The 230,686-nt window shown below is 70.7% G+C and carries 174 protein-coding genes, 4 tRNA genes and 5 pseudogenes; 91 read left to right on the top strand and 92 right to left on the bottom strand.

Annotation, left to right across the window (positions count from 1 at the left end; genetic code table 11):
- Positions 1 to 153: 153 nt before the first annotated feature.
- Positions 154 to 453, bottom strand: a complete 300-nt coding sequence (locus ACIP4X_RS20625; protein WP_358728605.1) for a hypothetical protein — start codon at positions 451 to 453, stop codon at positions 154 to 156.
- 319 nt (positions 454 to 772) lie between these two features.
- The gene (locus tag ACIP4X_RS20620; RefSeq protein ID WP_358728689.1) at positions 773 to 1,330 is read right to left on the bottom strand and encodes an ATP-binding protein; all 558 of its coding nucleotides are present in this window, start codon (positions 1,328 to 1,330) and stop codon (positions 773 to 775) included.
- Between the two features lie 210 nt (positions 1,331 to 1,540).
- On the opposite strand from ACIP4X_RS20620, the gene ACIP4X_RS20615 reads away from it, so the two are divergent.
- Positions 1,541 to 2,935 carry a sporulation protein gene (locus ACIP4X_RS20615; protein WP_401349849.1) on the top strand — a complete coding sequence of 465 codons (1,395 nt, stop codon included), beginning with the start codon at positions 1,541 to 1,543 and terminating at the stop codon, positions 2,933 to 2,935.
- 3 nt (positions 2,936 to 2,938) lie between these two features.
- Here ACIP4X_RS20615 and ACIP4X_RS20610 read toward each other — a convergent pair whose 3' ends face one another.
- The 14 genes from ACIP4X_RS20610 to ACIP4X_RS20545 form a co-directional block, all read right to left on the bottom strand.
- On the bottom strand, positions 2,939 to 3,853 hold the full coding sequence (locus ACIP4X_RS20610; protein ID WP_358728602.1) for an aminoglycoside phosphotransferase family protein: 915 nt from the start codon (positions 3,851 to 3,853) through the stop codon (positions 2,939 to 2,941).
- Positions 3,854 to 4,131: 278 nt separating this feature from the next.
- Complete coding sequence (locus tag ACIP4X_RS20605; protein ID WP_358728600.1) at positions 4,132 to 6,498, bottom strand: hypothetical protein; 2,367 nt, start codon at positions 6,496 to 6,498, stop codon at positions 4,132 to 4,134.
- Positions 6,495 to 7,916 carry an alpha/beta fold hydrolase gene (locus tag ACIP4X_RS20600; protein ID WP_358728598.1) on the bottom strand — a complete coding sequence of 474 codons (1,422 nt, stop codon included), beginning with the start codon at positions 7,914 to 7,916 and terminating at the stop codon, positions 6,495 to 6,497. Before ACIP4X_RS20600 ends, ACIP4X_RS20605 begins: the two co-directional genes overlap by 4 nt.
- Positions 7,917 to 8,285: 369 nt before the next feature.
- Positions 8,286 to 10,265: a TIGR03960 family B12-binding radical SAM protein gene (locus tag ACIP4X_RS20595; RefSeq protein ID WP_358728596.1), complete on the bottom strand. Its 1,980-nt coding sequence runs from the start codon at positions 10,263 to 10,265 to the stop codon at positions 8,286 to 8,288.
- 105 nt (positions 10,266 to 10,370) lie between these two features.
- Positions 10,371 to 11,966 (bottom strand): CHAD domain-containing protein, encoded by a 1,596-nt coding sequence (locus ACIP4X_RS20590; RefSeq protein ID WP_391453016.1) that lies wholly within the window; start codon positions 11,964 to 11,966, stop codon positions 10,371 to 10,373.
- A gap of 58 nt (positions 11,967 to 12,024) precedes the next feature.
- On the bottom strand, positions 12,025 to 13,224 hold the full coding sequence (gene rodA, locus ACIP4X_RS20585; protein WP_358728594.1) for a rod shape-determining protein RodA: 1,200 nt from the start codon (positions 13,222 to 13,224) through the stop codon (positions 12,025 to 12,027).
- Positions 13,221 to 15,566: a penicillin-binding protein 2 gene (gene mrdA / locus ACIP4X_RS20580; protein ID WP_358728592.1), complete on the bottom strand. Its 2,346-nt coding sequence runs from the start codon at positions 15,564 to 15,566 to the stop codon at positions 13,221 to 13,223. The genes rodA and mrdA overlap by 4 nt, the downstream gene beginning before the upstream one ends.
- Positions 15,567 to 15,635: 69 nt before the next feature.
- Positions 15,636 to 16,313: a rod shape-determining protein MreD gene (mreD, locus tag ACIP4X_RS20575; protein WP_391453013.1), complete on the bottom strand. Its 678-nt coding sequence runs from the start codon at positions 16,311 to 16,313 to the stop codon at positions 15,636 to 15,638.
- 14 nt (positions 16,314 to 16,327) lie between these two features.
- Complete coding sequence (mreC, locus tag ACIP4X_RS20570; protein WP_358728588.1) at positions 16,328 to 17,269, bottom strand: rod shape-determining protein MreC; 942 nt, start codon at positions 17,267 to 17,269, stop codon at positions 16,328 to 16,330.
- A gap of 161 nt (positions 17,270 to 17,430) precedes the next feature.
- Positions 17,431 to 18,450 carry a rod shape-determining protein gene (locus ACIP4X_RS20565; protein ID WP_100566843.1) on the bottom strand — a complete coding sequence of 340 codons (1,020 nt, stop codon included), beginning with the start codon at positions 18,448 to 18,450 and terminating at the stop codon, positions 17,431 to 17,433.
- Between the two features lie 314 nt (positions 18,451 to 18,764).
- Positions 18,765 to 19,178 (bottom strand): nucleoside-diphosphate kinase, encoded by a 414-nt coding sequence (ndk, locus tag ACIP4X_RS20560; RefSeq protein WP_141360920.1) that lies wholly within the window; start codon positions 19,176 to 19,178, stop codon positions 18,765 to 18,767.
- Positions 19,179 to 19,242: 64 nt separating this feature from the next.
- Positions 19,243 to 19,605: a DUF4233 domain-containing protein gene (locus tag ACIP4X_RS20555; RefSeq protein WP_358728584.1), complete on the bottom strand. Its 363-nt coding sequence runs from the start codon at positions 19,603 to 19,605 to the stop codon at positions 19,243 to 19,245.
- Between the two features lie 6 nt (positions 19,606 to 19,611).
- Positions 19,612 to 21,162: a glutamate ligase domain-containing protein gene (locus ACIP4X_RS20550; protein WP_391453009.1), complete on the bottom strand. Its 1,551-nt coding sequence runs from the start codon at positions 21,160 to 21,162 to the stop codon at positions 19,612 to 19,614.
- Positions 21,163 to 21,242: 80 nt separating this feature from the next.
- Positions 21,243 to 23,873 (bottom strand): valine--tRNA ligase, encoded by a 2,631-nt coding sequence (locus ACIP4X_RS20545; RefSeq protein WP_391453007.1) that lies wholly within the window; start codon positions 23,871 to 23,873, stop codon positions 21,243 to 21,245.
- 137 nt (positions 23,874 to 24,010) lie between these two features.
- On the opposite strand from ACIP4X_RS20545, the gene ACIP4X_RS20540 reads away from it, so the two are divergent.
- Positions 24,011 to 25,027, top strand: a complete 1,017-nt coding sequence (locus ACIP4X_RS20540) for a hypothetical protein (protein WP_358728578.1) — start codon at positions 24,011 to 24,013, stop codon at positions 25,025 to 25,027.
- 62 nt (positions 25,028 to 25,089) lie between these two features.
- Here the strand turns inward: ACIP4X_RS20540 and clpX are convergent, their stop codons facing one another.
- The 5 genes from clpX to ACIP4X_RS20515 form a co-directional block, all read right to left on the bottom strand.
- Positions 25,090 to 26,376, bottom strand: a complete 1,287-nt coding sequence (gene clpX, locus ACIP4X_RS20535; protein ID WP_100566838.1) for an ATP-dependent Clp protease ATP-binding subunit ClpX — start codon at positions 26,374 to 26,376, stop codon at positions 25,090 to 25,092.
- A 159-nt stretch (positions 26,377 to 26,535) separates the two neighbouring features.
- Positions 26,536 to 27,216, bottom strand: a complete 681-nt coding sequence (locus tag ACIP4X_RS20530; RefSeq protein ID WP_358728576.1) for an ATP-dependent Clp protease proteolytic subunit — start codon at positions 27,214 to 27,216, stop codon at positions 26,536 to 26,538.
- Positions 27,217 to 27,348: 132 nt separating this feature from the next.
- A complete protein-coding gene (locus tag ACIP4X_RS20525; RefSeq protein ID WP_199836507.1) occupies positions 27,349 to 27,954 on the bottom strand; it encodes an ATP-dependent Clp protease proteolytic subunit in 606 nt (201 codons plus the stop codon).
- Positions 27,955 to 28,205: 251 nt separating this feature from the next.
- On the bottom strand, positions 28,206 to 29,591 hold the full coding sequence (gene tig, locus ACIP4X_RS20520) for a trigger factor (protein ID WP_358728574.1): 1,386 nt from the start codon (positions 29,589 to 29,591) through the stop codon (positions 28,206 to 28,208).
- Positions 29,592 to 29,785: 194 nt separating this feature from the next.
- A tRNA-Pro gene (locus ACIP4X_RS20515) sits at positions 29,786 to 29,862 on the bottom strand.
- Positions 29,863 to 30,092: 230 nt separating this feature from the next.
- Between ACIP4X_RS20515 and ACIP4X_RS20510 the strand changes: the two genes are divergently transcribed.
- Positions 30,093 to 30,163 (top strand) — tRNA-Gly (locus ACIP4X_RS20510).
- A 97-nt stretch (positions 30,164 to 30,260) separates the two neighbouring features.
- Here ACIP4X_RS20510 and ACIP4X_RS20505 read toward each other — a convergent pair.
- Positions 30,261 to 30,455, bottom strand: a complete 195-nt coding sequence (locus tag ACIP4X_RS20505; RefSeq protein ID WP_326802454.1) for a hypothetical protein — start codon at positions 30,453 to 30,455, stop codon at positions 30,261 to 30,263.
- Between the two features lie 485 nt (positions 30,456 to 30,940).
- On the opposite strand from ACIP4X_RS20505, the gene ACIP4X_RS20500 reads away from it, so the two are divergent.
- Entirely contained in the window at positions 30,941 to 32,125 is a 1,185-nt protein-coding gene (locus ACIP4X_RS20500) for an acyltransferase family protein (protein ID WP_401349836.1), read from the top strand.
- Here ACIP4X_RS20500 and ACIP4X_RS20495 read toward each other — a convergent pair.
- On the bottom strand, positions 32,115 to 32,588 hold the full coding sequence (locus ACIP4X_RS20495) for an HD domain-containing protein (protein ID WP_358728685.1): 474 nt from the start codon (positions 32,586 to 32,588) through the stop codon (positions 32,115 to 32,117). The genes ACIP4X_RS20500 and ACIP4X_RS20495 overlap by 11 nt on opposite strands.
- A 5-nt stretch (positions 32,589 to 32,593) precedes the next feature.
- Complete coding sequence (locus ACIP4X_RS20490; RefSeq protein WP_358728570.1) at positions 32,594 to 33,787, bottom strand: PP2C family protein-serine/threonine phosphatase; 1,194 nt, start codon at positions 33,785 to 33,787, stop codon at positions 32,594 to 32,596.
- A 162-nt stretch (positions 33,788 to 33,949) separates the two neighbouring features.
- Between ACIP4X_RS20490 and ACIP4X_RS20485 the strand changes: the two genes are divergently transcribed.
- Entirely contained in the window at positions 33,950 to 35,191 is a 1,242-nt protein-coding gene (locus ACIP4X_RS20485; protein WP_358728568.1) for a GNAT family N-acetyltransferase, read from the top strand.
- Positions 35,192 to 35,201: 10 nt separating this feature from the next.
- Here the strand turns inward: ACIP4X_RS20485 and ACIP4X_RS20480 are convergent, their stop codons facing one another.
- Both ACIP4X_RS20480 and ACIP4X_RS20475 read right to left on the bottom strand, forming a co-directional pair.
- On the bottom strand, positions 35,202 to 36,020 hold the full coding sequence (locus ACIP4X_RS20480; protein WP_391452997.1) for a DNA-formamidopyrimidine glycosylase family protein: 819 nt from the start codon (positions 36,018 to 36,020) through the stop codon (positions 35,202 to 35,204).
- A 184-nt stretch (positions 36,021 to 36,204) separates the two neighbouring features.
- Positions 36,205 to 36,690 (bottom strand): ribose-5-phosphate isomerase, encoded by a 486-nt coding sequence (locus tag ACIP4X_RS20475; protein ID WP_358728564.1) that lies wholly within the window; start codon positions 36,688 to 36,690, stop codon positions 36,205 to 36,207.
- 219 nt (positions 36,691 to 36,909) lie between these two features.
- Here ACIP4X_RS20475 and ACIP4X_RS20470 point away from each other — a divergent pair, with 219 nt between their 5' ends.
- Positions 36,910 to 38,343 (top strand): amino acid permease, encoded by a 1,434-nt coding sequence (locus tag ACIP4X_RS20470; RefSeq protein WP_401349830.1) that lies wholly within the window; start codon positions 36,910 to 36,912, stop codon positions 38,341 to 38,343.
- Between the two features lie 121 nt (positions 38,344 to 38,464).
- Here ACIP4X_RS20470 and ACIP4X_RS20465 read toward each other — a convergent pair whose 3' ends face one another.
- Complete coding sequence (locus ACIP4X_RS20465; RefSeq protein WP_358728560.1) at positions 38,465 to 39,076, bottom strand: biotin transporter BioY; 612 nt, start codon at positions 39,074 to 39,076, stop codon at positions 38,465 to 38,467.
- Positions 39,077 to 39,439: 363 nt separating this feature from the next.
- Here ACIP4X_RS20465 and ACIP4X_RS20460 point away from each other — a divergent pair, with 363 nt between their 5' ends.
- Entirely contained in the window at positions 39,440 to 40,822 is a 1,383-nt protein-coding gene (locus ACIP4X_RS20460) for an amino acid permease (RefSeq protein WP_401349827.1), read from the top strand.
- An 82-nt stretch (positions 40,823 to 40,904) separates the two neighbouring features.
- On the opposite strand, the gene ACIP4X_RS20455 is transcribed toward ACIP4X_RS20460, so the two are convergent.
- A complete protein-coding gene (locus ACIP4X_RS20455; RefSeq protein ID WP_358728556.1) occupies positions 40,905 to 41,579 on the bottom strand; it encodes a DsbA family protein in 675 nt (224 codons plus the stop codon).
- Positions 41,580 to 41,714: 135 nt separating this feature from the next.
- On the opposite strand from ACIP4X_RS20455, the gene pepN (ACIP4X_RS20450) reads away from it, so the two are divergent.
- On the top strand, positions 41,715 to 44,303 hold the full coding sequence (gene pepN / locus ACIP4X_RS20450; RefSeq protein ID WP_358728554.1) for an aminopeptidase N: 2,589 nt from the start codon (positions 41,715 to 41,717) through the stop codon (positions 44,301 to 44,303).
- Positions 44,304 to 44,506: 203 nt separating this feature from the next.
- A complete protein-coding gene (locus ACIP4X_RS20445; protein WP_358728552.1) occupies positions 44,507 to 45,571 on the top strand; it encodes a hypothetical protein in 1,065 nt (354 codons plus the stop codon).
- Positions 45,572 to 45,649: 78 nt separating this feature from the next.
- Here ACIP4X_RS20445 and ACIP4X_RS20440 read toward each other — a convergent pair whose 3' ends face one another.
- Positions 45,650 to 46,096 carry an NUDIX hydrolase gene (locus ACIP4X_RS20440; protein ID WP_358728550.1) on the bottom strand — a complete coding sequence of 149 codons (447 nt, stop codon included), beginning with the start codon at positions 46,094 to 46,096 and terminating at the stop codon, positions 45,650 to 45,652.
- A gap of 319 nt (positions 46,097 to 46,415) precedes the next feature.
- Between ACIP4X_RS20440 and ACIP4X_RS20435 the strand changes: the two genes are divergently transcribed.
- Positions 46,416 to 49,748 (top strand): S8 family serine peptidase, encoded by a 3,333-nt coding sequence (locus ACIP4X_RS20435; RefSeq protein WP_401349822.1) that lies wholly within the window; start codon positions 46,416 to 46,418, stop codon positions 49,746 to 49,748.
- 198 nt (positions 49,749 to 49,946) lie between these two features.
- On the top strand, positions 49,947 to 50,981 hold the full coding sequence (locus ACIP4X_RS20430; RefSeq protein ID WP_401349819.1) for an aspartate-semialdehyde dehydrogenase: 1,035 nt from the start codon (positions 49,947 to 49,949) through the stop codon (positions 50,979 to 50,981).
- On the opposite strand, the gene ACIP4X_RS20425 is transcribed toward ACIP4X_RS20430, so the two are convergent.
- Complete coding sequence (locus ACIP4X_RS20425; RefSeq protein ID WP_401349816.1) at positions 50,978 to 51,478, bottom strand: DUF1203 domain-containing protein; 501 nt, start codon at positions 51,476 to 51,478, stop codon at positions 50,978 to 50,980. The genes ACIP4X_RS20430 and ACIP4X_RS20425 overlap by 4 nt on opposite strands.
- A 112-nt stretch (positions 51,479 to 51,590) precedes the next feature.
- Between ACIP4X_RS20425 and pepN (ACIP4X_RS20420) the strand changes: the two genes are divergently transcribed.
- Positions 51,591 to 54,200, top strand: coding sequence for an aminopeptidase N (gene pepN / locus ACIP4X_RS20420; RefSeq protein ID WP_358728542.1), 2,610 nt, complete (start codon positions 51,591 to 51,593; stop codon positions 54,198 to 54,200).
- Positions 54,201 to 54,279: 79 nt separating this feature from the next.
- Here the strand turns inward: pepN (ACIP4X_RS20420) and ACIP4X_RS20415 are convergent, their stop codons facing one another.
- The 3 genes from ACIP4X_RS20415 to ACIP4X_RS20405 form a co-directional block, all read right to left on the bottom strand.
- Positions 54,280 to 55,191 carry a LysR substrate-binding domain-containing protein gene (locus ACIP4X_RS20415; protein WP_358728540.1) on the bottom strand — a complete coding sequence of 304 codons (912 nt, stop codon included), beginning with the start codon at positions 55,189 to 55,191 and terminating at the stop codon, positions 54,280 to 54,282.
- Positions 55,192 to 55,266: 75 nt separating this feature from the next.
- The gene (locus tag ACIP4X_RS20410; protein WP_401349893.1) at positions 55,267 to 56,217 is read right to left on the bottom strand and encodes a DMT family transporter; all 951 of its coding nucleotides are present in this window, start codon (positions 56,215 to 56,217) and stop codon (positions 55,267 to 55,269) included.
- 44 nt (positions 56,218 to 56,261) lie between these two features.
- Complete coding sequence (locus tag ACIP4X_RS20405) at positions 56,262 to 57,215, bottom strand: EamA family transporter (protein WP_401349812.1); 954 nt, start codon at positions 57,213 to 57,215, stop codon at positions 56,262 to 56,264.
- 79 nt (positions 57,216 to 57,294) lie between these two features.
- Between ACIP4X_RS20405 and ACIP4X_RS20400 the strand changes: the two genes are divergently transcribed.
- Complete coding sequence (locus ACIP4X_RS20400; RefSeq protein ID WP_391452981.1) at positions 57,295 to 57,822, top strand: MarR family transcriptional regulator; 528 nt, start codon at positions 57,295 to 57,297, stop codon at positions 57,820 to 57,822.
- Positions 57,823 to 57,984: 162 nt separating this feature from the next.
- Here ACIP4X_RS20400 and ACIP4X_RS20395 read toward each other — a convergent pair whose 3' ends face one another.
- From ACIP4X_RS20395 to ACIP4X_RS20385, 3 genes are all read right to left on the bottom strand, one after another.
- Positions 57,985 to 58,254 (bottom strand): hypothetical protein, encoded by a 270-nt coding sequence (locus tag ACIP4X_RS20395; RefSeq protein ID WP_358728534.1) that lies wholly within the window; start codon positions 58,252 to 58,254, stop codon positions 57,985 to 57,987.
- Positions 58,255 to 58,373: 119 nt separating this feature from the next.
- The gene (gene malQ, locus ACIP4X_RS20390) at positions 58,374 to 60,665 is read right to left on the bottom strand and encodes a 4-alpha-glucanotransferase (protein WP_358728532.1); all 2,292 of its coding nucleotides are present in this window, start codon (positions 60,663 to 60,665) and stop codon (positions 58,374 to 58,376) included.
- A complete protein-coding gene (locus ACIP4X_RS20385) occupies positions 60,666 to 60,980 on the bottom strand; it encodes a hypothetical protein (protein ID WP_358728530.1) in 315 nt (104 codons plus the stop codon).
- A gap of 239 nt (positions 60,981 to 61,219) precedes the next feature.
- Between ACIP4X_RS20385 and ACIP4X_RS20380 the strand changes: the two genes are divergently transcribed.
- The 4 genes from ACIP4X_RS20380 to ACIP4X_RS20365 all read left to right on the top strand — a co-directional run bounded on the left by ACIP4X_RS20380 (position 61,220) and on the right by ACIP4X_RS20365 (position 66,965).
- The gene (locus ACIP4X_RS20380; RefSeq protein WP_401349807.1) at positions 61,220 to 64,255 is read left to right on the top strand and encodes a beta-N-acetylglucosaminidase domain-containing protein; all 3,036 of its coding nucleotides are present in this window, start codon (positions 61,220 to 61,222) and stop codon (positions 64,253 to 64,255) included.
- A 129-nt stretch (positions 64,256 to 64,384) separates the two neighbouring features.
- Complete coding sequence (locus tag ACIP4X_RS20375; RefSeq protein WP_358728528.1) at positions 64,385 to 64,927, top strand: PadR family transcriptional regulator; 543 nt, start codon at positions 64,385 to 64,387, stop codon at positions 64,925 to 64,927.
- Entirely contained in the window at positions 64,924 to 65,613 is a 690-nt protein-coding gene (locus tag ACIP4X_RS20370) for an ABC transporter ATP-binding protein (protein WP_358728526.1), read from the top strand. The genes ACIP4X_RS20375 and ACIP4X_RS20370 overlap by 4 nt, the downstream gene beginning before the upstream one ends.
- Positions 65,610 to 66,965 (top strand): ABC transporter permease, encoded by a 1,356-nt coding sequence (locus ACIP4X_RS20365; protein ID WP_391452977.1) that lies wholly within the window; start codon positions 65,610 to 65,612, stop codon positions 66,963 to 66,965. The genes ACIP4X_RS20370 and ACIP4X_RS20365 overlap by 4 nt, the downstream gene beginning before the upstream one ends.
- 353 nt (positions 66,966 to 67,318) lie before the next feature.
- Here the strand turns inward: ACIP4X_RS20365 and ACIP4X_RS20360 are convergent.
- The 6 genes and pseudogenes from ACIP4X_RS20360 to ACIP4X_RS20335 all read right to left on the bottom strand — a co-directional run.
- Positions 67,319 to 67,450 (bottom strand): annotated as a pseudogene (locus tag ACIP4X_RS20360) (DDE endonuclease); the annotation flags it as partial.
- 171 nt (positions 67,451 to 67,621) lie between these two features.
- A complete protein-coding gene (locus tag ACIP4X_RS20355) occupies positions 67,622 to 68,161 on the bottom strand; it encodes a transposase (RefSeq protein WP_391452975.1) in 540 nt (179 codons plus the stop codon).
- A 291-nt stretch (positions 68,162 to 68,452) separates the two neighbouring features.
- The gene (locus ACIP4X_RS20350; RefSeq protein WP_391453800.1) at positions 68,453 to 68,716 is read right to left on the bottom strand and encodes a MafI family immunity protein; all 264 of its coding nucleotides are present in this window, start codon (positions 68,714 to 68,716) and stop codon (positions 68,453 to 68,455) included.
- Positions 68,717 to 68,728: 12 nt separating this feature from the next.
- On the bottom strand, positions 68,729 to 75,217 hold the full coding sequence (locus ACIP4X_RS20345; RefSeq protein ID WP_401349802.1) for an RHS repeat-associated core domain-containing protein: 6,489 nt from the start codon (positions 75,215 to 75,217) through the stop codon (positions 68,729 to 68,731).
- Positions 75,218 to 75,430: 213 nt separating this feature from the next.
- Positions 75,431 to 79,495 carry a LamG-like jellyroll fold domain-containing protein gene (locus tag ACIP4X_RS20340; protein WP_391452973.1) on the bottom strand — a complete coding sequence of 1,355 codons (4,065 nt, stop codon included), beginning with the start codon at positions 79,493 to 79,495 and terminating at the stop codon, positions 75,431 to 75,433.
- 867 nt (positions 79,496 to 80,362) lie between these two features.
- Positions 80,363 to 80,899 carry an HNH endonuclease gene (locus ACIP4X_RS20335; RefSeq protein WP_358728523.1) on the bottom strand — a complete coding sequence of 179 codons (537 nt, stop codon included), beginning with the start codon at positions 80,897 to 80,899 and terminating at the stop codon, positions 80,363 to 80,365.
- Between the two features lie 333 nt (positions 80,900 to 81,232).
- On the opposite strand from ACIP4X_RS20335, the gene ACIP4X_RS20330 reads away from it, so the two are divergent.
- From ACIP4X_RS20330 to ACIP4X_RS20245, 18 genes are all read left to right on the top strand, one after another.
- Positions 81,233 to 82,318, top strand: coding sequence for a mechanosensitive ion channel family protein (locus ACIP4X_RS20330; protein WP_358728521.1), 1,086 nt, complete (start codon positions 81,233 to 81,235; stop codon positions 82,316 to 82,318).
- Between the two features lie 113 nt (positions 82,319 to 82,431).
- The gene (locus ACIP4X_RS20325; protein WP_358728519.1) at positions 82,432 to 83,643 is read left to right on the top strand and encodes an ROK family transcriptional regulator; all 1,212 of its coding nucleotides are present in this window, start codon (positions 82,432 to 82,434) and stop codon (positions 83,641 to 83,643) included.
- 59 nt (positions 83,644 to 83,702) lie between these two features.
- Positions 83,703 to 85,040: an extracellular solute-binding protein gene (locus ACIP4X_RS20320; protein ID WP_391452969.1), complete on the top strand. Its 1,338-nt coding sequence runs from the start codon at positions 83,703 to 83,705 to the stop codon at positions 85,038 to 85,040.
- A gap of 6 nt (positions 85,041 to 85,046) precedes the next feature.
- A complete protein-coding gene (locus ACIP4X_RS20315; RefSeq protein WP_391452967.1) occupies positions 85,047 to 85,988 on the top strand; it encodes an ABC transporter permease subunit in 942 nt (313 codons plus the stop codon).
- A gap of 2 nt (positions 85,989 to 85,990) precedes the next feature.
- Complete coding sequence (locus ACIP4X_RS20310; protein ID WP_391452965.1) at positions 85,991 to 86,884, top strand: ABC transporter permease subunit; 894 nt, start codon at positions 85,991 to 85,993, stop codon at positions 86,882 to 86,884.
- 5 nt (positions 86,885 to 86,889) lie between these two features.
- Positions 86,890 to 88,155: a 6-phospho-beta-glucosidase gene (locus ACIP4X_RS20305; protein ID WP_391452963.1), complete on the top strand. Its 1,266-nt coding sequence runs from the start codon at positions 86,890 to 86,892 to the stop codon at positions 88,153 to 88,155.
- Positions 88,146 to 89,117: a BadF/BadG/BcrA/BcrD ATPase family protein gene (locus ACIP4X_RS20300; RefSeq protein ID WP_358728511.1), complete on the top strand. Its 972-nt coding sequence runs from the start codon at positions 88,146 to 88,148 to the stop codon at positions 89,115 to 89,117. The genes ACIP4X_RS20305 and ACIP4X_RS20300 overlap by 10 nt, the downstream gene beginning before the upstream one ends.
- A gap of 234 nt (positions 89,118 to 89,351) precedes the next feature.
- A complete protein-coding gene (locus ACIP4X_RS20295) occupies positions 89,352 to 90,800 on the top strand; it encodes a hypothetical protein (RefSeq protein ID WP_391452960.1) in 1,449 nt (482 codons plus the stop codon).
- A gap of 35 nt (positions 90,801 to 90,835) precedes the next feature.
- Complete coding sequence (locus tag ACIP4X_RS20290) at positions 90,836 to 91,852, top strand: glutamate ABC transporter substrate-binding protein (protein WP_358728507.1); 1,017 nt, start codon at positions 90,836 to 90,838, stop codon at positions 91,850 to 91,852.
- 81 nt (positions 91,853 to 91,933) lie between these two features.
- Positions 91,934 to 93,232: a hypothetical protein gene (locus tag ACIP4X_RS20285; protein ID WP_358728505.1), complete on the top strand. Its 1,299-nt coding sequence runs from the start codon at positions 91,934 to 91,936 to the stop codon at positions 93,230 to 93,232.
- Positions 93,233 to 93,240: 8 nt separating this feature from the next.
- The gene (locus ACIP4X_RS20280) at positions 93,241 to 95,781 is read left to right on the top strand and encodes a tetratricopeptide repeat protein (protein WP_358728503.1); all 2,541 of its coding nucleotides are present in this window, start codon (positions 93,241 to 93,243) and stop codon (positions 95,779 to 95,781) included.
- Positions 95,782 to 95,784: 3 nt separating this feature from the next.
- Positions 95,785 to 97,407 (top strand): protein phosphatase 2C domain-containing protein, encoded by a 1,623-nt coding sequence (locus tag ACIP4X_RS20275; protein ID WP_358728501.1) that lies wholly within the window; start codon positions 95,785 to 95,787, stop codon positions 97,405 to 97,407.
- Positions 97,408 to 97,542: 135 nt separating this feature from the next.
- On the top strand, positions 97,543 to 98,889 hold the full coding sequence (locus ACIP4X_RS20270) for a VWA domain-containing protein (protein WP_358728499.1): 1,347 nt from the start codon (positions 97,543 to 97,545) through the stop codon (positions 98,887 to 98,889).
- 93 nt (positions 98,890 to 98,982) lie between these two features.
- On the top strand, positions 98,983 to 100,215 hold the full coding sequence (locus tag ACIP4X_RS20265) for an FHA domain-containing protein (protein WP_358728497.1): 1,233 nt from the start codon (positions 98,983 to 98,985) through the stop codon (positions 100,213 to 100,215).
- 108 nt (positions 100,216 to 100,323) lie between these two features.
- Positions 100,324 to 100,728, top strand: coding sequence for a globin (locus tag ACIP4X_RS20260; RefSeq protein WP_358728496.1), 405 nt, complete (start codon positions 100,324 to 100,326; stop codon positions 100,726 to 100,728).
- Between the two features lie 153 nt (positions 100,729 to 100,881).
- A complete protein-coding gene (locus ACIP4X_RS20255; RefSeq protein WP_401349789.1) occupies positions 100,882 to 104,193 on the top strand; it encodes an FtsX-like permease family protein in 3,312 nt (1,103 codons plus the stop codon).
- A 1-nt stretch (position 104,194) separates the two neighbouring features.
- Entirely contained in the window at positions 104,195 to 106,948 is a 2,754-nt protein-coding gene (locus ACIP4X_RS20250; RefSeq protein ID WP_401349890.1) for an ABC transporter permease, read from the top strand.
- 61 nt (positions 106,949 to 107,009) lie between these two features.
- Entirely contained in the window at positions 107,010 to 107,969 is a 960-nt protein-coding gene (locus tag ACIP4X_RS20245; RefSeq protein ID WP_358728491.1) for an ABC transporter ATP-binding protein, read from the top strand.
- Between the two features lie 13 nt (positions 107,970 to 107,982).
- Here ACIP4X_RS20245 and ACIP4X_RS20240 read toward each other — a convergent pair whose 3' ends face one another.
- From ACIP4X_RS20240 to ettA, 3 genes are read right to left on the bottom strand one after another with little or no spacing between them, the layout of a single operon-like run.
- Entirely contained in the window at positions 107,983 to 108,708 is a 726-nt protein-coding gene (locus tag ACIP4X_RS20240) for a hypothetical protein (protein WP_358728489.1), read from the bottom strand.
- A complete protein-coding gene (locus tag ACIP4X_RS20235; RefSeq protein ID WP_358728487.1) occupies positions 108,705 to 109,121 on the bottom strand; it encodes a thioesterase family protein in 417 nt (138 codons plus the stop codon). The genes ACIP4X_RS20240 and ACIP4X_RS20235 overlap by 4 nt, the downstream gene beginning before the upstream one ends.
- Positions 109,122 to 109,130: 9 nt before the next feature.
- Positions 109,131 to 110,795 carry an energy-dependent translational throttle protein EttA gene (gene ettA, locus ACIP4X_RS20230; protein ID WP_358728485.1) on the bottom strand — a complete coding sequence of 555 codons (1,665 nt, stop codon included), beginning with the start codon at positions 110,793 to 110,795 and terminating at the stop codon, positions 109,131 to 109,133.
- A gap of 286 nt (positions 110,796 to 111,081) precedes the next feature.
- Between ettA and ACIP4X_RS20225 the strand changes: the two genes are divergently transcribed.
- Both ACIP4X_RS20225 and ACIP4X_RS20220 read left to right on the top strand, forming a co-directional pair.
- On the top strand, positions 111,082 to 111,840 hold the full coding sequence (locus ACIP4X_RS20225) for a DUF6928 family protein (protein WP_401349785.1): 759 nt from the start codon (positions 111,082 to 111,084) through the stop codon (positions 111,838 to 111,840).
- 842 nt (positions 111,841 to 112,682) lie between these two features.
- Positions 112,683 to 112,895, top strand: a complete 213-nt coding sequence (locus tag ACIP4X_RS20220) for a hypothetical protein (RefSeq protein ID WP_401349782.1) — start codon at positions 112,683 to 112,685, stop codon at positions 112,893 to 112,895.
- Positions 112,896 to 114,473: 1,578 nt separating this feature from the next.
- Here the strand turns inward: ACIP4X_RS20220 and ACIP4X_RS20215 are convergent.
- Positions 114,474 to 115,229 (bottom strand): GntR family transcriptional regulator, encoded by a 756-nt coding sequence (locus tag ACIP4X_RS20215; protein WP_401349779.1) that lies wholly within the window; start codon positions 115,227 to 115,229, stop codon positions 114,474 to 114,476.
- A gap of 391 nt (positions 115,230 to 115,620) precedes the next feature.
- Here ACIP4X_RS20215 and ACIP4X_RS20210 point away from each other — a divergent pair, with 391 nt between their 5' ends.
- From ACIP4X_RS20210 to ACIP4X_RS20190, 5 genes and pseudogenes are all read left to right on the top strand, one after another.
- On the top strand, positions 115,621 to 115,929 hold the full coding sequence (locus tag ACIP4X_RS20210) for a hypothetical protein (protein WP_401349776.1): 309 nt from the start codon (positions 115,621 to 115,623) through the stop codon (positions 115,927 to 115,929).
- Between the two features lie 199 nt (positions 115,930 to 116,128).
- On the top strand, positions 116,129 to 116,353 hold the full coding sequence (locus ACIP4X_RS20205; RefSeq protein ID WP_398226204.1) for a hypothetical protein: 225 nt from the start codon (positions 116,129 to 116,131) through the stop codon (positions 116,351 to 116,353).
- Positions 116,350 to 117,093: pseudogene (locus tag ACIP4X_RS20200) on the top strand (GntR family transcriptional regulator). The gene ACIP4X_RS20205 and the pseudogene ACIP4X_RS20200 overlap by 4 nt, the downstream one beginning before the upstream one ends.
- Positions 117,090 to 117,371, top strand: coding sequence for a hypothetical protein (locus tag ACIP4X_RS20195; RefSeq protein ID WP_401349772.1), 282 nt, complete (start codon positions 117,090 to 117,092; stop codon positions 117,369 to 117,371). The pseudogene ACIP4X_RS20200 and the gene ACIP4X_RS20195 overlap by 4 nt, the downstream one beginning before the upstream one ends.
- A gap of 98 nt (positions 117,372 to 117,469) precedes the next feature.
- Positions 117,470 to 118,147, top strand: a complete 678-nt coding sequence (locus tag ACIP4X_RS20190) for a DUF4236 domain-containing protein (RefSeq protein ID WP_401349769.1) — start codon at positions 117,470 to 117,472, stop codon at positions 118,145 to 118,147.
- A 479-nt stretch (positions 118,148 to 118,626) separates the two neighbouring features.
- On the opposite strand, the gene ACIP4X_RS20185 is transcribed toward ACIP4X_RS20190, so the two are convergent.
- Positions 118,627 to 122,418: an NACHT domain-containing protein gene (locus tag ACIP4X_RS20185; protein ID WP_401349766.1), complete on the bottom strand. Its 3,792-nt coding sequence runs from the start codon at positions 122,416 to 122,418 to the stop codon at positions 118,627 to 118,629.
- 787 nt (positions 122,419 to 123,205) lie between these two features.
- Here ACIP4X_RS20185 and ACIP4X_RS20180 point away from each other — a divergent pair.
- The 13 genes and pseudogenes from ACIP4X_RS20180 to ACIP4X_RS20120 all read left to right on the top strand — a co-directional run.
- A pseudogene (locus ACIP4X_RS20180) lies at positions 123,206 to 124,159 on the top strand (FtsK/SpoIIIE domain-containing protein); the annotation flags it as partial.
- A 27-nt stretch (positions 124,160 to 124,186) separates the two neighbouring features.
- Entirely contained in the window at positions 124,187 to 124,393 is a 207-nt protein-coding gene (locus ACIP4X_RS20175) for a hypothetical protein (RefSeq protein ID WP_376654696.1), read from the top strand.
- Positions 124,393 to 125,079 (top strand): DUF2637 domain-containing protein, encoded by a 687-nt coding sequence (locus ACIP4X_RS20170; RefSeq protein WP_401349763.1) that lies wholly within the window; start codon positions 124,393 to 124,395, stop codon positions 125,077 to 125,079. Before ACIP4X_RS20175 ends, ACIP4X_RS20170 begins: the two co-directional genes overlap by 1 nt.
- Positions 125,080 to 125,098: 19 nt before the next feature.
- A complete protein-coding gene (locus ACIP4X_RS20165; protein ID WP_141360780.1) occupies positions 125,099 to 125,290 on the top strand; it encodes a mobile element transfer protein in 192 nt (63 codons plus the stop codon).
- 14 nt (positions 125,291 to 125,304) lie between these two features.
- Entirely contained in the window at positions 125,305 to 125,460 is a 156-nt protein-coding gene (locus ACIP4X_RS20160) for a hypothetical protein (RefSeq protein WP_401349760.1), read from the top strand.
- A gap of 21 nt (positions 125,461 to 125,481) precedes the next feature.
- Positions 125,482 to 125,820: a SpdD-like protein gene (locus tag ACIP4X_RS20155; RefSeq protein WP_401349757.1), complete on the top strand. Its 339-nt coding sequence runs from the start codon at positions 125,482 to 125,484 to the stop codon at positions 125,818 to 125,820.
- 155 nt (positions 125,821 to 125,975) lie between these two features.
- Positions 125,976 to 126,218 carry a hypothetical protein gene (locus ACIP4X_RS20150; RefSeq protein WP_401349754.1) on the top strand — a complete coding sequence of 81 codons (243 nt, stop codon included), beginning with the start codon at positions 125,976 to 125,978 and terminating at the stop codon, positions 126,216 to 126,218.
- The gene (repSA, locus tag ACIP4X_RS20145; RefSeq protein ID WP_401349751.1) at positions 126,215 to 127,603 is read left to right on the top strand and encodes a replication initiator protein RepSA; all 1,389 of its coding nucleotides are present in this window, start codon (positions 126,215 to 126,217) and stop codon (positions 127,601 to 127,603) included. The genes ACIP4X_RS20150 and repSA overlap by 4 nt, the downstream gene beginning before the upstream one ends.
- Positions 127,604 to 127,605: 2 nt before the next feature.
- A complete protein-coding gene (locus ACIP4X_RS20140; RefSeq protein WP_401349748.1) occupies positions 127,606 to 127,803 on the top strand; it encodes a helix-turn-helix transcriptional regulator in 198 nt (65 codons plus the stop codon).
- Complete coding sequence (locus ACIP4X_RS20135) at positions 127,803 to 129,065, top strand: tyrosine-type recombinase/integrase (protein WP_401349745.1); 1,263 nt, start codon at positions 127,803 to 127,805, stop codon at positions 129,063 to 129,065. The genes ACIP4X_RS20140 and ACIP4X_RS20135 overlap by 1 nt, the downstream gene beginning before the upstream one ends.
- A 471-nt stretch (positions 129,066 to 129,536) precedes the next feature.
- Positions 129,537 to 129,773, top strand: coding sequence for a type II toxin-antitoxin system HicA family toxin (locus tag ACIP4X_RS20130; protein WP_401349742.1), 237 nt, complete (start codon positions 129,537 to 129,539; stop codon positions 129,771 to 129,773).
- A gap of 2 nt (positions 129,774 to 129,775) precedes the next feature.
- Positions 129,776 to 130,042: a type II toxin-antitoxin system HicB family antitoxin gene (locus ACIP4X_RS20125; protein WP_401349740.1), complete on the top strand. Its 267-nt coding sequence runs from the start codon at positions 129,776 to 129,778 to the stop codon at positions 130,040 to 130,042.
- Between the two features lie 619 nt (positions 130,043 to 130,661).
- Positions 130,662 to 131,135, top strand: coding sequence for a hypothetical protein (locus tag ACIP4X_RS20120; RefSeq protein ID WP_391452947.1), 474 nt, complete (start codon positions 130,662 to 130,664; stop codon positions 131,133 to 131,135).
- Between the two features lie 58 nt (positions 131,136 to 131,193).
- On the opposite strand, the gene ACIP4X_RS20115 is transcribed toward ACIP4X_RS20120, so the two are convergent.
- From ACIP4X_RS20115 to ACIP4X_RS20095, 5 genes are all read right to left on the bottom strand, one after another.
- A complete protein-coding gene (locus tag ACIP4X_RS20115; RefSeq protein ID WP_358728482.1) occupies positions 131,194 to 131,511 on the bottom strand; it encodes a hypothetical protein in 318 nt (105 codons plus the stop codon).
- 61 nt (positions 131,512 to 131,572) lie between these two features.
- Positions 131,573 to 132,976, bottom strand: coding sequence for a Cys-Gln thioester bond-forming surface protein (locus tag ACIP4X_RS20110; protein WP_391452944.1), 1,404 nt, complete (start codon positions 132,974 to 132,976; stop codon positions 131,573 to 131,575).
- Between the two features lie 181 nt (positions 132,977 to 133,157).
- Positions 133,158 to 133,625 (bottom strand): single-stranded DNA-binding protein, encoded by a 468-nt coding sequence (locus ACIP4X_RS20105; RefSeq protein ID WP_358728478.1) that lies wholly within the window; start codon positions 133,623 to 133,625, stop codon positions 133,158 to 133,160.
- A 267-nt stretch (positions 133,626 to 133,892) separates the two neighbouring features.
- A complete protein-coding gene (locus tag ACIP4X_RS20100; protein WP_401349735.1) occupies positions 133,893 to 135,965 on the bottom strand; it encodes a GTPase in 2,073 nt (690 codons plus the stop codon).
- A gap of 3 nt (positions 135,966 to 135,968) precedes the next feature.
- Complete coding sequence (locus ACIP4X_RS20095) at positions 135,969 to 137,582, bottom strand: dynamin family protein (RefSeq protein ID WP_358728474.1); 1,614 nt, start codon at positions 137,580 to 137,582, stop codon at positions 135,969 to 135,971.
- A 321-nt stretch (positions 137,583 to 137,903) separates the two neighbouring features.
- Here ACIP4X_RS20095 and ACIP4X_RS20090 point away from each other — a divergent pair.
- Positions 137,904 to 137,979 (top strand) — tRNA-Arg (locus tag ACIP4X_RS20090).
- A 262-nt stretch (positions 137,980 to 138,241) separates the two neighbouring features.
- Here the strand turns inward: ACIP4X_RS20090 and ACIP4X_RS20085 are convergent.
- The 13 genes and pseudogenes from ACIP4X_RS20085 to ACIP4X_RS20025 form a co-directional block, all read right to left on the bottom strand.
- On the bottom strand, positions 138,242 to 141,001 hold the full coding sequence (locus ACIP4X_RS20085; protein WP_391458137.1) for a SpoIIE family protein phosphatase: 2,760 nt from the start codon (positions 140,999 to 141,001) through the stop codon (positions 138,242 to 138,244).
- Between the two features lie 54 nt (positions 141,002 to 141,055).
- Positions 141,056 to 141,571: a hypothetical protein gene (locus ACIP4X_RS20080; protein WP_358728472.1), complete on the bottom strand. Its 516-nt coding sequence runs from the start codon at positions 141,569 to 141,571 to the stop codon at positions 141,056 to 141,058.
- Between the two features lie 150 nt (positions 141,572 to 141,721).
- Positions 141,722 to 142,003 carry a hypothetical protein gene (locus ACIP4X_RS20075; protein ID WP_358728471.1) on the bottom strand — a complete coding sequence of 94 codons (282 nt, stop codon included), beginning with the start codon at positions 142,001 to 142,003 and terminating at the stop codon, positions 141,722 to 141,724.
- Between the two features lie 206 nt (positions 142,004 to 142,209).
- Positions 142,210 to 142,449: a chaplin gene (locus tag ACIP4X_RS20070; RefSeq protein ID WP_358728469.1), complete on the bottom strand. Its 240-nt coding sequence runs from the start codon at positions 142,447 to 142,449 to the stop codon at positions 142,210 to 142,212.
- A 1,306-nt stretch (positions 142,450 to 143,755) separates the two neighbouring features.
- Positions 143,756 to 144,346: a chaplin gene (locus ACIP4X_RS20065; RefSeq protein ID WP_358728467.1), complete on the bottom strand. Its 591-nt coding sequence runs from the start codon at positions 144,344 to 144,346 to the stop codon at positions 143,756 to 143,758.
- A 130-nt stretch (positions 144,347 to 144,476) separates the two neighbouring features.
- Complete coding sequence (locus tag ACIP4X_RS20060; protein ID WP_358728465.1) at positions 144,477 to 144,704, bottom strand: chaplin; 228 nt, start codon at positions 144,702 to 144,704, stop codon at positions 144,477 to 144,479.
- 250 nt (positions 144,705 to 144,954) lie between these two features.
- Entirely contained in the window at positions 144,955 to 145,140 is a 186-nt protein-coding gene (locus tag ACIP4X_RS20055) for a hypothetical protein (RefSeq protein ID WP_358728463.1), read from the bottom strand.
- Between the two features lie 264 nt (positions 145,141 to 145,404).
- The gene (locus tag ACIP4X_RS20050; protein WP_358728461.1) at positions 145,405 to 146,268 is read right to left on the bottom strand and encodes an ABC transporter permease; all 864 of its coding nucleotides are present in this window, start codon (positions 146,266 to 146,268) and stop codon (positions 145,405 to 145,407) included.
- Entirely contained in the window at positions 146,265 to 148,916 is a 2,652-nt protein-coding gene (locus ACIP4X_RS20045) for a CocE/NonD family hydrolase (protein ID WP_391458132.1), read from the bottom strand. Before ACIP4X_RS20045 ends, ACIP4X_RS20050 begins: the two co-directional genes overlap by 4 nt.
- 128 nt (positions 148,917 to 149,044) lie before the next feature.
- Positions 149,045 to 150,463: an APC family permease gene (locus ACIP4X_RS20040; protein WP_358728457.1), complete on the bottom strand. Its 1,419-nt coding sequence runs from the start codon at positions 150,461 to 150,463 to the stop codon at positions 149,045 to 149,047.
- 351 nt (positions 150,464 to 150,814) lie between these two features.
- Positions 150,815 to 152,317 (bottom strand): CoA-acylating methylmalonate-semialdehyde dehydrogenase, encoded by a 1,503-nt coding sequence (gene mmsA, locus ACIP4X_RS20035; protein ID WP_358728455.1) that lies wholly within the window; start codon positions 152,315 to 152,317, stop codon positions 150,815 to 150,817.
- A 14-nt stretch (positions 152,318 to 152,331) separates the two neighbouring features.
- Positions 152,332 to 152,523: pseudogene (locus ACIP4X_RS20030) on the bottom strand (3D-(3,5/4)-trihydroxycyclohexane-1,2-dione acylhydrolase (decyclizing)); the annotation flags it as partial.
- Between the two features lie 47 nt (positions 152,524 to 152,570).
- Positions 152,571 to 152,708: pseudogene (locus tag ACIP4X_RS20025) on the bottom strand (5-deoxy-glucuronate isomerase); the annotation flags it as partial.
- Positions 152,709 to 153,154: 446 nt separating this feature from the next.
- Between ACIP4X_RS20025 and ACIP4X_RS20020 the strand changes: the two are divergent.
- The gene (locus ACIP4X_RS20020; protein ID WP_141360721.1) at positions 153,155 to 153,355 is read left to right on the top strand and encodes an AlpA family transcriptional regulator; all 201 of its coding nucleotides are present in this window, start codon (positions 153,155 to 153,157) and stop codon (positions 153,353 to 153,355) included.
- Positions 153,356 to 153,409: 54 nt separating this feature from the next.
- On the opposite strand, the gene ACIP4X_RS20015 is transcribed toward ACIP4X_RS20020, so the two are convergent.
- Positions 153,410 to 154,453 carry an alcohol dehydrogenase catalytic domain-containing protein gene (locus tag ACIP4X_RS20015; RefSeq protein WP_391458128.1) on the bottom strand — a complete coding sequence of 348 codons (1,044 nt, stop codon included), beginning with the start codon at positions 154,451 to 154,453 and terminating at the stop codon, positions 153,410 to 153,412.
- A gap of 286 nt (positions 154,454 to 154,739) precedes the next feature.
- Here ACIP4X_RS20015 and ACIP4X_RS20010 point away from each other — a divergent pair, with 286 nt between their 5' ends.
- Together ACIP4X_RS20010 and ACIP4X_RS20005 are read left to right on the top strand one after the other, a co-directional pair.
- On the top strand, positions 154,740 to 154,979 hold the full coding sequence (locus tag ACIP4X_RS20010) for a heavy-metal-associated domain-containing protein (RefSeq protein WP_358728451.1): 240 nt from the start codon (positions 154,740 to 154,742) through the stop codon (positions 154,977 to 154,979).
- Positions 154,980 to 155,024: 45 nt separating this feature from the next.
- Entirely contained in the window at positions 155,025 to 157,313 is a 2,289-nt protein-coding gene (locus tag ACIP4X_RS20005) for a heavy metal translocating P-type ATPase (protein ID WP_391458126.1), read from the top strand.
- Between the two features lie 684 nt (positions 157,314 to 157,997).
- Here ACIP4X_RS20005 and ACIP4X_RS20000 read toward each other — a convergent pair.
- The 3 genes from ACIP4X_RS20000 to ACIP4X_RS19990 form a co-directional block, all read right to left on the bottom strand.
- A complete protein-coding gene (locus ACIP4X_RS20000) occupies positions 157,998 to 159,287 on the bottom strand; it encodes a citrate synthase (RefSeq protein ID WP_326802515.1) in 1,290 nt (429 codons plus the stop codon).
- Positions 159,288 to 159,540: 253 nt separating this feature from the next.
- Positions 159,541 to 161,805: an ATP-dependent RecD-like DNA helicase gene (locus tag ACIP4X_RS19995; protein WP_358728448.1), complete on the bottom strand. Its 2,265-nt coding sequence runs from the start codon at positions 161,803 to 161,805 to the stop codon at positions 159,541 to 159,543.
- A 139-nt stretch (positions 161,806 to 161,944) separates the two neighbouring features.
- Complete coding sequence (locus tag ACIP4X_RS19990) at positions 161,945 to 162,157, bottom strand: DUF4287 domain-containing protein (RefSeq protein WP_391458123.1); 213 nt, start codon at positions 162,155 to 162,157, stop codon at positions 161,945 to 161,947.
- A 197-nt stretch (positions 162,158 to 162,354) separates the two neighbouring features.
- Here ACIP4X_RS19990 and ACIP4X_RS19985 point away from each other — a divergent pair, with 197 nt between their 5' ends.
- On the top strand, positions 162,355 to 163,386 hold the full coding sequence (locus ACIP4X_RS19985; RefSeq protein WP_391458121.1) for a substrate-binding domain-containing protein: 1,032 nt from the start codon (positions 162,355 to 162,357) through the stop codon (positions 163,384 to 163,386).
- 86 nt (positions 163,387 to 163,472) lie between these two features.
- Positions 163,473 to 164,375, top strand: coding sequence for a PfkB family carbohydrate kinase (locus tag ACIP4X_RS19980; protein WP_391458118.1), 903 nt, complete (start codon positions 163,473 to 163,475; stop codon positions 164,373 to 164,375).
- A gap of 69 nt (positions 164,376 to 164,444) precedes the next feature.
- Here ACIP4X_RS19980 and ACIP4X_RS19975 read toward each other — a convergent pair whose 3' ends face one another.
- The 4 genes from ACIP4X_RS19975 to ACIP4X_RS19960 are packed head-to-tail and all read right to left on the bottom strand — an operon-like array spanning position 164,445 to position 167,902.
- Entirely contained in the window at positions 164,445 to 164,765 is a 321-nt protein-coding gene (locus ACIP4X_RS19975; protein WP_391458116.1) for a hypothetical protein, read from the bottom strand.
- 4 nt (positions 164,766 to 164,769) lie between these two features.
- Positions 164,770 to 165,606, bottom strand: coding sequence for a TIM barrel protein (locus ACIP4X_RS19970; RefSeq protein WP_391458114.1), 837 nt, complete (start codon positions 165,604 to 165,606; stop codon positions 164,770 to 164,772).
- A complete protein-coding gene (locus ACIP4X_RS19965) occupies positions 165,603 to 166,754 on the bottom strand; it encodes a dihydrodipicolinate synthase family protein (protein WP_358728438.1) in 1,152 nt (383 codons plus the stop codon). Before ACIP4X_RS19965 ends, ACIP4X_RS19970 begins: the two co-directional genes overlap by 4 nt.
- Positions 166,751 to 167,902 carry a Gfo/Idh/MocA family oxidoreductase gene (locus tag ACIP4X_RS19960; RefSeq protein WP_358728436.1) on the bottom strand — a complete coding sequence of 384 codons (1,152 nt, stop codon included), beginning with the start codon at positions 167,900 to 167,902 and terminating at the stop codon, positions 166,751 to 166,753. Before ACIP4X_RS19960 ends, ACIP4X_RS19965 begins: the two co-directional genes overlap by 4 nt.
- 283 nt (positions 167,903 to 168,185) lie before the next feature.
- Here ACIP4X_RS19960 and ACIP4X_RS19955 point away from each other — a divergent pair, with 283 nt between their 5' ends.
- Positions 168,186 to 169,256 (top strand): LacI family DNA-binding transcriptional regulator, encoded by a 1,071-nt coding sequence (locus tag ACIP4X_RS19955; RefSeq protein ID WP_401349716.1) that lies wholly within the window; start codon positions 168,186 to 168,188, stop codon positions 169,254 to 169,256.
- Positions 169,257 to 169,922: 666 nt separating this feature from the next.
- A complete protein-coding gene (locus ACIP4X_RS19950; protein WP_401349713.1) occupies positions 169,923 to 170,855 on the top strand; it encodes a GNAT family N-acetyltransferase in 933 nt (310 codons plus the stop codon).
- Between the two features lie 61 nt (positions 170,856 to 170,916).
- Here the strand turns inward: ACIP4X_RS19950 and ACIP4X_RS19945 are convergent, their stop codons facing one another.
- The gene (locus ACIP4X_RS19945) at positions 170,917 to 171,867 is read right to left on the bottom strand and encodes an EamA family transporter (protein ID WP_401349710.1); all 951 of its coding nucleotides are present in this window, start codon (positions 171,865 to 171,867) and stop codon (positions 170,917 to 170,919) included.
- 96 nt (positions 171,868 to 171,963) lie between these two features.
- Here ACIP4X_RS19945 and ACIP4X_RS19940 point away from each other — a divergent pair, with 96 nt between their 5' ends.
- From ACIP4X_RS19940 to ACIP4X_RS19930, 3 genes are all read left to right on the top strand, one after another.
- Positions 171,964 to 172,881 (top strand): LysR family transcriptional regulator, encoded by a 918-nt coding sequence (locus tag ACIP4X_RS19940; protein ID WP_401349707.1) that lies wholly within the window; start codon positions 171,964 to 171,966, stop codon positions 172,879 to 172,881.
- A gap of 206 nt (positions 172,882 to 173,087) precedes the next feature.
- A complete protein-coding gene (locus ACIP4X_RS19935) occupies positions 173,088 to 174,917 on the top strand; it encodes a glycoside hydrolase family 3 protein (RefSeq protein WP_401349705.1) in 1,830 nt (609 codons plus the stop codon).
- 143 nt (positions 174,918 to 175,060) lie between these two features.
- Entirely contained in the window at positions 175,061 to 175,690 is a 630-nt protein-coding gene (locus tag ACIP4X_RS19930; RefSeq protein ID WP_358728424.1) for a hypothetical protein, read from the top strand.
- A gap of 58 nt (positions 175,691 to 175,748) precedes the next feature.
- Here ACIP4X_RS19930 and ACIP4X_RS19925 read toward each other — a convergent pair whose 3' ends face one another.
- The 7 genes from ACIP4X_RS19925 to ACIP4X_RS19895 form a co-directional block, all read right to left on the bottom strand.
- Positions 175,749 to 177,200 (bottom strand): S28 family serine protease, encoded by a 1,452-nt coding sequence (locus ACIP4X_RS19925; protein WP_358728423.1) that lies wholly within the window; start codon positions 177,198 to 177,200, stop codon positions 175,749 to 175,751.
- 98 nt (positions 177,201 to 177,298) lie between these two features.
- A complete protein-coding gene (locus ACIP4X_RS19920; protein ID WP_358728421.1) occupies positions 177,299 to 177,688 on the bottom strand; it encodes a hypothetical protein in 390 nt (129 codons plus the stop codon).
- Positions 177,689 to 177,766: 78 nt separating this feature from the next.
- Complete coding sequence (locus ACIP4X_RS19915; RefSeq protein WP_391458099.1) at positions 177,767 to 181,546, bottom strand: ABC transporter transmembrane domain-containing protein; 3,780 nt, start codon at positions 181,544 to 181,546, stop codon at positions 177,767 to 177,769.
- 97 nt (positions 181,547 to 181,643) lie between these two features.
- Complete coding sequence (locus tag ACIP4X_RS19910; protein WP_358728417.1) at positions 181,644 to 182,567, bottom strand: serine hydrolase; 924 nt, start codon at positions 182,565 to 182,567, stop codon at positions 181,644 to 181,646.
- Positions 182,568 to 182,692: 125 nt separating this feature from the next.
- Positions 182,693 to 184,378 carry a thiamine pyrophosphate-binding protein gene (locus tag ACIP4X_RS19905; protein WP_358728415.1) on the bottom strand — a complete coding sequence of 562 codons (1,686 nt, stop codon included), beginning with the start codon at positions 184,376 to 184,378 and terminating at the stop codon, positions 182,693 to 182,695.
- A 5-nt stretch (positions 184,379 to 184,383) separates the two neighbouring features.
- Complete coding sequence (speB, locus tag ACIP4X_RS19900) at positions 184,384 to 185,355, bottom strand: agmatinase (protein WP_358728413.1); 972 nt, start codon at positions 185,353 to 185,355, stop codon at positions 184,384 to 184,386.
- Positions 185,356 to 185,411: 56 nt separating this feature from the next.
- The gene (locus tag ACIP4X_RS19895; protein ID WP_358728411.1) at positions 185,412 to 186,875 is read right to left on the bottom strand and encodes a sodium:solute symporter; all 1,464 of its coding nucleotides are present in this window, start codon (positions 186,873 to 186,875) and stop codon (positions 185,412 to 185,414) included.
- Between the two features lie 208 nt (positions 186,876 to 187,083).
- Here ACIP4X_RS19895 and ACIP4X_RS19890 point away from each other — a divergent pair, with 208 nt between their 5' ends.
- On the top strand, positions 187,084 to 189,081 hold the full coding sequence (locus tag ACIP4X_RS19890; protein WP_391458095.1) for a PucR family transcriptional regulator ligand-binding domain-containing protein: 1,998 nt from the start codon (positions 187,084 to 187,086) through the stop codon (positions 189,079 to 189,081).
- 62 nt (positions 189,082 to 189,143) lie between these two features.
- Entirely contained in the window at positions 189,144 to 189,932 is a 789-nt protein-coding gene (locus tag ACIP4X_RS19885) for a phosphatase (protein WP_358728408.1), read from the top strand.
- Here ACIP4X_RS19885 and ACIP4X_RS19880 read toward each other — a convergent pair.
- From ACIP4X_RS19880 to ACIP4X_RS19870, 3 genes are all read right to left on the bottom strand, one after another.
- Positions 189,929 to 190,843, bottom strand: coding sequence for an acyl-CoA thioesterase domain-containing protein (locus ACIP4X_RS19880; RefSeq protein WP_391458092.1), 915 nt, complete (start codon positions 190,841 to 190,843; stop codon positions 189,929 to 189,931). The two genes, ACIP4X_RS19885 and ACIP4X_RS19880, sit on opposite strands and share 4 nt — an antisense overlap.
- Before the next feature lie 13 nt (positions 190,844 to 190,856).
- Positions 190,857 to 192,014, bottom strand: a complete 1,158-nt coding sequence (locus ACIP4X_RS19875; RefSeq protein WP_358728404.1) for an acyl-CoA dehydrogenase family protein — start codon at positions 192,012 to 192,014, stop codon at positions 190,857 to 190,859.
- 124 nt (positions 192,015 to 192,138) lie between these two features.
- A complete protein-coding gene (locus ACIP4X_RS19870; protein WP_358728402.1) occupies positions 192,139 to 192,747 on the bottom strand; it encodes a TetR/AcrR family transcriptional regulator in 609 nt (202 codons plus the stop codon).
- Positions 192,748 to 192,855: 108 nt separating this feature from the next.
- On the opposite strand from ACIP4X_RS19870, the gene ACIP4X_RS19865 reads away from it, so the two are divergent.
- The 10 genes from ACIP4X_RS19865 to ACIP4X_RS19820 all read left to right on the top strand — a co-directional run bounded on the left by ACIP4X_RS19865 (position 192,856) and on the right by ACIP4X_RS19820 (position 205,948).
- Positions 192,856 to 194,472, top strand: coding sequence for a carboxyl transferase domain-containing protein (locus ACIP4X_RS19865; protein ID WP_391458090.1), 1,617 nt, complete (start codon positions 192,856 to 192,858; stop codon positions 194,470 to 194,472).
- A gap of 17 nt (positions 194,473 to 194,489) precedes the next feature.
- A complete protein-coding gene (locus ACIP4X_RS19860; RefSeq protein WP_391458155.1) occupies positions 194,490 to 196,538 on the top strand; it encodes a biotin carboxylase N-terminal domain-containing protein in 2,049 nt (682 codons plus the stop codon).
- Entirely contained in the window at positions 196,535 to 197,503 is a 969-nt protein-coding gene (locus ACIP4X_RS19855) for a hydroxymethylglutaryl-CoA lyase (protein WP_358728398.1), read from the top strand. The genes ACIP4X_RS19860 and ACIP4X_RS19855 overlap by 4 nt, the downstream gene beginning before the upstream one ends.
- 6 nt (positions 197,504 to 197,509) lie before the next feature.
- Complete coding sequence (locus ACIP4X_RS19850; protein ID WP_326802540.1) at positions 197,510 to 198,670, top strand: acyl-CoA dehydrogenase family protein; 1,161 nt, start codon at positions 197,510 to 197,512, stop codon at positions 198,668 to 198,670.
- Positions 198,671 to 198,819: 149 nt separating this feature from the next.
- A complete protein-coding gene (locus tag ACIP4X_RS19845; protein ID WP_358728396.1) occupies positions 198,820 to 199,869 on the top strand; it encodes an ABC transporter substrate-binding protein in 1,050 nt (349 codons plus the stop codon).
- Between the two features lie 64 nt (positions 199,870 to 199,933).
- Positions 199,934 to 200,788 (top strand): siderophore-interacting protein, encoded by an 855-nt coding sequence (locus ACIP4X_RS19840; protein WP_358728394.1) that lies wholly within the window; start codon positions 199,934 to 199,936, stop codon positions 200,786 to 200,788.
- A gap of 121 nt (positions 200,789 to 200,909) precedes the next feature.
- Positions 200,910 to 202,352 carry an aminotransferase class V-fold PLP-dependent enzyme gene (locus ACIP4X_RS19835; RefSeq protein ID WP_391458086.1) on the top strand — a complete coding sequence of 481 codons (1,443 nt, stop codon included), beginning with the start codon at positions 200,910 to 200,912 and terminating at the stop codon, positions 202,350 to 202,352.
- A gap of 61 nt (positions 202,353 to 202,413) precedes the next feature.
- The gene (locus ACIP4X_RS19830; protein ID WP_358728675.1) at positions 202,414 to 203,655 is read left to right on the top strand and encodes a SidA/IucD/PvdA family monooxygenase; all 1,242 of its coding nucleotides are present in this window, start codon (positions 202,414 to 202,416) and stop codon (positions 203,653 to 203,655) included.
- Positions 203,652 to 204,182, top strand: coding sequence for a GNAT family N-acetyltransferase (locus ACIP4X_RS19825; RefSeq protein ID WP_358728391.1), 531 nt, complete (start codon positions 203,652 to 203,654; stop codon positions 204,180 to 204,182). Before ACIP4X_RS19830 ends, ACIP4X_RS19825 begins: the two co-directional genes overlap by 4 nt.
- Positions 204,179 to 205,948 (top strand): IucA/IucC family protein, encoded by a 1,770-nt coding sequence (locus ACIP4X_RS19820; protein ID WP_391458083.1) that lies wholly within the window; start codon positions 204,179 to 204,181, stop codon positions 205,946 to 205,948. The genes ACIP4X_RS19825 and ACIP4X_RS19820 overlap by 4 nt, the downstream gene beginning before the upstream one ends.
- A gap of 88 nt (positions 205,949 to 206,036) precedes the next feature.
- Here ACIP4X_RS19820 and ACIP4X_RS19815 read toward each other — a convergent pair whose 3' ends face one another.
- On the bottom strand, positions 206,037 to 207,626 hold the full coding sequence (locus ACIP4X_RS19815; RefSeq protein WP_358728387.1) for a beta-N-acetylhexosaminidase: 1,590 nt from the start codon (positions 207,624 to 207,626) through the stop codon (positions 206,037 to 206,039).
- 306 nt (positions 207,627 to 207,932) lie between these two features.
- On the opposite strand from ACIP4X_RS19815, the gene ACIP4X_RS19810 reads away from it, so the two are divergent.
- Both ACIP4X_RS19810 and glmS read left to right on the top strand, forming a co-directional pair.
- A complete protein-coding gene (locus tag ACIP4X_RS19810; protein WP_358728385.1) occupies positions 207,933 to 208,190 on the top strand; it encodes a hypothetical protein in 258 nt (85 codons plus the stop codon).
- Positions 208,191 to 208,203: 13 nt separating this feature from the next.
- Positions 208,204 to 210,021: a glutamine--fructose-6-phosphate transaminase (isomerizing) gene (gene glmS, locus ACIP4X_RS19805; protein WP_391458079.1), complete on the top strand. Its 1,818-nt coding sequence runs from the start codon at positions 208,204 to 208,206 to the stop codon at positions 210,019 to 210,021.
- A gap of 219 nt (positions 210,022 to 210,240) precedes the next feature.
- On the opposite strand, the gene ACIP4X_RS19800 is transcribed toward glmS, so the two are convergent.
- The gene (locus ACIP4X_RS19800; RefSeq protein ID WP_358728381.1) at positions 210,241 to 210,807 is read right to left on the bottom strand and encodes a GPR1/FUN34/YaaH family transporter; all 567 of its coding nucleotides are present in this window, start codon (positions 210,805 to 210,807) and stop codon (positions 210,241 to 210,243) included.
- Positions 210,808 to 210,946: 139 nt separating this feature from the next.
- The gene (locus tag ACIP4X_RS19795) at positions 210,947 to 211,474 is read right to left on the bottom strand and encodes a universal stress protein (protein ID WP_358728379.1); all 528 of its coding nucleotides are present in this window, start codon (positions 211,472 to 211,474) and stop codon (positions 210,947 to 210,949) included.
- A 354-nt stretch (positions 211,475 to 211,828) separates the two neighbouring features.
- Here ACIP4X_RS19795 and ACIP4X_RS19790 point away from each other — a divergent pair, with 354 nt between their 5' ends.
- The 5 genes from ACIP4X_RS19790 (at position 211,829) to ACIP4X_RS19770 (ending at position 218,109) form a co-directional block, all read left to right on the top strand.
- Positions 211,829 to 212,230 (top strand): hypothetical protein, encoded by a 402-nt coding sequence (locus tag ACIP4X_RS19790; RefSeq protein WP_358728378.1) that lies wholly within the window; start codon positions 211,829 to 211,831, stop codon positions 212,228 to 212,230.
- 378 nt (positions 212,231 to 212,608) lie between these two features.
- Entirely contained in the window at positions 212,609 to 213,829 is a 1,221-nt protein-coding gene (locus tag ACIP4X_RS19785; protein WP_358728376.1) for a helix-turn-helix domain-containing protein, read from the top strand.
- A gap of 126 nt (positions 213,830 to 213,955) precedes the next feature.
- On the top strand, positions 213,956 to 214,564 hold the full coding sequence (orn, locus tag ACIP4X_RS19780; protein ID WP_358728374.1) for an oligoribonuclease: 609 nt from the start codon (positions 213,956 to 213,958) through the stop codon (positions 214,562 to 214,564).
- Positions 214,565 to 214,675: 111 nt separating this feature from the next.
- Positions 214,676 to 214,748: transfer RNA gene (locus ACIP4X_RS19775), tRNA-His, on the top strand.
- Between the two features lie 214 nt (positions 214,749 to 214,962).
- The gene (locus tag ACIP4X_RS19770; RefSeq protein ID WP_401349685.1) at positions 214,963 to 218,109 is read left to right on the top strand and encodes an FG-GAP repeat domain-containing protein; all 3,147 of its coding nucleotides are present in this window, start codon (positions 214,963 to 214,965) and stop codon (positions 218,107 to 218,109) included.
- Positions 218,110 to 218,283: 174 nt separating this feature from the next.
- Here the strand turns inward: ACIP4X_RS19770 and ACIP4X_RS19765 are convergent, their stop codons facing one another.
- Positions 218,284 to 219,951 carry an integrase gene (locus tag ACIP4X_RS19765; protein WP_401349682.1) on the bottom strand — a complete coding sequence of 556 codons (1,668 nt, stop codon included), beginning with the start codon at positions 219,949 to 219,951 and terminating at the stop codon, positions 218,284 to 218,286.
- A 248-nt stretch (positions 219,952 to 220,199) separates the two neighbouring features.
- On the bottom strand, positions 220,200 to 220,703 hold the full coding sequence (locus tag ACIP4X_RS19760) for an NUDIX domain-containing protein (RefSeq protein ID WP_358728368.1): 504 nt from the start codon (positions 220,701 to 220,703) through the stop codon (positions 220,200 to 220,202).
- Between the two features lie 235 nt (positions 220,704 to 220,938).
- On the opposite strand from ACIP4X_RS19760, the gene ACIP4X_RS19755 reads away from it, so the two are divergent.
- Entirely contained in the window at positions 220,939 to 221,409 is a 471-nt protein-coding gene (locus ACIP4X_RS19755; protein WP_358728366.1) for an ankyrin repeat domain-containing protein, read from the top strand.
- On the opposite strand, the gene ACIP4X_RS19750 is transcribed toward ACIP4X_RS19755, so the two are convergent.
- Positions 221,378 to 222,433 (bottom strand): LacI family DNA-binding transcriptional regulator, encoded by a 1,056-nt coding sequence (locus ACIP4X_RS19750; RefSeq protein ID WP_358728365.1) that lies wholly within the window; start codon positions 222,431 to 222,433, stop codon positions 221,378 to 221,380. The genes ACIP4X_RS19755 and ACIP4X_RS19750 overlap by 32 nt on opposite strands.
- Positions 222,434 to 222,797: 364 nt before the next feature.
- Between ACIP4X_RS19750 and ACIP4X_RS19745 the strand changes: the two genes are divergently transcribed.
- From ACIP4X_RS19745 to ACIP4X_RS19730, 4 genes are all read left to right on the top strand, one after another.
- Positions 222,798 to 224,162, top strand: a complete 1,365-nt coding sequence (locus ACIP4X_RS19745) for an extracellular solute-binding protein (protein WP_358728363.1) — start codon at positions 222,798 to 222,800, stop codon at positions 224,160 to 224,162.
- A 5-nt stretch (positions 224,163 to 224,167) separates the two neighbouring features.
- Positions 224,168 to 225,178, top strand: coding sequence for a sugar ABC transporter permease (locus ACIP4X_RS19740; RefSeq protein ID WP_358728361.1), 1,011 nt, complete (start codon positions 224,168 to 224,170; stop codon positions 225,176 to 225,178).
- 12 nt (positions 225,179 to 225,190) lie between these two features.
- On the top strand, positions 225,191 to 226,096 hold the full coding sequence (locus ACIP4X_RS19735; RefSeq protein WP_358728359.1) for a carbohydrate ABC transporter permease: 906 nt from the start codon (positions 225,191 to 225,193) through the stop codon (positions 226,094 to 226,096).
- A 189-nt stretch (positions 226,097 to 226,285) separates the two neighbouring features.
- Positions 226,286 to 227,722 (top strand): GH1 family beta-glucosidase, encoded by a 1,437-nt coding sequence (locus ACIP4X_RS19730; protein WP_358728357.1) that lies wholly within the window; start codon positions 226,286 to 226,288, stop codon positions 227,720 to 227,722.
- A gap of 95 nt (positions 227,723 to 227,817) precedes the next feature.
- On the opposite strand, the gene ACIP4X_RS19725 is transcribed toward ACIP4X_RS19730, so the two are convergent.
- Positions 227,818 to 229,221, bottom strand: a complete 1,404-nt coding sequence (locus tag ACIP4X_RS19725; protein ID WP_358728355.1) for a HAMP domain-containing sensor histidine kinase — start codon at positions 229,219 to 229,221, stop codon at positions 227,818 to 227,820.
- A complete protein-coding gene (locus ACIP4X_RS19720) occupies positions 229,218 to 229,922 on the bottom strand; it encodes a response regulator transcription factor (RefSeq protein WP_100569217.1) in 705 nt (234 codons plus the stop codon). The genes ACIP4X_RS19725 and ACIP4X_RS19720 overlap by 4 nt, the downstream gene beginning before the upstream one ends.
- Before the next feature lie 139 nt (positions 229,923 to 230,061).
- Between ACIP4X_RS19720 and ACIP4X_RS19715 the strand changes: the two genes are divergently transcribed.
- Positions 230,062 to 230,595 (top strand): hypothetical protein, encoded by a 534-nt coding sequence (locus ACIP4X_RS19715; RefSeq protein WP_401349673.1) that lies wholly within the window; start codon positions 230,062 to 230,064, stop codon positions 230,593 to 230,595.
- The last annotated feature ends 91 nt before the right edge of the window (positions 230,596 to 230,686 follow it).

The following is a 230,686-nucleotide window of genomic DNA, read 5'->3' as shown; positions in this document are numbered from 1 at the left end:
CCCATCGGGCACAACCGCGGGCAGGTCCAGTACCTGCCCGATTCGCCGGGCCAGCGTAGGGCCCCCTGTTCACTCGCCCCATGGCAGCTACTGCCCAAAGTCTCTCCAGCCGGCGACGCGCCCACGTCCGGCGCTCACCAGCGAAAGGGCCACTCATGCCGCACCGCCGCCACTGCCAGCGAGCTGCTCCAGGAGCCCGGCGAGCCGGCCCACGGTGTCCGGCCTGCCCGCCAGCCGCACGAGCCCGCGCCCGTCCTCACCCGTCGAGGCGACCGCCCGCACGGCGGACAGCTCGAAGCCCGCGCCGAGGAGCGCCCGGTTCAGCCGGTCGGCACCCTCCCGAGCCTCCCGCCAGCCCGCCATGTAGTCGACCCCTGGCACCCACAGGCCGTGGTCGACGCCCATCACGTCATCGAGGCCATCGTTCAGCCAGCTCTCACCCGAGCCAGTCACCTTGCCCACCTCTGCCCTGATCTAGGTAACGGATCATCAACTCTGTTTGTCCCAGGGCGGATACGCAGCACGGCGGCCCCGGTACCATCAGGCACCGGGAACCGCCGTGTTCCCAGCCGGGCCACCCTTCGCTTTCCAGGGCAGGGGGTGGCCCGGTCTCGGTATGTGGTTGTCAGGCGCGGCCCCTCAGCCGGGAGGGGAGCTCCCACGACCGGAAGGGCCGCGCCCATGACCGGAGCGGGTCGAGCTCCGATCGATGTCCGGTCCGCCGCCCGCTCCCGATCGCGAGGGAGAACCGCAGACGGCAGACCGGAGATCATCAGCGCGGTCTGTGCTCAGCCCCGCCGTCCAGGTCGAAGCGGCACCAGACCGTCTTGCCGCCCTGACTGCCAGGCGTCCACCAGACGGCCGTGGCCAGTCGCTGAGCGATGAGCAGGCCACGCCCGCTGTCCGGCAACACCGCCTCGGACAGTTCCCCCACCAGCCCCGGCGAGAAGATCTCGCCCACCGGCAGCAGGGGAGGCGTCGAGTCCTCATCGGCAACGCCGATGAACAGCCACTTCGGCCACACCTTGAAGATCACGTCGATGCGCCGACAGCCACCCGGACGGGCCAGGTCCCGATCCGGCACCGCATGGTTCACCACGTTCCCGACCAGCTCCGAAACGACCAGCCGGGCATCGTCCACCACAGCACCGGCACCCGCGCCCCGAAGGAACTCGGCCGTCTGATCGCGCGCGACACGTGCCGTGTTGCCGCACTCGGCGAAGAGCGTCAGCGTCAGGAAGTACCCAGCAGAGGACGCATCCGGCGCCACGAACCAGTGGGCGTACGCGTCCAATTCGCTCGCCAGGCGCTTGGCTTTCCCCGCATCCATCATGTCCCCTTCCGAGCCTGAGACGGCCCTCACCTCACCGCTTGCTGCACGCAAGCCAGTACACGGCGGAAGGCCGCTGACCGGGAGCGTTCACCAGGGGGTTCACGTGAACATCGGCAAATGCGAAGGGGGTTCACCGATGAACCCCCTGGCGAGAGACTGCTGTGACACGATGAACATTCGCCGTCATTCTCGGGTTGGCAGGGGAGCATGAACCGAGAGCCGAACGCGCAGTTGATCGCCGTCATGGACGAGGCCAAGGTCTCGAACAAGGGCCTGGCGAAGCGGATGCAGGATGCCGCCGCGCAACGCGGCGTGAGCCTTGGAACGACACACGTCTCCGTGAAGCGATGGCGCGAGGGTTCGGGCATCCAGCCGCAGACAGCAGCGATCATGGCGGACGTCCTGAGCGCCAAACTGGGCCGTCGCATCACGCCGGGCAATCTCGGCTTCTTCGATCTCGCACGGCCGGCCGCCCCTGAGCCAGTCGGATACCCCAGCACGGTGCCGGAGGCGCTGTCCCTGTTGGGCAGCCTTGCCGACGAGCGCGCCGAAGCCCCGACCGCCGATCAGCTGACCATCGCGGACGGAGAACTCAGCTCAGCGGTCCTGTCATGGATGATCGCGCGCCCCGACGGCATCCAGGCCGACCGCCCCGCGCACCAACGAGTCGGCATGCGCGACGTCCGCGCCATCAGGGACGCGGCCAGCATGTTCATGCAACTCGACTTCAAGTACGGCGGAGGCCACGGCCACAAAGCTCTACGCCACTACTTCCGTCACGAGGTCCTGCCCCTGCTGAACGCCAGCTACAGCGAGAAGACGGGCACCGCGTTATTCAGCGCAGCCGCAGAGGTCTCGCAGTTGCTCGCCTGGACCGCGTACGACACCGGAAACCACCGGCTCGCCCACCGCTACCTGACTTCCACGCTGCGCCTGACCCAGGTCATCGACGACCGCATGTTCGGCGCCCGCATCCTCGGCAACCTCAGTCACCAGGCCAACTATCTCGGCCACCACACGCAAGCCATTCAACTGGCCCGCGCCGCAGTCGAGGGGGCCAAGGGCCGAGCCACCCCGCGCGCCATGGCGAACTACGCAGCGATGGAGGCCCGCGCCCTGTCCAACGCAGGCGACCGCATCGCGGCAGGCCGTGCGATGAACGAGGCAGAACGCCACTTCCAGCACGCCGGCACAGCCGAAGACCCCGCGTGGCTCGCCTACTTCGACTCCGCGGAACTCATGGGCGAACTCTGCCACTGCTTCCGCGACCTCAAGATGCGCCGTGAAGCAGTCGAACAGGCACAGCGCGCCGTGGACAGCACCGACCCGAAGTACGCCCGCACCCTCGGGTTCTGCCGCATGGTGCTGGCGCAGAGCCAGCTACTGAACGGCGAGCTGGAGGCCGCCGTCACCACCGCGAGCCTCGCCGTCGACGGCGGCGACTCCCTCCAGTCCGCCCGCTTCCAGCGCTACGTCACCGACTTCCAGCGCTACGTCACCGACTTCCAGGCCGAGGTGAGCGCCCACGCGGCGAACCCGATCGTGGCCGCCTTCAACGACCAGGTACGGGATGCACTCGCCCGCCTGGACGACGAGGAATGACGGCTACCAGGGCCGCCAGTCGCGCGGCGCATCGTCATTGCGCAGGGCAGCGATGCGCCGGCGGTACTCGGCCGCCGTCCTCTCGTCCTCCTGCACGTTCTGCATGAGCCACGTCGTCATGCCGAACTCTTGCAGCCCCCGCAAAGTCTCGTACCCGGGCCAGTCATACAGGTCACGCCCGTACGCGGCCACGAAGTCGGCGTACTGCTCATCGGTCTGCCACCCAAGGCTGTGGTGCTCAACAGCCGTGACCATGAGATCCCACTCGGGATGATCGAAGCAGAAGGCTTCGAAGTCGATCAGGATGACCTGCCCCTGATCATCCACCATGAGGTTCTGCACGTGCGCGTCACCGTGCACCGGCCCCTTGTGCGTCGCAAAGCGCAGCTCTGCGTACCTGTCCCGCAGCTCGCGCCACCGCTTCCGAAGGAACACCTTGTCGTCCTCCGGGATCACGGCCAGATCGAGCCGCCGCTGCTGCTTGTCGAAGGGATCGAACGAGGGCAGCTCAAGCCCGTCCGGCACCTCCAAGGCGTGCAGCTCCCGCAGGATGGCCCCCAACTCCCCATACGTGGCCTTCCGGTCCCCCTCAACAATCAGATGCCAGAAAGTCACGGGGTGGCCAGCGATCATGAGCGGCAGCTCCAGATCCTCGACGATACGAGCAGCCGGGAACCCTTCACCAGCCAACCACCGTGAAACAGCAACCTCTTTGCGAGCCGTCGTCAGCCACTCCCGCCCACGAGCCACACGCACCACCACCGGCACCGAGGCCAGCCGGAACAACGCGTTCTCCCCGAGCCGGAGCAACTCCGCGCCCCTGTCATCGAGCCCCGCAGCCCGGCACGCGGCACTCATCACCCGCGCAGCCCCCGCCGACGTGAACCCCTCTTCCGACCGAACAGCGTCAACCGCCATGCCCGTACCAGCTCCCCTAGTCGCGCGCGATCAACCAGCGCACGTCCGAGGGTGACCAGCCCGCCGTGCGCCGGATACGGCTTCGACCGTATCCGGGTACGAGCTACGAAACGAGAGGCAGGTCCACGCACCACGCACCCGGAGGCCGGTCAAGTACGGTGTGCAGTGAGCGTGATGAAGTACCCGCGAAGCGTTTGCCAAGTCTGCCTGTTGTCAGGCCAACCGCCGACAGTTCGGTCGTTCTCTTAGCACCCCATAGGCACAGGCCTAATGAGCCATCATGCCTGCCTACGCCAGTCGGATGCCGCTCGGCGAATTCTCCCTGACGGATGGTCTTGAGCGAGGCGATCAATCGCCCCTGCAATAGATTCTGGCAATTCCCGCAAATCGGCCAGTTCTCGTACGACATAGAGAGGAACGAGTAGGCCATCTTCGTTACTGAGAAGGTCCACTAGGCGCTGAGTCGCCACCTCATTCAGCTCCCCATCAACAGCCGCTATACGCACCAGGGAACGCGCCGCGTTGGCTTTAATTGCGACATCAGATGCGTGACTCATCTGCAAGGCGAACGGCAGCACCCAGCTTTCAGACCTGTGCGAAGCCAAGGCCGCGAGCGTTCGAGCTGCCTCTCTCCTCGCTTCCAGATCTCCACTACCACCCAATTCCGCAAGAGCAGAAATGATGCGCGCATCCTGGAGTAGGCCATATGAAATAAAGAACCTGAGGGCCGACGGGTAGGGAACCGTCGCTTCTCCCCACGGCGCAGAATTACCTGCACTCTTCAGTACGTCACCGACCTTGGCCTCAAAAATTCGGCGAACCCGAGAGGGCATCGGTGGCGTTTCCCGGGCCAAGCGCTCAAATGCTGGGCTACGATCGAAACGAGAAATCTGATTCGAAGTAAGGAAGCGTGCCAGAGAGTCCCAAAGTTCGTGAGCTGGCTCGTATTCACTAATCAACATAGCGCCGACATCTGATGCCGAGCGAGATCCGAAAGAAAAGGAACCTCGGGACGCAGATTCGCGGATTGCATCAAGAGCTTCCCTTACCGACCTCACAGCTTCAGCCACCTCATCATTTTGGAGCCTGGCCGCACTCTCAACGATAGCTACATTCAGCCTCCTCGCGATTTCGTCTAGCCCGGAGAATGCCTCGCTCTTGAATACCAGGCGCCCCAATCCGATCGACACTGCCTCGGCAGTGTCAGGGAGAGCCTCACTGAGCTCACCGTTCAGCCAATTGGCCCACCTAGCTCTTACGGGTTCCGAAACTTCACTCCAAGGAATCACCCTAAGCGCCTTCGCGAATCCCTGATCATACAACTCGTTATATGAGCGCTTGGCGCAAACTTCCGTTAGTAGAAGCTTGGCTACCTCATCACTCCTCTGGCACACGCTCGATAGAACAGCAGCAGTTTGCCAAGATGTGCTGATCCTCAGCGCAGGGTGCTGCCATGAACCAGTTACATCAGGCGGCCCTCCTGCCGAGATAGAGGCCAGAACAATCCGCAGAGCGTGCGCGGCTTCCGGCAACGCCATCATTTCCGCCGCAGCGCGTAGTACCAGGAGCTCCGGAACTCGCAACCTGCTGGGCGAAGAGCGTCGAAGAATAATCTGCCGCGCATCCCAGCTAAGTAGCGAAAGAGGACCCGCAGAGCGAACGTACTCCAAAGCAAGTTCTAGCTCTTTTGTGGCTCCGGCATGCCTCAAAAGACGCAAAGCGTCCTGGATATTACCAGACGTGACACCTTCAATATGCTGCACCAGTCGCAGAAGAGCGAGATCCCTTCGCGCCCTATAAACTTCAGCATGTCCCAGTAGTTCGAGCCCCAAGGTCTCATGAAAGAGATCGACCTGGGATTGGCCGACTGTAATAGTTTGCGAGCGTCCGTAATTCCTAATAAAGCTCCTGCGCACGTGCTCCGAATAGCTGGAAGCCCGATCTGCAGCGATCCTTAGCAACCGATCAGACGGCGGCCTCTTAATTCGCTCCATATGTGACGGGAACGACGAGAACGGCAAATCATCGTCTAGGTCGTACGGAGTCAGACTCCACGCGGAGCGCTTGAGTGCATAAATAATCCTTCGCGTCGTATCCACAGAAGTTCCATTAACACCAGGGCCAAGACGGAACTTCGGAAAATCTTCGGGTTCGAGATCTTCCAAAATGCGCGCCGCGGTAAAGATGTCGTCCACATATTTCTTTCCCGCATCACGACGTCGGAGAGCACGCTGCTGCAGGAGTGCAGCTCGAGCGAGCCGGCCCGGTGCGCTCTTACCTGTCCGTGCAAGCATTTCCGTCAAAATGGAATCGCACTTGTCATACTCCTCCATTTCCGCCAACGCGCAGCAAGCAAGAAGCACCAAAGCCGTGGATCGCCCTACGTCCTTTTGATTCCGCGAAAAGGCTTGTTGAATTAGACCTTCGGCTCCTTCAGCAATTGTCTCAGACCTGAAGCTCTGCTCCGCATAGATCACAGCGGCGTCGTTCCGATTGCCGTCCTGAAGCTGGTGACCCCAGTCTCCCCCGATAATTAGCGCGGCAAACTGGCCCACCGGGTCTTGCGAAGAGGTCTCGTCGCGGAAATTTGGATGAATTGCCACATCATGTGGCTGGAGCACGGCAGCAACCCACGACAGGTTCATACGAAATCATTTCCTTCCGCTCCATAAAACTGCCCTGCAGCGCTTCGAGGCCACCGTATTGGGTCTCGCTCGATCATCACTTCAGTCCAAGCAGCCACTACGCCAGTCAAGCCACCTGGGTTCTCGACTCCTTCAAAGCTAAGGGATCGGTAGGGCGGATCTGGCAACCAAGATTGCACGACGTCGACGGCCCGCTCATGGTTTGGACCTACCACTACAATTAGCAGCGTGAGCTCCTCTTGGGTCTGATGCCGTTCGAATGCCTTATCAATCACGACCCTGCAACGCTGATTTCCATCGAGCACGCTCTGAGCGTCATGAACGGTAATTAGGATGTCTGTGGGCTGTACTGAGGTGACCAGAGAGTTGCGTCGGTCGGACACCTGCACATCACCCGAAGACGATTGCAAGCACCCCCTGTTATATGCCCTCTCCCAATCGACATCAATGTCGTCACCGCTTAGTTCTGTGACAAGTAGCGGCACCTGTGGTCTGGGGCTCGAATCGAACCGTGCATCGTGACGAGCCTGGATGCGCCACGCCTGCCTGATGTCATTTGACTGTTTAACGATCTTAAGCAATCGTTGATGTTGTCCCTGGTTTTTCGCATCGGGTTTCACGATTGTGCGATGATTCCCGTTCAGGCGTAGACGTTGCTGCTCCGGAACGCCGAACAAGCCACTCATCTTGGATACGACGCGATCGCCACCCGCCATGGCCGAATAGCGCGGAATTAGATATTCATAGTAGCCTGCAGACGCGGCACTTCCGAGACTCTCAACATTGCTACGGAAGTATGACTCGGCCTTCATTAGCTGCGGAGACTTGCGGCGCAGCCATTCAAACTCCGGGAACACGTTCCTAAGGGCACTGAGAGCTAGGCCGGCGCCCGTCCTGGGGGCGGCCAACAAAAATAGAGCGGCAACGGGAGTAAGATCCCGCGCCTTTTTACCCAGCTGCATCAGGTACTCGTATACGGCCGATTCAACTACGAGGCCACCAAGGCTATGGGCGACGAGGTAAATGTCAGAATATCCATAGTCTTCGCTTAGGACTCTGATCCAATCAGCAAGTTGCCCCACATGGAAAGGAAGATCTGCACCCAGTTTCCAGTTTCGCCAAGCCTTGTGAAAGCTTGAGTACTGAAAAACGGCGACGTCGAGTGGCTGCACAGTCTCTTGCTCAAAGACGAGCTCTGGCCACATGCCCCATGTGCCATACCCCGATCCCCCCAGCCCGTGCACAAAAAGGACTGCCGCGTCAGTCTCTCGCCCCTCATGAACATGCACATTCAGGCCAGTATGATTAAAATCTTCTGCCTGAAATTTGACTTGCTTGAAAAATTGCGGCAATTTTCCCCCGGCCCTGCGCTTGCAGATCCCGAACGTTATTAACACCCCGCTCTCTGCATTCCTCATGCAGGGATCGGGGTGTTAATTTGGTGAACCATGGTGCTGGTGGGTGTGGGCAAGTATATACAGCGTCGTGCCAGTTGCCGCTAGGATCTGACAACCACTGAGACCACCCAAACGCCATTGAGTCCACAGGGCGAGGAGTGGGACTCGAGGGGGCGCCAAGTCGCGTGCAACCATCACGTGGCTCCTCAGACCCACTCCACCTCGGAGACGATCTGTGAGGCCCCTCTCGGGGCCGGCAGCGGCGTTCGGGAAGACGCCAACAGCGGCGGGCAAGGGCGCGGGGCAGCAAGCTCGGACAACGCCGCAGCCACTTCTTCCTCGCTCGCCCCCGCCAGCGCCTCCATTACCCGATCGAGCGCCTCGCTCACCTCAGTGCTCGTGACCACTCGAAGTGGGTGCCTGGCCTGCGTTCTTGACCGTCAGCGGCAGCAACTTCTTGCCGGTCGGGCCTACTTGTACCCAAGTATCCATCTGCGGGCACACCCCGCAGTCGAAGCACGGGGTCCAGCGGCAGTCGTCGACCTCTGTTTCGTCGAGGGCGTCCTGCCAGTCCTCCCAGAGCCAGTCCTTGTCGAGGCCGGAGTCGAGGTGGTCCCAGGGGAGGACCTCCTCGTAGGTGCGCTCGCGGGTGGTGTACCAGTCGACGTCCACGCCGAAGGGGACGAGGGCCTTGTCCGCGCAAGCCATCCAGCGGTCGTAGGAGAAGTGCTCGCGCCAGCCGTCGAAGCGGCCGCCGTCCTCGTAGACCGCGCGGATGACGGCGCCGATACGGCGGTCGCCGCGCGAGAGCAGGCCCTCGACGATGCCGGGCTTGCCGTCGTGGTAGCGGAAGCCGATCGAGCGGCCGTACTTCTTGTCGCCGCGGATCTTGTCGCGGAGCCGCTGCAGCCGGGCGTCCGTCCCCTCGGCGGAGAGCTGGGGCGCCCACTGGAAGGGGGTGTGCGGCTTGGGGACGAAGCCGCCGATCGAGACCGTGCAGCGGATGTCGTTGGAGCCGGAGACCTCGCGGCCCTTCTGGATCACGCGGGTCGCCATGTCGGCGATCTGGAGGACGTCCTCGTCCGTCTCCGTGGGCAGACCGCACATGAAGTACAGCTTCACCTGGCGCCAGCCGTTGCCGTAGGCCGTGGCGACGGTGCGGATCAGGTCGTCCTCCGAGACCATCTTGTTGATGACCTTGCGGATGCGCTCGGAGCCGCCCTCCGGGGCGAAGGTGAGGCCCGAGCGGCGGCCGTTGCGGGTCAGCTCGTTCGCCAGGTCGATGTTGAAGGCGTCCACGCGGGTGGAGGGCAGCGAGAGGCCGATCTTGTCGGCCTCGTAGCGGTCGGCGAGGCCCTTGGCGACGTCGGCGATCTCCGTGTGGTCGGCCGAGGACAGGGAGAGCAGGCCCACCTCCTCGAAGCCCGTCGCCTTCAGACCGGCCTCCACCATGTCCCCGATGCCCGTGATGGAGCGCTCGCGGACCGGGCGGGTGATCATGCCGGCCTGGCAGAAGCGGCATCCCCGCGTGCAGCCGCGGAAGATCTCGACCGACATGCGCTCGTGGACCGTCTCCGCCAGCGGCACCAGCGGCTGCTTCGGGTACGGCCACTCGTCCAGGTCCATCACCGTGTGCTTCGACACGCGCCACGGCACGCCCGACTTGTTGGGCACCACGCGGCCGATGCGGCCGTCGGGCAGGTACTCGACGTCGTAGAAGCCGGGCACGTACACCCCGCCCGTCCGCGCCAGGCGGAAGAGGAGTTCCTCGCGCCCGCCCGGGCGGCCCTCCGCCTTCCAGGCGCGGATGATCTCCGTGACCTCCAGCACCGCCTGCTCGCCGTCGCCGATGACCGCGCAGTCGATGAAGTCGGCGATCGGCTCGGGGTTGAAGGCCGCGTGGCCGCCCGCCATCACGATCGGGTCGTCGATCGTGCGGTCCCTGGCCTCCAGGGGGATACCGGCCAGGTCCAGGGCCGTCAGCATGTTGGTGTAGCCCAGCTCCGTGGAGAAGGACAGGCCGAAGACGTCGAAGGCCTTCACCGGGCGGTGGCCGTCCACCGTGAACTGCGGGACGCCGTGCTCCCGCATCAGCGCCTCCAGGTCGGGCCACACGCTGTAGGTGCGCTCGGCCAGGACCCCCTCGCGCTCGTTGAGGACCTCGTAGAGGATCATGACGCCCTGGTTGGGCAGCCCGACCTCGTAGGCGTCCGGGTACATGAGTGCCCAGCGGACGTCGCAGGACTCCCAGGGCTTGACCGTGGAGTTGAGTTCTCCGCCGACGTACTGGATCGGCTTCTGCACATGCGGGAGCAGAGCTTCGAGTTGCGGGAACACGGACTCGACGGTCTCGGCGGCTTCGGCAGGCATCTCGACGGACCTTCGTGAGCTGACAGGGATGACCATCAAGCGTAACCCGGTCCCGGACCTCGCCCGAACGCCCGGAAGGCGCTCGCGGGGAGCCCCGGGGAGCCCTCAGAGGGCCGTCCCCTTCTTGACCTGCTTGGCCTTCCTGCCCTTCTTGGCCTGCTTGACCTGCTTGTTGTCCTTCTTGATCGCCCGCCAGGTCTCCGGCAGTCGCGCCTCCAGCTCGGCGGCCCGCTGCTCCTCGCGCCCGTACAGCACCCCGTACGTGAAGGCGCTCTCCCCCGCCGTGTGCGCCTGTCCGGCCAGTTCGCGCAGGGTACGACGGGCCATGACGCTGTCCTGATGGTCGCCGAGCAGGCTCTGCAGCGACTTCGCCGCCTTCACCAGGGCGGAGGCCGGATCGCCCAGGGCGGGTACGGCCGCCTCGGCCGCGTACCGGGTGGCCTTGGCCCTCTTGCGGGCCTCGTGCAGGGCGAGGTCGCGGTCGTGGCCCGGCGGCAGGTCGAGGGCCTGCCGGAGCAGGGCGGAGAGCGCCGCGAGTTCCTTGCGGACGGCCTTGGCGATCACCTTGGCCGGTTTGCCGGCGGCCGCCGGGCGCAGCGGCGGGTCGGCCAGCAGGGCGTCCAGTGCGTCGAGGAGGGCCAGGTGGCGGTCGCTGTCGAGGTCGGCGACGATCCGTCGGCGCGCGTCGCCGTGGGCGGTTCCCGACCAGGTCCGCAGCCGGGTGCGGACGGGGCCGGTGACCAGGGTGTAGGGCAGGTCGTCGAGGGCGGCGGTGAGGTGTTCGGTGAGGACTTCCTGATCACGGTCGCGGCCGAGTTCGGTGGCGAGCTGTTTCAGTTCGGCGCGGAGCGGGTCGGTGGCGGTCCGGTCCAGGACCGTGCGGTAGGTGCGCAGGGCGCTGCGCAGGCGGCGGGTGGCGACGCGCATGCGGTGGACGGAGTCGTATTCGTCGCGGCGGACGGCGGGGTCGAGGGCGACGAGGGCGTCGCGCTGGGCGCGCAGGTAGGCGAGGACGTGGTCGCCGGCCGTCTTCGGGGCCTTGTGGCGGGCCGGGGCGGGCTGGTCCGGCGGGGCGGTCTCGGTGAGGGCGCGGGCCAGTTTGGAGGGGGCCGGGGAGGGCCGTACGCCCGCCTCGCGCAGGCGGGTGTCGACGGCGTCGAGGAGGGCCGGGTCGCCGTCGTCGGCGAGTTCCACCTCGATCTCGGTCCACTGGGCGGTGCCGCCGTGGCCGGTCAGCCGTTCGGCGCGTACGGCGTCGACGACGACCTCGGCGAGGGGGGTGCCGTCGGCGTCGACGAGGTGGCGGGTGCCGCGCCGGGTGCGGAGGCGGACCAGCGGGAGCAGTTCGCCGTCGCGGACGCGGGAGCGGGCGAGCGCGGCGAGGGCGGGCGGCACGGTGTCGGAGAGGGGGGCGTGGATCTCGTCGCGTACGCCGGTGGTGACGGGGAGCTTGAGGTGCCAGCCCGCGTCGTGGCCGCCGGTGCGGCGGCGCAGGGTGAGTCCGCCGGCGGTGAGGCGTTCGTCGGGGGTGTCGTAGTAGACGGCGTCGAGTTCGGCGGCGCCCTGGTCGACGACGGCCGCCACCGGGCCGACGCCGGTCAGGACGCCGGTGAGGTCGGGCGGCCCGCCGTCGCCGGTCTCGTACTTCCGCTCGATCTCCCTTTTCGCCTTCATGTCCGCCACGACCTTCATGTCCGCCATGTCCCGAATCTAGTGCGGGTGGGGGTCCGGCGGCAGGGGTCGGGGGCGCGGGTCGCCGCTACGCCGACATGGGCCGCTGCACTCTGATCGACTGGAGCAGTCCGACCGCCACCCAGACCGCGAACATCGACGAGCCGCCGTAGGAGACGAAGGGCAGGGGCAGGCCGGTGACCGGCATGATGCCCAGGGTCATGCCGACGTTCTCGAAGGACTGGAAGGCGAACCAGGCGACGATTCCGGCGGCGACGATGGTGCCGTACAGCTCGGTCGTCTCGCGGGCGATGCGGCAGGCGCGCCAGAGGACGACGCCGAGCAGCAGGATGATCAGTCCGGCGCCGACGAAGCCGAGTTCCTCGCCCGCGACCGTGAAGACGAAGTCGGTCTGCTGTTCGGGGACGAACTGGCCGGTGGTCTGGGAGCCGTGGAAGAGGCCCGAGCCGGTCAGGCCGCCGGACCCGATGGCGATGCGGGCCTGGTTGGTGTTGTAGCCGACGCCGGCCGGGTCGAGGCTGGGGTTGGCGAAGGCGGCGAACCGGTTGATCTGGTACTCGTCCAGGATGTGCAGCTGCCAGACGGCGACGCAGCCGACGACGCCCGCGGTGAGCAGGCCGAAGATCCAGCGGTTGGAGGCGCCGGAGGCGAGCAGCACGCCCAGGATGATGGTGAGCAGGACCAGGACCGTGCCGAGGTCGGGCATGAGCAGGACGACCATGATCGGTACGGAGGCCAGTCCGAGCGACTGGATGACCGTGCGGTGGTCGGGGTACGTCTTGTCGCCCGCGTCGACCCGGGCGGCGAGCAGCATCGCCATGCCGAGGATGATCGTGACCTTCACGAACTCGGAGGGCTGGAGGGAGAAGCCGCCGCCGAGGACGATCCAGTTGCGATTGCCGTTGATGGTGGCGCCGAGCGGGGTGAGCACCAGCAGTACGCCGGCGACCGAGAGCCCGTACAGGATCGGCACGACGTTGCGCAGGGTGCGGTGGCCGAGCCAGACGGTGCCGATCATCAGGGCGAACCCGATGCCGGTGTTCATCAGGTGCCGCATCAGGAAGTAGTACGGGTCGCCCTGGTTGATGTTGGTGCGGTTGCGGGTGGCGGAGTAGATCAGGGCGGCGCCGATCGCGGACAGCGCGAGCGCGCAGAACAGTATCGGCCAGTCGAGCCTGCGGGCGGCCGAGTCGCGGGCGAAGACCCGCGTCCAGCCGCCGCGTTGGGGGCCGTATCCGGAGATGGAGAAGCTGTTCGCGCCGGTCATGCGGTGGTCCTCCGGCTTCCCCTTCGGCGCTGGCGCCTACGGGTCTGGCGGTTGCCTGTGGGGGGCGAGGCGGTGGTCGCCGGCGGCAGCTGGTCGTTGGGCGAGGTGCCGCCCTGCTGGTCGCCGGCCGTGGTGCCGCCCTGCTGGTCGCCGGCCGTGGTGCCGCCCTGCTGGTCGTTCGGTGCGGCGCCGCCCTGCTCGGCGGCCTGCTTGGCGTTCTCCTCCTGGTCCTTGGCCGGGTCGGCGGGGACCTTCGGGGAGGCGATCGAGCCGTCGGGCCGGATCTGCGGCAGGCTCTTCTGCGGGGTGGGCAGCAGGGCCTTCTTGTTGTCGATGGAGCCGTCGCCCTGCACGCCGTACATGGCGCTGTAGATGTTGCGGACGGCCTCACCGGAGGCGCCGGAGCCGGTACCGGCCTGGGCGATGGTCATGATGACCGAGTAGTCCTTGGTGTAGGTGGCCAGCCAGGAGGTGGTCTGCTTGCCGTAGACCTCGGCGGTACCGGTCTTGGCGTGCAGCGGGATCTTGTCCTGCGGCCAGCCGGCGAACTTCCAGGCGGCGGTACCGCGGATGGCCACGCCGGCCAGGGCCTGGTCCATCATGTTGCGGGTGGCCTGGGTGATGGGCAGTTTGCCGTGCGACTTGGGCTTGATCTCGGTGACGTTCCTGCCGTCGGGGCTGATGATCGCCTTGCCGATGGTCGGCGTGTACATGGTGCCGCCGTTGGAGATCGCGCCGTAGATCACGGCCTCCTGGATCGGGGTGACGAGGGTGTCGCCCTGGCCGATGGAGTAGTTGATCGAGTCGCCCTCGCGCAGCCTGTTGCCCTCCAGGCAGTTCTCGTACGCGATCTTCTCGACGTAGCTGCCGTCCTTCTTGCCGGTCTTGCACCAGCCGTCCTTGTTGGCCTCCCAGTACCGCTGCTTCCACTCGCGGTCGGGGACGCGGCCGGTGACCTCGTTGGGCAGGTCGACGCCGGTCTCCTTGCCGAGGCCGAACTGGTGGGCGGCCTTGTAGAAGTAGTCCTTGGGCTTGCCCTTCTTGGGGTTGATGCCGCCGTCCTTCTTCCACTCGTTGTCCGAGAGGTAGTAGAAGACGGTGTCGCAGGAGACCTCCAGGGCCCGGCCGAGCGAGATCGGGCCGAAGTTCTCCCCCTCGAAGTTCTTGAAGACCTGGTTGCCGACCGAGTAGGAGCTGACGCAAGGGTAGTTGCCGTTGAAGTCGTAGCCGGCCTCGACCGCGGCGGCCGTGGAGACCACCTTGAAGGTGGAGCCGGGCGCGGACTGCCCCTGGATGGCCCGGTTGAGCAGCGGGTAGTTGGAGTCCTTGCCGGTGAGCGCCTTGTAGTCCTTGGAGGAGATGCCGCCGACCCAGGCGTTCGGGTCGTACGTGGGCGCGGACGCCATGGCGACGATGCGGCCGGTCTTGGCCTCCATCACGACGACGGCCCCGGAGTCGGCCTTGTAGTTCCTGTTGGTGTTCTTGTCCCACTGGGTCCGGGCGGCCTTCATCGCCTTGTCCAGCTCGTACTCGGCGATCCGCTGGACGCGGGAGTCGATGCTGGTGACCAGGCTGGAGCCGGTCTCGGCGGGGTCCGACTTGGACTTGCCGATGACGCGGCCGAGGTTGTCGACCTCGTAGCGGGTGACGCCGGCCTTGCCGCGCAGCTCCCGGTCGTACTGCCGTTCAAGGCCGGAGCGGCCGACCATGTCGGAGCGCAGGTAGGGCGAGTCGGTGTCCTTGGCCTGCTGGATCTCCTCGTCGGTGACCGGTGAGAGGTAGCCGAGGACCTGCGCGGAGTTGGACTTGCCGGGCCCGGGGTAACGGCGCACGGCCTCGGGTTCGGCGGTGATGCCGGGGAAGTCCTCGGCGCGTTCGCGGATCTGCAGGGCCTGGCGCGGGGTGGCCTCGTCGGTGATGGGGATGGGCTGGTACGGCGAGCCGTTCCAGCAGGGCTGCGGGGTCTTGGCGTCGCACAGCCGGACCTTCAGCATGACCTCGTCGACGTCCATGCCGAGGACGCCGGCGAGCTTGGTCAGGACCGCCTTGCCGTCGTCCTTCTGCTTGAGCAGGTCGGTGCGGGAGGCGGAGACCACCAGCCGGGTCTCGTTGTCGGCGAGCGGCACACCGCGGGCGTCCAGGACGGAGCCGCGCACGGCGGGCTGGACGACCTGCTGGACGTGGTTGCCGGAGGCTTCCTTCTGGTAGTGCGCGCCCTCGCGGATCTGCAGGTACCACAGCCGGCCGCCGAGCGTGCCGAGCAGGGAGAGGACGAGGATCTGGATGACGACGAGCCGGGTCTGGACGCGGGGGGTCCTGCCGGTCTCGGGGATGTTGGTCACGGGTGCTGCCTCCCCCTCAGTGCGTGTAACGGACCTGTGCGGCCGGTGAAGCGGCCGACTGCCGTGCTCTCACAGGCGCTTGACCCCCTTGATGCGGCCGACCCGGGTGGTGCGGGTGCGGGCCTTGGCCTTCAGGCTGCCGAGTGCGCCGCGCCGGCCGCCGATGCTCAGCCCGGTGCCGGAGGAGAGCCAGCCGGAGGAGATGTCGGTCTTCTTGCCGATCGCGCCGGTCTCGGCGAGCGGATCGTTCTCCGCGCGCCTGGCCAGCCACATGATGCCGGGGACGACGAAGGGCGCGAGCAGCAGGTCGTACACGGCGGCCGTCAGCAGCAGTCCGCCCAGGCCGACATGGCGGGCGGCGGTGTCGCCGACGAGGGCGCCGACGCCCGCGTACAGGAGGGTGGAGCCGAGGGCGGCGCCCACCACCACGGCCATGGGGCCGGTGGCCGATTTGACCTGGCCGTTCTCGGGCTTGATGAGTCCGGCGAGGTAGCCGATGACGCACAGCACGAGCGCGTAGCGGCCGGCGGCGTGGTCGGCGGGCGGGGCGATGTCGGCGAGCAGTCCGGCGCCGAAGCCCACGAGGGCGCCGCCGACATGGCCGTAGACCATGGCCAGGCCGAGCACGGTGAGCAGCAGCAGGTCGGGGACGGCGCCGGGCAGGTGCAGCCGGGACAGGACGCTCACCTGGATCACCAGGGCGACGACGACCAGTGCGGTGGAGAGCAGGATCCGGTTGAGGCGCATGGGACGTGAGGCTCCTACTGCTGCGGCCGGTCGGGGGCGTAGGCGTCGGCGGAGGGGGTGACCGTCACGGTCACCGTGGGCGTCGGGGTGGGCTTGGGCTTCGGCGGCAGGACCTCGTCGCGCGGGTCCTTCTTCGGGGCCTGGACGACGACGCCGACGACGTCGAGTTTGGTGAAGCCGACGAACGGCGTGACGTAGACCGTTCGGGTCAGGTCGCCGCCGGAGGGGTCGACGCGGGAGACGACACCGACCGGGACGCCCGGCACGAAGGGCTTGTCGGCCTGGGAGCCGAAGGTGACCATGCGGTCGCCCTTCTTCACGTCCGACTTGCCGTTGAGGAGTTGCACGCGCAGCGGCCGGTCGCCCTGGCCGGAGGCGAAGCCGAGTTCGTCGCTGCCCTCCATCCGGGTGCCGACGGTGAAGTCGGGGTCGTTGGCGAGCAGCACGGTGGAGGTGCTGGGGCCCACGGTGGTGACGCGGCCGACCAGTCCGTCGGCGTTGAGGACGGTCATGTCGCGCTGGATGCCGTCGGAGGCGCCCGCGTCGATGGTGATGGTCCAGGAGAAGCCCTGGGTCGCCCCTATGGCGATGACCTGGGCACCCTTGATCCCGTACTGGCCCTCGCCGGCCAGCTTCAGCATCCTGTTCAGCTGGGTGAGGCGGCTGCGCTTGCGGTCGTCGCTGCCGAGTTCGGCCTTGAGGGCGGCGTTCTCCTTCTCCAGCGCGGCGAGCCGGTCGTGGCGTTCGCCGGAGTCGCGGACCGCGGAGACCGCGTTGCCGACCGGGTTCACCGCGGCCGACACGCCGTTCTCGATCGGGCCGAAGACGGTGGCGGCGGCCTGCCGGGCACCGTCCACCGGGGAGTTCTCCCCGCCGCGGATGTCCACCGTGATCAGCGCGAACGCGATGGCGATCAGCAGCACCAGGAGCAGCCGGCTCTCTTTCGTGTCCCTCACGTGCGGCGGCCGTGCCTTCCTCATAGGAACTGGGTGGCCCCGGCGAAGCGCGGTCTGCGCGCGCCATCCCAAGGGGCCCGCTTGCGGGAGCTTAAGCCTCTATATCAACGATCCGCCGTACGAGAAAAGATCATCTCGTACGGCGGAGTCGAAGAGTTGTGTCATCTGCGGGGCTGGGCGTCAAGTACCTGCTGGAGTGCCTCGAACTCCTCGACGCACTTGCCCGAGCCGAGCGCCACGCTGTCCAGCGGGTCCTCGGCGATGTGGATGGGCATGCCGGTCTCACTGCGCAGCCGCTCGTCCAGTCCGCGCAGCAGTGCGCCGCCGCCGGTCAGAACGATTCCGCGGTCCATGATGTCGCCGGACAGCTCCGGCGGGCACTTGTCGAGCGTCGTCTTGACCGCGTCGACGATCGCGTTGACCGGTTCCTCGATCGCCCTGCGCACTTCGGCGGCCGAGATGACGACGGTCTTCGGCAGGCCGGAGACGAGGTCCCGGCCGCGGATTTCGGTGTGCTCGTCGGAGTCGAGGTCGTACGCGGAACCGATCGTGAGCTTGATCTGTTCGGCCGTCCGCTCACCCAGCAGAAGGGAGTACTCCTTCTTGACGTGCTGGATGATGGCGTTGTCCAGCTCGTCGCCCGCGACGCGGATGGACTGGGCGGTGACGATGCCGCCGAGCGAGATGACCGCGACCTCCGTGGTGCCGCCGCCGATGTCCACCACCATGTTGCCCGTGGCCTCGTGGACCGGCAGGCCGGAGCCGATGGCCGCGGCCATCGGCTCCTCGATGATGTGCACCTGGCGCGCGCCGGCCTGGGACGAGGCCTCGATGACGGCGCGGCGCTCGACACCGGTGATTCCGGAGGGCACGCAGACGACGACGCGCGGACGAGCCAGATACCGCCGCTTGTGGATCTTCAGGATGAAGTAGCGGAGCATCCGCTCGGTGATCTCGAAGTCCGCGATCACGCCGTCCTTGAGCGGACGCACGGCGACGATGTTGCCCGGCGTGCGCCCGATCATCTTCTTCGCCTCGGCGCCGACCGCGAGGATCCCACCGGTGTTGGTGTTGATCGCGACGACGGACGGCTCGTTGAGTACGATCCCGCGACCCCTGACGTACACCAGCGTGTTGGCGGTCCCGAGGTCGACAGCCATGTCACGGCCGATGAACGACATTGAGTTCCCCATCAGGATTCGTCTGGCCTTCCCTGGGAGCTTTTGACGGCGGTTCAGGTACGGCGAGGTGGGTGCTGTGACGTGAAGGCTTCCATCGTAGACGCGCCTGCACGAACACTGCGCGAGGGTCTTCGCCATTGTCAGCAGATGGCGTACCGCCCCGCTTGTGGAGACGGTCCATCGGGGGCACGCGTTCCCCCGATCGGCACCGCGTATGCCACCGGGCGGCCGGGTTCGTGCGGCCGCCCAGGTCAGGCGGACAGCCGAGCTGATGGTTCGTCAGCCCGGCGGGGCCGGGGAGGGCTTCCTGGGGGTCAGCCGCGGCCCGGGAAGAAGATCTTCACCTCGCGCTCGGCGGACTCCTCGGAGTCGGAGGCGTGGATCAGGTTCTCCCGGACGATCACGCCGTAGTCGCCGCGGATCGAGCCGGGGGCGGCGGCGATCGGGTCGGTCGGGCCGGCCAGCGCGCGGACGCCCTCGATGACCCGCTCACCCTCGACGATCATGACGACGACCGGGCCGGAGGCCATGAACACCATCAGCGGCTCGTAGAAGGGCTTGCCCTTGTGCTCGCCGTAGTGCTGCTCCAGGGTCTCCGTGTCCAGGGTGCGCAGGTCCAGCGCGGTGATCTGCCAGCCGGCCTTGCGCTCGATACGGCTGATGATCTCGCCGGTCAGGCCACGACGGACGGCGTCGGGCTTGAGGATGACGAGGGTGCGCTGGGTCACGGGTGGCTCCTTCACCTGGCAGATGTGCGGTGGGACGAGGTTACAGGGCGTGTCGCCCTTCCTGTCACGCAGCGTCAGCCGGAGGGCCGGCCTCGGCGGCCTGCGCCGCGAATCTGGCCTTGGCCTCCTCGATCTTCCGCCCGAAGTGCACCGAGGCCCACCACAGGGCCGCGAAGACCACGCCGAGGAAGTACATCGTCGGCACGACCAGACCGGACGCGATCAGCGCGGCCTGGAGCACCCAGCCGAGGATCACACCGCTGGGCCGGGTCACCACGCCGCACAGCAGCAGGCACAGCAGCATCGCGATGCCGCTGACCGTCCACACCGTCGTCATGGACAGGCCGGGGTCCTTCATCGCGACCAGCGCGGCGAAGCCGATGACGAAGAACTCGCCGATCAGGGTCGAGGAACACAGCGTACGCACGAGAAGTCAGCCTCTCCCCAGGAGCAGTCGGGCCTCACCGACGGTGATGACGGAACCGGTGACGAGCACACCGCCGCCGGAGAACTCGCCCTCCTCCTCGGCGAGCGTGATCGCGGCCTCCAGCGCGTCCGGCAGCCGCGGCTCGACCTGGACGCGGTCCTCGCCGAACACCTCGACGGCGAGCGCGGCCAGTTCGTCGGCGTCCATCGCGCGGTGGCTGGAGTTCTGCGTCACCACGATCTCCGCGAAGATCGGTTCGAAGGCCTCCAGCAGACCGCGCACGTTCTTGTCGGCGCTGGCCCCGACCACGCCGATCAGGCGGCTGAAGTCGAACGCCTCCTGGACCGCCTCGGCGGTGACCCGCGCGCCCGCCGGGTTGTGCGCGGCGTCCAGCACCACGGTCGGCGAGCGCCGTACGACCTCCATCCGGCCCGGCGAGGCGACGGACGCGAACGCCTTGCGCACGGTCTCCGGGTCCAGCGACTCGGCGCGCTGCGCGCCGACGCCGAAGAACGCCTCGACGGCGGCGAGCGCCACGGCGGCGTTGTGCGCCTGGTGGGCGCCATGCAGCGGCAGGTAGACCTCGGGGTACTCGCCGCCCAGGCCGCGCAGGGTCAGCAGCTGCCCGCCCACGGCCACCCGGCGGGCCACGACGCCGAACTCCAGCCCCTCGCGGGCGACCGTCGCGTCGACCTCCACGGCCTTCTTCAGCAGCACCTGGGCGGCGTCCACCGGCTGCTGGGCCATGATCACGGTGGCGCCCTGCTTGATGATGCCGGCCTTCTCGCCCGCGATCTCGCCTGGCGTGGAGCCCAGGCGGTCGGTGTGGTCCAGGTCGATGGGGGTCACCACGGCGACGTCACCGTCGATGACGTTCGTGGCGTCCCAGCTGCCGCCCATCCCGACCTCCACGACGGCCACGTCGACCGGCGCGTCGGCGAAGGCGGCGTACGCCATGCCGGTCAGCACCTCGAAGAAGGACAGCCGGTACTCCTGCGAGCCGTCGACCATCTCCACGTACGGCTTGATGTCCTGGTACGTCTCGACGAACCGCTCGGCGGAGACCGGGGCGCCGTCCAGGCTGATCCGCTCGGTGATCGACTGCACGTGCGGGGAGGTGTACCGGCCGGTGCGCAGTTCGAAGGCGCCGAGCAGGGCCTCGATCATGCGGGCGGTGGAGGTCTTGCCGTTGGTGCCGGTGATGTGGATCGACGGGTACGACCGCTGCGGCTCGCCCAGCACGTCCATCAGCGCGGCGATCCGGCTGACCGAGGGCTCCAGCTTGGTCTCGCCCCAGCGGGTGGCCAGCTCCGCCTCGGCCTCGCGCAGCGCACGGTCGACCTCGGGGTCCTCCGGGCGCCCGGGTACGTCCGCCTGCGGCGCCCCGCCCTGCGTGCGCAGGGTGCGGCTGCCGGCTTCGATCACCGCGAGATCGGGGTCGCGGGTGGTCTCGGCCTCGATGATCTCGTCGAAGGAGTCGAGGGGGTCGGGCCGACCGCTGCTGTCCGGGGGGAACTCACTCACGAGGCCAGTGTACGGAGGGCCGCTGACATACATGGGCGAAGGCCCCCGGAGCCACGTGGCTCCGGGGGCCTTCGCCGCCCTGCTCCCCGTGCTCGCGGGGTACTGCCCGTGCGCTACGCCTGCGGCAGCCGCTCCAGCTGCGCGGCGATCCGGGCGATGTCCTCCTCGGCCTTGGCCAGGCGGACCCGGATCTTCTCCACGACGTTGTCGGGGGCCTTGGCCAGGAAGGCCTCGTTGCCGAGCTTCGCCGTCGCCTGGGCCTTCTCCTTCTCGGCGTTGGCCAAGTCCTTGGCCAGCCGCTTGCGCTCCGCCGCCACGTCGATGGTCCCGGACAGGTCGAGGGCCACCTCGGCGCCGGAGACCGGGAGCGTCGCCGTCGCGGTGAAGGCGTCGCCCTCCGGCTGGAGGCGCAGCAGCTGGCGGATGGCGGCCTCGTGCGGCGCCAGTGCCGTGCCGTCGAGGGTCAGCCGGGCCGGGACCCGCTGACCGGGCTGGAGGCCCTGGTCGGCGCGGAAGCGGCGGACCTCGGTGATGACCGACTGGAGGGACTCGATCTCCTTCTCGGCGCCCGCGTCCCGGAAGCCGCTGTCGGTCGGCCACTCGGCGATGACGACCGACTCGCCGCCGGTCAGCGTGGTCCACAGCGTCTCCGTGACGAACGGGACCACCGGGTGCAGCAGCTTCAGCGTGACGTCCAGGACCTCGCCCAGGACGCGCTTGGAGACCTCGGCCGGCTCGCCGCCCGCCTGGAACGTCGTCTTGGACAGCTCGACGTACCAGTCGAAGACCTCGTCCCAGGCGAAGTGGAACAGCCTGTCCGACAGCTTGGCGAACTGGAAGTCCTCGTAGTACGCGTCGACTTCGGCGACGACCGAGTTCAGCCGGGACAGGATCCAGCGGTCGGTCGCCGACATCCTCGCGGCGTCCGGCAGCGGTCCGTCCACCGTCGCGCCGTTCATCAGCGCGAAGCGGGTGGCGTTCCAGATCTTGTTGGCGAAGTTGCGCGAGCCCTGGACCCAGTCCTCGCCGATCGGCACGTCGACGCCGGGGTTGGCGCCGCGGGCGAGGGTGAACCGGAGGGCGTCGGAGCCGTACTTGTCCATCCAGTCCAGCGGGTTGACCGCGTTGCCGAAGGACTTCGACATCTTCTTGCCGAACTGGTCGCGGACCATGCCGTGCAGGGCGATGGTGTGGAACGGCGGAGTGCCGTCCATCGCGTAGAGGCCGAACATCATCATCCGGGCGACCCAGAAGAAGAGGATGTCGTAGCCGGTGACCAGGACGGAGTTCGGGTAGAACTTCGCGAGGCTCTCGGTCTGCTCGGGCCAGCCGAGGGTGGAGAACGGCCACAGGCCGGAGGAGAACCAGGTGTCGAGGACGTCGGTGTCCTGCTTCCAGCCCTCGGCCTCGGTGCCCGGCGGCTGCTCGTCGGGTCCGACGCAGACGACCTCGCCGCCCGGCCCGTACCAGACGGGGATCCGGTGGCCCCACCACAACTGCCGCGAGATGCACCAGTCGTGGAGGTTGTCGACCCAGTCGAAGTACCGCTTCTCCATCTCCTGCGGGTGGATCTTGACGCGGCCGTCCCGGACGGCGTCGCCGGCGGCCTTGGCCAGCGGGCCGACCTTGACCCACCACTGCATGGACAGGCGCGGCTCGACGGTGGTCTTGCAGCGCGAGCAGTGGCCGACGGAGTGGACGTACGGGCGCTTCTCGGCGACGATCCGGCCCTCGGCGCGCAGCGCGCCGACGATGGCGGAGCGGGCCTCGAAGCGGTCCAGGCCCTGGAAGGGGCCGTGGACGGTGATGACGGCGTGCTCGTCCATCACGGTGATGGCGGGCAGGTCGTGGCGGCGGCCGATCTCGAAGTCGTTGGGGTCGTGGGCCGGGGTGACCTTGACGGCGCCGGTGCCGAACTCGGGGTCGACGTGCTCGTCCGCGACGACCGGGATGGAACGGTCGGTCAGCGGCAGCTTGATGAGCTTGCCGACGAGGTGGCGGTAGCGCTCGTCGTCGGGGTGCACGGCGACGGCGGTGTCACCGAGCATGGTCTCGGCACGGGTGGTGGCGACGACGATGGTGTCGTCCCCCTCGCCGTACGTCATCGAGACGAGCTCGCCGTCGTCGTCCTGGTACTCGACCTCGATGTCGGAGATGGCGGTCAGACACCGGGGGCACCAGTTGATGATGCGCTCGGCGCGGTAGATGAGTTCGTCGTCGTAGAGCCGCTTGAAGATGGTCTGGACGGCCTGCGAGAGACCCTCGTCCATGGTGAAGCGCTCACGGGACCAGGCGACGCCGTCGCCGAGGCGGCGCATCTGGCCGGAGATCTGCCCGCCGGACTCGTTCTTCCACTGCCAGACGCGCTCGACGAAGGCCTCGCGGCCGAGGTCGTGCCGGGACTTGCCCTCCTTGCCGAGTTCGCGCTCGACGACGTTCTGGGTGGCGATGCCGGCGTGGTCCATGCCGGGCTGCCACAGCGTCTCGTGACCCTGCATGCGCTTGCGGCGGGTCAGGGCGTCGATGAGCGTGTGCTCGAAGGCGTGCCCCAGGTGGAGCGAGCCCGTGACGTTCGGCGGCGGGATGACGACGGTGAACGGAGGCTTGTCGCTCTTCGCGTCCGCCTCGAAGTAACCCCGCTCCACCCAGCGCTCGTACAGCGGCCCCTCTACGTCGGCCGGCGCGTACTGGGTCGGCAGTTCGGTGTCGGGCGCTGGTGGCTGCTGCTGAGCGTTCTCGGTCACGGGGTCAGTTTAGATGCGTCACCGCGCTGTCCCGAACCGCATTTGTTTCGTAACGGTGGCGAACCCGATGACATGGTGTGGGCGTACCTGGGCCAGGATGTCAGGGACACATAAGTATCTGGAGGGGAACCCAGGAAATGAGCGAGAACCAGCCGGGCCCGTACGGCGGGCAGCCCCAGCAGCCCGGGCCGTACGGCCAGCCTGGTCCCTATGGCCAGCAGCCGCCGCAGGGACCGCCGCAGCCCGGCTACGGCTACCCCCAGCAGGCCCCTCCCGCCCAGCCGCAGCCCGGCTACGGCTACCCCCAGCAGGCCCCTCCCGCCCAGCCGCAGCCCGGCTACGGCTACCCGCAGCAGCCCGGCGCCCCGGGCGTCCCGCCCCAGCCGAACCCCTACGGCCAGCAGCCCCCGTACGGCGGGCAGCCTCCCTACGGCCAGCCCCCCTACGGTGGCGCCCCGCAGCCCCCGGCCGCCGGTGGCGGCGGCAAGAAGACGGGCCTGATCATCGGCGCGGTGGCGGTCGTCGCGGCGATCGCGGTGGGCGCGTACTTCGTGATCGGCGGGGGCGGCGGCTCCGGCATCAAGAACGACGGCCCGCACAAGCTGACGACGCCGGCGACGGTGCTGACTGAGTACAAGAAGTCCGACGGCGACAGCGGCACCATGTCGAAGAACGACATGAAGGACGCCGAGAAGTGGGGTGTGCACAGCCCCAAGGACGTCAGCGCCGCCTACCAGGCCGGGGACAAGGACAACCCCCTGAGCCAGAAGATGATCCAGTTCGGCGGCGTCTACGGCACGATCGACGATCCCGAGAAGACCGTCGACGCCATGTTCGCGCACATGAAGGACGAGGCCAAGACGAGCAACGGCGACGAGAAGTTCACGTTGACCGGCGAGCCGAAGGCCTACAGCCCCGCCTCGCTGGGCGACGCCGTTCTCAAGTGCCAGCAGGCCAAGGTCGACAACTCCACCGGCGGCGCGGGTGAGCCGAAGGAGATGAACATGACGATCTGCATCTGGGGCGACCACAGCACGCTCGGCGTCGTCATGCCGATGGACATCGCCAACCTCGCGGCGGGCAAGAGCGGCGACCCGGCGGCCGACGCCGAACTCACCGCCAAGTTCCGCAACGAGGTCCGCGTCAAGGCCTGACACACGCCGAAAGGGGCCCCGGTCGGTCGACCGGGGCCCCTTTCTGGTTCGTGCGGCGGCGGTTACGCCGTCTTCTGCTCGCCCGGACCGCGGCCGCGCGCGTCGCGCGGGATCAGGGTCGGGTTGACGTTGGAGAGGACGACGTCGGCCGTGATGACCACGCGGGCCACGTCCTTGCGGGACGGGACCTCGTACATCACGCCCTGGAGCACCTCCTCCATGATGGCGCGCAGACCGCGGGCGCCGGTCTGGCGGAGGATGGCCTGGTCGGCGATGGCCTCCAGGGCCTCGCGCTCGAAGTCCAGCTCCACGCCGTCGAGTTCGAACAGGCGCTGGTACTGCTTGACCAGGGCGTTGCGCGGCTCGACGAGGATCTTCAGGAGCGCCTCGCGGTCCAGGTTGTGGACCGAGGTGATCACCGGCAGACGGCCGATGAACTCCGGGATCATGCCGAACTTGACCAGGTCCTCGGGCATGACGTCCTCGAACTGGTCCTTGGTCTCCAGCTCCCGCTTGGAGCGGATCGTCGCGCCGAAGCCGATGCCCTTGGCGCCCGCCCGGCCCTCGATGATCTTCTCCAGGCCCGCGAAGGCACCGCCCACGATGAACAGGACGTTCGTCGTGTCGATCTGGATGAACTCCTGGTGGGGGTGCTTGCGGCCGCCCTGCGGCGGGACCGAGGCCGTGGTCCCCTCCAGGATCTTCAGCAGGGCCTGCTGGACGCCCTCGCCCGACACATCGCGGGTGATGGAGGGGTTTTCACTCTTCCGCGCGACCTTGTCGATCTCGTCGATGTAGATGATCCCGGTCTCGGCCTTCTTGACGTCGTAGTCGGCCGCCTGGATCAGCTTCAGCAGGATGTTCTCGACGTCCTCGCCGACGTACCCGGCCTCCGTCAGCGCCGTGGCGTCGGCGATGGCGAACGGGACGTTCAGCATGCGGGCCAGTGTCTGGGCCAGCAGGGTCTTGCCCGAGCCCGTGGGGCCCAGCAGAAGGATGTTGGACTTGGCGAGTTCGATGCCGTCGTCCCGGCCCTGCGCGCCGCCGTTCTCGCCGGCCTGGACGCGCTTGTAGTGGTTGTACACCGCGACGGACAGGGCTTTCTTCGCGGCCTCCTGGCCGACGACGTACCCGTCCAGGAACTCGTAGATCTCGCGGGGCTTGGGCAGTTCCTCCCAACGCACCTCGCTGGTCTCCGCGAGTTCCTCCTCGATGATCTCGTTGCAGAGATCGATGCACTCGTCGCAGATGTACACACCGGGCCCTGCGATGAGCTTCTTGACCTGCTTCTGGCTCTTGCCGCAGAACGAGCACTTGAGCAGATCGCCGCCGTCACCGATGCGTGCCACGGTGTGCTTCCCCTTCGCCTGGGAGACGCCTACGTCCAGCGGCTCCTGGTGCTGCCTTATGTCGACGGTACCTTGCCGGGCCCTTCGTTCGGGCCCCCCTTGGCACGGTTCGCTTTGACGTGCACCGTGCCAAGGAGTGGCAGACGATACTGCCTCCCGTCAGCGGACGGACGCGTTGTTCATCTTGCGGGTCGAGATGATCTGGTCGACCAGCCCGTACGACAGGGCCTCCTCGGCCGTGAGGATCTTGTCGCGCTCGATGTCCTCGCGGATCTTCTCGATGGGCGTGGTGGAGTGCTTGGCCAGCATCTCCTCCAGCTGCGCACGCATCCGGAGGATCTCGTTGGCGGCGATCTCCAGGTCGGAGACCTGGCCGCGGCCGGTCTCGCTGTAGGGCTGGTGGATCAGCACCCGGGCGTTGGGCAGCGCCATGCGCTTGCCCGGCGTGCCCGCGGCCAGCAGGATGGCGGCCGCGGAGGCGGCCTGGCCCATGCACACGGTCTGGATGTCGGGCTTCACGAACTGCATCGTGTCGTAGATCGCGGTGAGCGCCGTGAAGGAACCGCCGGGGCTGTTGATGTAGACCGAGATGTCCCGGTCGGGGTCCATCGACTCCAGGCACAGGAGCTGCGCCATGACGTCGTTGGCGGAGGCGTCGTCGATCTGGACGCCGAGGAAGATCACCCGCTCCTCGAAGAGCTTCGCGTACGGGTCGTACTCGCGGATGCCCTGGGAGGTGCGCTCCACGAAGCGCGGGATGACGTAGCGGGACTCGGCCGTGGGGCCGGTGTACTCGGCACGCGTACGGTCGTAGAGGCCGCTGCCGGGGAAGTCGTTCACGGTGTCTCCTGGAAAAGGGCTGGGCGGTCGGCTGGGGCTGGCTGGGCTGCGCGGAGGTCTCGGACCGCCCGCACGGGGGCCGGGACTCCGCTGGAGCGGCTCAGGGGGCCTCGTGGGCCCCGTGGGAGCGGCTCAGGCCCCGGTGCCGCCGCCGCCCGGCATGCCGGCGGCCGTCGGGATGACGTCGTCGATGAGGCCGTACTCCTTGGCCTCGTGGGCGTCGAACCAGCGGTCGCGGTCGGAGTCGCGGGTGATCTGCTCGACCGACTGGCCGGTGTGGAAGGAGGTGAGCTCGGCCATGCGCTTCTTGGTGTGCAGCAGCCGCTCGGCGTGGATCTTGATGTCCGAGGCCGAGCCGGCCAGGCCCGCGGAGGGCTGGTGGATCAGGATCTCGGCGTTCGGCAGCGCGAAGCGCTTGCCGGGAGTGCCCGCGCTGAGCAGGAACTGGCCCATCGAGGCCGCGAGGCCCATGGCGATGGTCACCACGTCGTTCTTGATGAACTGCATGGTGTCGTAGATCGCCATACCGGCCGTGATCGAGCCGCCGGGGCTGTTGATGTACAGGTAGATGTCCTTGTCCGGGTCCGCGGCAAGGAGCAGCAGCTGTGCGGTGATCTTGTTGGCGATGTCGTCGTCGACCGGCTGGCCGAGGAAGATGATCCGCTCGCCCAGCAGCCGGTTGTAGACCTGGTCGCCGAGGCCACCACCGATGGAAGGCTCGCCGGCGGCGGAGGGCATCAGATTCGTCACGTATCCACCTGCTCGTCTTACGACGGCGCCGGGCCGTCTCACGTGTTCCTGCCAGGGGCTTCAGGGGACTCCCCTGCCCCCGTACTCATGGACCCTAACGCGCGGCTCCCTTCGGCGAATCCCGCTGAGGGGAGTGTTCGCCGGGGGCGTAGCGCGCGGGTCCGTGGAAAGGCGAACGGGCCCCAGGTCACCAACGTACCCGGGGCCCGCCCTCCGTGCGCATCCGTATGCCGTACGGATCAGGCCTCGGCCTTCTCCTCGCCCTCGCCCTCGGCGGCGGCGTCGGCGGTCTCGGCCTCGGTGGCCTCGTCCTCCTCGTCGTCCAGGTCGACGATCTCGCCGTTGGTGTCCTTCACGGTCGCGGCCTCGACCACGACGGCCAGGGCCTTGCCGCGGGCGACCTCGCCGACCAGCAGCGGAACCTGGTTCTGCTCGACGACCGCCTGGGCGAACTGGTCGGGGGACATGCCGGAGGAGGCGGCGCGGCGCATGAGGTGCTCGGTGAGCTCCTCCTGGTTGACGTTGAGCTTCTCCGTCTTGACCAGCTCGTCGAGGACGAACTGGGTCTTGATGCCCTTGACCGCGGCATCGCGGGTCTCGGTCTCGAACTCCTCGGCGGTCTTGCCCTGGATCTCCAGGTACTTGTCGAGGGTGAGGCCCATCTGGCCGAGCTGGTGGTGCTCGAGGTTGTGCTTGCGGGTGTTGATCTCGTCCTCGAGCAGCTTCTCGGGGACCGGGACCTCGACCAGCTCGAGCAGCTTGTCCAGGACACGCTCCTGGGCCTGCGTGGCCTGGTCGAACTGCTTCATGTTCTCCAGGCGCTTGCGGCTGTCCGCGCGCAGCTCCTCGAGGGTGTCGAACTCGGAGGCGAGCTGAGCGAAGTCGTCGTCCAGCTCGGGCAGTTCACGCGCGGCGACCTGGGTGACCTTGACGGTGACCTCGGCCTCCTTGCCGGCCGCGGAGCCGCCCTTGAGCTCGGAGGTGAAGGTGGCCTCGCCACCGGCCTCCTGGCCCTTCACGGCGTCGTCGATGCCGTCGAGCAGCTCGCCGGAGCCGATGGTGTAGGAGACGCCGTTGGCCACGCCGTCCTCGAGGACCTCGCCGTCGACCTTGGCCTCCAGGTCGATGGTGACCACGTCGCCGTCCTCGGCGGCGCGCTCGACCGGGCTCGTCGAGGCGAAGCGCTCACGGAGCTGCTCGACGGCCTTGTCGACGTCCTCGTCGGTGACCTCGACGGCGTCGACCTCGACCTCGATGCCGGAGTAGTCCGGGATCTCGACGGTCGGACGGACGTCCACCTCGGCGGTGAAGTTCAGCGTCTCGCCGTCCTTCAGCTCGGTGATGTCGACCTCGGGCTGGCCCAGCGGGTTCAGCTCCGCCTCGTTGACCGCCTCGGTGTAGAACTTCGGCAGCGCGTCGTTGACGGCCTCCTCCAGAACCGCACCCCGGCCGAACCGCTGGTCGATGACGCGGGCCGGGATCTTGCCCTTGCGGAAGCCCTTCACCGTGACCTGCTGGTTGATCTTCTTGTACGCCGCGTCGAGGCTGTCCTTGAGCTCCTCGAAGGGCACCTCGACAGTGAGCCGAACCCGGGTCGGGTTCAGGGTCTCCACGGCGCTCTTCACGGTTCGGTCTCCTTGTGGCTGACTGCTTGGATTCTGCCGGGGCCAGACGGGCCCGGCGGATTTCGCCCCGCCCGGAGGAGTTCGCAGGCCCAAGCAGGACCGGACACACGGGCGCGCAGTTTGCATAATAACCGCAGCCACTCCGCGCCCCCAAAGGCGATCACGCGTGGTGACGCCGACCGGTGGCCGGCGGATGGTCGGGGTGGCGGGATTTGAACCCACGGCCTTCCGCTCCCAAAGCGGACGCGCTACCAAGCTGCGCCACACCCCGTCTGGTGCGACACGTAGGGTACATGCCCGCAGGCAGTGGGGACGCCGCATTCCGCGACCACCGGGATCGCGCCGCCCAGCACGGGGGCGCGCCGGGCGCGAACGGCGCACGGAGGCGGCTCGCGGGGATCTCGCGGGAGCCCGGTCGCGGGAACGGAGTGTGCGTGGACACCGCACGACCCGCTACGATGCCTTGTGTGCCGCGGTCGGCAGACCGGCGGCGCCTTGTGTGCGGGCGTAGCTCAATGGTAGAGCCCCAGTCTTCCAAACTGGCTACGCGGGTTCGATTCCCGTCGCCCGCTCTGTACGACTCAGGGCCAGGTCGGAGGATGTTTCCCCGACCTGGCCCTGATCGTTTCCGGGCCCGGCCCTGATCGTTCCGGGCCGGGCATGCTCTCGTCAGAAACTGATCGAGTTGATCGTGTGCGCTATCGAGTTCAGGAAGCGCTGGATCGACGGCGCCATTCCGGTGGAGGCGAGGAAGAAGCCGAAGAGGATGGCGACGATGGCCGGGCCGGCCTTGATCGTTCCGCCCCTGAGCAGCACCACCAGGATGATCGCCAACAGCAGCACCACTGACAGTGAAATGGCCACAACTGATCACACCCTCGGTCGGTCGCTCTCCCGGCCCGCGGACGCCATCCCCGCGTACCCCACTGGAACCATCGTGCCACCAACCGGGCTCCCCCATGCGGCGGCTGACGCATCCTCGGCCAAGTCCTTCTGCTCCGGTGAGCCCGATCTCCGGGACGCGGTGCTTCTACGGCCGTGATCCGCACGGTAATTCGAGAGTGTCACCGCGCCGCTTCCGCCGGGAATTCAGGGAACTCATCCACATGCCTGCACAAGATGTTCGCAAGGAATTCGAATCGTCACCCCACACGTGAACCCGTGCGCCAACTCATCGTGACGAGTCGGGACATAGGGGGCGACTGCCTCCGCGAAGGGGCTTGCGCGCTGTGTCGACCGTCACCCTCAAAGGCAAGCTTGTTCGTCAAATCCCGGGTAGCCGCGGCGAATAATCAGGAATGACGTCCGGTCTTTTACGGAACCCCGCGGTCGACACTAGGGTGCCTCAGATGCTCCACGCTGCCTCGTCCCCCCGCCAGAACAGAACACCGCTCCTCCCGGCACAGTCCCCGGCCCCGGCAGTGCCGAGTCCGCGCGGATCGGGCGAGCCGGAGGGAAGACCCGCCAAACAGCGCGACGCGTTCTTCGACAACGCGAAGTACCTGGCGATCGTTCTGGTGGCGATGGGGCACTTCTGGGAGCCGCTGAAGGGCGACAGCCGCGCGCTCCAGGGCCTCTACATGATCGTTTACGCCTTCCACATGCCGGCCTTCATCGTCATCTCCGGCTACTTCTCGCGCAGTTTCGACGCCCGCCCCGAACGGCTCAAACGGCTGATCACCGGTGTCGTGGTCCCGTACGTCGTCTTCGAGACCGCCCTCTCCCTCTTCAACCGCTACGCCGGCCACAACCCCGACCAGGACATCAGCCTTCTCGACCCCTGGTACCTGACCTGGTTCCTGTGCGCCCTGTTCGTCTGGCGGCTGATCACCCCGCTGTGGAAGCTGATCCGCCGGCCGCTGCCGGTCGCGCTCGTCATCGCCATGCTGGCGTCGGTCAGCCCGGCCATCGGCAACGACCTGGACCTGCAACGGGTCCTGCAGTTCCTCCCTTTCTTCGTGCTGGGGCTGTCGATGAGGGCCGAGCACTTCCAGCTGGTGCGCCGCCGTTCGGTGCGGATCGCGTCGGTGCCGGTGTTCGCGGTGGCACTGCTCACCGCCTGGTGGGCGGTGCCGCGGATGAACGCCGCCTGGTTCTACCACCGTGACGCCGCACAGGAGCTGGGCGCGCCCTGGTGGGTCGGGCCGGTGATGACGCTGGCGCTGTTCGGCTGCTCGCTGGTGCTGACCGCCTGCTTCTTCGCCTGGGTGCCGGGGCGCCGGATGTGGTTCACGGCGCTCGGCGCGGGCACGCTGTACGGCTATCTGCTGCACGGTTTCGTGGTGAAGGGCGCCGACTACCAGGGCTGGTTCGACCACGCCTGGCTGCACGGCCCGCTCGGCGAGATCCTCGTCACCGTCCTGGCGGCGGCGGTCGTCACCCTGCTGTGCACGGCGCCCGTGCGGCGGGTCTTCCGCTGCGTGGTGGAGCCGGAGATGAAGTGGGCCTTCCGGCAGGAGGCGGGCGAGCAGGCCCGTGAGCGCCGGGAGGCACAGCGGCCGCAGCCGGCGGAGTCCGGCTCGGTCAGCGCCTGACGGGGGCGTCCGGGAGACCGAGGAGTGCGCGCATCCGCGCGTACTTCCCGGTCAGCCGGGTGCGGGTGGCCTCGTCGAGGACCGCGAGACGGGCCGGGTCGGCGTTGTGCGCCAGGTCCGCCTCCTTCACCAGCAACGCCCCGGGCGTGGCGAGGATCCGCCGCGCGTACGCCTCCGGCTCCTCCCCCGCCCGCTTGGTGACCGCGCGCACGATGTCCTTCGTACGGCGGCTCAGCGCGGCCTCGCGCAGCCACCGTTCGGACAGGACGCCGTCCTCCACGGAGTCGTGCAGCCAGGCCGCCGCGATCTGTTCGCCGTCACCACCCCGGGAGCGCACGCCTTCGGCGACGGCCCGGAGGTGCTCGGCGTAGGGCCGGCCCGCCTTGTCGGTCCGGCCCTCGTGAGCGGCCCTGGCCACGGCCTCGACCTCGGCCAGGGACAGGGTGCGCGGGACGCGGGGCATGCCGGTCACGTGCCTGGGGTGTCGGCGTGCCACGACGCCGTGGGGCCCTCGCGGCAGATCAGGAGCAGGGCGCGGTCGTCGTTGACGTCCTTCGCCACCGCCTCGATCAGGTGCCAGGCGGCTCCGTGGAAACCGCCGGCGACATAGCGGTCGGCCTCGCCCGTGAGGCGGTCGATGCCCTCGACGATGTCCCGGTCCGAGGTCTCCACCAGGCCGTCGGTGAACAGCATCAGGACGTCCCCGGCGCGCAGGGAGCCCTTGACCGGGTCGAACTGGGCGCCGTCGTACACGCCGAGGAGCGGACCCTCGGCGGCCTTCTCCTCCCAGCGGCCGCTGCCCGCGCTGAGCTGGAGGCCCGGCGGGTGCCCCGCGGAGTACAGCTCGTAGTCGCCGGAGTCCAGGTCCAGCACCAGGTGGATGGAGGTCGCGAAGCCCTCGTCCCAGTCCTGGCGCAGCAGATAGCCGTTGGCGGCGGGCAGGAACGCGTGCGGGGGCAGGCTGCCGAGCAGACCGCCGAACGCGCCCGACAGCAGCAGCGCCCGCGAGCCCGCGTCCATGCCCTTGCCGGACACGTCCGTGAGCACCACCTCCAGGGTGCGGCCGCCGTTCGTACGGGCGGCGACCACGAAGTCGCCGGAGAAGGACTGGCCTCCTGCCGGGCGCAGCGCCATCTCGTGGTGCCAGCCGCCGGGCAGCTGCGGCAGCTTGCTCTGGACGCGGATGCGCTCACGCAGGTCGAACAGCATGGTGCCGCCGCGCCGCCAGGGCACGCCGACCCGGCTGCGGAACTGGGCGATGATCAGCCCGAAGAAGCCGCAGGCGGCGACCACGAGCACCACGCCCGGGGTCACCCGGGACGGGCCCTCGGTGTACGGTCCGAGCCGCACCGACTCCACGATCAGCGCCGTGGCCGCGGCGGCGTACAGGCCGAGCAGGCTCGCCGGGCGCAGCAGCAGCCCGCCGGCGACGATGGGCAGCACCAGCGCGACCGGCGAGAACCACACCGAGTTGGCGAGCGTCAGCACCAGGATCAGCGGGATGGTCAGCAGCAGGCCGCCGAGCGCGATCCAGTCCGAGCCGTCCCCGCGGAAGTAGTCGACGGCGGCTCTGCGCACGCCGACGCGGGCCCGGTGCCACTGCATCTTCAACCGGGCCGTGAACGTCTCGGCTTCCGCGCGCCGCTGTCGTCCTGCTGCCATTAGTTGGGGACCCTATCCATCCGACCTGACGCTTGGCACGGGAGGTCCCACTTGTCCCCCGTCCGAGGCTCGGATTCACAGTGAACTTCACCGGCGGCCGTCGCGCTGCCACCTGGACGAAATTCGTTCGACCGTTCCGTTGCGCGCTGGTAGGCATGACGCATGGCGACTGAGCATGCGACCGGGCCGAGGGTGCTGCGACGCGACGAGTGGAACCCCTGGTACGACACCCTGATCCGCGCCTTCGGAGGGGTCCCGGAGCCGGACGAGGAGCGGGAGATCTGGAACTCCCTGACCGAGCCGGACCGTTCGCTGGGCGTCTGGGACGGGGACACGTGCGTGGGCACGGCGGGGGCGTTCGGCTTCCGGATCACCGTGCCGGGCGGCGACCTGCTGCCGGCGGCCGGCGTCACGATGGTGAGCGTGGCCGCCACGCACCGGCGGCGCGGTGTGCTGACGTCCATGATGCGGCGGCAGTTGGACGACGTGCGCTCCTGGGGCGAGCCGCTGGCGGTGCTGACCGCCTCCGAGCCCGCGATCTACGGCCGCTTCGGGTACGGCGCGGCGACCTTCCAGCTCGCCGCCGAGATCGACACCGACCGGGCCGGTCTGACGGTCCCGGCCGGTACGGACGACGTACGTCTGCGTTTCGCCGCGCCCGGTGACGTGCTGGACGACTGCGAGGCGCTCTACGCGCGACTGGTGCCCGGGCGGCCCGGAATGCTGGCCCGGCAGCCCGGCTGGGAGCGGGTCGCGCTGCTCGACCCTGAGAGCGCGCGGGACGGTGCCTCGCCGCTGCAGTGCGTGGTCGCCGAGCGGGCCGGCGAGGTCACGGGGTACGCCCGCTACCGCGTCAAGCCCGGCTGGGGCGTCGGCGGGCCGGAGGGCACGGTGCAGGTGACGGATCGGGCCGCGCTGGACCCGGCGAGCGACGCGGCGCTGTGGCGCTTCCTGTTCGGCATCGACCTGACCTCGACGCTGATCGTGCGGGGGCAGCCCGTCGACGACGCCTGGCAGTACCTGGTGTCCGACATCCGGCGGTGCCGGCCGCGGCTGCGGGACTCGCTGTATGTACGGCTCGTGGACGTGGGGGCGGCGCTGGCCGCGCGGACCTACCAGACGCCGGTGGACGTGGTGCTGGAGGTGGCGGACGACTTCTGCCCCTGGAACGCCGGGCGGTGGCGGCTGACCGGGGACCCGAAGGGCGCCTCCTGCGAACGCACCTCGGACGCGGCGGAAATCTCCCTGTCCGTACGGGAGTTGGGGGCGGCCTATCTCGGCGGCGTGCCGCTGGCCGGGCTGGCGGCGGCCGGGCGGGTGCGGGAGCTGCGGCCCGGGGCGCTGGCCCCGGTGTCGGTGGCGTTCGGCTCGGCGGTGGCGCCGTGGCTGCCGCACGGGTTCTGAGACGGGCGTCTCATCCGGCCCTCGCGGGCTGCTGGCAGGTGGGGCACCAGAAGAGGTTGCGGGCGGCGAGGTCCGCGGTGCGGATGTCCGCGCCGCAGATGTGGCAGGGCAGGGCGCTGCGCCGGTAGACGTAGACCTCGCCGCCGTGGTCGTCGACGCGGGGCGGGCGGCCCATGGCCTCGGGGGTGTGCTCCGGGCGGACGGTGTCGATGCGGTTGTTGCGGACGCCCTCGCGCATGAGGGCGACGAGGTCGGCCCAGATGGCGTCCCACTCGGCCGGCGTCACGCCGCTGCCGGGGCGGTAGGGGTCGACGCGGTGCCGGAAGAGGACCTCGGCGCGGTAGACGTTGCCGACGCCCGCGACGATCTTCTGGTCCATCAGCAGGGCGGCGATGGTCGTACGGCTGCGGCGTATGCGGGCGTAGGCCCGGTCAGGGTCGGCGTCGGGGCGCAGCGGGTCGGGGCCGAGGCGGTCGTGCACGGCCTGCTTCTCGGCGTCCGTGATCAGGGCGCAGGTGGTGGGGCCGCGCAGGTCGACGTACGAGGCCGTGTTGGCGAGGCGGAGGCGGACGGTGTCCGTGGGCGGGGGCGCGGGGGCGCCGCCGAAGGTGACCTTGCCGAAGAGGCCGAGGTGGATGTGGACCCAGTCGCTCTCGCGGAAGCGCAGGAAGAGGTGTTTGCCGTGGGCTTCCGTGCGGGTGAGTTCCGCGCCGGTGAGGAGGGGGGCGGCGGTGAACTGGCCCTGGGGGCTGGTGACGGTGGCCTGCCGGCCCTGGAAGTGGGTGGCGTAGTCCTGGGCCAGGCGGTGGATGGTGTGCCCCTCCGGCACGGGTGTCCCTCTCTTGTGGTTTTTTTGCCCGCCCACCCGCCCGTCTCGGTGGGTGGAGGGGGCACCGGCCCTGGGGCTTCGCCCCAGACCCCGCCGGGGCTTCGCCCCGGACCCCGTTTCCCACCCACCCGCCCGACTCGGTGGGTGGAAGCGGGACCCGGGGGCGGGGCTGCGTCCCGGAGTTCTACTGCTGGGGGTGGTGAGGGGGGATCGGGGGGAGTTCGCCCGTCGACTCGTAGGTGTCGAGCATCTCGATGCGGCGGACGTGACGCTCGTCGCCGGAGAAGGGCGTGCCGAGGAAGGTCTCGACGAACTTCGTCGCCTCCTCCTCGGTGTGCATGCGCGCGCCCACCGCGACGACGTTCGCGTTGTTGTGCTGGCGGCCGAGGGAGGCCGTCTCCTCGCTCCAGGCGAGGGCCGCACGCACGCCCTTGACCTTGTTCGCGGCGATCTGCTCGCCGTTGCCGGAGCCGCCGATCACGATGCCGAGGGAGTCGGGGTCCGCCGCCGTGCGCTCCGCGGCGCGCAGGCAGAAGGGCGGGTAGTCGTCCTGGGCGTCGAAGATGTGGGGTCCGCAGTCGACGGGGTCGTGGCCCGCCGCCTTGAGCCACTCGACGAGGTGGTTCTTGAGTTCGAAGCCCGCATGGTCGGAGCCGAGATACACGCGCATGGTCCGAGTGTGACATGGCGGAATGCGGACGGCAGAGCCGGGTCGGCGCACTATCACACCCGCGAGAAAGAAATATCTAAAACTTCAAAAGCTCAAGAAAACCTCAAGTAACAATTACATTTCGAAGGTTCACGGATTCCAATGCCTCCGATTCACTGGACCATCCCGTACACCGCTCGTGCGGGGGACCGCTCCATCAGAGCAAAGGAATTTCCGTCCATGACTAGTTCGGGGCTCCAGGCCGGGCTCAAGAACCGCCATCTGTCGATGATCGCGATCGGCGGCGTCATCGGCGCCGGTCTCTTCGTCGGTTCCAGCTCCGCCATCGCCACCGCCGGACCGGGCATCCTCCTCTCCTACGCCCTCGTCGGCACGCTCGTCGTCCTCGTGATGCGCATGCTCGGCGAGATGTCCGCCGCCAACCCCACCTCGGGTTCCTTCTCCGCGCACGCCGACCGCGCGCTCGGCCGCTGGGCCGGGTTCTCGATCGGCTGGCTGTACTGGTTCTTCTGGGTCGTCGTGCTGGCCGTGGAGGCGACCGCGGGCGCCAAGATCCTCTCCGAATGGGTGCCGGCCGTGCCCCAGTGGGGCTGGGCCCTCATCGTCATGGTGGTGCTGACCGCCACCAACCTCATCTCCGTCGGCTCCTACGGGGAGTTCGAGTTCTGGTTCGCCGGGATCAAGGTCGTGGCGATCGGCGCGTTCATCGTCATAGGCGCGCTGGCCGTCTTCGGGCTGCTGCCCGGCGTGCACAGCGACAAGGCGGGGCTCGGCAACCTCACCGACCACGGCGGATTCCTGCCGAACGGGCCCGGCGCCATCCTCACCGGTGTCCTGCTCGTCGTCTTCTCCTTCATGGGCAGCGAGATCGCCACCCTCGCGGCGGGCGAGTCGGAGGACCCGCAGCGCGCTGTCACCAAGTCGACCAACAGCATCATCTGGCGTATCGGCGTCTTCTACCTCGGCTCCGTGTTCGTCGTGGTCGCCCTGCTGCCCTGGAACGACAAGTCGATCACCGAGAAGGGCTCCTACGTCGCCGCCCTCGACTCCCTCGGTATCGCGCACGCCGGTCAGATCATGAACTTCATCGTGCTGACCTCGGTGCTCTCCTGTCTCAACTCCGGTCTCTACACGGCCTCCCGGATGGCCTTCTCGCTCGGTGAGCGCGGGGACGCGCCGAAGGTGTTCGCGCGGACCACGCGCCGCGGTGTGCCCATGGCCGCGATCGTCTCCTCGGTCGTGTTCGGCTTCGTGGCCGTGTTCTTCAACTACAGGTTCCCGGACTCCGTGTTCCTCTTCCTCGTCAACTCCTCCGGCGCGGTCGCCCTGTTCGTCTGGCTGGTGATCTGCTTCTCGCAGCTGCGGATGCGGAAGATCATCCAGCGGGAGGCACCGGAGAAGCTGGTCGTGAGGATGTGGCTGTACCCGTATCTGACGTGGGCGACGGCTGCGCTGATCGTCTTCGTCTTCGGCTACATGCTCACCGACACCGAGCACGACGGCCGCGAGACCGTGCTGCTGTCGATGCTGGTCGCGGCGATCGTGCTGGCGATCGCCTTCGTCAAGCAGCGGCTCGACAAGGGCCGTGCGGCGGCCGCGGCCCCGGCCGCCGAGCAAGCGGACGAGAAGACGGACAAGGTCGCCACCGGCTGACGACGCCGGGGCGACAACGGCGAAGAGGCCGGCCGGTGGACGTCAGCGACGTCCACCGGCCGGCCTCTTGCGCGAGCTTCCGCGGATCGGCGGAGAACCTACGCGGGCGGGAAGGGTGCGGTCACTTCCCGGCCAGCTTCCAGGCGGTGGGCAGCAGGCCCATCGCCAGGGCGGCCTTGAGGGCGTCGCCGATCAGGAACGGGGTGAGGCCGGCTGCGATCGCGGCGGACGCGGACATGCCGGTGGCCAGGGCCAGGTAGGGCACGCCGACCGCGTAGATGATCGCCGTGCCCAGCACCATCGTGCCGGCCGTTCGCCAGACGTTGCGGTCGCCGCCGCGGCGGGCCAGGGCACCCACGACGGTGGCGGCGAGCAGCATGCCGAGGACGTAGCCGAAGGAGACGGAGCCCGCGCCCGAGGCGCCGCCCGCGAACCACGGCACGCCCGCCGCGCCCGCGAGCACGTAGAGCGCGAGGGCGACGAGACCGCGGCCGGCGCCCAGCGAGGTGCCCACGAGCAGCGCCGCGAAGGTCTGGCCGGTCACCGGCACCGGGGAGTGCGGCACGGGCAGCGAGATCTGGGCGGCCAGTCCGGTGAGCGCGGCGCCGCCCACCACGAGGGCCATGTCCCGGACACGGGTGGGGGCACCGCCCTGCTCGAAGAGCTTGGGGGAAGGCAGGAGGTCGGCGAGGACGACCCCGGTACGGGCGGGGGTGGCGGCAGCGGTGCTCATGGGGACTCCGCGGGGAGAGGGCAGTTCGGGACAGCGTGACGCTATCCCAGCGGTGGCGCGGCGATCACCGTCAGCGGTCGACAAGGGGGGAGCGGACGCTTGGTCCGTTTCGCACAAAGGAGGGTCCGTACACCCGGCGGGACGTGATGCCTGTCACTGAGGTGGCGCGGTTTCCGCCACGTGTGGGGAGACGACGGCGACTGTAGGGTCCCGCCAAAACGACCGGGCCGCTCGCCGCAGTAGCCGTCTTCTCACTCTGCGTACGGCGCGCGTCCGGATGATGAGCGGCCGCTCCGACGCGGTGGGGCGGCCGCCCAGACTGTGGAGGCTTTCGCACCTGCCCCCCACCGGACGAGCCGCCCCATGCCAAGCAGCACCACCGTCGAAACGCCTCCCCGGGCGGACGACGCCTCCCTGTCCCACGGCCTGAAGCAGCGCCATCTGTCGATGATCGCCCTGGGCGGTGTGATCGGCGCCGGCCTCTTCGTCGGCTCCGGCGCGGGCATCGCCGCGGCCGGCCCCTCGATCGTCGTCGCCTACGCCCTGTCCGGCGCGCTCGTCATGCTGGTCATGCGGATGCTCGGCGAGATGTCGGCGGCGTACCCGTCGTCGGGCTCGTTCTCCGCGCACGCCGAGCGGGCGTTCGGTCCGTGGGCCGGTTTCACCGCGGGCTGGTCGTTCTGGGTGCTGCTGTGCACCGCGGTCGGTCTGGAGGGCATGGGCGCCGCGAAGATCGTCACCGGATGGCTGCCGGGCACACCGGAGTGGGTGTGGGTGGCGCTGTTCATGGTGGTGTTCTGCGGCACGAACCTGGCCGCGGTGAAGAACTTCGGCGAGTTCGAGTTCTGGTTCGCCGCGCTGAAGGTCGGCGCGATCACCCTGTTCCTGGTCCTCGGTGTGCTGGCCGTCGCGGGCGTGTTGCCCGGTACCGACTCCCCGGGCGCCTCGAACCTCACCGACTTCCTGCCGCACGGCGGCCACGGACTGGTCGTCGGCCTGCTCGCCTCGGTCTTCGCCTACGGCGGCCTGGAGACGGTCACCATCGCGGCGGCCGAGTCGGAGAACCCGGTGCGCGGCGTGGCGAGTGCCGTGCGCACGGCGATGTGGCGCATCGCGCTGTTCTACGTCGGCTCCATGGCGGTGATCGTGACGCTCGTCCCGTGGGACTCCGCGGAGGTCGTCGGGAAGGGCCCGTACGTCGCCGCGCTGGACCACCTCGGCATCCCGGGCGCCGGTCAGCTGATGAACGTGGTGGTGCTGGTCGCGCTGCTGAGCGCGATGAACGCCAACATCTACGGCTCCTCGCGCATCGCGTACTCGCTGGTCGAGCGCGGTCAGGGACCGAAGGCGCTGGCCAGGGTCAGCGGTGGGGTGCCGCGGCGCGCGGTGCTGGCCAGCTCCGTCTTCGGTTTCGTCTGCGTGCTGCTGAGCTACTGGCGGCCCAACGACGTCTTCCCCTGGCTGCTGAACATGATCGGCGCGGTGATCCTCGTCGTCTGGATCTTCATCGCCGTCTCGCAGCTGCGGCTGCGCCGCAGGCTGGAGCAGGAGGCGCCGGAGAGGCTGGCGGTCCGGATGTGGGCGTTCCCGTGGCTCACCTGGGTGGCCCTGGCCGGCATGGCGGCGGTCTTCGCCCTGATGGCCGTCGAGTCCGGCACCCGGGTGCAGCTGTACTCGACGGGCGGCATGACGCTGGTTCTGGCGGCGGCCGGGTACCTCTGGCAGCGCGGGCGCGCCCGGAGCTGACGCGGCGCGGGACACCGCCGGACGAAGAAGGAGAAGCCCCCGCGAGCACGCGACTCGCGGGGGCTTTCGCCGGCCGGACGGGTCACAGGTTGCTGAAGTCCGGCCCCGCCGTGCGGGTGCGCTTGATCTCGTAGAAGCCGGGGACGGAGGCGACCGCGAGGGTGCCGTCCCAAAGGCGGGCGGCCTGCTCACCCTTGGGGGTGGGGGTGACGACCGGGCCGAAGAAGGCGATCTGCTCGCCGTCGGGGCCGGGGACCGCGATGACCGGGGTGCCGACGTCCTGGCCGACCTTCTCGATGCCCTCCTTGTGCGAGGCGCGCAGTTCGGCGTCGAACTCGAAGTCCTCCTGGTCGGCGTAGTCGATCAGGTCGGCGGGCAGGCCCACCTCCTCGAGCGCGGCGACGACGGCCTCGCGGGTGGGGCCCTCGCCGCGGTTGTGGAAGCGGGTGCCGAGCGCGGTGTAGAGCGGGCCGAGGACGTCCTGGCCGTGCTTCTGCCAGGCCGCGGTGACCACGCGCACCGGCCCCCACGCCTTGGTGGTCAGCAGCTCCCGGTAGTCCTCGGGCAGTTCGTCCAGCTTCGGCTCGTTGAGCACCGCGAGGCTCATGATGTGCCAGCGGACCTCGATGTCCCGCACCTTCTCCACTTCCAGCACCCAGCGGGACGTCATCCAGGCCCAGGGGCACAGCGGGTCGAACCAGAAGTCGACAGGAGTCTTGCCGGACGGCGGGGTCGCGGCGGAGGCGGTCTCGGACATGGCTCTCCTCGGTAAAAGGTCGTTGAACTGCCAACATCGACGATCGGGCACCGCATTCCCGGCTGCCGCGCCGCATATCCGCATGGCAGGATCGATGCTGTCCACATCGTGAAAACATCCGAGGGAGTGCCGCCTGTGCCCGGTGAGAATCTGTCCCGCGACGAGGCCCGGGAGCGGGCCGCACTGCTGTCCGTCGACGGGTACGAGGTGTCCCTGGACGTGCGGTCCGCGGTGGGCGAGGACACCGGGGACGGTCCGCTGACGTTCCGGTCCGTGACGACCCTCCGGTTCCGCTGCAACGAGCCGGGCGCGTCGAGCTTCGCCGACCTGATCGCGCCGAGCGTCACCGCCGTCTCGCTCAACGGCAGGGACCTCGACCCCAGCGAGGTCTTCGACGGCTCCCGGATCCTCCTGGAGGACCTGGCCGCCGACAACGAGCTGGTCGTGGACGCGCAGTGCGCCTACTCGCGCACCGGCGAGGGCCTCCACCGCTTCGTCGACCCGGAGGACGGCGAGGTCTACCTCTACACGCAGTACGAGCCCGCCGACTCCCGCCGGGTCTTCGCCAACTTCGAGCAGCCCGACCTCAAGGCGCCGTTCCGCTTCGAGGTGCGGGCGCCGGAGGCCTGGACGGTGTGGAGCAACGGGGCGGGCCAGGCGCAGGACGGGGTGTGGCGGTTCGCCGAGACCAAGCCGATCTCGACGTACATCACCTGCGTGGTCGCGGGCCCGTACCACTACGTGACGGACTCCTACGAGCGGGTGTTCGAGGACGGTACGCGGCTGGAGATCCCGCTGGGCGCGCTGTGCCGCAAGGGGCTCGCCAGGCACTTCGACGCCGACGACGTCTTCCTGGTCACCAAGCAGGGCCTGGACTTCTTCCACGACCACTTCGACTACCCGTACCCGTTCGGCAAGTACGACCAGGCGTTCGTGCCCGAGTACAACCTCGGCGCGATGGAGAACCCGGGCCTGGTCACCTTCCGGGAGGAGTACATCTTCCGCGGGAAGGTCACGCAGGCCTCCTACGAGGCCCGGGCCAACGTGATTCTGCACGAGATGGCGCACATGTGGTTCGGCGACCTGGTCACCATGGAGTGGTGGGACGACCTGTGGCTGAAGGAGTCCTTCGCCGACTTCATGGGCTCGTTCTCGCTGGTCGGCGCGACCCGCTTCACCGACGGCTGGATCACCTTCGCCAACCGCCGCAAGGCCTGGGCGTACCGTGCCGACCAGCTGCCCTCCACGCACCCGGTCACCGCGGACATCCGCGACCTGCAGGACGCCAAGCTGAACTTCGACGGCATCACCTACGCCAAGGGCGCCTCGGTGCTCAAGCAACTGGTGGCGTACGTCGGCCAGGACGCGTTCCTGGAGGGCGCGCGGCGCTACTTCAAGCGGCACGCCTACGGCAACACCCGGCTGGGCGACCTGCTCGCGGTGCTGGAGGAGACCAGCGGCCGGGACATGGGCGCGTGGGCGCGGTCGTGGCTCCAGACGGCCGGGGTCAACTCGCTGACCCCGCAGGTGGTGCTGGGCGCCGACGGCCGGATCGAGGAGCTGGCGGTGATCCAGGAGGCCGCCGGGTCGCATCCTGAACTGCGCCCGCACCGGGTGGTGGTGGGCCTGTACCAGCGGTCCCAGGTGGGTGCGCTGGAGCGGTACGCGCGCGCCGAGACCGACGTGGCGGGCGCCCGTACGGTGGTGTCCGAGCTGGCGGGTGCGGACGCGCCCGATCTGGTGCTGGTCAACGACGACGACCTGACCTACTGCAAGATCCGCTTCGACGAGACCTCGCTGGCGACGCTCCGGGAGCACCTGGGCGGCCTGACCGATCCGCTGGCCCGCGCGCTGTGCTGGTCGGCGCTGTGGAACCTGACCCGGGACGCGCTGCTGCCGGCGCGGGACTTCGTCGGTCTGGTGCTGCGCTTCGCAGGCCGGGAGACGGACATCGGCGTGCTCCAGATGCTGCACGCCTGGGCGGAGTCCGCGCTGGTGCACTACGCGGCGCCGCAGTGGCGGGAGACGGGCGGACGGGCGCTGGCCGAGGGGGCGCTGGCCGAGCTGCGCCAGGCCGAGCCGGGCAGCGAGCACCAGCTCGCGTGGGCGCGCTTCTTCGCCACGGCGGCCTCCGCGCCGGACGACCTGGAGCTGCTGAAGGGTCTGCTGGACGGCTCCGAGGAGATCGCCGGCCTGAAGGTGGACCAGGAGCTGCGCTGGGCGTTCCTCGAGCCGCTGGCGGCGCACGGGGTGGCGGACGAGAAGGCGCTCGCCGCCGAACTCGCCCGGGACGACACCGCCTCCGGCAAGCGGCACCAGGTGCGCTGCCTGGCCGCGCGGCCCTCGGCCGCCGTCAAGGCGCGGGCCTGGGAGCAGGTGGTGGACTCGGACGCGTTGTCGAACGCGCTGGTGGAGGCGACGATCGCGGGCTTCGGGCAGTCCTCCCAGCGGGAGCTGCTCGCGCCGTACGCGCCGAGGTACTTCGAGGCGATCGAGCGGGTGTGGACCGAGCGGTCCATCCAGATCGGCATGGACGTCGTGCGGGGGCTGTTCCCGGCGTTGCAGGACTCGCCGGAGACCCTCCGGGCGGCCGACGCATGGCTCACCGCGCACGAGGGAGCCGCTCCCGCGCTGCGCCGCCTGGTGCTGGAGGCACGGGACGACCTGGCCCGTACGCTGCGCGGGCAGGAGTGCGACGCGGCGGCCGGAACGTCCGCCGGCTGACCCGTAGTTCTGGCCAAGGGTCGGGCGTGCGGTAACTGTTACACGATGCGTGCCCGGCTTGCCGTAACCCCTGGTCCGCCCGCGAGGCGACCAGGGGTTTTCGGCATCCGAACATCCGTCCTTTAGGGCGAGCTTGTCCAGGTTTGTCAACGGGCGTGTAACAGCGGTTACCGGCCGCACACGGTGCGGGAAACGTGCCGGACATGACCCACGAAACCCCGCTCTCCCCCCGCCCCCTGCACCATCTCGCCGAGACCCCGCGCCGGGTCCTGACCACCGCTCAGCTGCGCGAGCACGGAGTGTCGGCGGCCGAGGCCGCCGGACGGTGCCGCGCCGGCGGGCCCTGGCAGGAGTTCCTGCCGGGTGTGTTCCTGCTCCATCCGGGCCCACCGACCAGTGAGGAACGGCTGCACGCGGTGCTCCTGTACGCGGCGCGCGGTCCGCTCCCCCGCGCGGCCGCCGGGGTGCCGGCGCAGCCGACCGCCCAGGGCCCGCACCGGCCGGTGTACGCGGAGGTGATGGTCACCGGCCTCGCGGCGCTCACCCTGCACGGACTGGCCGCGTCGCCCGGTCTGCCGGCGCTGGAGAAGATCGACGTCCTGGTGGAGCGCGGCCGGCGGCTGCGTTCGGCCGGCTGCGCGCGGATCGTCCGGGCGGCCGGCCTGCCCGCCGCCGAGGCGGTCACGGGCCTGCCGGTTGCCCCGGTGCCGCGCGCCCTGGCGGACGCGGTGGCCGGTCTGTCCGACGCGGGCACGGTACGGCGGCTGCTGACGGAGGCGGTGCGCGGCGGGTACTGCGAGCCGTCCGCCGTGGTCCGCGAGCTGACCGGTGCCGGGCTGCTGAGCCGGCCGCACGTGGTGGACGCGGTGGACCTGCTGCTGGCCGAGCGGCGGGCGCTCGCGGAGGACCGGCTGTACCGGATGGTGCGCGAGCACGGCCTGCCGGACCCGGTCTGGAACGTCGACCTGCGGCTGCCGGGCGGCCCGCTGCTCGGCGGCGTGGACGCCTACTGGCCGGAGCACGCGGTCGCGCTGGAACTGGACACCCGCGCCCACCGCCAGGGGGGCCGGCCGGACGACGAGGCCGTGTGCCCCGACCACGCCGGCAAGCGCGAGCACCTGGAGCGGCTGGGCATCACGGTCGTCCACCTGACCCCCAGGAAGCTGCGCGAGTCCCTGGAGGACCAGGCGACGGTCGTCCGCACCGCCCTGATGGCGGCCACCGACCGCGACCCGGCCGCATACGTGGTGGCGCTCCCCCGGTCATGACCGGACGTCCGCCGGGGGCGCACCAGGAGGGGAGAGGAGGGGCCGCCGGACCACGATCCGGCGGCCCCTCCTCGCGCGTCAGGCGGGGTTTCCCGCCGGCGGGCGGGTGTGCCACAGGTGGAGGCCCACGTCGACCAGGCCCACCCGGGGGAGGGCGGGCACCGCGGACAGGGGGTGCCAGGCCGCCCGGTCGGTGGAGCCGGCCGTTTCGTGGCGCAGTTCGCCGCCGGTGACACGGGCGTCGTAGAGGATGCGCAGGCCGTGGAAGTCGGCCTGGGCGCCCTGGGGGCGCGGGTAGTGGCGGCGGACGGAGTCCAGGCCCAGGAGGGCGACCGGTTCGACGGTGTAGCCGGTCTCCTCCTCGGCCTCGCGCACGACGGTGTCGTAGGGGTCCTCGCCGTGTTCCATGCCGCCGCCGGGCAGGGTCCAGCGCCGGGTGCCGTCGCCCGCCACAAAGCGGGCCAGCAGCAGCCGTCCGTCCCGTACACACACGGCGTAGGCCGCCACCCTCAACTCCTGGTTCATGGGGGGACGTTACGGCAGGAAGGGGGCTGTCCGGAGCGAATCGGCGAGGTCCACGGGGCCGGTGCGGGGCGGAGTGAACACCCGTGACGGCAGGGGCGGTCGCACTCCCCCGGCACCGGGAGAAGCGCCATGTTTTGGGCCCCTATGCCCCTCGTGGCGCATGGCGGAAGTACGCCATGCGTCCATCCGGTCAGGACCAACTCTCGTCAAACATCTTTCCTTTAGGTAAAGCTGAGCGATCATCCGACTCCGAAATGCGGACGATCGCGATCGACCCCGATCGCACCTCGCTTGGTTCCTTTACCTGCAAGGGATGCCGATGACCCCCGACCCCCAGCGCGCACCGCTCACGGGCGCAAGACGCCTGGCCCGTATCGCCATGGCCGCCGGCGTGGTGGCCGCGCTCTCCGTGGCCGGCCCGATACCCCTGGCCGTCGCCCAGGACGGCCCCGCGTCCACTGACCCGGCCGTCAAGCCGGCGGGCGACAAACTCGGTTCGGCCGGCGCCGAACTGCTCGCCGAGGCCAAGGCCGAGGGCGCCAAGAACGTCACCATGATGATCGCGACCGCGCCCGGCGAGACCGCGCAGGTCGCCAAGCAGCTGAACGCGGTCGACGGCGGCGCCGTGGGCCGCACCTACGACAAGCTCGGCTACGTCCGCGCCACCGTGCCGACGGGCAAGGCGGACTCGGCGATCGCCGCCGCCGCGAAGCTGTCCTCCGTGCAGGCCATCGACCTCAAGCAGGACATCCCGCTCGACGACCCGAGGCCCGAGGCGGACTCCCCCGAGGGCAAGGGCAAGGACAAGAACAAGGGCAAGGACAAGGGCACTTACCCGGCGCCCGACAAGAACACCCCTGCCGAGAACCCGTACAACCCGTCCTTCGAGACGGGCGCCGTCGACTTCGTGAAGAAGAACCCGAAGGCGGACGGCCGCGGCGTGACGATCGGCGTCCTCGACTCGGGTGTCGACCTGGGCCACCCCGCCCTCCAGAAGACCACCACCGGCGAGCGCAAGATCGTCGACTGGGTCACCGCCACCGACCCGATCGTCGACAGCGACGGCACCTGGCGTCCGATGACCACCACGGTCACGGGCCCCCAGTTCACCTCGGGCGGCAAGACCTGGAAGACGCCGGCGGGCAGCTTCCTGTTCAACACCTTCAGCGAGTCCGCGACCAAGGGCGGCGACGCCGACGGCGACCTGGACCGCGACGGAAAGACCACCAGCGTCTGGGGCGTCCTGTACGACCCGGCGAACGGCACCGTCCGCGTCGACCTGAACAACAACAACGACTTCACGGACGACGTTCCGATGAAGCCGTACAAGGACGGCTACCAGGTCGGCTGGTTCGGCCAGGACAAGAAGGACCCGGCGACCGGCGCCGACCTGCGCGTGCCGTTCGTCGTGGAGATCCGCAAGGACGTGGCGATGGACCCCTACGGCGGGTCCTGGGTCGGCAAGAAGGCCGACTTCGTCAACATCGGCGTCATCGAGTCCGAGCACGGCACCCACGTCGCCGGCATCACCGCCGCCAACAGCCTGTTCGGCGGCAAGATGAACGGCGCGGCCCCGGGCGCGAAGATCGTCTCCTCCCGGGCCTGCAACTGGAACGGCGGCTGCACCAACGTCGCGCTCACCGAGGGCATGATCGACCTCGTCGTCAACCGCGGCGTGGACATCGTCAACATGTCCATCGGCGGCCTGCCGGCGCTCAACGACGGCAACAACGCCCGCGCGCAGCTCTACACGCGGCTCATCGACACCTACGGCGTGCAGCTCGTCATCTCGGCGGGCAACAGCGGTCCGGGCCTGAACACCATCGGCGACCCCGGTCTCGCCGACAAGGTCATTTCGGTCGGCGCGACCATCTCCAAGGAGACCTGGGCCGCCAACTACGGCTCCGTGGTGAACAAGTCGTACTCGATGATGCCGTTCTCCTCGCGCGGTCCGCGTGAGGACGGCGGCTTCGCGCCGATCATCTCGGCGCCCGGTGCGGCCATCAACACCACCCAGACCTGGCTGCCCGGCGGCCCGGTCGCCGAGGCCGGCTACTCCCTGCCGGCCGGTTACTCGATGCTCCAGGGCACCTCGATGGCCTCCCCGCAGGCGGCCGGCGCGTCCGCGCTGCTGCTGTCGGCGGCCAAGCAGAAGCACATCGACCTGCCCCCGGCGAAGCTCCGCACCGCGCTGACCTCGACCGCCCAGCACATCAAGGGCGAGCAGCCGCACAGCGAGGGCGCCGGCCTGATGGACATCGTCAAGGCCTGGAAGTCGATCGAGAAGGGCGCCTCGGCGCACGAGTACACGGTCAAGGCTCCCGTCAGCACCTCGCTGTCCTGGGCGCTTCGGACCCCGGACTTCGGCGACGGTCTGTACGACCGCGAGGGCGGCCTGAAGAAGGGCCAGAAGAAGACCTACGACGTCCAGGTCACCCGGACCACGGGCGCGGCCGGTTCGGTCAAGCACCACCTGAGCCTGAAGAACGACGACGGCACCTTCAAGATCGTTGGCGCGCACGAGGTCTCGCTGCCGCTGAACAAGCCGGTGACGGTCAAGATCGAGGCGCGTCCCGCTTCGGCAGGCGTGCACAGCGCGATCCTCGAGGTCGACGACAACCGCACCGAGGGCGTGGACAAGCAGATCATGCTGACCGTGGTCGTCGCCACGGACATCGCCAAGCCCTCCTACACCTACTCGGTGTCGGGTGTGGCACAGCGCAACAGCACCGAGTCGTACTTCGTGACCGTCCCCGAGGGCGCGAAGACCCTCGAGGTCTCGATGAGCGGCCTCAAGGACGGCAGCCAGACCCGCTTCATCGCGATCCACCCGTACGGCACCCCGGTGGACAACACCTCGACCCCGTACTGCTACCCGAACTACAACAACCCGGCCAACACCTGCCGTCCGGACGTGCGTTCGTACGCCAAGCCGATGCCGGGCGTGTGGGAGATCGAGGTCGAGGCGCGTCGCACCTCGCCGCTCCTTGACAACCCGTACAAGCTGAACGCGGCGGTGTACGGGCTGGACTTCAGCCCCGCGGTGCAGACGGTCGACGAGGCGAAGGCCGGTGTGCCGACCCCCGTGTCCTGGACGCTGACGAACAAGCTCGCCGGTCTTGACGCCCAGCTCAAGGGCGGCTCGCTGGGCTCGTCGAAGTCGGACCGTCCCGGTATCCGTGACGGCGAGGAGCAGACGATGACCATCGTCGTTCCGGCCGGTGCGGAGCGCCTGGACGTCGCCATCGGCAACGTCTCGGACGCCGGGGCCGACCTGGACCTGTACGTGTACAACGCCGCCGGCACGCGCGTCGCCTACTCGGCAGCGGGCGGCTCGGAGGAGTCCGTCTCCATCGCCAAGCCCGCCGCGGGCACGTACACCGTCCTGATCGACGCCTACTCGGTGCCGGCCGGCACCACGGCCTACGACTACCGGGACGTGTACTACTCGGCGGCGCTCGGCTCGGTCAAGGTCGACGAGGCGAAGTTGTACACGCTCGCCCCGAACGGCACGGCGCAGATCTCCGCCGACGTCGTCGCGAACCAGCCGGCCCCCGCGGGCCGCGAGTTCTTCGGCGAGGTGCAGGTGCTGAACACCCGGGGCACCGCCGCGGGCCTGGGCAGCGTGAAGATCGGCAAGGTCGTCCAGTAACGGCGGTCTCCACCTCCGGTACGTGACGACGGGGCGGGCTCCATCCGGAGCCCGCCCCTTGCGTTTCCGGTGCGGCTCGTCCACCGGGCCGTCCCAGTCCGTGGGCAATGATTGGACAGACCGCCCCAGGACAGACGCATGATGGAACAGTCCTGCGCGTACCGCGTACGCAGAGTGAAGTGAGCAGAAGGAGTCACCGTGAGGATCGGAATCGTCGGAGCCACCGGTCAGGTCGGCACGGTCATGCGCGGGATCCTCACGGAGCGCGACTTCCCGGTCACCGAGCTGCGCCTGTTCGCCTCGGCCCGCTCGGCGGGCACGGTCCTCGACGGGGTCACGGTGGAGGACGCGGCCACCGCGGACTACACCGGCCTGGACATCGTGCTCTTCTCGGCGGGCGGCGCGACCTCGAAGGCCCTCGCGGAGAAGGTCGCCGCGCAGGGCGCCGTGGTGATCGACAACTCCTCCGCGTGGCGCAGGGACCCGGACGTACCGCTGGTGGTGTCCGAGGTGAACCCGCACGCGATCACCGACCGCCCCAAGGGCATCATCGCCAACCCGAACTGCACGACGATGGCCGCGATGCCCGTCCTCAAGCCGCTGCACGCGGAGGCGGGCCTCGAGGCGCTGGTCGTCGCCACCTACCAGGCGGTGTCCGGATCGGGCCTCGCGGGCGTCGCCGAGCTGCACGGCCAGACCCAGAAGGTCGTCGCGGAGGCCGACCGGCTGACCCACGACGGCTCGGCCGTGGACTTCCCCGAGCCGTCCGTCTACAAGCGCCCGATCGCCTTCAACGTGCTCCCCCTCGCGGGCAACCTCGTCGACGACGGCCTGAACGAGACCGACGAGGAGCAGAAGCTCCGCAACGAGTCCCGCAAGATCCTGGAGATCCCGGAGCTGAAGGTGTCCGGCACCTGTGTGCGCGTGCCGGTCTTCTCCGGCCACTCCCTCCAGGTCAACGCCCGTTTCGCGCGCCCGCTCAGCGTGGAGCGCGCGACCGAGCTGCTGGGCGGCGCCCCCGGCGTCGCCCTCTCCGACATCCCGACGCCGCTCCAGGCGGCCGGGCAGGACCCGTCCTACGTCGGGCGCATCCGCCGCGACGAGACGGTGGACAACGGCCTGGCCCTGTTCATCTCCAACGACAACCTCCGCAAGGGCGCGGCCCTGAACGCGGTGCAGATCGCGGAGCTGGTGGCGGCGGAACTCAAGGACCGGTCCGCCGTGGTCGCCTAGCCCCTGCGCACCTCGTAGAGGAAGCAGCCGTACTCGACGGCCCGGACGTGGACGAGCACCACGGCCGGGTCGTCGAACGCTTCCGCGAACGCCGCGTCGAACCGGGCGGAGCCCTCCCCGACCAGCCGTCCGCCCAGGATGCGTCCGTCGGCACCGTAGCGCCGGACCACACGGTGGGCGTTGCTGAACGGCCGGCCCGCGCCGACGGCCGGCCCCGCGCACTCCCGCGCGTGGACGAAGACGGGCCCCTGCTCGTCGTACGCGCCCGGAGCGGCGCCCGTCTCCGCCGCCCAGCGCCGCAGCGGGGCGTAGGAGACCAGCGCGATCCGCTCCCCCGGCTCGCTCCTGCGCAGGCAGCAGCGCAGCGGCGCGCCGCCCTCCTCGTCGGTGTACGGGGCCGCGGGGCGTCCGGCGTCGTCCCGCTCCCGCAGCCGCTCCAGCACGGCCGGGGCGATGGCACGCGCGCTGTGTTCCGTCGTTCCGCTCACTGTCGTCATGCCCCCAGGCTCGCGCTCCGCCGCCCCGCTCACCGGCGGGTTCCGGTCGTCGCGTTCCGCGCGGGTCACGTGGAAAGATGGCGCAATCCACACATCACGAGGAGATGACCGCGTGCCTGGCACAAACCTGACTCGCGAAGAGGCGCAGCAGCGGGCGAAGCTGCTCACCGTTGACTCGTACGAGATCGATCTCGACCTCTCCGGCGCGCAGGAGGGCGGTACCTACAGGTCCGTGACCACGGTGCGCTTCGACGTCGCCGACGAAGGCGCCGCCTCCTTCATCGACCTGGTGGCCCCGGCCGTCCACGAGGTGACCCTCAACGGCGACTCCCTGGAGCCCGCCGAGGTCTTCGCGGACTCCCGGATCGCCCTGCCGGGCCTGCTCCGGGGCCGCAACGTCCTGCGGGTCGTCGCCGACTGCGCGTACACCAACACCGGTGAGGGCCTGCACCGCTTCGTCGACCCCGTCGACCAGCAGGCCTACCTCTACACGCAGTTCGAGGTCCCGGACGCCCGGCGGGTCTTCGCGTCCTTCGAGCAGCCGGACCTGAAGGCCACCTTCCAGTTCACCGTGAAGGCGCCCGAGGGCTGGACGGTGGTGTCCAACTCGCCGACGCCCGAGCCGCAGGACGACGTCTGGGTGTTCGAGCCGACGCCGCGCATCTCGACGTACATCACGGCGCTGATCGTCGGCCCGTACCACAGCGTCCACAGCGTGTACGAGAAGGACGGCCAGTCGGTCCCGCTCGGCATCTACTGCCGGCCGTCCCTCGCCGAGTTCCTCGACGCGGACGCGATCTTCGAGGTCACCCGGCTGGGCTTCGACTGGTTCCAGGAGAAGTTCGACTACGCCTACCCGTTCGGCAAGTACGACCAGCTCTTCGTGCCGGAGTTCAACGCGGGCGCGATGGAGAACGCGGGCGCGGTCACCATCCGCGACCAGTACGTCTTCCGGTCCAAGGTGACCGACGCGGCGTACGAGGCGCGGGCCACCACGATCCTGCACGAGCTGGCCCACATGTGGTTCGGCGACCTGGTCACCATGGAGTGGTGGAACGACCTGTGGCTGAACGAGTCGTTCGCCACCTACGCCGAGGCCGCCTGCATGGCGCACGCGCCCGGCTCGCGGTGGCCGCACTCGTGGACCACCTTCGCCAACCAGATGAAGACCTGGGCGTACCGGCAGGACCAGCTGCCGTCCACCCACCCGATCATGGCGGAGATCCGCGACCTGGACGACGTCCTCGTCAACTTCGACGGCATCACCTACGCCAAGGGCGCGAGCGTCCTGAAGCAGCTCGTCGCCTACGTCGGCATGGACGAGTTCTTCCGGGGCGTGCAGGCGTACTTCAAGCGGCACGCCTACGGCAACACGCGCCTGTCCGACCTGCTGGGCGCGCTGGAGGAGACCTCCGGGCGCGATCTGCGGACCTGGTCGAAGAAGTGGCTGGAGACGGCCGGGATCAACATCCTGCGCCCGGAGATCGAGACGGACGAGGCGGGGGTCATCACCTCCTTCGCCGTCCGCCAGGAGGCTCCCGCCCTGCCGGCCGGCGCGAAGGGCGCTGTATCCGATGATGCGGCTCCGCCGCGTGGGACCCTGCGCCCGCACCGGATCGCGATCGGCCTGTACGACCTCGACGAGGCGAGCGGCAAGCTGGTGCGCGCCGCGGACGGCCGGATCGAGCTGGACGTGGACGGCGAGCTGACCGCCGTGCCGGAGCTGGCCGGCCGGCGCCGCCCGGCGGTGATCCTGCTCAACGACGACGACCTGTCGTACGCCAAGGTCCGCCTGGACGAGGCGTCGCTGGCCGTCGTCACCGAGCACCTGGGCGACTTCGAGTCCTCGCTGCCGCGCGCCCTGTGCTGGGCGTCGGCCTGGGACATGACGCGGGACGGGGAGCTGGCGACCCGCGACTACCTGTCCCTGGTGCTGTCCGGGATCGGCAAGGAGTCCGACATCGGTGTCGTGCAGTCGCTGCACCGCCAGGTGAAGCTGGCCGTCGACCTGTACGCCGACCCGGGCGCCCGCGAGGCCCTGCTCACCCGCTGGACCGACGCCACGCTGGCCCACCTGCGGGCGGCGGACGCGGGCAGCGACCACCAGCTCGCGTGGGCGCGCGCCTTCGCGGCGACCGCGCGTACGCCGGAGCAGCTCGACCTGCTGGAGTCCCTGCTGGACGGCTCGCAGACCGTCGAGGGCCTGGTCGTGGACACGGAGCTGCGCTGGGCGTTCGTGGAGCGGCTGGCGGCCGTCGGCCGGTTCGACGAGCCGGAGATCGCGGGCGAGTACGAGCGCGACAGGACGGCGGCCGGTGAGCGGCACGCGGCCACCGCCCGCGCCGCCCGCCCGACCGAGGAGGCCAAGGCCGAGGCCTGGGCGTCGGTCATCGAGTCCGACAAGCTCCCGAACGCCGTGCAGGAGGCGGTCATCGGGGGCTTCGTGCAGACCGACCAGCGCGAGCTGCTCGCGCCGTACACCGACCGGTACTTCGAGGTGGTCAAGGACGTCTGGGACGCCCGTTCCCACGAGATGGCCCAGCAGATCGCGGTCGGCCTCTACCCGTCGGTCCAGGTGTCCGAGGACACCCTGCGCAGGACCGACGAGTGGCTGGACTCGGCCGAGCCGAACGCGGCGCTGCGCCGGCTGGTCTCGGAGTCGCGGGCGGGCGTCGAGCGCGCCCTGAAGGCCCAGGCGGCGGACACGGCGGCCCAGCCGTAACACGGCCCGTACGACGGCAAGGGGCGCCCGGTCCTCGACCGGGCGCCCCTTGCCGTCGCGGTTTCCGCCCGCTGTCCGGTCACTCGGGCCGGGAGAGCCCCGCCGCCGCGGACCGCAGTGCCGTCAGCACCCGTGCCGGTGCGGGCGCTTCCCGCGCCCCCTTGCGTACGGCCGCCACCACGTGCCGGTACGGCCGGTCGGCGCCCAGGGTGCGCATCACCACGCCCTCCCTGCCCACGACCGCCATGCGCGGGACGAGTGCCACGCCCATGCCCGCCTCCACCATCGCCAGGATCGCCGTCCAGCCGGCCGCCGAGTGCCCCTGGTACGGACTGAACCCGGCCGCCTCGCAGGCCGCGCGCGTGATGTCCGACCAGGGACCGCTGCCGCCGAAGATCCACGCCTCCTCCGCCAGATCGGCGAGCCGTACCCGGGCCGCCCGGGCCAGCCGGTGCCCCGGCGGCAGGGCGAGGTCGAGCGGGTCGGCGAGCAGCGGCACCAGGGTGAACCGCGGGTCCACCGCGCTGGGCGCCTGCGCGGCCAGCGACAGCGCGAGGTCCACCTCCCCCGCCGCCAGCAGCTCGTAGGCCTCGCCCGCCTCCGCCTCCCGGACCCGGACGGTCACCGCCGGATGCGTGCCGCGCAGTTCCCGTACCGCCGGCACGACCAGCGCGGGCACCGCGGTGGAGAAGGCACCCACCCGCACCTCACCGGCCTCGCCCTTGGCATACGCCGCCAATTCGGCGTCCGCGCGCTCCAGTCGTTCGAACACGGCCTCGGCGTGCCGCAGCACGAGCCGTGCCGCGTCCGTGAGCCGCACCCGCCGCCCCTGCGCCTGCAACAGCTCCACCCCGAGCTGCCTGGACAGGTTCGTCAGCTGCTGCGAGACGGCGGACGGCGTCATCCGCAGCGCCTCGGCCGTCGCGGTCACGGTCCCCTGCTCCCGCAGGGTCCGCAGGATCATCAGCTTCCGGAGCTCCCACTCGGCCATGGCGGCAACCTATACGGGCCGTACGGGGCCGCCGTGGTGAGTTCCTGCACGCGTTCTCGGCCGCGCGGGGTGTTCTCAGCGGCGCGACGCCGTGCCGAGGACCACTCCGCCCAGGATCAGCGCCATGCACAGCACCTGCCGGGGGCCGATCGACTCGCCGAGCAGGGCCCACGACAGCAGGGCCACGCACACCGGTTGCAGGTAGTAGACGAGTCCGGCACGGGTCGGGCCGACGAGGGCGATCGCCCTGCCCCAGGCGAAGAACGCGACGGCGGAGGACATGACGCCGACGTAGAGCAGGGGCAGCACCGTGCCGGGGGCCGGTTCGAAGCCGCCCTGGACGGCGAGGCTGACGGCCTGCGCGGGCAGGAGCAGCACGGTGCCGAACAGGAACGTGGTGAACAGGAAGCCGACGCCGTCGAACTCGGCGGGGCGGCGGCGCAGCAGGGCGCTGTAGGTGCCGAAGCAGCACGCCGCGACGATCATCCACAGGTCCCCGGCCGTGAACGACGCCAGGTCTCCCCCGCCGACGAGCAGCAGCACGCCCGCGCAGGCGGTCAGCAGCCCCACGATCCGGCGCGTGCCCAGCCGTACGCCGCCGGCCCGCTCGAAGACCGCCATCAGCACCGGCGAGGCCGCCATGATCATGCCCATGTTGGCCGCCGGAGTGGTGAGGCCGGCCTGGTTGACCAGGGTGTTGTAGACGGCGACGCCGAGGAGGGAGGTGAGCAGCACGTACCCGAGATGGCGCCGGATCAGCTCCCGCTGCCGCCAGGCCGCGCGGGCGCCGAACGGGGCGACGGCGGCCAGTGCCAGCACCCAGCGCCAGAACGCGTGCTGCACCGGCGGCACGCTGTCGTGCAGCGCCCGTGAGGTGACGAAGCTGCCGGCCCAGACGACGGTGGCGAGCGCGGCGAGCGCGATCCCGAGCGCGGGGGTGCCCGCCCCCGGACCGCGCGGGGCGGCGACGCGTGCGGTGGTGCGGCCGTCGGTGTGCGGGCGCGGTGGGGTGGTCCGGGGGCGCACGTCGGCCACGTGGGTCCTCTCGCTGGTGAGTGGCGGGGTCCGCTCTACCGTCGCAGCGCGGCATCCGTCAGGTCCATCGAATCTTTTCGAGAATTCCTTTCAGGAGAGCTGAACGATCGCGGCGGGCGGGCGGCGCCGAGCTGTCCGGCCACCGTCGCCCCGAAGGCCAGGGCCATGCCCGCCAGTTGGACCGGGGTGAGCGCCTGTCCGAGGGCGGCCCAGCCGACCACGGCCGCGGTGAGCGGTGACAGCGGGCCGAGGAAGGTGACCCGGGTGGCGGAGAGCCGGCCGATGCCACGGAACCAGAGCCAGTAGGCGAGCGCCGTGTTGGCCAGGGCGAGGTAGGCGTAGCCGCCGAGGGCGCGGGCGTCCAGCGCGGGCGGCGGCCCCTCGGCCAGCAGGGCGAGGGGCGCGATCAGCAGGCCGCCCGCGGTGAGCTGCCAGCCGGTCAGGGCGAGCGGGCCGGCACCGGCCGGGCGGCCCCACCTCTTGGCCAGCACGGTGCCGGTGGACATCGAGGCGGTGGAGGCGAGGGCGGCGGCGACCCCCACGCCGTCCAGCGCCCCGGCCGCCCTCAGCACGACGAGGCTGACCCCGAACGCGGCCACGATCCCGGTGAGCAGCGCCCGCCCCGTCGGCCGCTGCCCCAGCAGCGGCGCGGAGAGCCCCACGACGAACAGCGGCCCGACCGAGCCGACGACCGCCGCCATCCCGCCCGGCAGCCGGTACGCGGACAGGAACAGCAGCGGGAAGAAGGCGCCGATGTTCAGCGCGCCGAGGACCGCCGCCTTCCACCACCAGGCGCCCTTCGGCAGCACCCGGGCCATCGCCAGCAGCAGGAGCCCGGCGGGCAGGGCCCGGACCAGCGCCGTGAAGAGGGGCCGCCCGGGCGGCAGGAACTCGGTGGTGACGGCGTAGGTGGTGCCCCAGGAGACCGGGGCGAGGGCGGTGAGTGCGGCCAGGGACCAGGTGGCGGCGGGACGCCGGGAGTCAGCCATGGCCAGTAGCTTAGTAGGAAGCTACTTAGCGTCAAGCCACTTTCTTGCGGTCGACCGTGGGGCGGCGGATACTCGGTCCATGACTGAACGCCCTCACCCGCGCAGGGACGCCGTCGACGCGATCGTCGACCAGTGGGCGGCCGTACGGCCCGATCTCGGCACCGCGGGGATGGAGGTCTTCGGACGGATCTTCCGGCTCTCGCGGGCGATGGGAGACCGGATGGAGAAGGCGTACGCGCCGTTCGGCATCTCACGCGGCGAGTTCGACGTGCTGGCCACGCTGCGCCGGGCCGGCGAGCCCTACACCCTCTCGCCCCGGCAGCTCTCGGCGACGCTCATGCTCACCACGGGCGGGATGACCGGGCGGCTGGACAAGCTGGAGGCCGCGGGGCTGCTGCGCCGCTCGCCGGATCCGCACGACCGCCGGGGCCTCAGGGTCACGCTGACCGACAAGGGGCTGCGGCTCATCGACGAGGCGGTGGGAGCCGGCCTGGCCGCGCAGACGCAGGCGCTGTCCGCCCTGGACGCCGAACGGGCGGGCGAGCTGGCCGACCTGCTCAGGGAGCTGCTGGCCGGGACGTCGGAGTCACCGGGGGCACCGGCGTAGGGGCCTCGCCCGGCGGTCCCGCGGCCGCCCGGCCTCCGGTCCCGCAACGCACCCAGGGCGCCCACCTCACCCACGTACGGCGGCTGTGCGCGTGCGTACGGCGAGGTCGGCGCCCTCGGAGGGATCGTGCCGCGGACGGACCGCGGTGGGGGGAGGACCGGGTCAGGCCTTGGCCTTGACCTCCACGTCCCGGCTCGCGCGCGGCAGCCGGTCCTTGGACTTGTCCAGGACCATGACCAGGCCGGTGATGACCAGGAACAGCAGGAGCGGGAGACCGACGAACAGACCCAGCGTCTGGATGACGCTCAGGCCCTTGCCGGGGTCGTCGCCGTCGTCGCGCGTCAGCGCGAGCGCGGGAGACGACATGAGCAGCATCATCAGCGTCGTACCGGCGGCCAGAGCGCCGGCGCGCAGGGCGTTCTTCTTGTCCACGGTGCAAACGTAGCGAACCCCGGAACGGGTCGCGCGCCCGGGGTGCCGTATACGCACCGGACAGCCGCGGAAAAACCCCCACGGGTCGCACCCGCGCGGGCCCCGGCGCCTCCCCGCGGTCAGCCCGTGTCGTGCGGCGCGGTCCGTGCGTCCGTCCGCAGCACGTCCGTCAGGGCGCGCAGCCGTGGCGAGGCGGCGAGGTCCTCCAGGGTGACCGGACGGCCCTCGGCGTCGGCGACGGGCAGGCGCCAGTTCGGGTACTGGTCCCAGGTGCCGGGCAGGTTCTGCGGACGCCGGTCGCCGACCGTGTCCGGCAGCCACAGGCCGATCATGCGGGCCGGGGTGCGCAGCAGGAAGCGGTGGACGGCCTGGATCCCGGCCTCCTCCTCCGCGGCCGCGCCGCCAGGGCCGTCCGTGCTCCGCAGCAGGCCCAGTTCCGTCAACAGCGCCAGCCACTCGTCCGTGTCGGCGGCGGCCTCCGCGCGCTCCTCGTCCAGGGGGCGGGTGAGCAGGCCGAGGCGGTGACGCAGCGCGACGTGTTCGCCGGTGAGGCGGGCCGCGGTGGACGGCAGGTCGTGGGTGGTGGCGGTGGCCAGGCAGTCCGCGCGCCAGCCTTCGGGGGGCAGCGGGCGGCCCGACCCCTCCCAGTCCCGTTCGAACCACAGCACCGAGGTGCCGAGCACCCCGCGCCGGTCCAGGGTCTCGCGCACCCCGGGCTCCACCGTCCCGAGGTCCTCGCCGATCACCACGGCCCCCGCCCGCGAGGCCTCGAGGACCAGCACGGCGAGCATGGCCTCGGCGTCGTAGCGGACGTACGTGCCCTCGGTGGGAGGCAGGCCCTGCGGGATCCACCACAGCCGGAACAGGCCCATGACGTGGTCGATGCGCAGGGCGCCGGCGTAGCGGAACAGGGCGCGCAGCAGCCGGCGGAAGGGCGCGTGGCCGGAGGCGGCGAGCCGGTCGGGGCGCCAGGGCGGCAGGCCCCAGTCCTGGCCGCGCGCGTTGAAGGCGTCCGGCGGCGCGCCGACCGACATGCCGGCCGCGAAGTGGTCCCGCTGCGCCCAGGCGTCGGCCCCGCCGGGGTGCACGCCCACGGCGAGGTCGTGCACGATCCCGATCCCCATGCCCGCCTCGCGGGCGGTGCGCTGGGCGTCGGTGAGCTGGGCGTCGGTGAGCCAGGCGAGCCAGGAGTGGAAGTCGACGCGGTCCCGCAGCTCCTCGCGGGCGCGGGCGGTCTCCGTCGAGCGCGGGTCCCGCAGTCCCTCGGGCCACCGGCTCCAGTCCGAGCCGTGCACCTCGGCGAGGGCGTACCAGGTGGCGTGGTCCTCCAGGGCCTGCCCCTGTTCGGCGAGGAAGCCGGCGTGGGCGGCGCGGCGGCCGGGCCCGAGCGGCACCCGCCGCAGCAGCTCCAGCGCCTCGCGCTTGAGCTCCCACACCGCGTCCCGGTCGATCAGCGCGCCCTCGTCCAGTACGGCGGCGCGCAGCCTGCCGGCCCGCTCCAGCAGGGGCCGCAGCCGCTCGTGGTCCTCGGCGTACGCGAACTCCGGTACGTCCTCGACGCGCAGGTGCACCGGGTCGGGGAAGCGACGCGAGGAGGGGCGGTAGGGGGACGGGTCGGCGGGCGGTCCGGGCACGGCCGCGTGCAGCGGGTTGACCTGCACGAACCCGGCTCCCAGCGTCCGCCCGGCCCAGCCGCTCAGCTCGGCCAGGTCACCGAGGTCGCCCATGCCCCAGGAGCGGTGGGAGAGGAGGGAGTAGAGCTGGACGAGCAGCCCGTACGAGCGTGCCGCCGGGGTGGGCAGCCGGGGCGGGGCGGCGATCAGGTGCGCCTGCCCGGTGCGGCCGTCGGGGGCGGTGGCGGTCAGCCGGTGGACGCCCGGTGGCAGCGGGGCGACGGGGTCCACGCGGTCGCCGCTCCGGTCCGCTCCGTGCACCCATGAGCGGGTCCCGCCCTGCTCGGTCTCCACGTCCAGCCGGGTGCCGGGGGGCAGCCCGGCGAGGGCGGCCGGCGACAGTCCGGCGCCCGCGTCCGCCGCGGGGCCGCCGCTCGTGGGAGCCTCCGCCGCGGGGCCCAGCCAGTGCACCACCGTCGGGGGAAGCAGGCGTTCGTCCCGTTCCCGTTCGCCGGCGGTGAGCGCGGCGCGGACGGCCGCCGGGGTGCTCGCGTCGACGTCCAGGGCGGCCAGGGCCGCGACGACCGCGGCGGCGGAGGCGGTGACCGTACGGCCAGGGGAGGGGCTGTAGGAGGTGGCGACGCCGTGCAGCGCGGCGAGCCGGGCCAGTTCTTCGGCTGGAGGCCCGGGAGGTCCGGGAGGCTCAGGAGATCCAGGAGGCTCGGAGGGCCCGGAAGCCTCGGCACGTTCGGGAGACCCGGTGGATCCGGGAGGTTCGGCCGGCCGCGGTTCCGTCATCTACGACTCCGCGCGGCAGGGGCCCTGTTCGGCCGACTCGGCGACCGACTCGCTGGTCAGGGGGGCGGTCTCGGCGAGCGGCGGCTCGCTGGTGAGCGGCTCGGCGTCGGGCAGCGGCGGCTCGCTGGTCAGCGGGACGTCGGCGTGGGTGCCCTCCGCGCTGAACACGCACGGGCCGGGGTCGGCGGGCAGCCGGGGCTCGGGCGGCCGGGCGGCGGAGGACAGCGGCTCGTCGTCGGGCAGCAGATGGTCGGCGGGCGGCTCCGCCACGTGTTTGGACAGGGCCGAGAGGAGAAGGTGTGCCGGTGCGGCCACGGTGGCCTCCTTGTCGAGTACGGCGTCAAGGGGATTACCGCAGCCCTACCCAGTGCGCGCCGGGGCAGACGTAGGAGAACGGCCTACGTGCCGCTGGTCACATTCCCTTCCACCAGGTTGGGGCAATCACGGCACAACGGCCACTCTCGTTGACACCTTCCCCTCGGGATGGTGTGGTCAGGACTCTTCGACAACGCCTTCGGCTCCGCCCGGCGAAGGCCGATCGACGAGGAGGGGCCGTGCGGCTTCGGCGCGGTATGGGGCATGGGAAGAGCGCGGCCGCACTCGCGTTCGCCGTCCTGGCCGGAACACTGGGAGCCGCACCCGCGGCCGTCGCGGCGCCGTCCGCCCCCGATCCCGGCACCGGCCTCCCGGCCGCGAACCCGGAACACCCTGCCACCGCCTCCTCCGACCTCGCGGTGTGGCCGCGCCCGCAGTCGCTGCGGGCGACCGGCGGCGCGGCGAAGGTCGCCGACCGGGTCGTCGCCCTGGTCGCCGACGCGGACGCGGACCCGTACGCCCTGAGCGCGCTGCGCTCGCTGCTGTACGAGGCCGGGGCCCGGACGGTCACGGACCTCCGGGGGACGGACGCGGTTCCGGCGGGCGCCCTGGCGGTCCGCGCGTACACCGAGCGGGGATACAGCGACCCGCGGCACGCACTGCCCCCCGGCGGCTACCTCCTCACCGCGGGCAAGGAGGGCGTGACGCTCACCGGAGCCGGCGAGGACGGCCTCTTCCACGCCGTGCAGACGCTGGGGCAGCTCCTGCGCCCCGACGGGAGCGTGCCCGGCGTGAACGTCCGGGACTGGCCGGGCACCGCCGTACGCGGCACCACGGAGGGCTTCTACGGCACCGCCTGGACGCAGCAGCAGCGGCTCGGCCAGCTCGACTTCATGGGCCGCACCAAGCAGAACCGGTACCTGTACGCCCCAGGCGACGACCTCTACCGCCAGGAGCGCTGGCGCGAGCCGTACCCGGCCGTGCAGCGGTCCGCCTTCCGTGAGCTGGCCGACCGGGCGCGCGCCAACCACGTCACGCTCGGCTGGGCGGTGGCGCCCGGCCAGTCGTTCTGCTTCGCCTCGGACGACGACGTACGGGCGCTGACCCGCAAGGTGGACGCGATGTGGGCGCTCGGCTTCCGGGCGTTCCAGCTCCAGTTCCAGAACGTCAGCTACAGCGAGTGGCACTGCGGCGCGGACCCGGCCCGTTTCGGCTCCGGTCCGGACGCGGCGGCACGGGCGCAGGCGCGGGTGGCGAACGAGGTCGCCCGCCACCTGGCGGAACGGCACCCGGAGGCGGCTCCGCTGTCGCTGATGCCGACGGAGTTCTACGAGGACGGCTCGACGCCCTACCGGCGGGCGCTGGCGTCCGCTCTTGACGCGTCGGTCCAGGTCGCCTGGACCGGGGTGGGCGTGGTGCCGCGGACCATCACGGGCGACGAACTGGCCGACGCCCGGGCGGCGTTCGCGCATCCGCTGGTCACCATGGACAACTACCCGGTCAACGACTACGCCGAGGACCGCATCTTCCTCGGCCCGTACACCGGGCGCGACCCGGCCGTCGCCAGCGGCTCGTCCGCCCTCCTCGCCAACGCGATGGAGCAGGCGGAGGCCTCCCGCATCCCGCTGTTCACGGCGGCCGACTACGCCTGGAACCCGCGCGACTACCGCCCCGAGGAGTCGTGGAAGGCGGCCGTCGCCGACCTCGCGGGAGGCGACGAACGGCGCCACGAGGCGCTGTCGGCCCTGGCCGGCAACGACGCGTCCTCGGTGCTCGGCGGCACCGAGTCGGCGTATCTGCGCCCGCTGATCGCGGACGTGTGGCAGGCCCGTACGACGACGGACCGGCCCGCGAACGAGCGGGCCGAGCAGCGGCTGCGCGCCGCCTTCAAGGTGCTGCGCGAGCTGCCGCAGAACCTGTCGGGCGACGGCACTCTGGCAGCCGAAGTCGCGCCGTGGACAGCCCAGTTGGCGCGCCATGGCAAGGCGGGCGACGCGGCGCTCGACATGCTCGGCGCCCAGCGGGCCGGCGACGCGGCGGGCGCCTGGACCGCGTACCGGACACTGGACGGGCTGCGGAGCAGGATCAGGAGCACCGACGTGACGGTCGGCAAGGGAGTCCTCGACCCCTTCCTCGACCGGGCGCGGCAGGAGTACGAGACCTGGGCCGGCCTGACGCACGAGCCGGCCGAGGACCCGGGCGGGGCGCCGGACGGCCGCACGATCCGCTTCCCGAGCGCCCGCGCCCTCACCGCCGTGACAGTCCTCAGCGACCCCGGAACGACCGGTGCCGTCGAGGTCCACATCCCCGGACAGGGCTGGCGCCGGGTGGGAACGCTGGCGGAGCAGGGGGCGACGGAGCTCGTCACCGCGCAGTCCCCGTCCGCGGACAGCGCGGTGACGCACCCGCCGGCCCTCTGGCCGCCGGTCTCCCCGGCTCCCGACCTCTGGACGCGCCCGCCGGCCCTTGTGCAGCCCTCCCCCCCGCCGGCCGGCACCCGTGTCGACGCCGTCCGCGTGACCGGCGTCTACCCCTCCCGGGTGCGCCACCTGGTGCCCTGGTTCGCCGACACGCCGGTGGCGGACCTGGAGCTGCCGCGGGCCGAGGCCGACGCGGAGATCGGCGGCACGGAACGGCTGACCGCCCGGCTGTCCACCGGCCGTCCGGCCGACGTACGGGGCAAGGTCACCGTCGAGGCCCCCGAGGGCATCAAGGTCCGCGTCCCCACCACGCCGGTCACCGTGCCCCGCGGCACCACGGTGGACGTTCCCGTCGAGGTGATCGTGCCGGCGGGCTCGCCCTCCCGCTCGTACGACATCCGCGTCACCTTCGCCGGAGTGACCCGCACGCTCACGGTCCGCACCTTCCCGCGCACCGCGGGCCCGGACCTGGCACGCACCGGCACGGCGAGCTCCTCCGCCGACGAGACCGCCGACTTCCCGGCCTCCGCCGCGATCGACGGCAACCCGGACACCCGCTGGTCCTCCCCCGTCGACGACGGCGCCTGGTGGCAGGTGGAACTCCCGCACCCGGTGCGCCTGGGCAAGGTCGCCCTCCACTGGCAGGACGCCCACCCCTCCGCCTACCGCATCCAGGTCTCCGACGACGGCCGGCGCTGGCGCACCGCGGCGACCGTCCGCGACAGCGGCGGCGGCCGCGAGACCCTGCGCATGGACGCGCGGGACGTGCGCCACATCCGCGTGCAGGGCGACAAGCGGGCCACCCAGTACGGCTATTCGCTGTGGTCGGTGGAGGCGTACGCGGTCGCGGACTGAGCCCGCCCGGCGGAACGGGATCCTCCGTTCCGCCGGACCGCGATCCACGGCTTTCTTTCGGACCGTATTTTTCGGCTTCTTCGGCGATCACTATTCACTCAGTACATGTACTCAGTACATACTGGGGGCATGAGCACCCGCCACGTCCTGCTGGGGCTGCTCGCCGGAGGGCCGAGCCATGGCTACGACCTGAAGCGACGCCACGACGAACACTTCCCGCAGGCCCGCCCGCTGGCCTACGGGCAGGTCTACACGACCTTGCAGCGGCTGGTCCGCGACGGACTGGCCCAGGTCGAGGGAACCGACTCCGACGGAGGACCGGAGCGCACGCTGTACCGCCTCACGGCCGAGGGCTCCCGTGAGGTCGCCGACTGGGCCGGGCAGGTCACGCCTCCCGCGCCCTTCGTGACGAACGAGATCTTCGCGAAGGTCGTCACGGCGATCCTCACCGGCGGCGACCCCGCCGCCCACCTGCTCGCGCAACGCGCCGCGCACATGGAGCGGATGCGGGAGCTGACGGCGGTCAAGACCGCCCCGGGCGCCGATCTGGCGACCGTGCTCTCGGCGGACTACGCCCTCAACCACCTCGACGCCGACCTGCGCTGGATGACCACCACGCAGGCCCGGCTCGCCACTCTGACCGCTCTGACCGTGGAGGTCGACCGAGCATGAGCAACCCTCCGGTGCCCCTTCTGGAGGCCCGAGACCTCGTCAAGTCCCACGGCAGGACCCCGGCACTGCGCGGGGTGTGCCTGGAGCTGCGCGAGGGCGAGATCGTCGCCGTGACCGGTGCCAGCGGCAGCGGGAAGTCCACGCTGCTGCACTGCCTGGCGGGCATCGTCCGGCCGGACGAGGGCTCGGTGACGTACTGCGGGGAACGCGTCGACAGGCTGCCGGAGCAGCGCCTGAGCGAACTGCGCCGCACGGACTTCGGGGTGGTGTTCCAGTTCGGGCAGCTGATCCCCGAACTGACCGTCGTGGACAACGTGGCGCTGCCGCTGATGCTGGCCGGGACCGCGCGGGGGACGGCCCAGGACCAGGCGGGGACGTGGCTCGAGCGGTTCGGGGTGCGGGAGCAGGAGGGCGCGCGGCCCGGGGAGTTGAGCGGTGGCCAGGCGCAACGCGTGGCACTGGCAAGGGCGTTGGTGACCGGTCCGAAGGTGGTGTTCGCGGACGAGCCGACGGGGGCACTGGACTCGCTGGCGAGCGAACAGGTGATGACGGCCCTGGTGGGAGCCGCCCGGGAGGCGGGCACGGCGGTGCTGCTGATCACGCACGACGCCCAGACGGCGGCGTACGCCGACCGCGAGGTGCGGCTGCAGGACGGCGTGACGGTCCCGGCGGAGGTGCTCGCGTGAGGACCGATCTGCGGCTGGCCTGGCTGCTGGTGCGGGGGTCGGACCGGCGGGAGTGGTGGCGGATCGCGCTCACGGCGGTGGGGGCGATGTGCGCGACGGGGCTGGGGCTCGCGGCCGCCGTCCTGGCCACGGTGCGCGGGCAGTACAGCTTCTCCGTCGGCAACGGCCTGCTCGACCAGCCCGGCGAGCGCTCCGGGGTGATCGTCACGCTGCTGCTCCTGCTGGTGCCCGTGCTCGGGTTCCTCGGGCAGTGCGCCAGGATCGGCGCGGTGCACCGCGACCGGCGTGCGGCCGTGCTGCGGCTGGCGGGCGCGGAGCCGGGCCGGGTGCGGCGGATCGCGGCGCTGGACACGGGGCTCGCCTGCCTGCTGGGCTCGGCGCTGGCCACGGCCGGGGCGGCGGCGGTGCTGGCGGCCGAGTGGGAGCAGCCGATCACGTCGGCCTGGACCGGGATGGCGCTGGTCGCGGTCGTGGCACCGGTGCTGGGCATGGCGGCCGCGGTGCTGGCGCTGCGCCGGGTGGTGACTTCGCCGCTGGGGTGGGTGCGGCGGGCCCGGTCGCGGTCGGGGCGGGGTGCGGCGCTGCTGTTCGTGGGGGCGCTGTTGGTGGTGGGCGTGTTGGCGCTGGGGGCGGTGGCCGGCACGTCCGACGGCCCCTCCGCCCGGCACGGCGGGACCGGCCCGCTCATCGCCCTGGCAGCGGTCCTGGCCGTCGGCGCGGGCGCCGTGTGGCTCACGGGCGCCCTGGCCGGGCTGACCGGCCGGCTGCTCGCGGCCCGGACCGGCTCCCCGGCGGTGCTGATCGCGGCTGAGCGGCTGCGGGACGACCCGTGGGCGGCGGCCCGCACCCATGCGGCGGTGCTGCTGGTGACGGTGGTCGGGACCGGGTACATGGGGGTGCGGCAGGGGCTGCTCACCGAACTGGAGGACATGCGCCGACGGGAGACGCTCGCGGCGGACATGTCCTTCTACACGACCGGCCTGAACCTCACGGCCGTGACCATCGCCCTCGCCCTCGCGATCGTCCTCACGGCACTCGCCGTCGGCACCGCCGAGTCCGTCGCCACCCGGCGCCGGGGCCTGGCCGCGCAGGTGGCCGCCGGAGTACCCCGACGGGTGCTCGCCCGGGCCCTCCTGCTGGAGACCGCCCTGCCCCTGGCCCCGGCCGTGCTCGTGGCGGGCGTGGGCGGCCTGGCGATCGGCATCTGGTACGGACTCCTCACCTCCGGAACCGTGCCGTACACGGCGCTCCTCGTCCCGGTCGGCGTCTACGCCACCTGCCTGCTGGCCACAGCCGCGTCCCTGCCCCTGCTACGCCGCTCGGTCCGCCCGGCGGAGCTGCGGTACGTGTGAAGGTCCGGTCCCGGGGGCACGGGGCCCCTGGGGCCGGGCACTGGGCACCTGCGGCTTCATCAGCCACGCCCACATCGGCGTCACCGCCACCGTCTACGCCCACGTCCCCGCCTCCAACGCCAAGCTATCGACTCCCTGAGCGTCGCCCTGGACCACACCGAGGAACCCCTGACGAGCCGCCTGCCGCAACGCTCGTCCACTGACGTTGCCGTCAGCGTTGCCGTCAAACGCCCGGGAGCCCCCGCCGATTACCGACTCGGCGAGGGCTCCCAATGTGTGCCCGAGTGAACTCATCAATCCCCGGCAATTTGCCATTCGGCGTGCCGGTTACTGACCTTGAATGCGTGATGTCGTCATGGTGGGGCGGGCACCAGTCCAGTTCCGGTGAGGCAGCCGTCGAGAACGTCGTGGCGGTACTGGAGTTGACGTAAGCCCCGCCGGACAGCGGTGATCAGGTCTTGTGGGTCGGCGAAAGCACGGTTGGCCTCGATTCGTCAGCGGGGTTCGATCGGTGATAGGTCCGGCGGTTCGCCCGTAATGTCCCCTGCCGGTTGAGGGCGGGCCGTCGCGTGACGCCGCGGCTGCGCCGGGTTCCACGGGCCCGGAGACTGCGGGGCTGCACTCCTTCCTGGTCCTCGTCGGGGCGATGCCGGGCGTCAGGTGACGGCCGGAAGCTGGGTCAGCCGCTTCCATCTGGTGGTGAACGCCGATGCCCAGGGCGAGGTCCGCTCGATGCGCAGGAAGCGGCGGCGAGCATGGCGGGCCAGACGGGCGGGCAGGTGGTAGAGGCGAAAGCGCATGGTATCCGGCTCGGCGTGGGCCAGGTCCTCGTCGTCGTGGAGGGTCAGTAGCCGCAGCCAGGCGTCGAGATCGACCGCGAGGTTCGCGGCGAGCATCCAGCCTGTGTTGATCTGCCATGAGTGGGAGGGCAGGTTGCGCAGGCCCATGGCCTTGCCGGTGCGGATGCGGCCTTCGACCTCGGCGTGGTCGCGGTGCAGGGCATCGAGGAACTGGATCTGGTGGGATCCGGCGACGCCCCACATATGCCGGATGTTCGTCGCGGTGATCGAGTACCGCCAGCCGGTCTTCTTCTCGAAGTCGGTCAGCTTCTTCAGATGCCGCCGGGAGGGTCGCACGCGGCGGACGATCAGCCGCATCCCCTCCGGCCGGCCCCCGCGGGCGTTCAGGCCGGTCAACTCGGCTACTTGATAACCGCCTTGAAGCTCGCCTTGCTGCGTCAGCTCATTCCTCAGGGGGCGAATGTTCGGAGAAGCATCGAGAATTTCGTGGACTCTCTGCCGCAAGGCCCCGGAGCCTCAACTACTGCCGTCACCCCACGCAGAAGCCCCGCCAGGACGCGTCTGACGGGGCCTCGCGTTTGCATTCGCGTGGGCTTGGCAGAGTTGTCCACCAGTCAGTGGAGGATCTGGGAAGCTCCACAGAAGAGCCCGCACCTCATCCTTGGCTGCACCAACAAGCGAACGCCATCAACTCTCTTGCGCAATCTGCATCCGAAGGTCTTCCACCAGCTTAACTGCGTTCATATCTTCAGCCAGCTGACGGAGCCTTTCGTGGTACGCAGGAGAGATCGTGAGATCATCTTCGTAAATCCACTCGCAGAGCGTATCGAAAGCCAAGGCGTATTCGCCAACCACGAGGAACTCTCGCACATTCCTGACTACTTCCCCTCGAGTAATAGGAGAATCATTCAAGAGTTCCGCGATCACACTCCGGTAGTGCGGCTCCTGCATCACGCCACCCAACTACTTGTAGGGGTACCCAGAGATAATCCGATCACTGGCCGGCTCGTAAATTACCTTAACGTTCACCCCGTCATACTCACCGGTGATCGCCACGCGAGATGGCGCCCCCCTCCTTGTATGGGTGGATCCTTGTGCGCCTTTAACCCATTCCCAGTTGCTATTGGGGTTGGTCGCTACTTCCGCCACGCCGTCGAGGATCTTATCCGTACTCCAGTCGCCCGGGAACACCGATTTACCTGGCTGTCCCGGCCACTTATGACCGCCTCCAGTCCTATTTCCGGAGATTATATGATACTGGGCTTCGCCATCAATCAGCTCACGACCAATACTACCCTCGCCACCACTCCGCCCCAGGCGACCAACTACTCGACCATTCCCCGCAATCAGCCCCGAAGCCACACCTGCCTGAAGCAAGTCGGTCGGATTGAACCAGTCTTCATTGCAATGCCACTTGCGTGGACAAGAAGTCATCTTGCCCACGACTCGCTGGTACGCCCTGGGGTCGGACCCGTCTTCCCTCGGCGCCAAGCAATTGTAATTACTGGCGCTTGGACCACACACGTAGTCGACCCAGTTGTGGAACTTCTCTGCAATCTGGTCAAGATGCGGATGGTTTGCGGGTAGGTAGACGCCCGGATAGATCTTGACGTTCCACTTGCCGTTGATCTTGACCATTTTGTTCGAGTCGCCGTTGGCGGCTGCCGGGAGAGAGCCTCTATAGCCAGCCCCGCTTGATCCTGAAGCCCCTACCCCACCAGCCCCGGGTGGCGCTTTCTTGACGTATTCCTTCTTACGCCCGTTGCCACCCGTTCCCCCAATGGGGTAACCGATGCCGCAGACGTCCGCGAAGCACAGCCCGGTTGGGTCGGAGTAGGTGGCGGGGTTGTTGTTGGCGTAGGCGTAGCCGTTGAGAGTCTGCGGGTCGCCGGGGTCCATGAGCGGGTCGACGCTGATGAAGCGGCCGGTGGTGGGGTCGTATTCGCGGGCGCCGAGGTGGGTCAGGCCAGTGGCTTTGGTGTCGTTGGTGCCGCCGACGAAGCCCTTGGTGCCGGGCCAGGACGTCGGCTCGGTGCCGCGGGTGCCGCCGAAGGGGAGGCTGCGGCGCTGGGTGAGTTTCTGGGTGCCGGCCTCGATGGCGAGTTGGGCGGTGCCGTGGTGGTCGGCGAGGGTGAAGAAGATGCTGCCGTCGTCGGTCTTGACGGCCTGGTTTCCGCCGCCGAGGTCGGAGTAGCGGGTGGCCTTGGGCTTGGTGGCTCCCTTGGTCAGGGTGATCTCGGTGGTGCCGAGGTAGACCGTGGTCTCGGTGAGGGTGCGGCCGATGAGGCGATGGCCGTCAGCGTCGTAGAGGTATTCGGTCGTCTTGGCGGCGCCACCTGCGACAGGTTCGGTCACCTTGGCCAGGTGGCCTTCGACGTCCCATTCGAGAGTCTGAGTGGTGCCGCTGAGAGTCCGGGCGGTGGTGTTGCCGGTCTCGTCGTAGCCGTAGGAGTCCTTCGCGGTGCCGGTCGGGCCCGTGGTCGTCACGGAGGACAGGGCGTGCGGCTGCGGCCGATCCTTGCCTGCTTCGGGGTAGGCGTACGTGCGTTTGACGTCCTTGGCCGCGTTCCCCGTGGGGTCGTGGAGGGTTTCCGTGGTCCGGTTGCCGACCAGGTCGTAGGTGTAGGACTGCCAGTACGGGGCCGGGCCGCCCAGCGTGCTGCCGGTGGGCGCGGTGGCGCAGTTGGTGGTGTTCTGGGTCCAGGCCTCGGTCAGGCGGCGCAGGTGATCATAGGTGAAGCACTGGTTGTCGGTGCCGGAGCGGGAGACGTCCGAGACGGACAGGACGTTGCCGGCTTCGTCGTAGCGGTAGGTGCTGTTCTGGTCGACTCCGGCGACGTCCTGGCGGTCGACCCAGGTGTTGGCCAGGCGCTGGGTGCCCCACTCGTAGTCGTTCGTGACCTTGACCTGCTTGGTGCTGGCGGCCGTACTGTACATCTTGTACTCGTGCGGCTTGCCGGTCCTGAAGTAGCTGGTCTCCGCCTTGAAGCCGTCACCCAGCAGGGAGATGAGCCGCAGTGTCTCCGGGTCGTAGGTGAAGGATTGACTGCCGGCCGGGAGGGAACCGGCCGCGGAGTAGCTCACGACGCCGACCAGCCCGGAGGGCAGGTAGGAGGTGCCAGTCTGGTAAGTGCCCTGCAGGGCACCTTCCTCCTTGGGGATGACCACTGCGGTTCTGAGCGGCCGGTAGAGGCGGTCGTACTGGGTGACCTTGGTGGCGTACGCAACGCCGTCGACGTAGCGGGTGGATTCGGCGGGCAGGCCCTTACCGCCGGCGGCGGTGTCGTAGGTCCAGGTGGCGAGCGGTTTGCCGGAGGCAGAGCCTTCGCGCAGTGCGGTCTGGCGGCCGAGGTTGTCGTAGCCGTGCCACAGTGCCGGGGTGCCCTTCCGGGCATCGTCGGTGGTGACCAGTTGGCCGCGGTCGTCGTACTTGCTGGTGGCGGTGCCCTTGTCGGGGTCCGTCGCCGTCAGCTGTCGGCCCAGCAGGTCGTAGGTGTACGACCAGGTGTTGTCCGCCGGGTCGATGAGCTTCAGCAGTTCGCCGCGCGGGGTGTAGGTGTACTTGGTGGCGTCGTAGGCCGCCTCTGCGCTGCGGGCGCGGTGCTGGCGCAGTTCGGTGGTCCGGCCGCGGGCGTCGGTGAGGGTGGTGGTGGCGGTGCCGCCGACCGGCGGGATCACCGTGGTCCGGTCGCCGCCGTAGATCGTCCTGGTGGTGCCCAGGACGGCGCCGCCGTCGCTGTTACCGGCGATCTGCTTGGCTTCGGTCTGACGGCCCAGACCGTCGTACGTGTACCGGTTCTGGGTCTCCACACCCAGTGCGTCATCCGGCTTGACCAGCGTGGTGGAGGGTGCACCATTGCCGTAGTAGGTGGCGAACTCCCTGGTGGTCAGGCCGCGTTCGTCGTAGAAGGTGTCGGCCAGCAGACGGCCACCGTCCGGACCCGGATCCTGGGACTGGCGGGGGCGCAGGAAGCCGTCGTAGAAGGTGTAGGACGTGCGCTGGACTCCGGCGTTGTTGAGTGTCTTGGTGGCGACCACGACCGGATGGTTCTCGGTGACGGTGTAGGTGTACTGGTAGGTCGGAGTCGGGGGCGGGCTGGTGCTGCGGTCGGCCAGCCATACCTTGGCCGTCCGGCCCAGGGCGTCGTAGTCGACGGTGGTGACGTTGTTGTTGTCGTTGTCGGTCTGCTTCACCGGCAGGCCACGCAAGGGGTCGAGGCTGCTTGTCGAGGTCTGGGCGGTGGTCGCGTTACCCGCCGTGGCCGGGGGTGTGGTCACTTTCACCGTGGTGGCGAAACCGGTGGCCGGGGTGCGCTCGGTCGTGGTCGTACGTCCGTCCTTGCGCGCTGTCCGCGTGACCGCTCCAGTCGACGTGACGGTCACGTCGGCAGTCAGATCGGTGCTGGTCAGGGGGCGGCCGTAGGAGTCATAGGTGGTGCCGGACTCCAGGTACACCGCGGTGGTGCCGTTGTAGTCCTTCAGTACCGCGCCCGCCGTCGCGTCGCCCTTGGTGGGGGCGGCGTCGTATGTGCCGCCGTCGTAAGCCGTGCGAACGTCGGACATCACGTCCGCGGGACGGCTGACGCTCGCGGTACAGGCCTTCGACACCGTCTCCACCCGCGAGGGGAGGGTGAGGATATTGTCGGTCGTGTTGGTGGCGTAGGTGGTGCGGGTGCAGGTGTCGTCGTCGGTGGTGCCGGTGTCGCCGCGGTCGTTGACCTGGGTGACACGCCCGGCCACCGTGTCGAACTCTGCGCTGGACTCGGTGGTGCGCCACTTCGTACCCGCCCCGTCGTCCAGCGACGTCCACGACGTGGTCGACTTGGTGCCGGTGAAGTTGGCGGTGACGGTGCCCCAGCTGCGGGTCTTCTTCGCCGTCTGCTGGTACCAGGGCCGGCTGACCGACTTGCCCAGCACCCTGCCGCCGGGACCGGAGTAGCTGACGGACTTGTAGGCGAAGCCGGCCGCCGCCTCGTGGTCGGTGATCGAGTCGCCCTCACCGGCCTCGAGGGTGACGGTCACCGTCTTGGTGCCGCCGCTGGTGTCCTTGCGGTCGCCGTCCATACCCCGCAGGAAGTAGGTGTCCTCCTGCGACTTCATCGCCGACGCGCCGCCCGGCCCACCGGTCTGCACCCGGACCTGCCCGTAGCCTCGCCACTGGGACCAGGTCTTGAACTTCTCCTTCGTCAACCCGTCGTCATCGTCGTAATGCCAAGCCGCATCGCCCAGGTACCGGTAGCTGGTGACCTGGTCCGGGGCCCCGCCAGCGCGGTCGGTGGCGATCACGGAGGTAACCACGTACTTGTTGAACCACTGCCGCTCGGGATCGTCCGAGGTGCTGCCGCCGATGTACTGCGGGAAGCAGCGTGTGGTGTTGGTCTGCGGACTCGGCAGCGCGGCAAAGCCGCAGGCGGGGTCGGAGTACTTGACACCGATCTCGCCGCCCGATTCGTCGGCGACCGTGGACAGGCGGGCCTTGATGAAAGGCGAGTAGCCGTCACCGATCCTGTCGAGGCGGTTGACCAGCTGGGTATAGGCGAACGTCGTCTTCGGCAGCGTGATCGTGGGGGTCGCCGTGTGGCCGGTGCGTTGGATGGAGTCCAACAGGAGCTGGTAGTCGGCGTCGGTCATGCCCCACCGCTGGGTCAGCTTCCAGGAATCGACGTCGTTGTAGCCGCTGCCGTCGTAGACCTGGGTGCTCACGTCAGTGAGCCGCTTGCGGGTGAAGAACACCGGGGCCAGGCGGCCCTTGTCGCAGTCCTTGCCCGCGTCGCAGTTCAGGTCCCAGGGCGTGTCGTACCAGTAAGCGGCGTCCTTGCCGATGTCCGTGCAGTTGGTGTTGGAGTCGGGCAGGCAGCGTTCGGCGCCCTTGAAGCTGACCTTGGCCAGCGCCTTCGTGCTGTACATCGAGGAGGACTTCAGACCGTACTCGATCCGCTCCAGCGTGCCGCCGCGCACATACGGGGTGTTGTCCTTGGCCTTCAAATTGCGGCCGTAGGAGTTGGTCTCCTGCTCGTAGTAGTAGGCGATGGCGTTGCCATGCACGTCGACGACGTAGTCCAGGTTCCACCGCCACGCCTGCTGGCACCAGGAGTCGGCGAACGCCGAGGCATGGCAGGGCTCACCGGAGTCGTTGCCGAAGACGGGGACGGTCCAAGTGGAGTTCGTGACTGACTTGCCGTCCGCCCAGCCCGGCAGCCGGTTGTAGCCGAAGTAGTACTGGGTGCCGTCCGGGTCGGTCAGCCGCCAGTACTCGCCGTCGTTGTCGCCGTTGCCGCGGCTGCTGGAGGTCAGACGGTCGATCTTGGTGCCGTCGTCGTCCCTGAGCTTCCACGAGTTCGTGCCGATCGGAACCAGCTCGCCGCCCTTGCCGTTGAATGTGATGAACGCGTTGTCGTACGCCCAGCACAGGTCACCGGGCTTGCTGCCGTCCGCGTTCTTCACGCCGTCTTCGGCGCACGGCTTGTAGCGGCGCTCGATGGAACCGGGCCACAGGTTGAAGCCGTCGCCCACCCATGAGGCCTGGTTGTTCGTGTTGCCTGTGCGCCCGTCGATGGATCCGGACGAGTACGACAGCCCGACGTTCGGGGTCAGGCTGCCCGGGACGTCCGGCACCGGCATGTTGTACGACCAGGAGAAGTCACCGGTGTTCAGATTGGTGCTCCATGTCGCCGAAGGTGAAAGCGACGTGGCCGTGTAGTCACCGCTCGAACTGCTCGCCTCCGCCACGGCGGCAAGCACCGTCGGAGTACTGCCACTGAGGGCAACGTTCTGCGCGGTCAGGGTCTGCTTCTCGGTGTCGTTGACCGACGCGACCGGCCGACTGGTACGGCACTGGGCCCGTTCCGGAGTAGTCAGTGCGCACGCCGGCAGCTCCACCAGGCGCAGCCGCGAGGCATAGTTGCCACCATAGGCTTCAGCGAAGCTGGAGTAGTCCAGCTTCGCCCGCACCTGGCCGACTCGTTCAGTCAGTCCGTTCCTGCCCTCGCTCTTCGAGCGGAGCGTGAAGAGCAGCCCCTCGACGTCGGCCTTCTTCGCAGCCTCGCGGTCAAGGACGCGTGCCTCGACGGCACCGCTCGCCGCCTTCGCGCCGGCGATGCCGCCTGTGTCCAGGGCCAGCGGCAGTCCCTTGGCCCGGACACTGGTGCGTGCGGTTCCTTGCCCAGCAGAGGCCGGCAGCTCGACGACGGCCGTTGCCGCCTTCGGCCAAGCCGCGTCGGGGGGCGTCTGCGGAGTGCGCGGGCCCTTCATCAGGGTGCGAGGCTTGGTCTTCACCGCCGACACGGGCACGGGCTTCTCGGATTGGGGAAGGCCGGAAAGTACCTTCCCGCCGTCCGCTGCGGCAGCAGGCTGTGCCACCCCCTGCAGGAGAGTGCCGACCATGACCGCGGCCGAGGCCAGCGCGACACGCCGCCGCAGCGTTTTGAGCCGCTTGCTCGATCTGTCCTTCATCCCGTCCTTCGTCCGTCGCCGCAGGCCGGCCCGCGCGTCGCAGAGCAGGCCGGAGCGGAAGTTGAATGGCATATCGCGTAGGTCTTGCGGCGCCCGGGAGACCCGGGCGCCGCTGTTGCGTCAGCAGTCGCCGTGAACGATCACGTCAACGGGGCCAGTCGGTCGAACTGCACGGTGGCCTTAAGCGCCTCATGACGCGTCCTCCACCAGAGATCAGCCGGCACCAGGCACTTCGGTCGGTACGCCGAACCAGCTGCCGGCCAGCTTTTGAACCTGCTCGTCGGTCAGCGAGCCCTGGAAGACCCAGACGTCGTCGACCAGGCCAGGGAAGTACTCGCCCGTCTTGGCACGGCCGACCTGGAAGGACTTGGCTGCCTTGAAGGCAAGCGTGTTCTCGGCCCAGGCCCCCTGGCTCCCGCAGTCCGTACTGTCCTCCTCATCGCTGTCGCAGGAGACCTCTTGGAGGATTCCGTTGACGTACAGGCGTGCCTGTTTGGCGAAGCCGTCGTAGACCACGGCCAGGTGGTTCCAGTCCCGCGCGTCGTAGAACTCGCTGTTGGTCACGCGTACGACCGTCGCGTCCGAACCGTCCTTGTCCGGCACGGCCAGCTCCCAGTGGCCACGACCCTCCGAAATCGCGGAGTCCGGTACGAAGCGGACAGTGAAAGCACTCTGGGTAGTGCCCTCGGCGCTGACAAGCGCGACGCCTCTGGTCGGCAGCGCGGCGGCCTGCGCCCAGGCGGTGACGGTGTAGCTGCCACTGGTGTCGACCGGCAAGGACGTCGTGGCCGCGTAGCCGCCGACGCCGTCCAGTTCCAGACTGCCGAAGTCGATGAAGCCGAAGTCCGACTTCTTCGCGCCGCCGTACAGCGTGAGCGCGCTGCCGTCGAGCACCGCGTTCGGGGTGGTCACCGGGCCGGTCCCGGTGGTCTCCTCGAACATCCACCGGGCCTTGACCAGCGGACGCTGCTGGAACATCTGCTGGACCTCTTCGGCGCCCACCACACGATCGAACAGACGCACGTCGTCGATCTGGCCCGGGAAGAACGAGCCCGGCTTGCCGTCATAGGAACCGGCCCCGATCTGCACCGCCCCGCCCGCGTACCAGTTGGGCTTCAGATCCGTCTCGCCAGCCTTCACCCCGTTGACGTACAGGATCAGCTTGCCCGCGACCTCGTCGTACACCCCAACCAGATGCGTCCACGTATCCCCGTAGGCGGTCTGCCCCTCAGGCTGCATGGCCCGGATCAGTTTGGCGTCCGGCGCGTCCGTCACGTAATGATTGACCACCCAGCGGTCGTACCCCGCCGAGTAGTACAGCTCCATCCCCGGCCTGTTCGTGCTCGTCTGCGTGGCGATGATCGCCGCGTGGTCCGGCTTTGTCTTCGGCAGTTTGGCCCACGCGGACACGGCGAAGCTGCGCTGGTTGTACAGCACCGGCCGCTTGGTGGTGGCGTAACCGTCGATCCCATTCAGCGTCAGCGCCTTGCCTGCGACGCCCGTCTGCCCAGAGGTGACACCTCCGACGAACGTGGCCGCCGGCACCTCCGCCATCCCGGCCAGCTGCGTCGCGTCGGCACGCTCGTCCATCGAGAACACCGCCCGCGCCGGACGGCCCGCGGTAAGCGACTCCTTGCCGTACAGGCGTGTCACCTCAGCGGCCGACAGCGGCTTCTCGAAGATCTGCACCTCGTCGATCGCCCCGGGGAAGAACGAGGCCAGCCTGCCGCCGTCGTAGAGGCCGGCGCCGATCTGAAGACCCCGGCGGGCGTCCCAGGGCGTGCTGTAGGCCGTGCTCCCGACCAGTGCACCGTCGACGTAGAGCCTCAACTCCTTGTCGCCCAGGCTGTAAACGCCCACCAGATGTGTCCACTGGTCTGCCTTGACCCCACCCGGGGAAGGTGCCATGGCCCGCGCGAGGCCCGCGCCGGTGGCGTCGGCCTTGTACTGGTTGAACACCCACCGGTCATAGGACTTGGAGTAGTACAGCTCGAAGCCCGGAGCGTAGTTGCCGGGCTGGGCGGCGATGATGGCCGCCTGGTCCGGCATCTTCGACAGCTTCGCCCACGCGGAGACGGAGAACCCGACCGAGGTGTCCACGGCGGGAATGTCGGAGACCGCGTAGCCGTCGACTCCGTTGAAGGACACCGCCGTACCCTTGGCCCCGGGCACACCCGGTGTGACGCCGCCGCGCAGCTCCAGCGTGCGCTCCGGAGCCGACCCCACGGCCTGGCTCGCCCCGGCGTCCTCGTCCATCTGCCACATCGCCCGCTCGGGCTGCCCGGCCTTCACCCGGAACCGGTATCCGGTCGGTGCCGAGACGTTTCCAGCGGCGTCGACGGAGGAGACGTAGAGGGTGTTCAAGCCGATAACCGCCGGCAGCAGCTTGAGAGACTTGGCAGCACCGTTCGATGTGGAGACGGCGTTCTTGCCCGACGGGTCGACGTTGATGTCGTACAGGTACTTGATCACCCTGGTCTCGTTACCGACGACGGTGAACGTCCCGTACCTGCCCATGCCGTCGTACCACGGGGCATCGACGGGATCATCAGTGTCCGCAGACGGATAGTCGTTCGAAGTAACGGTCGGCGCTGGCAGTGCCTGAGGGTCGTAATAGAAGTAGCAGGCCGTTGGATCACCCGCGGACGACCACGCCGAATACTGGGCCCCGTCGTACGCGCGGACCTGCCAGTTGACCTCCACGTTCTTCGGGATCGACGACGGCAGGCTGATCGAGAAGCTATTGGTCCCGGACTTCTTGTAAGGGGTGAGGGCCGGCTTCCAACGGGCGATCATGCCCTTGCCGTCCTTGGCGTCCCAACGCGCCTCGAACTGCACCGCGACGTTGTCACCGTCCGGGTCGGTGATGTTGTTCGCGTAGATTGTGCCCAGCGAGCGCACGTGCGCAGCGTTCGCCGGCTTCTTGCACGCGCCACCGTACTGCATCGTCAGCTGCGACATCTTCACCTGCGGCGGCGGTCGGTTGTACTTCACCCGCAGATACGCCTTGTCTGAGAACCGCTTCCAGGCCTTGCCGTCCGTCTCGCTGGCAGCCTGGAGCCCGAAGGTCATCGTGGAGCTCTTGTTGTCGGCGGCCGACTGCACCGCCGACTTCACGTCGAACTCGGCGTCCTTTGCCGCGCAGCCGGTGTAGCCGTAGGCGAACGAGTCAGACGCCAGCTGCTTGATCCAAAAACCCGCGACGTTCTGACTGTTCCACGTCGTCGAGGAGGAGATGTCCTTGGTCTGCCACAGCTCCACCTTGCGCTCGTCACACGACGCCGACCACGTGTTGCGGACCACGAACTCCGCCGACAGGATCGACTTCCCCGCGAACTCAGAGGTCGGAATCCGGTAGAACAGACGCTTGGTGTCGTGGGGGGCGCAGTAGTCCCAGTTGCAGTAGCCCATACCGGCGTCCGAGGCACCGTTGAACTTCCACTGTGGCGACGACGCCCAGTACTTCGATGCCATCGTCCACGCCGACGCCCTCGGCTGATACCACTGCGGATCGATGTACACGGGATAAGTCGTGTCGCGGCCCTTCAGCACATCCGCGTCCGGGGTCAGCACCAACTCATCCTGCCGGGCCGTCACCGCCACGCCCACCGGCGCGAGCTTGCCCGACTCCGCCGCGCCCGGCTCACCGCTCTCATCCTCCGGCGCCGCGGCGTGTGCGCTGAGCGTGGCAGCGCGCGCTCCCGCCGAGGCAGCGGGCTGCTCGCCCGGGCTGGAGTCCCACATCATCGGCTTGGGCGCCTCGAACACCGCGCCCGCCGCGCCCTTGTCGACGGCCTCCAGACCGCCCTCGCTGGTCTCGCGCACGTCCAGGCCCGACGCCGAGAGCTTCAGCCGCAGCTCGGCCAGTTCCTCGCTCGCCGCGGCCTTCGCCGACTTCACCACCAGCAACTGTGTGAAGCCGTCCTCCTGCGCGGTCATCCGCAGATCCACATCGGGCAGCACCGACGGATACGTCGCCACCGGACCCTCCAGACGTGGCTTCGGCAGCGCGGTCGGCCACGTCAGGTTCAACTCACGCCCCGCACGCCGCATCCGCACCAACGGAGCAGACCCGCCACCGGCGGAGAACTCCACGTCCAACGTCGCAGCCTTGGGCGCGATCATGCCCTCACCGGTCACCACTAGGCTGGTGTCGACCCGCTTCCAGCCACCCTGGCCACGGGTCCACACCGGGCGCAGGTACTCCCGCGCCTCCAGACGCCCATCCGGCGTGGCAAAGACCTCATGGCTCTCCCCGCGCCGGGCAGAGACCTCCACCGGCTTCCCCGTACGCCTGGCCTCCGCCAGCGCATCCCCCTCCGACACACCACCGTCGGCGGAGTCGACCTCCGCGCTCCGCGGCGCAGCCGGCACAGCCGCCGCGGCCTCACCACCCCCCAAGACCGGAAGCGCCCCCACGACCAACGTCACACTCAGCAGCGCTCCAACGGCCCTGCCCCTGCCCCGAAACCGGGTCCACACCCTCACTACATCCCACCCACAGCGTTCTCACAGTTGACTTCTGTAACTAAGCCCCACAGGCAAACAGGAGGTCAACAGCCAGATAAGGGACATCCATTGACCAAGATCGGGAAGCGGATGTGACGATCAATACGTTTACTCGGAGCGGTCAAGGTCAGGCAAAAGATTGCCTTCGCTGGGTTCACTCATTACTTCCACGCGCCCGAGCAAACCAAGAGCAATTGCCTCAGCCTGACACTCTGTGTAATCGAAGCCGGCCCAAACCTTGGAGCCCACGCACGACCACGGTGTCGGTGACGTTGCGGACGGCTTAGACACGCCCGTCGGCAGAAGCACCGGATGCGGCTCACCATCACCGCCGCAACCCTCTGCGGCCAGGTCGACGACCCCCGCCGCGAGCAACGGGAGCGCCATCCGTGAGGCCGCGGAGATCCTGCGCACGACACACCGCGAAGTCGCCGGTGGCTGACTGAGTCCATGGTCTTTCCGGAGGGCAGCGCCACCCCATACTGAGGGGGCGCCGGGCGGACCGCCACACGGCCGCTCCCGCGCACCAGCGCCTTCCGCGCCCGGCTACGGCGGGCCGAGCGGGCGCCCTGGGCCCGCGGGCGGGCCCCCGGGCCTGGGGCGCCCGCTCGTCGGCAATGCGAAGGCCCGGAATCGTCAGGCGGAGATGCCGTCGATCCGGGCCAGGGCGTCGTCCGCGCCGTACGGCTGCAGGTAGGGCAGCCAGCGCGGGTCCCTATGCCCGGTGCCGATGATGCGCCAGGCCAGACCCGTGGGCGGGGCCGGCTTGTGGCGCAGGCGCCAGCCGATCTCGACCAGGTGGCGGTCGGCCTTGACGTGGTTGCAGCGGCGGCAGGAGGCCACCACGTTGTCCCAGACGTGCTTGCCCCCGCGCGAGCGCGGGATGACGTGGTCGACGCTGGTCGCGATGCCACCGCAGTACATGCACCGGCCCCCGTCGCGCGCGAACAGCGCCCTTCGGGTGAGAGGAACGGGCCCCCGGTAGGGAACCCGCACGAAACGCTTGAGCCGGACCACGCTGGGTGCGGGGACGGTGACGGTTGCGCTGTGCAGATAGGCGCCGGACTCCTCGAGGCAGACTGCCTTGTTCTCCAGGACGAGGACGAGCGCGCGGCGGAGCGGTACGACGCCGAGCGGCTCGTACGACGCGTTGAGGACCAGGACATGCGGCACGGATGCCTCCTTGTACGCCGGCGGCGCGTGGCTCGCGCCGGGGCTCTCTGCAGTCAGTTTCCCCTCATGCCTGGTGAACGCGCCACCATGTCCCGGTAACGGGCTGGGAGTGTTTTCGACCACACCTCATTCATCCCCCGGAGCACGGGCCCTTCACACAGCCTGTTCAGAGGCCGGTGGTCACCGTCTCCCCATGGGCCCTTCCTGGAACTTCCCGGGAACCCACACACCCTGCCCCGTTAGTGTGGTGGTTCTGCCCGTCCGGTGATCCGTTCGTGACCCCGTCGATATTGACCCCGTGCCGGAGGGCGGATGCACCTGGAGGTACCTGTCGTGTCCTTGCCCGTCGTCCTGCCGGCCGCCGGCCCGTCGCCGTCGCCCTCCGAGTCGCCAGCCCTGACGGTCCCCACGTTCCAGGACGCCCACGAGACCGCGACGAACGCGGCCGGCTGGGTCGAGCAGAACTGGTCCACGTGGCTCGCCATCGGCTTGAAGATCCTGCTGATCCTGGTGATCGCGGCGGTGCTGCGAGCGGTGGTACGGCGGACGATCACCAAGATCATCGACCGCATGGCCCGTACCGCGCAGGCGGTGGACGGCACGGCGCTCGGCGGACTGCTGGTCAACGCCGAACGCCGCCGGCAGCGCTCGCAGGCGATCGGCTCGGTACTGCGTTCGGTGACGAGCTTCCTGATCCTGGGAACGGCGGCGCTGATGGTGCTGGCCACCTTCGAGATCAACCTGGCACCCCTGCTGGCCTCGGCCGGTGTGGCCGGTGTGGCGATCGGTTTCGGCGCCCGCAACCTGGTCACCGACTTCCTCTCCGGCGTGTTCATGATCCTGGAGGACCAGTACGGCGTCGGCGACTCGATCGACGCGGGCGTCGCCGCGGGCGAGGTGATCGAGGTCGGGCTGCGGGTGACCAAGCTGCGCGGGGCGAACGGCGAGATCTGGTACGTCCGCAACGGCGAGATCAAGCGGATCGGCAACCTCTCCCAGGGCTGGGCGACGGCCGGTGTCGACGTCACCGTCCGGGCCGACGAGGACCTCGACAAGGTGAAGGCCACCCTCGACGAGGTCGCCGAGCGGATGAGCAAGGAGGAGCCCTGGAACGAGCTCCTGTGGAGCCCGATCGAGGTGCTCGGCCTGGACAGCGTGCTGATCGACTCCATGGTCGTCCGCGTCACGGCCAAGACCATGCCGGGCAAGTCGGTGACCGTCGAGCGGGAGCTGCGCTGGCGCGTCAAGCGCGCCTTCGACGCGGCCGACATCCGGATCGTGGGCGACGCGACGGCCCCGGCCGACACCCCGGCGGTCGACCCGACGGCGGCCATGTCGGCCCCCTCCGCGTTCGCCAGCGCCACCTCGCCCCAGTCCCTGGCAGCCTCCCCGATCCCGCCGCAGTCGCTGTCGAAGTAGGGCATCAAGGCCCCGCGAAACTTTTCTCTTGACGTCCGCTTCGCGCCGGGCATACCTTCCTCCCACCCAAACAGGAAACTTTCCTAACAGTCGCAGCGAGGGAGGGCCCGCGCATGTCAGGAACCGCCGGCACGCCCGGCACTCCTCGGGTCCTGCGCGCCATGAACGACCGCGCCGCCCTGGACCTCCTGCTGGAGCACGGGCCGCTGTCGCGCACCCGGATCGGCAAGCTGACCGGGCTGTCCAAGCCGACCGCCTCCCAGCTCCTGGCCCGGCTGGAGGCCGCCGGGCTGGTCCGCGCCACGGGGACCAGCGAGGGACGACCGGGCCCCAGCGCCCAGCTGTACGCGGTCGACCCGGCCGCCGCCCATGCCGCGGGGCTGGACGTCACCCCCGCCCGCATCCGCGCCGCCGTCGCCGACATTACCGGCCGCACCGTCGGCGAGTACGAGCTGCCGACCCCCGGCCGGCGCCCGTCCCAGCCCGTCGTACGACACGTCACCGACGCCCTCGACGGCGCCCTGGAGGCGGCCGGGCTGACACGCGACGACGTGCACCGGCTGGTCATCGGCACCCCCGGCGCCTTCGACCCCGGCACCGGCCGTCTGCGCTACGCCTCCCACCTGCCCGGCTGGCACTCCCCCGCCCTGCTCGACGAACTCGCCGCCGCCCTGCCGATGCCGGTGGAGTACGAGAACGACGTCAACCTCGTGGCCCTGGCCGAGCAGCGGCTCGGCGCGGCCCGCGGCCACCGGGACTTCGTGCTGCTGTGGAACCAGGAGGGCCTCGGCGCCGCCCTGGTGCTCGGCGGCCGCCTGCACCGCGGCTGGACCGGCGGCGCCGGCGAGGTCGGCTTCCTGCCGGTTCCCGGCACCCCCCTGGTCCGCCAGGTCACCCGGGCCAACAGCGGCGGCTACCAGGAACTGGCCGGCTCGCAGGCGCTGCCGGCACTGGCCCGGGAGCTGGGCGTCGAGGACCCGCCCACGGGATCCCGGGCCGAGGCCGCCGCCGAGCTCGTCGCCCGCGCCGCCGACCACGCCACCGGCCCCCACCGCACGTTCCTGGCGGCGTACGCGACCCGGCTCGCGACCGGACTCGCCGCCCTCGTCTCCGTCCTCGACCCCGAACTCGTCGTCCTCAGCGGCACCTCCCTCACCGCGGGCGGCGAGGTGCTGCGCGCCCTGGTCCAGGCGGAGCTGGAGGAACTGGCCGCCTCCCGGCCGCGCCTGGTGATCGGCGACGTACACGAACACCCCGTACTGCGGGGCGCGTTGGAGAGCGCGCTCGCGTCCACCCGCGACGAGGTCTTCGACACCTCGCGCTGAGCCGCCTTACCCGCTCCGCCTCTTCCCTCACCACCCGCCCGTCCCAGGGAGATCCAGCCATGCCCGAAGTGTCCCGGAAAGCGGCCCTCGCCCTCGCTGCCTCCGCCGCCATGGCACTGCTCGCCACCGCCTGTACCGGTCAGCCCGACGCCGGTGCGAACGACGACGCGTCGAAGGACACGACCATCAACTTCTGGCACGCCTGGAGCGATCCGAGCGAGGTGAAGGCCGTCACGTCGCTGATCGACGGCTTCCGGAAGGCGCACCCGAACATCCACGTCAACGTCGTCGGCAACGTGACCGACGACAAGATCAACCAGGCGCTGCGCACCGGCGGCGACAGGGCGCCCGACGTGATCTCCTCCTTCACCACCAACAACGTCGGCAAGTTCTGCTCCTCGGGCGCGCTGGTCGATCTCAACCCGTTCTTCAGGAAGACGGGCACGGATCCGGAGCAGATCTTCCCGAAGGCGATGAACGAGTACACCCAGTTCGACGGCAAGCGCTGCACGGTGCCGCTGCTGGGCGACGCCTACGGCCTCTACTACAACAAGGACGCCTTCGCCGCCGCGGGCATCAAGAACCCCCCGAGGACCTGGTCCGAGTTCGAGGCCGACGCAAAGAAGCTGACGATCCCCCAGGGCGACGGCTACCGGCAGCTCGGCTTCATGCCGAACTACCACGGCTGGGAGTCGACGACCGAGCACTACTTCGCGCAGTTCTCCCCGGCGTACTTCGACTCCTCCGGCAAGTCGAACCTGGTCGGGGACTTCGCGTTCGAGAAGGGCTTCACCCTCCAGAAGCGGCTCGTGGACGAACTCGGCGGCTACCGGAAGCTGGAGAAGTACCGCTCCGGCCTCGGCGACGAATGGGGCCCCAAGCACCCCTTCCACACCGGCCAGGTGGCCATGCAGCTCGACGGCGAGTGGCGGCTGGGCATGGCCGAGGAGGCCAGGCCGAAGTTCGAGATAGGCGTCGCCCCGCTGCCCGTCCCCGACGACCGGGCCGACCAGTACGGCAAGGGCTACATCACCGGCACCATCGCCGGCATCGCCGCGACCAGCAAGAAGCAGAACGCCGCCTGGGAGCTGGTGAAGTACATGACCACGGACACCGACGCGGTGGTCGGCTTCGCCAACGACATCCACAACGTGCCCTCCACGCTGGCCGCGCTGAAGTCCCCGAAGCTGAAGTACGACCCGCGCTTCAAGACCTTCCTGGACATCGCCGCCAACCCGGACTCGACCACCACGCCCGCCTCCGTCAACGGCGGCCAGTACCTGGTGACGATCCAGCAGTTCGGCTACGACTACGAGAGCGGCAGGGCCAAGGACCTCAAGGCCGGCCTGCTCAGGACGGCCCAGCAGATCGACACGGACATCGCGCAGGCGAGGTAGGCGCGCATGACCACCGTCACCCTGGCGTCCAAGCGCCGCCGCTCGGCGCTGAAGACCCTCGCCTTCATGTCGCCGTGGCTGATCGGCTTCGCGGTCTTCTTCGCCTATCCGCTGATCTCCACCGTCTACTTCTCGTTCATGCACTACGACGGCTTCCAGCCGCCGACCTGGCGCTCCACCGGGAACTGGGCGTACGTCTTCCAGAACTACCCGCTGTTCTGGCCGGCCCTGCGCAACACCCTCTGGCTGGTCCTGGTGATGGTGACCCTGCGCGTGGTCTTCGGGCTCGGCGTGGGCCTGCTGATCACCAGGATCAGAACGGGCACGGGTGTCTTCCGCACCCTGTTCTATCTGCCCTACCTGGCCCCGCCGGTGGCGGCGACCATGGCCTTCGCCTTCCTCCTCAACCCCGGCACGGGCCCGGTCAACTCCCTCCTGGAGCGGGTCGGGATCCCCGCGCCCGGCTGGTTCAGCGACCCCACCTGGTCCAAGCCGGCCCTGACGATGCTCGCCCTGTGGGGAGTGGGCGACCTGATGGTCATCTTCATGGCCGCGCTGCTCGACGTGCCCACCGAGCAGTACGAGGCCGCGGAGCTGGACGGCGCCTCGCCCTGGCAGCGCTTCCGGTACGTCACGCTGCCGAGCATCTCGCCGATCGTGATGTTCGCGGTGGTCACGGGTGTGATCCAGACGATGCAGTACTACACCCAGCCGCTGATCGCCGGAAAGGTCGCCTCGGGCGTGATCCAGGGCGCGGGCACCCAGTTCGAGCCCGGCTACCCGGACAGGTCCACGCTCACCCTCCCCCAGCTCGTGTACAACCTCGGCTTCCAGCGCTTCGAGTACGGTCCGGCCTGCGTGGTGGCGCTGGTGCTGTTCGCCCTGTCGATGGTGTTCACCGCGTTCCTGATGCGGCGCCGCGGCGGTCTCATCCAGGCAGGTGACTGACGATGACCCAACTGCTCGACAGACCGGCGGGACCGAGGACCCGGCCCTCCCCCGCCGAGCGCACGGCCCGCCGCAGGGCGGCGCTGGAGTGGGTCGCGGTCCACTCGCTCGGCGTGGCGGCCGCCCTGTTCTTCGTCCTGCCCTTCGTGTTCGTGCTGCTGACCTCGCTGATGAGCGACAGCCAGGCCCTCAGCCGCGACCTGGTCCCGCACACCTGGGAGTGGGGCAACTACAGGAGGGTCCTCGACACCCCGGGCTTCCTCACCTGGTGGCGGAACACGCTGGTCTACGCCGGACTCGGCACGGTCCTGACGGTCGCGTCCTCGCTGCCCGTGGCGTACGCGCTGGCGAAGTTCCGCTTCCGGGGCCGCAACCTGTCGCTCATGCTGGTGATCTCGATGATGATGCTGCCCCCGCAGGTGATCATCATCCCGATGTACCTGTTCTGGGCCAAGCAGCTGGACCTGTCCGGCACGTTGTGGCCGCTGATCATCCCGATGGCGTTCGGCGACGCGTTCTCCGTCTTCCTGCTGCGGCAGTTCCTGACGACCATTCCGAACGAGTACCTGGACGCGGCGAGGGTGGACGGCTGCGGCGAGCTGCGCACGCTGCTGAGGGTCGTCGTCCCCATGGCCAGGCCCGGTCTCGCGGCCGTCGCCCTCTTCCAGTTCTTCTACGCCTGGAACGACTACTTCGGCCCGCAGATCTACGCCTCGGAGAACCCGGGCGCGTGGCCCCTGTCCTACGGCCTCGAGTCCTTCAAGGGGGCCCACCACACCGACTGGAACCTCACCATGGCCGCGACCGTTCTGGTCATGGCCCCCGTGATCCTCGTGTTCTTCTTCGCTCAGAAGGCGTTCGTCGAGGGCGTCACACTCACCGGAGTGAAGGGCTGAACAGCATGAAACTCACCGTGGTCGGCGGCGGCTCGACCTACACCCCCGAACTCGTCGACGGTTTCGCCCGTCTGCGGGACACCCTGCCCGTCGAGGAACTCGTGCTGGTGGACCCGGCGGCGGACCGCCTTGAGCTGGTGGGCGGACTGGCCCGCCGCATCTTCGCCCACCAGGGCCACCCCGGCCGTGTCGTCACCACCTCCGACCTGGACGCCGCGGTCGACGGCGCCGACGCGGTGCTGCTCCAGTTGCGCGTCGGCGGCCAGGCGGCCCGGCAGCAGGACGAGACATGGCCCCTGGAGTGCGGCTGCGTCGGCCAGGAGACCACCGGCGCGGGCGGTCTGGCCAAGGCGCTGCGCACGGTCCCGGTGGTCCTGGACATCGCCGAACGGGTCCGCCGCGCCAACCCGGACGCCTGGATCATCGACTTCACCAACCCGGTCGGCATCGTCACCCGCGCCCTGCTGGGGGCCGGCCACCGGGCGGTCGGCCTGTGCAACGTGGCGATCGGCCTCCAGCGCAAGTTCGCGGGGATGCTCGACCTCGCGCCCGCCGACATCCACCTGGACCATGTGGGCCTGAACCACCTCACCTGGGAGACGGCGGTGCGCCTGGGCGGCCCGGAGGGCGAGGACGTCCTCCCCCGGCTCCTGGCCGAGCACGGCGGGACGATCGCCGGCGACCTGCGCCTGCCCCGCCCGCTCCTGGACCGTCTGGGCGTGGTCCCCTCCTACTACCTGCGCTACTACTACGCGCACGACGAGGTCGTGGAGGAAATGCGCGGCAAGCCGTCCCGGGCGGCCGAAGTAGCCGCGATGGAGCAGGAGTTGCTGACGATGTACGCCGATCCGTCCCTGGTGGAGAAGCCGGCGCTGCTCGCCCGGCGGGGCGGCGCCTACTACTCGGAGGCGGCCGTGGACCTGGCGGCGGCCCTGCTGGGCGGAGGGGGCAACCCGTACCAGGTGGTGAACACGTGCAACAAGGGCACCCTGCCCTTCCTCCCGGACGACGCGGTGATCGAGGTGCAGGCGGCGGTGGGCGCCAAGGGCGCGGCCCCCCTTCCCGTCCCCGAGGTGGACCCGCTGTACGCGGGCCTGATGGCCGATGTGACGGCGTACGAGGACCTGGCCCTTCAGGCGGCCCTGCGCGGCGGCCGGGACCGCGTCTTCCGCGCCCTCCTCGCCCACCCCCTGATCGGCCAGTACGCCTACGCCGAGACCCTCACCGACCAACTCGTCGCGCACAACCGGGAGTACCTCGCGTGGGCCTGACCGCAAGCGTCCTCGCGATCGACGCGGGCAACAGCAAGACCGACGTCGCGGTGGTGGCGGCCGACGGGCACGTCCTCGCCACGGCCCGCGGCGGCGGGTTCCGGCCGCCCGCCGTGGGCGTGCGGACCGCGGTGGACGCCCTGGAGGAAGCGGTCCGGCGGGCGTACGCGCAGGCCGGCGTCACCGGCGCCGACCATGTCTCGGCGTGCCTGGCCAACGCCGATCTTCCCGTGGAGGAGGAGCAGTTGGCGTCGGCGCTGCACGCGCGCGCGTGGGGCACGACGGTGGAGGTCCGCAACGACACGTTCGCGGTCCTGCGCGCGGGCGTGGCCGAACCGCGCGGGGTCGCGGTCGTCTGCGGCGCCGGCATCAACTGCGTCGGCATGCTCCCGGACGGCCGCACCGCCCGCTTCCCCGCGCTCGGCCGGGTGTCGGGCGACTGGGGCGGCGGCTGGGGCCTGGCGGAGGAGGCCCTGTGGTACGCGGCCCGCGCGGAGGACGGCCGCGGCGCGCCCTCCGCACTGTCCCGCACCCTCCCCGCCCACTTCGGTCTCGACTCCATGTACGCCCTCATCGAGGCGCTGCACCTGGGGCACGTCGGCCATCACCGACGCCACGAGCTGGCCCCGGTCCTGTTCGCCACGGCCGACCAGGGCGATCCGGTCGCCCGCGCGATCGTCGACCGCCAGGCCGAGGAGGTGGTGGCCATGGCCGCGGTCGCGCTGACCCGCCTCGGCCTGCTCGGCGAGGAGACCCCGGTCGTCCTCGGCGGCAGTGTCCTCGCCGCCCGCCACCCCCGGCTCGACGACGCCGTCCGCGGCCTGCTCGCCGAACGCGCCCCCAAGGCGGTCCCGCGGGTCGTCACGGCCCGTCCGGTCCTGGGCGCGGCGCTGCTGGGCCTGGACCACGTGGGAGCACCGGCGGCGGCACTGGAAAGGGTGCGGGTCCACTTCGAGCAGTGAGGCGTCGGCGGTTCCCCGCCGAGACGCGGGGGGCGTGGGAGGCGTGGCGGGCGTGGGAGGCGCGGGAGGTGCGGGAGGTGCGGGGAACCGAACTGATTCTCCCGGCGTATACATGGGCAAGGGGTGGTACGGGGCGAGCGCACACGGTTCGGCAGAGATCGGGTGAAGGCCGGTGCGAATGCCGGTCCCGGCAGCGATACTTGCGGCGACGGATGACCATGGGGGAGGTCAGCAGTGACACAACCGCCGACGAGCAGACCGGCACCGCCGGGCCCGGGCCTGCCCACGCTGCCGGCCATCCCGCCGCGGCCCGCCGCCCCCGTCCCCGCCGGCCGGCCCCCGTCGCCCGCGCGCCGCACCGCCTTCGCCGAGGGCGCCGAGCGCCTGCGCACCGCCGCCACCACCGAGCCCGGCCGACTCCGTGTCATCGGCGCCGTCCTGGCCCTCCTCGTCGTGGCCTTCGGCGCCGTCACCGCCCTCCAGGCCACCGACCGGGCCACGGCCGCCGACGACGTCCTGCACCGCAGCCAGCCGCTCAGCTCCGACGCGGCCGACATCTACCGCTCACTCGCCGACGCCAACACCATGGCGACCAGCGGCTATCTGGCCGGTCTCCAGGAGACGGCGGCCACCCGCGAGCGCTACGAGTCCGACATCCGCACGGCCGCCGCCAAGCTGGTCACCGCCGCCGCCAACTCCGCTCCCGGCAGCCCCTCGGCGGCCACCATCACCAGGCTCAACCAGCTCCTGCCGCGCTACAAGGGCCTGGTCGAGTCCGCCCGTGCCAACAACCGCCAGGGCTTCCCGGTCGGCGGCGCGTACCTGCGCGCCGCCAACGACACCATGCAGAACGAGATGCTCCCGGCGGCCGAGGACCTGTACCAGAAGGAGAACCAGCGGCTGCGCTCCGACTACGGGGACGCGACACCGTACCCGTGGGCCGCGATCACCCTCGGCGTGCTCGCCCTGGCCGCCCTCGTCTGGGCCCAGCGGCGCAACTACCGGCGGACGAACCGGGTGCTGAACCACGGCCTGGTCGCCGCGAGCGCCGCCACCGCCGTCGTCCTGCTGTGGCTGGTGATCGGCCACAGCGTCGCGCGCGCGGGACTCAACGGCTCCTACACGCACGGCGTGCGCTCGCTGAACGTGCTGCACGACGCCCGTATCGCCTCCCTCAAGGCCCGCAGCGACGAGAACCTCACCCTGGTCAGCCGCGGCGCGGAGACCAGAACGCTGAAGGACGGCACGGTCATGGACGCCTACGACTGGGCGTACGACCAGGAGCTCGGCGCCCTCGCCAGGACGCTGAACCGGGCCGGCGCCCTCGCGGAGGACGCCGGGGGCAGGAAGCCGGTGGACACGGCGAACCAGTCGATGAAGGTGTGGAAGCAACGGCACGATCTGGCCCGCCAGGCCAACGACTCGGGCGACTACCAGAAGGCACGCGACCGGGTCATCGGCACCACCGCCGAGGACCGGGCGCAGTCCACGGGCGAGTGCTTCGACAGCGTCGACGCCTCCCTGGCATCGGCGCTCACCCATGAGACGGGCAGGTTCCAACAGGCCGCGCGGGACGGCCGGGCCGCCATGACGGGCCTGCCCGCCGGTTCCGCCGTGCTCGCGGTGCTCGGCGCGGCCGGCGCGGTGCTGGGCATCGGACGCAGGCTTTCGGAGTACCGGTGAAAGGGGTCGTGGCAACGGTGAAAGGGGGCGTGGCGATGCGAGCACGACGACTGCGGGCCGGCCTGAAGGGCTGGGGCGGTGTCGGCGCGATGGCGGCCGTCTGCGCCCTGGCGCTGGCGTTCGTCCTCCTGCTGCCCCGCACCCAGCCGCACGGCGCCGGCGGCCCCGTCCTGGGCGGTCAGCACGCCGCGCGGGGCACACAGTCCGCGGCGGACAGCTGCCAGGACAGCCAGGCCCACAACCTGAGCCCGTCCCCGTCCGGCGCGGGCGGCCGCACGGTGGACGCCATCCGCTCGCGCGGCTACCTGACGGTCGGCGTCGACCAGAACAGCTACCGCTGGGGCTACCGCAACCCGAACAACGGCTCCGGCGCGCTGGAGGGCTTCGACATCGACCTCGTGCACCGCATCGCCGAGGACATCCTCGGCGACCCGGACAAGGTCCAGTTCAAGGCCATCCCCACCAACGAGCGGATACCCGCGATCCGCAGCGGCCGGGTGGACATGGTGGTGCGCACCATGACCATCACCTGCGACCGGCTGAAGCAAGTGGCTTTCTCCGCGCCCTACTTCCTGACCGGCCAGCAGGTCCTGGCCCCCAAGACCTCGGACATCACCGGCTACGACGGCTCACTCGCCGGGAAGAAGGTCTGCTCGGCGACCGGCTCCACGGCCTACGACCACCTGGCCGCCGACACCAAGGACGGCACGCTTCCCGCGTCCACCGACATCACCACCACCGTCCCCAACCAGCTGGACTGCCTGGTGCGGCTCCAGCTCGGCGAGGTGGACGCGGTGGTGACGGACGGCGCCCTCGCCGCAAGCCAGGCCGCGCAGGACCCCACCGTGGCCTTGAAGGGGGCCTCCTTCACCAAGGAGTTCTACGGTGTGGCCATGAACCTCGACGCCGAGGACCTGGTCCGCCAGGTCAACCGGACGCTGGAGAACTACCGCAAGGACGGGGGCTGGAAGACGTCGTACGGGAGGTGGCTGTCCGCCACGCTGGGTAAGGACTCACCGTCGGCCACCGCGCCGACGCCGGCCTACCGGTGATCTGTCACCGGCCGGTGCGGCACCGACGGACCGGCACAACCCGACAGCACACAGGCGACACACAGCAGCGAGAGGTGATCGATGGGCGTCACGGACCCCGCCGGGCCGGTGATGGACCGGGACGAGGTGGACCGTGCGCTGGCGCGGCTCGGCGCGGAGCACGAGGCCATCGAGACCTCGCTGCTGGCCCTTCAGGACCACGCGGGTCGCAGACTCCTGGAGGGCGCCGAGCTGACCGGCGTCACCAAGGAGCGCTGGGCGGCCACGGAGGCGTCGATCACGCTGCTGTGGGCGTACTTCGACGCCTACAGCGGCGCCCTGCGCACCGCCCGTGAGATCCGCGCGCGCCGCCGCTGGTCCAGCCGCGAGGACCTGGTCGAGCTGACCGAGCTGCTGCGCGGCGAGGCCGTCACCGTCCCCGGCGCGGCCGCAGCGGGCGCGCCCGGTCCCGGCCGGCTCAGCCAGAGCTTCTCCCTGGTCACGCTGGTCGACCGGATGAACGAGCTGTACGCGGCCGGTCTCGACATGGTGGTCGCCGCCGACGCGGTGTGGTCGGCGCTGCCCGCGCGGATCGATCTGCTGGCCGCGGAGCTCCAGCGCACCCGCCGGCTCGCGCACTCGGTCGGCGTCCGCCCCGGCGAGCACCCGGCGGGCGACGACCTGGAGCGCGTCACGCGCACGCTGACCGGGCTGCGCGCGGAGGTGATCTCCGATCCGCTCGCCTTCTGGGTGCCCGCGCAGGGGAGTTCGGCGCCGGGCGGCGGACGGCCGGACACCACGGTGTACGACCGGGAGGCACGGGCTCTCGACGAGGTGCGCCGGGAGATCGAGGCCGTGCTCGGGGTGCGGCAGGACGCCGAACAGCGGCTGATCAGGCTGCGGGACGTGCTCTCGCGCGCGGACCGCACGCTCGCCGAGGCGCGCACCGCGCGCGGCGAGGTGCTGGCGAAGATCGCCGCCACGGAGGTGCCGGTGGTCAGCGGTCCGCCGACCGCGCTCCAGGAGCAGCTGGCGACGGCCGCCGAGTACCGCAGGCAGGCCCGCTGGCACCGGCTGTCGCCGCTCCTGGAGTCCCTGGAGCAGAAGGCGGAGGACGAACTCCAGCGCGCCCGGGAGTCGTTGACGGCGGTCACCGCGCCGCTGGCGGTCCGCGCCGAGCTGCGCGGGCGGCTGGACGCGTACAAGGCGAAGGTGGCCCGGCACGGTCTGGCGGAGGACCCGCTGCTGGTCGAGCGGTACGACGCGGCGCGGCGCATGCTGTGGAGCGCGCCCTGCGACCTGCGGGTGGCCGGCCAGGCCGTGCTGCGCTATCAGCAGGCGGCGGCCGAACTGCTCGGCGGCTCCCGGGTGCCGGAGCAGGGCGGGCGCGAGGGACGGTAGGGGGAGTCATGAGTCAGGCGGGGCAGACCTGTCAGCGGCCGGAGTGCGGCGGCTCGTACGAGGACGTCGGCGGCGGCGAGCTGTACTGCGACACGTGCGGTCTCGCGCCGGTGGTCTCGTCGAACGGCATGGTGGGCTCGCCGCCCACTGGGGTCACCGGCGGCGGGGACTCGCGGGGTTCGGCGGGCAGCAGGGGTTCGGCGGGCAGCGCCCGCAGCGCCCGCACGTCGTCGCAGTCGACGGGTTCCTCACGGTCCCGCCGCTCGGTGTCGGGGCGGCTGTCGCGGTCGCTGTCGGGCAGGGCGACCGGCCGCTCGGTGTCGGTGCGCAGCTCCGGCTCGGCGACGGGCTCCTCCGGCCGCGGCCGGCTGGGCGCGGGTCTGGTGCAGGTGCCGCAGGTGCCGCGGCCCGATCCGCGTTCGATGGTGCTGGAGAACCCCGAGGTGCCGGAGCGCAAGCGGTTCTGCTCGCGCTCGGACTGCGGGGCGCCGGTCGGGCGCGCGCGAGGTGACCGGCCGGGCCGTACGGAGGGCTTCTGCACCAAGTGCGGGCACCCGTACTCCTTCGTGCCCAAGCTGAGGGCCGGGGACGTCGTCCACGGCCAGTACGAGGTCGTGGGCTGTCTGGCGCACGGCGGCCTGGGCTGGATCTACCTCGCCGTGGACCGGGCCGTGTCCGACCGCTGGGTGGTGCTCAAGGGCCTGCTGGACACCGGCGACCAGGACGCGATGGCGGCGGCGATCTCGGAGCGGCGGTTCCTGGCGGAGATCGAGCACGCCAACATCGTGCGGATCTACAACTTCGTCGAGCACCTCGACCAGCGCACCGGCTCCCTCGACGGCTACATCGTGATGGAGTACGTCGGCGGCAAGTCGCTGAAGGAGATCGCCAACTCCCGCCGCACCTCGCAGGGCAGACGCGACCCGCTGCCGGTGGAGCAGGCCTGCGCGTACGGCATCGAGGCCCTGGAGGCGCTCGGCCATCTGCACAGCCGCAACCTGCTGTACTGCGACTTCAAGGTCGACAACGCGATCCAGACCGAGGACCAGCTCAAGCTGATCGACATGGGCGCGGTGCGCCGGATGGACGACGACGAGTCGGCCATCTACGGCACGGTCGGCTACCAGGCGCCCGAGGTCGCCGAGGTCGGCCCGTCGGTGGCCAGCGACCTGTACACGGTGGGCCGCACCCTCGCCGTCCTCACCTTCGACTTCCAGGGCTACACGAACGTCTTCGCGGACTCGCTGCCCGACCCGGACAACATCGAGGTCTTCCGCCAGTACGAGTCCTTCTACCGGCTGCTGGTCCGCGCGACCGATCCCGACCCGGCCCGCCGGTTCGCCTCGGCGCAGGAGATGGCCGAGCAGCTCACGGGTGTGCTGCGGGAGGTCGTGTCCCTGCAGACCGGCCGGGCGCGGCCGGCCCTCTCGACGCTGCTCGGCCCGGAACTGCGGGTGACGGACACGGAGTTGTTCCCGACGCTGGACGGCGACGTGTCCAGGCTGGGGGTGCGGGTGACGCGCCCGCGCGGGTCCGCCCCGGCCCTCACGGCCGGTACCGGGAACGGCCACGGCACCCCGGGCACGCCGAGCGCTCCGGCCCACCCGGCGCTCGTCAAGCCCGCGGACGCGCCCGCCGCCGCGCTCGCCCTGCCGGTTCCCCACGTCGACCCGAGTGACCCGAACGCGGGTTTTCTGGCGGGCCTGTTGACGTCGGCGCCCGCCGAACTGGCGCACGCCCTCGCGACGGTGCCGACCCAGTCGGCCGAAACCCGGCTGCGTCAGGTCCGCGCCCGGCTGGAGACCGGCGAGGCGGCCACGGCGCTGGAGGTCCTGCGCCAACTGGAGCAGAGTCACCCGGACGACTGGCGGGTCGTCTGGTACCGGGGCATGGCCTCCCTGGTCACCGGCGACCACGAGGAGGCGGCCCTCGCCTTCGACGCGGTCTACGACGCCTTCCCGGGCGAGGTCGCGCCGAAGCTCGCGCTCGGCCTGTGCGCCGAGGTGCTGGGCCAGCTCGACAACGCCGCCGAGTACTACCGCCTGGTGTGGTCGACCGACCCGAGCCAGGTCAGCGCCGCGTTCGGGCTGGCCCGCGTGCAACTCGCCGGCGGCGACCGGAACGGCGCGGTGCGGACCCTGGAGTCCGTCCCGGAGTCCTCCATCCACTACACGGCGGCGCGTGTGGCGGCCGTACGGGCACGGCTGCGGCACCGTACGGCGGCGGCCTCCGACACGCCGTTCCTGGACGATCTGACGGCCGCCTCCAGGCAGGTGGAGGCGCTTCAGGCCTACGGTCTCGACCCGGCGCGGCGCGAGCTGTTGTCGGCGGAAGTCCTCGGCTGCGCCCTGGACTGGGTACTCTCCGGGGGCCGGGCCACCGACCCGGCCGCCCGGCGGGTGCTGCTCGGCAGCCACCTGGACGAGCGGGGACTCCGCTTCGGCCTGGAGCGTTCGTACCGCACGCTGGCCCGGCTGGCCCCCGGTGGCGAGGAGAGGATCGACCTGGTGGAACGTGCCAACCGTTACCGCCCCCGGACGTGGGTGTAGTTGATGTCGCAGATGCACCAGCAGGCCGCGCTGCCGAAGTGCCCGAGCTGTGCGGAGCCGCTCGAAGCGGGTGACCGCTTCTGCGGCGCGTGCGGGTACCACCTGTCCGTGGCCGCCGCGGGACCGGGCGACACGCCGACGCTCACCATGGACCGCGGCGCGGTGCCACGCCCGGCCGGCCCCGGCGAGCGCGCCGACGACGCCGTGTGGCCGCGCGCCCCGCACCCGGACGCGTCCGAGGCCCCACCGCGGCTGCATCTGCCGACGGACCTGCCGGGCACGGACTCCAACGGCTCCCCCCTGCCGGCACCGGCACCGACACGGCAGGCGCAGCCGCAACCGGCCACCCCGCCGGGGCCGGGTGCCCTGCCGCAGCCGCAAGCTCCAGCGCAGGCCCCCGCCCAGGGGCAACCGCAGCCGCACGCGGCGGAGGGGTCATCGCACCTACCCCAGGCGGCCGTTCAGCCTCAGCCGCAGGCGCATCCCCACCCCGAGCCTCGGACACAGCCCCCGGCACAGGCACAGGCGGCAGCCCAGCCTCCGCGACAGCCGCAGCCGCAGCCGCAGCCGCAGCCGCAAGGGCACACGCAACCGCAGTCCGCCTCCGGTGTGCGGCTGGACCGGCCCGCGGAGCCCGACGAGTACCCCTTGCAGGCGCCCGACCCGCGCGTGCCCGCCGCCACCGACGACGCCGCCACCCCGGGCGGGGGCACCGCGGTGTGCGTGGCCTGCCGCGCCGGCCGGGTCGACAGCGACGGCTACTGCGAGAACTGCGGGCACGCCCAGCCGCGCGAACGCGACCACATGGAACAGGAGTCGGGCCCGATCGCCGCCGTCAGCGACCGCGGTCTGCGCCACCACCGCAACGAGGACGCCTTCGCCCTCGGCCGCGCCGCGCTGCCCGACGGCTCGCCCGCCCTCGCGGCGGTCGTCTGCGACGGCGTGTCCTCCGCGACCCGCCCCGACGAGGCGTCCCTGGCCGCCTCACGAGCGGCGAGCGAGTCGCTGCTGGCCGCGCTGCCCCGCGGCACGCACCCGCAGCAGGCCATGCACGACGCGATCGTCGCCGCCGCGCAGGCGGTCGACGCGCTCGCTGGGGAGCCCGCGCCGGAAGGCGGGCACTCCGCCCATCAGAACGCGCCGGCCTGCACGTTCGTCGGCGCGGTGGTCACCCCCGGCCTGCTGGTCGTCGGCTGGGTCGGCGACAGCCGCGCCTACTGGGTGCCGGTGGACCGCGGCGCGCCCCCGGCCCGGCTCACCGAGGACGACTCGTGGGCCGCGCAGATGGTCTCGGCGGGCCTGATGTCCGAGGCGGAGGCGTACGCCGACGAGCGCGCCCACGCGATCACCGGCTGGCTCGGCGCGGACGCCTACGAACTGGAGCCGCACACGGCCTCGTTCAAGCCGGACCGGCCGGGAGTGGTCGTGGTGTGCACGGACGGGCTGTGGAACTACGCGGAGACGGCGCGGGAGATGGCCGAGGCCGTCCCCCTCGACGCCGCCGTGCGCCCGCTGCACAGCGCCCGGGTCCTGGTCGGCCACGCCCTCGACGGCGGGGGCCACGACAACGTAACAGTGGCCGTCCTGCCGTTCCCGGCCGCGCCGCAGGGGGCAGGATCGGCCTGAGGGACGTACGCCGGGACGCGTGACGAACACCCCCGGCCGGGCCCTCAGCGCGGCGTAGCTCCGAGGGCCGGCGGGGGCCGGTCCGTTCACAGTCGTCGCCCCGTTCACGGGGTCCAGAGGGGGATCTGGGACAGCATGGCGAATTTCTCGAAGTCCAGCGTGCCGCAGTTCTCGGTGGACGTGTACCAGAACGAGTACCTGCCGGAGGGCGGCCGGGAGGTCAACGCGATCGTCACGGTCACCGCGACCGGTGGCGGCACGATCGGTGGCGCGGTCGCGTCACCGCACCTGTACACGCCCGGGCAGGGGCCGTCCGCCGCGGTGGCGGTCATGGTCGACTGCTCGGGTTCGATGGACTACCCGCCGACCAAGATGCGCAACGCCCGGGACGCCACGGCGGCCGCGATCGACACCCTGCGCGACGGTGTGCACTTCGCGGTGGTCGGCGGCACGCACGTGGCCAAGGAGGTGTATCCGGGCGGCGGGCGGCTCGCGGTCGCCGACGCGACCACCCGCGATCAGGCCAAGCAGGCGCTGCGCAGGCTCAGCGCGGGCGGCGGCACGGCCATCGGCACCTGGCTGCGGCTGGCCGACCGGCTGCTGTCCTCGGCCGACGTCGCCATCCGGCACGGCATCCTGCTCACCGACGGCCGCAACGAGCACGAGTCCCCGGAGGACCTCAGGCGGACGCTCGACGAGTGCGCGGGACGCTTCACGTGCGACGCGCGGGGCGTGGGCACCGACTGGGAAGTGAAAGAAGTCACACAGATCGCCTCCGCGCTGCTCGGCACGGCCGACATCGTCGCCGACCCGGCGGGCCTGGCCGCCGACTTCACGCGGATGATGGAGACGGCGATGGGCAAGGAGGTCGCGGACGTCCGGCTGCGGGTGTGGACGCCGGTGGGCACGACCATCAAGTTCGTCAAACAAGTCGCTCCGGCCGTGGAGGAGTTGACCGAACGCCGGGCCGAGGCGGGCCCGCGCGCCGGGGACTATCCCACCGGATCCTGGGGCGACGAGTCCCGCGACTACCACCTCTGCGTGGAGGTGCCCGCGGCCGGCATCGGGCAGGAGATGCTCGCCGCCCGGGTCTCCCTGGTGACACCCGCACCGGACGGAACGGTGCGGAACCTCGGCGCCCAGGGCCTGGTACGGGCCGTGTGGACCGACGACATGACCGCCTCCACCTCGATCAACCCCCAGGTGGCCCACTACACCGGACAGGCCGAACTGGCACAAGTCATCCAGCAGGGGCTCGACCTGCGCAAGGCAGGTGATTTCGACGGAGCAACGGCCAAACTGGGCCGGGCCGTTCAGCTCGCCGGAGTCTCGGGGAACGCGGATACTGCGAAACTCCTTGCGAAGGTGGTGGACGTGGTCGACGCCGCGACGGGTACTGTGCGACTGAAAGCGAAGGTCGAAGAGGCCGACGAGATGACACTCGAAACCCGGTCCACCAAGACCGTTCGCGTGAAGAAGTGACGCGGGAAGACCGCACAGGACAGCGAGCCCGGCCCCTCGGGGTGGGAGAAATCCGGCCGCACCGGCCGGAGAAGGAGAAGGGGAAGCGCCGACATGCCGACCTGCCCGAACGGACACCAGTCGGGTTCCGACGACTGGTGCGAGGTGTGCGGTCACCGCATGGCCGGTGCCGTGCCTCCGCCTCCCCCGCCGCCCCCGGCCGGGGGTTACGGCTTCCCGCCCGCGCCGGGTGCGCCCGGCGTGCCCGGTGGGCGCCCGCACCTGTCCGCCGTACCGGACTCCGAGCCGCAGCTCTGCCCGCAGTGCCGTACGCCCCGCGAGGGCGGCGCGCCGTTCTGCGAGGAGTGCCGGTGGAACTTCCTGACGAACACGGCGACCTCGTACACCCCGGCCGCGCCGCCGCCCGGGCCCGGCCCTCGTTTCCCGCAGCCGCCCGGTCCGGGCTTCGGCGGTGACACCTTCGAGTACCAGGGCTCCCGGCCGTCCCAGATGAACCGGCCCGCCGAACCGATCCCGCACGCCCCGCCCTACGGCACCGAGCCGCCGGGCCGTCCGGGCCCGCCGAACTTCGGCACCGAGCCCCCCGGCCGCCCCGGCCCGCCGAACTTCGGCGCGGACCCGTCTCGGCCGGTTCCGCCGCCGCCCGGTGCTCCCGGAGCGCCCGGTGGCGGCCCGCAGCTGTACCAGCAGCCCGGCCCGCCGGCTCCGCCCGCGTTCCCGCAGGAGACGGGCGGCCTGCCGCGACGCGGCGTCGACGACGACTGGGTGATCTCCCCGCCGTCCGGCGGCCCGTCCGGTCCGGGTGCCCCGGGCCGTCCCGGTCCCGGCCAGGGGGGCGGCTACGGCTACCCGCAGCCGGGTGCCACCCAGGCCCCGCCGGGACCGGCCTTCCCGCAGCACCCGCAGCAGCCGCAGCAGCCCGCGACCTGGACCGCGACGATCGGTCCGGACCGCGAGTACTTCATGGCGATGATGCACCGCTCGGGCCCCGAGGCCGCGGGCCTGAACCTCCCCGCCTACTCGCCCGAGCAGCAGCGCACGCTCTCCGGCAACCAGGTCACCATCGGCCGCCGCCGGCACTCCACCGGCGACACCCCCGACATCGACCTGGCGGTCCCGCCGGAGGACCCGGGCGTCTCCCACCAGCACGCGGTGCTGGTCCAGCAGCCCGACGGCAGTTGGGCGGTGGTCGACCAGAACTCGACCAACGGCACCACGGTCAACGGCTCGGAGGACCCCATCCAGCCCTTCGTGCCGGTCCCCCTCCAGGACGGCGACCGCGTGCACGTGGGCGCGTGGACGACGATCACGATCAGGCGCGGCTAGTACCGCCGGTCCCAGGCGGACCACGCCGTGACCGGCGGTCCCAGGTGCTGTCATGAGGCAGGGACCTGGGCCTCCGGTCCTCGCCCGGCCGTCTGAGAGCATGGACGGGTGAATGAGATTCGGCGTGGCACGCTTCAGGAGCAGACCTTCTACGAGCAGGTCGGCGGCGAGGAGACCTTCCGCCGGCTGGTCCACCGTTTCTACGAGGGGGTGGCCCAGGACCCCGAGCTGCGGGCGATGTATCCCGAGGAGGACCTGGAACCGGCCGAGGAGCGGCTGCGGCTGTTCCTGATCCAGTACTGGGGCGGTCCGACGACGTACGGGGAGCGGCGCGGCCACCCCCGGCTGCGGATGCGGCACGCGCCCTTCCAGGTCGACCGGGCGGCGCACGACGCCTGGCTGCGGCACATGCGGGTGGCCGTCGACGAGCTCGGCCTGTCGCAGGAGCACGAGCAGACGCTGTGGAACTACCTCACGTACGCGGCGGCGTCGATGGTGAACACACCCGGCTGAGCAGCCTCGCGGGAACCTGAGCACCGGATTCCGGTCGTTCGACGCCGGATTCCGATCACGATCCGGTCAAAGTCGGCCCACAACCGCTTACCCGCACCGCGCTCCCTCTGACAGCATCACCGAACAGATCTGGACAACGGCAGGGGGAGCCGGGTGGCGGGGTTCACGGGATTCGTCCTGCTGCGGGCACGGGCGCACCGGCTGCCACTGGCCGCCGCTCTGCTCACGGTCCTGCTGACCACGGCGGTGCTGGCGACGCTCACCGCCTACTCGGGCGCGATCGGCGACGCGGCGCTGCGCCACTCCCTGCGGGACCCGCGCAGCGCCGCCGACACCACCCTGGTGGTCCGCGGCGAGACACCGTCCGAGGGGCGCGCGGCCGCCGACGCCGCCGTTCGCGAGCAGGCCCGCGAGGCCTTCGACGGACTGCCGGTCACCGTGCGCACCCTGGTGCGCTCCGGCCCCTACGGTCTGCCGCTGTCCCTGCGGCCGCCGGCAAAGCTCCCGCTGGCCTCCGACTCCGCCGAAGCGGGTGAGGCCGCAGCCGACGAGCCCGACCTGACCTATTTCGCGGCCCTGGACGCCACGCAGGTGCGGCTCGTCTCCGGACGCCTGCCCCGCGCGACGGCGACGGGAGACGTCGAGGTCGCGCTGCCGCAGACCGCCGCGCAGCGTCTCGGTCTGAAGGCCGGTGCCCGGTTCGCCCTCATCGACCGCCTCGGCGGCGGGACGGTCCACGCACGGATCACCGGGATCTACCGCCCCACCCACGCCGACGCGCCGTACTGGCGGCTGGACGAGATGGACGGCCGGGGCGTCCGCAAGATCGGCTTCACGATGTACGGGCCGCTGCTGACCGACCCCGGTGTCGTCGACGGCGGCAGGGTGAGCGCGGGACAGAGCGCGTGGCAGGCGTCGGCGGACTTCTCCACGCTGACGACCGGGCGGATCGGGGCGCTGCGCGACGCGGTGCGCGAGAGTGCCGCGTCCCTGCGGAAGTCCACCGTGGTGAGCGGCACACCGGAGGTCACGAGCTCGCTGCCCGACGTCCTCGACCGGATCGACCGCTCCCTGCTCGTGGCCCGCTCGACCCTGCTGATCGCCGCGGTCCAACTGGCGCTGCTGGCCGGCTACGCGCTGCTGCTCGTGGCCCGGCTGCTGAGCACCGAACGCGGCGCGGAGACACGCCTGCTGCGGGCCCGCGGCGCCTCCCGCGGCCGGCTCGCGGGACTCGCCGCCACGGAGGCGCTGCTGCTCGCCCTGCCCGCCGTGGCCTGCGCGCCACTGCTGGCGGGGCCGCTGACCGGGCTGCTGGCCGGACAGGGCGCCCTGGCCCGGATCGGACTGCACCCGGACGTCTCCGCGACCGGGCGTCCCGCGGTCTGGCTGGTGGCCTCGGCCGTGGCCCTCGGCTGTGCGATGGCGGTGACACTGCCCGCGCTGACCTCGACGTTCACGGCAGGACCGCGGTCCCGTCCGCTGCCCGCGCCGCTGCGCGCCGGCGCGGACCTGGGCCTGCTGGCGGTGGCCGGTGTGGCGTACTGGCAGCTGAGCCGGCACCCCTCCGGCGCGGTCGGCGGCGACCTCACGGGCACGCTCGGCATCGACCCGCTGCTGGTCGTCGCGCCCGCGCTGGCCCTGCTGGCCGGGACGGTGCTGACGCTGCGGCTGATGCCGCCGGTGGCCCGGCTGGCCGAGCGCCGCGCGACCGGGGGCCGCGGGCTGCCGGCCGCGCTGGCGGGCTGGCAGTTCAGCCGCCGCCCGATGCGCGGCGCCGGGCCGGTGCTGCTGCTCGTGCTCGCCGTCGCGCTGGGCATGCTGGCGATCGGTCAGGACGCCTCCTGGAACCGTTCGCAGGACGACCAGGCCGACTTCCGGGCGGGTGCGCCGGTGCGCGTGCTGGCCGCCGGCCAGGGGGACCTCGGCCGCACCGAGCAGTACGCGGCCGTCCCGCACGTACGTTCCGCCGCCCCCGCCGTCCGCGCCCCGCTGCCGCTGGCCGGCGACCGCACCGCGACCCTGATCGCGCTGGACACCGCGAACGGGGCGGACATGCTGCTGATGCGCACCGACCTGGCGTCGCAGCCGGTGCGGTCGCTGCCGGCGGGGCTCGCGCCGAAGAACCCGACGGCGGGCCTGAAGGTGCCCGCCGGGACGGCCCGACTGCGGCTGACGGCCGGCATCCGCGGCTCCGCCACGAAGATCCCGGTGGACGTGGCGGTCACCGTCGAGGACGACCGAGGGGCGCTGTACCGGGTGCCGATGGGCACCCTGCCCGCCGACGGCCGCTCCCACCCCCTGGACCTGGACCTCCCCGCGGGCATCGGGCCCCTCACCCTCGTCGGCCTCGACCTGTCCCTGAGCCAGCCCTACGACGTCGCCGAGCGGCACCGCCTCACCGTCTCCGGGGTGACCGCCACCGACGCCGACGGGACGGTACGGCGCCTGAGCCCGCCGACGGTCTGGAAGGCGGCCTCGGCCGTCAGCACCAACGCCTCGGCTCCCCCCGACGCCGCCCCGGCCAAGGCTGCCGTGACGTCCGCCCGCCCGCTGACCGTCACCTACGGCACCGGCTACGTGCCGCACGACCAGTTCCGGGCGTCGGGCACGCTGACGGTGCGGCTCCAGGTGGCGCAGCCCGCGCAGCCGGAGATCGCGGCCGTGGCGACCGACCGCTTCCTGGAGTCCACGAGCGCGCACGAGGGACAGCGGGTGGACGTGACCGTCGCCGGCCAGAGCGTTCCGGTCCGGATCGTGCGTTCGGTACGGGCGCTGCCGACCACGGGCGCCGGCGAACCAGGTGGTTCCCCGGACGCCGTGCACGACGGCGGAGGTCTGCTGGTGGACCTGCGTTCGTACAACCGGCTGCTCCAGTCGGATTCCGGCGACCGGGCCGCGCCCACCGAGTGGTGGCTGCGCACCGACGCCCACCGGTCGGCGGACGTGGCCGCGGCCCTGCGGGCCCTGCCCGACGTCGACCCGGAGCAGGTGATCGTGCGGGACGAGATCGCCGACCAGTTGCGCGACGACCCGTTCGGCGCCGGGCCGGCCGCCGCGTTCACCGCGGCCGCCGTGGTCGCGGCGGCGCTGGCCGCCGTCGGCTTCGTGGTCGGCGCGGTCGGGACCCGGAGGGAGCGGGACGCCGAGTTCGCCGTCCTGCGCGCACTCGGCACCCCGCGCCGCGAACTGGCCCGGACGCTCGCCGCCGAGCAGGGCGTGCTGGTGGCCCTGGCGGTGGCGGTCGGCGCGGCCCTGGGCGCCGTGCTGGCCCGCGCCGTGATCCCGCTGATCGTGCTGACCGGGCAGGCCACGAAACCGCTGCCGACCGTCCTGGTCGAACTGCCGGCCGCCCGGGTGGCCCTGCTGCTCGCGGCCGTCGCCGCCGCGCCGCTCGTCGTCACGGCGGTGCTGATCCTGCGCCGGCCCGACCCGGCGCTGTCCCTTCGAGACCGCGGAGGTGAGTGAGCTGAACGCCGTCACTCCCGCCTGGGTCCGGGTACGCCTGCGCACCGCGCCGGGTGCCGCGGCCGCCCTGGCCCTGCTGGTCGCGCTGACCGCGTGCCTGGCGGCCGCGTTCCCCCGCGCGCTCGCCCGCTACGAGAACGCCGGTCTGGTCCGGGCCATCGACCGGGCGACCCCGCCGCGCACCACCTTCACGATGTACGCCCCGTTGCCCGACTCCGGGGCCCCGGACCGGGAACGTGAGCAGGCACTGCTGCCGCCCGCCATGGGCCGGCAGCAGGCCGAGCTCCTCGATGCCCTCCCGCGCCCGCTGGTCGCCGACCCCGGCCAGTCGTCGTACGGGGTCATGAACACCACCGACCTCGCCGTCCCCGAGCGCTGGATCCCCCGGCCCAGCGGGCTGCCCGCGAAGGTACGCCTGGTCGCGTCCAGCGGACTGGCCGAGCACTCCTCGGTGCGCGAGGGCCGGCTGCCGCGGACGACCGGGCGGGTGACGGCCTCGGCCCTGGACGCGGAGGCCGCCGTGAGCGAGGCGACGGCCAAGAGCATGCACATCAAGGTGGGTTCGGTCATCCACGTACCCGCCATGTCCGGCCCGCCGCTCGCGGTCCGCGTGACCGGCATCCTCACCCCGCGCGAGCCCGACGGGGCCTACTGGTCCACCGCGCCGCTACTGCGCACCCCGGCCCTGGTGGAGGTGCTCTCGGACAGTCCCGAACCACCGAAGTACTGGCTCGGCGCCCTGCTGCTGCCGTCCGAGGCCGCCCCCGCACTGACCGGCACGGCGGGGACCCCCGTGCGCTACTGGCAGGTGGCTCCCGACCCCCGCTCCCTGTACGCCCACGACCTGGAGAGCCTGAAGTCCGCGGTCGCGAGCGTGAAGTCCGGGCCGGGCCTGGTGCGCGTGCGCGCGGCCACCGACCCGGTCACACAGGTGAGCAACGGCCTCGACGACGTCCTCCTGTCCTACAGCCGGCTGAGCTCCGGCATCACCCCGCTGGTCGCGGTCGCCGCGTTCGGCAGCGCGACGGTCGCCGCCGTGGTCCTGCTGATGGCCGGCGGCCTGGCCGCCGACCGCCGCCGCCTCGAACTCACCCTGCTGCGCGCCCGCGGCGCCTCCCTGCCCGGTCTGGCGGGCCGGCTGCTCGCCGAGACGGCGGTGGTCGCCGTGCCGGCCGGGGCGCTCGGGCTGGGTGCGGCCCTCCTCGCGGTCCCCGAGGGCCGTCCGGGTCACGCCGTGCTCGCGGCCGCCGTGGTCACCGTCGTCGCGTGTGCCGCGCTGCCCGTGCGCGCCGTGATCGCGCACCGCGCGGTCCGCGTCCACGGACCGCGGGAGGACACGGTGTCCGTACGCCCCTCCCAGCGCCGTACGGTCGCCGAGCTGACGCTGCTGGTGATCGCGGCGGCGGCGGTGGAGGCACTGCGGCGGTACGGGGTCGCGGGTTCGGCGCAGGACGCCGGTGCCTCGGACGGTTCAGGGGGCCAACTGGTGTCCCTGGCACCGGTGCTGGTGGGTGTCATCGCGGCCCTGCTGCTCGTCCGCCTGTACCCGTGGCCGCTGCGCTGGCTGACGCGTCCGGCCGGCCGGCTGCGCGGGGTGGTGGGCCATCTGTCCCTGGCCCGTGCGGGCCGTACGTCCGTCCCGGCGGTGCTGCCCCTGCTGGCACTGCTGACCGCGCTCACCACCGCCGCGTTCGGCGGCTCCGTACTGGCCGGGGTGGCCGGGGCCCGCGACCAGGCGGCCCTCCTCGCCGTCGGCGCCGACGCCCGCGTGGAGGGCACCGAACCGCTGCCGGACGGGCTGTCCGACCGGGTCCGCCGGACACCGGGCGTGCGGACCCTCACCGAAGTGAGCATGGACTACCAGGCCAAGACGGACACGAACGCGCGGATATCCGTGGCGGGCGTCGACCCGGCGGCCTACGCGTCCCTGGCCGGACGGACCGGGCTCGGCGCCTTCCCCGAGGAGCGGTTGCGGCGGCCGGCCGCCGGCTCAGGGGGCGCGCTGCCCGCACTGGCCTCCCCCTCGGTCGCCGAGAAGTACGGCAACCGGCCGTTCCCGCTCGAGCTCGGCGACGGAACCGAGGTGAGCATCCGGATCGCCGTCGTCCGGGACCGGACTCCGGCCGTCATCGGCACCAGCTTCCTGGTCGTGGACCGGGCCCGGCTGAGCCGCGAGAAGGCCCGTACGAGCATGCTGCTGCTGACCGGCGACCACCTCGAGGCGGGCGCCCTGCGCCGGGCGGCCGGCACGGACGCGACCGTGACGACGCGGGCCGTGGAACGCACCCAGTACGTCGACTCGCCCCTCCAGTCCGGCGCCGAACGCGTCTACACGGTGGCGGTGGCCGCCGGTGCGGGCTACGCCGTCCTGGCGCTGCTCCTCGCCCTGCTGCGCGCCGCGCCCGAGCGGGCCGCGCTCCTGGCCCGCCTGCGCACCATGGGCCTCACCCGTGCGCAGGGCCGCCGCCTGCTCGTCCTGGAGTCCCTGCCCCAGGCGCTGCTCGCCGCGGCGGGCGGAGCGCTGACGGGCTGGGCGACCGTCCTGCTGCTCTCCCCCGGCATCGACCTGACGGCCGTCGCGCTGCCGTCGTCGGCGATGTCCGACGGCGCCAGCAAGCTGCGGACCGACCCGCTCTCACTGGCCCTGCCGGCCGCGGCCGTGCTGCTGCTGACGATCGGCATCGCCGTGGGCCAGGCGTGGTGGACGGGGCGCAGGGGATCGGTGCGGGAGCTGAGAGCGGGAGACGCGAGATGAACCGACCGGACGACCGTCACAGCCGCAGTAGCCGCCGTAGCCGCCGCGCAGGAGAGCCCCGATGACGACGAACCCCACCCTGGCCGACCTGGCCGAGCGCGCCACCGCGAGCCGCACCCGCCCGGCCTACGGCCACGACGCGGTGATCAGCTGCGACCGCCTGGTCCGCATCTTCACCGCCGACGGCGTGGAGGTTCAGGCCCTCCAGGGCCTGGACCTGCTGGTCCGCGAGGGGGAACTGATGGCCCTCGTCGGCGCCTCCGGCAGCGGCAAGTCCACCCTGATGAACATCCTCGCCGGGCTGGACACCCCCACGGCGGGCGCGGCCCGGGTCGGGGACCACGACCTGCTCGCCATGACCGCGAAGGACCGGCTCCGCTACCGCCGCGAGGTCGTCGGCTTCGTCTGGCAGCAGACCGCCCGCAACCTGCTGCCGTACCTGACGGCGGCGCAGAACGTGGCCTTGCCCATGCAGTTGTCCGGCGACCGCGGGCGAAGCCGCCGCGTCAAGGCCGAACGCGCCGTGGAACTACTGGAGTTGCTGGGGGTGGGCGACTGCCGGGACCGCCGCCCGCACCAGATGTCGGGCGGCCAGCAGCAGCGCGTGGCGATCGCGGTGGCCCTGGCCAACGACCCCGCGGTGCTGCTCGCCGACGAGCCCACCGGCGAACTGGACTCCCACACCGGCGAGCAGATCTTCGCCGCCTTCCGCACCGCCAACGAGCGTCTGGGCACGACCATCGTCATCGTCACCCACGACCAGACCGTCGCCGGCGAGGTCCGCCGCACGGTCGCCATCCGCGACGGCCGCACCTCCACCGAGGTGCTGCGGCGCAGCGAGGTGGACGCGGCGACCGGCGACGAGACGCTGGTGAGCCGCGAGTACGCCATGCTCGACCGGGCCGGCCGTCTGCAACTGCCCGCCGAGTACACGCAGGCCCTGGGGATGCGCGACCGGGTGGCGCTGGAGCTGGAACCCGACCACATCGCGGTGCGGCCGGACGACAGCGAGGGGAGCTGAGCGCCGCTCGCGGTCAGCGGACGCTGACGCCGAGGCCGCCGAGTCCGGCCTCCGCGCGCCGTACCGCGATCGACCCGTACGGGGTCCGCAGCCGCAGCCACGTCCCCGCCGAGAGCAGTGCGAGGTCATCCTCGCCGGAGCCCGCCGTGGGCCGTGCGGGATCTCCTTCGCCGGCGGTGGCGGGGGGCCTGAGGAACCGCAGCGACTGCGCCGCGTGCACGGCCCGCACGGGCAGTTGGGTCCCGCCGACCAGCCGGGACCAGATCTCCCGCCCGATCCGGTCGAGTTCGGCGCGTGTGCGGCGCTCCTGCGCCAACTCCCCCGTACGGGTGCGGAACTCGGCGACGGCGGCGGCCACCGCCGCGCCCAGGGCGCCGGCCGGGGGCAGCCCGGGCTCCGTCCGCCAGCCGCCGCGCGGGGGCAGGACGCCCGCCCACGGCGGTCCGGTCACCGCCGCGGGGACGGCGGCCGTGGCCGCCGACTCGTCGACGGACTCGAGCAGTTCACCGGCGGAGACGGTCACGTCGAGGGTGGTGTCGGGCTCGTTCCGGTACGGCTCGGCGAGCCGTACCGCGCGCACCGCCAGCACCTCGAAGGACGCCGGCCGTCCGAAGACAGCGAGCGCGGTGCCCGCCGCCTGGAGCCGCACCGCGGCGGAACGGTCGTAGTGCAGCAGCCGGGAGAGGAAGGCGGCGAGGTCCGCCGCCTCCGTCTCGTCGGCGAAGTGGAGGACCGTCATGCGGCGACGGCCTCCTCCTTGTCGTCCGCGTCGGTGTACTCCTGGAGGAACTCGCGCTCCTCCGCGGTGATCCGGCGCGGACGCTGCGCCTCGAAGTCGAACGGCACTATCACCGTCGAGGCGCGGACGTAGATCTGGTCGCCGTCCTTGACCTCGTAGCCGAGGGTGAAGGACGCCGCCCTGATCTCGGTGACCCACAGCTCGATGTCCACCGGCGCGTGCCGGTGGACGAGCTGGCGCTTGTAGTCGATCTCGTGACGCGCCACCACGGACCCCTGCTTGAACTCCTTGTCCGGGCGGAACAGGAAATCGATGCGCGCCTCCTCCAGGTAGCGGAGGAACACCACGTTGTTGACGTGGCCGTACGCGTCCATGTCCGCCCAGCGCAGCGGGCAGCGGTAGATGTGGCGCATCTGCTTCGATCAGCCCCGGGTCAGCTTCTTGTAGGTGGCGCGGTGCGGACGGGCGGCGTCCGGGCCGAGCCGCTCGATCTTGTTCTTCTCGTACGACTCGAAGTTGCCCTCGAACCAGAACCACTTGGAGTCGCCCTCGTAGGCGAGGATGTGCGTCGCCACGCGGTCCAGGAACCACCGGTCGTGGGAGACGACGACGGCGCAGCCGGGGAACTCCAGCAGCGCGTTCTCCAGGCTGGACAGGGTCTCGACGTCGAGGTCGTTGGTCGGCTCGTCGAGGAGCAGCAGGTTGCCGCCCAGCTTCAGGGTGAGCGCCAGGTTGAGGCGGTTGCGCTCACCGCCGGAGAGCACACCGGCGGGCTTCTGCTGGTCCGGGCCCTTGAAGCCGAACGCGGACACGTACGCCCGGGACGGCATCTCGACCTGGCCGACGTTGATGTAGTCCAGCTCGTCGGAGACGACGGCCCACAGCGTCTTCTTCGGGTCGATGTTCTCGCGGCTCTGGTCGACGTAGGAGATCTTGACCGTGTCGCCGACCTTGATGCTGCCGGAGTCCGGCTGCTCCAGGCCCTGGATCATCTTGAACAGCGTGGTCTTGCCCGCGCCGTTCGGGCCGATGATGCCGACGATGCCGTTGCGGGGCAGCGTGAAGGAGAGGTCGTCGATGAGGACCTTCTCGCCGAAGGCCTTGCTGAGCTTGTTGACCTCGACGACGACGCTGCCCAGACGCGGGCCCGGCGGGATCTGGATCTCCTCGAAGTCCAGCTTCCGCATCTTGTCGGCCTCGGCGGCCATCTCCTCGTAACGGGCCAGACGCGCCTTGGACTTGGCCTGCCGCCCCTTGGCGTTCGACCGCACCCACTCGAGCTCTTCCTTGAGCCGCTTCTGCCGCTTGGCGTCCTTCTGGCCCTCGACCTTGAGGCGGGTCGCCTTGGTCTCCAGGTACTTGGAGTAGTTGCCCTCGTAGCCGTGGAGGCGACCGCGGTCCACCTCGCAGATCCAGCCGGCGACGTTGTCCAGGAAGTACCGGTCGTGGGTGACGGCCACGACGGTGCCCTCGTACTTGGCCAGGTGCTGCTCCAGCCAGTTCACCGACTCGGCGTCGAGGTGGTTGGTGGGCTCGTCGAGGAGCAGCAGGTCGGGCTGCTCGAGCAGCAGCTTGCACAGCGCGACACGGCGGCGCTCACCACCGGAGAGCTTGGTGACGGCCCAGTCGCCGGGCGGGCAGCCCAGGGCGTCCATGGCCTGCTCGAGCTGCGCGTCGAGGTCCCAGGCGTTGGCGTGGTCGAGCTCCTCCTGGAGCTTGCCCATCTCCTCAAGCAGCGCGTCCGAGTAGTCGGTGGCCATCTGCTCGGCGATCTCGTTGAACCGGTCGAGCTTGCCCTTGATCTCGGCGACGCCCTCCTGGACGTTCTCCAGGACCGTCTTCTCCTCGTTCAGCGGGGGCTCCTGCAGCAGGATGCCGACGCTGTAGCCGGGCGACAGGTACGCGTCGCCGTTGGACGGCTGCTCCAGCCCCGCCATGATCTTCAGCACGGTCGACTTGCCGGCACCGTTCGGACCGACGACGCCGATCTTGGCACCCGGCAGGAAGTTCAGGGTGACATCGTCGAGAATCACCTTGTCGCCGTGCGCCTTGCGCGCCTTGCGCATGGTGTAAATGAACTCAGCCAAGAGAAACCGTCCGGCAGCTTGAAATCAGGCAGTGGGCAGATACACCCCATCTTGCCGTACCGCCACCCCTGGGAGGAAACGCGTGCGGCCGGGGGGCTCTGACCTGGGGCTTCGCTGGCGACGGCTGCGGCTCGCCTGTCACTGTCGGTCGCCGTCGGTCGGCCTCGGGCACCCTCGCACGGCCCAGAGACGGCCCGGCTCGGCAGCCCGGCAGAGGCGCCTCCTTTTGTCAGTGCGTGCGGCTATGGTGCGTCCGCCATCAAGGGCAACGCTCTGGGGAGGGGCTTTGGGAGCCAAGACGGGACTGCTGGTGTACGCCGACGGCGACGTGCCGGAACTGCTGCGACAAGTGGGCGCGGCAGATCTTGACCGGACGACCAGCATGATGCGGCGACTGTATCCGGGGTGGGAGATCGAGGAGTGTGGGGGCTCGAATCTCTGGGACGGCGTCTACCCCCCGGAGGGGACGGCGTACGCGGCCAGCTGGCCGGGCGTGGATGTCATCGGCGATCAGAGGGTGATGATCGATGCTCCCTCCCAGCTTCCGGAACACCTCGTTGCGGAAAGCGCCGGTCGACGGCTCGTCCTGCACGCGATGCACAGCGTCGTCGACTGGCTGGCGTTCGCCGTGTGGGAGGACGGGCGCTTGGTCCGCTCGCTGAGCCTGTCCCCTGACAGCGGCGTCATCGAGAACATCGGCGAACCGCTCCCCTTTGAACTGCCCTACTGGGCCGGGGACCGCCCGGCCGACATCGTCCCCTGGCCCGGCGAGGAGGAAGAGCCCTACGCCCTGCCCTTTCATCCCCTGGACCTGGGCGAAGACGCACTGCGTGCGCTCTTCGGCTTCATCCAGGAGGGCCGTCCGCAGCCCGATGACGTAGACGCGGAAACCATCGAGCTGTACGGATTCCACGTGCGGGACCCACAGGGGCCTGATCCTGCGGAGCAGGAAGCGGAGCTACGGCGAGCGGTCGCAGCGATGCCGCCGCCGCGCGTCTACACCCTGGGGCCTGATGGGGACCTGGTCGAGCGCGACGGCCTGTAGCACGTGAGCCCGTCGTCTCCGAGCAACTCGGGACTGGGCCGCAGGTGTTTGCGCTCATCCGCCGCTGCGGGGCGGCTTTGTCACAGAGTTAAACACTGACTCGGGCAGCGTCTCGGCGTTTAGAAGGCGCTCGGTGTGTCGGTCTGGGACCCGCCCCTGACCTGGCCACTGACTGCTGCCATTGGCCGCATGACACCCGTCGTCGACATGCATTCGACGCGGCCAGGGTTTGGCCTGCCGCATCAGCCTTACGGCCGTTGGTACGCCAAGGGGTCGACACCTGGGGCGGGCTCCCTGACGAAGATCGCGTACGCGGGGTGCTGAGGATGACCGACCTCCATGAGCGCAAAGAGACCAAGGCCATGGTTCGCGAACCTGTGGAGGTACTGGAGGAACGGCTCCATCTCCTGGTCCGACAGCCGCTCGCCGTGCCTCTCACTGCGTACCCGTCGATCTGCTGCACGGCCCCTCGGGCGCGAAGTGCAGTACCGCGAGACGGGAAGGAAATCGCTCGCAGTTTCGCTTCCAAGGTTGAGGGTTCAGTTTCGGCCAACCTCGACAACTGGACCTCCCGGGTCCGCATCGTCAACCTGGGGATATGACCCGGATGTTCATGACCTAGGCCATTTCTGCAGGTCAGGCTATAGATGCTCTGACCAGCGCAGTTGCCCATAGGCAATCTGCGCGGAACGAACCCATCACAACGTCAAGGCCATCCTTTGACGTCTACCGTCTGACGCAGGACGACGTGCATATACACGGAGGCCGCCCCATGCCCGGGGCGGCCTCCTGAACATCCCGCACTCGCCACCAGAGCAAAGACGACGAGAAAGGACACCACCATGCAACCACAGCGGACCCGCGCCGTGACCATCACCTGGGAACGCCCCCGTATCGCCGACCTCCTCATCGCCAGCACCCTTTACTACCTGCTCCATCAGCAACCGCAGGTCCACGAGGCCATCGCCGCCGCCGTAGCCCTCGCCTCCCTACGGTGCCTTCGGATCGACCGTGTCCGAAACCACCCCGCCAGTCGGAGCCCCGCCACCACCTGACCATTCCCGGGCAACGAAGCCCGCAGAAATGGGCCTAAAGGGCGAAGCGCCGCAGCGTGAGCAGTGAGAACGGCCCCTGACCAGGGTGATGGTCGGGGGCCGTTCGTTTGCCGGACTCCGGGACTTACCGCCGTTCCCCGCGGTTCCCCGCTCGATCGGGCACGGTTGGGGCACGGGAAACTTTTGATCCGTAGCTATAGAGAGATGGGTCGGAGACGGTCATGCAGGTTGCTTGGCGGCCCATGACGGCCGGTGCGGGGTGCTTCCGGTTGCTTGGGTTGCTGTACCTGGCTGCTGTACCGCAACTTCCCGCCGTCATCCCGTTGTCAGTCCCCTCTGTTAGCTTGCCTGACGGGATGAGAGCGGTCAGAGAACCTTCGCGGTCCGCGGTCAAGGGGGGTGGGCACAAAGGTCCCCGGGAGCCACCTCGGGACTATGTTGCAGGCCGCAGACCCCACCCCCCTCATCACCTGGCCAACACGCTTTCCAAGGCCGTCGGAGTCCGGACGGTCCGTTGCTATCGCTCTGCTGCGCCTCGGTCGTCGGGGCTCGCAGGCTCGTCCTCACCCTGACGCTCGGCTTGTCCACGCATCGCCTGGACAGCCCGACGCCATGAGTCCAGGACAGCAGGTAGTTGATCCAGCGTGCCCTTGATGGCGAAGAGCGCAATAGTGATCACGCTGGAGATCGTCAGGATGGCGAGGGTCAAGCTGTCGCCCAAGGTTCCGGCCTCTCTGAGAGCGGTCGGACCTCCCGGCGGGAGCAGTCCGACCATGTCTGCGATGGTCGAACTGGCTTCCCGCCGGCACAAGAATGCAGTTCGGGGCTACGGCCCCAAGTGGTGTTGCGGGTACTGCAAAAGGGGGCGGCTCCGAGGAGCCAACAGGGCCCGACAGGGAGTGGTGCCGGCCACTGCTCCTGCAGGCGTCTGCTCTTCCTGGCACCCCAGCGCGAAGCCGGGCCGCCCAGGGCGCGGACAGGTGACGCCGAGGCACACCTGAGATTGCTTCGAAACCTAGCGCAGACTGCTGATGCCTCACCATTTTTGGCTGTTTCGTCGCGCAAGCATGTGGTCTATGGCATCCTGCGCCCTGTCACTGCGGTGCCGGTGGAGGGTGACCGCAGCTGCTCGGCCGGCATCAGCAGCCGGTTCGCCCGGGACAGATCAGGACCGCCGATGGATCCTGGACGTTCATGCTGTTCATCGCCGATGAGGGCAGCAGGCTGATCGCGTGCAACTGGCGTGCGGTGGATCCAGGTCTGAACCTCGACCGCCGACAGTCAGCCACGATGGCGGGTGCATCAACCGATTAGGCGCGCGTGTGTAGCGCTGCCCCCACCGCCCCCAGCCACGCTGCTCGATCGGCGTCTGTCAGAGCAAGCTGCGACGGCGGAACCGCGGAGATGAGGCATTGCGCGGCGACTTCTTCGTCCCGAAGCAAGTTGAGTACGGGCTGGGTCCGGGCCCAGTGCGCTTCTCACCTGGGCTGATGGTCCGCAGGCGTCCGCGCTTGTTCGCCGTTGTCCGTCGGCGTTGTCACGCAGTTAGACACTCGCTTGCAGCGGCAGGCACGCCGTCTATCGGTTGATCGGGATCTCGTAGACGATCTCGCAGTGAGTAGCGGGCACCACGATGTCCGCCGTCTCCACGGGCCGACCGTCGTCGCTGTAGTACGTCCGCCGGATGTGCGTTACGAGAGCACCCTTCTGGACACCCAGGAGCGATGCCTCCTCGGCGGTCGCCTGCCGGGGCTCCGGCTGTTCTGTCGCCCGACTGACCGTGATGCCGATCTCGGCCATGCGTCGCACCACGCCCATACCTGCGTACGGTCCGCCCTCTGGCAGGACCGCCAGCGTGCCGGACGTGATGCTGTACGGCTCCCAGCTCGTTGACACAAGAACGGGTTTGCCGTCGGCCAAGTACTCGTACTGCGTGCGCACGCAGTAGTCCGCCTCGGGGATGTCGAGGCGCGCTGCGATGTCCACCGGAGCCGGCACCATCGCTTCGCTGCGGCTCTCCCAAGTTCCCCTCTTGCCGAGCGTGGCCATCTCCGCACGGAACAGCGCGCCGTCGGTGTGCTCGTGCTGCCGCGAGCGGACCATGCGCAGTCGCTCCCGCGGCTCCGCGACGTAGGTTCCCGAACCTGCACGCCCTTCCAGGACGCCCTGGGCGATGAGTGTCTCTTGGGCACGACGAACGACGGCTTCGCCCACTTTGCACTCTTGCGCCAGTTGTGGGCGGGACGGCAGACGGTCTCCCGGCGCCCATTCCTGATCGGCGATGCGCTGTCGTAGCACGTCAACGATGTGGAGGTATGGCGGCTGCTCACGCATGTGGAAAATCTAGACCACTACCTCTAATCTAGATAACCAACTTGCTCTTGGCTATCTAGCTTGCGAGGGGGGAAGGTGCAGCCGAGGGATCGTCTCGCGTTATCCCCTGATGGTCGTGTCGACCGTGTGATCGGACGCCTCGCAGCCCTGGGTATCGCGGGGATCGTGACGCGCGGCAAGGGTTGGGCCCGTGTGGAGGCGCACGTACCTTGCCCCCTCTCTCCCGAGCGATGGCAAGAGCTCCTCGCAGCACTGGCGACGGCCGACTCGTTCGGGCTCGTCGACAGCAGCGCGGACGGCCGCAGCGTCTGGGCCGGAGTCAACGAAAAAACCCCCGCAGCGGTACCCGCCGCCCGGGGGCACGGCCGTCAGCCCTGAGGAGCTGATCAGCATGTTCAACCGTATCCGTCGTGCCGTCTCGCTCGCCAGAGCACGGTACTTCCCCAAGGGCAGGCATCGCCGGCCCTTGACGCCGTCCCGGACGGTTGTGGTGACGCCGCCTGCGCTTGCGGCAGGACCGCGGGTCGTTCCGGAATGGATGCCGGACACCACTGACCGCCTTCCCCTGCTCCTGGGCGAGGAGAATGCGCTTGTCCGCCCGTACGTGCTGGCCTGGGAGAAGCGCGTACGGCAGCGCTCGGTGGTGGTGGCTCCGCGTCTGCCGGTTGAGGCGTGGTCGGCCCTCGCGGGGGCCTACTGATGCCCTCCCACCAGCAGCCGCGCATTACGAACGCTGAGGCCGTTCCCTACCTGTCGGCCTCATGCCGGGTCGGTACGCACTACGTGTGCGCGGAGTCCTCCCCGGCCACGGCGCCGATCGACGTCCCGGTGATCTACGAAGTCTGCGTCTGCCCGTGCCACTCGGCGTTCAACCGGTCCGCGTCGGCGGAGGTGAAGCGGTGAGGGAACGGGCGGTCGGTGGCGCGCTGGCGTCCACCGTCGAGATCACCTCGACCAGCGTGCAGCGTGGCGACCTCATCCAGGTGGGCGGCCAGCAGTGCCGTGTGGTCGACCTCTTCCAACTGGCGCACGGTGCTAAGCGGCTTGTGTTCGACTCGGGCGAGCTGCTGACCATGCACTCACGGACTCGGCTGGTCGCCATGCGAATGCTGAGAAGGTGGTGATTGGGTCCGTGTCTTCTCGCCGTGACGCTATCGCCGGTGACCTCCGGAACCGGATCCTGACCGGTCGGCTCAAGGCTGGCGAACGCCTTCGTCCTGAGCCCGACCTTGCCTCGCACTACGCGGTCAGCACACCGACGCTGCGCAGTGCTCTCGCAGTCCTCCAGGGGGAAGGGCTGATCGAGAAGATCCACGGCAGGGGCAACTTCGTTCGTCGCCCTCTCCGAAGAATCACGTACCGCGGCGGAGGTGCGATGCCCGACGTGCACACCCCTGCTGACGCAGCTCTGAGCGTCACGATCCGCACAGCCAAGATCCGGGCGCGTGGGCATCTGGCCGCCCTCATGAACGTACCGGCCAGAAGCCCACTGACCGAGTTCGTCTGTCTCAGCCGTGACGGGGGGTCGCCGCACAGCCTGGCTCGTATCTAAGTGCCCCGGGACCTGGCGCCGGCCGCCGTGCCTGAGGAGTCGAGCTCGTACATGGGGCTGGTGACGAGCCTGGCGGAGCTGCGCCCGTCACTGGCCGACGTTCGGGAGAAGGTCAGCGTTCGCCTGCCGACGCAGGAGGAAGCCTCGGTCCTTCGGATCGGCTCTGCTTGGGCCGTTCTTGCGGTCACGCGCGTAATGACGGACGCCGCTGGACGAGTGGTCGAGGCCGCGTTCCTGGTGTTCCCGGGCGATCACGCCGATGCGGTCTTCACCACGCACCATCAGATCGACCAGAGGGGGACGGAAGAGTGACAGTGCAAAACGAGTTGCGGCTACTGCCGTGGTCGGGACCCGACGGCAAGCCCTGCTACCTCAGCACCGATGACGGCGACGGCTTCATGTCCCGCCTGGCGGACAACATGGAATCGGTCCAACTCGGCATGGCTGCCGAACTGCTGGAGCAGGCGCAAAAGGTACTCGACGACTCGGACGCGGAGCCGGAGGAACTACGAGTCCTGGCAGTCGGCTTGGCTGAAGCCTTGGGGGACACGCTCCGGGTAGCGACCAGCCGCGGTGGCCGCCTGCGATGACCGCATCTCCAACTCGTGCGGCCTGACTTGCTGGCCTACTGATCAACGGCCTTGCTGGCCAGCGAGGTTGAGGAAGCCCACGGCTCTGACTAGGTCGGATGCCGTGGGCTTCTGTCGTTGTTGGTGGGCGTCGGGTTGCCTCGCACGGCCCAGAGAGGACGGCCCAGAGACGGCCCAGCGCCAGGCTGATTCTCGTGGATCTCAAGGGAGACGCACGAACCGTCGGTAGCCGGGCTAGCCTGCTGCTCCACGGCCTTGGGGGATTAATGGGACTGCGCATCAACAAGTCGTTCAAGATCGCACCTGGCGTCCGCATCCGGCTCGGCAACAAGTCGAGCAGCTTGAGCGTCGGGGGCAAGGCCGGCCGAGTCACGCTCAACAGTCGTGGCCGCCGTACGACGACGGTACGCCTCGCCCCTGGCGTGTCCTACTCCACTTCGAAGGGGACAAGGCCGAAGCGGAGTCGGACTGTCGCTGACACGCCTGCGCTTCTGGCTGACAGCGCTCCACTGGGCCCGCTCATCGCCCCACGTCGGAAGACCACTGACGGTTGGGTAGCGGCCGACGAACGCGGCGTTGTCGTACATCGGAGCGAGCTCGCCGACGTCCGAATCCCACAGGCGCTCCTCGTCAGCGCAGAACTGGACGGGAAGGAGCTCACTCTGAAGACGTCAGATGCAACGACCTGCCGTCTAACGCTCGCTACCTTCTCCGCTGCGCGGGATCTCCGGTTCGTAGAGTGCTTGGCTCGCGCTGCGCGGCTGACCCAGAGCTGACAGCCAGTAGCGGCGGCTCGTGACTCACACCCGATACCCGTTGCAGAGGCTTCCCGCTGTTGGCGTCGCTTCGCGGAGTATCGACGCACCGCCAACTGCCTCACCCTGCGGCGGCGTTGTTCCTTCGTCGCATCACGAACGCTGGCTTCTCTTTTGGGGTGCCCGGGTAGGGGCCATCTCCTGGACTCGTTGCACATGCCCGCTCCAGGCAACCTTGACTTCCTCCTTGGACTGCATAATCCACCGAACGGACTCATCCCAGTGCGAAGAGTCGGACACGTCTCGCCTTGAGTTCGACCCAGGCGCTTAGAGGTCGTTTTAAAAGAAACGGTGTCTTAGAAGGCGCTGGGCGCGTGCTTCCGCGCGCCCCAACTGACCTGCCACTTTGGCCGATCGGGCGCCAGAGATTTGAGAAGCCCGCCACTCGCAGAATCGGACAGCTTAGGTCTCGGAGCGCATCGACAGGGCGTATTGGGAGGTCAGTCGAGCATCTCTCGATCGAACCACTCTTCCTTCGCAGATGTATCGGAAAGTGTGGCAGCCTTCCGGGCCAATTCCGCCATAAGAGACTCGTTTGCCGAAAATCGCACACAGACAGGCAACTCTGTGACGCGCCGTAGCACTTCTCGGCTGGTCTGCGAAGAAATAACCGTAGTTCGATAAGGCGCTGGATAGATATAGCCGTCACGCTGATAGCTCGCATACGCGTCCACAATGTTATCGATCGAGTCAACCCAATCCCTTGAGAAGACCAGCGCACCTAGCCTCGCTGTGCCGGCAAGGCCGATCAGATCCCGGTCTCTGCTGGAATCTCCGGTTGAGCCAAGCTTGGCGATAGATTCTCGCCTGGGCATTTTTGCGGAAGCCAGATAGAGGAGCCCTGGCGTGATCCGTTCGGGCAACTCGTGCTGTGATTCGCGGTCATTGCGCGCCCAACCCGGCGAAGTCAAAGACCGGATGATACTCAAGGTGTAGGCATCAAACCCTCGCACCCACTTCTCAAGTGTTCTCGCATTGGCGGCGAGAGCGGTAGCGGGAGCCCACGCCATCAGGCAACACAGCACAAAAAAGGCGTCATCGGCATTCTGAATGCCCTTAGCCTGTTCAGCCCACCACTCTAGATCCGTGCGGCGCTGGCGAGCGTAGCGGGAGCGCAGTACAGGCGAGACGTCGCCTGAAACAAGTGAATCCACTTTTTTGCGGCTCACATTTCCGCTTCGGACGTCGCCGAGGGCAGCGGCAAGAGCGAGAGTGCGTCGGCACTCACCACCCAAGACTTCCGCTAGCGCTTCATGGTAATCCACCCAGATGCCGTAATCATTTCGAACACCAGTTGCTCCATCAATCGGCACGAGTGTGTTGCGCATTGCTGTGAATAGATCTACGTACCTTGCCGGAACCATTCCATCCGCTAGCGCCCGTTCATCGACCCCGCCCCACGGGTTTGGGTGCCCATTGTTGTACAGGAGGAAGAGAACGTGATTAATCGATGACAAGTTGGAGATCCCCGCCTGGACTCCACCAGACTGCTGGCCCGGCCCTAGATCAGAAGTGAGCCGCACACCGGCGCGGAGCGCAACAAGGAAGGAGTCGACGCTTGCTTCTCCAGCGAATGGCTGCTGAGGGGAATCCAGCTGGAGCGCCATGTGCCAAAAGTGCAGATCGCCACCCATTACAGCAACGACCTGACTGGCATGACTGGCCGAGATGACGTCAAAGGTGTTCATGTACCGACCGAGCGCGAACCACAGACGACGAGCGCGGATGCCTCGTGCACTCGACCACTTCCTGTACCACCAGTCAACGGTCTCACGCCCTGTGGCATTCGATGCGAGAAACCGAGCAGCGTCAAAGTCTGGAATTCCAGATGCCGCCTGCGCCTCGATCCTTTTCATCATGATTTCGATAATCTCTTCTCCACCTGAATCGGCAGGAAGTGACAATTCTGAATGCGAGATGCCTTTACCCGACAGAAGAGCGACCGAGTCTTCTGTTGAGATCAGCTCGACCACCTTAGATACAGAGCGCGGTTTTTGAGAGAAGACCTGATCACGAAGGAGTGTGAGGGCTACCTCTCGCGAGTACGAGAGGAGCGAAAAGTCGCCACCCGAATTTACCAAGTCTTCCAGCAAATCGACGAGGTTGGCGAGTTCCCCTACATCGGAGAAGCCTGCGTAGAAACGGGTGACATTCCACCAGTAGGGGTTTCGCAGGAGTGCTTCGAAGCGATCGGAGCGGTTCCCTGTCCGCTCAGACCCTGGGCTTGAGGTACGCGCCGTCGAATATAGGTATCGAGCGGCAAAATACTCCCGGAGTGGCTGCACCTCGAACTCAAAGGTGTTCTGCACTCGGCTAGTCAGAACCATTACTCGGTCAGTCATCCCCGTAAAGAGGTTGTCTACGAGCTCTAGCTTCTTCTTTTTGTATCCTCGTAGCACCAGATACTTCTTTAGTAGAGACTTCAGTCTCGGTTCGGAGATGCTGCCATTCGAGTCTCCAGTCTCAGCGAGACAATGGAGAACCCAAGCCACATACCCATGCAGATCGAGTATCAGCTCGCGCTCATCTCGGACGATTTCGCTTTTCTCTGCCTCCCTGTCCAGGAAGGTTTCCATATACTCGCGATACAGCGCAGTGCGCTTATCGGGGAGCGATGGTCCTTTTTTGCGCACGAGCCAGAGAAGAATGGCCAGTTGCATAGGATTTCTAGCCAGGTCTACGATGTGCGGCTGCCCCAACTTTTGCCCCAGCACCTGCCGAATTTCATGCGCCGCCTGGTGAGAAACCTTCCGAGACTCCAGCCATCCATCCGTGTATTCAAGAACAAGACTTAGTGGCAGGTCACCAAGAGTAAAGTACGTGTATTCCCGCTTCGAAAAACCCGGTGTTTTGGAAAAAGAACTTGGACGACTCGTGGCTACAGTCCGAAATGATGGACTGAAAGGTTCGATTCTATTGAGTGCCTCATTTACACATCCGACGACGGATCGACGATCGTTCAGGTCGGGCACTTCATCCAGGCCGTCAAGAACGAGAATCGCGGGGGTCGCTCGGAGAACTGCGTCCAAATCGGAGACCGTGAAATTGATGCCACCTGAAGCCCGCGTGACCTGCGCAGCGAGAAAGGACTCAAGAGTGTCAGACCATCCTGCCGGCGGTCCGTCATTAGTGACATCAAATGGATCTAGGCGCCTCAGCCAGGCAGCCAAGTCGCGAAAGTCTACATGGAACGGTAGGCGCACAGGGCTTGAGCGATGCTCGAGGCTGAATCGTTCGATGTCAGAGTTCCCGAGCAATCGGGAACGGTGGACCTGGCATACGTACTGGCCCACCGTCGACTTTCCTTGGCCGGGGGCGCCTTCAACAACAACCCTGGATGTAGACGGCGCCTCCTTGTTCACCATACTTTCAGACAGGAGGACCGACGCCGCAGGAAGCCCAGTTGTCCGATTGCTGGTCCTAAACGCACTGGAAACACCTAGCGAGATAAGCCCGGACCATTTTTGTACCGTTGGCGACTGCCGAGGCTCATAGCGCCTGCTAGCAAGGGTGTTTGAGGCGAAGAATGGCCTCTCCGGCAAATTTCGTGCTAGCGGAACATCAATGAAGACATCGAGCAGTTGTGGTTCGAGCTCTGCTTGCTTGAACTTGACCACCCTATCCCGGTTGTACTGGTGCATCATGTATTTCATGAGGGCGCTCACCCGGGGATCCCTCTGCGCAATGCGAACAAAGGATCTATCCTTGACCTCGGGTTCCCTCAACCCAAGGAGCTCAGCAAGGCCGGTCAGATCTCGAATAAATCCATAGGTGCGCTTGACTTCCGTCTGGCCGTCCAAGCGCCGGTCCAGATCGTCCCTCCACCACACTTGCGATGGAATAGGCATCTCGCTGTCGAGCCAAGTCTGGACGAGGTCTCGCGTCCCGTTATCGGGGTGGGACGAACACTGAGCGTTCGTCATGAGTACGTACTTTTCGGCTCCTCGGGACGCGAGATGTTGTACTTTTTTGACTTCGCCTTTCAATGCCTTAGTGATCCACTTTAGAATTTCATCCGGGGTGGCGAGTCTATTGGGTGTGGGCTGCCGGAATTTAACTTGGTAGATAATGGCGTCTGAGATATTTCCATGGGGTGCTGAGGCGTCGCGACCCCCATCTGGCATGCCAACAGGGAAACACTGAACGTCTGGGTTGGCTGCGACGAGCACTGCTTGACACAGTTGCTGGAATACATCCGCTCCCAGCGACTCGTAGTCGTATCGCTCAGCCACTTCCGCCTCCATGCTCAGGGCCGTTCACTGACAGATGTGCATCGTAGCCAAGGCCCGCTAGAAGCGCGGGAGTTACGCTGTTAATCACCCTCGAAGGCGTGGCGTCAGTCGCCGACTGCAGCGGTCAGCACGATGCCAGCGACGCCAAGAGCACATGGCGAGTCAGGAGCTGGCAGGGCCAGCGCCCGTGGCGGCCACACGTCGAAAACGATCCGCGTCGTCTTGCCCCGTCGGGCATGCGAGAGCTGGAGACGAACAGGCTTTGAGCGAGTGCAAGTCGACGCACCTAGTGTCGATCAGCACTCCGAGCGAGCGATCCAGTCGTCTGCCACTAAAGCATAAGATGTCTTACTTTCGCGGAAGAGGCTGAAAATAGGAAACTATAGGTCGGTGTAGCGGCTTTGGGCAGGAGCTGCTTTGGGGCGAGTGATCATGGCCCCGTAAGCTTCCGGCGAGTCGGGCAGTCTGTTGACCTGCCCGTTAAAGCACGACGTTGGGGCCATGATCTTAGCCTCGAAGTTTCGTGACGGTCCGCCGACGGAGTCGGTGGACCGTTTTCGTGCTGTGGGCTCAGGCTGGGCAGGCTGAGGTCCCGAGTGTCGTCTCGGGTGAACGCCGGGTTCCACTGCTCCGGCTGGAGGGTCCTCTCGTAGGGTCGGGTGAATCTGCTGGTCAGCCAGGGTTCGGCAGGAGTGCGAGCCGCTCGAGGGCGCCTGTGATCTCGCTGGTCCAGGGCCAGTGCCGGGCGAGGCGGAGGAGGCGGCGCCGGCCGGTGGTGACGAGTTGGCCCGGCTACGACGTGCTCAAGCGGGTGCAGATGCCGGCGCGGCTGGACACTCGGCCGATGCGGGTTCCGGTCGCCCTGCGTGAAGACGGCTCGGTCCACTACCGCGACTACCGGTCGATACCCCACGCGCTCACCCTTGGCGCCACGGAGTCGGGCAAGTCCGTCTACCAGCGCAACCTGGTGGCCGGGCTCGCCTCGCACCGGGTCGCCCTGGTCGGCATCGACTGCAAGCAAGGGGTGGAACTGTTCCCCCTGGCCCGGCGGTTCTCCGCGCTCGCCGACAACCCCGATACCGCCGCCGAACTCCTCGATGCGCTCGTGACCCGGATGGAGGGCGTCTATCAACTCATCCGCGTCGAGCAGCGGATCAGCGTTGACGTGCCGGATGCGGAGATCGCGGCCGATATCTGGAGCCTGCCGGAAGAACTGCGGCCGGTGCCGATCGTGGTCCTGGTCGATGAGGTCGCCGAACTCGCCCTGTTCGCCAACAAGGAAGAGGAGAAACGCAGGGACCGGATCATCACCGCGCTGGTCCGCCTCGCCCAGCTCGGCCGCGCCGCCGGCATCTACCTGGAAATCTGCGGGCAGCGCTTCGGCTCCGAACTCGGCAAGGGCATCACCATGCTCCGCGCCCAGCTCACCGGCCGCACCGCCCACCGCGTCAACGACGAAACCTCGGCGAACATGGCCTTCGGCGACATCGCCCCGGATGCCGTTCTGGCAGCGATCCAGATCCCCACCGACACCCCGGGCGTCGCCGTCACCGGCGATTCGACCGGCGGATGGGCTCGCATCCGTGCCCCGCACACCTCGCTCCGTCAGGCAGTCAACACCTGTAACCGGCACGCCGACCTGACCCCGGACCTGCCCGAACTCTCCCCGTTCCGGCCCGTGCTTCCCGGCACTCCCGCGATCCCGGTGCCGCTGTCCAAGACGGCCCTTGCCGCGACCTGACCACGCCCGTAGAAGGGAGATCCCACCATGTGCCCCGACTGCGACGACTTCGCCCGGACCGTGCTCCTCCTCGGGCAACTCGCCCTGTACGCCGACATGACCGGCGCCGACCTCGACTTCGTGGACGCCGTCAGCCCGTCCCTGGCCGCCTCGCTGCCCGAGCCGCCGCCCGGCACCTTCTCGCCCGGCTACGACCCCGAGGACGGCCCCGACTACCCCGGCGGAGACGCCTGATGGCCCCCCGCCCCGCCCTCCGGGTCGACGCGGTCCTCGTGCAGGCCGTCATCGCCGGCGCCCTGTCCTTCGCCCACCTGCACGACCTCGCCGCCGCGGCCGGTCAGGACGGCTGGAAGGCATGGGCCTACCCGGTCAGCGTTGACCTGCTCCTGGTCGCCTCCTGGCGTCGACTCCGCTCCGACGGGCCGTCCCGGCTGGCCTGGTGCTGGTTCGTGGTCGCGCTGTTCGCCTCGCTCGGCGCGAACGTCGCCACCGCCGGCTTCCTGGACCTGGCCGACCCGCCCGCCCTGCTCCGCCTCGGCATCGCCGGATGGCCCGCCCTCGCCTTCCTCGGCGGCACCCTCCTCGCCCACTCCGCTGGGGACCGGTCACCGGTTCCGCCGACGCCTGCCACCCCGGACCCGGAACCCAGGGATGAGCCCGAGATCGAGGCGGAACCGGCCGCCGTCGCCGATCCGGAAGCGGTCACCCCGGTCGCCGACGATCCCGCCCCAGTTCTCCCGGCCGTCGACCCGGCACCACGCCCGGCCCTGCCGGTCCCGGCCGCGCTCGTCGACCACGCCCGGAAGGTCGCCGCCGACCACCAGGCCCGAACCGGTGCCCAGATCGACACCGACACCCTGCGCGCCCGTCTCGGCGTCCCGGCCCAGCTCGCCGACACCATCGCCGCCCACCTCGCCTGACCGACAAGGAGAACAGCTCATGCCCTCCCGTGACTTCTTCCACTCCGTGATGCGCATCGGCCCGGTCCAGATCGGCACCCACCGCGACCGCACCGGCCAGACCAAGCACGCCGCCGTGTGCACCAACGACCGCTGCGGCTGGTCCTCGGACTACTCCAGCCAGTCCGCCGCCCAGCTCGCTGCCCGTACCCACCGCTGCCGCGTCAACTGACGGAGATCACCGACATGGACGTCCCGCTCTGGTTCGCCCTCCTCTGCATCGGGGTCCTCGGCGTCAAGCTCATCCGCCCGCCCTGGTGGCTCGTCGCCGTGCTCCTTCTCGGCGGCTACCTCCTCGCAGACAGCCTCTTCGCCCCCGTCATCAACACCGCCGTCAAGTAACCCGAGAAAGGAGACTCGCTCATGCTCCGGCCCAAGCTCCCGACCATGCCCCAACCGACCAGCATCGTCATACCGACCGCCGTCATCGAGCCGACTGCCGTCACCCCGGCCGCCCACATCCCGGCGGCTGCCCATCTTCTGTCGCCGGCCTCCTGCGCCACGGCAACACCGTCCCGCCCGGCCGTTCAGCTCACCCCCGGCACCGCGCTCGCCCTGGTCGGCGGCGGCACCGCCGCGGTCCTGGTCGTCGGCGCGGTCCTGGTCTCCATGCTCCTGGCCGTGGCCATCACGGGGGCCTCGGTCGCTGTCTGCGCCGTGGTTCTGCGCTCGCTGATCGGCTCGTCGTACAAGCACCGCTGAGCGGCCCTCGGGGCGGCCTCAACCGCCAAGTCTCTTCCGCCCCGGGCGCCTTCCCACCTTCCAGATCCAACGGACCCGAAAGGGAAGCTTCATGATGCCCGACTTCGTCCCGTCGCCGCGACGGAACGTCCTTGTCCGGACCGGGCGGTGATCGCGTGAAGACCATCACCACCTCGGCCCACCTGGAGCCGGACACCACCACCCGCGTGAATGTCTTCAACAGCACGCCCGACGGCGGCGGCTTCGTCAGCCTCCGTATCGGCGGCGAGCAGGTCGACATCGCGCTCCTCGCCCAACCGGGCACCGCGGGCGCCCTGCGCGCTCTCGCTCGTGCCGCCGAGGAAGCCGCCTCCGCGCTCGATCAGATCACCGAAACCGCTTCGGACGGTGCCGCGTGACCGACACCGCGACCTTTGCGGGCCTGGACCCGATCACCCTGGGGGACCTCCTCCGGGTGGCCGGGTCTCCCCGCTTCGACCGCTGGGAAGACCAGGTCCGCCGTACCGGCGGCTGCGCCGACCCGATTCATCTGCGCGGCTGGGTCCTCCACAAGGACAAGACGACCAGCCAGACCCTGCACCACTACTCCACCGAGGGTGAACCGGGCGGACGGCTCCGCGTCGCCTGCGGCAACCGCCGCGCCTCTCGCTGCCCGTCCTGCGCCTGGACGTACGCGGGCGACACCTACCACCTCATCCGTGCGGGCTTAGCTGGAGACGACCGCCGCGACATCCCCTCCACCGTTCGTGACCACCCCCGCGTCTTCGCCACTCTGACGGCACCCTCGTTCGGCGCAGTCCACAACCGGCCCGACCGGGGCGTCTGCCGCTGCGACACCCGCCACCCCGCCGACGATCCCGCCCTCGGCACCGCCCTCGACCCGAGCACGTACGACTACGCGGGCGCCGTGCTGTTCAACAACCACGCCGGGCAGCTCTGGCAGCGCTTCACCAACCGGCTCCGCCGGGAGATCGCCGCCCGCGCCGGCATCACCCAACGGGAGCTGAAAGAGTGCGCCCGGCTGTCCTACGGCAAGGTCGCTGAGTTCCAGAAGCGGGGCGCCGTGCACTTTCATGCAGTGATCCGCCTCGACGGATCGGAGGGCCCCGGCACTCCACCACCGACCTGGGCCACGGTCGATCTCCTTGCCGACTCGATCCGTGCTGCTGCCGCGCACTCCTACACCTCGGTTTCCGTCCCGGCCGCCGCCGAGGAACCCGCTCGCACGTTCCGATGGGGAACCCAGCTCGACGTACGAACGGTCAAGGCGTTCGGGGACGGCTCCGAGATCACGGAACAGGCTGTCGCCTCCTACGTCGCGAAGTACGCCACCAAAGCGGCCGAGAACACCGGCACCCTCGACAGGCGCATCGGTGAGCTGTCCGAGCTCGACCGCCACGGCGTGCCCGACCACACCCGCCGCCTCGTCGCCGCGTGCAAGCTCCTCGACCCGCTGTATCCGGACCGGCGGCTGTGGGCCTGGGCGCACATGCTCGGCTTCCGCGGTCACTTCTCCTCCAAGTCGCGCCGCTACTCGACCACCCTCGGCGCCCTCCGCCAGGCCCGCGCCGACTACCGCGCCGCCCAGGAACACACCGCCCTCGGTATCGACGACCACGAGCCGGACACCGTCCTCGTCCTCGCCGACTGGCAGTACGCCGGCCACGGCCACACCCCCGGCGAATCCGCCCTCGCCGCCACCATCGCCCGCGACCTCCAACTCAACCGCGAAACCGCCCGCGAAGCACTACGCGACCAACTCGCCGACGAAAGGGAGTGCTGACCATGGCCTCACAGCTACCGAACCGGTTCCTGACCCCCGAGGACCTGGTCGAGATGTTCGAACTCCCCAGTGTCGAGACGGTCTACCAGTGGCGCCGCAAGCACACCGGCCCCCGCGGCTTCCGCGTCGGCCGGCACCTCCGCTTCGACCCGACCGACGTGCGGTCCTGGGTCGACTCCCGGCTCGAGGAGGCCGCCTGATGGCCGGCCACATCCAAGACCGCTGGTACCGGACCGAGACCGGCCCGGACGGCAAGACCCACAAGGTCAAAACCGACCGCCATGGCATGGGCATGCGCTACCGCGCGCGCTACATCGGCCCGGACGGCACCGAGAAGTCCAAGAGCTTCCCGGACAAGCAGAAGCGCTTGGCCGACACATGGCTGACCAACATCGAAGCGGACATGGCGCGCGGGCAGTACATCGACCCGAGGGCCGCCCGGGTCACCTTCCGCGAGTACACCGACCGCTGGCTCGCCGCTCTCACAATCGACCTGAGCAGCCGAGCCGCCGTAGAAGGCCGGTTACGCCTTCATGCCCTGCCATATCTCGGCAGCCGTCCCATCGGGTCGTTCCAGCCGGAGCACATCCGCGAATGGAACCGCCAGCTCGAAGGGGCCGTAGCCTCGCCCCAGTACCGGCGGCTCATCTTCGACGCCGTGTCCTCCGTGCTGAACGCGGCCGTGGATGACCGCCTCCTGGCCTCGAACCCCTGCCGGGCCCGATCGGTCAAGGCGCCCCGCGCCACGCCGACCCGCGTACACCCCTGGTCCTCAGAGCAGGTCTTCAGCGTCCGGGCTGGCCTCCCCGAGCGCTACCGGGCCATGGTCGACCTCGGCGCCGGGTGCGGTCTGCGGCAAGGGGAAATCTTCGGCCTGGCCGTCGACAGCATCGGAGACCTCGGCTGGCTCTACGTCCGCCAGCAGGTTAAGAAGGTGCGCGGGACGCTGGTCTTCGCCCCGCCCAAGCGTGGCAAGCTCCGTGACGTGCCCCTCGACCCTGAGGTGTCGGCCGCCCTCCGCAAGCACATGGCGCGCTTCCCACCGGTCGACGTGACCTTGCCCTGGCTGACCCCGACCGGCCCCAAGGTCACGCACCAGCTCGTCTTCGCGAGCAGCATCGGCGCCGCCATCTGGAGCCAGGGGTTCAATGACCAGGCGTGGAAGCCTGCGCTGGCATCCGCCGGCATCATCCCCGCCCCGGAGAGGGGGCAGCGGTACGCGGCGGCCCGCGAACACGGCATGCACGCCCTGCGCCACTTCTACGCCTCGGTCCTTCTGGACGCCGGGGAGAGCATCAAGGCCCTGAGCCTGTACCTCGGCCACAGCGATCCGGGATTCACGCTCCGGGTCTACACGCACCTCATGCCGTCCAGCGAGACCCGGACCCGGAAAGCCATCTCCGCGATGTATCGGGCCGCCGGTCACGCCCACGACGGCCCAGAGACGGCCCACGCCGCCTGAAACCGCCCCCCATCGGCAGGAAAACCTGCTGGTGAGGGGCATTTTCACGCCCTCTCTCGACAATTAACAGCCCAGCCAACTTGCCCGACCGCCACCCCTGGGAAAACCAGTCCAGCCGGGCGGCTCTGAGCTAGGGCTTCGCGTCTGACGACTAGCCCCCGGCTATCAGCACCGTCCACCGTTGGGCACCTTTGAACACGCTCGCACCCGCAAGGACGGCCCACCACACAAGCATGTCCTGTGGAGTCCTTGGTTCACCGATGAAGCCGCTGCCGGGCATCAGGCGCACAGGCAAGGGGCCGAGCAACGAACCCCAAGGACCCCCGCCAGGTAACGATTCAGTCACGACCGCTCGGTAGTGGGAGTGCAGGACACAAGGCACCGATGGGATGAAAAATCCCTCGGATGGACGCAACTGATGCGCCCCCCGTGGCCGATCCGAAACCCTCGTCGTTCATAGTGGGGTGATGCATGGGAAGCAAACGCAGCCTCCCGCGCGTTCTTAATCAGAGGAGTGCCATCACTCTGTTGGAGAGTGAGGGATGGACTCAGACGATTGGTGGGAAGCATTCAGTAAAGATGGAGAAGCCTGGACACAGGCCCATCACACTGCCAATGCACCAGCGGAAGGACTACTCTCCAGCTCTCACTGCGGCGATCTTACGGCAGGCGGGACTGGCAGGCAGCAAGGGGGGACAGGAGGCGTGACCATGAGGCATCAGTCAACGTCCGAGAACGAGCTGACCTACCACGTGCGCATTCACGACGAGGGTGACGACGGACTCTGGGCCGAAGTAGTGGAGCTACCCGGCTGCTTCGCTTCAGGTGAGGACATGGAGGAACTCGAGGAGGCCCTCACCGAGGCCATCTCGCAGTACCTCTCCGCGCCCGGTAGCCCGATTTCACTGCAGCTCAACCGCCGCGAACCGATCAGCGGGGAGCGCGTGGAGGAGCAGAAGTACCTCGTCTGTGGGTGATCGCGCAGGCCAGCGCAGGTCCTGCCAGCACTAATCGGCAGCAGGGTCGGGACGTCTACCGTCATGACAGGCACGGCGACTATCCGGCCCTAGCAGCGCGGGCAGCCTCCGCACAGTGTTGACGGTTGTTACTCGGTAAAGCACGACGTTGGAGCCATGATCTTCAGAGGCCCGTCCCAAAGCGGCTGGCTCAAGACCATGGAGCCGACCGCCCCAACCACAGAGGGTGTCTCCCATCTCATGTCCGCAGTCGCCGAAGGCCCACACGTACCTGATGCCGCCCAGCGAGAAGCGGCCCCGGAAAGCCATCTCCACGATGTACCGGGCCGCCGGTCACGCTCATGACGGCCCAGAGACGGCCCAGGCGGCCTGAGACGGCCCCTCATCGGCGGGAAAACTGCTGGTGAGGGGCCTTTTCATGCTCTCTCGCGGCAAGTAACACCCCATCTTGCCGTACCGCCACCCCTGCGCGGAAACCCGTACGACCGGGGGGCTGTGACCTGGGGTTTCGCTGGTGGTGGCGGTGGTCGTCCGTCAGTGCGGGTTGCCGTCGAGGTCCGTGCCCCGGGCCTGACAGGCGTCTTACGTGCTGTGGCGGGCGGGTGGCAGGATCTTGGGAATGGCGAGTCGTGCTGAGGTGTCGTTGCGGTGGGAAGGGAAGTCCGCGCGCTGGGCGACCGCGCTGGCCACGTTGGCCGCGGTCGCGGCGGGGGTCGCGGCGGGCTTCGGGGGTCCGGACGCCGAGAAGTGGGGCATCTTGTCCGGGACGGTGGGCGTCGGAGCCGTCGGGTGTGCGCTCGGGATGCTCCGGCGACGGGTGGAGGCGGGCCCGGACGGGCTGCGCTTCCGCGCGATGCTGCGGTGGCGGCGGCTGAAGTGGGACGAGATCGTCCACCTCGAGGGCCTGCGCATAGCCGCCGACCCCCGGGCCCGCAGCGGTGAGCGGCTGCGTGTCGCCGCCACGCTCCGCGACGGCTCCGTGGTCTGGCTGCCGGTGCCGTTCGTCGGCGCCGCCGACACGAGGGGCTTCGAGAAGGACCTGGCCCTCCTGCGCGAAGTGCGGCGCCGCCACACGGGCAGCACCCGGCCGTAGCTCCGGGCGTTCGTGCCGGGCGCGCACAACGCCCGCGGGCCCGGTGGGGACGAGCGACTCAGGCCTGTTCCAGGGCGTCGCCGAACTCGCGGAGGGTCTTGCCGCGGTGGGTGCGGGCCAGTTCGTGTCCCACGGCGATGGCGAGCGCGACCGGCCATTCGATGAGGTCGAACGCCGTGAGGAGACCGAGGCCCGCCAGGTAGGCGAGCTGGTCCCGCGGTGGCAGTTCGAAGCGGAGACCGCCCAGGGAGACGGTCACCGTGTCCCCCTCGACGACCCGCTCGGCCGCGGCGCGGGCGCCGTGGCGCTGGGTGATCGGAACCGGTGCGCCGGCAGGCGCTGTGTCGGAGTCTGTCCTGCTCGCGCGCACGGTCATGTCACATCCCGTTCAACGGCCGGTACCGGGCATCCGCTCGATGTCCCCCCACCACGCTAGGTCAGTTCCCGGCGCCCTTCCTCTTGTGGACGATGCTCAGGGCCGTGGCACCCAGAACCAGCAGGCTGAGGCCGATTGCGGCGATCAGCGGGGTGGTGCTGGTGCCGCCGGTCTCGGCGAGGTTGGGATTGGACGAGATGTCGCCGCCCGCCATGACGGGGGTGGGCTCACCGATGGTCTGGGTCACGGTGCCGCTCGGGCTGCCATGGGTACGGCAGTCGAGGACGCCGGCGAAGCGCTGCGCGTGGCCGCCGGGGTCCCTGATCGTGAAGTCGTACGCCTGGTCCTCCTGGAGCGGGATCGTGATCGTCTCGGATCCGCCCGCGGCGATGCTGTACCGGGTGTCCATCAGCTCGAAGGTGAACGGCTCGTCGCCCTGGTTGGCCGCACTGATCTCCAGGGCGCCCTTGGCGCAGTTCTTCACCGCGGACAGGGCGGGTATCGCGCCCCCGGCCGCCCAGGTCGCACCGCTGGTGGCGGAGACCGTGGACTCGCTGGAGCCGGCCAGGATCTGGGTCTGGCTGCGGCTGTCGGAGGTGAAGGCGCGGCCGACCGGCACCGTGGTGGAGGCCTGCGCGGTCAGCGTCGCCGCGCCCTCCCCGGCGTCCTCGGGCACGTCGAAGAACACCTGGCTGCCGTCCCCGGCGGACGTGATCTCCTCGCCCTTCTTGCCGACGATCCGCACCCCGCTGGTGGCGGCACCCGCGGGCGGTATCAGGGTCACGCTGCTCGCGTTGGTGTGCACCGTCACGGGGCCGAGACGCTCGCCCGGGTGGCCGGAGACCGCGGGCGGGTCCAGGGTGAGCGAGGCGCGCGGCTCGGGCAGGTCGCCGGCGCTCTTCTCCAGGTAGTCCGCGAGCTTCTCGGCCCGCGGGTCGACTGCGTCGACGTCCGCGCCGTCGGAGTAGCGCCAGATGGCCACCTGGGTGCCGGCCGCCGCGTCCTGCTCGGTGAGGTTCCCGACGCCGGCCTTCTCGGCGAGCGCCGCGAGATCGTTGACCTGCGGGTAGGAGTTCTGCAGGATCCAGCGGATCTTCCCGGCGTTCTTGTTCGTGGCCAGCGAGGTGCCGCTCCAGGGCGTCTCCCGGTACCTGGCGTCCCGTTGCGTGGGGTTGTGCACGTCTATGCAGTACGTCTGCAGGGTCCCGCCGCCGTCGACGGACATCTCGAACAGGCCCGCGGAGACCTGGTGGTCGTCGCCGCCGTCATGGATGACGGCGGTGCCGTAGGTCTTCAGGCTGCCGATGGTGGCGGTCGCGCCGCCCGGACTCTGCGGCATACCGTCCGCGGCGGCCGGGCCGGCGGCGGTCATCAGACCGGCGGCGACGAAACCGGAGACCAGGGTGGCGGCGGCGAGCCGAGCCGCCCCCCGCCTGCGCGCGGACGGCGCAGAGTAAGCACACACAGAAATCCCCTTCGAGCAGGACCCGTTGACGTGGGGGTGCGGTCCCACCGGCAGAATCTTCAAGCCCAGTGACAAGCCCAGAGAGCTGTGTCCGGCATCCTATGGAGCCCGCACACCATGACTTCGCTGTCGTATCGTCAGATCGCTGATCCGAATCGCAATCGTTATCACCAAGATCACCTCAGCAGGCCGCCGCGGCAGGTTCCGGCTCCTGCGGGGACCCGGTGTCCGGCGGAGCCGTCTCCCAGGTGGGCTCCGGTTGCGGAGGCGGACCCGCCGTCTGCGAATCCGCCCTGACGGTGCGCCGGAAGGCCGACGTGCCCCGCGCCAGGTCGTGGCCGATCGCCAGGGCGTCGATGTCCGCCCAGGTCCGGCTGTTGCCGTCGCGGGTCTCGGAGCGCACCTTCAGCCGGCCCTGCACGATGACGGGGTCGCCCACGTTCAGCGACGCCACCGCGTTGGCGGCGAGCTGGCGGTTGGCCCACACCGTGAAGAAGTTGGTGTGGCCGTCCGTCCAGGCGGCCTTCTCCCGGTCCCAGTAGCGCGAGGTCACCGCCAGCCGGAACCGCGCCGAGGCGCCCGACGGCAGCTCCCGGTGCACCGGCTGCGTCGCCACGTTGCCCACGGTGCAGACGATCGTCTCGTTCATCGTCGAAACCCCTCCCTCGCCCGGACGCCCGGCCCGGGCGGACACGCGTACGGGCCCGTCCCGTACGGCTGCTCTGTCCTGGGGCGATCGCGTTCGTCGCGATCGCCGCGGAACCAGACTGCCTCCGTCCGGGCCGAGCCCGCCGAGTGCTGTGGACCGCCGCCTGTCTGTGGAAAACTCCCCCACCCTCGCGGGTGAAGCCCGCCCCTCGTCCGACTTGCGGGTCGAAGCTCAACTTTCGCCGGGCTTACCGGCGAAGACCGCCCCTCATCCGACCCCCGCTCCCTTCACCAGCGCGTACTGCTCCCGCACCTCCCGATATCGCAGGAGTTCCGCCGCCACCGGATCCAGTACCCGGGCCCGGCCGCACCCCGAGGCCGCCTCCCGCAGTCGGCGCTCGGCCTCCTGGCCGTACCGCCGTGCGGGCCCGCGCGCCGCGATCCGGCAGCTCCACTCCACGAGCGGCCCGCCCACGATGCCGGCCAGCATGAGCAGCACCGGAACCCCCAGGTTCGGCGCCATCACCCCGGCGATCTGCCCGACCAGCCACAGACCGCCGGCCGCCTGAAGGATCGTCATCGCCGCCTGGGCAAGCACCGCGACGGGCCACCAGCCCGGGCGCGGGGGCCGCCCGGGCAGCCCGGCCCGCGCCGCCAGCTGGTCCAGCGCCTCGGGCAGCCCCTGCGCACCGCGTACGGAGGCCTCGCGCACGGCCTGCGCCCACGGCCCCGGCATGCCGGCCGATGCCTGGTCGGCCACCGTGCGCACCGCGTGTTCGACACGCTGACGCGCGGTGGCCTCCTCGTCCTGCTGGGTGCCCAGCATGAGGCGTCCGGTGGGTGCCTCGCGTCGGCTCCGGCACCACCGCCACAGCCGCAGCCAGGGCGTGCCGCATGCCTTGTTGGCGTTGCGCAGCCAGGCCCGCTCGGCCGCGTCGCCCGCGGCGGTGGCGCCCACCGCGTCGGCGAGCCGGGCCGAGAACTCCTCGCGCGCCTCCTCGCTGAGCCCGGTGCTCGACCGGGTGGCGTAGACGGGCCGCAGGCGCCGGGCCGCGGCGTCCACGTCGGCCGAGATCCGCCTTACCGCTGCTCCGCGCTCGGCCACGAACTGACCGAGCGCCTCGCGCAGCTCACCGACGCCGTGCCCGGTGAGCGCGGACAGCGCGAGCACGGTCGCGCCCGGCTCGCCGTACTCGCCGAGGGCGATCCCGTCCTCGTCGAGCAGCCGTCGCAGATCGTCGAGGACCTGGTCGGCGGCCTCGCCGGGCAGTCGGTCGACCTGGTTGAGGACGACGAACATGACCTCCGCGTGGCCGGCCATGGGCCGCAGGTAGCGCTCGTGGAGGACGGCGTCCGCGTACTTCTCCGGGTCGACGACCCAGATGACGGCGTCGACGAGCCGCAGGATGCGGTCCACGTGCTCGCGGTGCTGCACGGCCGCCGAGTCGTGGTCGGGCAGGTCCACCAGGACCAGGCCGCGCAGCTGCGGGTCGGCGTCCTGGGCCTGTACCGGGCGCCTGCGCAGCCGTCCCGGGATGCCGAGCCGGTCGATGAGGCCGGCCGCGCCGTCGCTCCAACTGCACGCGATGGGTGCCGCGGTGGTCGGCCGCCGTACGCCGGTCTCCGAGATGGCGACGCCGGCGAGGGCGTTGAACAGCTGGGACTTGCCGCTGCCGGTGGCGCCCGCGATGGCGACGACGGTGTGCTGCCCGGAGAGCCGGCGCCGCGCCGCGGCCTCGTCGAGGACCCGGCCCGCCTCCGCGAGGGTGGCGCTGTCGAGCCGGGTGCGGGACAGGCCGACCAGTTCGCGCAGCGCGTCGAGCCGGGAGCGCAGCGGTCCGTCGTACGCCAGTGGGGGCGCGGCCGACTGCCGGGAGGGCCGGGGTTCCACGGGTACGAGCTCGGCGGCGGACGTCTCGCTGACGCGACGCGCGATCAGCCCGTCGTCCCAGGCGTCCTCGGCCTCCGCGGGGCTCGGGGCGTCGTCGTCCCTCCCGCGCGCGTCGTTGTGGTCGTGCTCCACGCGCGCGTGGGCCATGTCGGCCTCCTTGACCATGCTGACCTGCCCGGTCACCCGGTGGTCGGGGGCCGCCGCCCCGGGAATCCGGTGGTCCTCGGTGTCCCCGGGCGTCCCGGCGTCTCCGGCCTCCGGGACGCCTTCGGCGCCGTGGCCGTCCTCGGACCTGGCGTCCGGCGCCCTGTCCCGGATCCAGGTGTCTCCGCGCGTGTGCTCCCCGCCGGCCCTTCCGTCCGCCCTTCCGTCCGTCTCCTGGTCCGTGAGGACGGTGCCCTGCGTCTGATCGGTCTGTTCCGTTCGGTCCTGGTCAGTGACGGCGGTCACCGGTCACCTCTCCTTCAGCAGTACGGACAGCGCGGCGATGAGTTCGGCCTGGGGATCGGGGTGCACGTCGAGGGCGTCGAGCGGGGCCAGACGGCGCTCTCGTTCGGCGTTGATCACCCGGTCCAGGTGTTCGTTCAGCAGCCGCCCGGCGCGGTCGCGCAGCCGCAGCGCTCCGTGCGCGCCGATCCGCTCGGCGAGCCCCTCTCCCGCGGAGCGCGCCCGGCGTCCTCCCAGCAGCCCGGTGGCGGCCAGGGCGGCGACGGCCTCGGCGTCCGGCGCGATGCTCCGGTCCAGCCTGCGCACCTCGTCATCGGCGTACTCCTCCAGCTCCCGCCGCCAGCGCCGTACGGCAAGACCGATGCGGTGCTCGGCGCTCTCCGGCACGCGGTCGCGGCCGGCGAGCTCCGGTGCCGTGGCGGCCTGCTCGTGCCGCCAGGCGTCGTCCACGCGCTCGTCGGCGGCGGTGACGGCGCACAGCAGCAGAGCGGCCAGGCTCTCCACGAGCGCGTCGAGCAGTTCCCCGGCGGTGCAGTCCAGGGGGAAGGCACGCCACCTCTTCAGGGCGTCCCCGGCGAGCACCGCCCCCGCCTGGAGCCGTCCCCTCACGCGCGTGTGCTCGCTGTCGTAGGCGGTCTCGACGGCCGAGGTGAGCCGCAGCGCGGCGGCGTACTGGGAGGCGGTGGCACTGGCCAGCTCGGGCATCCGGGACTTCAGCGAGTCGAGGAGGCCCTGGGCCGTGCGGGCCATGACGTGCTCCCGGGCGCCGGGGTCCTGGGTCTGGTGCACCAGCCAGGTGCGCAGCTGCGCGACGGCGGAGGCGGGCAGCAGGCCCCCGCCCCAGGCCGACTCGGGCAGCTCCGGCACGGTGAAGCGCGGGACCTCGCCGAGTCCGGCCTTGGTCAGCAGCGCCCCGTACTGGCGGGAGACCTCCGAGGCGACCTGGTGCGGCACCCGGTCCAGCACGGTCACCAGCGTGGCGTCGTACTCCTTGGCCGTGCGGAGCAGGTGCCAGGGGATCGCGTCGGCGTAGCGGGCGGCCGTGGTGACCATGACCCAGATGTCGGCGGCGCAGATCAGCTCGGAGGCCAGGACACGGTTGTCGGAGATCAGGGAGTCGATGTCGGGCGCGTCGAGGAGGGCGAGCCCCGGGGGCAGGGTGTCGACGGTCTCCACGCGCAGCACCCGGGTGAAGGCGTTCTCCTGCATCAGCAGGTCGCCGTCGGCTCCGGGGTCGCCCCTGGGCACCCACACGCGCGTGAGGTTCGGCAGTACGCGCATGCCGCTGAACCAGTGATGGTCCTCCGGATGGCAGACCAGCACCGGTGTCCGAGTGGTCGGCCGCAGCACGCCCGCCTCGCTGACCCGCCGTCCGACGAGCGAGTTGACGAGAGTGGACTTCCCGGCGCCTGTCGACCCGCCGACGACCGCCAGCAACGGTGCTTGGGGCCTTCGCAACCGGGGCACCAAGTAGTCGTCTAGCTGAGCGAGCAGTTCGTCACGGTTGGCACGCGCGCGTGGAGCCCCCGCCAGGGGCAGCGGGAAGCGTGCGGCGGCGACACGGTCTCGCAGGGCGGAGAGTGCGTCGAGCAGCTGAGGCCTTACGTCCAAGGTCACCACATGCGAAGAATGCCCAATTTTAGGGGAATTCTGAAGCATATGAGCATGTCTGCGCGCCGATTGGACACATCGGACGGAAGGGATGACTGGGACGCGGGCACAGGCCAGGCATAACGAGTGCACAACACCAGGTGCGCCGGACGTCAAAAGCGATGCACGATTCGTACCCGCCTGCGATTATCAGGACCGCTTCACCGAACCTCCACATTGAGCCACGGAGGCGAAGCAACCGGGACATGGATCCGGGAGCCCTATCCTTGTCCCCGGCGATGTCACGGATCAGCCCCCACCAGGGCACCGCGACAGAGGCCACCACACCTGGCCCCCGTAGCTCAGTGGATAGAGCAGGCGCCTTCTAAGCGCTTGGCCGCAGGTTCGAGTCCTGCCGGGGGCGCCAGTCTCCGCCCTCCCTCTGGGGAGGGCTTTTCGCTGGTCAGGTCGAGACTCCGGGGCGTGCGTCGGCGTGTGCGCCGGAAGTTCACTCCGTCGGCCCTCGGCACCGGAAAGTGCGTTTTCACCCGAATGGCCGTTGCTTGCTCGGGGCGCGGATGGCAGTGGTACAGGGTGGCGAAAAATGCGCAAGGAAAGCCCACCATGGCCGGCACCGGCAAGGGACCGGTCCATTTCGCGCGGCACGCGGGGCGGTGACCGGCGCCGGGTCACAGGGGGTCGTCGCTCCACTGGTCGAGCAGTTCCTCGTCCGTGGGGCCGTCCGGCGGTGGCGCCGCGCCGTGCAGGGGCTGTTCGGTCCAGATGACCTTGCCGGTGGGGGTGTAGCGGGTTCCCCAGCGTTCGGCGTACCGGGCGATGAGGAACAGGCCGCGTCCGCCCTCGTCCGTGGTCGCCGCGTAGCGCAGGTGGGGTGAGGTGCTGCTGCCGTCGGAGACCTCGCAGATCAGGTTGCGGTCGCGCAGCAGGCGGACGTGGATGGGGTCACTGCCGTAGCGGATGGCGTTGGTGACCAGTTCGCTGAGGACGAGCTCGGTGGTGAAGCTGGCGTCCTCCAGGCCCCAGTCCTTCAGCTGCCGGGCGACGTCGGCGCGGACGCGGGAGACGGCAGCGGGGTCGGGCGGTACGTCCCAGTCGGCGACCAGAGAGGGATCGAGTACGCGGGTACGGGCGACCAGCAGGGCGATGTCGTCGCTCGCGTGGTCCGGAGGGAGGGCGTCGAGCACTACCTGACAGGTCTGCTCCGGGGACCGGTCGGGATGGGCCAGCGCGGCGCTCAGGAGTTCGAGGCCCGCGCCGATGTCCCGTTCGCGGTCCTCGACGAGTCCGTCCGTGTAGAGGACCAGCAGGCTCCCCTCGGGCAGCCGCAGCTCGGTGGCCTCGAAGGGGAGACCGCCCAGGCCCAACGGCGGGCCCGCGGGAAGGTCCGGGAAGGTCACGGTGCCGTCCGGGCGGACGAGGGCGGGCGGCGGGTGGCCGGCCCGGGCCAGGGAGCAGGCGCCCGAGGACGGGTCGTAGACGGCGTACAGGCAGGTGGCGCCGGTGAGCCCCTCCTCGCCGCCTCCTGCCTCGCCGTCCCGGTCGAGCCGGGCCACCAGGTCGTCCAGGCGGCCCAGCAGCTCGTCCGGGGCGAGGTCCAGGGTGGAGAAGTTGTGCACCGCGGTGCGCAGCCGTCCCATGGTGGCCGCCGCGTGCAGTCCGTGCCCCACCACGTCGCCGACCACCAGGGCCACCCGGGCCCCGGACAGCTCGATCACGTCGAACCAGTCCCCGCCCACCCCCGCCCGGGCGGGAAGATAGCGGTAGGCCACCTCGAGGGCGCCCGGTTCGGGCAGGGCGCGGGGCAGCAGACTGCGTTGCAGGGTGACCGCCATGGTGTGCTCGCGCGTGTAGCGGCGGGCGTTGTCGAGGGCCACGGCGGCCCGGGCGGCCAGTTCCTCGGCGAACGGCACGTCCTCCTCGTCGAAGGACTCCCCTTGCCGGCAGCGCCAGAAGTCCACCACCCCCAGCACCATGCCGCGGGCGCGCAGCGGCACCGCGATGAGGGAGTGGATGCCGCGCTCCAGGAGGTGCCGGGCGCGATCGGGATCCGCCGTCCGCCACTCCCGCGCGACTGTCAGATCCGCCACGAGCACCCCTCGGCCGGTCTCCGCGCACCGGGCCTGCGGCGTGCTGGGCGGGAAACTGAGCCGGCTGCCCACCCCCGACAGCGGTTGGTACCCGGAACGGCCCCGCAGTGCGGCCCGGCGCACCTCGCCGATCGCCCCGGTCGGCTCCTGGCCCCTCAGGACCTCCTCGGCCAGTTCCACGGTGACGATGTCGGCGAACTCAGGAACGGCCACGTCCGCCAGTTCCTGCGCGGTGCGCGACACGTCCAGGGTGGTGCCGATCTTCACGCCGGCGTCGTAGAGGAGTTTCAGGCGCTCGCGTGCCACCTCGGCGCGTCCCGACAGGGCGCGCAGCTCCGTGGTGTCCCTGAGGGTCACCACGGAGCCCGCGTACCCGCCGTACGGGGCGGTGGGCCGCTTGTTGACCGCGAGCAGGCGGTCGGCCGTGAGGTGGACCTCGTCGCTGGCCGTGCGCTCCGATGTCAGCAACTCGGCGATGTCGGCGTCCAGGGGCAGGTCGGTGACCTTGTGGCCCTCCGCGTCCGGCGGCAGTTCCAGCAGCCGCTGCGCCTCGTCGTTGGCGAGCAGCAGCCGGCCGTCGCCCCCGACGATCAGCACACCCTCGCGCACCGCGTGCAGCACGGCGTCGTGGTGGTCGTACATCCGTGTCATCTCGGCCGGTCCCAGGCCGTGGGTCTGGCGCAGCAGCCGCCGGCTCACCAGTGCGGTGCCGCCCGCGGCCAGGGCCAGCGCCCCGCCAGCCGTCCCCAGCAGGACCGGAAGCTGGCGGCCTGCCGTGCTCTGCACCCTCTGGACCGTGATCGCGACCGCTACGGTGCCGACGGCCTCGCCGCCCGGCCTGGTGACGGGGACGTACGAGACCACCGAGCGTCCCTGGGTGGTCCGCAGGACCTGGGTGATGGCGGAGTGCGGCGGTCTGCGGGGACCGAGGACCGGTTTGCCGATGAGGGCCGGGTTGGAGTGGGTGTACCGGATCCCGTCCTTGGAGTAGATGACGACGAGGTCGACATCGGCCCCCTTCATGATCTTCTGCGCGACGGGCTGAAGCACCTTGGTGGGGTCGGGGCCCGTCATCGCCTTCAGCGTGTCCGGCGCGTACGCCAGCGTCTCGGCGATGCCGAGGGAGCGTTCCCGGGCGTCCTTGGTGCTGTCGTCCCCGGCCTGGAGCACGAGGGCGACCAGCGCGGCGGCGACGATCAGCACCGCGATGACCACTTGCAGCAGGAACACCTGGCCCGCGACGCTGCGCGGCCTGAACAGGGACCGCAGTCGCCCCGGGGGCGGCTGCGGCGAGTTGTCGCGCCCGCCGCGCCGGAGAGATCGACGGGAGTGTGCGATCACTTTTCCATTTTGCGCCTTGTGTCCCTGTCGGCATTCCGGCGAGAGCCGGGGCTGTTACAGGCCGAGGCCGGGGCCCGCTGTCAGGTCGGCGCCCGGGGTGGTGCGCAGGACGGGGGCGAGGACGGCCAGCTCCGGTTGCTTGACGGTGGGCAGTTCGCCGGGGCTCGGGTTGGTCAGCGGGGCGTCCAGGGCCAGTCCCGGGGTCAGGGTCCGGACGTCGGAGGCGGGCAGGCCGACGCCGACGTGGTCGAAGCCGTCGTCGTGGGCGTGGGCCAGCGGGGCGCGCAGCTCAAGGCCGGGCAGGGCGCCGTCGACCGGCAGTCGCGGCACGGTGTGCTCGGGCAGGAGCCGTCCCCGGACGAAGCGTGGGGGCTCCGGCACGCCCGCCGTGGGCAGCGGCACCTGGCCGCCGACCTCGGGCAGTTCCGTGCCGAGGGCCGCCTCCGCGCCGCCCAGCGGGACGGGCACGGGGACCGTGCCGGCCGCGGCGGCGGGGGTCGCGGCCGCGCCCATGGCTGCCGCGATGCCCGTGATGACGGCGGCGAGGGTTCCTCGAGTGGTCGACTTCATGTCAGGTACGGTCCCTTTCCGGGTTCGGGGCTCGACGTCCGTACCGTCCAACGATCCTGACGCCACCAGCAGCACGGGATTCCCCCGAGTGCCTCAGTAGTACGACGGTTCCGGCCGGTACGGAGGCGCCGAGCTGACGTGTCAGGTGGCTCAGCGCTGGACCGCGAGGCCGCCGAGCAGCGGCTTCGGGGCGTTCAGGGTCTTGGTGGCGCCGTTCACCGTGTGGAGCAGTGAGTTCCGGTTCTCGGTGTCGAGGGTGTCGGACTGCTGCTGCAGCGGCATGACGTCGACGGGGCCCTTGGTGAGCGTGTTCACGGCGCCGGTGAGGCTGTGGGGCGTGAGGTCGGCGGAGTTCTGGGCGAACGCGGGCGCGGCGGCGCCGGTGAGGGCCAGGGAACCGGCCAGGACAGCGGCAGCCTTCAGGGACTTCATCGTGTTCCTTTCTTCGGCGGCGTCGGTCACCGCGGGGGTTCGTGCCGCCGTGTCCAACGAGCTCCGGCCGGACCGGAAACCCTTCAGCGCCGCGAAATGGCCGGGTCCTTGTGCGGACCCGGCGACGCGTGGGGCTGTGACGCGGTCGGCCGCCGTCCCCGGGGAAACCGGGGGACGGCGGCCGGCCGGACGAATGCGCGCGGACGTCAGGCGTTGACGCAGGCGTTGCCGAACGCCGGGTTCAGCACGCCGATGACGTCGATGGTGTTGCCGCAGACGTTGACCGGGACGTGCACGGGAACCTGGATGACGTTGCCCGACAGCACGCCCGGGGAGTTGGCGGCGCCGCCGGTCGCGCCGCTGCTGGCGGCGGCGATGCCGGCACCACCGGCGACGGCCGCGGCGGCGACGGAGGTAAGGACCAGGCCCTTGGCGATACGCGACATGGAGAAGTGCTCCTTGGATTGATGCAAAAACACCTGGGCGGGATGCCCGGCGCTGTGTCAACGCGCAGCGCTCCCGCGAGTTGTGCCGCCAAAGGAGTGATATCGAAAATTCCGGGGCGCGCGGGCGGGTTGCGTGCGGGGACGCGGCGCGGGGCGTACCGGGGTTACGGCGGGCGTGGCCCAGAAGGGCCAGGGTGGGTCAGGGTCGGGTTGGGTCAGTGCTGGGCCGGGCGGCCGGGACGCGTGGCCGACGGGGCGGACCGGGGCCAGGGGCAGACGGGGGCAACGGCAGGTCAGGGCCAGGTCGAGCGCAGGCCAGGACGGGGCTGGCGCCGCGCCGGACGGGGCAGGCGCGCAACGGCGCCGTGCACGCGCGGAGCGGAGGCTGATGGCAGGCCACGGCCAGGTCCGGCAGCCAGCCACGCCAGGGTGCCAGCGCAGCAGGGATGCAGCGGCCCGCAGCCGGGGGCGGGGCCGCCAGCAGGCCACCGCTCGGAGCAGTACCAAGCCGCGGGGCGGCAGGCCAGGGGCAGGACGAAGCGGGACCGCGGACGCAGCGGAGCCTGCGGCAGGCGCCACGGCCGGGGCCAGTGGCAGCCAGAGCGAGGCCTGGTGGCGCGTCGGGGCGGGCCGCGGCGGGCCCGGGCTGCGAGCGACCCAAGACCGGGATCGGCGCGGGGCGACAGCACCCGATGACCGGAACGAGCGGCAAGCCAGGCGAAGGCCGATGGGACACCGGGGGTAGCCGCGGTCGGGCCGGCGCCGGGAGTGGAGCAGGGGCCAATGGCACACCACACGGCCGGAACCGACGGCGAGCCGGGACGAAAGCCGGCGGCACGCCAGGGGCGGCACAGGGACCCAGCAGGGCCAGTGCCAAGGGCCGCGGCTGACCGGCACCTCAAACAGGCCAATGCCTCAGGCAGGCCGGCGCCATGCGCAGAGCTGGGCCGCGGGCGGCCGCTCCTGGCGTCAGCAAGACACGCGCCCGCCCGGCGGCACGTCCCACGCGACGGCCGCCAGCAAGGCCCACGCGACGACGGGCTGCCACGCCCGCGCGACAACCGGCAGCAAGGCAGCCGCGTCAGCCGTCTGCAAGACCATCCCGACGGAACTCAGCAAGACCACCTACGCCAGCCCGGTGCAAAACCACCCCGCCGGAAGCCAGCCAGGCTGCCTTGCCGGCCCGCTGCAAGACCACCCCGACGGAGGTCAGCGAGGCCACCACTCCCGCCGAATGTCGATACACCGACGGGTGCCGGACGTCGTGTCCGGCACCCGTGGGGGGCCGATGCGGTGGCCGGGGACGTCAGCTCTGGCGCTGCGTCGCCGTGCGGCCGCGGCGGTAGAGGAGCACGCCGCCGGCGATCAGGGCCGCGCTGGCGGCCGAGGACGCGAGCAGGGCGCCCGTGCCGGTCTCGGCGAGCTGCGGGGCCGCGTCCGGCGTGTCGTCCACGAAGGCCGCCGGAGCCGGCAGGGTGTGGCCACGCTGGGGATCGGGCTTCGCCGTGTCCACCACCGGCGACGGGGTCTCCGCGTCCGGCGTGGCGGCGACCGGCGTCTGCACCGGCGTCGGCGGCGTGGGAGTGACCACGGGCGGCGGAGTCGTGGCCTCACCGCCGGACGGCGGCGTGACGGCGGGCACCGCGACCGGCGCCGAGGCGTTGGCGCAGCCGTTGCCGAACGCCGGGTTCAGCAGCGCCACCACGTTCACCGTGTTGCCGCAGACGTTGACCGGCACGTGCACGGGAGCCTGGATGACGTTGCCCGAGAGCACGCCCGGGGAGTTCGCGGCGGCACCCTCGGCCTGCGAGTCGGCCAGGGCGGGGCTGCCGTACAGGGTCAGCATGCTCGTCGCGGCCGCGGCCGCGAACACTCCCCTGCTCAGAGTCTGTCGCAATCTCGTTGTCTTCCTGCTTGCAGCCGCCCTGTCCGAGCGGCTTGAAGATGTGGGAAGGCCGGCCTTGGGCGAAAGATCGGTGTCCAAGGCCGGCCGTGACACAGCCGGTGCGGCTGGGTGCGCCGGACGGTCAGCCGTTGGCGCAGGTGTTGCCGAACGCCGGGTTCAGCAGCGCGATGACGTTGACGGTGTTGCCGCAGACGTTGACCGGGACGTGCACGGGAACCTGGATCACGTTGCCCGAGAGCACGCCCGGGGAGTTCGTGGCGGTACCCGCGGCTCCGGAGTCGGCGAAGGCGGGGCCCGCCATGCCCAGGGCCACGAGGGCGCCGGTGACGACAGCAACGCTCTTCTTCATGAATTGTTCCCTTCTTGGGGCCGATGCCCCGATGGCGGTCTGAAACCGAGTGAACACAACCGATACGGTCGTGATGCTGAACGAGGAATAGCCGTAATGGAAAAACGCGGAACGTGAGTCGCTGAGCACTTCACTCGTTTGACCCGCGCGACCATACGATTCACCCTCGACTGCATTGCCTGGAAAGGGCTCTTCGGAAAGGTACGGGCAGTCCTCGGCAAAGCGGCGGAGGACCGTGGGCGACCCGAGGTCAGCGGGACCGCGGGCTCATGCTTCCCGTCGCGGCCACGTTGCCGGACGACGACGAGGCTCCGGCGCCGTTCGAGACCGTCGGGCCACTGTCGTCGCCGATGGCGGGCGCCGCGGGAGCGGCCGCCACCGGCATACCGACGACAGGGGCGGCGGCTGCCGCGGCGACCTTTGCCTTCTTGAGCACTGCCCGTTCCTTTCCTCGTAGCGACGCACGTCCTACGACTTCATCAACCCGGCGCGGCATGTTTGGTTGCGGGGGTTCACCCGCTTGGACCCCACCGCATTCAAAACTGAGGAAAATCAGGGGAGTCCGAAAAACACACAAGCAGTCCGGGTCGTCGACCGACGGAGTGAAGGAAAGAAACAAGTCCCGCTCGGCGCGCCCGCGCGGAAAGCCACGCCCGCCGCGATGACGTCGCCGGCACTGCTCCGCCGCGGGCAGCGGCTCCTACGACACGACGTCCTTACGGGCGAAACCGCGGAAGGCCAGGGCGAACAGCACCAGCGCGTAGCTGACGGAGACCGCCGTGCCCTGGATCATGCCGGACCACTCGGCGTGCGGCTGCACGGCGTCGGCCCAGGCGTACTGCCAGTGCGCGGGCAGGAAGTCGCGCCAGTGCCCGAGGGCCGTGACGGCGTCCAGGACGTTGCCCACGATGGTCAGGCCGACCGCGCCGCCCACGGCGCCCAGGGGCGCGTCCGTCCTGGTGGAGAGCCAGAACGCCAGGGCGGCGGTGACCAGTTGCGACACGAAGATGTACGCCACGACCACCAGCAGCCGCTGCGCGGCGGTCCCCGCGTCGAGCGCGCCGCCGGTGGGTATCCGCAACGGGCCCCAGCCGTAGGCGGCGGTGCCGACGGCGAGCGCGACCAGCGGGAGCAGCACCATCGCGGCCAGGCTGAGCCCGAGTCCGACGACGAGCTTGGACCACAGCAGCCGGGCCCGCGGCACGGGCGCGGCGAGCAGATAGCGCAGGGAGGACCAGCTCGCCTCGGAGGCGACGGTGTCCCCGCAGAACAGCGCCACCGGGATCACCAGCAGGAAGCCCGCCGAGACGAACAGGTTCACCGCGGCGAAGTTGGCCGCGGACGCGGTGGCCGTGTCCATCAGCGTCACCCGGTCGCCGCGGCCGCCCGGACCGCCGCCGATCGCGAGGGCGACGGCCAGCACGAACGGCAGCGCGGCCAGGATGCCGCCCATGACCAGCGTGCGGCGCCGCTTGAGCTGCCGCGCCAGCTCCACCCTCAGGGGCAGGGTGCGGCCGGCCCGGTAACCGGAGGCGACCTCGGTGCTCTCGGCGAGCGTGCTCATGCGGAACCTCCGATCAGGGTGAGGAAGGCGTCTTCGAGCCGGCGGTGGGGGCCGACCGCGACGACGGGCACCTCCAGGCGCACCAGCTCCGCGACCAGGTCCTGTGCCGTGCCGCCGGTCTCAAGGCGGACCAGGAGGCCGTCCTCGGTGCGCCGTGCGGAGGCGACGTCCGGCAGGGCGGACACCTTCTCCACGACCGGGTCCTCCAGCGGCGTGGCGGTGCCCACGAGCAGGGTGTCGCCGGAGCCGGTGATCTCGCCGACCGGACCCGCCTGCACCAGACGTCCGCGGTCCATCACCACGAGGTGGGTGCAGGACTGTTCGACCTCGGAGAGCAGATGGCTGGAGACGATCACCGTGCGGCCGTCGGCCGCGTAGCGGATCATCACCTCGCGCATCTCACGGATCTGGGGCGGGTCGAGGCCGTTGGTCGGCTCGTCCAGGATCAGCAGGTCCGGCAGGCCGAGCATGGCCTGCGCGATCGCCAGGCGCTGGCGCATGCCCTGCGAGTAGGTGCGTACGGCACGGGCCAGGGCGTCGCCGAGGCCGGCGATCCGCAGGGCCTCGTCCAGGTGCGCGTCCTCGGGCGGGCGGCCGGTGGCCCGCCAGTACAGTTCCAGGTTGTCCCGGCCGGACAGATGGGGCAGGAAACCGGCGCCCTCTACGAAGGCGCCGACCCGCGACAGCACGGGCGTGCCGGGCCGTACGGCGTGGCCGAAGACGCGGATCTCGCCGTCGTCCGGCTGGATCAGGCCCATCAGCATGCGCAGGGTGGTCGTCTTGCCCGCGCCGTTCGGCCCGAGCAGGCCGAGGACCTGGCCCTTGTCCACCTGGAACGACAGGTCCCGTACCGCGTACCGGTCGGCCGACTTCGCGTAGCGCTTGCTCAGGCCGGTGATCCGCAGTGGGACGTCGGCCAGTTCCGGGTCGGGCGCGGGCGCGGCCGTGCGGCGGCGGGCGGTCAGCAGCAGGGCGAGGGCGACCGCGGCGCCGGCGAGCGGCAGCCACCACACCCAGGAAGGCAGCGGTGCCGCCGCGGTGGTCACGCCCGGCGCGGTCGGCACCTTCAGGTCGCTCTTGAGGCCGACGGTGTACGTCGCCGGGGCGGCCGGTGAGGCGTAGCCGAGGTCGGTGGAGGCGAGGACCAGGCGGAGCCGGTGGCCCTTCTGGACCTCGTGGTCGACGGCCGGGAGGGTGAGGGTGACGTCCTTGCCCGCCTTGGCGCCCTCGACGCGCACGGGGGTCACGAGCTGGGAGGGCAGTACCGGCTGCTGCTTGCCCGGTCCGACGTCGTAGAGCTTGGCGAAGAGCACCGCGTCGTCGGCGGTCGAGGTGACGTGGACGGTCACCGTGGGCGATCCGGTGACGCGCAGGCCGGCGCCGAGGGGTGCGGAGTCGAAGCGCGCGTACTGGCCGGGGAAGTCGAGGGACACGCCGACGCCGAGCGAGGAGAGCTGGGACAGTCCGCCGGAGCCGCCGAGGCCGGGCAGGGAGGACACGGCGGGCGGGTTGGCCCCGGCGGGGTTCTCGAAGCGCCGCTCGCCTCCGCGCAGGGCGATGGACCGCTGCCCGCCTTCGAGGCCGGGGTACGTGCTCGCGCTCGCGCCCCGCAGCAGGGCCCTGCCGTCGGTGGAGTCGACGCCGCCGGTGCGGGTGACGCGGAAGGCGGGGCCGGTGTCGGTGTTCTTGTCACCCTTGAGGTGGCGGTCGAACCAGGTCTTCACGCGCGCCTGTACCCGGGCGGTCTCCATGTCGCCGCCGTCGTGGCCGCCGGCGATCCAGTCGACGTCGACCGGGGCGCCGTTCGCGCGGATCGCCGTGGCGGCGGCGTCGGCCTGGCCGAGCGGGAAGAGGGAGTCCGTCTGGCCCTGCACCAGCAGGGTCGGCACCTTGATGCGGTCGGCGACGGCGGACGGCGAGCGCTCCTGGAGCAGTGCGCGCGCCTCGGCGTCCGGCTTGCCCGACTCGGCGACCCGCTCGTACATCCGGCACAGCGCGGGCTCGAACTTCGCGCATCCGCCGCCGGAGTTGATGAAGGCGCCCGCCCACAGTTTCTTGAAGACGCCGCCGGGGAGGAGCGCGTCCGCGAGGTTCCAGTAGGTGATCGCCGGGGCGATGGCGTCCACCCGGTGGTCGTGTCCGGCGGCGAGGAGGGAGATCGCCCCGCCGTAGGAGGCTCCGGCCACGCCCACGCGCGGGTCGCCGGGCCCGTCGAGCCGCACCTCGGGCCGCCGCGCCAGCCAGTCGATCAGCCTGGAGACGTCGGCGACCTCGCCCTCGGGGTCGTTCAGCCCGATCTTTCCGGTGGATCTGCCGAAGCCGCGTGCCGACCACGTCAGCACCGCGTATCCGTCCCTGGCGAGGTCCTGGGCCTGGCGCCGTACGTCGTCCTTGCTGCCGCCGAAGCCGTGCCCGAGCAGGACGGCGGGGTGGCGGCCGGGCGTGGCCGGGGTGAAGTACGAGGTGTCGAGGCGCACCCCGTCGCCCATGGCGAGCACCTGGTCGGCGCGGTGCACCGGGGGCGGGTCGTCGGAGGCGATCGCCGTCCACGTGCCGGCGCCGGCCAGCACGACGACGGCGGCCCCGGCGGCCAGCAGGCGCCGGGGCCTCCGCAGCAGCCCGCGCAGTCCGGGCGGTCGAAGATCCATGCCTTCCACGGTACGGGCCGCCACCGACAGCCGAAGCCGCCGCCGGACCGAACCTCCGCACCTCCTCGGGGAGTACGGGGCGGCCGCGGTGTACCGCGTCCGCGGTACGCGGCGGCGGCTTCGCCGTCCTACGGGCGGGTGTCCTCCGGGATCGACACCAGCCAGCGGGTGTCGCGGCGGGGACGGAGGTAGAGGGCCCAGTAGAGGGTGGCGACCGCCATGATGCCGCCGGTCAGCAGCAGGTAGGTGATGTCCTGCCGGCTGAGGATGTAGGCCAGGAGCGCGATGAGCAGCACCGGCATGGCCGGCCACAGGGGCATGCGCCACGCGGGCGTGTGCTTGTGGGAGCCGCGGCGGGCCAGCAGCGCGCCGACCGCGACGAGCAGGTACATCCCGGTCACCGACACACCCGTGACGCCGTACAGGGTGTCCAGGTTGACGAAGCACAGCAGCGCGCCGGGCACGCCCACCGCGAGGGTGGCGACCCACGGGGAGCCGAAGCGGCCGAGCTTGGAGAAGGCCTTGTTGACCGGCTCGGGCCAGGCCTTGTCGCGGGCGGAGGCGAACAGCACGCGGGAGTTCTGGATGACCATGACGATGCCGGCGTTGATGATCGCCAGGGCCACGCAGAGGCTGACGAAGGTGCCGACCGCGGAGTTGGACCAGGCGATCACCATGGCGCTCAGGTTGCCGCTGGTCAGCTCCTTGATGTCGGAGGCGCCCATGGTGATGGCGACGACCGGCACGAGGATGATCACGGAGGAGATGGCCAGGGTGGCGAGCACCGTGCGGGCGACGTTGCGGCGCGGGTTCTCCAGTTCCTCGGAGAGGTAGACGGCCGTCGAGAAGCCCTGGGTGGCGAAGAGGGCGATGGCGAGTCCGGAGATGACGAGCATGGCCGTCACGGTGTCGGTGTGGCCGCCGGAGCCCGCCACCTGCATGGAGACCAGGCTGCCGGCGCCCCGGTGGCTGTGCGCGAAGCCCAGCAGGGCGACCACGCCGGCGGCGATGACCTCCAGGACCAGGAAGATGCCGGTGATCCAGGCGTTGGCGCGCAGGTCAAGGAGGCCGGCGAGGGTGGCCATCAGCATCACGCCGGCGCCGGTCAGGGCCGGGTCGAGGTGCACGACCGGTGCCAGGTAGTCCGCGGTGCCCATCGCGATCACCGGCGGGACGATCATGACGACGAGCAGGGACAGCACGAAGACCAGCCAGCCCGCCAGCCGCCCGGCCATGGTCGACACCATGGCGTACTCGCCGCCCGCGCTGGGGATGAGGGTGCCCAGTTCCGAGTAGCAGAACGCCACGGCGACGCACAGCAGGGAGCCGATGGCGAGGGTGAGGGCGGTGGCGGTGCCGAGCGAGCCGAGGAGGTCGGGGACGACCACGAAGAGGGTGGAGGCGGGGGTCACGCACGAGAGGGTGAGGAGGGTGCCGCCGACGACCCCGATGGAACGCTTGAGCTGGGCGGGGCTGTCCGTCGCCTGTGCGGGACCCCCGGCCGCCTCCGGGGCGGCGTTCTCGACAGAGCGGAGCAGGTCGGTCATGCGGCGGTTCCGATCGACTTGTGCAACAGGTGAGGGGCCGGGGAGCGCGCTATCGCCTCCGGCGGTTCGCGGTCGTGAGCACTCTCGTCCGCTCCCGGCCCGGTTATCGAACATCAACGAAAACCATTGAGTCAATGGCCGTTAACCTACGGAATCCGTGGCGGAACGGCGATCTACGACTGATTCACGCGTCGAACGGTCCCATTGTTCGGGCCCTTACGGGCGTGCGGGAACCGCAGCGCACCCACGAAAAAAGACGAGGCCGTCCGCATATCGGACGGCCTCGTCATCGCCTGCGGCGACGGCCGGGTCACGGCGGTCGGGGATCCCGACCGCCGGGCATCGCGCCGGTCAGTGGTTGCGCGGGAACCCGAGGTCCACGCCGGCAGGGGCCTCGGACGGGTCCGGCCAGCGGGTGGTGATGACCTTGCCGCGGGTGTAGAAGTGCGTGCCGTCGTTGCCGTAGATGTGGTGGTCGCCGAAGAGCGAGTCCTTCCAGCCACCGAAGGAGTGGTAGCCCACCGGCACCGGGATCGGCACGTTGACGCCGACCATGCCGGCCTCGATCTCCAGCTGGAACCGGCGGGCCGCGCCGCCGTCCCGGGTGAAGATCGCCGTGCCGTTGCCGAACGGCGAGGCGTTGATGAGCGCCACACCCTCCTCGTAGGTGTCCACGCGCAGCACGCACAGCACCGGGCCGAAGATCTCGTCCTGGTATGCCTTGGCGGTGGTGGGCACCTTGTCGAGCAGCGAGATGCCGATCCAGTGGCCGTCCTCGAAGCCCTCGACCGTGTAGCCGGTGCCGTCCAAGACGACCTCGGCGCCCTCGCCCGCGGCGTTCTCCACGTACGAGGCCACCTTGTCGCGGTGCACCTTGGTGATCAGCGGGCCCATCTCGGAGGACGGGTCGTTGCCGGGGCCGATCTTGATCTTCTCGGCGCGCTCACGGATCTTCTCCACCAGCTCGTCGCCGATCGCGCCGACGGCGACGACGGCCGAGATGGCCATGCAGCGCTCGCCCGCCGAGCCGTACGCGGCCGAGACGGCGGCGTCGGCGGCCGCGTCCAGGTCGGCGTCCGGCAGCACCAGCATGTGGTTCTTGGCGCCGCCGAGGGCCTGCACGCGCTTGCCGTTCGCGGAGGCGGTGGTGTGGATGTAGCGGGCGATCGGGGTGGAGCCGACGAAGGAGACCGCCTTGACGTCCGGGTGCTCCAGGAGGCGGTCCACGGCCACCTTGTCGCCGTGCACCACGTTGAAGACGCCGTCGGGCAGCCCGGCCTCGGCCAGCAGCTCGGCGATCTTCAGGGAGGCCGACGGGTCCTTCTCACTCGGCTTCAGCACGAAGGTGTTGCCGCACGCGATGGCGATGGGGAACATCCACATCGGGACCATCGCCGGGAAGTTGAACGGCGTGATGCCGGCGACCACGCCCAGCGGCTGCCGGATCCCGGCCACGTCGACGCGGGTGGCGACCTGGGTGGACAGCTCGCCCTTGAGCTGCACGTTGATGCCGCAGGCCAGGTCGACGATCTCCAGGCCGCGCGCGACCTCGCCGAGCGCGTCGGAGTGCACCTTGCCGTGCTCGGCGGTGATCAGCTCGGCGATCTCGTCGCGGTGGGCGTCCAGCAGTGCCCGGAACTTGAACAGGATCGAGGTCCGCTGGGCGAGCGAGGACTGCCCCCAGCTCAGGTACGCGTCCTTGGCGACGGCGACCGCGGCGTCCACCTCCTCCACGGAGGCGAACGCGACCTTGGTGGTGACCTCGCCGGTCGCCGGGTCCGTGACCGGCCCGTACGTCCCCGAGGCGCCTTCGACGGTCTTCCCGCCGATCCAGTGGTTGACGATCTTCGTCATGCCCGGTTACTCCTTCACAGATGGCGGCGACGGGTCGATACGTGCCGTGCGTACAGCTCGTGTCCCGTGACCGGCGACGGGCGCGCCGCGGTCCCGGCCACAGGTACATCCCACCAGGCCCGCGCGGTAGGCGCGCCCGACACTGTGTCTGCGGTTTCCGTCTCCGTGTAGACACATGTGGGAGTGTCCGCCGCGCGGGACGCGGCGGGGACGGCGCGCGGATTCCGCGCTCGGGCGCGGTGCGGCCGGCCCGCGCCGCGCGGTGGGCTGTCGGGACCTCCGGCGCGGGGCCGTAGCGGGCGGGGAGTCGACGCTCGCACTTCGCTCCTGCCAGGGCGAAGCGGCGTCCCGCGCCGGAGGCGTTCTGTGCCCGTGCGCGACGGGGCACGTGCGGGTCTGCGCCCAGCGTGCCCGTACCGCTCGGGTGAGGAAACTCTTGATCCGCCGGGCCGTCCCGGGCGCGCGGGCGAGTACGGCCCCGCGGTGATCAGGTCGCGCACCATCGACTGCCCTCGGCCTCCCTTCACTCCCCCGGTTCTAGTGCCGGGCACGGACCTCTGTCAATGGTTTGTCCGGACATACGGACGACAGGGGGTAACCGGCCGCACAAACCCCCGGGCGGGTAAGTCGCCTGCTTCAGCTCTGTCACAAAAACCTCTGCCGTGTCACACATGTCGCAAGTACGCGGGTCCTCGGTCACACCCGGCCGACAGCCGCTTGCCGCTGCGCGGCCGGTCTCGTTCACCGACCACAGGCTTGGAGATCGCCAGCGCGGCGCCCGGCTCCCCCGACGGCCTCTCCGGCCGCCGCCGTGGTGCGCGCGGGGAGGTGCACGTCATGACCGACCGAAGGCTCTGGTCGTACAAGGAGATCGCGGCGCACATCCGGGTGCAGCCGGACACCGTGCGGTCCTACCGCAAGCACGGTCTGCTGCCGCCGCCCGACCATGTGGAGAGCGGCAGGCCCTACTGGTACGCCGACACGGTCCGCGCCTGGGTCGCCGCCCGGCCCGGCAACCGCGGACGCAGAGCCGACTGAACCAGGCCGTGTGTGGCGGCGCCCCGCGCGGGGTGGGGCGCCGTCATACCCGGCTCAGCTCCACGGCTCGATGACGGTGACCCCGGATCCCGGTGCCGTGCCCATCGCGGCGAGCGCGTCCGGGACGGCCGCCAGCGGAATGGCCGACGTCACCAGCAGGTCGGGGCGCAGCACTCCGGCCCGCACCAGTTCCAGCATCTCCGGATAGGCGTGCGCGGCCATGCCGTGGCTGCCGAGGAGTTCGAGCTCCAGGGCGACGGCGCGGGCCATGGGCACCGGGGTGGTCCCGGTCGTGGAGGGCAGCAGGCCGACCTGGACGTGGCGGCCGCGGCGGCGCAGGCCGTTCACCGAGGCGGCACAGGTGACGGGCGAGCCGAGCGCGTCGAGCGAGAGATGGGCGCCGCCCCCGGTCAGCTCGCGCACCCGCTCCGCCGTGTCCTCGACGGCGGACGCGTCGACGCAGTGCGCGGCGCCGAACCCCCGGGCCAGGTCCAGGGCCCGGGCGGACACGTCCACGGCGACCACCCTGGCCCCCGCGGCCGCCGCGATCATCACCGCGGACAGGCCGACGCCCCCGCAGCCGTGCACGGCGACCCAGTCGCCGGCGGACGCCCGGCCCTGCTGGACGACCGCGCGGTACGCGGTGGCGAATCGGCAGCCGAGCGAGGCCGCCGTGGCGCTCGACATGCCCTCGGGTACGGCGACCAGGTTCACGTCGGCGTGGTCGAGCGCCACGTACTGGGCGAAGGAGCCCCAGTGCGTGAAGCCGGGCTGGGTCTGCCGCTCGCACACCTGCTGGTCGCCGGCCGCGCAGGCGGGGCAGGTGCCGCATGCGCAGACGAAGGGGACGGTGACCCGGTCCCCGGGCCGCCAGCGGGTCACCCGGGGGCCCACCTCCTCGACGGTTCCGGCGAGTTCGTGTCCGGGCACGTGCGGCAGCGTGATGTCGGGGTCGTGGCCCTGCCAGCCGTGCCAGTCGCTGCGGCACAGCCCGGTCGCCTCGACCCGCACCACGACGCCGTGCTCCGCGGGCCTCGGGTCGGCCACCTCGCGCACCTCGGCCGGCTCCCCGTACCGCTCGAACACCACAGCCCGCATCGCCGTCCCGCCTTCCGCCCGGTATCTTCGCGGCCCATCGCCGTCGGCGAAACCGTAGTACGCGGGCACATCCCGGACGCGAGGGGCTGCCCGGCCCTGCCTCCCGGCGACGCCGTGGCGCCTCGCCTCACTCCATTGCCGGTGACCGCGCGGCGACCCGGCCGCGATTCCTTGGAGGAATACCCCCTAGGGGTATAGTGTTGACGAATGGAGGGCCCCGATGGCCTCCCGGCGACCCACACGCCCCACCCACCATGACCCCCACCAGCACGACGAGGAGAACGACATGACCACCCAGACTGGCACTTCGGACACCGTCACCACCGTCTACAAGGTGAGCGGGATGAGCTGCGGACACTGCGAGGGTTCCGTCTCCTCCGAGATCTCCGACCTGCCCGGTGTCAGCTCGGTGAAGGCCGTCGCCTCCACCGGCGAGGTCACCGTCGTCTCCGCCTCCCCGCTGGACGAGCAGGCGGTGCGCGCCGCCGTCGACGAGGCCGGGTTCGAGCTCGTCGGCCAGGCCTGACGAGACCCGGTCCACCAAGCCCGTACGTCGTCTGGAGTACCGAGGATGAACACCCGGGTGAACACCCAAGCGGTCCCGCGGACGTCCACGGCCGGCCGGCCGGGCACCGCGGAGGTCGAGCTGCTCATCGGGGGAATGACCTGCGCCTCCTGCGCCGCCCGCGTCGAGAAGAAGCTCAACCGCATGGACGGCGTCACCGCGACGGTCAACTACGCCACGGAGAAGGCCAGGGTCTCCCACCCCGCCGGGGTGTCGGTCGCCGATCTGATCGCCACCGTGGTCAGGACCGGTTACACGGCCGAGGAACCCCCGCCGCCGGCACCCGAACCGGCGGCGGACGCGGAGTCCCGGGCGGACGAGGAGCGGGACCCCGAACTGGCCGCCCTGCGCGGGCGGCTGGTCGTCTCCGCGCTCCTCGCCGTCCCCGTGGTGCTGCTCGCGATGGTCCCGGCCCTTCAGTTCACGTACTGGCAGTGGCTCTCGCTGGCCCTTGCCGCGCCGGTCGTCGTCTGGGGCGGACTGCCGTTCCACCGGGCGGCCCTGGCCAACGCCCGGCACGGCACGGCCACCATGGACACGCTCGTCTCGATCGGCACCCTGGCCGCGTTCGGCTGGTCGCTGTGGGCGCTGTTCCTGGGCGACGCGGGCATGCCCGGCATGCGCCACGAGTTCCGCCTCACCGTCTCCCGGATGGACGCGGCCTCCACGATCTACCTGGAGGTCGCCGCCGGGGTCGTCGCCTTCATCCTGCTCGGCCGCTATCTGGAGGCCCGCTCCAAGCGGCGGGCGGGCGCCGCGCTGCGGGCGCTGCTGGAACTGGGCGCGAAGGACGTCTCCGTCCTGCGCGACGGGCGGGAGACAAGGATCCCGGTGGCCGCGCTGGCGGTCGGCGACCGGTTCGTCGTACGGCCCGGCGAGAAGGTCGCCACCGACGGCACGGTCGTCGAGGGCGTCTCGGCGGTCGACGCCTCGATGCTCACGGGCGAGTCGGTGCCCGCGGACGTCGGCGTCGGCGACACGGTCACCGGTGCCACGGTCAACGCGGGCGGCCGGCTGGTCGTCGAGGCCACCCGGGTCGGCGCGGACACCCAGCTCGCCCGGATGGCGCGGCTCGTCGAGGACGCGCAGGGCGGCAAGGCCCAGGTGCAGCGGCTCGCGGACCGCATATCGGCGGTCTTCGTGCCGGTCGTCCTGCTCATCGCCGCGGGCACCCTGCTCACCTGGCTGTTCGCCACCGGCGAGGTGACCGCCGCGTTCACCGCCGCCGTCGCGGTGCTGATCATCGCCTGCCCGTGCGCCCTCGGCCTGGCCACACCGACCGCGCTCATGGTCGGCACCGGCCGGGGCGCCCAGCTCGGCATCCTCATCAAGGGCCCCGAGGTGCTGGAGTCCACCCGCCGGGTCGACACCGTCGTGCTGGACAAGACCGGAACGGTCACCACGGGCCGGATGACCCTCCAGGAGGTGTACGCCGCCGAGGGCACCGACGAGAAGCGGCTGCTGCGTCTGGCGGGCGCGCTGGAGCACGCCTCCGAGCACCCGATCGCGCGGGCCGTCGCCGCCGGAGCCGAGAAACGGGTCGGGCCGCTGCCCCCCGTCGAGCACTTCGAGAACGCCCCCGGCCGTGGGGTACGCGGGCGCGTGGAGGGCCACACCGTGGCCGTGGGACGGCTCGTGGAGCTCGACGACGAGCTGCCCGAGGAACTGGCCCGCGCCCGGCGCGAGGCGGAGCGCGAGGGCCGTACGGCGGTCGTCGTCGGCTGGGACGGGCAGGCGCGCGGTGTCCTCGCCGTCGCGGACGCCGTCAAGGACACCAGCGCGCAGGCGGTGGCGCGGTTGCGCGCGCTGGGGCTGCGCCCGGTCCTGCTGACCGGCGACAACCGCGCCGTCGCCGAGGCCGTGGCACGGGCCGTCGGCATCGACCCGCGGGACGTGATCGCCGAGGTACTGCCCGAGGAGAAGGTCGAGGCCGTGCGGCGGCTGCGCGCCGAGGGGCGGACGGTGGCGATGGTCGGCGACGGGGTCAACGACGCCGCCGCGCTCGCCACCGCCGACCTGGGCCTGGCCATGGGCACCGGGACGGACGCCGCCATCGAGGCCGGCGATCTGACCCTGGTGCGCGGGGACCTGCGGGTGGCCGCGGACGCCATCCGCCTGTCCCGGCGGACGCTGGCCACCATCAAGGGCAACCTCGTGTGGGCCTTCGGCTACAACGTCGCCGCGCTGCCGCTGGCCGCCGCCGGACTGCTCAACCCTATGATCGCGGGAGCGGCGATGGCGTTCTCGTCGGTGTTCGTGGTGACGAACAGTCTGAGACTGCGCACGTTCCGCTGAATGAAAAGCATTCGAGACCGAAGTAAGAGTCCCTCTAGAGTCCAACGCGCGCCTCACATAAGCTCTTCACAAGGCTCGCGCATCATCCTTACGCTTGGGTTCCTGTCGCCATACTTGGGCTCTTGCGTACCTAACGGACATATGCAAGAGACGCAGATCACAGTGATGTGAACGTAACCATCGAAGGGGTTCGAAGGTCTAAGTTGGCGATGTCGGGCAGCGTCTTGGGGGGCGCTGACCGGCATCTGAGGATGTCTTGGGGGACTTCCTCAGAGGTGCGTTGCCGGGGCACGTACACCGGGAAGCTTTGAGCGGCCCTCCCGCGCGTGCGCGTCCCGGCAGACCGCACAGCACCAGGTGCGACGAGTTCTGCTCGTTGTGCTCACAGCGAATTCAGGCGCTGGTCCTAGAACGCCCGGCCGGATCCCGTGGGGGGAATCCGCACCGGGACATGGGAAGGCGCCCTGGCCGTCGGCCCGTGGGGGGACCGGCACGCCGGGGCGCCTTCCGCTTCTCCGTGACCCGTTGCGCGACCCGTTGTCTGCGGGGACCCGTTCGCACGCCGGTACGCCCAAGAGGCCAGTACGCCCGAGAGGTCCGTTCGCACAGCACGAGGCCCCGCACCCGCGGACTGCGCGGATACGGGGCCGGTGACCCTACGGGCCGGTGATGCCTCCGGGAGGCTCAGCGCTCCTCGACCGGGAGGAAGTCGCGCTCGACCACGCCCGTGTAGATCTGGCGCGGGCGGCCGATGCGGGAGCCCGGCTCCTTGATCATCTCGTGCCACTGGGCGATCCAGCCCGGCAGCCGGCCGAGGGCGAACAGGACCGTGAACATCTCGGTCGGGAAGCCCATGGCCCGGTAGATCAGACCGGTGTAGAAGTCGACGTTCGGGTAGAGCTTGCGCTCGACGAAGTAGTCGTCGGACAGGGCGTGCTCCTCCAGCTTCAGGGCGATGTCGAGGAGCTCGTCCTCCTTGCCCAGCGCGGAGAGCACGTCGTGCGCGGCGGCCTTGATGATCTTGGCGCGCGGGTCGAAGTTCTTGTAGACCCGGTGGCCGAAGCCCATCAGGCGGACGCCGTCCTCCTTGTTCTTCACCTTGCGGATGAAGGTGTCGACGTCGTTGCCCGAGTCCCGGATGCCTTCGAGCATCTCCAGGACGGACTGGTTGGCGCCGCCGTGCAGCGGGCCCCACAGGGCGCTGATGCCGGCCGAGATCGAGGCGAACATGTTGGCCTGCGAGGAGCCGACCAGGCGGACCGTGGAGGTCGAGCAGTTCTGCTCGTGGTCGGCATGCAGGATCAGCAGCTTGTCGAGCGCGGAGACCACGACCGGGTCCAGGTCGAACTCCTGCGCGGGGACCGAGAAGGTCATGCGCAGGAAGTTCTCGACGTAACCGAGGTCGTTGCGCGGGTAGACGAACGGGTGACCGATCGACTTCTTGTACGCGTACGCCGCGATCGTCGGAAGCTTGGCGAGCAGCCGGATGGTGGAGAGGTTGCGCTGCTTCTCGTCGAACGGGTTGTGGCTGTCCTGGTAGAAGGTCGACAGCGCCGAGACGACCGACGACAGCATCGCCATCGGGTGGGCGTCGCGCGGGAAGCCCGTGTAGAAGTTCTTGACGTCCTCGTGCAGCAGGGTGTGCTGCGTGATCTCGTTCTTGAACGAGGAGAGCTCGTCGACGGTCGGCAGCTCACCGTTGATCAGCAGGTAAGCCACCTCCAGGAAGGTGGAGCGCTCGGCCAGCTGCTCGATCGGGTAGCCGCGGTACCGGAGGATGCCCTGCTCACCGTCGAGATAGGTGACGGCGGATTTGTACGCGGCCGTGTTGCCGTATCCGCTGTCCAAGGTCACGAGACCGGTCTGGGCGCGCAGCTTCCCGATGTCGAAGCCCTTGTCGCCGACGGTGCTGTCGACCACCGGGTAGGTGTACTCGCCGCCGTCGTACCGCAGAACTACAGAGTTGTCGCTCACGTCTTCCCTCACCGACGTAGTGCCTCATCTTCGAGGTGCCCTGACTGTCTCTACCATCCCCCATTTGGCTCAGGAGAGTGCACTCGGGGTCGACCATTGGGCCCATTGGCGGCACTCAGTGCCGTCAACCTGTTCATCCTGCCCCCTCGCTCCGGCCACGGGAAGTGCTGTGTGACCTTTACGACTCATTTGATCGATCATTTTTTGTGACGAGGCGTCAGGTACGGGTTTCCGGCCCTGTGGGCGGCGGTTTTCAGCCGCCGGCGAGGCGGAAGTCCAGTGCCGTGCAGCGCCGCCCCGCCGACACCGTGCGCACCGCCTGGCCGATCGCCCTGCGCGACCCGACGAGGACGACCAGCTTCTTGGCCCGGGTCACCGCCGTGTAGAGCAGGTTGCGCTGGAGCATCATCCAGGCGCCGGTGGTGACCGGGATCACCACGGCCGGATACTCGCTGCCCTGCGAGCGGTGGATGGTCACCGCGTACGCGTGCGCGAGCTCGTCCAGTTCGTCGAACTCGTACGGCACCTCCTCGTCCTCGTCCGTCAGCACCGTCAGACGCTGGTCGACCGGGTCGAGCGAGGTGACGACGCCCACGGTGCCGTTGAAGACTCCGTTCTCCCCCTTCTCGTAATTGTTGCGAATCTGGGTGACCTTGTCCCCGACGCGGAAGACCCGGCCGCCGAACCGCTTCTCCGGCAGGTCGGGGCGGCCCGGGGTGACCGCTTGCTGGAGCAGTCCGTTCAGCGTTCCTGCGCCCGCCGGGCCGCGGTGCATGGGGGCGAGGACCTGCACGTCACGGCGCGGGTCGAGCCCGAACCGGGCCGGGATCCGGCGCGCCACCACGTCCACGGTGAGCCGGCCTGCCTCCTCGGTGTCGTCCTCGACGAAGAGGAAGAAGTCCTTCATGCCGTCGGTCAGCGGATGCTGCCCGGCGTTGATCCGGTGCGCGTTGGTGACCACACCCGACTGCTGGGCCTGGCGGAAGACGCGCGTGAGGCGGACGGCGGGCACCGGGCCGCCGTCCGCCAGCAGGTCGCGCAGCACCTCGCCGGCGCCCACGCTGGGGAGCTGGTCCACGTCCCCGACGAACAGCAGGTGCGCACCCGGGGGCACGGCCTTGACCAGCTTGTTGGCCAGCAGCAGGTCCAGCATGGACGCCTCGTCCACGACGACCAGGTCGGCGTCCAGCGGGCGGTCCCGGTCGTAGGCGGCGTCCCCGCCGGGCTTGAGCTCCAGCAGGCGGTGCACGGTGGACGCCTCGGCGCCGGTGAGCTCCGACAGGCGCTTGGCGGCCCGGCCGGTGGGCGCGGCGAGCACCACCTTGGCCTTCTTGGCCCGCGCCAGCTCCACGATCGAGCGCACCGTGAAGGACTTGCCGCAGCCGGGGCCGCCGGTCAGCACGGCCACCTTCTCCGTCAGCGCCAGCCTGACCGCCGCCTCCTGCTCGGGGGCGAGGTCGGCCCCCGTACGGCCCTTCAGCCAGGTCAGTGCCTTGTCCCAGGCCACGTCCCGGAAGGCGGGCATCCGGTCGGCGTCGGCGCGCAGCAGGCGCAGCAACTGGGCGGACAGGGACAGCTCGGCGCGGTGGAAGGGCACGAGGTAGATCGCCGTCACCGCCTCGCCGCCGTCCGGGCCCGGCACCTTCTCCCGTACGACACCGGGGTCGTCGCCGTCCTCGGGGGGCTCGGCGAGTTCGGCGAGGCACTCGATGACGAGCCCGGTGTCGACCTGGAGGAGCTTGACCGCGTCCGTGATCAGCCGCTCCTCGGGCAGGAAGCAGTGGCCCTGGTCGGTGGACTGGGAGAGCGCGTACTGGAGGCCCGCCTTGACCCGCTCCGGGCTGTCGTGCGGGATGCCGACGGACTGCGCGATCCGGTCGGCGGTCAGGAAACCGATGCCCCAGACGTCGGCGGCCAGCCGGTACGGCTGGTTCTTCACCACGGAGATCGACGCGTCGCCGTACTTCTTGTAGATGCGCACCGCGATCGAGGTGGAGACCTCGACGGTCTGGAGGAAGAGCATGACCTCCTTGATCGCCTTCTGCTCCTCCCAGGCGTCGGCGATCTTCCTGGTCCGCTTGGGGCCGAGACCCGGCACCTCGATGAGGCGCTTCGGCTCCTCCTCGATGATCTGCAGGGTGTCCAGGCCGAAGTGCTGGGTGATGCGGTCGGCGAAGACCGGTCCGATGCCCTTGACCAGGCCGGAGCCGAGATAGCGGCGGATGCCCTGGACGGTGGCCGGGAGCACGGTGGTGTAGTTGTCCACCTGGAACTGCTTGCCGTACTGCGGGTGGGAGCCCCAGCGGCCCTCCATGCGCAGCGACTCGCCGACCTGGGCGCCGAGCAGTGCGCCGACGACGGTCAGGAGGTCGGCGGCGCCCCGGCCGGTGTCGACGCGGGCCACCGTGTAGCCGTTCTCCTCGTTGGCGTACGTGATCCGCTCGAGCACGCCCTCCAGCACGGCCGGCCGCCGCTCCCCGGCACCGGCCTGCCCGCTCCGACTCGCCTCCGTGGTCATGACCCGACGGTACCGCCGGGCTGTGACAGCGCCGCCGGGTGAGCCGGGGCGACCCGGCTGCGCGCCCGTGGTCCCGCCGGGGTGCGCCGCCCGGTCCGTCAGCCGGACCGTCGGTCGGGCCGCCGGTGGAGCCCGCCGCTCACTCGGCCTTGCCCTCGGCCAGGGTGTGGGCCACCAGGGCGTTGGCGTGGCCGTGGCCCAGGCCGTGCTCGGCCTTGAGCCAGTTGACGAGTTCCATGTGCTTGGTCAGCGGCGAGGAGCGGATGAGGTCCTTCCACTCGGCGATCGGCCGGCCGTACTTCTTCTCGATGGAGGGGAAGTAACTGGCGGGGCCCTTGGTGGCGGCGGACATAGCAGATGCCTTTCTGCGTCGGACGTTTGTCGTATGTGATGACCGACGTCGGAGCGCGAACTCATCGCTCGTACGGGGGCGGATTCGGCGCCGCGCACGCCTCGGAAGGCAACGATCCGGCCACGGGCCTTGCCTCGGTGGATGTAATCGTTTCCAATACCTGGGTGTAATCGATTCCACGAGGAGGTGGGACGGCGATGCCGAGCATCAAGGACGTCGCCGCCGCGGCGGGCGTGTCCGTCGCCACGGTCTCGCGCGTCCTGAACGAGAACCCGTCGGTCAGTGCCGACGCACGCGCACGCGTGCTGGCCGCCGTCGAGGCACTGGGCTACCGCCCGAACGCCGTCGCCCGGTCCCTGCGCACCCACCGGACCCGCACCCTGGGCCTGGTCATCAGCGATGTGCTCAATCCGTACTTCACCGCGCTGGCCCGCTCCGTCGAGGAGGAGGCCCGCGCCCTCGGCTACAGCGTGATCATCGGCAACGCCGACGAGCGGCCCGGCCTCCAGGACCACCACGTACGGACGCTGCTCGACCGCCGTATCGACGGCCTCCTGGTCTCCCCCACCGACGGCGGCTCCCCGCTGATGCTGGACGCCGCGCGCGCGGGCACGCCGATGGTGTTCGTGGACCGGTGGATCGAGGGCGTGGACGTGCCCGTGGTCCGCTCGGACGGGCGGGCGGCCGTACGGGATCTCGTCGCGCACCTGTACGGGCTCGGCCACCGGCGGCTCGCGATCATCGCCGGCCCCGCGGCCACCACCACCGGCCGCGAACGGGTCGAGACGTTCCGCGAGGCACTGGCCGCCCACGGCCTCCCGCTCCCGGACGCGTACATCGGCCAGGGCGACTTCAAGGCCGGCAGCGGCCGGCGGGTCACCGAGGGCTTCCTCGGGCTGCCCGAGCCTCCCGAGGCCGTGTTCGCGGCCGACAACCTGATGGCGCTGGGCGCGCTGGACGCCATCCGCGCGCGCGGGTTGCGGGTGCCGGACGACATCGCGCTGGCCGCGTTCGACGACGTCCCGTGGTTCCCCCACACCGACCCGCCGATCACCGCGATCGCGCAGCCCACCGGCGAGCTGGGGCGGGCCGCCGTGCGCGCCCTGGTCGACCGCATGGAGGGACGGCCCGCGCGGTCCGTGACCCTGCCCGCCCGGCTGGTCGTACGCCGCTCCTGCGGCGAACCGGGGGCCGACGCGGTGACGGGCGACCTGACACCGGCGACCTGACCACCACCGGCGCCCCACACGGCCGGTTTCCGTCGGTCGACCCGGCCGGCCCCCTCGTGAATCACCCCCGTAAGGAGAGAGCACACATGTACGACTACGACCTGCTGGTCGTGGGGTCGGCCAACGCCGACCTGGTGATCGGTGTCGAGCGACGGCCCGCCGCCGGGGAGACCGTGCTCGGTTCCGATCTGAGCGTCCATCCCGGCGGCAAGGGCGCCAACCAGGCCGCGGCCGCCGCCCGGCTCGGGGCCCGGACGGCCCTGCTGGCCCGGGTCGGCGACGACGCCCACGGCCGGCTGCTGCTCGACGCCCAGCGCGACGCCGGGGCCGACCCGGCGGGCGTGCTGGTCGGCGGGGCGCCCACCGGGGTCGCGCTGATCACGGTGGACCCGTCCGGGGACAACAGCATCGTGGTCTCGCCGGGCGCCAACGGCCGGCTCACTCCCGAGGACGTCCGCGCGGCCGGCGCCCTCGTCCGCGCCTCCCGGGTGGTCTCGGCGCAACTGGAGATCCCGTTGGAGACGGTCGTGGAGGCAGTGCGGAACCTGGCGCCGGGGAGCCGGTTCGTACTGAACCCGTCGCCGCCGCGCCCCCTGCCGCGGGAGCTCCTGACGGCCTGCGACCCGCTGATCGTGAACGAGCACGAGGCGAAGGTGATCCTGGGCGGCGCCGAGGCGGACGACGCTCCCGAGGACTGGGCGCGGGGCCTGCTCGCCCTGGGTCCGCGCTCGGTGGTGATCACCCTGGGCGGCGAGGGCGCGCTGGTGGCGTCCGCCGAAGGGGTCGCCCGAGTCCCGTCGGTGAAGGTGGACGCCGTGGACACCACGGGCGCCGGCGACGCGTTCACGGCGGCGCTGGCATGGCGGCTGGGCGCGGGCGCGTCCCTGGAACAGGCCGCGGCCTACGCCGCCCGGGTCGGCGCGGTCGCCGTCACCCGGCGGGGCGCGCAGGAGTCCTACCCCACGGCGGCGGAGGTCGACGCCCTCTGACCACGGCGTGAACGCCGGGCACTCCTCGCAGGAGAACAGGTGAAACGGGCCGGTCGGCGTCCTCGGCGGTCAGGAGCTCTCGGGGCTCTCCTCACCATCCCGCGGCCGCCGTCCGGCCTGCCGAGCCTCTGTCACCGCCTCACGTATCGCGCGGGGCGACCAGGGCCGTTGGAGGGCCAGCCGTCCGGTGACGCCCAGGGTGAAGAGGATCCCCGGCATGATCCTGGACCACGGGATCAACTGCCCCTGCGAGTCCGGCTCGTGCTGGTACAGCCCGTCCGTCCGGAGTTCGACCCAATGACTCCTCGGCCGGCTCGGATCCCCCATCACCCAGCGGCCGTCGGTCAGTTCCAACGGCCCCAGGGACGTTCGCGTGCCCTTCTCCGTCATACGGTCATTGGATCACGTGTGCCATGAATCGCTCTGCCGTCTCGGCCAGTACCTCCCGTCCGTCCCGGGTCCACAACTCCTCGTTGAACAGCTCGACTTCGATGGCCCTGGTGTAGCCGGCCGCCTCCACGTACCGCTTCCACTCCCGCATGTCGATCGAGCCGTCGCCGATCTGGCCCCGGCCGTTGAGTACGCCCTCGGGCAGCGGGGTGGTCCAGTCGGCGAGCTGGAAGGTGTGGATGCGGCCGCCCGCGCCCGCCCGGGCGATCTGCTCGGGGGCGTTGTCGTCCCACCAGATGTGGTACGTGTCGACGGTGACGCCCACCTGGTCGGCCGGGAAGCGCTCGGCGAGGTCGAGCGCCTGGGCGAGGGTGGAGACCACGCAGCGGTCGGCGGCGTACATGGGGTGCAGCGGCTCGATGGCCAGGCGGACCCCGCGCTCGGCCCCGTAGGGCCCGAGGACGGCGAGGGCGTCCGCGATGCGCTCCCGGGCTCCGTGGAGGTCCTTGCTGCCGGCCGGGAGTCCGCCGGAGACCAGGACCAGGGTGTCCGTGCCGAGGACGGCGGCCTCGTCGACGGCGGCCCGGTTGTCGTCCAGGGCCTTCGCCCGCTCGCCGGGGTCGGTCGCCGTGAGGAAGCCGCCCCGGCACAGGGTGGTGACGGTGAGGCCCGCGTCCCGTACCAGCTTGGCCGCCGCCTCCACGCCGTACGCCTGGACGGGCTCGCGCCACAGGCCCACGCCCGGCACGCCCAACTCCAGGCAGCTGTCGACCAGTTCCGGCAGCGACAGTTGCTTGACCGTCATCTGGTTGATGGAGAAGCGTTCCAGGTCCGTGGTCATTGGTTCACCCCGTGCAGTGACAGCAGGTTCTTCATCCGCTCCTCGGCGAGCCTCGGGTCCGGGAACAGGCCGAGTCCGTCGGCGAGTTCGTAGGCGCGGGCGAGGTGCGGCAGGGAGCGGGCCGACTGGAGGCCGCCGACCATCGTGAAGTGCGTCTGGTACCCGGCGAGCCAGGCCAGGAACACCACGCCGGTCTTGTAGAAGCGGGTGGGGGCCTGGAAGAGGTGCCGGGACAGCTCGACCGTGGGGTCGAGCAGAGCACGGAAGCCCTTGATGTCCCCGGTGTCCAGGACCCGTACCGCCTCGGCCGCCAGCGGTCCGAGCGGGTCGAAGATGCCGAGCAGCGCGTGGCTGAAGCCCTCCTCGTCGCCCGCGATCAGCTCGGGGTAGTGGAAGTCGTCGCCGGTGTAACAGCGCACGCCCTGCGGCAGGCGGCGGCGCAGGTCGACCTCCCGCTGGGCGTCCAGCAGCGAGATCTTCACGCCGTCGACCTTGTCGGGGTGGGCGGCGATGACCTCCAGGAAGGTGTCGGTGGCCGCGTCCAGGTCGGCCGAGCCCCAGTAGCCGTCGAGGGCCGGGTCGAACATGGGGCCGAGCCAGTGCAGGACCACCGGGTCGACGGCCTGGCGCAGCAGGTGCCCGTAGACCTCCAGGTAGTCCTCCGGGCCCTTCGCCGTGGCCGCCAGGGCGCGCGAGGCCATCAGGATCGCCTGGGCGCCCGCTTCCTCCACCACGGCGAGCTGCTCCTCGTACGCGGCCCGGATCTCCGCGAGTGAACCGCCGGTGAGCTGGTCGGTGCCGACGCCGCAGGCGACGCGCCCGCCGACGGCACGGGCCTCGGCCGCGGAGCGGCGGATCAGTTCGGCCGCGCCCGCCCAGTCCAGGCCCATGCCGCGCTGGGCGGTGTCCATGGCCTCGGCGACGCCCAGCCCGTGGGCCCACAGATGGCGGCGGAAGGCGAGGGTGGCGTCCCAGTCGACGGCGGCGGGCGAGTCGGGCGACACGTCGGCGAACGGGTCGGCGACGACGTGCGCGGCGGAGAAGACCGTACGGGAGGTGAAGGGTGTGCCCGGGGTGGGGGCGAACGGCTCGGTGCGGGGCTCGTAGGCGCGCAGTGCCCCGCCCGGGCCGGGCAGTCGCATGGTCACGGCTGGATCTCCGGTACGTCGAGGCGGCGGCCCTCGGCCGAGGACCTCAGGCCCAGTTCGGCGAGCTGGACGCCGCGGGCGCCGGCGAACAGGTCCCAGTGGTAGGGGGCGTCGGCGTACACGTGCTTGAGGAACAGCTCCCACTGGGCCTTGAAGCCGTTGTCGAAGTCCTGGTTGTCGGGCACCGCCTGCCACTGGTCGCGGAAGACCTCGGTGGCGGGGATGTCGGGGTTCCAGACCGGCTTGGGGGTGGCGGAGCGGTGCTGGACGCGGCAGTCGCGCAGTCCGGCGACGGCCGATCCCTCGGTGCCGTCCACCTGGAACTCGACCAGCTCGTCGCGGTTCACGCGGACGGCCCAGGAGGAGTTGATCTGGGCTATCACGCCGCCCTCCAGCTCGAAGACCCCGTAGGCGGCGTCGTCGGCGGTCGCGGTGTAGGGCTTGCCGTTCTCGTCCCAGCGCTGGGGGATGTGGGTGGCGGTGAGGGCCTGCACGGAGGTCACGCGGCCGAACAGCTCGTGCAGCACGTACTCCCAGTGCGGGAACATGTCGACGACGATGCCGCCGCCGTCCTCGGCGCGGTAGTTCCAGGACGGGCGCTGGGCGTCCTGCCAGTCGCCCTCGAAGACCCAGTAGCCGAACTCGCCGCGCACGGACAGGATCCGGCCGAAGAAGCCGCCGTCGATCAGCCGCTTCAGCTTGAGCAGGCCGGGCAGGAAGAGCTTGTCCTGGACGACGCCGTGCCTGACGCCGGCCTCGCGGGCGAGCCGGGCGAGCTCCAGGGCGCCCTCCAGGCCGGTGGCGGTGGGCTTCTCGGTGTAGACGTGCTTGCCGGCGGCGATCGCCTTCCTGATCGCCTCCTCGCGGGCCGAGGTGACCTGCGCGTCGAAGTAGATGTCGACGGACGGGTCGGCGAGGACCGCGTCCAGGTCGGTCGAGACGTGCTCCAGGCCGTGCTTCTCGGCGAGCGCCCGCAGGGCGTGCTCGCGGCGGCCGACCAGGACCGGTTCCGGCCACAGCACGGTGCCGTCGCCGAGGTCGAGTCCGCCCTGCTCGCGCAGGGCGAGGATCGAGCGGACCAGATGCTGGCGGTACCCCATGCGCCCGGTCACGCCGTTCATGGCGATCCGCACCGTCTTGCGTGTCACGTCAGTCCCTTCGTACGCGGTCCACGCGCCGCGTACGCCCCCGGTGGTGATACTGGTGAGCGGCGCAGCAAGCGCTTTCTATGCACAGAGAAGCTAGCCTCTGGGCGGCGGTCCGGACAAGAGCGTGTCCAGGACGTGGTGGTTCGAGGCGGCCGACGGGCGGGCCGGGTGGCCGTAAGGTCTGCACGACACCCCGGGCCGGGCGCGTCTTCGCGGCGGAGCGCGGGTGGCACGTATCGGGTGGCACGTACGACGACGAGATGCGCGACCGGAGGACGACGAGATGACGGTGACCCTGGCGGACGTGGCGGCCCGCGCACAGGTCTCTCCCGCGACAGTGTCGCGCGTGCTGAACGGCAACTACCCGGTCGCCGCCTCCACTCGGGAACGGGTGCTGAAGGCGGTCGACGAGCTGGACTACGTGCTCAACGGTCCCGCGAGCTCGCTCGCCGCCGCGACCTCCGACCTGGTCGGCATCCTGGTGAACGACATCGCCGACCCCTTCTTCGGGATCATGGCGAGCGCCATCCAGTCGGAGATCGGCGGGCCCGGGGGGCGGGCCGGCGGGGAGCGGCTGGCGGTGGTCTGCAACACGGGCGGCTCACCGGACCGTGAGCTGACGTACCTGACCCTGCTGCAACGGCAGCGGGCGGCGGCGGTGGTGCTGACCGGCGGGGCCGTGGAGGACGCGCCGCACGCGGCGGCGGTCTCGTCGAAGCTGCGCAAGCTGGCCGACGCCGGGACACGCGTCGTGCTGTGCGGGCGGCCGCCGGCGCCGGACACCCGGGCGATCGCGCTGACCTTCGACAACCACGGCGGCGCACGGCGGCTGACGGAGCATCTGATCGCCCTGGGCCACCGTCGGCTCGGCTACATCGGGGGCCCCGAGGAGCGGACGACCACCCGCCACCGGCTGGAGGGCCACCGGGAGGCGCTGGCCGCGGCGGGCGTCGAGGACGATCCCCGCCGGACGGTGCACGGCCGGTACGACCGCCGGTCCGGCCACGAGGGCACCCTGGAGCTGCTGCGCCGCGACCCGTCCCTGACGGCGGTCGTCGCCGCGAACGACTCCGTCGCGCTGGGCGCCTGCGCCGCGCTGCGCGAGTCCGGTCTGCGCATCCCCGAGGACGTCTCGGTGGTGGGCTTCGACGACCTTCCCTTCAGCGTCGACACGGTCCCCGCCCTCACGACGGTCCGGCTCCCCCTCGCGGAAACGGGCGCCCGCGCGGGCCGGATCGCGATGGGCCGCGAGGAGCCGCCCCCGGGCGGGGTGGCGGAGGTCCCGGGGGAGCTGATGGTGCGCGGGTCCACGGGGGCGCCGCGCGCGTCCGTGGGGGTGCTGCGGGGGGCGTGAGGCGCTGCGCGTGTCTGCGGGGGCGTTGCGGGGGGCGTGAGGCACCGTGCGCGTCTGCGGGGGCGTTGCGGGGGGCGTAAGGCACCGCGCGCGTCTTTGGGCACCCCGCAGCGTGAGGCGCATACGCGAGGGCGGGCCACCGCGCGGGCTGAAGGCCGCGGAGGCTGAGAACCCCACGGGGCTTTAGTTTCACGGGACTTGAGACGTCCCGCGGGACCTGGGGGCCCAGGGACCACAGGGGCTTGATGCCCTTCGCGGGGCCTGCGACACCGCGCGAGACCGCGGGACTGCATGCGGGCCCACGAGGCAGCGCGCGGGGCCGCTGGGCCGCGTGCGGGGCCGCTGGGCCGCGTGCGGGGCCGCTGGGCCGCGTGCGGGGCCGCTGGGCCGCGTGCGGGGCCGCTGGGCCGCGTGCGGGGCACGAGACGGCGCGCGAGGACGCGGGACCGCACGCGGGACACGGGACAGCACGCCAAGCCGCAGGGCCGCACTCCGGGCACGGGACACCGTGCGGTGTCGGGCGGGCGGGTTCGCTGTCGGGCGGGCGGGTTCTGTGGGGCGGGGCGTGGACGGGTGGGCCGTGGCGATTTAGCCTCGGAGGGTGGGTTCTTTGACTGAGTCAAGTATCCGCGTCCGTCTCCCATCCCCTCACCCACGGGGCCCGACATGACCGTCCAGGACATCCGCGCCTTCAACCGCTTCTACACCAACGCCATCGGCGCCCTCGACTACGGCCGCCACCTCTACGCTCCCTACACGCTCACCGAGTCCCGGGTGCTCTACGAACTCGCGCACGCGCCCCGGACCGACGCGGCCGACCTGCGGACCGAACTCTCCCTGGACGCCGGGTACCTGAGCCGGATCCTCAACAAGTTCGAGCAGGAGGGGCTGATCGAGCGCGGCCCGTCCGAACGGGATCCCCGGCGCCGGAGCGTCACGCTCACCCCCCACGGCAGGGAGGCCGCCGGCCTGCTGGAGGAGCGGGCGCGGGAGTCCGTCGGCCGGCTGCTGCTCTCCGTACCGCCGGCCGACCGGTCACGGCTGGCGGACGCGATGCGCACCGTTCGGGAGATCCTGTCCGACGGCCGGGCACCCCGCCCCGAGGACGTCGTGCTGCGCGGGCCGGGACCCGGCGACCTGGGCTGGATCGTGCAGCGCAACGGCGCGGTGTACGCGGCCGAGTTCGGCTGGAACGCCGACTACGAGCGCCTGGTGGCGAGGATCGTCGCCGACTTCGCCGAGGACCACGACCCGGCCCTGGAGCGGGTGTGGATCGCCGAACTTGACGGGCGCCCGGTGGGATGCGTGATGTGCGTACAGGACGAGGCCCCGGCCACCGCCCGGCTGCGGCTGCTGCTCGTCGGGCCCGAGGCGCGCGGGCTGGGCATCGGGAACCGGCTGGTACGGGCGGTCGTCGACTTCGCGCGCGGCGCCGGCTACCGGGACCTGGTGCTGTGGACCAATGACGTGCTCGGCAGCGCGCGCCGCGTCTACCAGCGGCACGGTTTCGTCCTGGTCTCCGAGCAGCCGCACCACTCCTTCGGCAAGGACCTGCTGGGCCAGGACTGGCGGCTCGACCTGCGCGAACCGGGCGCGTGACGAGCAGGGCGGGTGCCCATGGGGCCCGTCCTCCGGGGACCGGTGAACGGGCCCGTCGCCCTCAGCGTGGCTCCGCGGCCGGCTGCGGCGGGGCGGGGTGGCCGCCGGCGGGGACGGCGGCGGTCTCCGGAGTCGGGGCGGGCGACGGCTCGCGGCGGCGGCCCGGAGTCAGGGACGTCAACGCCACCCCGCCCACCAGCAGCGCCGCCGCGCACCAGCGCAGGGGGCTCACCGATTCGCCGAGGAAGAGTGCCGCCGAGGACATGCCGAAGACCGGGACCAGCAGTGAGAAGGGAGCCACCGTGGACGCCGGGAGGCGGCGCAGCAGCAGGCCCCAGGCCCCGAAGCCGAAGATCGTGGTGATCCAGGCGACGTAGAGGACCGTGCCCGCGCCCTGCCAGTCCAGGGCGCGCAGCGCGGCCAGGTCCCGGGAAGGGCCCTCAAGCAGCAGCGACAGGCCGAGCAGCGGCAGGACCGGGATCGTGCTCACCCAGACCATGAAGTTCAGCGCGTCCGGGGCCGCCGCCTTGCGGGTCAGCACGTTGGAGACACCCCAGCAGGCCGCTGCGGCGACGACGAGCGCGAAGGCGCCGACGGGGCCCGCGGTGCCCTCGTCCACGGCCGCGACGCCGATCCCGGCGAGCGCCACGCCCATGCCCAGCACCCGTACTTCCGAAGGCCGTTCGCCAAGGACCAGGAAGGCGAACAGGGCCGTGAACACCGCCTGGATCTGGAGCACCAGGGAGGAGAGCCCGGCGGCCATCCCGGCATCCATCCCGACGAACAGCAGCCCGAACTTGGCGACGCCGAGCACCAGTCCGACCGCCACGATCCACTTCCACGCCACCTTCGGGCGGCCCACGAGGAAGACAGCGGGGACCGCGGCCGCGAGGAAGCGCAGGGCCGAGAAGAGCAGGGGCGGGAAGTGGCCGAGGCCGACCTCGATGACGGTGAAGTTGACGCCCCAGACGGCGGCGACGAGGACGGCGAGCAGGACATGGGCGGGTCGCATGTACCGAGGATCACGCCCGCGGACCGTGAAGCACCAGCGATGATTGCTGCACCATTGCGTGAAGCACTGCTAATCGTTCGACCTCTCGGAGGCACCGTGCTCGATCTCCAGCGCCTGCGCGCCCTGCACGCCGTCTCCGTACACGGCACCGTCGGTGCGGCCGCCGCCGCGCTCGGGTACACCTCGTCGGCGGTGTCCCAGCAGATCGCCAAGCTGGAGCGGGAGACCAGGACCGTCCTGCTCGAACGCGCGGGGCGCGGCGTGCGGCTCACCGACGAGGCGCACCAACTGGTCGCCACAGCGGGTGAGTTGATGGCGATCGTGGAACGCGCCGAGACCGAGCTCGAGGAGCGGCGCGGGGTGCCCGCCGGGCGGCTGCTGGTGGCGGCGTTCGCCTCGGCGGCGCGCGGGCTCATGCCCCGCGTCCTCGCGGACCTGGCCCGGCGGCACCCGGCCCTGGACGCCCGGCTCAGCGAGGTCGACCCGCACCTGTCGGTGGACCTTGTGGCCAAGGGGGCCGTCGATCTGGCCGTCGCCCACGACTGGGACATCGCCCCGCTGCCCGCCCCGGCCGGGGTGCAACAGGCCTTCATCGGGGACGACCTGTGCGATCTGCTGGTGCCGGCCGGGCACCCGTTCGCGGGGCGGGCGGGGGTGCGGCGCGAGGAGCTGGGCGGCGAGCGGTGGATCTGCCAGCCGCCGGGCCGGGTGTGCAGCGACTGGCTGCTGCGCACCCTGCGGGCCGCCGGGCACGAGCCGGACGTGGTCCACCAGGCCGACGAGAACCCGACCCTGGTCGCCCTGGTCGCGGCGGGCCTGGGCGTCGCGCTGATCCCACGGCTGGGCCGGGGTCCGCTGCCCGAGGGGGTGGTGGAGGTGCCGCTGGACCCGATGCCCGTACGGCGGTTGTACGCGCTGTGGCGCACGGGCGCCGCCCGCAGGCCGGCCATCGCGGAGACGGTGCGCACCCTGCGGGAGCACTGGCCGGAGGCGTCCGCGCACACGTCCCGCTGACCGGCCGGGTACCCGGCGCCACCGAGGGACGCGATCACCGACCACCCTCTCCTCCGCACCGCGGCCGGCAGCCCCCACCTGTTCATGTGCACTCCCTTGACTGGCAGAAACTTCCCGGATATTGGTGACTCCTCGGAAGTTTCCTTCAGTGCTAGGGGGTGTCAGACACCCCCAGTCCAGCGGATCTCCTCCCGGAAGGGGCGCACGTGCACGACACCAGCACGGGAACCACCGCACTTCCCTCCAGACGCACCGTCCTCGCCGCCACCGCGGGCCTCACCGCCGCCCTGGCGGTCTCGGGCACCGGCACCGCCCACGCCGCCTCCTCCAACGACAAGAAGCTGCGCGCCCTCATCTCCCGGATGACGCTCGAGGAGAAGGTCGGCCAGCTCTTCGTGATGCGGGTCTACGGCCACTCGGCGACCGACCCGACGCAGGCCGACATCGACGCCAACCTCAAGGAGATCGGCGTCCGCACGGCCGCCGAGCTGATCGCCAAGTACCGCGTCGGCGGCATCATCTACTTCGCCTGGGCCAACAACACCCAGAACCCGCACCAGATAGCCGGCCTGTCCAACGGGATCCAGGAGGCGTCCCTCGCGCAGCCGCGCGGCCTGCCCCTGCTCGTCGCCACCGACCAGGAGCACGGCATCGTCTGCCGCGTGGGCAAGCCCGCGACCCTCTTCCCGGGCGCCATGGCGATGGGCGCGGGCGGCTCGTCCGCCGACGCCCACACCCTGGGCCGCGTCTCCGGCGCGGAGCTGCGCGCCCTCGGCATCAACCAGGACTACTCCCCCGACGCCGACGTGAACGTCAACCCGGCCAACCCGGTCATCGGCGTACGGTCCTTCGGCGCCGACCCGGACGCGGTGGCGAGGCTGGTGGCCGCCGAGGTGAAGGGCTACCAGAGCTCCAAGGTGGCGGCGACCGCGAAGCACTTCCCCGGGCACGGGGACACCGCCACCGACAGCCACTACGGCTTCCCGGTCATCACGCACAGCCGCGAACTGTGGGAGAAACTGGACGCGGTGCCGTTCCGGGCCGCGATCAAGGCGGACATCGACTCGATCATGACCGCGCACATCCAGTTCCCGGCGCTGGACGACTCCGGAGACCCGGCCACCCTGTCCCACTCGATCCTCACCGGCATCCTGCGCGGCGAACTCGGCTACGACGGAGTCGTGGTGACCGACTCGCTCGGCATGGACGGCGTGCGCACCAAGTACGGCGACGACCGGGTGCCGGTGCTCGCCCTGAAGGCGGGCGTGGACCAGCTGCTCAACCCGCCCTCGCTGGACGTGGCCTGGAACGCGGTGCTGAACGCGGTACGCGCCGGTGAGCTGACCGAGGCCCGGCTCGACGAGTCGATCCTGCGCGTTCTGCGGCTGAAGGCGAAACTGGGTCTGCTGGAGGACCCTTACGTCAGCCAGGCGAACGTCGACCGCGTCGTGGGCGTCGGCGCCCATCTGGCGGCGGCCGACAGGATCGCCGAGCGGACCACGACCCTGCTGGCCAACGAGGGCCGCCTGCTGCCGCTGTCCCGCCGCGGCCACAAGAGACTGCTGGTCCTCGGTGCCGACCCCGCCTCCCCGTCGGGCACCACCGGCCCGCCCACCGGGGTGCTCGCCGCCGCCCTCACCGAACTCGGCTTCCAGGCCACGGCGTTGTCCACCGGCACCGCCCCGTCGGCGGCGACCATCGACAAGGCGGTGGCCGCGGCGCAGAACGCGGACGCGGTGGTGGTCGCGACGTACAACGTCACGGCGGGCAGCTCCCAGAAGACGCTGGTGGAACGGCTCGTCGCCACCGGCCGCCCGGTGATCGCGGTCGCGGTCCGCAACCCCTACGACATCGCCCAACTGCCGACCGTCTCCGCCCACTTGGCGGCCTACTCCTGGACGGACGTGGAACTGCGCGCCGCCGCACGGGTGATCGCGGGCCGGGCGAGGCCGCGCGGGAGGCTCCCGGTGCCGGTACAGCGGGCGGACGACCCGGCACAGGTCCTCCACCCCATCGGGTACGGCCTGACGTACTGACGTACCGGCCGGGCTCGCGCGTCGGGCGTACGGCGCTTACGCCACGCCCCCGGCGCGCCACCGCCAACTGACCCGAAGCACCCCGCACGCCTGGCGTGGCCCCGCTGTGACGGGCCACGCTGGGTCAGGGGGTGGACCGGGGGATGGCGAGTCGCGGGACATGGCGGGTGGGGGTGGCGTGCGCCCTGCCGGTGCTGCTCACGGCCGTGCTGGCGGGCTGCGGACAGCCGACCGGATCCACGGACGCCCGGGAGCGGAGCGCTGCCCCGTCCCCCGCGCTGTCCTCCGGACACGGCGCGGTGTTCCTCGACGTGGGCGAGTGCAGCTCCTTCGGCACGACGAGCTTCACCGAGGTGCCGTGCTCCGGCGAGCGGGCGGCGGCCCGGGTGACCGCCCGCCACGACGGCCGGCCCGCCGACGGCCCGCTCTGCCCGCCGGACACCGACTTCGTGCTGCACATCGGCGCCCAGCCGGCCGCTCCGGGCCGGGAGGGCGGCGCGATCCCGCAGGGCTACGCCTGCATGCGCAACCTCCAGCCCCCGCACCCGGGCGACCCCGGCGGCGGGGGCGGCCCGCGCACCGTCGTCGGCGACTGCCTCTACGGCTCAGGCCGCGGCCAGGTCCGGGAGACGGCGTGCGACGGCACGGGCGGGAGGAAGCCGGAGTACCGGGTGACACGGGCGGTGCGCAGCCGCGACCAGTGCCCCGCGTCGACCGCCCTGTACGTCCGGCTGGGCGGAGACGAACCGGTGGGCTGCGCCCGGAGACTGTGACTCCGGGCGCAGCCCACCAGGATCAGCGTGCGCCGATCAGCGTGTGCGGATCAGCGCGTCACGGCCTGAGCGCGGGCTCGCGCTCCACGTCCCGCACGTCCAGCTTCGCGTCGAAGCCGGCCAGCGGCCTGGCCACCGACGGGTTCGACTGGACCGCCGGGCCGGCGACTCCGGCCCACTCGAGGATCCTCGCCGTGGAGAGCGCCTTCTCGTCCGGCACGAGACCGGCGACGTTCGCCCCGTGGTTCATGCCGGGCGCCGTGAAGACGTACGAGTCCTGAGCCTTCTTGTCGAGGCGGAACCGCTCCGAGCCCCACGGGTCGTTCTCCCCGTACACGAAGAGCATGTGGTTCGCGTGCTGTCGCACCCACGTGTCCACGTCGCGCATCGCCGACGGCTGGAACTTCATCGGGATGGAGCGCGGCACGAAGTTGCGCGGCGGCTGGTAGCCGTAGCGGATCAGCTTCTTCTCGATGTGCGGGAAGTGGATCGTCGGCGCGCCGAGCTGCGTGCCCGCCTGGTAGTAGTACGGCGTGTAGGGCTCCAGGCCCTGGTCGGTGTAGGCGTCGAACCCGGAGATCGTGTTGACGCTGTCCCAGATCTGCTGGTCGGTGGCGTTCTTGGCGTCACCAGGGATGGTGCCGCAGTCCTTCAGCAGGCTGTACTGCCAAAAGCCCCACACGTAGTCGAGGACGACGGCCTCGTACGCCTTGTCCAGGCTGCCGATGGTGGTGAAGGTGTAGCCGTTGCCGGCGGCGAAGTCGGCGTACTTCTTCTCCAGTGGCTCCCGGCGCACCAGCGCCTCCCGCTGCACCCCGTTCAGCCGGTCGCGGCACTCCTTGGTGCCGACGGTGGTGAAGAAGCGGTCGTAGGCGGAGTCCTCCTTGTCGACCACGTCGTTGGGGGCGACGTAGGCGACCACGCCGTCCATGTCACCGGGGTAGAAGCGCTTGTAGTAGGTGGCCGTCATGCCGCCCTTGGAGCCGCCGGTGGCGATCCAGTTCTGGGAGTAGATCGGCTTCAGCGCCTGGTAGATGCGGTGCTGGTCGCTGGCGGCCTGCCAGATGTCGAGCTTGGACCAGTCGGCCGGGGCGGGCCGGGACGGGGTGAAGAACCGGTACTCCATGGAGACCTGGTTGCCGTCCACGATCTGGGTGGGCTCGCGGCGGCTGGGCGTCGTGGAGACGCTGTAGCCGCCGGTGTAGAAGACCGTCGGACGGTCGTCCCCCTTGTGCAGCACGGTGATCCGCTGCTCGAAGGTGCCCTTCGAGGGATGGCGGTGGTCCACCGGCTGGGTGTAGTTGAGGACGAAGAAGCGGTAGCCGTTGTAGGGCTTCTCCTGGATCAGGCTCATCCCCGGGATGGCCAGGAGCCGGTTCAGGATGTCGGTTTCCGAGCTCGCCGCGGTGCCGTTCGTGGCCTCCGGCTGGGCTGCGGTGGCCGCCCCCGCCGTGCTCAGCGTGCCGATGGACACAGTGAGCGCGAGCAGCCATCTGAGCGCCTTGCGCATGCACCCTCCCTATGAGACAGATGTTCGCCGGAAGCTATCGGAGCAACTCGGGTGCACACCAGGGGAGCAGGGAAAATACCTGAACGTGTTTCAGGGGATCAGCAAAGGATCCAGTCCGTGTGCACCGACTTCGAGCCCACCGATCCGGCGACCCGCACGCACCGGTGGCCCGCGTGCACGGTGACCGGGCCGGCGTGCCGGGAGTAGCGGCCCTTGTCGGTGACCGGACGGTTGCCGCGGGCCTGCACCGTCACCGACATCTGCCGTTTGGTGCCGGGTTTCGTGGCGACGGTGAGGGCGCAGACGTAGCCGTCGCGCTTGTGGAGGTGGACGGTGCCGGTGGCGAAGGGCACCGTCCTGACCTCGCGGCCGGCACAGGTGGCGGCCGCCGCCCGGGCGGTGCCGGGTGCGGCGAACGCCAGCAGCACCGCCCCGGTCAGCACGGCCACGAACGGCAGCGGCCTCCGGCGTATCGCACCACTGTCCACAGTCCCCCCCGACGGCCAGTCACAAGCGTACTGATGTACGGACGCGGCCCGTGGGCCGGACGGTTGCCCTCCGCGGGCTCAGCGCGAGGCGCTGACCGGCTCCTCCGGCTCGGGCGCGCCGACGAACGTCCGCCACAGCTCGGCGTACCGGCCGTCGCGGGCCAGCAGTTCCTCGTGCGTGCCGTCCTCGGCGACCCGGCCGTGGTCCATGACCACCACCCGGTCGGCGCGGGCGGCCGTGGTCAGCCGGTGGGCGACCACCAGCGTCGTACGGCGGCCCGCGAGCCGGTCGGTGGCCTGGTTGACCTGTGCCTCGGTGGCCAGGTCGAGCGCGGCGGTCGCCTCGTCGAGGAGCAGGACGTCGGGGTCGACGAGTTCGGCGCGGGCCAGCGCGATGAGCTGGCGCTGACCGGCCGACAGGTTGCGTCCGCGCTCGGCGACCTCGTGCAGGTAGCCGCCCTCCAGCGTGGCGATCATCTCGTGCGCGCCGACCGCGCGGGCGGCGGCCTCCACCTCGGCGTCGGTGGCGTCGGGGCGGCCGTAGGCGATGGCGTCGCGGACGGTGCCCGGGAAGAGGTACGCCTCCTGCGGCACGACCCCGAGCCGGTGCCGGTACGCGGTGAGGTCCAGCGCCCTGAGGTCCGTGCCGTCGACGGTCACCCGGCCGCCGGTCGGATCGTAGAACCGGGCCACCAGCTTCACCAGGGTCGACTTGCCCGCGCCGGTCTCGCCGACGAAGGCGACGGTCTGTCCGGCCGGGACGCGCAGGTCGACGCCGGTGAGAGCCGCCTCCCCCTCGTCGGCGGCGCCGTACCGGAAGTGCACGTCCTCGAAGGCGATCTCGCCGCGCAGCGCGGGCACGTCGCGGGGCTCGGCGGCCGTCCCGGTGGACGTCGGCTCCCGCAGCAGCTCCTGGATGCGGCCCAGGGAGACGGTCGCCTGCTGGTAGCCGTCGAAGACCTGGGAGAGCTGCTGGACGGGCGCGAAGAACAGGTCGATGTAGAGCAGGTACGCCACCAGGGCGCCCGCGGTCAGCGTGGCCGCCTCCACCCGGCCCGCGCCCGCGATCAGCACCGAGGCCGCCGCGACCGAGGAGAGGAACTGCACGAACGGGAAGTAGACCGAGATCAGCCACTGGCCCCGTATCCGCGCCTGGCGGTAGCTGTCGCTGCGCCCGGCGAACCGCCGCGCGCCGTCACCCTCGCGCCGGAAGGCCTGCACGATCCGCAGCCCGGCCACCGACTCCTGGAGGTCGGCGTTGACCACCGACACCCGCTCACGGGCCAGCTCGTACGCGCGCACGCTCGCCCGGCGGAAGAAGAACGTGGCGACGACCAGCGGCGGCAGCGTCGCGAAGACGACCAGCGCCAGATGCACGTCGATGACCAGCAGGGCCACCATGATGCCGAAGAAGGTGACCACGGAGACGAACGCCGTCACCAGACCGGTCTGCAGAAATGTCGACAAAGCATCGACATCGGTCGTCATCCGGGTCATGATCCGGCCGGTCAGCTCGCGCTCGTAGTAGTCGAGGCCGAGCCGCTGGAGCTGGGCGAAGATCTTCAGCCGCAGCGAGTACAGCACCCGCTCGCCGGTGCGGCCGGTCATCCGGGTCTCGCCGATCTGCGCCGCCCACTGCACCAGCACGGCGAGCAGGGCGAGCAGCGAGGCCGCCCAGACGGCGCCCAGGGCCATCCGCGTGACGCCCTGGTCGATGCCGTGCCGGATCAGGACCGGCAGCAGCAGGCCCATGCCGGCGTCCACGGCGACGAGGCCGAGGCTGACCAGGAGCGGCAGGCCGAAGCCGCGCAGCAGTCGGCGCAGGCCGTAGGAGTCCTCCGGGCGGACGGCCCGCCGCTCGTCGATGCCGGGGGTGTCGGTGGCGGGCGGCAGCGCGGCGACCTGGGCGAGCAGTTCGGGGGTGGCGGGCATGCCGGACATCGCCGTGTCCCGGGGCTCGCGGTCCCCCGCCCACAGGGCGGGCGTGATGCCGCGCTCGGCGTCGAACTCGGCGTCCAGTTCATCCCGGACGGAGACGTCCTCCGGGGGCGCGGCGGACTGGGCGTGGCCCGGCGAGACGCCGCCGAGTTCGTCGGGGTCGGTGAGCAGGCGCCGGTAGAGGGCGCACCGCTCCTGGAGCTCGTCGTGGGTGCCGAGGTCGGCGAGGCGGCCCTGGTCGAGGACGGCGATGCGGTCGGCGAGGTTCAGGGTGGAGCGGCGGTGGGCGATCAACAGGGTGGTGCGCGCGTTAGCGCTCGATGAGGGGTGGTGGTCGGGCGACGGGAGGGCCGTGCGGCCCTCCATGACGTGTGCCAGGGCCTCGTGGATCTCGTGCTCTACGCGGGCGTCCACGGCGGAGGTGGCGTCGTCCAGGACGAGCAGGCGCGGGTCGGTGAGGATCGCGCGGGCCAGTGCGACGCGCTGACGCTGGCCGCCGGAGAGGGTCAGGCCCTGCTCGCCGACCCTGGTGTCGTAGCCCTCGGGCAGCTCGGCGATGAAACGGTCGGCCTGGGCGGCGCGGGCGGCGGCCTCGATCTGCTCCGGGGTGGCGTCGGGGCGGCCGTAGGCGATGTTGGCGCGGACGGTGTCGGAGAACAGGAAGGAGTCCTCGGGCACCAGGCCGATCGCGGCCCTGAGCGAGTCCAGGGTCAGTTCGCGCACGTCGTGGCCGCCGACGAGGACGGCGCCGTGGGTGACGTCGTAGAAGCGGGGCAGCAGCAGGGAGACCGTGGACTTGCCGGAGCCGGAGGAGCCGACGACGGCCAGGGTCTCGCCGGGGCGGATCTGGAACGACAGCCCCTGGAGGACGGGCCGGTCGTCCGCGTAGCCGAACGAGACGTTGTCGAACTCGACGGTCGCGGGCGCGTCGGCGGGCAGCTCCTTGGTGCCGCCGGTCAGGGTGGGTTCGGTGTCGATCAGTTCCAGGACGCGTTCGGTGCCCGCGCGGGCCTGCTGCCCGACCGTGAGCACCATGGCGAGCATGCGGACCGGGCCGACGAGCTGGGCGAGGTAGGCGGAGAAGGCGACGAACGTGCCCAGCGTGATGTGCCCGCGCACGGCGAGCCAGCCGCCGAGGGCCAGCATGGCGACCTGGCCGAGGGCGGGCACGGCCTGGAGCGCGGGGGTGAACCGGGAGTTCAGACGGATGGTGCGCAGCCGCCCTGCGAACAGCCTGCGGCCGACCTCGCGCAGCTTTCCGGTCTCCTGCTCCTCCTGTCCGAAGCCCTTCACCACGCGGACGCCGCTGACCGCGCCGTCGACCACGCCGGCGACGGCGGCGGCCTGCGCCTGGGCGTACCAGGTGGCGGGGTGGAGCTTGGTGCGGCTTCGCCGGGCGATCCAGCCGAGGGCCGGGGCGACGGCGAGGGCGACCAGGGTCAGCGGCAGCGACAGCCAGGCCATGATCATCAGGGAGATCAGGAAGAGCAGGACGTTGCCGATCGTCATCGGCAGCATGAAGAGCAGGCCCTGGATCAGCTGGAGGTCGCTGGTGGCCCGGCCGACCACCTGGCCGGTGGACAGCTCGTCCTGGCGTCTGCCGTCGAGCCGGGTGATCGTCTCGTACATCTCCGTCCGCAGGTCGTGCTGGACGTCGAGGGCGAGCCGGCCGCCGTAGTAGCGGCGGATGTAGGTGAGGACGTAGACGACGAGCGCGGCGGCGACCAGGGCACCCGCCCACGGGGTCATACGACGGCTGTGGTCGCCGATCACGTCGTCGATGATCACCTTGGTGATCAGCGGCACCAGCGCCGTGACGGCCATGCCGGCGAGCGAGGCGCCGAGGGCGAGGACGACGTCCCTGGGGTGACGCCAGGCGTACCCCGCCAGTCTCCGCGCCCATCCCGGCTGCGCTGCCACGTCGGTGCCTCCCTCAAGAACTGATCTTCCGGAAGACACCAACGCGGGCGGCGGCGGATTTCATCCCGCCACGACAATGCGCGCCGGCGGCGCGGGGTCACCCGCCGGAGGGAACGGCCACGAACGCCTCCTTGGGTGTGGTGGTCGGCGCGTAGCGCGCGGGGTCCGTCGTCGTGGGGACGAGGTCCTTGTGGATGGCCTTGGCGATGTTCTGGATGGTGGTGACGCCGTAGTTCATGGTGCTGTTGTCCTGGGTGAGCACCGTGATCATGTAGTCGCGGCCGGTCCCGTTGAACGTGCCGACGCTGTGCACGCGCCAGCCGTGCGTGGAGCGCGACAGCCAGCCGTTCTTGACGTGCACGGCGACGGAGGACGGCGCCCCGGCGGGTGTGCCCCAGCGCTGGGAGGCGACGACCTGGCCCATGAGCTTGAGGATGTAGTCGCGGGAGTTGTCGCTCAGTACCGAGTTCTTGGCCGTGATCAGTCCGAGCAGCTTCTGCTCGTCGCGCACGGTGATCTGGGTGAGGCCCCAGTAGCCGTTCGCGCCGGGCTTGGTCTGGGTCATGCCGGCCGCGGTGAGGAAGCCCTTCACCTTCGTCACACCGAGCTGCTTCCACAAGGTGGAGGTGGCGTTGTTGTCCGACTTGGTGATCATCGCCTTGGCGAGGGTGGTCTCGCGGGCGGTGAGGAAGCGGTTGTGCTTCTTCGCGTCCCACAACAGGGTGGCGAGGACGGTGACCTTGACGACGCTCGCCGAGTCGTAGGCGGTCGACTGGCGCAGCGTGCAGGTCGTGTCGGTGGTGCGGTCGCGCAGACCGACGGCGATGGTGCCCTTGCGGTCCTTCATCGCCGCGGTGATGTCCTTCTCCAACTTGGCCGCCAGGCCCGCCTTGCCGGACGTGCAGCTGACCGTGGGTGTGGCGGCCGCGGCGGGCGACGCGGCGGCCACGCAGGGAATCAGCATCCCGGCGCCCACGCCCGCCGCGAGCACTCTGGCGCGTCGGGTTATCCAGTGAGTCATGCACCCTTGACGTACAAAACCCGGCACAAGGTTGCGCGAGTTGGCCGAGTTTTGACCCGCCGTTACCCGAATGCAGTCAGGGGCTCGCACACACGAGCGGAGCCCCTTCCCTTTTCGCCGCGGCCTCAGTCCAGGTGCGTGGGCGCGAACATCCGCAGGACCGCGGGGAGGACGACCACTGAAGGACCCGGTGCGGCAAGGGCGTTCGCCAGGTCGGCCGCCAGCGTCTCAGGGGTCGTCCGCACGCCCGGGACGCCGAAGGATTCCGCCAGGGCCACGTAGTCGGGGCGGGTGAGCTCCGTGGCCGTGGCCTGGCCGAAGGCGTCGGTCATGTACTCGCGGAGGATGCCGTAGCCGCCGTCGTCGACGATCAGCCAGGTCACGTTCAGGTCGTACTGCCGTGCCGTGGCCAGTTCGGCGATCGAGTACAGGGCGCCGCCGTCGCCCGACACCGCGAGGACCGGGCGGGTGCGGTCCGCGGCCGCGGCCCCGAGCGCCGCCGGGAAGCCGTAGCCGAGGCCGCCCGCGCCCTGGGCCGAGTGCATGGTGTTGGGGGACTCGGCGTCGAACGCCGACCAGGCCCAGTACGCCAGGATCGTCATGTCCCAGAAGGACGGCGAGCCGGCGGGCAGGGCGCGGCGGACGGACGCCAGCACGTCCTGCTCCAGGGTGAGTTCCTGGGCGGCGATCCGGTCGCGGACCTTGGCGAGGACCTCGCGCACACGGTCGGCGGCGGTCTCGTCCGCGCGCTCGTCCACGGTCTCCAGCAGGGCCTGGAGCGCCAGGCGGGCGTCGGCGTGGATGCCGAGCGCCGGGTGGTTGGACTCCAGCTTGCCGAGGTCGGCCTCGATCTGGATCACGCGGCCGCGCGGCTTGAACGTGTGGTAGTTGGAGGAGAGTTCGCCGAGACCCGAGCCGACCACGAGCAGCACGTCGGCGTCCTCGAGGAAGTCCGTGGTGTGCCGGTCCTCCAGCCAGGACTGGAGGGACAGCGGGTGCTCCCAGGGGAAGGCGCCCTTGCCGCCGAAGGTCGTGACGACGGGGGCGTCGAGCCGCTCCGCGAGGGCCAGCAGCTTGCCGGACGCGTCGGCGCGGACCACGCCGCCGCCCGCGATGATCGCCGGGCGGGCGGCCCCGGACAGCAGGTCGGCCGCCACCGCGGTGAGTTCGGGACGCGGGACCAGCTCCTCCGGGGTGGCGTCCGGGGCCGTCACCACCGGCAGGATCGTCCGGTCCAGGAGCACGTCCTGCGGGATCTCCACCCACACGGGCCCGTGCGGGACCGTAAGCGCCGACTTCCAGGCGGCCGCGATGGCGGAGGGGATCTGCGATTGCGTGCGGACCGTGTGGACCGACTTCACCACACCACGGAACGAGGCGGCCTGGTCGGGCAGTTCGTGCAGGTATCCGTGGCGGCCGCCGCCGAGCCCGGCCGTCGGGATCTGGCTGCTGATGGCCAGGACGGGGGCGGAGGCCGACGCCGCCTCCTGGAGCGCCGCCAGCGAGGTCAGCGCTCCCGGACCGGTCGACAGCAGCAGCGGCGCGGCCTCGCCGGTGATCCGGCCGTAGGCGTCGGCGGCGAAGCCGGCGTTGTTCTCCACCCGCAGGCCGACGTACGTCAGCTCCGAGCGGCGCAGCGCGTCGAACATGCCGAGGGCGTGCTGCCCGGGGAGGCCGAAGACGGTCGTCGCGCCCAGCCCGGCCAGGGTCTCCACGACCAGGTCTCCGCCGTTGCGGCCGGGGGGAGGGTTCAGGGCGGCCTCCGTCTGCTCGGGTGTCGGGCGGAGTACCAGGTCGTGGTCGTGCGTCACTTCGCTTACGCGTCCTTCCGGGCCGCCGCGATCTGGCGGGCCATGATCGTGGTCAGTTCATACGCGGTGTGGGAGGCGGCCACCGAGGTGATCTCGGCGTGGTCGTACGCCGGGGCCACCTCGACGACGTCGGCGGAGACCAGGTTGCAGGAGGCCAGGCCGCGCAGGATCTCCAGCAGTTCGCGGGAGGTCATGCCGCCCGCCTCGGGGGTGCCGGTGCCGGGCGCGTGCGCCGGGTCGAGGCAGTCGATGTCGATGGAGATGTACAGCGGGCGGTCGCCGATGCGCTGGCGGAGCTGGTCGGCCACCTCGTCGGCGCCGCGGCGGTAGACGTCGGCGGAGGTGACGATGCCGAAGCCCATCTTCTCGTCGTCGGTGAGGTCCTGCTTGCCGTACAGCGGGCCGCGGGTGCCGACGTGGGAGAGCGCCTCGGTGTCGAGGATGCCCTCCTCCACCGCCCGCCGGAACGGGGTGCCGTGCGTGTACTCGGCGCCGAAGTAGGTGTCCCAGGTGTCGAGGTGGGCGTCGAAGTGGAGCAGCGCGACCGGGCCGTGCTTCTTGGCGACGGACCGCAGCAGCGGGAGCGCGATGGTGTGGTCGCCGCCGAGGGTCATCAACCGGGCTCCGGTGCCGAGGAGTTCGTCGGCGGCGGCCTCTATGGTCTCGACGGCCTCGTTGATGTTGAACGGGTTCACGGCGATGTCGCCGCCGTCCGCGACCTGGGCGAGGGCGAACGGGGACGCGTCCTGCGCCGGGTTGTAGGGGCGCAGCAGCCGGGACGCCTCACGGATGGCGTTGCCGCCGAAGCGGGCGCCCGGCCGGTACGAGACGCCGGAGTCGAACGGCACACCCACGACGGCGACGTCGGCGGTGCCCACCTCGTCGAGGCGGGGCAGCCGGGCGAAGGTCGCGGGGCCGGCGTACCGCGGGATGCGGGAGGAGTCGACGGGACCGCGGGGCGTCTCGGTGCTGCTCATGGTGAAATGCCTTCTTTCTTACGCTTCGTCGCGTATGTAATGGCTCGTGATCGACTCTACTGGTGAGCGGGGGCCGGTTCGGACGCGAGTTCGGGGGTGCGCCCGGCGAGCCGCTCGCGCCAGGCGGCGAGGACTGCCTCGTCGGTCGGCCTGGTGGCCAGGGAGACGATGACGTAGGCGGCCAGGGAGGACAACAGGCCGTAGTAGACGGGCTCGTTGGCGAGGATGCCGAAGGTCGCCATGAGGCCGATGACCGCGGCGCCGCCGACGATCACGGAGGCGAGGGCGCCCTGCGCGGTGCCGCGCCTCCACAGCAGTCCGCCGAGGATCGGCACGAGCAGCCCGCCGACGAGCAGGTTGTAGGCGACGGTCAGCGCCTCGACGACGTTGTTGAGCGCGATGGCGGTGCAGATCACGCCGACGCCCATGATCAGGATGAAGACGCGGTTGCCCTTGACCTCGTCGTGCGCCTCCTCCCCCTCGCGGCGGACGGCGCCGCGCAGCCGGGACCAGATGTCGTTGTTGGCGACGGTGGCGCAGGCGATCAGCGCGCCGGAGGAGGTGGACATCACCGCGGCCAGCGCGGCGGCGAGCACCAGGCCGCGGACGCCGATGGGCAGGTCGTCCTTGACGATGGTGGCGAAGGCGTCGTCGGCGCTGCCGAGGTTGGGGTAGAGCACCTTGGCGGCGGTGCCGATGACCGCGCCGGCGATCGCGTAGACCAGGCAGTAGGTGCCGGCGACGGTGCCGCCCCACTTGGCGGTGGTGTCGCTGCGGGCGGTGAACACGCGCTGCCAGATGTCCTGGCCGATGAGCATGCCGAAGGTGTAGATCAGGACATACGTGAAGATCGTCTCGCCGCCGATGCCCAGCGGGTCGAAGTAGGAGGTCGGCAGCTTGGCCTTCATCTCGCTGAAGCCGCCCGCCTTGACGATGGCGATGGGCAGCAGCAGGAGCAGCACGCCGATCGTCTTCACCACGAACTGCACCATGTCGGTCAGCGTGATGGACCACATGCCGCCGAGGGTGGAGTAGGCCACGACGATCGCGCCGCCGAGGATGATCGCGACGGTGCGGTTCAGGTCGAACAGCACGTCGAAGATCGTGGCGTACGCGATGGTGGAGGTCACCGCCAGCATCAGGGTGTACGCCCACATGACGACGCCCGAGATGACGCCGGCCCGGCCGCCGTAGCGCAGGTCGAGCATCTCGGAGACGGTGTAGACCTTCAGACGGGCGATGCGGGCGGAGAAGAAGACCGAGAGGGCGAGGATTCCGAGGCCGATGGTGAAGACCATCCAGGCGCCGGAGAGGCCGTACTTGTAGCCGAGGCCGACACCGCCGATGGTGGACGCGCCGCCGAGAACGATCGCCGCCATGGTGCCGGAGTACATCGCGGGGCCGAGGCGGCGGCCCGCGACCAGGAACTCGCTCTTGGACTTGGCGCGGCGCATGCCCCACCAGCCCATGGCCAGCATGCCGGCGAGATAGACGACGATCACTGTGTAGTCGACGGCCATGTGGGGCCCTCCTTCGCGCACATCCGGATGGCGGTGTCGTGCAGGTGTTTGAGTCGTGCAGATATGTGGGGGTGGCTCGGCAAGGGCTCGCGGGGACATCGCCCGTACCCGTGGCTGCCGGCCCCCTAGACACTAGGTGGCCGAAAAGCGACTGCGAAGTGTACGTTTCATCCATTCGAGTCGCGGCGGTATGGAGGGAATGCACATCGTGTCGGATGCACCTGTCCCCCTGGCCCCAGCCGTCCCACCGACCCCGCCGATCCCGCTGTCCGCCCTGCTGGCCCGGGAGGACCTGGCTCTGCGCCGGATCGCAGGCCCGACCGGCCCGGACATCTCGATCCACTGGGCGCACACCTCGGAGATGGCCGACCCCTACCCGTACCTGCTGGGCGGCGAGCTGTTGCTGACGGCCGGCGTCCATGTCACCCCGGCGGACGCCACCGGGGCGTACTTCGACACCTACGTCTCCCGGGTGGCGGCGGCGGGCGGCGCGGCCATCGGTTTCGGCCTGGCGCCGGTGCACGACACGGTGCCGCCCACCCTGGTGGCGGCCTGCGAGGCCCACGGCCTGCCGCTGCTCGAAGTCCCGCCGCAGACCACGTTCTCCGGTGTCGCGCGCGCCGTCTGGCAGCTCATGGCGCAGGCCCGGCTGGCCGAACTGCGCCGCGTCACGGAGGCGCAGCAGAGGCTCGCGGCCGCCGCGTCCCGCCCCGACCCGGTCCCCTCCGTGCTGCGCCAGCTCGCCCAGCGCCTGAACGGCTGGGGCGTCCTGTACGGTCCGGACGGCACGGAGATCGCCTCGGCGGGCCGGGCCCCGCACGAGGCGGCCCGCCAGGCCCTCGCCCACCTGACGGACGTGGTCCGCCCGGCCCCGACGACGATGGCTCCGGCCCCGGCCGCGGAGGGGGCGTCCGTCCGCACCTCTCCGCCGTGTCCTACGACCTCGCCGGGGACATCCGGCCGTACGCACCCGCCGACCGGCCGGACCGCCTCGCCGTCTGCCACGACCTCGCCCGGAACGACCGGCCGGACAGCCTCGCCGTCTCCTACGACGCCGCCGGGCACGACCGCCCGGACGGCCTCGTCATCTCCCGCGAACCTGCCGGGAACGATCGGCCGGACAGCCTCGTCCTCTCCTACGACCCAGCCGGGGACGGCCGCCCGGACGCACCCGCCGTCTCCCCCGGCCACGCCCAGCACGACCGGCCGGACAGCCCCACCGTCTTCTACGTCCCCGCCGGGCACGACCGGCTGGGCAGCCTCGCCGTCTCCCCCCGCCCCGGTCGGCCGGACGCACCCGCCGTCTTCCCCCGCCCCGGTCGGCCGACCCACCGCCGCAGCCGTTCCCGCCGCCGCCCGACCCACCGCCGCACCGTTCCCCGTCGCCTCCCGGACCGTCCCCTCCTCCGCCACCGACACCGTCGCCGGCAGTCATCTCGCCGCCTACGCCCTCGGTACCGGGCAGGGCTTCGTGCTCGGAGTCGCCTCGCCGCGCCGCGAACCCGGGGACCACACCATCGCGTCCGTGGCCGCCGTGCTGCTCTCGCTGCTCACCGGCGAGCACCGCAGCGGTACGGGGGCGGCCCGGTCCTCGGCGCTGGTGAGGGTGCTGCTGGGCGCGCCGCCCGAGGAGGTGGCGCCGCTGCTCGGGACCGGACGGTGGGTCGTCGTGCACGCGCGGCCGGACACCCAGGCCGCCGACGCCGTGGCCGCCTCCGCGCTCGGCGCCGCCCTGGGCTCGGCCCTGGTCGACCTCACCGACGGGGTCGTACGGGTCCTGCTGCCCGCAGAGCGGGAACCGGGACCGCAGCCCGGCTGGGCCCTCGGGGTGAGCACCGCCGTCGGCCCCGGCGACTGGGCGACGGCCGACGCCCAGGCGGCCCGTGCCCTGGCCCGCGCCCGCGCCACCCGCACCGCCCTGGTCGGCCACGGCACCCGCCCCGGACTGACCGACCTGCTCCCCCGGGACGAGGCCGACGCCCACGCCCAGGCGCTGCTCGCCCCGCTCGGCGCGGCCCCCGCGCTCACCGAGACGCTGCACACCTGGCTCTCCCTGCACGGCAGTTGGGACCGTACCGCGGTCGCCCTGTCCGTGCACCGCAACACCGTCCGGCAGCGCATCGCCCGCTGCGCCGTCCTCCTCGGCACCGACCTGGACGACCCCGACGTCCGCATGGAGCTGTGGTTCGCCCTGCGCCGGGCGTGACCCACGTCCCAGCGGTCGGGACATCGGCGACGGGGACAGAGAGCTGCACCACAATGGGAGCCATGCCGATATCCGGGACACCCAGCCGCGCCGAGCTCGTCGACCACCTCGTGAGGACCCGTATCGCCGGGGACGTCGCCACCCCTCGCGAGAACAACCTCTCCCACTACCGCAAGCTCGCGAACGGCGACCGCCACTTCTGGCTCGGCCTGGAGCTCGGCGACCGCTGGAGCGACGAGCAGGACGTGCTGGCGGTGATGGCGGAGCGCGTCGGCGTCAACGACGACCCGGAGCACCGCTACGGCCAGGACACCATCGACCCCGAGCTGACCGTCGACGCCCTGGAGCGGATGGCCGGGCGGCTGCGCAAGGCCGCCGACAGCAGTCAGCGGGTGCTGTTCGCGACCGGTCACCCCGGCGGCCTGCTCGACGTGCACCGCGCCACCGCCGCCGCCCTGCGCGCCGCCGGCTGCGAGATCGTGGTGATCCCGGACGGGCTCCAGACGGACGAGGGATACGTCATGCAGTTCGCGGACGTGGCCGTCCTGGAGCACGGCGCCACCCTGTGGCACACACACTCCGGCGAGCCGATGCGGGCCATCCTCACCGGCCTGGAGCGCGAGGGCAGACGGCTGCCCGACCTGGTCGTCGCCGACCACGGCTGGGCGGGATACGCCGGTCAGCACGGCGTGGACTCGGTCGGCTACGCCGACTGCAACGACCCGGCCCTCTTCGTCGCCGAGGCCGAGGGGACCGTCCAGGTGACCGTGCCGCTCGACGACCACGTGGTCAGCCCCCGGTACTACGACCCGATGACGGCGTACCTGCTGGACCAGGCGGGCCTGGCCTAGGCATCCCGCAGGGGTCGGGCCGACGGGGCGTCCTCGGACCGGGGGACGCGGACCACGCCCTCCTGGATCACGGAGATCGCCAGCCGGCCGTCCTGGGTGTAGATGCGGGCCTGGCCGAGGCCGCGGCCGCCGTGCGCGGAGGGGGACTCCTGGTCGTAGAGCAGCCACTCGTCGGCCCGGAACGGGCGGTGGAACCACATCGCGTGGTCCAGCGAGGCCCCGACCACGTCGCCGACCGCCCAGCCGCCGCGGCCGTGCGCGAGCAGCACCGAGTCCAGCAGCGTCATGTCGGAGACGTAGGTGGCGAGGACGACGTGCAGGAGGGGCTGGTCGATGTCGCCGTCGAGCTTGCCGTCCGCGCGGAACCAGACCTGGGAGCGCGGCTCGCGCGGCTCGCCGAACCTGCCGTACGGCGGCTCGTCGACGTAGCGCAGGTCGACGGCCTCGCGGGCCTCCAGGAACCGCTCCACGACCTCGGGCGGAAGGTGGCCGTAGCCGCGCATCCGCTCCCGCGAGGTGGGCAGGGTCTCCGGGTCCGGGGCGGGCGGCATGGGCGCCTGGTGGTCCAGGCCCTCCTCGTACGTCTGGAAGGACGCCGAGAGGTGGAAGACCGGCTGCCCGTGCTGGACCGCGACGACCCGGCGGGTGGTGAAGGAGCGGCCGTCGCGGATGCGGTCCACGGTGTAGACGATGGGCGCGCCCGGGTCGCCGGGGCGCAGGAAGTAGGCATGCAGCGAGTGCGCGTGCCGGTCCGCGGGGACCGTGCGCCCCGCGGCGACCAGCGCCTGCGCCGCGACCTGCCCGCCGAAGACGCGCGGGACGACCGCGTGGCGGGACCGGCCGCGGAAGATGTCCCGCTCGATCCGCTCCAGGTCGAGCAGATCGAGCAGGGACCGAAGTGCCGGGTTCATGGGTCGGCCGCCCTTACAGGCCCATGTCCTTGGCGATGATCGACTTCATGATCTCGCTGGTGCCGCCGTAGATGCGGTTGACGCGGTTGTCCGCGTACAGGCGGGCGATGGGGTACTCGTTCATGTAGCCGTAGCCGCCGTGCAGTTGGAGGCAGCGGTCGATGACGCGGTGGGCGACCTCGGTGCAGAACAGCTTGGCGGAGGCGGCCTCGGCGGGGGTGAGCTCACCGGCGTCGAGGGCCTCAAGGGCGCGGTCGGCGACGGCCTGCGCCGCGTCCACCTCGGCCTGGCAGGCGGCCAGCTCGAACTTGGTGTTCTGGAAGTGGGCGACCGGCTTGCCGAAGACCGTGCGCTCCCGCACGTACTGCTGGGCGAACCGGACGGCGGCGCGGGCCTGCGCGTACGCGCCGAAGGCGATGCCCCACCGCTCGGAGGGCAGGTTGGCGCCGAGGTAGGAGAAGCCCTTGTTCTCCTCGCCGAGCAGGTCCTCGACCGGGACCTCGACGTCGGTGAACGCCAGCTCGGCGGTGTCGGACGCCTTCAGGCCCAGCTTGTCGAGCTTGCGGCCCACCGAGTAGCCCGCGGACCGGGTGTCGACGGCGAACAGGGAGATGCCGTGGCGGCGGTCCTCGGCCGCCGGGGCGGCGGTGCGGGCGCATACGATGACCCGGTCGGCGTGGACGCCGCCGGTGATGAAGGTCTTGGCGCCGTTGAGGACGTAGTGCGTGCCGTCCTCGCCGAGCCGGGCGGTGGTCTTCATGCCGGCGAGGTCGGAGCCGGTGCCGGGCTCCGTCATCGCGATGGCCCACATCTCCTCGCCGGAGACGAACCTGGGCAGGAAGCGCTTCTTCTGCTCGTCGGTGGCAAGCGTCTTGAGGTAGGGCAGCGCGAGCAGGACGTGCACGCCGGACCCGCCGAAGGTCACGCCCGCGCGGGCGGTCTCCTCATACTGGACGGCCTCGAACCGGTGCGTCTGGAGTCCGGCGCCGCCGTACTCCTCGGGAACGTTGATCCCGAACAGACCGAGCTCGGCGAGCCGGTGATAGAACTCGCGCGGGACCTGCCCTGCGGCGCACCACTCGTCGTAGACCGGCACGACCTCCGCCTCGATGAAGGCGCGAAGGGTCTCCCGGAACGCCTCGTGATCCTCTCCGAACACCGTACGCCGCACGCCGCCACCTCCACAGAGCAACTGTCCAAGCGCTTGCTCAGTCAAGATACCGACGAGTACACAACCTCGTAAAGGGAACGGGTGCACAACCTCGCAAAGGGGGCGCGGCGCGCCCGCGCACCGCTCAGCCCGCCGCGGGCGACCCCGCGGAGGCGAAGGCCCCCCGAGCCATCCGATGCAGCAGCTCCGCCGTGTCCCCGCGCCCCGGCAGGACACCCGCGCGCCCCAGGTGCGGCGTGGAGTTCAGCAGCCCGAACACCGAGTGCACGGCGGAGCGCGCGGCCGGTTCGCCGAGGTCCGGATGGACCCGCCGGACCACCTCCACCCACAGCTCGACGTACTGCCGCTGAAGCTGGCGCACCAGCTTGCGGTCGCTGTCCCGCAGGCGGTCCAGCTCCCGGTCGTGCAAGGTGATGAGCGGACGGTCGTCGAGCGCGAAGTCGATGTGCCCCTCGATGAGGGAGTCGAGCACCGCCTCGGGCCCGGCCACCCCGTCGGCCTCGGCCAGACGCCGCTTCGCCCCCGTCAGGAGCTGACCGCTGATGCCGACCAGCAGCTCGGCGAGCATCGCGTCCTTGCCGGCGAAGTGCCGGTACAGACCCGGCCCGCTGATACCCACGGCGGCGCCTATCTCGTCGACGCCGACACCGTGGAACCCGCGTTCGGCGAAGAGCCGCGCCGCTTCCTTGAGGATCTGCTCGCGACGGGTGGGGGCATCGGTTCGGGTGGCCATGAAAGCAATTCTAGACAGGACGGTTAGCGCTCGTTAACCTGGAGGGGAATCACGTTAACGCTCATTAACAGTCGGGGGCACCGCCCACCGGGTGAGGGGACCGCAAGGATGCACGAGGCACCGGAGCTGACGAGCGCGGCCGATCCCGCGTCGGAGGCCTGGCGAGCCAACGAACAGGCACACCGCGCGCTCGCCGAGGAGCTGCGCGGCAAGCTCGCCACCGCACGGCTCGGCGGCGGTGAGAAGGCGCGCGCCCGGCACACCGCGCGCGGGAAGCTGCTGCCGCGCGACCGCGTGGACACCCTCCTCGACGCCGGGTCGCCGTTCCTCGAACTCGCACCGCTGGCCGCCGACGGGATGTACGACGGCCAGGCCCCGGCCGCCGGGGTCGTCGCCGGCATCGGACGGGTCTCCGGCCGCGAGTGCGTGATCGTCGCCAACGACGCCACCGTCAAGGGCGGCACCTACTACCCGATGACGGTGAAGAAGCACCTGCGGGCCCAGGAGGTGGCGCTGGAGAACCGCCTGCCCTGCCTGTACCTGGTCGACTCCGGCGGTGCCTTCCTGCCCATGCAGGACGAGGTCTTCCCCGACCGGGAGCACTTCGGGCGGATCTTCTACAACCAGGCCCGGATGTCGGGCGCCGGCATCCCGCAGATCGCCGCGGTGCTCGGCTCCTGCACGGCCGGCGGCGCCTACGTCCCGGCGATGAGCGACGAGGCCGTGATCGTCCGCAACCAGGGCACGATCTTCCTGGGCGGGCCGCCGCTGGTGAAGGCGGCCACCGGCGAGGTCGTGACCGCCGAGGAGCTCGGCGGCGGCGAGGTGCACTCCCGGATCTCCGGCGTCACCGACCACCTCGCCGAGGACGACGCCCACGCCCTGCGCATCGTGCGGAACATCGTCTCCACCCTCCCCGCGCGCGGCACCCTGCCGTGGCAGGTCACCGAGGCGGTCGAGCCCAAGGTCGACCCCATGGGGCTGTACGGGGCGGTGCCCGCCGACCCCCGCACCCCCTACGACGTCCGCGAGATCATCGCGCGCGTGGTCGACGGCTCCCGTTTCGCCGAGTTCAAGTCCGAGTTCGGGCAGACCCTCGTCACCGGCTTCGCCCGGATCCACGGCCACCCGGTCGGGATCGTCGCCAACAACGGCATCCTGTTCTCCGAGTCCGCCCAGAAGGGCGCCCACTTCATCGAGCTGTGCGACCAGCGCGGGATCCCGCTGCTGTTCCTGCAGAACATCTCGGGCTTCATGGTGGGCAAGGACTACGAGGCGGGCGGCATCGCCAAGCACGGCGCCAAGATGGTCACCGCGGTCGCCTGCACCCGCGTGCCCAAGCTGACCGTCGTGGTCGGCGGTTCGTACGGCGCGGGCAACTACTCCATGTGCGGCCGGGCCTACTCCCCCCGCTTCCTGTGGATGTGGCCGAACGCCAAGATCTCCGTCATGGGCGGCGAGCAGGCCGCCTCGGTGCTCGCCACCGTCAAGCGGGACCAGCTCGAAGGCCGCGGCGAGGAGTGGCCGGCGCAGGACGAGGAGGCCTTCAAGGCCCCCATCCGCGCCCAGTACGAGCACCAGGGCAACGCCTACTACGCCACCGCCCGCCTGTGGGACGACGGCGTGATCGACCCGCTGGAGACCCGCCAGGTGCTGGGCCTGGCCCTGACCGCGTGCGCCAACGCCCCGCTGGGTGACCCCCAGTTCGGCGTCTTCCGGATGTGAGGGGGGACCTCGTGACGATGTTCGAAACGGTTCTGGTGGCCAATCGGGGCGAGATCGCCGTCCGGGTCATCCGTACGCTGCGCGCGCTCGGCGTGCGCTCGGTGGCCGTCTTCTCCGACGCCGACGCCGATGCCCGGCACGTCCGGGAGGCCGACACCGCGGTCCGGATCGGACCGGCGCCCGCGGCCGAGAGCTATCTGTCCGTCGAGCGGATCCTGGAGGCCGCCGCCCGCACCGGCGCGCAGGCCGTCCACCCCGGGTACGGCTTCCTGGCGGAGAACGCCGGGTTCGCGCGCGCCTGCGAGGAGGCCGGGCTGGTCTTCATCGGCCCTCCGGCGGACGCGATCTCCCTCATGGGCGACAAGATCCGCGCCAAGGAGACCGTGAAGGCCGCCGGGGTGCCGGTGGTCCCCGGCTCCAGCGGCTCCGGGCTCACCGACGCTCAACTCGCCGACGCGGCCCGCGAGATCGGCATGCCGGTGCTGCTGAAGCCGTCCGCCGGCGGCGGCGGCAAGGGCATGCGGCTGGTGCGGGACGCCGGCCTGATCGACGAGGAGATCGCCGCCGCCCGCCGTGAGGCCCGCGCCTCCTTCGGCGACGACACCCTGCTGGTCGAGCGCTGGGTCGACCGCCCCCGGCACATCGAGATCCAGGTCCTGGCCGACGGGCACGGCAACGTGGTGCACCTCGGCGAGCGCGAGTGCTCCCTCCAGCGCCGCCACCAGAAGATCGTCGAGGAGGCGCCGAGCGTGCTCCTCGACGAGGAGACCCGGGCCGCGATGGGCGAGGCCGCGGTCCAGGCGGCCCGCTCCTGCGGGTACCGGGGCGCGGGCACGGTGGAGTTCATCGTCCCCGGCGGCGACCCGGCGGCGTACTTCTTCATGGAGATGAACACCCGCCTCCAGGTGGAGCACCCGGTCACCGAGCTGATCACGGGGCTCGACCTGGTGGAGTGGCAGCTGCGGGTGGCGGCGGGCGAGCCGCTGGCATTCGCCCAGGAGGACGTCCGGCTGACCGGTCACGCGATCGAGGCCCGTCTGTGCGCGGAGGACCCGGCACGCGGGTTCCTGCCCTCGGGCGGCACGGTGCTCGCCCTGCGCGAGCCGCAGGGGTGGGGGTCCCCCCTGCTCGGAGAGCCTGGGGGAGGTGTGCGCACCGACTCCGGGCTCAGCGAGGGCACGGAGGTCGGCAGCCTGTACGACCCGATGCTGTCCAAGGTGATCGCCTACGGCCCGGACCGCGCCACCGCGCTCAGGAAGCTGCGGGCGGCCCTCGCCGGGACGGTCACGCTGGGCGTGCAGACCAACGCCGGGTTCCTGCGCCGGCTGCTGGCCCACCCGGCCGTCGTGGCGGGCGAGCTGGACACGGGCCTGGTCGAGCGGGTGGTCGACGAGCTGGTTCCGACGGAGGTGCCGGCGGAGGTGTACGAGGCCGCGGCACTGCTGCGCCAGTCGGCGCTCGGCCCGGCCGGCGCGACCGGCTGGGTGGACCCGTTCTCCGCCGCGGACGGCTGGCGGCTGGGCGGCGAGCCGGCCTGGACGGTCCACCATCTGCGCGTGCCGGGGCACGAGCCGGTCGCCGTGCGTGTGCGCCGCACGCCCGACGGCGGGGCAGAGGTACTGACGGAAGGGTCCGGCACGCCTCGCCGGGCGTCCGGGGGGCTGCCCCCGCGCGCCGGCACCGACGACCGGTTCAGCTGCCGGCTCGACGGCGTCGTGCACACCTTCGATGCCACGCCGGACGGCACCTGGCTCGGCCGCGACGGCGACGTCTGGCACGTGCGCGACCACGACCCGGTGGCGGCCTCGCTCAGCCGCGCGGGCCACTCCGGCGCCGACTCGCTCACCGCCCCCATGCCGGGCACGGTCACGGTCGTGAAGGTCGCGGTCGGCGACGAGGTGGTGGCGGGCCAGAGCCTGCTGGTGGTCGAGGCGATGAAGATGGAGCACGTCATCTCCGCGCCGCACGCCGGCACCGTCACCGAACTGGACGTGGCACCGGGCACGACGGTCGCCATGGACCAGGTCCTGGCGGTCATCGCCCCCGTGGAGGAGGAGACGGAATGACCGCCCCGGACGGCACGAGCACCTCGGACACCGGCCTCCCGATGGTGGTCACGGCGCCCGACCTGCCCGCGCGGGTCAGGATCCACGAGGTCGGGCCGCGCGACGGACTGCAGAACGAGAAGGCGACCGTACCGACCGAGGTCAAGGCGGAGTTCATCCGCCGCCTCGCCGACGCCGGCCTGACGACGGTGGAGGCCACCAGCTTCGTCCACCCGAAGTGGGTTCCCCAACTGGCGGACGCGGAGGCGCTGTTCCCGCAGGTCAAGGATCTGAAGGGGGTGCACCTCCCGGTCCTCGTGCCCAATGCGCGCGGACTGGAGCGCGCGCTCGCGCTGGGGGCGGACCGCATCGCCGTCTTCGCCAGCGCCACCGAGTCCTTCGCCAGGGCCAACCTCAACCGCACGGTGGAGGAGTCGCTCGCGGTCTTCGAGCCCGTCGTGGCCCGCGCGAAGGGGGAGGGCGCCCATGTCCGCGGCTATGTCTCCATGTGCTTCGGCGATCCCTGGGAGGGTGCCGTCCCGATCCACCAGGTCGTCCACGTGTGCAGGGCGCTCCTGGACATGGGCTGCGACGAGCTGAGCCTCGGGGACACGATCGGTGTCGCCACCCCGGGGCACGTCCTGGAACTGCTGGCCGCGCTCAACGAGCGGCACGTGCCGACCTCCGCGCTCGGCGTGCACTTCCACGACACCTACGGCCAGGCGCTCGCCAACACCCTGGCCGCCCTCCAGCACGGCGTCACCACCGTCGACGCCTCCGCGGGCGGTCTCGGCGGGTGTCCGTACGCCAAGTCCGCCACCGGCAACCTCGCCACCGAGGACCTCGTGTGGATGCTCCGGGGTCTCGGCATCGAGACCGGAGTCGACCTCGGCCGCCTCACCGCCACCAGCGCGTGGATGGCCGAACGGCTGGGCCGCCCCAGCCCCTCCCGCACCCTCCGTGCCCTCTCCCACAAGGAGCAGTGATCGACCATGAACCACCGCCTCTCCCCCGAGCTGGAGGAACTCCGCCGTACGGTGGAGCAGTTCGCCCACGACGTCGTCGCCCCGAAGATCGGCGACTTCTACGAGCGGCACGAGTTCCCGTACGAGATCGTGCGGGAGATGGGCCGTATGGGTCTGTTCGGGCTGCCGTTCCCGGAGGAGTACGGCGGCATGGGCGGTGACTACCTGGCGCTGGGCATCGCCCTGGAGGAACTGGCGCGGGTGGACTCCTCGGTCGCCATCACGCTGGAGGCCGGGGTCTCGCTCGGCGCCATGCCGATCCACCTCTTCGGCACCGAGGAGCAGAAGCGCGAGTGGCTGCCCCGGCTGTGCTCCGGCGAGATACTCGGCGCCTTCGGCCTCACCGAGCCCGACGGCGGCTCGGACGCGGGCGCGACCCGCACGACGGCCCGGCTGGACCCGGAGACCGACGAGTGGGTGATCAACGGCACCAAGTGCTTCATCACCAACTCGGGCACGGACATCACCGGGCTGGTGACGGTGACGGCGGTGACCGGCCGCAAGCCCGACGGGCGCCCGCAGATCTCCGCGATCATCGTGCCCTCCGGCACGCCCGGCTTCACGGTGGCGCCCGCCTACTCGAAGGTCGGCTGGAACGCCTCCGACACCCGTGAGCTGTCCTTCGCCGACGTCCGGGTGCCGGCGGCGAACCTGCTGGGCGAGGAGGGCCGCGGCTACGCGCAGTTCCTGCGCATCCTCGACGAGGGCCGGATCGCCATCGCGGCGCTGGCGACCGGGCTGGCGCAGGGCTGTGTGGACGAGTCGGTGAAGTACGCCAAGGAGCGCCACGCCTTCGGCAAGCCCATCGGCTCCAACCAGGCCATCCAGTTCAAGATCGCCGACATGGAGATGAAGGCCCACACGTCCCGCCTCGCCTGGCGCGACGCGGCCTACCGCCTGGTGGCCGGTGAGCCCTTCAAGAAGGAGGCCGCCCTGGCCAAGCTCTACTCCTCGACGATCGCCGTCGACAACGCCCGCGACGCCACCCAGGTCCACGGCGGCTACGGCTTCATGAACGAGTACCCCGTGGCCCGCATGTGGCGCGACTCCAAGATCCTGGAGATCGGCGAGGGCACGAGCGAGGTCCAGCGCATGCTGATCGCCCGGGAGTTGGGGCTGACGGGCTGATCCCCTCGGCCCCGAGCGGACGGGGCCCCGTCGGCGCCGCACCGCGCTCGTTCGGGGCGGGCGATCGTTGGACAATGACTAAGGTTAGGCTAACCTAGCTTCGGTTTTGTCCGGCGGGCGCTCCGCCCCGTTCGAAAGCAGTCACGCCCATGCCCAACGCCCGTGCCACCCTTCTCTCCCGCCGCGGCATCCTCGCCGCGGGCGGCGCCCTCGGCCTCGGTGCCGTGCTCGCAGCCTGCGGTGACGGTGACGCGAAAAACGGCGGCTCGGGCGGCAAGGCGGCCAAGGGCGCGTCAGGTCCGTGGTCCTTCAAGGACGACCGCGGGCAGACCGTGAAGGCCGACAAGGTCCCCTCGCGCATCGTCGCATTCGTCGGGGTCGCCGCCGCGCTGCACGACTACGGCGTCCGGGTCGAGGGCGTCTTCGGCCCCACGACGACCAAGGGCGGCAAGGCCGATGTGCAGGCCGGCGACATGGACGTCACCAAGGTGACGGTGCTCGGCAACGAGTGGGGCCAGTTCAACATCGAGAAGTACGCCTCCCTCGCCCCCGACCTGCTCGTCTCCACCATGTTCGACGACGCGGGCACCCTCTGGTACGTCCCCGAGGAGTCGAAGAAGAAGATCCTCGCCGTCGGCGCCCCCACCGTCGGGATCTCCGTCTACGACCGGCAGCTCACGGAGCCGCTGGAGCGCATGCTCGCGCTGGCCAAGTCGCTCGGCGCCGATGTCGCCGGCGACAAGGTGAAGCAGGCCAGGAAGCGGTTCGAGGACGCGGCCGCCCGGCTGCGCGCCGCCGCCCGGGCGAAGCCGGACATCAAGGTGCTGGCGGGCTCCGCGAGCCAGGACCTGTTCTACGTCTCCGGCACCAACCTCTCCATCGACCTGGAGTACTTCAAAGCCCTCGGCGTGAACTTCGTGGAGCCCCCGGAGAGCGCCAAGAAGGAGGGCGGCGGCTGGTTCGAGTCCCTGAGCTGGGAAAACGCCGACAAGTACGCGGCGGACATCATCATGATGGACAACCGCACCTCGGCCATCCAGCCCGTCGGCATCACCCAGGGCACCTGGAAGAAGCTCCCCGCGGTCAAGGCGGGGCAGGTCATCGCCCGCAACCCCGAGCCGATCCTGTCCTACGACAAGTGCGCCCCGCTGCTCGAGGACCTCGCGAAGGCCATCGAGACGGCGAAGAAGGTCGCCTGATCCTGCCCGCCCCGGTCCGCCACCCCCCACACACAAGCCCCCTGACGCCGACTCGGGAGCACACATGACGACGGCCGTGGCCGCCCCGTTCCGTTTCTTCTCCCTCCAGGTCGTACGGACGAGGCGGCTCGGCCCGTCTCTCGTCCGGGTCACCTTCGCCGGGCCCGACCTGCACGCCTTCCACTCCGACGGACGCGACCAGTCCCTCTCCCTGTTCCTGCCGCAGCCGGGCCAAGCCGAGCCGGCGGTACCGCTCGAACTCGGCGACGGCTGGTGGCAGGGCTGGCGCGAACTCCCCGACGACGTACGGGCGGTGATGCGTTCGTACACGCTGCGGTCGCTGCGCCGCGGACCCGACGAGATCGACATCGACTTCGCCCTGCACGGCCTGGAGCCCGGCGCCGCGGCACCCGCCGGGCCCGCCTCCCGCTGGGCCGCCCGCGCCACGCCCGGCGACCGCGTCCTGCTGCTCGGTCCGGCGGTCGCGGACAACCGGGCGATCCGCTTCCGCCCGCCCGAGGACACCGATCTGGTGGTGATGTGGGGCGACGAGACCGCCGTGCCCGCCGCGACCGCGATCCTGGAGTCCCTGCCGGCCGGCACGCGGGTGCGTGCCTGGCTGGAGGTGGGGCACGCGGGCGACATCCAGGACGCGACGACCGACGCCGACGCCGAGGTCACCTGGCTGGTGCGCGAAGGGGGCCGCCCGGCGGGCTCCCCGACGGCCCTCGACGCGCTGCGCGGCACCCGACTCCCCGCAGGGGAGCGGCCGTACGTCTGGCTCGCGGGCGAGTCCGGGTGCGTCCGGGCGCTGCGCCGTCACTTCGTCGGCGAGCGCGGGACCGACCGTCGCCGCGTCACCTTCGTGGGCTACTGGCGGCACGGTCTGAGCGAGGAGCAGTTGCGCACGCAGGAGTGACACCGGTCACGGCGGGGCAACACCCGGCATAGATCAACTTAGGTTAGGCTAACCTAAGTAATCGCGCGCCGCTTTTCCGTCCCACCACGGACCGTCCCCACCCCACCGGAGGACCCCCCACATGCGCTCACACCTGCTCAACGACCTGACCGCGGAGCACTACCGCCGGTCCGTGAAGGAAGGAGTGGAACGGGTGGCCGCCCAACTGGCCGCCACCGAACGGCCGTTCACGGGCGTCACCCCCGAAGCCCTCGCCCCCCGCATCGAGCGGATCGACCTGGACCGGCCGCTGAACGACACCACGGCGGCCCTCGACGAACTGGAGGAGGTCTACCTCCAGGACGCCGTCTACTTCCACCACCCCCGCTACCTCGCCCACCTCAACTGCCCCGTCGTCATCCCGGCGGTGCTCGGCGAGGCCGTCCTGTCCGCCGTCAACTCCTCCCTCGACACCTGGGACCAGTCGGCGGGCGGCACCCTGATCGAGCGCAGGCTCATCGACTGGACGGCCGCCCGGATCGGCCTCGGCCCGGAGGCCGACGGCGTGTTCACCTCCGGCGGAACCCAGTCCAACCTCCAGGCGCTGCTGCTGGCCCGCGAGGAGGCCGGCGGCACGCCGCTCTCCGAGCTGCGGATCCTCACCTCGGAGGCGAGCCACTTCAGTGTGCGCAAGTCCGCGCAGCTGCTCGGTCTCGGAGCCGATTCGGTGGTCGTCGTCCCGGTCGACCACGACAAGCGCATGCAGACCCTGGCGCTCGCCCACGAGTTGGAGCGCTGCCACGGTGACGGGCTCGTCGCGATGGCCGTGGTCGCCACCGCCGGCACCACCGACTTCGGCTCCATCGACCCGCTGCCCGAGATCGCCGAGCTGTGCGAGAGGTTCGGCACCTGGCTGCACGTCGACGCGGCCTACGGCTGCGGCCTGCTGGTCTCCCCCACCCGCCGCGAGCTGCTCAACGGCATCGAACGCGCCGACTCGGTCACCGTCGACTACCACAAGTCCTTCTTCCAGCCAGTGAGTTCCTCCGCCGTGCTGGTCCGGGACGCCTCGGTCCTGCGGCACGCCACCTATCACGCGGACTACCTCAACCCGCGCCGGGCGGTGACCGAGCGCATCCCCAACCAGGTCGACAAGTCCCTGCAGACCACCCGCCGCTTCGACGCCCTCAAACTGTGGATGACCCTGCGCGTGATGGGCGCCGACGGCATCGGGCAGCTCTTCGACGAGGTGTGCGACCTGACCGCCGCGGGCTGGAAACTGCTCGCCTCCGACCCGCGGTTCGACGTCGTCGTCGAACCGGCGCTGTCCACCCTGGTCTTCCGCTACATCCCGGCGGCCGTCACCGACCCGGCCGAGATCGACCGCGCCAACCTCCACGCCCGCAAGGCCCTGTTCGCCTCCGGCGACGCGGCGGTCGCGGGCACCAAGGTCGCCGGTCGCCACTACCTGAAGTTCACCCTGCTCAACCCCGAGACCACGACCGACGACCTCACCGCCGTCCTCGATCTGATCGCCGGCCACGCCGAGCAGTACCTGGGAGAGCCCCTTGACCGCGCGTCCTGAAGCGACTGTAGCCCCCGAGGTCCACGAAGCCCGGGAACAGTCCCGGACCACCTACGACTTCGTGGGCATCGGCCTGGGCCCGTTCAACCTCGGCCTGGCCTGCCTCACCGAGCCGATCGCCGAACTGAACGGCGTCTTCCTGGAGTCCAAGCCCGACTTCGAGTGGCACTCGGGCATGTTCCTCGACGGCGCCCACCTCCAGACCCCGTTCATGTCGGACCTGGTCACCCTGGCCGACCCGACCTCCCCGTTCTCCTTCCTCAACTACCTGAAGGAGAAGGGCCGCCTGTACTCGTTCTACATCCGGGAGAACTTCTACCCGCTGCGCGTCGAGTACGACGACTACTGCCGGTGGGCCGCGTCCCGGCTGAGCAGCGTCCGCTTCGGCACGACGGTCACCGAGGTGACGTACGACGAGGGCGACGAGCTGTACACCGTGCGCACGCACACCGGGGCCGCGTACCGCGCCCGCCGCCTGGTCCTCGGCACGGGCACACCCGCGTATATCCCCGAGGCCTGCCACGGTCTGACCGGCGACTTCCTGCACAACTCCCGCTATCTGGAGCACAAGGCGGAGCTCCAGCGCAAGGAGTCGATCACGCTGGTGGGCAGCGGCCAGTCCGCCGCCGAGATCTACTACGACCTGCTCGGCGAGATCGACGTCCACGGCTACCGGCTGAACTGGGTCACCCGCTCCCCGCGGTTCTTCCCGCTGGAGTACACCAAGCTCACGCTGGAGATGACCTCCCCGGAGTACATCGACTACTACCACGCCCTGCCGGAGCGGACCCGCTACCGCCTCACCGAGCAGCAGAAGGGCCTGTTCAAGGGCATCGACGGCACCCTGATCGACGAGATCTTCGACCTGCTCTACCAGAAGAACCTCTCCGGCCCGGTCCCCACCCGTCTGCTCACCAACTCGGCGCTCACCGGGGCGACTCACCACGACGGCTCCTACACCCTCACCTTCCGCCAGGAGGAGCAGGGGAAGGACTTCGAGCTGCGCTCCGAGGGCCTTGTCCTGGCCACCGGCTACCGGTACGCCGAACCGGAGTTCCTGAAGCCGATCCGGGACAGGCTGCGCTACGACTCCCACGGCAACCACGACATCGGCCGCAACTACGCCATCGACGTCACCGGCCGCGGCGTCTTCCTCCAGAACGGCGGTGTGCACGCCCACAGCGTCACCAGCCCCGACCTGGGCATGGGCCCGTACCGCAACAGCTGCATCATCCGCGAGCTGCTCGGCACCGAGCACTACCCGGTCGAGAAGTCCATCGCTTTCCAGGAGTTCGCCGTATGACCCTCACGTTCCGTCCGCTCGACCCGCTGAAGGACGCCGAGTTGCTGCACGGCTGGGTCACCCACCCGAAGGCGGCGTTCTGGATGATGCAGGACGCGACGCTCACGGACGTCGAGCGCGCCTACATGGAGATCGCCGCCGACCCCCACCACGACGCCTTCGTCGGGCTGCACGACGGCGAACCCGCCTTCCTGATGGAACGGTACGACCCGGCCCACCGCGAGCTGGTGGGGCTGTACGAGCCGGAGCCCGGTGACGTCGGCATGCACTTCCTGGTCGCGCCGACCGACACGCCCGTGCACGGGTTCACCCGGGCCGTGCTCACCGCCGTGATGCGGCACCTGTTCGAGGATCCGGCGACCCGCCGGGTCGTGGTGGAGCCCGACGTGCGCAACACGGCCGTGCAGGCACTGAACTCGGCCGTCGGATTCGTGCCGGAGCGCGAGATCGACAAGCCCGAGAAGACGGCGCTGCTGAGCTTCTGCACCCGGGAGCGGTTCACCGCGGCGACGGGGGTGGCCGCATGACCCTCGCCGACGCCGTGTCCCACCTGTCCCCGGAGCACTGGGAGACCGCCAACCGCCTGCTCATACGCAAGGCGCTCGCCGAGTTCACGCACGAGCGGCTGCTCGCCCCCCGCCCGGACGGCGGCCACTTCGCCGTCGACAGCGACGACGGCCTCACCCGCTACCGCTTCGCCGCCGTCCGCCGCGCCCTCGACCACTGGCAGGTGGACCCGGACTCGATCACCCGCCGGCGCGACGGCGCCGAACTGCCGCTCGCCGCACTGGACTTCTTCATCGAGTTCAGGGCGTCGCTGGGACTGAGCGACGAGATCCTGCCGGTCTACCTGGAGGAGATCTCCTCCACCCTGGCGAGCACCTGCTACAAACTCGCCAAGCCGCAGATCACCTCCGCCGAGCTGGCGAAGGGCTCGTTCCAGGACATCGAGAGCGGCATGACCGAGGGCCACCCCTGCTTCGTCGCCAACAACGGGCGGCTCGGCTTCGGGGTCCGCGAGTACCTGTCGTACGCCCCCGAGACCGCGAGCCCCGTCCGGCTGGTGTGGCTGGCCGCGCACCGCTCACGGGCGGCGTTCACGGCGGGCGTCGGCATCGAGTACGAGGCCTTCCTGCGCGGGGAACTGGGCGCGGAGACCGTCGAGCGCTTCCACGCCCGGCTCACCGGCCAGGGCCTCGACCCCGCCGACTACCTGCTCATACCCGTCCACCCCTGGCAGTGGTGGAACAAGCTCACCGTCACCTTCGCCGCCGAGATCGCCCGCCGCCATCTGGTCTGCCTGGGCGAGGGCGACGACGAGTACCTGGCGCAGCAGTCCATCCGGACCTTCTTCAACCGCACGAACCCGCACCGGCACTACGTCAAGACCGCGCTGTCCGTACTCAACATGGGCTTCATGCGCGGACTGTCGGCCGCCTACATGGAGGCCACCCCGGCCATCAACGACTGGCTGGCCCAGCTCATCGCCGACGATCCGGTGCTGAAGTCGACCGGTCTGACGATCATCCGCGAGCGGGCGGCCGTCGGCTACCGGCACCTGGAGTACGAGGAGGCGACGGACCGCTACTCGCCGTACCGGAAGATGCTGGCCGCGCTCTGGCGCGAGAGCCCGGTGCCCTCGCTGCGGGACGGCGAGTCCCTGGCCACCATGGCCTCGCTGCTGCACGTCGACCACGAGGGCGCGTCCTTCGCGGCTGCCCTGATCGAACGCTCCGGGCTGTCCCCGAGGCAGTGGCTGCGCGGCTGTCTGCGCGCCTACCTCACCCCGCTCCTGCACAGCTTCTACGCCTACGACCTGGTGTTCATGCCGCACGGCGAGAACGTGATCCTGGTGCTGGAGGACGGCGAGGTGCGGCGGGCGGTCTTCAAGGACATCGCCGAGGAGATCGCGGTCCTCGACCCGGACGCCGCGCTGCCGCCCGAGGTGCGGCGGATCCGGGTGGAGGTCCCGGACGAGCAGAAGCTGCTGTCCCTGTTCACGGACGTCTTCGACTGCTTCTTCCGCTTCCTGGCCGCGACGCTCGCCGCCGAGGGGGTCCTGGAGGAGGACGACTTCTGGCAGGCGGTCGCCGAGACGGTCCGCGAGTACCAGGAGTCGGTGCCCGAACTCGCCTGGAAGTTCACGCGGTACGACCTGTTCACCCCCGAGTTCGCGCTGTCCTGCCTCAACCGGCTGCAACTGCGCGACAACCGCCAGATGGTGGACCTCGCGGACCCCTCAGGGGCGCTCCAGCTCGTCGGAACCCTGCGCAACCCCCTCGCGGGGCGCTGAGCCCCGTCCCGGACGGACGGGCACCCCGGAGTACGGTCCTCCGGGGTGCCCGTCGCCCGTGTTCCCGGCGCTGTTCCCGCCGCTGTCCCTACCGCGCGGGCCAGGGCACCTGCGGGGAGCGGTAGTAGCCGATCCCGAGCGCGTCCCAGCGCGGCGCCTGGGCCGCCAGACGGGTGCTGTAGGCGTCCCAGTCGTGCGTGGCCGCGGGCGACCAGCCGAGTTCGGCGACGCCGGGCAGCCGGGGGAAGGCCATGGCGTCGATGTCGGCGGAGGTGGACAGGGTCTCCGACCACAGCGGCGCCTCGACACCGCGGACCGCGGAGGCGGGCGCGCCCGGCACGTAGCTGCCCGGATCCCAGTCGTAGGACCGCCGCACCTCGACGTAGCCGGCCCAGGCCAGTCCGAGCGGGGTGTCCTTGGTGTACTTCATGTCCAGGTACACCCGGTCGGCCGGGGACAGGATCAGCCCGGTGCCGTTCTGCGCGGCCCGGGCGACCTGGGCCTTCTCCGCCGCGCTGGTGGAGTCCAGGCCCCAGTACTGGGCGAGCGCGCCCTTGGCCGGGGTGGCGCCGGTCAGCTGGTGCCAGCCGATCACCTTCTTGCCGTACTTGGCGACGACGGGCTGCACGCGGTCCATGAACTTCACGTAGTCGTCGTGGCTGGTGGAGTGCGCCTCGTCACCGCCGATGTGCAGGTAGCGGCCGGGGGTGAGGGCGGCGAGCTCGCGGACCACGTCGTCCACGAAGTCGTAGGTGATCTGCTGGGACACGCACAGCGAGCTGAACCCGACCTCGGTGCCCGTGTACAGAGGGGGCGCCGCGCCGTCGCAGTTCAGCTCCGCGTAGGAGGAGAGGGCCGCGTTGGTGTGGCCGGGCATGTCGATCTCGGGGACGACCTCCAGATGGCGGGAGGCCGCGTAGCGGACGATCTCCCGGTAGTCGGCCTTGGTGTAGTGGCCGCCCGCGCCGCCGCCGACCTGCGTCGAGCCGCCGTGGGCGGCCAGGCGCGGCCAGGAGTCGACGGCGATGCGCCAACCCTGGTCGTCGCTCAGATGCAGATGCAGCTCGTTGATCTTGTAGAGGGCGAGTTCGTCGATGTAGTGCTCGACCTGGGCGACGGTGAAGAAGTGCCGGGAGACGTCGAGCATGGCGCCCCGGTAGGCGTAGCGCGGGCTGTCCTTGATGGTGCCGCCGGCGACCAGCCACGGGCCCGGCTGCACGGACTTCTTCTCGACGGCGGCGGGCAGCAGCTGCCGCAGGGTCTGCACTCCGTGGAACAGGCCGGCCGGCTCCCCCGCGGTGATCGTCACCCCGCTCGCCGCGCTGTCCAGCCGGTAGCCCTCGGCGCCGTACGACCCCTTGGCCAGCCGCAGGCGGATGCCGCCCTGGCCCCGGGTGGTCAGCGGCAGGCGGTAGCCGGTGGAGGGCCGCAGGACGTCCGCGAGGTACTCGCCCACCCGGCGTACCTCGCGGGAGCCGTCGACGCGGATGCGGGTGCCCGCCGTGACGCGGTACGGGTTTCCGCCCGCCTGGACGGAGGCCGGGGCCGGGACCACCTGTCCCAGCGGCGTCGCGGCCGTAGCGGACGCGGCCCCACCGGCGGGCGCGGCGCCCACGGCGAAGACGCCGGCCGCGGCCACGAGCAGCAGCGCACCCAGGGCCCGGCTGGTCCTGGGCATCCGGATTCCGCGGGGAGTCGTGCTGTGGTGCCGTCTCACATGCGCTCCCTTCGTTCGGCTCGGGGACTCCACGGAGCCCCGACGGTATGGACCACTCTCCCGCAGATGCGGCGAAACAATCCGCCCATGACGGAAATCATCCAGAGCGACGACGGGCGGGTCCCCGGACGGCGGCGCCCGGGACCCGCGCCCTCACGCTCGCCCGGCATCGCCGCGCGCCGCACCGCACGACCCCACCGACACTCCCCTGCCCGAAATCGGGCAGGTTTCTTGCGAAAGCCCGCCCCTTACTCCAGAATCCACCGGGTGCACGACGAACTTGTTGATCATCTGACGCGGTCCACGCCGCTGAACCGGGGCGAGGCACTCCGGGTGGTCCAGGACGTGCTCGCCTACTTCGACGAGACGACCGAACAGTTCGTCCGTCGCCGCCACCGCGAGCTCCAGGCCCAGGGCCTGGTGAACGCGGAGATCTTCGAACGGATCGCGGCGGACCTGCAGTACCGCGCGGTGGCACCGCCGGAACTCTCCCTCCGGCAGCTGCGCCGGATCGTCTACGGCTGAGGGATACCTGTACATGTGCGGAATCGTCGGATACATCGGCAAGCGTGACGTCGCCCCCCTGCTCCTGGAAGGCCTTCAGCGCCTGGAGTACCGCGGCTACGACTCCGCGGGCATCGCCGTCACCTCACCGAAGACGGCCGGTCTGAAGATGGTCAAGGCCAAGGGCCGGGTCCGCGACCTGGAGGCCAAGGTCCCGGCGCGCTTCAAGGGCACCACGGGCATCGCCCACACCCGCTGGGCCACCCACGGCGCCCCCTCCGACGAGAACGCCCACCCGCACATGTCGGCCGACAACAAGGTCGCCGTCGTGCACAACGGCATCATCGACAACGCCTCCGACCTGCGCCGCAAGCTTCAGGCGGACGGCGTGGAGTTCCTCTCCGAGACCGACACCGAGGTGCTGACCCACCTCATCGCCCGCTCCGAGGCGGAGACGCTGGAGGAGAAGGTCCGCGCCGCCGTCCGCATGGTCGAGGGAACCTACGGCATCGCCGTCCTGCACGCCGACTTCCCCGACCGCATCGTGGTGGCCCGCAACGGCTCGCCGGTCGTGCTCGGCGTCGGCGAGAAGGAGATGTTCGTCGCCTCCGACATCGCCGCGCTGGTCACCCACACCCGGCAGATCGTCACCCTCGACGACGGCGAGATGGCCACCCTCAAGGCCGACGACTTCCGCACGTACACCACCGAGGGCACCCGCACCACCGCCGAGCCGACCACCGTGGAGTGGGAGGCGGCCTCCTACGACATGGGGGGCCACGACACCTACATGCACAAGGAGATCCACGAGCAGGCCGAGGCCGTGGACCGGGTGCTGCGCGGCCGGATCGACGACCGGTTCGCCACCGTGCACCTCGGCGGCATCAACCTCGACGCCCGCGAGGCGCGCGCGGTGCGCCGGGTGAAGATCCTCGGCTGCGGCACCTCCTACCACGCGGGCATGATCGGCGCCCAGATGATCGAGGAGCTGGCCCGCATCCCCGCCGACGCCGAGCCGGCCTCCGAGTTCCGCTACCGCAACGCGGTGGTCGACCCCGACACGCTGTACGTCGCGGTCTCCCAGTCCGGTGAGACGTACGACGTGCTGGCGGCCGTGCAGGAGCTCAAGCGCAAGGGCGCGCGGGTGCTCGGCGTCGTCAACGTGGTGGGTTCCGCCATCGCCCGCGAGGCGGACGGCGGCATCTACGTCCACGCCGGACCCGAGGTCTGCGTGGTGTCCACCAAGTGCTTCACCAACACCTGCGTCGCCTTCGCGCTGCTCGCCCTGCACCTGGGCCGCATCCGCGACCTGTCGGTGCGCGACGGCAAGCGGATCATCGAGGGCCTGCGCAAGCTGCCGGCGCAGATCTCCGAGATCATGAAGCAGGAGGAGGAGATCGAGCGTCTGGCCCAGGACTACGCCGACGCCCGCTCAATGCTCTTCATCGGCCGGGTCCGCGGCTACCCGGTGGCCCGTGAGGCCTCCCTGAAGCTGAAGGAGGTCTCCTACATCCACGCCGAGGCCTACCCGGCCTCCGAGCTGAAGCACGGCCCGCTGGCCCTGATCGAGCCCGCCCTGCCGACGGTGGCGATCGTGCCGGACGACGACCTGCTGGAGAAGAACCGCGCGGCCATGGAGGAGATCAAGGCCCGCAGCGGCAGGATCCTCGCCGTCGCCCACCAGGAGCAGGAGAAGGCCGACCAGACGATCGTCGTGCCCAAGAACGAGGACGAACTCGACCCCATCCTCATGGGCATCCCCCTCCAACTCCTCGCCTACCACACGGCCCTGACCCTCGGCCGCGACATAGACAAGCCCCGCAACCTCGCCAAGTCGGTAACGGTGGAGTAAGCACAAAGGCTGCCCCAGACCGCCCGAGGGGCCCCGAAGGGGCCCTGAAGGGGCGCGGGGCTGTATCGACATGCGGCTCCGCCGCGTGGGCGCGAGCAACCCCAACGCGCCCGCACAGGCAGAACCATGAGAAACGGACCCCCACGCGTGCCACCCACCACACGGGGGTCCGTTTCCGTTGGCCGGGGAGCAACCCACCCCACCCCCCAGCCTGCGCAGCTAACCGGTGGCCGTCACCCCCCGGCCCGCAGCGCGTCGCGGAAGTTCCGTGGGCCAGTGGGCGAGCGCCGCCGTGGCCGCGTACCAGGCGACCGCTCCCGCCGCCACGGCGAACCAGCCGCCCACCTTCGCCAGGCCGCCGGTGTCGGCGAACCGCGCGATGGCGAGCAGCACCAGAGAGACGAAGAACAGACCGTAGGTGCTCTGGCCGAGGACGTCCCCGCCGGCGAGCGTCAACGTCAGGGCCACGAGGGCGAACAGGAGCAGGAAGAGTCCCGCGCCGTTGTCGGACACCTGGGCGCCCGCGGAGACGGCCCAGGTGAACCAGAGGGCGCCGAGGGCGCCGTAGGCCGTACCGGTCGCGGTGTCGCGATCGCGGAAGGCCAGCAGTCCGGCGACGAACAGGGCGACGCCGCCCACATAGTGAGCGAGTGTCACCGCGTCGTTCGCCGTCACTCCGTTGATGACTTCGGTGTACCCGAGCCCGAAGGCCAGCAGGGTGACACCGAGGGCGAGTCGGCCGAGGACGGTGGTCGTGGTGCTTCCCGCAGAGACGTCGTTGGCCACGGCAAGCTCCCTTCATGCCTGGGCAGTTGTGCGGTGACCGGTATATGCCCTTCACAAGGGCACAAACACCTCCGCGTGCAGGTAATTTCACGGAAACACACACGCCGTGAACAGGAAGGGAGTCGGCGGGCGGAGCAGGCTAGGGGATGACCACGACCGGCCGCTGCGCGCGCTTGGCGAGCCGGCCCGCCACCGAGCCGAACAGGCGCCCCACGAGCCCGTGAGTGGAGCCGACGACGATCGCGTCCGCCTCGTACTCCTTGCCGACCTCTTCGAGTTCGTGGCAGATGTCGCCGCCGCGCTCGACGAGGATCCACGGCACCTCCGCCAGGTACTCCGCGCAGGCGAGTTCGAGGCCGAGGACCTCGGTGCGGTGGTCCGGCACGTCAACGAAGACGGGGGGCTCGCACCCCGCCCACACCGTGGTGGGCAGCCGGTTGGCGACGTGGACGATGATCAGGCCCGAGTGGGTGCGCTGCGCCATGCCGATCGCGTAGGCGAGGGCGCGCTCGCTGGAGGTGGACCCGTCGAAGCCGACGACGACGCCGTGCTTGAACGCCGGATCGCAGGGTTGGCGTGGCTCTTCCGCCGCCTGGGGATCGGCCGCCGTGGGGTCGGCGAGCGGTCGCTTGCGGTCCGCGGGTTCGAAGAATTCGTGACCGGCCATGGCTGTCTCGGCGAGGTGATCCTTTGTCGGGGACGACAGTCTGCGGCGAAGCTGTGTCCGGGAATGGTCTTCCCGTCCCCATACCCCCAAGGGTACGGCGGCACGCCTCCTTAGCCCAGATCCCGCGCACTCTCCGTGGCGGTTCACCGGAGCATGCACGAGCCACGCCCGTAACGCAATGGTTGCTGCCCCGTACAGGCGGTTTGTGCGGGATTCGCTTTCCGCGACGGGTGGGAACACGGTAGCGGAGGGGCGCCGGCGGCCGGCCGCGGCGAGCCCGCTCCGGTCCCGCACAGTGACCGACCCCCGGAACACGCGTTGAGCCCGGAGAGCCGCCGCCGTAGGGAGCACGCCGTGTCCGGACCCCGTACCGTCCCCGACCGAGACCTGCCTCCCGCGTGGGACAGCGTGTGGGACAGCGCGTCGGACGCCGGGCAGGACACCGTGACCGCGATCCCCGGGGGCGCCGACGCGGGCGACACCGCGGGCGAGGTGGTGCGCTGGGCCGCCTTCAGCTCCGCCCTCGTCCCCCTGGTCCTGCTCTGGTACGGCACGTCGTTCGCCGGCGCCGCCGGGATCGGCCTGGGTCTCGCGGCCGCCACCGGCGCCTGTCGCGTACTGCTGCGCCGCTCCGAGCGCGAGGCGGCCCGGCTGCGCGCCGAGGAACACGTCCCGCACCGCGGCCGCCCGCACGGGACGGAACGCGGGGCACACCGGGGCGGTCGGCACCCGGGCGGAACGGCACCGGTCGGCTGACCGGTTTTTGCGCACGCAGGCGCATCTTTTCAGCCAACTTCTCGAATCTGTGCATTCTCCGGCCGAAGCACCCCCCACCCCCCGTTCGACCTGCAAGGAAAGGGTCTCCGCGACCCCGTGCACCCTACGGGGATTGGCCACCAGGACGAGGCGCACTTCCCTGCACGCTCCCCGAGTGCAACGCTTCGTGATCGAATGCTTCACGCCAAGTTGCCATGTCGACAATGTGCCGGGTGACGAACTGGTCAACACGGCACGGCGGGACGCAGTAGATTCGATCTTGACTGTCTTACGGCGGGGGACTCGTGCAGGACCGAGGGGAAACGTGCAGGAGCGACACAACCGAGGAGCCGCGACCACCGAGGGGGGCTTAGCAGTATGAGCCACGACTCCACTGCCGCGCCGGAAACCGCGGCCCGGAAGCTTTCCGGGCGACGCCGCAAGGAGATCGTCGCGGTGCTGCTGTTCAGCGGCGGCCCCATCTTCGAGAGTTCCATACCGTTGTCGGTGTTCGGGGTTGACCGCCAGGACGCCGGCGTACCGCGCTACCGACTGCTGGTGTGCGGGGGCGAGGACGGCCCGCTGCGGACCACCGGGGGCCTGGAACTCACCACGCCGAACGGCCTGGAGGCGATCTCACGGGCGGGCACGGTCGTCGTGCCGGCCTGGCGCTCGATCACCTCGCCGCCGCCGGCGGAGGCGCTCGACGCGCTGCGCCGGGCGCACGAGGAGGGTGCCCGCATCGTGGGCCTGTGCACCGGGGCGTTCGTACTCGCCGCGGCCGGCCTGCTGGACGGCCGCCCGGCGACCACGCACTGGATGTACGCGCCGACGCTGGCCAAGCGCTATCCGTCGGTGCACGTGGATCCCAGAGAGCTGTTCGTCGACGACGGCGACGTGCTGACGTCGGCGGGCACGGCGGCCGGAATCGACCTGTGCCTGCACATCGTGCGCTCGGACCACGGCAACGAGGCGGCGGGCGCGCTGGCCCGGCGGCTGGTGGTCCCGCCTCGCCGGAGCGGAGGCCAGGAACGCTACCTGGACCGCTCTTTACCGGAGGAGATCGGCGCCGACCCGCTCGCCGAGGTCGTCGCCTGGGCGCTGGAGCACCTCCACGAGCAGTTCGACGTGGAGACGCTGGCCGCGCGGGCGTACATGAGCCGGCGTACGTTCGACCGCCGCTTCCGCTCCCTGACCGGGAGCGCGCCGCTGCAGTGGCTGATCACCCAGCGGGTGCTCCAGGCGCAGCGGCTGCTGGAGACGTCCGACTACTCGGTCGACGAGGTGGCGGGCCGGTGCGGCTTCCGCTCCCCCGTGGCGCTGCGCGGCCACTTCCGGCGGCAGCTGGGCTCGTCCCCGGCGGCGTACCGGGCGGCCTACCGGGCGCGGCGGCCGCAGAGCGAGCGGCAGGGCGACGGCGACCTCTCCTCGGGGTCGGCCGGCATGCCGGGCGGTCCGGGACCGCACTCCGCGGCGGCCCCGGCGGGCCCCGTGTCGCCGCTGCCCTCGTTCCACCCGGACAGCCAGGTGCCCCACCAGTCCCGCCGCACGGCGGCGGCGCTGTCGGTGAGCGTTCCGGGCCAGCGCGGCGGTTCCTGACCCGCGACGGGCGGGCGGACGGGCCTCCGGGTCCGGTCCGCCCGCCCGTTCCGGCACCGGCCGCCGTCCGACAAGGTCGACGCACGGCCGGTCCGGCTCGCGGTGGGGCGCCGTAAGGTGAGACACATGAACGATCGCATGGTGTGGATCGACTGCGAGATGACCGGCCTCTCGCTGTCCGACGACGCGCTCATCGAGGTGGCCGCCCTCGTCACCGACTCCGAGCTGAACGTACTCGGCGAGGGAGTCGACATCGTCATCCGGCCGCCGGACTCGGCCCTGGAGACGATGCCGGAGGTGGTGCGTGAGATGCACACCGCGTCCGGCCTGCTCGCGGAGCTGGCCGGCGGCACGACGCTCAAGGACGCCGAGGAGCAGGTCCTGGCCTATGTGCGGGAGCACGTGAAGGAGCCCGGCAAGGCGCCGCTGTGCGGGAACTCGGTCGGCACCGACCGCGGCTTCCTGCTGCGCGACATGCCGACGCTGGAGGACTACCTGCACTACCGGATCGTCGACGTGTCCTCGATCAAGGAGCTGGCCCGGCGCTGGTACCCGCGGGCGTACTTCAACAGCCCGGAGAAGAACGGCAACCACCGCGCCCTGGCCGACATCCGCGAGTCCATCGCGGAGTTGCGCTACTACCGCGAGGCCGTCTTCGTCCCGCAGCCCGGCCCCGACTCCGACACCGCGAGGACGATCGCGGCGAAGCACGTCCTGCCTGCTCAGCACGTATAGCGGGGCCCGGCGAAGGGGCGCCGCGAAACCCGTGCGCGAGCACCCCTTCGGACCCTGTAGACTTCTTCTCGGCCGGTCGGGGAAACCGCAGAATCCCTCGGACCGGTCATGGTGGGTGTAGCTCAGCTGGTAGAGCACCTGGTTGTGGTCCAGGATGCCGCGGGTTCGAGTCCCGTCACTCACCCTTCACCGAGAGGCCGGTGACCTGGTATTTCCGGGTCACCGGCCTCTCGCGTACCCGCCCGCGAGGACGGCGATCGCAGAGATCGAACTCTCGTACGCAGCGGGACGCCCAATGGCGGTAACATCTGCCGACTATCCGGGGGGATGCGACGGCTGGGGGCCGAGTCGCCATGGACGACACCGCCTGCCTCTCGGACTTCTCGGGAGGGGCACCCTTGTTCCGCAATACCGTTGCGCACCCCCGTGGTGCGAGACCCGTCGGTATCGCCGTCACCGCATGCGCGGCTCTACTGGCCGGTACCGGTCCGCTGGCACCCGGTGTCGCCTCCGCGGCGCCCGCCGTACCTCAGGAGACCGTCGTCCCGGCGGCCCTGCGCAGCACCTACACCTCGGCCTCCTTCTATGCCGCCAACACCCTGACCGGCGCGGACGGTGCCGGCAGCCAGGGTTTCTTCCATCGGCTCGAGGGCTACTCCGGTCTCGTCTGGTCGCGTTACGGCGGCGGCGCGCCAGTCCCCGTACCGAAAGCGGAAGGCTCGTACTTCACGGAGCCGACGGGCAGCGACGTACTCGCGTACTGCTACCCCGACCGGGTGGAGTTGTGGGACGCCTCCGACGGGACGACCCGTACGGTGCACGTCCCCGAGGGGCAGAGCGTGCTCTCCGTCTACGGCACCACCGTCGTCACCTTTCGCAACTCCACCACCGCGAACGGGACATCCACCCGGGTCATGCATCTGCTGACCAGCGGCCCCGACGGAACCACCCGCGACGTGCCGGTCGTCGGCGCGCCGGAGGACATGGTGCTCGGCCAGCCGCACGGGGCCGACGCGGCCGGCGTGCTGTTCCAGAGCCAGCAGAGGGACGGCACGGTCCGGATGGTCGTCGTCGACCGGGAGACGGGCCGGGTCCAGGGCTGGACGCAGCGGCTGCCCAGCGGCTACTACCGGGCGAAGATCTCCCCCGACCACATCGTGGTGTACAGCTCCTCCGCGTCCACGGTGCTGGTGCTGCCCCGCTCCGACGTGTCCGCGACGCCGGTCGAGGTCGCGCTGGACAGTGGCTTCTCCAAACCGGGCCACGAACTGGCCCTCGCCGGCGACTGGTTGGTCTACCGCCCCGGTGCCGTCGCCACCCTCAAGGCGATGCCGGTCGCGGGCGGGCAGCCCATCACCGTGGTCACGGGGTCGAACACCGGCCTGGTGTCCGCCCCCGACGGCACCGCCCTCGCCATCGGCCGCACGTCGGCCACCCTCGACGACCGCGGCATCCAGCACATCCGCCCCGGCGACGACACCGCGCCCGTCGTCACCACGGTCAGGCCACTGCCCCGGCCGGTCGTCCCGGTCGAGGGGCTCGTCCTGAGTCAGGGCAGACTCGTCGACGCCGAAACGGGGAACGACCGCCGCACCCCCTACGTCCGGAACGTGGCCGTGACCGGCACCCCCGAGTTCGGCGAGCACACCCGCCTGACCCCGACATCCGATGTGGTCATGGACGACTGCCCGGTCGCGGACCCCGGCTGCGCGTCGGTCTTCGACGTCGGCGACGGGCGCATCGCCTGGATCGAACGCCAGAGCGGCGGATCGGACCTGCTCCGGGTCCACGGCCCCGGCACATACGACCTCTACCAGCGCAGGGTGCCGGCCGGCGGCCGGATCACCGACGTCTCGGGCGGTTACCTGATCCACACCACCGCCGACAAGCAGTCCGTCTACCGCCTGGACGACGACGGCGCCCCTCTGACGCGCGCCCCCAGCGCCGCCGCCGTCTGGGAGAACCGGCTCTGGACGCCCGCTGCCACGCCGGGCAGCGTCTCGGCGCTCGACCTCGTCTCGAAGAAGACGGTCCAGACCGTCGGCACCGGCGCGAGCTGCGTTCCGCAGGAGTTGCAGGCCGTGGGCGGCTGGCTGTACTGGAGCTGCGGCGCCGACGGGCCCGCCGGGGTGTACGACCGTACGAACAAGACCTCGGTGGCCGTCCCCTCCGGGGAGGCGCTGCTCGGCGACGGCTACGTCGTCACCCACGACCGGCAGGCCGGGAAGCTGAACCTCACCACGGTGGGCTCCGGTTCTCCCAGCACCCGGGTCATCGGCGAACTGCCCGACACCGGGACCTCGCAGCGCCACGTCCGCTGGACCGTGGACAGGTACAGCGGCAACGTCGCGTACGTGGACGCGCAGGAACGCATCCACCTCGTGCCGTCCGGGGTCACCACCACCCAGTCCTTGATCACCCTGCGGGAGGAGGTGGCCACGTCCGTGAACGCCGAATGGTCCGCGAACCGCACGGGCATGCGCGGGACGGCGGTCTTCGACGGGGTCTTCTCCAAGCCGGTCGCGTCCTGGACTCTCGTGGTCCGGGACAAGAACACCAACCGGGTGGTCGACCGGCGCCAGGGCGGCGACACCCGCGGGCGGCTGGACGTGCAGTGGACGGGCATGGACCCGGCGAAGCACTACGAGACCCCGCTGCCGAACGGCCGGTACACCTGGGAGCTCACCGCGAACCCGGCGGACGGCCGGGGGGCGGCGCTGCGCCGCCAGGGAACGGTCCGGCTCCTCCGCGGTCAGCCCGTCCCGCGCGACCACGCGGGGTCCGGGGCGTCGCCCGACGCGATCGCGGACCTGCTGACGCTCGACTCGCACGGGACCCTCACGTTTCACCACGGGAACGGCGCCGGGAAGTTCTCCGGCAAGACGTCGGGCCGCGGCTGGCCCACCTCAGTGGTCGCCGTGCCCTTCGGGGACCTGAACAAGGACAAGTGCAACGACGTCCTCGTAAGGATGGCGAACGGATCGCTGCGGGCGTACCGGCCCGCATGCGGAAAGCCGCTCACGCCTTCGACCCCGTACCGGACGCTGAGCGGCGGCACCGGCTGGAAGGCCTACGACGTACTCACCGCGCCCGGGGACCTCACCGGCGACGGGCTGACCGACCTGCTGGCGCGGAAGGCGTCGACGGGCGCGATGTACCTCTTCGCGGCGAAGCCCGACGGCACGCTGGCGGCCGGGAAGAAGATCGCCTCGGGCTGGGGCTCGTACACGAAGATCATCGGAGTCGGCGACCTGAACGGCGACGGCCTCGGGGACGTGCTGGCACGGCACAAGAACGGCACTCTGTACCGGTACTACGGGACGAAGGGCGGGCTGTCGACGAAACGGGTCAAGCTGTTCTCGAAGTGGGGCGCCTCGTACAACGCGGTCGTCGGCGTCGGCGACATCACCTCGGACGGGAAGCCCGACCTGGTGGCGCGCGACACCTCGGGGAACCTGTGGCTCCAGAAGGGCGACGGCCGGGGCTCGTTCGGGGCCCGCACGAAGATCGCCACGGGCTGGAAGGGCTACAAGGGACTGTTCTGAACCGGGCTCGGGACGGGGGCACACGGCCGTGGTGTGCCCCCACGGCCGGGCCACAGGGCTGCCTCTCCCCATGAGGCAGTTCGCGGCACATCAGGGCGAGGCGCTCGCAGGTGGCGAGCTGGACCGTGCCGCTCGTCGGCATCCGGGGCTCCGCTAGTGCGGGGCTCCGGCCGTTCAGGCGGGTTGCAAGAGGTCGACCACGGAGAGGCCGGTCTCGCCGTTGACGAGGGTGAGGGCGACTTCGGCGCGGGCCGCGAGATCGAGCGGGTCGAGGCCTTCGGCATAAGCGGCATGCACGATCCGATCCAGACCTGCCCCGACCAGGGGCGCAGCGGTGCGAAGCGACGCCTCCAGGGCCACTCCCTGTGTGGCTCCGCCATGCAGGATGATGTTGCGGGTCCGGTACAGGCGCCGAAGCGCGATCCGGAAGGCGCCGGCGACGTCGCTCAGAACCGGGCGTGGATCCCGCACCAGGTCGGCCATGCGCTGGGCAGCGGGCCAGTCACTGTATTTCGTGGACGCCCCGGTGAAGTCCAGCGCCTCGGCCCCTCGTGCGTGCAGCACCTCGGCGACCAGGTGGGCCCGCTCCTGGTTCGTGGTGCAGACCGCGATTTCACGGACGAGATCGTCCTTGGCGCGGGGCTTGTGGCGGTGCGCCAGCGCGGTGAGCTCGGCGCGGGGCCAGGAGCAGGCGATGATGGCCGCCATTCGATCGGCCGCCACCGCCTTTCCGGACCGCTCGTTCTCCTTGGGATCGTCCGGGTGCGACAACAGCGACTCGACGGCGGCCCAGGCGCCTGCGACAGCTGGAGCCATCGGTCCGCGGTTGACCGCGGCCGCGAGCTCAAGGGCATCGTCAATCCGGCTGCGGGCGCCAGTGACCTGGTAGAGGTGCCCTTCGTTGACGAGGGTCAGGACGTCGGCGCCTCGTGCTGGAGGATCGAGCGGGATGGGTTGCGGGTGTCCGGCGACCCAGATATGGGGAAGAGGCTCCACCCTGCCTCTGTCGCGCCGCAGGAACTCGGAGCGGGCGGTCATCCGCTCCAGCATCTGTCGGCCCTGCTCGGCAGCGCTGAAAGGGTCAAGTGCCTTAAAGCGGTAGACGAATCCGCCTCCAGGCCGGACACCCGACGTATCGTGGCCGTGTTCACGCAGCCAGGCGACGACCTTTCCCTTCTCGCACCAGTTCTCCAGGGGCTCGGCCAGCTCCCGCCGCGGCACCTTCTCCAGGGCCACCAGCACGTCGTACGGTCGGGCCGGGGTTCGTGCGAGTTCAGCGGCGCTCTCCGCTGTTTCCGCCGTAGTGGCGCGTGCGCCGTAAGGTTCTTTCGCCCAGGCCCTCAGAAAGCTGGCGCTGTAGCCGAGGTCGAGTAGATGGGAAGCCACCGTCCGTGAGAACCGCTCCGGCTTGACACGCTGGTCGACGGGAACACTGACCGCAGCTGCCCACCGATCCAGGTAGCCGGCCCGTACGTGCCCGATGATCTCCTTGAGCTGACGGCGCGCGGGGCTCGGATCCGGCAGCGCGTTCTTCAACAGGCCAGTGAGCTCCTTGCGCAGCTCCCTGTCTCCGAGGCCTCTGTCGGGGCCGATCAAGGCGTTGAGCTGGATGCGCTGCCAGTCACACGCGGCTGGTGACAGCACTCCGTGGGTCTGCCAGTATCCGGCCTGCCAAAGCTCCTCCAGCGCCAGTACCGAACCTATGTCCCAGAGGCGACGCGCCCATGGCGTTCCTTCATCGGTGAAAAAGTCCGCCATGCGGGCGAGTACGTGCCGCGCGTAGGGATCCGAAGCAGGAGCCGTGACCATCCCAGCACCCTGGCCGAGCAGCGGATTGGCCACTGCATGCCGATCTGATCAGTGCTACATTGACCGAAGACTTGAAGGGGCACCCGCCGTGCAACGGCCGCTGCCCCTTTCTTCTTGTCCGTATGCGTTCCGAGCCATCCGCGCTGCGGTTGCCCCGCGCCACGTCCAAGCATGGGACAGCCCGCGGCACTTTTGTCGCCGACAAACCGCCCAGGCACACTCGTCGAGCAAAAGCTCATTACCACTGCCGAGTTGCAACAGACCGAAGCCCGGCCACTCGGTCAGGTCACCTTCGGGCGATCTTGCAGAGCCTTCGCGATCACGTCGTGGATGAGGTGTTCGCCGGGGGCTCGGTTCTCCTTGAGCCGGGGGAGGTCGTCCGGGCCGAACCAGTCGTAGGCGGTGTGCTGGGGCCATTCCAGGGCGGGGTGACTCAGGTCGCCGTCGACTTCGACGAGGTAGTCGGCCTCCCGTCTCATGCCGCTGCCGTCGTCCCCGGTCCATGCGGTGATCCCGAGCAGGCGCCGCACCCGGCGCAGGCGCCAGCCGGTCTCCCCCTCGACTTCGCGGGCGAGGGCGTCCAGCAAGGACTCGCCGGGCTCGACGTGGCCGCCGACGATGTCCCAGCAGTCGGGGAAGAGCCGCCGGTCCGGACCGCGCCTCTGGGCGAAGGCCCGGCCGTCACGGTCGAGGATGACCGCTCCGGCCGCCCAGACCTCCCCGTCGACGGGAACCGGGATCTCGACTCCGCCGTCCACGGTCACCTTGTGCTGCTCGCCCGCCATGGCCTCACTGTAGGGCGAGCACGCTGCCGTCTCCTCGCCCCGGGCTCGGCTCCGACGGGTGCGACGGGTGCGACGGGTCAGGGCGGGGCCCGTTCTTCTTCACGGGCGGCTCCACCGCGTCGCCGTCGTCCGTGGCCTCGCAGTCGGCGGTCGGACAGTCGCCCACCGGGCCCGGCACAGCGAGGTGAGCTGATATCCAACGGTTCTCCGGACCGGAAGCCGCTACTCTCCGGCCATGAACCGACGGCAGCGCAAGAAGCTCTCCCGGCATCTCGTCGACGCGGCCATGCTGGGTGACACCGCCCGCGCGGAGGCGCTGTTGCGGGCCGGGGCCGATCCGGAGCGGGCGGACAGGGAGGGCACCACTGCGCTCTACGCGGCGTCCGTGCAGGGGGAGGCCGAGATAGTCCGGCTGCTTCTTACGGCCGGGGCCTGTCCGGACGCCGAGAGCGGGCGCGGGTCGGAGGGCACGCCCCTGTGCGCGGCCGCCTGCTGGGGGCACACCGAGACCGTTCGCGAACTGCTGGCGCACGGCGCCGATCCGGATCTCCGTGAGGATCACGGCACGGGCCGCACTCCCCTGGAGTGGGCGGTGGCCGATTCCCATGCCGAGACCGTCGCCCTTCTCGTCGCGGCGGGAGCCACCCACCACGGCGAACCAGGGCCGGGGGCCGTTACGACGACGCCCGCACCACCAGTTCCGTAGGCAGCACGAGTTGTCTGCGTTCCAGCCCGCGGGACACCGCCGGGCGGCGGTCGGCGATCTCGTTCAGCAGGAGGTCGATCATCGCGCGGCCCATCTCCTCGATGGGCTGGCGGACGCTGCTCAGCGGCGGGTCCATGTGGCGGGCTATGGCGGAGTCGTCGTAGCCGACGAGGGCCACGTCGTCGGGGATGCGGCGACCCTCCTCGCGCAGCACCTGGCGGGCGCCGGCTGCCGTGACGTCGGAGGCGGCGAAGACGGCGTCCAGGTCGGGGCGGTGGGCCAGCAGGCGCGTCATCGCACGACGGCCGCCGCCCTCGGTGAAGTCCCCCTGGGCCACCAGGAGTTCGTCCACCTCATGGCCCGCGTCGCGCAGGGCGTCGCGGTAGCCGTCGACGCGGCGCTGGGCACCGTAGACGTCCATGTGGCCGGTGATGTGGGCGACGGTGCGGCGGCCGTGGCCGAGCAGGTGCTCCACGGCGGAACGGGCGCCTCCGTAGTTGTCGGAGTCCACCGAGGTCAGGGTCTCGCCCGCGGACCGCGGACCGCTGATCACGGCCGGGATCTCCAACTGGGACAGCATGTCCGGCAGCGGGTCGTCGGCGTGCACCGAGACCAGCAGGACGCCGTCCACCCGGTGCGCGGCCAGGTACTGGGCCAGCCGCTGCCGCTTCTGGTCGCTGCCGGCGAAGATCAGCAGCAACTGCATCTCCGTGTCCGACAGTCCGGCGCCGACACCCCGCAGCATGTCCGAGAAGTACGGCTCGGCGAAGAAGCGGGTCTCCGGCTCGGGCACGACGAGGGCGATCGCGTCGGTGCGGTTGGCGGCGAGGGCGCGGGCGGCCGTGTTGGGGACGTAGCCGAGTTCGGCCACCGCGGCCTCGACCGCGGCCCGGGTGGCGTCACTGACCCGGGGCGAGCCGTTGATCACCCGTGACACGGTGCCCCGGCCGACGCCGGCCCGCGCGGCGACCTCTTCGAGGGTCGGCCGACCGCCGTACCGGCCCCGCGCTCCGTGGCCTGCCATTGGCTCCGCCTTTCCGCCGTCGAAACCGCCTTGGCCTGGAATGTAACAGTCTCCCGAGAACGCACGCCGTGCCCGGGGCTGCCGCGGCGGCCTCCGGGGAGGGAGCGGCTCCGCATGTCCGGGACGAGAACCTCACCCTCCCGTGTTAGCTAACAGGCCGATAACTGAACGCATTTGTCCTCGCTCACACCCTTGACACCCCCGCTCGAACCCGCGACTCTTCAACACATCACTGGTGGGAGCGCTCCCACAGTACCTGACACATACACAACCCGCACGTTCCCCGCCCGAGCCGCAGCGAGTAAAACGGGCCCAACATGCAGTTGGCCGGGGGGTCGGCACGTCAGGGCAACAGGAGGACGCAATGCGAGCACGTTTCCTCGCCCCTTCTCGGCTTCGTCCGAGTGGGGGCACACCCATCGCCCGCAAGGCGGTGGTCCTGGCGGCAGCCGCGTCGCTGGGGGCCGGACTGCTGGCCGGCTGCTCCAGCGACAGCGGAGACAAGACCGGCTCGTCCGGCGGCAGTGGCAACGGCGGTGGCAAGGTCACGATCACCTTGGGGCTCTTCGGCACCATGGGCTTCAAGGAGGCCGGCCTCTACGCCGAGTACGAGAAGCTGCACTCCGGTATCAGGATCCAGGAGAACGTCACCGAGCGCAATGAGAACTACTACCCGGCGCTCGTCAACCACCTGACCACCAACAGCGGTCTGATGGACGTCCAGGCCGTCGAAGTCGGCAACATCGCCGAGGTCGTCGCCACCCAGGCGGCCAAGTTCGAGGACCTCTCCAAGGTCTCGGGCGTAGACAAGAGCAACTGGCTGGACTGGAAGTGGCAGCAGGCCACCACCAAGGACGACCAGACCATCGGCCTGGGCACCGACATCGGCCCGATGGCGATCTGCTACCGCAAGGACCTCTTCGAGCAGGCCGGTCTGCCCACCGACCGCGACGAGGTCGGCAAGCTGTGGGCGGGCGACTGGAACAAGTTCGTCGCGGCGGGCGAGACGTTCAAGAAGAAGGCGCCCAAGGGCACCTACTTCATGGACTCCCCCGGCGGTCTGATCAACGCGATTCTCAGCAGTGAGAAGGAGAAGTTCTACGACTCCTCCGGCAACGTCATCTACAAGAAGAACCCCGCTGTCAAGAGCGCCTTCAACCTGACGGCCAAGGCCGCCCAGGAGGGCCTGCTCCAGTCGCAGACGCAGTTCCAGCCGGCCTGGGACCAGACGATCGCGAACAGCAAGTTCGCCACCGTCGCCTGCCCGCCGTGGATGCTCGGCACCATCAAGGGCAAGTCGAAGCCGGACGCGGCCGGCAAGTGGGACGTGGCCGTGCCGCCGAAGGGCGGCAACTGGGGCGGTTCCTTCCTGGCCGTGCCCAAGAGCGGCAAGCACGTGAAGGAGGCGACGGACTTCATCACCTGGTTGACGGCTCCCGAGCAGCAGGCGAAGCTGTTCGCCGTCCAGGGCAGCTTCCCGAGCGCGCCGGGCGCGTACACCATGCCGGCGGTGACCGACGCGAAGAACGAGATGACCGGTGACGCGCCCATCGGCAAGATCTTCGCTGAGGCCGCCAAGTCCATCCCGGTCCAGGTGATCGGCCCGAAGGACCAGATCGTCCAGCAGGGTCTGACGGACAACGGTGTCTTCCTCGTGACGAAGGGCAAGTCGCCCGCCGACGCGTGGGACACGGCCACGAAGACCATCGACAACAACCTGGAGAAGTGACCGGTATGGCCACCCGGCACGACACCGCCGCGCCCCCCGAGGAGGGGGGCGCGGCCCCGGGCCGCCCGGCGGAGACCGACACCGCCGACGCGGAGCACCGGCGCCGGGCGCGGCTGTCCCGCCGCTGGCAGCGGGACATGCGGTGGAGCCCGTACGCGTTCGTCTCGCCGTTCTTCCTGCTGTTCGTCGCCTTCGGGCTGTTCCCGCTGATCTACACGGGGTGGGCCTCGCTGCACACGGTGGAGCTGACGGCGCCGACCGACATGGAATGGGCCGGGCTGCGCAACTACACCCGGATCTTCGACGACGAGTTCTTCTGGAACGCGGCGCGGAACACCCTGACCATCGGCATCATCTCCACGGTCCCGCAGCTGCTGATGGCGATGGGCCTGGCGCACATCCTGAACTACCGGCTGCGCGCCACGACGTTCTACCGGGTCGCGATGCTCGCGCCGTACGCGACCTCGATCGCCGCCGCCTCGCTGGTCTTCGTGCTGCTCTTCGGCCGCGACTACGGCATGATCAACTGGGTGCTGCACTCGGCCGGCCTCGGCAACGTCGACTGGCAGAACGACAAGTGGCCCTCCCAGATAGCCGTCTCCACGATCATCGTCTGGCGCTGGACGGGCTACAACGCGCTGATCTACCTCGCGGCGATGCAGGCCATCCCGAACGACCTGTACGAGTCGGCCGCCCTGGACGGCGCCAACCGGTTCCGGCAGTTCTTCCACGTCACCCTGCCGCAGCTGCGTCCGACCATCCTGTTCACCGCCGTGGTGTCGACCATCGGCGCCAGCCAGGTCTTCGGCGAGCCGCTGCTGTTCGACGCCAACAAGGGCGCCTCCGGCGGGGCCGAGCACCAGTTCCAGACGCTGGGTCTGTACCTGTACGAGCAGGGCTGGGTGAACCAGCACCTGGGCCGGGCCTCCGCGATCGCCTGGACGATGTTCCTGATCCTGATCGTGATCGGCGTCGTCAACTACGTCATCTCGCGCCGGCTGCGCGCCAGTAGTTAAGGAGTACCGGCCGTGACGACGACGACCCTGACCGAACCCGAGACGCCGACCGAGGCGCCCCGCCGGACGCGCCGGCCCAAGGCCGCCCGCGCGGGCGGACAACTGCACGCCGGCCCGATCGCCTACGTGATCCTGGCCCTGTTCACCATCGGGTCGCTGTTCCCGCTGGTGTGGACGGCGATCGCCGCCTCCCGGAACAACAACCGGCTGGCGCAGACCCCGCCGCCCTTCTGGTTCGGCTCGAACCTGACGCACAACCTCCAGGTCGCCTGGACGGACGCCAATCTGGGCAAGGCCTTCGTCAACACCACGATCGTGGCGGGGACCTCCGCCGCGACGGTCGTGTTCCTGTCGACGATCGCCGGCTTCGCCTTCGCCAAGCTGCGCTTCAAGGGCCGGGGCGCGCTGATGCTGATCGTGATCGGCACGATGATGGTGCCGCCGCAGCTCAGCATCATCCCGCTCTACATGATGGTGGCCAAGCTGGACTGGACCGACCAGCTGCAGGCGGTGATCCTGCCGTCGCTGGTCAGCGCGTTCGGTGTGTTCTTCATGCGGCAGTACCTGATCCAGGCGCTGCCGGACGAGATCATCGAGGCCGCCCGGGTGGACGGCGCGGGCAGTTGGCGCGTGGTGTGGCACGTGGTGTTCCCGGCGGCGCGTCCCGCGATGGCCGTGCTGGGGATGCTGATGTTCGTGCAGACCTGGAACGACTTCCTGTGGCCCTACCTGGTCCTGACCCAGACCGGCAACCCGACCGTGCAGGTCGCCCTCGCGGGCCTGGGCCGCGGCTACACCCCCGACCAGTCCCTGATCATGGCGGGCGCGCTGCTCGGCACGCTGCCGCTGCTGCTGGTCTTCTCGATCTTCGGCAAGCAGATCGTGGGCGGCATCATGCAGGGCGCGGTCAAGGGCTGACGCCCGCGACCCGTCCTCGTCCGCGCGGCGGCCCGGCCGCCGCGCACACCCCCCGCCTTTCCGGGGGCCGGGTCACCGTGGTCCCGGCCCCTTGCCCCTCTGTCTCCTTTTCCTCTGTCCACATCGATCCCTGTCCACCCTCCCCTTTCGAATCGTCGGTCTTTCACGACCACCTATGGGAGCGCTTCCATGCCTGAGTCCGCACAGCCGGTGACCCCGGTGACCTTTCCGCCCGCCTTCCTCTGGGGCGCCGCGACCTCCGCGTACCAGATCGAGGGGGCGGTGCGGGAGGACGGCCGCACGCCCTCGATCTGGGACACCTTCAGCCATACCCCGGGCAAGACCGCCGGAGGTGAGACCGGTGACATCGCTGTCGACCACTACCACCGCTACCGCGACGACGTGGCCCTGATGGCGGACCTGGGCCTGAACGCCTACCGCTTCTCCATCTCCTGGTCACGGGTGCAGCCCACCGGCCGGGGCCCCGCCGTCCAGGTGGGCCTGGACTTCTACCGCCGTCTCGTGGACGAGCTGCTCGACCGCGGGATCAAGCCGGCCGTCACCCTCTACCACTGGGACCTCCCGCAGGAACTGGAGGACGCGGGCGGCTGGCCCGAGCGTGAGACCGCGCTGCGCTTCGCGGAGTACGCGCAGATCGTCGGTGAGGCGCTCGGCGACCGGGTGGAGCAGTGGATCACCCTCAACGAGCCGTGGTGCAGCGCCTTCCTGGGCTACGGCTCCGGGGTGCACGCGCCGGGCCGCACCGAGCCCGCGGCCACGCTGCGCGCGGCCCACCACCTGAACCTGGCCCACGGCCTGGGCACGCAGGCGCTCCGGTCGGTGATGCCTGCCCGCAACTCGGTCGCGGTCAGCCTCAACTCCTCGGTGGTCCGCACGGTCTCGCAGGACCCCGCGGACCTGGCTGCGGCCCAGAAGATCGACGACCTGGCCAACGGGATCTTCCACGGCCCGATGCTGCACGGCGCGTACCCGGCCACGCTGCTGGAGGCGACCTCCTCCCTCACGGACTGGTCCTTCGTCCAGGACGGCGACGTGCGTGCCGCCCACCAGCCGCTGGACGCGCTCGGCCTCAACTACTACACACCGGCCCTGGTGTCGGCGGCGGACACGACGCTGGAGGGCCCGCGGGCCGACGGTCACGGGGCGAGCGAGCACTCGCCGTGGCCCGGCGCGGACGACGTGGCGTTCCACCAGACGCCGGGCGACCGCACCGAGATGGGCTGGACGATCGACCCGAGCGGCCTGCACGAGCTGATCATGCGCTACTCCCGCGAGGCACCGGGGCTGGCCCTGTACGTCACCGAGAACGGCGCCGCCTACGACGACAAGGTGGACGCCGACGGCCGCGTACACGACCCGGAGCGCGTCGCCTACCTGCACGCGCACCTGGCGGCGGTGCGCCGGGCCATCGCGGACGGCGCGGACGTCCGCGGGTACTACCTGTGGTCCCTGATGGACAACTTCGAGTGGGCCTACGGGTACAGCAAGCGGTTCGGCGCGGTCTACGTCGACTACAGCACCCTCGCCCGGATCCCGAAGTCCAGCGCCCACTGGTACGGCAGGGCCGCCCGCACCGGGGAGCTGCCGTCGCCGGACGCCGCCTGACGGCCCGTCCGGCCCACAGCGCGTCCCGGCCGGCTCGGGGGTGACCCGGCCGGGGCGCTTCCCGCCCTCGACGCGTCCGCTCAGGGAGCGGAGGCTCAGGGAAGGGACCGGGTACGGCCGAGGCGAGCGGCCGATCTGCCCGGCCGGCGGCGACGCACCGCTCCCCGGTGCCCGGAGCGGACCGGGGAGCGTGCGTCGAGCTGGATCCAGATCCGCACCTCCGTGCCGCCGAGCACGGAGGAGCCGATCCGCACGTCCCCGCCGGTGGACTCCGCGAGCCGGCGCACGATGTCCAGGCCGAGTCCCGTGGAGCCGTCGTTCCCCGATCCGCGTCCGCGCAGTATCGCCGCGTCCGGGTCGGGTATGCCCGGTCCGGCGTCGGAGACCAGCACGATCACCGCGTCGTCGCCGTTGTGCACGTCGACCGCGAACGCGGTGCCCTCGGCGGTGTGCCGGAAGACGTTGCCGAGCAGGGCGTCCAGCGCGGCCGCGAGGTCGGCGCGGGCCACGGGTATGCGCACCGGCCGCTCGACGCCGGCCAGCCGCCACTTGCGGCCCTCGTCCTCGGCGAGCGCCGACCAGAACTCCATGCGCTCGCGGACGACTTCGGCCGCGTCGCAGCCGGCGCCCGGACCGGCGGCCGCCGTCTGCGGCTTGGCCTCCCGGGCGGTGCGGATGATCGTGTCGACCTCCCGCTCCAGCTGGGCGACCGCCGTCCGGGTCTGCTCGGCGGCGGTCCCGGCTCCGAGCGAGGCCGCGTTCAGGCGCAGTACGGTCAGCGGCGTACGCAGCCGGTGGGACAGGTCGGCCGCCAGCTCCCGTTCGTTCGCGAGCAGTTGGACAACCTGATCGGCCATGGAGTTGAACGCGACGGCCGCGAGCCGCAGTTCGGTCGGCCCGTCCTCGGGCACCCGGGCGCCGAGTCGGCCCTCGCCCAGTTCGTGCGCGCCCTCGGCCAGCCGCTGCGCGGGCCTCACCATCCGTACGCCGAGCCGGTCGGCGACGGCGACCGAGCCGACGACGAGCGCCGCGCCCACACCGGCGAGCACCGCCCAGGCCGTGCCCACGCCCCTGCCGACCTCGGCCTCGGGGACGTAGACCTCGACGACGGCGATGGCGCCGGAACTCAGCGCGACCGGCTGGAGCAGCGTGGATCCGCCGGGCACGTCGGCGGTGGAGGCGCGGCCCGTGCGCCGCACGGTCGCGATGTCCTCGCCGGTGGCCCGGGCGCGACCGATCTCGACGGCGGCGGTGCCGTCGACTGCCGGTACGTGCACGGCCATCCGGGCGTCGGAGCCCGCCGAGGCGACGACCCGCTCCAACGGCTCGCGCTCGGTGGTGATGGACAGGGCGGGCGCGACCGCCGCGGCCTGGCGCTCGGCGTTGGAGAAGGCGCGGTCTCGGGCCATCTCCTTGATGACCAGGGCGAGCGGGACGGCGAAGGCGATCACGACCATCGTGGTGACCGCGAGGCAGACCTTGACCAATGCCCATCTCATCGCGGCGGCTCCCCTCCGGGCGGCTCCAGCTTCACGCCCACGCCCCGCAGGGTGTGCAGATAGCGGGGCCGGGCGGCCGTCTCGCCCAGCTTCCTTCTGAGCCAGGACAGATGGACGTCTATCGTCTGGTCGTCGCCGTAGGACTGCCGCCACACCTCGGCGAGCAGTTCCTTGCGTGCCACGACCACTCCCGGCCGTCCGGCGAGGAAGGCGAGCAGGTCGAACTCACGACGGGTCAGGTCCAGCCGCACGCCGTCCAACTCGGCCTGGCGGCGCAGCGGGTCGACGGTCAGGCCGCCGACCCGGAGCACGGTGGACGGCGGCTGCCCGCCGGTGGCGGAGCGGGCCCGGCGCAGCACGGCGGCCATGCGCGCGGACAGGTGCTCGACGGAGAAGGGCTTGGTCAGGTAGTCGTCCGCCCCGGCGTTGAGCAGCCGGACGATCTCCGCCTCGTCGTCCCGGGCGGTGGCGATGATGACGGGCACGTCGGTGATCCCGCGCAGCATCTTCAGCGCCTCGGAGCCGTCCAGGTCGGGCAGTCCGAGGTCCAGTACGACCAGGTCGAAGCGGAGGTGGGCGACCTCGCGCAGCGCTTCGAGCGCCGTGCCGACGCTGCGCACGGTGTGCGAGGCGTCGGTCAGGTGCCGGATGAGCGCGGAGCGCACGAACGGGTCGTCCTCGACCACGAGAACACTTGCCATGCGCCGCACCGTACGCCATGCGGGCGGGCCCGGCCGGGGCCTGTGGACAACTCCCCCCGGGCTCCGACCGCCTGTGGACAACCTCACCCCGACGGGGTTCCCGCGACACCATGGGGACGGGTGGGGCAGGATGTCGGCGATGCTGAGAGGACTCGTACACCTGCTGGCGTGGTCGCTCGCCACGGGCGCGGCGGCCACCCTGTCGTGGTGGGGCGTCCACACGGTGATGGCGGGCACGGCCTACGATCCGCCGCGCGCCCTGCCCATCACCGCGGCCGAGGTGCCCCGTCAGGAGTCGGCACCGTCCGCCGCCTCCCCCACCCCTCGGCCGACCGCGTCCAAGAGCCCTTCGGCCAGTCCGAGCGTGCCCTCCGGCGGACCGACCGTGACTCCCACCCCCTCCCGGCCGGCGCGCCCCGCGAGCGGTCCCGCCCCCTCCCCCACCGTCTCCGGCCAGGTGCGGAGTTACGACACCGAGGGGGGCCGGGTGGTCTTCGACCTCGGCGAGGTCTCGGCGAACCTGGTCTCCGCGACTCCGTGCACGGGCTGGTCGATGCAGGTGTGGAAGACGGAGACCTGGATCCGCGTCGAGTTCACCTCCGGCACGGACCGGGTGTCGGTCATCTGCGCCTGGCACGACGGTCCGCCGCATGTGGAGATCGGCGACTACTAGTAGCGTGTCGCTACTTAGCTGTGGGTTGTTTGGTCGGGAGGCTGGTGTTTGGCAGACTCCTCTTCCGTTCTGCCGGACAGGGCTGGTGCGA

Source organism: Streptomyces sp. NPDC088817, from assembly GCF_044750345.1.
In the GTDB taxonomy this organism is placed as follows: Bacteria; Actinomycetota; Actinomycetes; order Streptomycetales; family Streptomycetaceae; genus Streptomyces.
The sequence above is the reverse complement of the archived record's forward strand: the minus strand, read 5'-3'. Positions and strand labels throughout refer to the sequence as shown.

Excerpts from the sequence above, each read along its gene's own strand:
- ACIP4X_RS19815 (WP_358728387.1), bottom strand. The coding sequence starts at position 207,626 with ATGCCCAGGACCAGCCGGGCCCTGGGTGCGCTGCTGCTCGTGGCCGCG.
- ACIP4X_RS20425 (WP_401349816.1), bottom strand. The coding sequence starts at position 51,478 with ATGACGACAGTGAGCGGAACGACGGAACACAGCGCGCGTGCCATCGCC.
- ACIP4X_RS20470 (WP_401349830.1), top strand. The coding sequence starts at position 36,910 with ATGACTAGTTCGGGGCTCCAGGCCGGGCTCAAGAACCGCCATCTGTCG.
- ACIP4X_RS19950 (WP_401349713.1), top strand. The coding sequence starts at position 169,923 with ATGACCGTCCAGGACATCCGCGCCTTCAACCGCTTCTACACCAACGCC.
- ACIP4X_RS20060 (WP_358728465.1), bottom strand. The coding sequence starts at position 144,704 with ATGAAGAAGAGCGTTGCTGTCGTCACCGGCGCCCTCGTGGCCCTGGGC.
- glmS (WP_391458079.1), top strand. The coding sequence starts at position 208,204 with ATGTGCGGAATCGTCGGATACATCGGCAAGCGTGACGTCGCCCCCCTG.
- ACIP4X_RS20440 (WP_358728550.1), bottom strand. The coding sequence starts at position 46,096 with ATGAACCAGGAGTTGAGGGTGGCGGCCTACGCCGTGTGTGTACGGGAC.
- ACIP4X_RS20310 (WP_391452965.1), top strand. The coding sequence starts at position 85,991 with ATGACCCAACTGCTCGACAGACCGGCGGGACCGAGGACCCGGCCCTCC.
- ACIP4X_RS20125 (WP_401349740.1), top strand. The coding sequence starts at position 129,776 with ATGAGGCATCAGTCAACGTCCGAGAACGAGCTGACCTACCACGTGCGC.
- ACIP4X_RS19835 (WP_391458086.1), top strand. The coding sequence starts at position 200,910 with ATGCGCTCACACCTGCTCAACGACCTGACCGCGGAGCACTACCGCCGG.
- ACIP4X_RS19970 (WP_391458114.1), bottom strand. The coding sequence starts at position 165,606 with ATGACCACGGACCTGGAACGCTTCTCCATCAACCAGATGACGGTCAAG.
- ACIP4X_RS19925 (WP_358728423.1), bottom strand. The coding sequence starts at position 177,200 with ATGCGCAAGGCGCTCAGATGGCTGCTCGCGCTCACTGTGTCCATCGGC.
- ACIP4X_RS20350 (WP_391453800.1), bottom strand. The coding sequence starts at position 68,716 with ATGCAGGAGCCGCACTACCGGAGTGTGATCGCGGAACTCTTGAATGAT.
- ACIP4X_RS20500 (WP_401349836.1), top strand. The coding sequence starts at position 30,941 with ATGCTCCACGCTGCCTCGTCCCCCCGCCAGAACAGAACACCGCTCCTC.
- ACIP4X_RS20615 (WP_401349849.1), top strand. The coding sequence starts at position 1,541 with ATGAACCGAGAGCCGAACGCGCAGTTGATCGCCGTCATGGACGAGGCC.
- ACIP4X_RS20265 (WP_358728497.1), top strand. The coding sequence starts at position 98,983 with ATGCCGACCTGCCCGAACGGACACCAGTCGGGTTCCGACGACTGGTGC.
- ACIP4X_RS20400 (WP_391452981.1), top strand. The coding sequence starts at position 57,295 with ATGACTGAACGCCCTCACCCGCGCAGGGACGCCGTCGACGCGATCGTC.
- ACIP4X_RS19795 (WP_358728379.1), bottom strand. The coding sequence starts at position 211,474 with ATGGCCGGTCACGAATTCTTCGAACCCGCGGACCGCAAGCGACCGCTC.
- ACIP4X_RS20600 (WP_358728598.1), bottom strand. The coding sequence starts at position 7,916 with ATGAGGAATGCAGAGAGCGGGGTGTTAATAACGTTCGGGATCTGCAAG.
- ACIP4X_RS19715 (WP_401349673.1), top strand. The coding sequence starts at position 230,062 with ATGCTGAGAGGACTCGTACACCTGCTGGCGTGGTCGCTCGCCACGGGC.
- ACIP4X_RS19880 (WP_391458092.1), bottom strand. The coding sequence starts at position 190,843 with ATGAACCCGGCACTTCGGTCCCTGCTCGATCTGCTCGACCTGGAGCGG.
- ACIP4X_RS20435 (WP_401349822.1), top strand. The coding sequence starts at position 46,416 with ATGACCCCCGACCCCCAGCGCGCACCGCTCACGGGCGCAAGACGCCTG.
- ACIP4X_RS20050 (WP_358728461.1), bottom strand. The coding sequence starts at position 146,268 with ATGAGCACGCTCGCCGAGAGCACCGAGGTCGCCTCCGGTTACCGGGCC.
- ACIP4X_RS20170 (WP_401349763.1), top strand. The coding sequence starts at position 124,393 with ATGGCCCCCCGCCCCGCCCTCCGGGTCGACGCGGTCCTCGTGCAGGCC.
- ACIP4X_RS20235 (WP_358728487.1), bottom strand. The coding sequence starts at position 109,121 with ATGCGCCACATCTACCGCTGCCCGCTGCGCTGGGCGGACATGGACGCG.
- rodA (WP_358728594.1), bottom strand. The coding sequence starts at position 13,224 with ATGACCGGCGCGAACAGCTTCTCCATCTCCGGATACGGCCCCCAACGC.
- ACIP4X_RS19755 (WP_358728366.1), top strand. The coding sequence starts at position 220,939 with ATGAACCGACGGCAGCGCAAGAAGCTCTCCCGGCATCTCGTCGACGCG.
- ACIP4X_RS20345 (WP_401349802.1), bottom strand. The coding sequence starts at position 75,217 with ATGAAGGACAGATCGAGCAAGCGGCTCAAAACGCTGCGGCGGCGTGTC.
- ACIP4X_RS20190 (WP_401349769.1), top strand. The coding sequence starts at position 117,470 with ATGCCGTGGGCTTCTGTCGTTGTTGGTGGGCGTCGGGTTGCCTCGCAC.
- ACIP4X_RS20270 (WP_358728499.1), top strand. The coding sequence starts at position 97,543 with ATGGCGAATTTCTCGAAGTCCAGCGTGCCGCAGTTCTCGGTGGACGTG.
- ACIP4X_RS19910 (WP_358728417.1), bottom strand. The coding sequence starts at position 182,567 with ATGACTCACTGGATAACCCGACGCGCCAGAGTGCTCGCGGCGGGCGTG.
- ACIP4X_RS20175 (WP_376654696.1), top strand. The coding sequence starts at position 124,187 with ATGTGCCCCGACTGCGACGACTTCGCCCGGACCGTGCTCCTCCTCGGG.
- ACIP4X_RS20280 (WP_358728503.1), top strand. The coding sequence starts at position 93,241 with ATGAGTCAGGCGGGGCAGACCTGTCAGCGGCCGGAGTGCGGCGGCTCG.
- ACIP4X_RS20115 (WP_358728482.1), bottom strand. The coding sequence starts at position 131,511 with ATGACCGTGCGCGCGAGCAGGACAGACTCCGACACAGCGCCTGCCGGC.
- ACIP4X_RS20135 (WP_401349745.1), top strand. The coding sequence starts at position 127,803 with ATGGCCGGCCACATCCAAGACCGCTGGTACCGGACCGAGACCGGCCCG.
- ACIP4X_RS20005 (WP_391458126.1), top strand. The coding sequence starts at position 155,025 with ATGAACACCCGGGTGAACACCCAAGCGGTCCCGCGGACGTCCACGGCC.
- ACIP4X_RS20455 (WP_358728556.1), bottom strand. The coding sequence starts at position 41,579 with ATGTCCGAGACCGCCTCCGCCGCGACCCCGCCGTCCGGCAAGACTCCT.
- speB (WP_358728413.1), bottom strand. The coding sequence starts at position 185,355 with ATGAGCAGCACCGAGACGCCCCGCGGTCCCGTCGACTCCTCCCGCATC.
- ACIP4X_RS20415 (WP_358728540.1), bottom strand. The coding sequence starts at position 55,191 with ATGGCCGAGTGGGAGCTCCGGAAGCTGATGATCCTGCGGACCCTGCGG.
- ACIP4X_RS20460 (WP_401349827.1), top strand. The coding sequence starts at position 39,440 with ATGCCAAGCAGCACCACCGTCGAAACGCCTCCCCGGGCGGACGACGCC.
- ACIP4X_RS20155 (WP_401349757.1), top strand. The coding sequence starts at position 125,482 with ATGCTCCGGCCCAAGCTCCCGACCATGCCCCAACCGACCAGCATCGTC.
- ACIP4X_RS20325 (WP_358728519.1), top strand. The coding sequence starts at position 82,432 with ATGTCAGGAACCGCCGGCACGCCCGGCACTCCTCGGGTCCTGCGCGCC.
- ACIP4X_RS20475 (WP_358728564.1), bottom strand. The coding sequence starts at position 36,690 with ATGCGCGTGTATCTCGGCTCCGACCATGCGGGCTTCGAACTCAAGAAC.
- ACIP4X_RS20245 (WP_358728491.1), top strand. The coding sequence starts at position 107,010 with ATGACGACGAACCCCACCCTGGCCGACCTGGCCGAGCGCGCCACCGCG.
- ACIP4X_RS20045 (WP_391458132.1), bottom strand. The coding sequence starts at position 148,916 with ATGGATCTTCGACCGCCCGGACTGCGCGGGCTGCTGCGGAGGCCCCGG.
- ACIP4X_RS20565 (WP_100566843.1), bottom strand. The coding sequence starts at position 18,450 with ATGTCGTTCATCGGCCGTGACATGGCTGTCGACCTCGGGACCGCCAAC.
- ACIP4X_RS19945 (WP_401349710.1), bottom strand. The coding sequence starts at position 171,867 with ATGCGACCCGCCCATGTCCTGCTCGCCGTCCTCGTCGCCGCCGTCTGG.
- ACIP4X_RS19885 (WP_358728408.1), top strand. The coding sequence starts at position 189,144 with ATGCCGATATCCGGGACACCCAGCCGCGCCGAGCTCGTCGACCACCTC.
- ACIP4X_RS20105 (WP_358728478.1), bottom strand. The coding sequence starts at position 133,625 with ATGAACGAGACGATCGTCTGCACCGTGGGCAACGTGGCGACGCAGCCG.
- ACIP4X_RS20490 (WP_358728570.1), bottom strand. The coding sequence starts at position 33,787 with ATGGCAGCAGGACGACAGCGGCGCGCGGAAGCCGAGACGTTCACGGCC.
- ACIP4X_RS19955 (WP_401349716.1), top strand. The coding sequence starts at position 168,186 with ATGACGGTGACCCTGGCGGACGTGGCGGCCCGCGCACAGGTCTCTCCC.
- ACIP4X_RS20215 (WP_401349779.1), bottom strand. The coding sequence starts at position 115,229 with ATGCGTGAGCAGCCGCCATACCTCCACATCGTTGACGTGCTACGACAG.
- ACIP4X_RS19760 (WP_358728368.1), bottom strand. The coding sequence starts at position 220,703 with ATGGCGGGCGAGCAGCACAAGGTGACCGTGGACGGCGGAGTCGAGATC.
- ACIP4X_RS19865 (WP_391458090.1), top strand. The coding sequence starts at position 192,856 with ATGCACGAGGCACCGGAGCTGACGAGCGCGGCCGATCCCGCGTCGGAG.
- ACIP4X_RS20210 (WP_401349776.1), top strand. The coding sequence starts at position 115,621 with ATGTTCAACCGTATCCGTCGTGCCGTCTCGCTCGCCAGAGCACGGTAC.
- ACIP4X_RS20220 (WP_401349782.1), top strand. The coding sequence starts at position 112,683 with ATGCAACCACAGCGGACCCGCGCCGTGACCATCACCTGGGAACGCCCC.
- ACIP4X_RS20165 (WP_141360780.1), top strand. The coding sequence starts at position 125,099 with ATGCCCTCCCGTGACTTCTTCCACTCCGTGATGCGCATCGGCCCGGTC.
- ACIP4X_RS19995 (WP_358728448.1), bottom strand. The coding sequence starts at position 161,805 with ATGACCACGGAGGCGAGTCGGAGCGGGCAGGCCGGTGCCGGGGAGCGG.
- ACIP4X_RS20120 (WP_391452947.1), top strand. The coding sequence starts at position 130,662 with ATGGCGAGTCGTGCTGAGGTGTCGTTGCGGTGGGAAGGGAAGTCCGCG.
- ACIP4X_RS19930 (WP_358728424.1), top strand. The coding sequence starts at position 175,061 with ATGGCGAGTCGCGGGACATGGCGGGTGGGGGTGGCGTGCGCCCTGCCG.
- ACIP4X_RS20020 (WP_141360721.1), top strand. The coding sequence starts at position 153,155 with ATGACCGACCGAAGGCTCTGGTCGTACAAGGAGATCGCGGCGCACATC.
- malQ (WP_358728532.1), bottom strand. The coding sequence starts at position 60,665 with ATGACGGAACCGCGGCCGGCCGAACCTCCCGGATCCACCGGGTCTCCC.
- ACIP4X_RS20160 (WP_401349760.1), top strand. The coding sequence starts at position 125,305 with ATGGACGTCCCGCTCTGGTTCGCCCTCCTCTGCATCGGGGTCCTCGGC.
- ACIP4X_RS20605 (WP_358728600.1), bottom strand. The coding sequence starts at position 6,498 with ATGAACCTGTCGTGGGTTGCTGCCGTGCTCCAGCCACATGATGTGGCA.
- ACIP4X_RS19740 (WP_358728361.1), top strand. The coding sequence starts at position 224,168 with ATGGCCACCCGGCACGACACCGCCGCGCCCCCCGAGGAGGGGGGCGCG.
- ACIP4X_RS19820 (WP_391458083.1), top strand. The coding sequence starts at position 204,179 with ATGACCCTCGCCGACGCCGTGTCCCACCTGTCCCCGGAGCACTGGGAG.
- ACIP4X_RS19785 (WP_358728376.1), top strand. The coding sequence starts at position 212,609 with ATGAGCCACGACTCCACTGCCGCGCCGGAAACCGCGGCCCGGAAGCTT.
- ACIP4X_RS20140 (WP_401349748.1), top strand. The coding sequence starts at position 127,606 with ATGGCCTCACAGCTACCGAACCGGTTCCTGACCCCCGAGGACCTGGTC.
- ACIP4X_RS19720 (WP_100569217.1), bottom strand. The coding sequence starts at position 229,922 with ATGGCAAGTGTTCTCGTGGTCGAGGACGACCCGTTCGTGCGCTCCGCG.
- ACIP4X_RS20525 (WP_199836507.1), bottom strand. The coding sequence starts at position 27,954 with ATGCCCTCCGCCGCCGGCGAGCCTTCCATCGGTGGTGGCCTCGGCGAC.
- ACIP4X_RS20275 (WP_358728501.1), top strand. The coding sequence starts at position 95,785 with ATGTCGCAGATGCACCAGCAGGCCGCGCTGCCGAAGTGCCCGAGCTGT.
- ACIP4X_RS19870 (WP_358728402.1), bottom strand. The coding sequence starts at position 192,747 with ATGGCCACCCGAACCGATGCCCCCACCCGTCGCGAGCAGATCCTCAAG.
- ACIP4X_RS19845 (WP_358728396.1), top strand. The coding sequence starts at position 198,820 with ATGCCCAACGCCCGTGCCACCCTTCTCTCCCGCCGCGGCATCCTCGCC.
- ACIP4X_RS20465 (WP_358728560.1), bottom strand. The coding sequence starts at position 39,076 with ATGAGCACCGCTGCCGCCACCCCCGCCCGTACCGGGGTCGTCCTCGCC.
- ACIP4X_RS20305 (WP_391452963.1), top strand. The coding sequence starts at position 86,890 with ATGAAACTCACCGTGGTCGGCGGCGGCTCGACCTACACCCCCGAACTC.
- ACIP4X_RS20485 (WP_358728568.1), top strand. The coding sequence starts at position 33,950 with ATGGCGACTGAGCATGCGACCGGGCCGAGGGTGCTGCGACGCGACGAG.
- ACIP4X_RS20070 (WP_358728469.1), bottom strand. The coding sequence starts at position 142,449 with ATGTCGCGTATCGCCAAGGGCCTGGTCCTTACCTCCGTCGCCGCCGCG.
- ACIP4X_RS20445 (WP_358728552.1), top strand. The coding sequence starts at position 44,507 with ATGACCCACGAAACCCCGCTCTCCCCCCGCCCCCTGCACCATCTCGCC.
- ACIP4X_RS19985 (WP_391458121.1), top strand. The coding sequence starts at position 162,355 with ATGCCGAGCATCAAGGACGTCGCCGCCGCGGCGGGCGTGTCCGTCGCC.
- mmsA (WP_358728455.1), bottom strand. The coding sequence starts at position 152,317 with ATGACGAAGATCGTCAACCACTGGATCGGCGGGAAGACCGTCGAAGGC.
- ACIP4X_RS20315 (WP_391452967.1), top strand. The coding sequence starts at position 85,047 with ATGACCACCGTCACCCTGGCGTCCAAGCGCCGCCGCTCGGCGCTGAAG.
- ACIP4X_RS20080 (WP_358728472.1), bottom strand. The coding sequence starts at position 141,571 with ATGAAGTCGACCACTCGAGGAACCCTCGCCGCCGTCATCACGGGCATC.
- ACIP4X_RS20405 (WP_401349812.1), bottom strand. The coding sequence starts at position 57,215 with ATGGCTGACTCCCGGCGTCCCGCCGCCACCTGGTCCCTGGCCGCACTC.
- ACIP4X_RS20620 (WP_358728689.1), bottom strand. The coding sequence starts at position 1,330 with ATGGATGCGGGGAAAGCCAAGCGCCTGGCGAGCGAATTGGACGCGTAC.
- orn (WP_358728374.1), top strand. The coding sequence starts at position 213,956 with ATGAACGATCGCATGGTGTGGATCGACTGCGAGATGACCGGCCTCTCG.
- ACIP4X_RS20375 (WP_358728528.1), top strand. The coding sequence starts at position 64,385 with ATGAGCACCCGCCACGTCCTGCTGGGGCTGCTCGCCGGAGGGCCGAGC.
- ACIP4X_RS20075 (WP_358728471.1), bottom strand. The coding sequence starts at position 142,003 with ATGAAGTCCCTGAAGGCTGCCGCTGTCCTGGCCGGTTCCCTGGCCCTC.
- ACIP4X_RS19860 (WP_391458155.1), top strand. The coding sequence starts at position 194,490 with ATGTTCGAAACGGTTCTGGTGGCCAATCGGGGCGAGATCGCCGTCCGG.
- ACIP4X_RS19850 (WP_326802540.1), top strand. The coding sequence starts at position 197,510 with ATGAACCACCGCCTCTCCCCCGAGCTGGAGGAACTCCGCCGTACGGTG.
- ACIP4X_RS20495 (WP_358728685.1), bottom strand. The coding sequence starts at position 32,588 with ATGCCCCGCGTCCCGCGCACCCTGTCCCTGGCCGAGGTCGAGGCCGTG.
- ACIP4X_RS19980 (WP_391458118.1), top strand. The coding sequence starts at position 163,473 with ATGTACGACTACGACCTGCTGGTCGTGGGGTCGGCCAACGCCGACCTG.
- ACIP4X_RS20290 (WP_358728507.1), top strand. The coding sequence starts at position 90,836 with ATGCGAGCACGACGACTGCGGGCCGGCCTGAAGGGCTGGGGCGGTGTC.
- ACIP4X_RS20010 (WP_358728451.1), top strand. The coding sequence starts at position 154,740 with ATGACCACCCAGACTGGCACTTCGGACACCGTCACCACCGTCTACAAG.
- ACIP4X_RS19725 (WP_358728355.1), bottom strand. The coding sequence starts at position 229,221 with ATGAGATGGGCATTGGTCAAGGTCTGCCTCGCGGTCACCACGATGGTC.
- ACIP4X_RS19840 (WP_358728394.1), top strand. The coding sequence starts at position 199,934 with ATGACGACGGCCGTGGCCGCCCCGTTCCGTTTCTTCTCCCTCCAGGTC.
- ACIP4X_RS20540 (WP_358728578.1), top strand. The coding sequence starts at position 24,011 with ATGAGCGAGAACCAGCCGGGCCCGTACGGCGGGCAGCCCCAGCAGCCC.
- ACIP4X_RS20130 (WP_401349742.1), top strand. The coding sequence starts at position 129,537 with ATGGGAAGCAAACGCAGCCTCCCGCGCGTTCTTAATCAGAGGAGTGCC.
- ACIP4X_RS20590 (WP_391453016.1), bottom strand. The coding sequence starts at position 11,966 with ATGGCGGACATGAAGGTCGTGGCGGACATGAAGGCGAAAAGGGAGATC.
- ACIP4X_RS20040 (WP_358728457.1), bottom strand. The coding sequence starts at position 150,463 with ATGACCGACCTGCTCCGCTCTGTCGAGAACGCCGCCCCGGAGGCGGCC.
- ACIP4X_RS19990 (WP_391458123.1), bottom strand. The coding sequence starts at position 162,157 with ATGTCCGCCGCCACCAAGGGCCCCGCCAGTTACTTCCCCTCCATCGAG.
- ACIP4X_RS19750 (WP_358728365.1), bottom strand. The coding sequence starts at position 222,433 with ATGGCAGGCCACGGAGCGCGGGGCCGGTACGGCGGTCGGCCGACCCTC.
- ACIP4X_RS20550 (WP_391453009.1), bottom strand. The coding sequence starts at position 21,162 with ATGTATGTCAGCGGCCCTCCGTACACTGGCCTCGTGAGTGAGTTCCCC.
- ACIP4X_RS19745 (WP_358728363.1), top strand. The coding sequence starts at position 222,798 with ATGCGAGCACGTTTCCTCGCCCCTTCTCGGCTTCGTCCGAGTGGGGGC.
- ACIP4X_RS19825 (WP_358728391.1), top strand. The coding sequence starts at position 203,652 with ATGACCCTCACGTTCCGTCCGCTCGACCCGCTGAAGGACGCCGAGTTG.
- ACIP4X_RS20370 (WP_358728526.1), top strand. The coding sequence starts at position 64,924 with ATGAGCAACCCTCCGGTGCCCCTTCTGGAGGCCCGAGACCTCGTCAAG.
- ACIP4X_RS20285 (WP_358728505.1), top strand. The coding sequence starts at position 91,934 with ATGGGCGTCACGGACCCCGCCGGGCCGGTGATGGACCGGGACGAGGTG.
- ACIP4X_RS20240 (WP_358728489.1), bottom strand. The coding sequence starts at position 108,708 with ATGACGGTCCTCCACTTCGCCGACGAGACGGAGGCGGCGGACCTCGCC.
- ACIP4X_RS20595 (WP_358728596.1), bottom strand. The coding sequence starts at position 10,265 with ATGCCTGCCGAAGCCGCCGAGACCGTCGAGTCCGTGTTCCCGCAACTC.
- ACIP4X_RS19895 (WP_358728411.1), bottom strand. The coding sequence starts at position 186,875 with ATGGCCGTCGACTACACAGTGATCGTCGTCTATCTCGCCGGCATGCTG.
- ACIP4X_RS20015 (WP_391458128.1), bottom strand. The coding sequence starts at position 154,453 with ATGCGGGCTGTGGTGTTCGAGCGGTACGGGGAGCCGGCCGAGGTGCGC.
- ACIP4X_RS19730 (WP_358728357.1), top strand. The coding sequence starts at position 226,286 with ATGCCTGAGTCCGCACAGCCGGTGACCCCGGTGACCTTTCCGCCCGCC.
- ACIP4X_RS20320 (WP_391452969.1), top strand. The coding sequence starts at position 83,703 with ATGCCCGAAGTGTCCCGGAAAGCGGCCCTCGCCCTCGCTGCCTCCGCC.
- ACIP4X_RS20610 (WP_358728602.1), bottom strand. The coding sequence starts at position 3,853 with ATGGCGGTTGACGCTGTTCGGTCGGAAGAGGGGTTCACGTCGGCGGGG.
- ACIP4X_RS19975 (WP_391458116.1), bottom strand. The coding sequence starts at position 164,765 with ATGACGGAGAAGGGCACGCGAACGTCCCTGGGGCCGTTGGAACTGACC.
- mreD (WP_391453013.1), bottom strand. The coding sequence starts at position 16,313 with ATGCGCCTCAACCGGATCCTGCTCTCCACCGCACTGGTCGTCGTCGCC.
- ACIP4X_RS19855 (WP_358728398.1), top strand. The coding sequence starts at position 196,535 with ATGACCGCCCCGGACGGCACGAGCACCTCGGACACCGGCCTCCCGATG.